We start from the raw sequence: 230,686 nt of genomic DNA on the forward strand, positions 1-230,686 counted from the left end.
GAACTGCTTTAGTTCCTCTTTATTGACCACTTGATCCTTATGAGGAACCACAACTGCACATACCGCTTCTCCCCACACCTCATCGGGCAGTCCGATAATAGCCGCCTCAAGAACTTGAGGGTGTTCGTACAACACTTCTTCCACCTCAATGGAATATACGTTTTCTCCTCCCGAGATAATCATGTCTTTTTTGCGGTCCACTAAGGTGATATTACCTTCTTCGTCAACGGTGGCCAAATCTCCTGTATATAACCACCCATCTTTTAACGCAGCTTTTGTTTCTTCCGGTTTTTTATAATATTCTTTCATGATGGATTCACCTTTAAGGACAAATTCACCCACTGCACCAACTTCAATGTCCGTTCCGGTTTCATCGACGACTCTCGCTTCGGTTAGAAATGAAGGTTTCCCGTTTTTCCCGAGGTGTTTTTTGTGACCATTAGGATCTAATAATATTCCGTTTGGCCCAGCCTCTGTTAAACCGCATAGATTGAAAAACTGATCATTTTTAAATAAATTCATGCTCTTTTTTACAAGCTCTGGTGCCATTGGTGCTGCTCCATATCCACAACGCTTGATGGAGGAAAGGTCATAACTATCAGCATTTGGTACTTGTAAAAGAAAATTGAACATGGCTGGTACTCCAAAGAAATGAGTAATTTTATGTTCCTGTATCGCTTGAAGTGTATGAACTGGATGAAAATCACGATGAATGAAGTGTGTCGCGCCAAGCACCGTTCCCGATACAAGGAATAAATTCAGTTGTGCCGAATGGAACAACGGTGCTATATGTAAAAAGCGCTCTTGCTGATTGATGCCCATACTGATCATCATAGAAAGGCCAACATTGAAGATTCTTCTGTGATCAAACAAAGCACCTTTTGGACGTCCAGTCGTTCCAGAAGTGTACAGAATTTCTAAATCATCCGTTTCAAGTACTTCCACTTTTGGATCCTCTTCATTTGTTGAAAGTACTTCCTTATAAGACATGTTGTCAGCAATGGTCGGCGTTCCCACCACAATTACATTTTCCACTGCACTGCCTGGGATTGCCTTTGCAATAGTTCCTTCAAACTCTTCGTCACAGATTACTACTCTCGCTTCTGACTGCTCTATAATATATTGAATTTCAGAGGATGTTAATCGGAAGTTCATCGGTACGATAACGGCCCCGATTTTTGCACCTGCGAAATAAGAGAAAACAAAGGTATCCGAGTTTTTCATCATGAAAGCCACTTTGTCGCCTTTGGAGATACCCAACTTTAACAGTCCGTGAGAGAATTTATTTACTTCCCTGTTGAACTGGTCGTAATTATACTGTCTCCCTTCACAATCAATGGCAAGCTTCTCAGGTACCTTTCTGGCATTTTGCGATAAATACATTCCAATGTTCATACACTTTCCTCCCTTTTATTTTAGACAACTGTATTTATGCAAAAAGTATGCCAAGACTGGTAGTTTGATTATAAAGGGTTGTTTACTTCCCCATTTGCTCCGATTTTAAAAAAAGCGTCCAATATTTGGACACTCTGTTTACACTGTATATGGTGGATGAGATTGTACAAATATTTACATCTCCCCTTCCTTTTGGATTAAGTAAATGGTAGGAAAACCTTAGTATTTATGAGCTTGTAAAAATTAATGAGACTGTGTACTACTTCACACTACCGGCATTGCTCTCCTCATTTACCTTTACCCAAAATGGCAGGATAGCGTGTTGTTTAAAGAATAGTTTCCTTAATAGATTCGTTACGTGATTTAGGGTATGAATTGGCTTTTAATCAATTGTCCGAAGATTTTTGATAGTTGACCGAAGTTTTTCAATAGTTGGCCGAAGTTTTCTGATAGTTGACCAAAGTCTTTGCATTTTTGACCGAACCTTAAAATACAAGTAGTAAAAGTTGACCGATGTAGCTTGAAAGTTGTCCAAACACCTTTGATTTCCAATTGTTATTTGTCCAAAGGGAAGATGGAAGTGTCCGAACATAATAATTCAATCAAAAATTGATGCATTTCCCATCAATACTGCAGCTTTTTTCATCATTTACTTCACGAGACCAGTAAAATTGGTTCTTAGAATTCCGAACGATAATATTAGAAAGGGGTATTTCCAATCCATAAAAGGCGAGCTCCTCAAAGAAGCCGCCTTTTATTCATTCACTTCTCATTCAGCTGGTACTTCCTCAATTTATCATACAGACTTGACCTGCTGATTCCCAGTATCCTCGCAGCCTTCGCTTTATTACCTTTTGTTTTGGTCAAAGCTGATTCAATGGCATGCCGCTCCGCACTCTCGACCATCGACTCCTCATGTGTAACCGCAGTTTCATTCACTAACACGGAAGCACCTCCGAGCATATAGTCCGGCAAATCTTCTACTTTTATCTTCCCATGCTCAGCAAAAGTCATCGCCCTCTCCATCACATTTCGAAGTTCTCGCACATTTCCTGGCCAATGATAAGACATCAAGATATGTTTTGCCTGTGGCTCAAAACCAGTAATGCTCGTACCAATAATGCGGTTTAAGTCGCTCATCATTTTTTCGGAAAGAATTTGTATATCCTTCATCCTTTCACGTAGAGGTGGAATGAATAAAGAAATGACATTCAAACGGTAGTAAAGATCTTCGCGGAACGTCCCTTCCCTCACCATTTCTTCCAAGTTACGATTGGTAGCGGCTATTATTCTTACATCTACATGAATCCTTTTCGTACCGCCAACCCGATAGAATTCTCTCTCTTGGAGCACCCTTAATAGCTTGGCTTGGAGATTCAAGGACATGTCCCCTATTTCATCTAAAAATAAAGTGCCGCCATTCGCTAAGTCGAACTTTCCAATTTTCCCTTTCGATCTGGCCCCTGTAAAAGCACCATCTTCATATCCAAAAAACTCCGATTCTAACAGATCTTCAGGTATCGCTGCACAGTTCACCACAACAAACTTTCCATCTTTCCTAGCTGAACTGTTATGAGCCGCATGTGCAAATAGCTCCTTACCTGTCCCGCTCTCCCCTCTTATTAATATGGTAGAACGACCTTTCGCTGCTTTTGCCGCACTCTTTTTTATTTTTTCCATTACTGGGTTTTCGGTTATGATATGATCCCAAGTAAATCTTGCGCTCTCTGATTTTTTCAGTTCAGTATGATAGAAGCTCGCTTTGTTTTCTGCCTTTTGAAGTCTTTTGAAAAGTTCATTGACTTCATTCAGCTGCCTGTACATAATCTTCACAATTGCACCGACCATACGTCCTTCTTGCAAAACCGGGATTCGATGAATAATATACTTGATTCCATTGATTTCATGAAAATCACTAACTTCTGCCTCTTCGGTTTCAAAAATTTTTGATAGTTGAAAATGCGGAAATACCTTATCTGTTTTTTTATGTAATACATCTTGATACTCCATGTTGAACAATTCCAAAAGTGAAGGGCTGACCATTTGAATTGTTTGTGTATCATCTGCCAGTAATATTCCATCATAGGCATGATCCATAGCCGTCTGTAGGGATTGCTTCAAATTTAATGTTCTGGTGACATTCAGTAGACCCATCACCATATCCGCTTTGGTAAACAGACCAAGGACTCTGTTTTCAGCATCAACAACGACTCCAGTTCCTACTGAACTATTTCGAACAATATCCTCCAACTCTTTAAATGGAGTATCTTCCTTTAATGAGTAGACATCTTTTTTGATAAACTCCTTGATTGGTGTGGTTAGCGGCTTCTCCTGTTTAACCATTTGAAAAAGTCTGCTTCTTGTAAAGACACCGATTAATTTTTCATCTGTATCCACAACAGGCAAGATACCATATTTTTCTTCATTCATAATGTTCAATGCTTCTGCGAGTGTTGTGCTTTCTTTTATTTGATATGGAATTGGCGTTATCATTTCTTTTAAGGAGATCACGGACTTTCCACCTTCTTGTCACAATGTATCTCTATTGTAGCTTAGTTTTGTATTTTTTAGAATATTTTATCTTTTTAACAGGAAAACTTCACTATCTGCTGAACTCCGTTCCAGACGCTTCGCTATCCATGGGCGGGCCGGGACCCTCCTCAGGCTACGCCTTCCGGGGTCTCCCCTGTCCCTTCCTCCCATAAGGAGTCTGCGCGCCTTCCACTACGTTTAGCTAGGTTACTATCATACAGATTGGTCACACTAACACAATTAACCCCCATCTCATATGGAGATAGGGGTTCAAGTTATGCTTTTCCTTTTGCCATTCTTGGTAGGATGATTACTAGTAATAGAATCAAGGCTATGGCAAGGAATCCGTATAATAGAATGGTGACGCTATTGGTCTTAGATGAGCTTTCGGAGGCAACCGCCGTTTGATACCTTGAATTGTCTTCTTTTGTGAATAGTTTCAACTCTTGAGAGGTAGCTTGGATGGTAGTAGATTTTTTTTCACCGGTCATAAATAAAGTTCCGACGAAGTCCTCTTCCGCTTTATTTTCCCGTTTTTCGAAAGTCAGTAGCTTCTGTTCTTCCGGTACAGATTCCCTGCGTTCATTAAGATTATTTTCACGCAGGAAATCGGTATTCTCTTTGAAATCCTTTTTTTCATAACTATTCGGCTCGAGAGATTCAATATCAGATTCAGCCATAGAAACTGTCCCGCTTATCGGCAGTAATACTAACAGTACACATACTGTTAGTAATAATAATGCAACCTTAGCCTTCATACGCTTCATCTTCATTCTTTTTATCGTTACTACTCTTAAATAATTTCACCAATTGCGGTAAAACAAGGAGCAACAAGAGAATGACAATTAAGGTGATTACCGCTGTCATAAAGAGTGAGCTAGAGCCATATTGAATGGACATGTACACACGTGACATTGGATCTTCATAATTAATATTTGGAGCTGTAAGTGTAAGGAATGGGCTGATGAAGAAGATAACCAGTCCAACACTTGCAATCCATCCGACTAATTTGCCCATGCTGAACCCTGCAAGCACAACCGCAGAAGCAGCAGTAAGTAAAAGGATGGTGAAAATCGACCATTGTATCGCACGATCTTCTGCTAATGGATAGATATTTAAACCATAGAGGCTGATGATCAAGCCAACAATGATATTTAGTAAAATAAACATAGAACCTTGCACAAGCATTGGGGCACTGTTGAAATAGTGGCTGAAATACCCGATTAATAGACTGCTAATTAATATAATCGCCAGTACAACAACTGGAGGAATTCTATTATCCTCTTTGCCGCTCGCAGCATCCCCGCTTATTTGCAACGGATTGGAAAGATGTTCATAAACAGGCCCATTCTTCTGGCCGTCCACATAAGCATTTCCTAGGACATTAAAGATATCATCTCTATACATTCTTGTTGCATCCACATTCGCTGCCCACTTGGCATTCAATGTGTCTGCATCATTTTGAACATTTTCCACATTTGTTTGAAGTTGCGTTGTATAAGAGACAATGTTAGCCTGGCTTTCCCCAACGGAAGTGACTATTTCATTCAATGTTAATAGTTCTTGGCTAATAGTCTGCTGTCTTGTAACTACTGTATTGCCATCATTGCCATTCGTTGGAGTTGGTTCATTATTAGCAAATAATTGAACCTGCTCCATTACTTTGTTGGCACTCTCTTCGAGGGAAGAGATGTCATTCATGATAGCTGTCTGCTGCTCTTCAATATTTGCTCTGTATTCTTCCATGAAGACGGAGAAATTGTCTTGAAGGGCCTGCATCTGCTCCATGGTAGATGGCAGAGCAGCAGTAATACTGTTCCATCCTTCTTGTTCCGGGTCAGATACATTCAGTATAGTTTGGATGTCCTCAAGAAGGGATTCAACATCTTCATCAATGTTTCTATTCAATGTTTGCTCATATTGAACAAGGGAAGCATGGTAATTTAAAAAATCTTTGGTGTTATTATTATTGATTTCCTGTTTGAAGATAGCTTCTAACCGTGCTTTTCTTTCTCCAGTTTGAATCAGATTCAAGATTTCTTCTTCTTGCTTCTCAATCTCATTAATAACAGTTTGAAGGTTATTGGATAAGGATTCCTTGTCCCCTTTTAAGGACTCAATAACTTCTTCCAGTTCAGAGATCTGTTCCAAATAACCTACAATTTCTTCTTCTAAGGCTTGCTTTTCTGCTTCCAGCTGCTCAATTATCTTCAATAATGGAATTTCATCTTCTACACCTTTAAGGCTTGCTTCTACAGCTGATATTCTTGAAGATAAACTTTCTAAAGGACTTAGAACTGACATTACTTCTTCCGGAACTATTTCTTCCAGGTTATCAATATCTTTTTTCATAATGTTCATATCAGTTGCAATCGCATTTAATTCCTTTATTTCATTCTCAAAATTTCTGTTTTCTGGAACCTCTACTTCGGATTGATCATCATTTCCTTCACTATTAGACGATGTGGTTACAGCCGGGTTAGGTTCTTCCGGCTTTCCAGGTTCTTTTTTGCCTTCCTTTTCAAGTTCAACTTTAAGATTCTCTATCGTTCCTTCCAACTCACTTAGGTCCGCATTCTTTTGTGACAAAGCAATCTTTTCCTGTTGTTCAAAGAATGCTTGCATATCCCCTGTTTGCCTGTCAACTTCTGACTTTCTTAGTTCAGAAAGCTCGGAAAGCGCGGTATTGTTACTGTCCATGCTGCTATTGATAGACTCTAGCCCACTATTGATCTCTGTACCTTCTTGAGATAAATAATCCTGCACCTGTGCATTCCGGGATGGTTGAGTAGTCGCTAAAAGCTGAATACTTCCCATGCTCTCATCCTGCAGTTCTTGTAACACCAATTGTTGGTTATCTTGATATTCTTTAAATTGGTCTACAAAATCTACAAACGAAGTTAGGTTGTCTTCGAACTGTTGGACTGTGTTTTCTCTTCCCGGTGCCTCTTGGCTGACCGTTGCAACGGTTGATTGTAGGTTTTCGAGCATTGAACGCTGTCTTTCAATTTCAGATGCAAGATTTAAGGAGGTAGGTTTATAGAATGCTAGCATGGCATTCTGGAAATCTATTTCCTTTTGCAAAATCGTATCGAAATGAGCTCTGACATTTTCTAAATCCTGTGAAACATATGTCCAATAAAGCGTTGAAATTCTACTATTGACCTTACCAGTCGCTTTTTCTATTTCACGAAGCACCTTTTCGCGATCAATGACATTTAATTGATCTTGAACCGTGTATTCAAAGTTCGCTTTTTGCGGCTGATTACTTTCATATGTCATGATGTTGGTAGAGAAATTAGAAGGTATATAAACAACTGCATCATATTTGGAGTCCTTCAGGCCATTTACTGCCGCACTCCGACCGATTACTGTCCATTCATATTTGGAATCCTCCTCAAAAATGGAGGAGATTTCCTTTCCAAACTCAAGAGCTTTATCATCCTTTTCCATTCCTGTGTCTTCATTTACTACTGCAATTACTCTTGAAGCCGTTCTTTTCACTTCCATTGGGTTTTCCCCGACAGACCCAAAGAAAACTGCAGGTGTCACTAGGATTAGGAGAATAACCAACACCATTTTTATGATATAGGTGGTTTTTCCCGTCATGTAAATACCTTCCTTTCCGTTGTGCAAAGCGGAATCTGAATTTTCATTTCTTTCCCGTTGATAACATAATAACCATATCCAGGATGTATTTCTTCTTCGTTTCGCTCATATGGCAGAGTGAAAATATTCTGCTCTGACTTTTTCATTAGTACTAGTGCTTGACGGATCTGCTTTACTTCCATTGTAAGTGTATCGTAGCCTTTTGACAGATCATTGTTACTGCCTGAGGCAACGATGTTAAATCCTAGGTGGCTATAGTTTTTTATTAGCCTCGCAAACTTGTCTTGCAGCATCGGGTCAAGTGTCTGAATAAACCTTGCATACCCGTCTATAACAAGGAAAATCGGTGGATAATCCATGGATGTGTCGCCGAATTGGACCTTTTTTAGGTAATCACTTTCTCTAGCAAGCAACTTCTGCTCCACTTCTCCCACCCATTTTGTTATTTGTTCTTTTGTTTCTAGATAAGTGACATTGTCTTCCTCCGTATAATTAGAAAGGCTTCTGTCAAAGGAATCAAAGAGTCCAATAGATTCAGCGCCCTGATCAAGTGTCGTATTCAATATTACTTTCATAACATTTGTTTTGCCTTTTTGAGCTTGTGCCACCAAGATGCAATGCTTATATTTTTCAAAATTGATAAATACAGGTTGGACATGCTCATCATCCAGTCCGATAGGAACGAGTCCTTTTCTAAGCTTGCCTTCTGTATATTTTGCAAAATTAATGACATTAAGATCGGAAGGAAGCATTGGAACGGCTTGTGGCTTTTTGTACTCTTTATACTTTTCTTTAATAGATTCGACATCTCTTTTAATGGAATCTAGTATTTCAAAATCATCTTTCCCTTCTCCTGGTAAAAAGACTTGTGAGAAGAACGCTTCATCTTTTTTTATAATCGCTCTACCAGGAATTGGTTCAGGATTATATGGGACCCTCCCTAAAATAGTGAATGCTTCACTATTATCCATCAGATAGTGAACAATTTTTGTTTTCAAATTGTTCATTAACGATTGTCGGATAGAGTTGACCCTTGTTGCCGTAAATATCATATAGATTCCCAGTGACTGACCATCCCGGACAAACTGATTGATTTGCATCTCAAGATCCTGCATTTCCTCTTTGATAAGATCAAAATTATCAATTGTCATGAAAATGATAGGTAATTTTTCTTTACTAAGAGAATTGAACATGTTAATGGAACTCACTTCTTGCTGTTGGAAAAGGTTTTTACGTCTAGCCATTTCATCCTTCAAGATACGCATGAACTTCTCGATCTTCCGTTCCTCATCCATCAAGAAGAAATCTGCCGTATGTGGAAGCTGACGCATTGGCAGCAAGGTTCCATTACCAAAATCAAAAATATAATAGTGCAACTCTTCAGGCGTATACTTTTCTGCCATACTTAACAATAGCATCAATATTGTATGAGATTTACCATAACCGGAGGAACCGAATATCCCGATATTGCCATCTTCCACTAGTTCATATTCATAAACCGTTTGCGATTGTTTCTCAGGCTCATCCTTCAATGCAAGCGAAATCAAACCTTGCTCCTCTGCCATATACTTCTTCCTTGAAAGTTTTTCTTCTAAAGGAGGGAGCCATGGGCTGTTAAGTTGTTGGATGCCCATATGTTGCTGAACGGAATGGATTTCTTCCACCACTGCTCCAATCTCCGTTTGTGCACTTTTCTTTTTATTTTTGGATGTGGATACATCGGACAATGGGACAAGCCCAAGGTCAGTAACAAATGCTACCTCATCTTCTGATTCAGAAGTATCCTCCAGATAAGGTGCCCCACTCCAAGCAGACTGGAATAGTTCATACACTTCGTTATTCCCCACTTGAAGATATCCCCTACCGGTAACGGTAATAGATGCGGCATCTCCATTTTTCAAGATTTCCCGGCTGTCATCTGCATCTTGCACTTTTAACGCCACTTTAAAGCGGGCATTACTCCAAATCTGTTCATCAATGACTCCACCTGGTTTTTGAGTCGCAAGGATTAGATGAACACCTAAGCTTCTTCCTATACGCGCTGCACTAACCAATTCGCGGATGAACTCTGGTTCTTCCGCTTTCAATTCTGCAAACTCATCGGAAATAATGAATAAATGCGGCAATGGTACTTCTACTTTACTTTGCTTATAAAGGTCTGTGTAAGCATTAATATGATTGACTTTGTATTGATCAAACAACCGCTGACGCCTTTTCAGTTCACTTTTTATGGAAGCAAGTGCCCTTGCACTGAAGTTCTTGCTTCCTTCAATATTAGTGATGACTCCTAGAAAATGGGGCATTTTTTCAAACGGCTGAGCCATTCCCCCACCTTTGTAGTCAATGAGCAGGAAAGCTACTTCATGTGGGTGATAGTGAATAGCAAGTGACAGAATATAAGTCTGCAAGAATTCACTTTTACCAGATCCCGTTGTACCTGCTAGAAGGCCATGTGGACCATGTGCTTTTTCATGTAAGTTTAGTATAGAAATGTCTTCTTTCCCTTTTAGACCGATTGGAACTGCCAAAGATTTAGAGGACTCTCTTGTAAGCCAGTTTTCTTGTATCGGCAGCATCCCCACTTCTTTTACTTTCATCATATCTAGGAAAGAAATGCTATTCGGGATGGAGTTTGTCATACCCACCTGGTGGTCAAGGGTTCTAAGCATTCTTGAAAAGCCTTCGTTTCCTTCTCTTTTATGAGAATCCAACCTAAACGGAATAGAAACTGCTTTTTTGTCTTGGATTAGAATGTCACCTTCTTGGGTATTGATATACCTCACAAGTGTTTCAATATTATCAGACAAACTTTCCTTTGAATCAGCAGCGAAAATGACTGAAATGCCGAGGTCTTTATGATCTCCCTCGAGATATTCAAGAATGACATGATCTGCTATTAATTGTTGTTCTGTAATAATAAAAACGATATGCGGTGAAAAAGCTACCTTCTCTTTGTCTTCCAATAGGTCTCTTTCTCTGAGCATTTCATAAATGGAAGAAAGCAACTGATCTCTTGTCTGTTCATTATAGATTAGACCCTTTGCAAAGGATTGGGGTATCTGAAAATGTGGAAGCCACTTCACCCATTCCCATTGTTCATATTCTTTTTCATTAAAAATAAATACAAAACGAAGGTCATGGTAACTATGAAAAAAGGATAGCTGACCGATAATCTGGTGAATTTCATTTTTCATAACGGATTCTTTCCCAATTAGTCCGATTGCACCTCTAGATAAATCCGCTACCACCGGAACATGGTCGATTTCCCGATATACCTTCTCTAAATGCTGAGATTGCTCTAGTAGATCATCAATCTCTCTATTTGCCATATCACCGGAATTGATGGATATTTCGTAACTGGATGGTACTTTGCCTCGTCCTAAACGAAATTGCAAAAAATCATGGCTTTCCAATGACCTTTCCCATATTCGATCGGAAATTTGTCCTGTAAGATATTTCATCCGTTCAAAGGAAGGAAAGTGAAACGTGAGCACATTAGTCTGCTTATCTGCTAACGCTTGTAGCTCTCTACGCTTATTTTCCAAGTAAAGGGTATAAACTCTTCTTCTGCGCTCTTCGCTTCTTTTACGGTTTGCTTTTTCTTTAAAGAATTGGACCGTAGACGTAATAAGTGTTGTCAAAAACATAACCATAGAAATGATGATGAATATGCCCCGTGGTGCAACAAGAGCAACCACCCCCATGACAATTAGCATGATAAGAGGAGGCATAATAATTAGCCACAGACCCTTATTATTATCATCTGATTCCTGTGTTGGAAATTGCAGAGAAACCTTATCATCTGGAAGCTCATAGACCATCCGCGGTGTTCTACGATAGCTTGGATACTTCTTTTGCATTTCTGTTTGTGGTCGCATTATGTCAGAGAGGTCTGTCTCATACTCTTTAAAGCTTGAAACTTCCAATATATCCTCTTCTGCCATCCTTATCTCCATAAAAGAACATAGCAGAAGGTCCCCTACTTCAAGGATTGTATCGTTATCAATCTTTTGGCCATTCAAGAAACAATTTTCATCAGAAATATTTACAATCCATTTTCTTGAAAAGTTTCTGGTAAACGAAATCATTTCTCCTTCATGGATCGAAAAAGCTACGTGCTCTCTATTCCCTAAATAATAGGTTTGTGGATTTGATGGGCTAGGAGGAGTAAGAACCATCTTTAGCTCTTTTCCTTTATCTTTCCATTCAAACGGTTGGGTGTATGTACCGCTTCCTATCATTCCACTCTTTTGTTTTACTGTGAATTTGTCCTGTTGGATATAGACAAGCAAAGAACCATCCGTAAATGGAAAATTACGGACAGTCAGCTGGTCCTCAACCTCAGAACCTACAGTAATTGTACCAGTCTCTATAGATAGCTTCTGATAGTTGACTTGATAGAATAACCAGAAATTACTCATAAACTCACCTCATCTCAACCTTACAGTTAGTTTGACCCTTCATCTTGCTCTTCTTCTAGTGCTTCAATTGCCTCTGCATACTCATCAATCTCATCTTGGACTTCTTTAAGTTGATTTTGTTTTTCTTCACCTGTAAGATCGTCCTGAGCTCTGATTTGTTCTTTATATTTCAATAAAGCATATAGAATAATCTCCGAATCTTCTAATGATCTTGCGATATCTAGCGCCGCTTGTGCCTCACCGCGTCCGATATGTATCCAATACTGATAATACTGTGGGTCGGACTGCAAGGTTATCTGGTTCTTTAGAGCATCTTTCTGCTCTTCATTTAAAGATTCATTAATGATATAGGATGTTGCCAACTTATATTGCACTACTCTTGGCATCTCTTGTGCTTCATATCCACTTAATGTATCGACTACCTGACTGTATTCACTTTGTAAAAAGTGTTCAGAACTCTGTACATATGCCGCCTGTTTCGGTTGAACGAAAAGTAAAGAATATATCACTAATACGAGCGAAGGTAACAAAAGAACAGTAAGTCCGATGGTGGCATATTTGGTGAACTTCCATCGCTTTTCAGGAAGTCGGATAAATTGTTTTTCCTTCTCTTCCAACCCTTTTATTCCATTACGGATAAATGTTAATAGTTCTTCTTCATCCTTAGCGTTCATGATAGATTTGGCTGTAGGTGAAAGTTCCAATGTTTGATAAAGTTGGAGATATTCTTTGAAGGAGTATTTCCCGTCAATGGCAGCAGCAATGACCGCTTTTGTTTCCTGCCATAGCTTTTCTGACTCTTTTTCATAGGGTGGTAGACTTTCCATCACGCCATAGTGAAGAAAATAGGGCGTTAAACTTTCATCCACCACCATATTTTCGGGACATATAAGAAGATGTAGTCTTGAAAGAGAGTGATTCCTGACACTCTTAATTAATTGAGAGGCAAAAATCCATCTGCTTTTCTCATCCTTCTTTTTCATTTTTGCGAAGGACGAAAAGGCAGGAGGGGGATGATAGATGAGTGTTAACTCGTCTTCTGTTTCTTTAATTTTCTTATGTACCGATGGATTTATTTCTTGAAGCATCCGAATTTCAGCAGCATCTTCCAATTTGATTTTCTCTTTTTGAAAGACCAGCTTAATCGTTTCACCTTCTTTAGAAAGTGTTGCGCCTATTTCTTCTTCCAGATATGTTCGACTTTGATCTGCCATGATAGATTGCTCCTTTATAATATTTCCAAACGGTCACCAGATGTAATGCCATGGTCTACAAGCTTGTCTGAACCTGATAATATCAAGTGTTTGTTTACAACTCTTACCCATTCCCCTTCCCTTGGAGGTGATGAGGGAGAGACGGCCTGCCACACGATATCGACCACTTTTTTCACTGAATGGTAATTAGATAGACGAAGGTCAAACGATTCCTTTTGGTAGTTTTTCAAATCAATTGTTATTTCTATATACATTGTTTTTCACCTCATAAAAGAAGGAACGCATTCAACTGTTATAGAATGGCGCTCCTTCTTTCTTTTTGGCTGCCCTATATGTGAAGGGAGCTAGTTGTGTTAGAACAAATTACCCGCGAATCTGGCTTGCAATTTGAGTATCAGCATCTTCAAGAGCTCTAGCTGTGTTGCTAAGCTGAACGGAGATATCCTCAAGTAATTGTTGCATTTGAATGATTGAAGGCTTCAAGGATTGGTATTGATCGCTGAATGCACGGCTAGATTCACCTTCCCATACACTTTCAAGCTCGCGGATCATGTTGTCCAAACGGTTGATTTGATCTCCAACCTGGCTACTCTCACTTCTGTAACGAGTGGACATTCCAACTAACTCTGCAGGGGTAACGCGAATGATTCCTGACATTTAACATCTCTCCATTTCTTTAATAGGTTACTTTTATTGTAAAAAACACACAACTTAAAGGTCAATTTTTATCTAGGAATTTCAGTAAAATAAGGAATTTATACCCACCTTTACCCCTATTTTCAAAAAACAAAACCTCTAAGAATAGTATTTTTTTCACAAATTGATATTTTTCTAGGTATTTCGACTAAATTAACTGATGGTTTCATTGACCTCTTCATAGAAGATCGTCAACTCTTGCCTGTTCATCTCATCTACATGTTCGTGGTATTTGTTGGAAAGGGTGGTCATCAGCCTTGACTGATCATTGGTGATAATTGTAAACAGCCGGTGATTCTTATTAAATTCCAGTAATGATTGGTCAATAACTTTACCTTTACTCAGTTTTAGTTCCGTGTTGATGATACGTGCCAACTCAACACTGATCTCTCGGACTTTTCCTAGCTCTGCATTAAAAATAAGATGCTTAAATCGCAAATCTTCATATGGTGCAAAAACATACGAAGTTTTATACTGTCCTATTCCTACCGCCCCCTTTACCGTAATTCAAAAAATTTTGAAATACTTTGATCTTCTTCAAATAAGTCTTCAATTGACTTTCTCACCCTGCTAATCATGGCCTTTGCTTTTTCAATTTCCTCTCTAAGATAATGATACATTCCCTCAAAAGAATCTTGAAACATAGGATCTAGCGGTCTGATAAACTCATGTACATTAATCTTGGTAACTTTCACGTCACTAGCTGAAACCGGGAGAAGATGACTATAATTCCTCGGATTTGCTTCCATCTGGTGAATGGCATTCATCACCCGCTGTTTCCTGAATTCCAAATCATCAACGTATTCTGTGTAATACAGTCTCCTCCATGCAGTAAGTGCTTCTTCTTTTTCCATGCATTTGTCCAGACCGAGCTGATAGATCCTCACTGCAGAAGAAAGATTGACCTCAATGGTCCTTCCATCTGTGGCGTTCTTATAACGGATTAGATCAGATCCTTCGTAACGTCGACCTTCCACTTGATTTAGTGAGTTAACTACATGCTCCATGCCATGTGCATGGGCAGCATCCCCAAACTCGCCAATAAACTCATTTGTGTCGTTTATAATTGCTTGATAACTGTTTTGAATATTGCCACTTTCAAGCTCTATCGTTTCCGAAAGCTCAATTAACGTCAAGATATTCTCATGTTGAGACAGGTTATGGGTAAAGGAGCCTCTTACAAGGTTCTTACCAATATCTAAAGCAGCACTGCCAATTGCTTCAATCATACGTTGTATGCTACCGAGCATTTCCTCTACATGTACCTGGATTAGCTTTAACAGGTCCTCACTAATTTCCCCCACCAAGGCAAGTAAGGAAGGAAGGACTTCTGTCAAATCTTGCAACTTAGCTTTAATCTCCAACGCTCTAGAAATAAACTCTTGTTGATTCGAAAAGAAATCAATTGGAAATTCTTTAACTGGATACGCAAACGGCATATCCACTGTAAAGCTTCCAAATCCGATGACTCCAATCGTCATCGGAACTCCTCCACGCTTCCACTTGGGCGGCTCAAATATTTTCTTCCAATCTTGTTTGATGTCATCAATGAGAGTGAAGAGTTCCTGGTCGATACCGAACATGCTTCTGTTAAGGCCATCTACTCCTGCTTTTTCATAGGCTGGGGCATGTTTTGCAACGAATTGTTGGATGTTTTGCAAATTTTCATCTGATATTTTATTCATGTATTTATCAATTCCACCTGTATGGTTGGAGGTATTAATTACCGTTCTTGTCCCTAAATCAAGGAATCCTCTAAAACCAATTATGGAATATAAAAATTCCTCTTTAATAGTTAAGTGATGTATGTTTTGACCTTTTTCTCCATAATATTCTTCTCCAAAATTTTTAAGGCTTTCAGGATTAATATTATAAATTTCAGACATTTCATTTGTATTAAAATGATTATTGATTTGTTGTCTGAATTTGACATCTATCAATGCTAGTTGGTATACACTTGGTGGTGCATCATTTATTGTAAAAACATCAACATAGGAAGCATTCATTAATTGTAGGGTTTGTATCAAATTTCCTCCAAGGGAGTGACCAATTCCTCTTTTCACTAAATACATTGACGAAATATCATAACCTTTAGCCCTATAACCTGATAATTCTTTTTCTACTAAACTGTTTATCTCATTAGTAACAACAAGATCGAAATCTCTAGCATCTACATATTGATTCTGTACTTTGCCTACAAAAATGCCAAAAAGGTTATATAGCCAGTCATTTGGTCCCCCTAATCCATTATCTTCAAGCGGTTCGCTACCTCTGGTAATTGTATAAGATTGATTGATTCCTACTTTTGGATCAAAAAAATGAATAACAGTCCCGTCAAATCCAGAATCCAATTCTTCAGTATCTATATAATCATCCGAATGATACAAAGTGATTTTCCCTTGAGGTTCATTACCTGTTTCTTCAATGTAAATCCTCCTAATATTCTCAACAGTTAATTGATCGTACTCCAATTGAGCAATTCTAGCTTTTAAGATTTCTGAAAATAAAATTTCTCCATCATTCATTTTAATCACCTTGATTCAAAATTAATCGAATCCAAAATTTTTGTTACTTTCTTTTTTACTACTTCGTTATTAGCCTCACAAGCCTTCTCTTTGTCACTACATGATATACTTGCGATGAAACTTGCACCCTTACTTTCATTATTAGCCTTTATATATGCAAAGTATTGATAGCTTTTATTACCATCATCAAAATCGTATATTGATTCCCCATAATAATATGTTTTATCATTTTTGCTGTACTCTTCATATTCTCCATCATAGCTAACATATGATGACAATAATTCTTTGTTTAATTCTATATTGTTAGTTCTCTCTCTATTTTCATAAATGACTTTATAAAAAGAGGAAATATTCTCCTCTTCTTTTTCAAGAAAACTTACGGACTCAAATCCATTTTTATTCCTTTCGTAACTTTCCCCTTCTATTTTACCGTTTACAGGAAAAAGCATCGTGTAGCCCTTAGTTGCAGATTCATAAAGGTAATATCCATCTTCTGTTTCAGTATCATTATTCAAAAAACTTTTAGTAAAATCATCACTTAAAGCTAAAGTGTCACTTGCACCATTCTTATCAGAGCCATTTCCATCGATTTCTGTATTCATCCCACAACCCCCTAAAAAAAGTACTGAACTTAACAATCCTAGAAGCATTGATTTCTTCATAGCCTTTCCCCCTAGGCAGTGCCATCAACGTGGCATAATATGTATTTTCTAAAAGACTTATTCCCTATAGGTTATACAAATAATCCCTTTCAAGAAAAATTTAAACAAAATTCATATAAGATTTTTCCAGTCTTTTTTATAGCTATATAATAATTACCACGTGATTTAACAGTAGTCAATTTGACTAAAATGATTGTCGAATCCTGTCTGTTAGTTAGGTACTAACTAGGAATTAATCCTTTAAGTATTTAGTAGTTCATTAGAAGGATTAATTGTTTATTACTGTACATTTTTTAACAAAAATACGTTTAATTTATGACACAAAACAGGTAGTTGGGTCTTTTGAATCATTTTTGCTATCTTTTTACACCAACATGTAGTTGGAATCACGTTCATTAAGCTACATAATTTAAGATTGTCCGGTATATATCATCCCCCCCCTACCATTCAGTCACATGCTTTTGGAGTCAGTAAATTTAAGAGAATGCATTAATTCGAATTTATCTTCTGCGTAATAATATGTAATACCATCTCGTATATAAGTCTCAAAATCTCCCGTATAATCTAAATAAGTATCAAACATGTCCCATTTAAATTCAATGTCGTTTGCTCTAGGTTGGTTATCGTATTAAATACTGTGTACTACTTAACTATGTATCCGTTTTACCGACTGGTTACCTTTGAATTTCTAAAAGGTAAATTAAAACGAAAAAAACGGATCTCATCAATGAAATCCGTTCTAATCTCTAACTATTAACATTTTTATTTCGGCTGCATCCTAATTGCTCCATCCAGTCGAATGGTATTACCATTCAACATTGGGTTTTCCATAATACTTTGGACCAGTTGTGCATATTCTTCCGGGTATCCCAGTCGAGATGGAAATGGCACCATCTTCCCTAGGGAATCCCTTGCTTCTGCTGGTAAGGAATCAAACATTGGGGTGTGAAAAAGCCCGGGAGCAATGGTCATAACTCGGACTCCAAATGACGCGAATTCCCTGGCAATCGGCAAGGTCATTCCGACTATCCCACCCTTGGAAGCGGAATAAGCTGCCTGGCCGATTTGTCCATCAAATGCTGCTACAGAAGCAGTATTCACGATGACTCCCCGTTCTCCTTCCGCGTTCGGTTCATTTTCTTTCATACGATCAGCTGCTAGCCTAATTACATTAAATGAACCTATAAGGTTAATAGAGATGACTTTGGAAAAGTCGTCAAGCGAATGAGGTCCTTTTCGGTTCAATACTTTTTGTGCCACTCCTATTCCAGCACAATTCACCACCGTATTTATGTAACCGAAAGTTACAATGCCATTATCTAGGGCCACGCGAACATCTTCTTCCTTTGTAACATCCGTTTTTACAAATAAAATGGAATCCCCGAGCTCTTCTTTTAGCATTCCACCTCTTTCTTCAGATAGGTCTGCAACTATAGCCTTCCCCCCTTTTGAAACTATATTTCTAATGGTTGCCTCTCCAAGTCCCGATGCTCCCCCTGTAACAAGGGCTACACAGTTTTGAATGTTCATAGTAAACTACCTCCTTTTTATGTACTATTAATGCTTAATGCAAAAAGCATGCCAGTAATGTTGGTAGTTTTCACAATGAAAAGTGTACGGAATCTGTACAAACTGTATGATAACCACAAAAAAAGGGACACATCACGCTCCAAGATGTGTCCCTCTAATGGTGTCACTTTATTTTCAATTTGACTTCTTCTGTAATTCTTGCTGGGTATTCTGCAATGTTCAATGTAATAGGGCTTACCATCTTATCTGTATCGACTATCAATCCTTGTTCATACAAATTTGTTCCATCCATACTTGAATAGGTTCTCGTAGTATATTCATGAACAGTTCCACTCGCGTCGATTATGTTGCTATCGAACAGACTAAAGAAGTAATTATGATCTTTTGGATCGACCTCAACCTGAAAATATATCCCTTTCACGTCTTTTTCTCCATCTTCTAACCATACCTTTTTTAACCTTTTATCACTTGGCGCTTTAATAATACTCTCTTTTTCTAGATCAACCATAACTTCTAATTCATCCTTAGGGAGAGCTGCAAATGAAGAGAAGACCAGATCAAGTTGCTTAGGTTCAGAAAAGTAATTACTCTCAAAATACATAACTATTTTGTTATCATCCATTGAAGAGCCACCCTCTGAAATCCATCTATTCCCTTTCTCATCTTCAAGGGCTATGTCATCAAAACGGAATATTTCGTGTGTGTTAGACTCATCATACTCTAAGAATAATGCAATTCGAGTTGGATGGATTTCCATCTTTTCAAAGTAGATAGACTGTCCGCCTGCTTCTACGGACTTGTCGATTGCAAATTCTTTAGTAATAGCAGAAAATTTGTTCATATCCACTTCTATCGGGTAGTTCAGAGCTTTTATAACTTCTAATTCATTAATATTGATACCCGTTTCCAAAATGAATTTATCAGGAACAATCATTCCATCTGGATAAGTGACTTTCAATTCACCTGAAATCTTTTCACCTTTCCTCACTTCGCTATGGCTTCCATAAGACATTCCATATTTACCGAGTTCTTCACCTGACTGTGACTTTAATTTAATATTACTAAGATTGATGGTGGAATAATTGTTATCAGTTTCAATGGTATAAAACACCAACATCTGTGTTTCATCCACTATGATGGCATCTATCGTCAATGATACCCCGTCTTCATCTCTTGTGATTCCCACTTCTTGAAGATAGTCGTTTTCCACTGCGGACATAATTCCTTTATTATGACGAATCAGCTCCACTATCCTCTCCATTCCTGGAATCGTGCTTACGTAGTTTGCAAATGCAGGGGATACCCTAATGGTGGTAAGGAAAATGATTAGGAGGATACTTGCAGCAACCATGCCGGCTTTCCAGAAAGGAGGTTGTGTAGTCTTTTTACCTTTTCTGATGCCGCTTCTAATGTAATCATCAATATCATTTGGGATTTCTACATTAATGTACTCCTTTTTTAACTCATGCAGCTTCTTTTCTTCTTTTTCAAACATGCTTGCTTCCTCCCTTCTCATCCCAATACTGACGTAATTTTTCCAAGCCTTTTCTTAACCATGTTTTCACGGTATTCTCTGGAGAATCCATCACTTTTGCGATGTCTTTAATCATAAAGTCCTCCATGTAACGGAGTTGAATGACTGTCTGATATGGATCACCTAACAAAGAAATAGCCTCTTGAACTTCTAGCTGAAGATCATTATCTTCTGTATACGGCTCTTCCTTCTTCATTTGCATGTTAGGCTCCCGTTTTTTCTTCTTCCATTCATCCCTGCAGTAATTGATCATAATTCTTACAAGCCAGGTCGAAAAATAGTCTGCCTCTTTTAGTTTTCTTATTCCTTTAAACGCTCGATATGTCACCTCTTGAATGGCCTCAAGAGAATCCGCTTCATTTTTCAAGTAGGAATAGGCAATTCGATAGAGTTGTTCCTTATGTGTTGAGATCAGGGTGAAAAACGCCTCTTCATCTCCCTTTTTTGCTTTCTCCACCAACCATTTCTTCTCCAAAATCTCACGCTCCTAAAAGCTCTTTTGCTGTCATATACTCATTAGACATTTTGATGTGTAAAAAAGTTTTATCAAAATAAAAAATTACCTGTTGATTTTCATAACAGGTAATTTCTCCTAACCTTTACATTATTTTAACACCATTTCAAACTATTTTTCTTATCCTTTCATGCATTCCACTTCAATTATTCGGCATTTCACCCATAAATCCTAAAAACATCAGTTTAAATTTCTTATAATTATTTATTATCTGTTAAAATGAATGCAAAGACCTCTATTGAAGGAGATAATACTAAATGACCAACAGAATAATGCTTATTACTCAAAATATTGGAGATGCATATACTCAACAAATTAAAGAAATTGCTCCAGACTTTGAAGTTATAGTAGGAAAAGACAAAGAAATCTGGGGACCCCATGTAAAGGACGCTGAAATAATTGTTGGATGGAAAAAGGAGCTAGATAACCTTTCACTTGGCGCAGGCTCTCATCTAAAGTGGATACAATCCTGGAGTGCAGGTGTCAACAGCATGCCGTTGTCGACACTATCTGAGAACGGAATTATTTTAACAAGTGCAAATGGAGTTCATGCTTACCCAATTTCTGAGACGATCTTTGCTTTGATGCTTGGTTTGACTAGAAAAATTCATACATATGTGAAACAGCAACAGCAAAAAGTATGGCATCATGCACAGATGAACCTTGAAATTCATGAAAAGACTATAGGCATTATCGGAGTAGGAGAGATTGGGAGAGAAACAGCTAAAATTGCCAAAGCTTTTCGAATGAACGTTTTGGGTGTCAGACATTCTGGTAAACCCAGCGACTATGTTGATGAGATGTATACCCCAGACAGACTCCATGAAGTATTGCCTAAATGCGATTATGTAGTCGTTACACTTCCTTTAACTGAAGAAACGGAAGGAATGTTCGGAAGAGAAGAATTTAATCGAATGAAAAAGTCTGCTTTTCTCATTAATATAGGTCGCGGTGAAGTAATTGTAGAAAATGAACTTGTACACGCCTTACAAGGGAACGTGATTGCTGGCGCAGGGCTTGATGTCTTTATAAATGAACCGTTAAATGAAAACAGTCCTTTATGGGATATGAATAATGTCATTATTACCCCTCACACCTCAGGGTCAACTGAGTATTATTCCAAACGAGTAATAGAGGATATTTTTATTCCAAATCTCAAACACTATATAAAAAATGAAAAGCCGTTAATAAATGTAGTTGATTATAAAAAAGGTTATTAAAAATGGTTTAACCCGTTAGGTTTAAGGGTAATTACGGAAAGAGTTAGGGGGAACTATATATGCATCGGAATAGTCAGTTACATACATTTTTATTAGAAAAAGCAAAGTTTCTTACAGAAGAGTGGTATGAATCCCTGGATAAAGTCAATTCCAAGGGGGTTTATGCTTCCACAAATCCTGATGTAATTGCCACATTAAAAAAGCAAAATTTTGATTTTCACCTTCAATTATGTAAAATCTTTATCGAAGAAGAAGAAAAATTCTTCAAGGACTTCGAGGCTTGGATTTTGTCTATTGCACAGGATGATCAACATTTAAAAACGCCAATCCACCACATCTTAAAGGAGTTCTTTCGGGTTCGGGGGCAGTACTTGAATTTTATTGACGAGTTTGTGAACCTGCACCAAGTGGAGAAAGAGCAACAGTTGTTATATAACCAAATGATCACGAAAGCTTTTGATAATGTGGTGTATAAGTTTGTCGAAGAGAATCAAAAATATGCAGAAGAACGCCTGCAAGCACAGCAAGACATGATTAAAGAATTAAGTTCTCCTGTCATTGCCCTTGATAATAACCGAGCACTCTTGCCTTTAGTTGGAGATATTGATACAAGCAGAGCAAGATTCATACTCGAAAACACTTTGGAGCAATGCGGTGAAAAGGGAATCAATCATTTATTTATTGACCTCTCAGGCGTTGTAATCATTGATACACTTGTTGCCGATCAAATATTTAATCTCTTAAAGGCGCTGAACCTAATTGGTGTGAAGACGACCTTATCAGGCATCAGACCAGAAATTGCCCAAACCACTGTGCAATTAGGTATATCTTTCCAAAACGTATCCATCAAACCTACATTGGCAGGCGCATTGACCCTGCCTCCTATAACCACTACCCGACGCTAACATGTCGGGTTTTTTCTTTTCTAGCCTGATAAAAAATAAACTATTGTGTTTAAAGTCTATCCATAAAGAGTATTTAAACTATATATATCTGAGTAAGGAGGATATATGAAAAATAAGAAGTGATTCGTTCTTCTTATAAAAGGAGTGAAGAGAGATGGAGAAGTTACTTAGTGAAATACTAGCAGAATTAAAAGAAATAAAAGCAGCGCAATTAGAGATTAGGAAAGAGCAAGAATCTCTGAAACAAAATTGCGTTGATTTAAAAAGAGGTGTTACCAACCTGAAGGATGGACAACAAGAGAAAAATACGTTAATCAAACACACCCTCACACTCCAAATTGAAAATATGCTAGAAATAAGAAATGCGCTAAGAACATTGGAACAGAATCAGAAGCCATCTGTCATTCCAAAATAAGTTGTTAGAAACCAGAAAACACTTCGCTCAATAATGGAGGAAGTGTTTTTCTATTTTACCTTTTGTGCAACTACACTATTTCTTAATGTATTTAATTCCCGGTAAATGTCTAAGATCTCTTCTTTTTTCATTCTTACCAGACCACTGGATGATGGTGCTACAAAATCAATGGTCCCCTCAACTATGGTCCTATTTTGTATGCCCCATCCTACTTGACGTACACCGCTATATTCCTGATAAACCCCTTTTCCTACAAAGCAGACTATTCTCGGTTGAAAGTGTTCTATCTTTTCTTTCAACTCCGTCCTACCTTTTTGGTATTCCTCTTTGGTAATGTCCGCCGCCCCTACAGTAGGCTTCGAAACGATATTGGTCAATCCATAATGTAGCTCTACTAACTTAAAATCCTCAGTCGGAGCATACTTTCTTGGAGTAAGTCCTGATTCAAAAAGGATGGTCCAAAACCTGTTGGTTGGGTTTGCATAGTGATGACCAGTTTCACCAGAGCGGATACTTGGATTGTAGCCAACAAAAAGAATATCTAAGTTATGGTCGATATGGTCATATATCGCCTCCATATTAACACCTCTCTTCGTTTATTTATTTTATCAAGATTAATAAAAAAGACCAAACGGACGCTTCCCGCCTAGTCTTTTCATTATCTATTATTAAGCGGATAATATTCTGATTGCTTTCATTTATCCTGACTAATACTCTAGTTGAAAGATCCGATTTATGTGTAGTACGAACCCTTTTGCGGTATCATGGAAATGAATGGAACGTAGAAGTAGGGGCGACGCCTAAAAAAGCGGAAGAGGTCTTAGTAGTACTTTGATGTTTGGCGGCATTTTCATATCTTCTTGCGCTTGCTTGAGATAACGATACATTGCTTTACTGCCAACCGAGTTTGCAGAATGAATAGTAATTCTATCCGCATACAGCTCGTTCTCCACCATCTTATGAACGAGCAGCAGACCATTTCGATGTTTATTCAACAAGTCATGGTCCAAAGAGAGATGCCCAATCGCATGGTTCTCTAACAAGGTGAGGCACTGGTCAATGTCTTCTGCGAGTATATACCCATCAGGACATGTTCGACTATCATCTAGAAATACATTGATTTTCAAGATGACACCTCCAAATATTCGACTTAGCTACAGTGTAACATACTTTCGTTACTAATTTTTTCCTAGATGCTTACAAACACACCTCTAAACACTTTCATAGCAGGCCTCAATAGAAAAACATAGGAATAATGTACCAATTTTCAATCTACGGTTGTTTGAATTCTGGAAAATCAAATACCCACTTCATCCAAAAAGTTTGTAGTCTATTTTGGAGGCGATCATATTCTAGATATTCCTTTGTATATTGTTGCTTAAATGAATAAGGCACTTCTCCTTCTGCCTCTTTTTTCAAATATTGTTCCTCCAATACTTCCAGCTTTTCCATTTTGATTTGTATGCTGTTATAGCTTAATACAGAGAACATCCCATACAATAACCCCATGATAGCTACATACATTAGTAATAATTTCTTGACACTTCCCATCTGTATCTCCCCTTCGTTTTTCTACATAGTATGACGTAATGAGGGATTGTGACAGGACTATTACAAATTAACTCTTATGTAACATGATGGTTTGCAACTTGGTGGTAATGGAGATAGAATTGTAGTAAAAATGGTTGTGCTGGAGGGCTATAGTTTATATGGGAATGTTAATTGATGTATTAATTGTTGTCGTTTTTTCTCTAATCTTTTTTGGTGTATATAAATATGTAATGAAGACGATTAGGAAATATTAACAGAACCCGCTCCCGGGGTAGATTGGGGGCGGGTTTGTTTTTATTGTGAGGAAACTTGTTTTTTGAACGTGGATATTTTCTGTAGGGGATGGGTCAAACAGGAATGCCCTGTTTTAAAGACGATCCTGCCTAATAGGAGCGCTCTATTTTACCGAAGACCCTTTATAATACACTCAACTGTCTAATAGGAGCGCTCTATTTTACCGAAGACCTTTTATAAAACGCTCCACTGTCTAATAGGAGCGTTCTATTTTACCGAAGACCTTTTATAATACACTCAACTGTCTAATAGGAGCGTTCTATTTTACCGAAGACCTATATAAAACGCTCCACTGTCTAATAGGAGCGCTCTATTTTACCGAAGACCCTTTATAATACACTCAACTGTCTAATAGGAGCGTTCTATTTTACCGAAGACCTTTATAAAACGCTAAACTGTCTAATAGGAGCGCTCTATTTTACCGAAGACCTTTTATAATACACTCAACTGTCTAATAGGAGCGTTCTATTTTACCGTAGACCTTTTATAATACACTCAACTGTCTAATAGGAGCGCTCTATTTTACCGAAGACCCTTTATAATACACTCAACTGTCTAATAGGAGCGTTCTATTTTACCGAAGACCTTTTATAATACACTCAACTGTCTAATAGGAGCGTTCTATTTTACCGAAGACCCTTCATAAATAGCTAAACTGTCTAATAGTGGGCTCTATCTTACCAACCTCTTATTCTAATAAGAGCTTCAAGCTTCAATATACTATTTAAATCTTGGCATTTTCATACCTCTTTGATTTGATTTTTTTCTGAATAAAAAATGGAGCATATAATAGAAAGAAAATCACCAGCACAACAAATTCCAAGGTTAGGATATACCATGGATAAGGACCTAAAAAGTCCATTATGCTTGCATTGGCAGGCTTCTTCGCGAGGAACATGTAATTTCCACCCGTCAGTCTGTTCATAAAAAACACGACAATAGCTATAACATTCAATGCAGCAAATGCTTTCCAAACGGACTTTAACTTAACCTGGAATTTTTCAACCCATAGCATATAAAATACAGCCAAGATAATAGATATGTGGGCAATAAAGAAATGCAAGAAACGGAAATGCGGAAAGTCATAAAACAGTTCCGGAGTTAACAATGCCTGTAGTGCACCCCCGACACCCCAAAAATACACCACTTCAAATACCAATTTCTGCTTAGTCAAGAGCATCCATACACAAAGATATAGACTTATAGAACATAACTGGAGCGGCAATGTATCACGTATATCCCACATGTTGGTGGAAAAATACCAATAGTTCAGCCATAACTCTGAACCAGCAAGGCCTAAGATTATCACCCATCTTCCACCAGCCTTCATCCATGACCTATTCCTGAAAAGATAGAGAAAAAGAAGGAGTGCTAAAGTTACGCATAAACTTAATAGGTGAGAAGTTGTGAAAAGGAGTGATCCTTCCATATAAGCTTCCGGATCAGTATAAGTAGTAAACATCTGTACTGAACCTCCTTTTGAGAGAGCATTTTAAGAAAGGAAAAACTATTTATGCAAAGTTATCTTCACTTCATTTTGCTTTACCTCTAAATTTACTTTCCCTCCTATTGGAAAAGTGAACATCGGACTTGTATGGCCAAAATCCGCATTCGCCACTACTGGAATATCGGAAAGCTCCCTTTTGGTTTGAATGATTGTCTGAATCAGCTCGTTTGAAACGTTGGACACTTTTTCAAATCGACCTATTATAATTCCTTTTACGCCGTTAAAGCCTGGTTGGTGAATGAGAGATTGCAAGTCACGATCAAAGGTTTTCGGGCACGTCAATTTGTCATCTTCTATAAATAATACAGAATCTTTCAAACTAGGCATATATTCGGTTCCCTGCAGAAGATTCAAGGTACAAAGGTTCCCCCCAACTGCTATGCCCTCACATTCACCTTCATTAATAATTAAATAGTCTTCATTTGGATAAAAATTTCTATTCTCCTGATCTATATACCACGCATCATTACTCCATTCTCTAGAAGGAGCTATTTCTACCGATGTTGTATCATCAAGAAACATCTTCTTGAAGTATTCTAAAGAATATTCGAATCCTCTAATCATACCAAAAGAAGAAAAATGAATACCTGAATAATTGACAAGCCCAGTTTTTGCATAAATGGCGTTACCTAACGCAGTGATATCTGAGTAACCGCAAAAGATTTTTGGATTTTCCCTAATAAGATTATAATCAATATAGGATAATAGTTGATTTGCCTGGTATCCCCCTATAGTGGTGAGTATGGCCTTTACATTTTTATCACTGAATGCGTCATGTAGATCTGCAATTCGAGATTCAATAGAGGACGTAAATAAACTGTTAGATTCATTAATATGCTTCCCAAAGGTCACTTTTAGTCCCAATTGTTCTAGCCTGTAGGTCGACAACTCAATATTTTCCTTTGACAGGATAGAATGAGAAGTAGAAGGTGCAATAACCCTCACTTCATCCCCCTTTTTAAGCCTTTCTGGTACCATCATTACCCCAACCTCCATCAAAAACCATTTACCTACTATTCTACCAAACAACCCCACAAAACTTCTATAACTTTCCAAAAAACCACAAGAAAAATAAAAACTTTACTAGAATAAGAATATTTATGCAGAAAATGAATAAAAGGGGTCAGACCCCTTTTTTCATTCTTCACAAAATAGTAAGAATTTGCAGGTTGAGAAACGGTGTGTGGTATGTGTATACTTGGTATTACAAGTTTTTTTATTTGGTTTTTTGGGTATTGATTGTTGATTTGAAATATGCAAAATAAGTGAGGACTATTATGTATTATAAAACGCTTACTCATTCTTCGTCGAAAGAGTGGATTGTGCTGTTTCATGGGTTTGGTGGAAATTCTTCGATTTTTTATAAGCAGCTGAAAGCTTTCCGCGCTGAATATAATATTCTATTATTAGATTTGCCTGGTCATGGAAAGTCTCCATATCCGAATGGTGTAGATCTTTTTGAGTATTCCTCTGAACAGACGATTGGCATTATGAATAAACTAAAAATTGAATCCGCTCACTTTGTTGGCATTTCTCTTGGAACCATTATCATGCAGGAAATTGCGCTCCGCAAACCATCTATCATTAAGTCTATGGTACTTGGCGGCGCAACACCTAAGCTTAAAAAATGGGGAGAATTTCTTTGCCGACTGTCCGTATTCTATCCTCTGAGAAAAATACTGCCACATATGGTACCTTATCGAATCTTTGCACGGGTACTTCTACCAAAGAAGAATCACTCAGATTCAAGAAAAGCCTTCATTAAAGAGGCTTATAAACTTTCCAAAGCAACCTATTTAGGATGGGTCCTTTCTGGTCTGAACGGTTACACAACATACGATCGGTTAAAAACAAAAAAGAATACGATTCCAAAGCTATATATTTCCGGTTCTGAAGATCATATGTTTTTAAGCAATACAAGAGAATATGTTAAGCAGGAAGAAAACTCCACATTAGAAGTTATTCAGAAATGTGGGCATGTATGTAATATTGAAGAAAGCGATAAATTTAATGATCTTGCCGTTTCTTTTATGAAACGCGTGGATAAAATTAGAATTACCGCATAAAAAACTGGAAGAGACTACTCTCCAGTTTTTTATGTTAAATAAACAAAAAACCACAAGGCACCAAACTCGCACCTTGTGGCTTCTCTTCTTTATTTCTTTTTCCCACCGCGAACTCCAGAGGTGATTTTCTTCCACCTTTCTTTTTCCGCAAGTTGAGCACGTTTATCATTTTTCCTCTCCAAGAATGCAAGTTCACGCTGCAACTTTACATAGCTTTGATATCTGCCAGCATCCAAAGTACCTTCTTCAATCGCACCTTGAACAGCACATTTTGGCTCATTAGCATGCTTACAATCCCGGAAATAACACTGATCTGCCAGGTCTTCGATATCTTGGAAACTGTGACTGATCGCGCCATCCGCTTCCCATAATTGAAGCTCCCTCATCCCAGGGGTATCCAATACAAGACCACCAGTAGGCAACATATACAACTCTCGGTATGTTGTCGTATGTTTCCCCTTGTCATCATCACTACGTACCTCTTGAATAAGTTGTTTCTCTTCTCCAAGAAGAAAATTCGTCAACGTGGATTTCCCAGCTCCTGATGAACCTAACAATGCGACTGTTTTTCCCTCAGCAAAATATGGTTCCAGTTCCTCTAATCCCGTTTCTTCTTTTACACTTACTGCATGAATCGGCACGCCAAAGGCAACTGCTTCCACCTCGGCAATTTTCCCGGCAATATCTTCACACAAATCAGACTTAGTTAAGACCACCACTGGGTTTGACCCACTTTCCCACGCCATAACCAGATATCTCTCCAATCGTCTTGGATTAAAATCATAGTTTAAGGACTGCACTAAAAAAACGGTATCCACATTTGCGGCGACAATCTGTTCTTCAGTGGTTAAACCAGCAGCTTTTCTTGAAAATTTACTGAACCTCGGTAACAAAGCATGGATCGTTGCTTTGCCTTCCTCCTGACGTTCACTTAATACAACCCAATCGCCAACAGCCGGGTAATCCTCCCGAGTTACAGCTTCAAACCGGTATTTCCCTGATACTTCCGCTAAACACTCACCTAGGTCCGTTTCTACTCTGTACAACCTTTTGTGCTCGAGCATCACTCTGCCCACTGTAAATCCTTGCTCTTCATATTTAATAAAAGTATTATTTAAAAATTCATTCCAACCTAATTGATTTCTTTTCAATGTGTTTTCCTCCTAATGGAAAGTAGATATTTTTTTGGCAAAACAAAAAGACCGCTCGCACGGTCTTTTGCAATAACATTTATAAACCATGAGACGTTATGTCACAGCCCCATGGAAATCTACAATCTCATCGGTAAAGGAACAGATTAATTTAACGGTTTCCATGCAAGGGCTGTGCTTCATTATTTAGTTGAGTTAGATTCACTACAATTAACTTTTTCATAAAACATCCCTCGCTTCCGTTTATTTTCATTACAATATTTATCATATGGTATTTTTATCTAAAAGTAAATAGGCTCTCTGAATTTTCTTAAAAGAAGTATTTAATTTGCTTCCACTTGAGCCAATCTCTTTTTCTGCTTCGATTGCCATGTTACAGAAACAAAGATTGTTATACTCAGAACTAATAATCCTAGTATGAACGGGTAGATAATATTAATATCATAAAGTATTCCCGCAAGTGTTGGCCCCAAGACGTTTCCAATACTCATATACGCATTGTTCATTCCCATCGCAAATCCCTGTTCATTGCCCGCCAACTTCGATATCAATGTATTGATGACAGGTCTTAAGATAGAAGTTGCCAAGAATATAATTAAGGTGACCCCAAAGAATACGCCATAGCTCGATGCAAATAATGATACCAAGAAACCAATTGCCGCTACACATAAAAAGATGTTTAAGACATTGCCTTCTCCAATAGCACGGACAATTCGATCTACGACAAAAAGCTGAACAATTACACTGATTATTCCTGTAGCAGTAATCATTACCGCAATCTCCTGTGGAGTTGCGCCAAATTGATTATCGATGAATAATCCAAGGACAGACTCATAAGCCATTAATCCAAAACTCATCACGAGCGTAATGATAAGTGGGATAAAATACGGTTTGTTCACCGATAAAGCCAGCTTTTTGATCATCGGCTCTGGATTTTCCTCTTGAGCCAATATCGTTTCCTTTTCTCTGCTTTCTTTTAACACAAGAATGGAGAAAACAGTTGCCACGAGCGAAATCAATGCGGATACCAACAAAGGAGTTTTTAATCCAAAGTCAGCTAAAAATCCGCCAATCCCAGGTCCAATTACGATACCTAATGACATGGCAGCGGAAATGTAACTGTTGCCCTTCGCGCGTTGTTCCATCGTGGTTATATCCGCTACATAAGCAAATAGGGCAGGAATTAAAAGGGCTGCTCCTATCCCTCCTATGACACGTGAAAAGTAAAGCATCCAAACAGAATCAAATCCATAAAAAACGAACATGGATAAAGTCAATCCTGCCAATCCGAGAATAATCATAATTCGTCGTCCGTATTGATCGGCCCATTTCCCAGCCAGTGGTGACATGACGAACTGTGCACCGGCAAATATGGCAATCATGAGTCCAGCAGCCAATCCGCCTTGCCCGATGGAATCAAGGTATGCTGGAAGAATAGGGATAATTATTCCGAAACTACCTACTGCAATAAACATATTTATCATTAAAATAATCATTTTCTTCCGTTGTTCAGGTGCCATTTTGTCACTTCTTCCTCTTATTTATTTCGTGCCTCTTACTAAATCAACTTTAGTATTTTATGACTTTTAGAGCCCGGTGTCAATGGAAGATGCTTCTCAGATTTGATTTACAACAAAATGTGTATCGGGCGTTTTTGTAAAGTATCGGGCGAAAATTGAAAACTACGGGCGATTCGGAAGCATAATCGGGCGAAAATTTTCATTATCGGGCAATTTTTTCTAGTTTACGGACGATAATTCGAATTATCGGGCGATTGAGAAATTTCCACGTCGTAAGCAATCCCCCTTAAATATGATACAATTACTTTAACCAAATAAAGGAGTATTTAGATATGCGAAATATGCCTAACTTAAGATTAATAGAAGCATATACAATAGGTGGTCTCGGAGGGTATATTTTTTATCTTGCTAACCTGCCTCTGCCTTGGGTTCTCGGAGCATTGTCTTCCGTCATGCTTTTCCAAGGTTTTTCTAAGCGGAAGGTGTACTGTCCGGATCCTTTAAAACAAAGTGGATTTTTGGTTCTCGGATTGTTTTTCGGCCTTTACTTTACACAAGACACCTTAGCGACAGTAGCTCCGTACATTCTTCCATATGTCTTGTCCACCATTGCTCTTGTTGCTGTGAGTATTCTAAACAGTGTTCTCGTAACGAAGTATATCTCTGTTGATAAAATTACTAGTGTATTCAGTTCGATTCCTGGGGGGCTTTCCGAAATGGTGATTGCAAGTGAATCCCTGAATGCTAAAAGTTCCTTGGTAGTCATTTTCCAAACAGTACGGTTGCTTACAGTGTTGTTCATGGTTCCTTTTATTGTCGTCCATGCTTTTTCATCTAACGTAATTGGTCAAGATGTTACTGCCGCAATTGGACGTACCTATGAATTCGGAGGATGGCATTATCTTTGGTTCCTCCCCGCAGTAGTTGGTGGGGTACTCCTCAAAAATAAAATTCCAGCAGGTATTGTTATCATTCCACTTGCCTTGACTGCCCTAATTAATATTACACTGATAGAAATGGCCACACTTCCCCCATTATTATTGATACTCGCACAGATAACTGTAGGAATCGGTATGGGAAAAGGAATAGCATTTGCTGATTTGAAGCTTGGGGGCAAATATTGCATTGTTTATTTTGGTTTAACGGTAACGTTAATTTTGGTCTCTTTTGGACTAGGAACGATTCTTGCAGCGATAACCAGTTTGGATTTGCCGACTGCCATTTTGAGTGTTGCACCCGGCGGGCTAATTGAAATGGTATTGACGGCAACGACTGTAGGAGGAGATCCTGCTGTTGTCAGCTCTCTGCAATTAATACGGCTCTTATTCATTATTATCGTCGTACCTCCCCTTCTTAAATGGTATTTTAGGAAAATGCAAAAAGAAAAGATAGCTTAAAGTGCAGAAAAGAGGATTATCTGTCTGTTATAGAGAAATAGCTTACTATAACCTATTAATGGAGGTCTACATATGAAAATTTTAGTGATTGGCGGCACGCGGTTTTTGGGAAGATTTGTCGTAGAAGAAGCGTTAAAGCAAGGTCATGAAGTGACGATGTTTAATCGTGGCAATCATGTAGATTTATTTCCTCAGGTTGAATGCATTGTAGGAGATCGCAACAAAGACCTCTCCCTTCTTGAAGCTGGAAAATGGGATGTGGCCATTGATACTTGCGGATATACCCCGAAAGCTTTAGCTGAATCCACGAGGGTGCTTGCGGATAAAGTCGACCATTATACCTTTATTTCGAGCATTTCGGTTTACAAAGATTGGATTCCCCCTAATATTAAGGAGGATTATCCCGTACAATCCTTAACTAAAAAAGAAATAGAAGAAATAGGCTTTGGAACTCAAGAGCAGATTAATGCGCATTATGGAGCGTTGAAAGCAGAGAGTGAACGCGCAGCAGAAGAAAATATGCCTAATAAAGTGTTGCATGTCCGTTCTGGGCTACTGGTTGGTCCACATGATTATTCAGATCGATTTTCCTACTGGGTTAATCGAATAGCTGAAGGTGGCGAAGTGTTGGCACCGGGCAGAAAAGAAAGAGAAATCCAATTTATTGACGCTAGAGACATGGCACTGTGGATCTTGAAAATGGCAGATGAACAAATAACCGGTACTTTTAACGTAACAGGACCGACAACTCCACTCACAATGGAGGATCTCCTGGCCACATGTAAACGAGTATCAGGTTCTGATGCAGAATTTGTCTGGGCAGACGAAAGCTTCTTATTAGAACAACAAGTTGCACCATGGACAGAAATGCCACTTTGGATTCCTGAAGAGCATCCACTTGTAGAGGGCGGTGAGCCTTGGAGCGGGGCAAGTTCCATAAGTATAGAAAAAGCTCTGCAACACAGATTGGAAGTGCGTTCTGTAGAAGAAACAGTAAAAGATATCCGAGCTTGGATGAAATCTAAAGGGGATGAAGAACGAAAAGCTGGCATTCATAGAGAAAAAGAACAGAATGTGTTGAATGCTTGGAAAACGAGAGCATAAATCAAGTGTAGAAAAGCCTGCGATTATCATCGTGGGTTTTTTATTTTCCACTGGCCTTTTATTAAAAATGGGCTTAACTATTTTTCATGTACAAGCGACAAATTTCAACCAACAACGTCAAAGTAAGTGTAATCAAATTTTCTAAACTGGAGTGTTCAACATGAAAAAACATCAAAGAGCCTTGCTAGCATTAGCTATTACACTTGGACTTTCGGGTGCACTTGGTTTCTCATCCTATGAACCAGCATTTGCGACAAATACAAATGAGGTAATTACCATCAAAAAAGGGGATACGCTGTACAGCCTTTCTAAAAAGTACAATGTCACCATTGATGAGCTCAAAAAAATGAATGATTTAACAAGTTCTAAAATCATTGCTGGAGAAAAGCTCATCATTAAAGAATTAACAGACATAGTTGTGAAAAAGGGCGACACACTTTACTCACTTGCAAAAACTCACGGAACTACCGTAAAGAAACTAAAAGAATGGAATCTGTTAATCTACGACAATATTTATACCAGTCAAAAACTGCTAGTTAAAGCTCCTGTCATTATGGAAGTGGAAAAAGGGGATACATTGTACTCCTTATCCAAAGCGGCCAATACATCGGTAAAACAACTAAAGGACTGGAACAACCTAACTTCCGATACCATAAAGATCGGCCAACAACTCTACCTCTCCCCATCTCCTGAGAGCTTCACCATTACAGTAAAAAAAGGGGACACCTTGTATTCCTTATCTAAGAAATACGGAGTAACCGTTTCTTCCTTAAAAGAACTTAATAAGCTTACTTCCAACACCATTTATTCAGGGCAGAAATTGAGACTAAATTAAGTTAATGAAGAAAAAGGCTGACATTAAGGTAATTGTCAAACCTAATGTCAGCCTCTTCTTTCATTAATTTATGCTAATTCCTTCTTCAATCGCATCAATTTCAACAACTCTTCATCCATGGTGAAATATTCATCACTATCCCTATCCACCATACTGATTTTCCCTAGCAATTCCGTAATTCTTGCCTCTAATACTGCAATCTTCTCTCTGGTTTCTGTCACAGTAGATGAAGCACCTTTCTTCTTACTCTCCTCATATTCCTGTAAGCCGGTTTCCACCCGTTTGATTCTTTTATTTTCAATCACCAGCAGCCTGTCGCATAACTTCTCTATAAAATAGCGGTCATGGGAAATAACGATGAGTGTACCTTTGAAAGTAGACAAGGTAGCCTCCATTTGTTCCCTGCTTGGTAAATCCAGATGATTGGTCGGTTCGTCTAGTATTAAGACATCATATTCCTGCATGATCATGTGAACCAATTTAACCCTTGTCTTTTCTCCAAGGCTGAGGGTTTCAAGAGGTTTCGTCAGCTTTTCTTCCTGCATCCCCATATTTGCGAAAATGGTTCGAGCTTTGGAAACACGTTCCCAGCCAATAAGTTCTAAATATTCCATTGCAGTTTTATTGGATGGCATATCACTGACTTCCTGGCTCAGATAGGCAATTTTCAACGAAGCACTTTTCCACAGGGAACCTTTTGAAGTAGATTCCTGTTCCAATAGCATTTTTATAAATGTGGTTTTACCTGCACCATTTTTACCTATCAACCCTATTCTCTCGCCATGCTTCACATAAAAATGACTTTTTTCGAATAAAAGTCTTTCACCAAATTGCTTGGTTAGCCCTTTCGCCTCCAAAATTCTTTTACCTCTTTTTCCGTCCGTTTCAAATTCAAATTTGACCTGGACTTCTTCCTTCGGCTTTTCCACTTTATGTTTGGACAGTTCAAGCTCCAGCCTTTTTGTCTTTGATTTTATTTGATTATCCTTTTTCTTTGCTTTTACCCGTTCAAATTCTTTTAAGCCCATCTGTTTACGCTCACCAGGGTTATCCCTCTTCCCTGCTTCTCTATGCGCCTTTTCAGACCACTGCTTCAAGTTGGCAACTTGATCTTCAATCAATTTTATTTTTCGCTGTTGCTTTCCATAGTCACGGGTTTGCTGATCGTGACGACGTTGTTTCTCTTGGCGATACGCTGTGTAATTCCCTTCATACTCCACTAACTTACAATCTTCTATTTCGTAAATCTTAGAAACCGTTTTATCCAAGAAATATCTATCATGAGAGATGATGATCGCTGCACCAGCAAACTTACTTAGTTCTGAAACTAGCCAGTTCACACCTTTCATGTCCATGTGGTTAGTCGGTTCATCCAGGCAAAGCAGCTGCGGAGATTGCGTCCAGATTTTTGCCAAAGCCAGTTTCAGTCTCTCGCCACCGCTTAAAGAATCGTTGGAGACTTCCTCTCTGGTAATGAATTTTGCCAGGCCCAACTCACTTGCCGCACGTAAGAGATCTTTAGATCCCTCCATCAGCTCTTCATCTTTATTAAGAGTATAATCGGTAGTTTGAGGAAGATATCCGATCTTTAATGAAGCTGGAAATTTAGTTATACTCCCTGAATCCGGTTCGATTGAACCCATCATTATCTTCATCAACGTAGTCTTCCCTGCACCATTCCAACCGACCAACCCTATCTTTTCACCATTGCTTATGTCAAAGGAAATCTCCTTCAATATATCCCGTTCGCCAAAACTTTTATTCACTTGTTTCACTTGTAGTATCATTGTCATACATATGCACCTCATTATTAATTTTTTGATTTTAAATGAGCAGCCATCGTATCAATCATCACAAAAAACCTCCCCAGAATCCTGGAGAGGTTTTAAAGATAAGTCGATTGCAAATGCAAACAACGCCTATTCTACAAGTAAGTATCACAAAATAACACTAATCCATTTATGGATAGCGAAACAACTATACACAGATACTTATGGCAGGTAAAAATGGGCAGACTAATCCAATTCTCCAGGTTTCTCATATTATCAATCACATGAGTTCACTCCTAAGAAATAGATTAATTCCACATCGCACCTTGTACCTTCCTTTTCTCGTATAGTGTTGCATTATTAGTATATTTTCCCTTTTCAAAATTGTCAATCGTAATTATAAGCAATGTTTTATGAAATATTTCCTTGTTTCCTCATGGGCAAGCTTTCTAAGCACCTCTTCTTTTTTGAAAATACCAATCTCACTGATCTCGTCATCTTGTGGCAGCCAATCTTTGTTACACCCTTTATATTCAACGAGAAACATGTTTGTTTCTTGCGAATGATATCCGACCTTTTCTGCGAAACCTTGAGGAAATATAAAGCTTATTTTTTCTTCATATTCTTTTATTACATAAAAGGTGTCCTTACCTGTTTCTTCCTTCAGTTCTCTTAGAACAGCCTCACAAAGAGAGGAATCCGTTTTCTCTACCCCTCCCTTGATAAAATCCCATTCACTTTCGATTTCTTGTTTGCCTTCTGTCGTATTTACTTTAGTTTTTAGTATTAATATGTATTCGTTGCCTATTGTTACAATTGCACCGACCGCTTGTCTAACCTTCATAAGCATCCCTCTTCTCCATTATCTGAATCTTTTCTCATTTTTATGATATACTATACCTAAAGAAACAGAAACCATCATAACGGAGGTTATGCAAGACATGGAATATCTTTTTCCAATGATTGCGCTATTCTTGTTAGGTATGCTTGTTTTTTCTGGTGGCAGTTTAATGGCCTACCTGAACAAAAATGTTCATTTCGTCAGTGTCATCCTAACAATGGTCAGTTTTGGGATCTTTTATAGTCTGATTGCAAGAATTACCGACCTGTTGCCCGCTATCATTACGATGTCTACCGTTCTCTCGCTTTTAGGGATATGGGTTGTGAACAACTATCGTACTGTCAAAATGGCGGCAAAAGAATTAAATAAACAAACTCCATAAAATAGTGTAACCCAAGCACATAACCACATAAGGTTGTGTGTTTTTTCCATCTAAAGTTGTATGGGCGGTTCGCACTTATTCCGGAGGTCAGGTTGAAAGACTCCTAATACAATAATAGTAGTTCTTAATTATCAGGAGGTTACTTTCAATGAAAAACACAGAATTATATGAAACGCATGTAAAAACGGTTGATTTGGATACGGCGGTAACATTCTACAAAAGGCTGGGTTTAGAACTTGCTTACTTTTTAGAGGACCGGAGAGTGGCATTTTTCTATTTAGGTGATGCAGAAAAGAAACAGCAGATGCTTGGAGTTTGGGAGGTAAAAGAACATGATTTTGTTCGCTCACACTTTGCTTTCAAGGTGACGCTTGAACAATTGCGAAATGTCCCGAAATTTTTACATGCAAAAGGAATTGCACTCTCCCCGAGCTTTGGGTTGGATGCAAGCGAACCCGTTGTCCACGCATGGATGCCTGCTGCATGCTATTACTTCACAGATTCGGACGGCAATAGCTTGGAGTATCTCGCTCTACTTGACCAGGAACCCAAACCAGAATTAGGTGTCTTACATTTGAGCGAGTGGGAAAAGACTTTTCAGTAATAAGGGCTTATTTCTAATGGGCAGAACAGGATTCTGAGGTATTTGGTTGTTATTTTGGAGGCTGTCCATAGCAAATGTCCGAAGATTTTTGAAAGTTGACCGAATATTTCGCAGAATTGACCGAAGTTTTTGAAAAGTTGACCGAAGTTTTTCGATAGTTGGCCGAACCAAAAATCTAAATGACCGAACACCCGGTAAAAGTTGACCGAACACCACAGCGATTTGACCGAACCTACCTGTTTTTCAAGGTTTAAATGTCCGAAGCAAGGAATTTTGACCGAACCATTTTTTCACACCTATAAAGCATCTATTTTTCTTAAAACTTACAAACTGGACCCTGCACGCCCTAATGAGAATATTTCTGTTAAAAAAACAGCACCTCCCGCTAAGACCACTTCCTAAAAAGCCGCCCCAACAACCATAAAGGTTACAGGAGCGGCTTCAATCATTATCCATTCTTTAACGACAAACTTTCTCTCAGATACCCAAAAGGCGTCTGAATAGCTTTAACTACATATTTATTTCCTGTTACCACTGTCACCAGGATACTCAACAACAGAAGCAACATATACCCTGCAGGTGAGTTGACCGCTTGGCCAAAGCTCGTTTCAAAGAACCACTTAATGATAAAGCCATGTAGGATATACACATAAAACGATCTACGTCCAATGCCGGTAAAGATAAATTTACCTTTAGGCACCAATGCGAAAAATGCAATGGTTACAAGCATGCTGCCTGCATATATGCCAATACGCATTAACATATCGGTCACTGAGGAGAAAGTGTAAGTTCCATAAAGGATACTCGCCCCATCAATTCCGCCTAACCAAACGTAAATACCAGCAAACAACACGACAAGAAACGCGGAAGCATGAGCACGGTATGCACCATTTTTCAATTTTTCAAATAGGTCTGTTCTTGTTAGATAATACCCTATCAAAAAGAATGGGAAGAAATAAAACGTACGATCCAAGCTTAAGAATCTTTCTGGGATATCTACAAAGCCGATTACAACACCAAGTAGTATCGCCAATGGAATACTATATCTCGCCTGTAATCTTCCAAACAGGGGCAACATTAGCTTCCAGGCAATCATACTCAATAAGAACCACATTGCCCATCTTGGAGTGAAGTATTCCAAAGTCATAGATGGATCAGCATAGAGCTGACTGTAAAACAACGTATAGATAGTCTGCAAAATTAAATACGGTACTAATAATCTCGTGATAATTTTTACGTAATAGCCTTTTTTATGAAAGTTGGTACTGAAATGACCTGCTAATAGGATAAAGGCCGGCATATGAAAAATAAAGATAAAATGGTATATAGACACAAGCCACTCATCATTTGCTCGATACGGCGAAATGATATGTCCAAATACAACAAGAAAAATTAAGATAAACTTCGCATTATCAAAGAAGGAATCGCGAGTTTTCATGGTGTTCTCCTCCATTTCCAGTTATACGAAGGTATTTACCCACATTTATGCACCACATAAACATAGACATATAATCATTCGAAGAGTATAACATGAACTTGTCCGTTGGAGGAATGTAAAAATTTCCTTTCACACCACCCAAAAAAACAGATGGATCCCTTCATCCACCTGTTTTATTAATACAACACTTACAACACTTCATCCCCTTTTAAAAACCTAGTGAGCCACTCTACTGCTTCCTTTTCATCCGATCCTTCCGCTTTTACTGTCACAACACTTCCATTGGAGATTCCGAGTGACAATAACCCGAGTAAACTCTTAGCATCAATGACCTTGTTATGCCTTACTACACGTATTTCTGAAACGAAACTACTTGCTCTCTCCACAAAGTAGTGAGCTGGTTTTGAGTGAAGTCCGTTTTCAAGTGCGACTGTTATTTGCTTCGATACCATATAAAATCCCCCACATTACCAAATTTATATATGGTATGTGAGGGTGAATGACTTCATGAATAATTTTCGTAAAATAGTACTTTTGCCTAAAACGAATCTTATTTAATCATCATCTCTACACCAGGTCCAATTGGGATGCCACCTAGCGCAAAAATAACAAGTAAGATAATCCAGACACCTAAGAATATTAGGCTGTATGGCAACATCAAAGCGATTAATGTTCCAAGACCTGCTTTTTTATCATAATCTTTCATAAACGCTAAGACGACGATAATATAGGGATTCAATGGGGTAATGATGTTAGTGGAAGAATCGGCGATACGGAAAGCCGCCTGAATGAATGCCGGATGATAATCTAGCATCCAAAACATAGGGATAAAGATTGGAGCCATTAGTGCCCATTGCGCAGATCCACTGAAAATAATCAAGTTCAATACTGCTGCAAGAAGGACAAATCCAATGATTCCGGGAATCCCTGTCAGGTTCATGCTTTCTAGAAATCCAGCTCCGTTAACAGCAATCCAAATTCCAAGGTTAGACCAGTTAAAGTATGCGATGAATTGCGCCGCAGCGAATATAAGAACGATATAACCTGCCATATCTTTCATGGATTCTGTCATCAATTTTGGCACATCAGCAGTTTTTTTTATTTTCCCAACGGTTATTCCATATGCAACGCCTACTACGATAAAAAAGAATAAGGTAATTGGTACAATCGCTGTCAGGAACAGAGAAGGAACCAATCCACCGTCTCCATTTCTTAAAATGGAATCAGGCCATAATACTCCAATTGCCAAAAGTACTAAATATGCGACTCCTGCAAAGACCGCATTTCTTAACCCTTTGCTTTCAAGAGGATTGGGTTCTTCTAGTTCCTTGTCGACTTTTCCTGTATATGTTCCAAGACGCGGCTCAATAATTTTTTCTGTAATTAAAGCACCTACTATTGCCAGGATAAATACAGAAACCACCATAAAATAATAATTATCCACAGGTGTGACAATTAACGACTCGTCAAAAGGTTTAATAGCTTCTGTCGCAATCCCTGACAATAATGCATCGGTTCCAGCAACTATAACATTGGCTGTAAACCCCGCACCAACACCAGCGAAACCTGCTGCAAGCCCTGCAAGTGGATGCCTGCCTACTGTATAAAAGATCATCGCAGCAAGTGGCGGTACAATCACAAATGCGGCATCAGACGCAAGATTCCCTAAAATACCAGTACCAACCACAGCATAGGTGATTAAAGCTCTTGGTGCATTTAAGATGGTTTTCTTGATACCAGCTTCAATTAACCCGACCTTATCGGCAAGGCCTATTCCGAGCATCATTGCCAAGACTAGACCTAAAGGAGCAAATCCTGTGAAGTTTGTTAGCATGGAAGTTAGGATGAATTCAATTCCTTCCCCCGACAATAAACTTTTAATGGCTAGTTCTTCTCCAGTTCCGGGATGTTCAACTGTTACTCCAAATTGGTTGACTGCAAAGGAGACTCCAATGATAAAAAGAGATAAATAGACAAATAGCATAAAAGGATCTGGTAGTTTATTCCCTAGCCGCTCGACACCTCCTAAAAATCTATCAAGCATCGAGGTGGATTTCTCTTGCTGTGTTTGTAATTGACTCATTTTCCTCACTCCTTTTAGGTATAGTTCCTTTTTTGTTCCGAAAATCATTTTAATTCTTGGGTATTTTTCACTCACAACTTTCGTTACATTTATAATAAAATAAAAATTCAGTCATTTCACCCGTTTTTGAGAACTGGGAAATCTAACTAAGATTTCCCACCTATTCACAGAAACGATAGCTTGTATATCTTTCTTGGTCTTCCACGGTGTCCTGATTGTTCTTCCCCGGAAACTTTTATCAGCCCCGACCGTTCCATTTCAGTAAGTATTCGCCGTGCATTTCTTTCTGTACTTTTCAGCCAAGTCGCCAAATCTTGAGATGTTACGACATCTTTTTGATAATAGTGTGCCAATGACTTTATTCTTGAAACGATGGTTGGGCTAATAGCAAGATCTTTCAGCTTCTCTTCCCACTCAACCCCTAGAGAGCGAGATTGAAAGGAAAGTTTTTCTGTAGGCCCAAAGAATTCAGTAACTTCCCTATCCTCATTAACACAAACAAGTGTGGATGACCCTTCTTCTCGTGCATGGTGAAAGGCTTGGCGTACATTTTCTTCTGCAGCAAGTACCGTCTCTCCAAACCCGAGTCCTAACCTTACCTTCAGACCACTTTGTACATTGATATCTTCTACCAATTGTAGCAGCGAATCTCCTTCAATATGCCACTCAAGCTGCCCTCTTGTAGTGAAGAGAAAAAAGAGCCCGTCTCCAAATTGAACAAATGAACCATTCACCTCTTCTGCAAATCGGAGCATTAATCTTTTTAATTCCAGCTCCTTGATTTTCATTTTATGAGAGTAGTGCATTTCTTCTAGGGAGGCTTTAGTATGAATGACTTCGATACCAAGAATGGCAATTTGAGATTTTCGGTATCGCAATGAATGCGCGCGTTCTATCAGTATTTCTAATGTAGACAATATCGCAAGATCAGAAGGAATAACCCGATAACATGGGATGTTTAGTTTCTTCAGTTTTCTATAAACTGCTTGGATACAAGTAAATGCTACTTCGATTTTCTTATTTTCATATAGCTCTTGATGAAAAGAAACTAAGTCTTCCACAGGGACAATGCCTTCATAAGAATAGGAATGAAAGTTGATTGCTTGAAGGGAGAAAAAGTTTCTATTCATATCAATTCTATCTTGTCTGATTGTGTCAAGGCTCAAAGTCTTAAGAATCTTCTTCTCTTTTATCTGCGCCTCCAATAAGGTCCCTAGAAAGCTAGAACCATACAGTTCGGCGAATCCACCCTCATTTTTTTCAAGGAGGTTCTGTGACATTGCATACGTGAAAGGCACTTGGCCAGAAAACATCCATTGGTCGACTGACCCTTTGTTATTATGGATTATTAATCTAATTTCATCTAAAGCTGTATAAGGAAAAGAAAAAATTTCTACATTCCTAAATTCTTTTCCGACTAACATAATTCTCTCAATCGAATCGCTTGGACCGATAATACCTATTTTAACTTTCACTTTTTCACCTCATATAAAGCGGGAATACCACACTTTTCTATTCTAGGATAAAGATAGAATAGAGGAGATATATACGTCAAGTGCCACTTCAAGAACCTTCTCTTCATAATCAAATTGTGGATGATGATGGCCGGCTGCAAGCGGGGTACCGAAGATAAAATAAGTGGCTTTTCCTCCTCGGTCTCTAACATGGTTGAGCATATATGCTGCATCCTCTGATGCCTTAAGTGGCATCGTCTCCATTATCTTGTTCACACGCTGGCTGCTCTTGGTTGCGTCTTCTAAGAACTCTTTCCATCCTTTTTCTGAAGATGCTTCAACCCCTTTACCCACTAGACGTATGTCACAATCTACACCATAAATAGCAGCGGAATGTTGAATGATATTAGTGGCTTCGTCCTCCATATATTGATTGAGGTGACTTGATTCCCCACGCGTTTCCAATGACATGGCCGCATGATCGGGGATGACATTTCTACCGCTACCTGCTTCAAGCGTGCCAACGTTTATTCTCGTTTCACCGTCTGAGTGCCTTGGTATACCGTGAAGGTGTAAGGATGTGGAGGCAGCAGCAAGCAAGGCGTTCCTTCCTTCTTGGGGTTCTACACCTGCATGTGCTGACTTCCCGATAAATGAAACATCGAGTTTGGATGTAGCTAGAAATCCATGTGCAGATGCCACAACTTCTCCAATCTGCATCGGAGTAATGCCTATATGCCCACTTAAAAATACATCCACATTATCCAACCAACCTTTTGCCACCATTGATTTTGCCCCTCTACTTCCCTCTTCTGCCGGTTGAAAAAGCAGGGTATAGGTTCCTGATAACTTTTCTTGATAGGTTGCAAGAAAAGTCGCTACACCAAGTCCAATTGCTGCATGTCCATCATGGCCACATGCGTGCATTACGTTTGAATATAAAGAGGTAAATTGCTGAGAAGTTGGAAAATGGTTTTTTAATGACAATTTATTTTCCGATATAGGAAGGGCATCAATATCAAAACGAAGCGCGGTATGCTTACCTGGTTTTCCTGTATCAAGCGTTGCAACTAGCCCAGTATGGCCATCTTCCATTTTAGATATCCATTCTGTAGGAACCCCGTTTTTAAGGGCTCTATTTTCAGCAGAACGAAGGTCATCAGGAGTTGGAACACCCATTCTTTCTTCCGACACTAAGGCATCCTTACCCGTGTATAGAGTAAACCCAAGCTTATCGAGTTCCTGTGCAATAAAGTAGGTTGTCTCGTATTCAGTCCAACCCAGTTCGGGAAACTTGTGAAAATGTCTGCGCCAGAAAATCAAGGAATTTGACATTTTTATAATAAAATCAGAAAGCTCTATAGCCATCTACTCCTCCTCCTATTTCTTATGGTGCAGTTTTTCCAAAGCGTTCATTGTGACCCTAACGAGCATGTTCACACCTATTGGTAGAGCTTTTTCATTGAATTCGAATTTAGGGTCATGGAGAGGTTTTTGAACTTCTCTGCCTTCTATGGCGGAGCCCAGCCAGAAGAAAGCCCCTGGATACTGGTTTAAGAATCTTGAAAAGTCCTCCCCTCCAAGCGAAGGGTCCACTGTTGGTGTTGCCTCCTCAGAACCCATTACATCCATAGCTGTTTCTTTAACAACCTCAGCCCACTCAGGTGTATTGATGGTCGCTTCATATCCATCAATATAGTCAATTTCTGCAGTTGTCCCCATTGCTTTTGCAGCATGGTCCACTACTTCATGGAATCTTTTTTTCACTCTTGCTTTTGTTTCTTCTTTATAGGTGCGAATGGAACCTTCTAGCGTTACAGTATCGGCAATCACATTATATCTGTATCCACCTTCTATTCTGCCGACTGTTACCACGGCTGCATCGATAGGATTCACATTCCTGCTAACGATGGTTTGTAACATGGTCACCACGTGGTTAGCAGCTATGATGGCATCATTTGTTTGATGTGGCATGCTAGCATGACCGCCTGAACCGTTAATGACAACTTTGAAGCGGTCGGTTGCCCCCATCATTTCTTTAGACCGGATCCCTATTTGGCCTACAGGGAGATCCGGCCATACATGTTGGCCAAAAATCACGTCAGGCACATATTCATCAAACACTCCATCGTCCATCATTGGTTTAGCACCACCATTTGGTGAGGCTTCTTCAGCAGGTTGAAAGACTAATAGAACCGTTCCAGATAACTCATTTTTATATTCATTTAATAAAATTCCAGCTCCTAAAAGCATAGTTGTATGGGCATCATGTCCACAGGCATGCATACTTCCTGCTTTTTGAGAGGCAAATGGCAAATCTGTTTTCTCTGTAATCGGTAGCGCGTCAATATCCGCTCTTAATGCAACGGTAGGACCAGGCTTTGCACCTCTTATTACTCCAAGCACACCTGTCTTGGCAAACCCTGTTCTAAAAAAGATGCCATGTTTACTCAACTCCGCCTGAATTTTTTGAGAGGTTTCGTACTCTTCACCACTAACTTCAGGAAATTGGTGAAGGTCTCTCCTAAATTCAATTAACTGCTTAAGCAATGTTTCATTTACTGCTGGTAATGTATGAGACACCTATGCAGCACTTCCTTTCAAGTTGTGTCTTCTATGTTTGGCGTTCTCTGATTAATGATTAATGATTAAAGGAAACATTCCTTAATTGTGCCGTAATTACATATTACCATAATCCTTTTTTATTTCAACAAACATTTTTTATTTTCTGTTAATTAAACACTTTCTTCACGTTCTGCATTTTACAGGAATACGCTACATAAAAGAAGTCCGAAGAGGCCATGGATCGGAGGGTTCATTTTGCCAGTTTCCATCATTTTCAATCAAATTAATGTTAATAGCATCAGTCAAAGTTCTGCCGTTGCCACAGGTCAGAACAACCAACCTGACTGGAGCACACAAGGAAAAATAAACATGGGGAATGGAATTGAAATAGGAGCGGTAGCAGTTACAAACCTTTGTAACGTAGTATTTGATGCAGACGGTGTAGACACTTCTATTGCCAATCCGGAAATCAACAATCCACAACCGACCGCACAATTCTAAAGGAGGGCTTTTTTTGAAAAGAAAGCATTCGTCGCATATTCATATTCTACTCGATAAAATAGAAGTCATGTCCATTATGAGTTGTTCCGGTATTTTCACAGGGGAAAACATGCAGGCTAACTGGAGATCCTACCAAAAAGCAAATATGGGGTTTGGTTTAATAGCGGGGGTAGATAATCATTCTGAGTCCAACATAAACATTGTCCACGATCCTGATATAGTGGATATGCCAATACAGGATAGTTCTAAATAATTAGTCATCTTCTTCTCCATCTTGTATTTCCTCTTTTTCTTTTATCACATTCTGGAGCCATTGAGGAAGTTCCTGCGAATCTGATTGCTCAAACAAATCGATAAAAGAAGAGTCACTAACCTGGCTCTTTGTTCCATGAATATCATTTTCATCGCCACTTATGTTTCCTACCCCTTGGTTATGCTTTTTATGACTTTGAAACTGAGAAGGATAATTGTTGCCCATATTGATGCATGAGGCACTTTCCACCACACCAATCCTAATGCTTCCTATAAAGAAATTAGGGGAATAATCTGACATACATTAACTCTCCTCCTTCCCATTAATTTTTACAGAAAATCCACTTTTTCTACTTATAACACTTATGCGCTGGTCTTCCGTTTGTTTATCCTTTTTTCTTAAAGGGCGATAAGTTGGGACTACTTTCTTTTGTTCTTCCTTTTTTTCAATAAAAGTTGGTTTCTGATGGGAATTTACTTCTTTTGCGTCAAAATTATTCCCAATATTAAGGGTGCCGCTAAGCTGTTCTATCGCAATGCTATCGAGATGATAGTCAAGCTTTTCTATCTGCGCGCTCCCTATCTTCAGCGTGTGAATATGATAGTGGACATCCTGTCGCCTTGCATCACCTTTCTTATGAAAAAGAGTGGTAAGCTGCTCTATTCTCTTTTCTAAGTCTTCAACTCTTTTTTCCAACTCATCGTTTTTAGACATGGATCATCACAACCATTTTAGGAAGATGTAAGTTCGTTGCCGCCACTTTGGCTTTTTACTGAATTACTTGATTGCCTGATTGAGTTTCTCTCGCCTGATATTATTCCGAAGCCTTGGTTTTCGTTCTGGGTTGACTTGGTATTCCAACTGACGTTTTTTCCTTTATTTAAAGACGATGAATTCATCATAATGTCCACTTTTAAATCCTTCACCTCGAATTTCAACCTGCCCCCACCTCTCTCTGTATTGTTATTCTATAAAATCTATTTCAACTGAAACATCTTGTGCATTCTTTTGAAATATGAGTGTCAATAATCCTTGCTTATATTGTGCAGTCAGTTTTTCTGGCATAAACGAAAAGGGAATTGCTACTACACGCTGAAAGTCACCAAAAAATCTTTCCCCTTGGAGTAAGTTTTCTCTTTCTACTGGGTAAGGATATGGAATGCTTCCTTTAATAAATAGCTGATTGTTTTTAACGGAGATTTGAATGTCTTCCGTGGATTTCAACCCGGGAAGTTCCATGATTATTAGTCCTTTGTCTTCTGTTTCCATTATATCGATAAGAGGAACTCGCTTTGGGATAACCGGTAGCATGTCTTTCCAAAACTTATCTCCTAATACCTCATCAATTTTATCGTTCATTGTTTCCCATGGGTTTGTATGCTTCTTTTTCATCAGCCTCCTCCCCAACAGAATTCTCGTTAGTGTTCTTTAACTATGTATATGTGGGACATTCATGCTTTTATTCGGACAAAAAAGAGAAACCATGTTTCTGGTTCCCCTTCCCCTGTTGATTGCTCAATATTATTTTTCTTCTATACCTAAAACGCGGTTAATGCGTTTTTTTAGCATTTTCATCCCGCCTCCACCTGCTTGGAAATGACGAAGTTTTCCTTCTTCATCAAATACGTAGTAAGCTGGTACGTATTTATTTTCGAAGGCTTCTGTAAGTTTGTGTTCACTATCGACAAAAATCGGTTGTGTAATGTCATGGCCCATTGCCATGGAACGTATCACGCCGATATCAAGGTCATCTTCAGAACGTGGCATGTGTACTGCAATTACATTCAAGTCGTCGTCATAATCGTCACGCAGTTCATTAATTTCCGGCATTGCTTCTTTACATAAATGACAACTAACTGACCAGAAGTGGATAAGGGTTGCTTTTCCTTTAAGCTCGTCCATCGAAACTTCTTCGTTGATCCATTCTGTTGCTCCTGTTAGTTCAGGCATTTGCTCTCTTAGTTTCATTCTTCCCTCTCCTTTTTTATACGCGTTATCTTTTTATAATCATTATTATTTAATACGTTTTATATTATATTCATATCATTATTTGTTGTCAACCAGATTATACTAATTATTAATAGATAATAAAAATAAAATGCTTAAAAACAAAAAACCGAGCAGAAATGCCCGGTTTTTTAGTTGCCCAATCAACAGCTGTAAACTAAGAGAATGAAAAGTTTATGCTTTTTCAGTTGACCCGTGTAAATACCGTTTTATTAATCTTCAGGTTAATGAAGCCACTTTGTTGATTGGAGTGGAAGCCGCGTAGACGCCCGCAGGCAAGCGAAGCGCCCGGAACGGAAATCAACCGGATTTTACACTTTCTTGTTCTTTAAAGAAGCTGTCTTACGCTTCTTTTTTATAAGGTACTTTAAGGGTGATGATTAGGCCGATAAAGGCTAGGATGATTAGAGAGCCAAGGGCTGTTCGGCTTGCTAGGTTTCCGTAGCCAGCAAGTATCAGTGTAATCGTACCGTACAGGAGAGGTCCAACAATGGAAGATACTTTTCCGGAAAAGGCGAAAAGGCCGAAGAACTGCCCTCTTTTTCCTTCTGGTGTCAACTCAATGATAAACGTTCTGGAAGTCACCCATGTTGCACCGAGTGCTACTCCAAACAAACTTCCTGCAAGCCAAAGCATCCAAGGAGCAATAGCGAATACAGCAAAACATAATGCCGCGATTAAGAGTCCCGCTACAGATGCTACGGCAAGCTTAGAGCCAATATTTCTTGAGATATATCCATAGATAAACGACCCAATTATACTTGAAACAGTCGAGACCAGATAAAGCAATATAAATTCAGTTGCCGAGAAGCCTCCGATAGCCCTAGCATAAATAGCCATCATCGCAATCGCTGTTGCAATTGCGTCATTGATGAAGAAATAAGCAATCATAAAGAGAAATACAGGACGATACAGGCGCATTTCTTTAAATGTCTGATATATTTCTTTATAGCCGCTGAAAAATGATTTTTTCTCTTGCACTTCTTTCGGTTTTTCTTTAAAAATAAAAAACAAAGGCAAGGAGAATAAAAGAAATAATATTCCGGTCGGGATGAAAGCACGATGAAAATCACTATCCCCTACGTATAGGTATACAGTAAGCCCAAGTAATGTTCCCAAATACCCAACGGCAATTCCAAACCCTGATATTAACGGCAGTTCTTTTTTAGTTCCCAGGTCTGGAAGCATCGTGTCATAAAAAATGAGCGAGGAGTGGAAGAAAAATTTAGCTACCACAAATAGCAAAAGCACCAAAACAAAACTGATTGGCAATCCGAATAAAGTCTGGGAAGTTTGAAGGGATGCAAAGACTCCCATGAAGATGGTAGAAAAAACGGCGATTAAAGTAAAAGGAATGATAAACTTTTTTCTTTTGCCTGTTCGGTCAATCATTACACCGAATAACGGTGAAAACAAAACCAGGAAAAAGCTGGCAGTTGCATTTGCGTACGAAAGAAATGTACTTGCAATTTGATCCATTCTTTCATTTGTCCCGATCACTTCCTGAAGATAAAAAGGAAAAAAAATCGTGATGATATTGGATGAAAAAATAGTATTTGCAAAGTCATAAAGAGCCCATGAAATTATAGGTAATGAAAAATATAAAGCCCAGGGAGATCTTGGTTTTTCTTGTATGCTTCCATTTTCCACTTTTGGTTCCATATTTGCCATTGATCTTTCCTCCATCTTTAATGTTATAGGAAGACTATTCTCTAATAAACCCTACACTCCTGCTTTCTTCTTTATTTTTTACGTAATATTTACACCACACCTCTTATAACAATCATATGCTAATTACCCTCACCAAAAGAGCTAACTTGCATGAAATCTTTCTTCCTACTTCATACTATCAGTAATCAACATGGAGAATATAAGGAAGGTGACAAGCATGAAATTAAAAACGATGTTTATTGCATTAGTAATCGTACTCTTATGCGCTTGTACGAATCAAAACGAAAAAGAAAACGCAAAAGGTCCAACAATAACAGAAGAAAGAAAACAACCTGGTTTGATGTCCAACGATCAGTTAATCAGAGATTCACGTAATGAGGTATTAATAAATTTAGACAATGGAGAAAGTAATAATGAGGTAAATATCTCTAAACAAGAAGCAAAATCAAGTGTAATCGAGTATTTGGAGCTCACTAGGCATGATAGTACAAATATTACTTATGAAGGTACCAACGGGGATTATTATTTATTTCATGCATCTGATCTTGTATATTTTAATAACCAGCCTGAGAAATTATCACGTGGATGGTACAAGGTCCATCGATCAACTGGTGAAGTATCTCTTTGGAAAAAATAAAAAAGAGGCTGGAGTTGATTTATTACCATCAACCTCAGCCTATCTTATTTTTTTCTTACAGTCGGCAGTAGCACAGTGACAGTTGTTCCGCTATGAACCTTGCTTTCGTAATGAATTTTCCCTTTCATTTCATGAATCAACCTGTTGGTTATCATGCTGCCTAACCCTGTACCTTTTGTTTTAGTCGTATAATAGGGTAATCCGAGTTTCCCTAACTGCTCCTCGTTCATCCCTATTCCATTATCAATAAATGTAATTTCAACTTGCCCTTTTTCATCTGCAGGCTTTTTCAATATTCTAACATAGCCGCCTTGCTCTTCTTCCACTGCCTCGATGCCGTTTTTAATGATGTTCATTAACGCCTGTTTTAAATGTTGTTCATCACTATAAATATAATGTTCTCCTTCTAATTTAAGATCTATGGAAACATTCCGGTATGATCCGAACGGTCTAAGCAATTCAACTGAATCTTGAAGAGCTTTGTTTACATCGATGTAAGTCAATGTAAAGTTTGTTGGACGTGCTACAGTCAAATAATTTGTAATGATCTTATTAGTCCGGTCCAATTCATCAAGTATCAGTGGAGCAAATTGCTTTAGATTTTCATCTTTCGTGTCGGAGTTGATAAACTGAATAAATCCTCTAACCGTTGTGATGGGGTTTCTAATTTCATGGGCAAATGCTGCTGCCATTTGACTGACAGTTGAAAGCTTGTCAAGATACAATGTCTCATCAAACTGCTGATTAGCAATGATTAACTTCTCTATTGTATAGATTAAAGCTGTAAAAGAAAGACCGAAAGCCAAAAAATAAACAAAGTAAAAACTAATATCCAAAAAAGATACCGTACTAAACAGGATGAAAATATATACCAAATAATAAAATGATATAGCAAATACCCCATACAATACCTTATTTTTACTTCCAAGAAAGCCCGACCGGAACATTATCCCCACTCCAAACGCCAGAATGGAAACCGCGATCCCAATGTATACATATTCTCCGCCAATTAAGTATCTGAGCATGACCACGATAGCCGTACAAATTAGACCTGGATACCAGCCCCCATACAACGTTACAATAAGGATAGGTATCATCCTAAAGTCAAAATTGGTATCTTCAAGTGTTTCAATGGGATATAGCATACAAAGCGTTGCAGAAAATGCACTGAACAGACCTAGTATAGTTTTCTTATTAAAATTAAGGGGTTTTCTCTTACTGAAGGGAAAAAATAGATTTGCATTGAACATCAGAGAAAAAATGATGGTAATATTAACAATTAACGGTTTAATTAGATAAATCATTCACAACAAATCCTCCAATTAATAACAACATTACTTACATTACCCAAACTACTTAATTTAATGGGTAAAGTGTTAAATTTTATATTTCTACACCCCATACATTATAGGCTTCTTGATAGAGTTCGTCTAGAAGCACATGACTTTTTTCTAAATACTCACCTGAATAGTCGGATTTTAAGAACATTGATTACTATGCAAAACCCATTATTAGTACCCGCTATCCCTTCTTTGCTTTATAATAAAAACAAACCACTCTTTCCTGACAAAGGTGTGAACGAATTTTGGCAATAAAACTTGTAATACTGGGTCTTCTTATGGAAGGAGACAAGCATCCCTATGAAATCCAACAAGTGATGCATGAACGTAATATGGAACAATATATCAAAATGGCAAAGGGCTCCCTTTATTATGCTGTGGAGCAGTTGCTCAACAAAAAGCTAATTAAAGTAAAACAAGTGGTAACAGATCAGACACGTCCTGATAAGACCATATATAGCATTACCCCTGCTGGAAAAGAAGCTTTTCAACAGTTACTGAAAAAACAACTACAAGCGGAAAGTACGCACTATCATCCGATGTACACCGCACTAGCATTTATTCATCTTGGAGATGCAAGCCTGATTAGCGAAGCACTTTCAGAGAGGATTTCTCATACCAAAATGCAACTTGAAATGCTTGAAAGAGTGTATAAACAATTTGGTGTACACGCCCCTAAAGGGTCACAAGCTATCATGGAAAACGCCCATGAACTCTGTCAAGTTGAATTAAAATGGCTACAAGGATTGCAGAAAGATGCTGAAGAAGGATTATTTACTCAAGGAGAAAAATAAAAAACGACGCACCCGCATGAAATAAGAAGGGCGCGTCGTTTTTATATCCTTTAATGTGCCGGAAAAAAGATCATTTGGATTAAGAAGATAACTGCAAACACGTAAATGAGCGGATGAACATCTTTCCACTTTCCATTAACAACTTTCATGATTGGATACGTAATAAAACCAACCGCAATACCTGTTGCGATGCTTGAAGTCAATGGCATCGTTAAGATGATGGCGAAAGCTGGGAACGCTTCATCAAAATTGCCCCATTGTATTTTTGCCAGCCCTTCCATCATGAAGCATCCGACAATAATTAATATCGGTGCAGTAATAGCCGGTAAACTTGAAATTGCCGAAATTGCCGGGGAAAAGAACATGGATAAAAGAAACAAACCAGCTACCACAACAGAAGTCATACCTGTTCTACCGCCTGCGGCAACCCCTGCAGAAGATTCGATATAAGCACATGACGGACTTGTTCCAAGAGCAGCACCAGCTGTCGTTGCTATTGCATCAGATAGTGTTGCAGGCTTCGTTCTTGCCAATTTGCCATCCTTCATAAATCCAGCCTGTTCTGAAACTCCCACAAGCGTACCAGTAGAATCAAAAATAGTAACCAGAATGAATGCAAACACCACCGTATATAATCCGTTTGTCACTACTCCACTAAGTGCATCTCCAATATGAATAAATTGAGGCGCAGGAGGCATATCCACAATGCCAGTAAAGGAAAGCATATTAAAGAAATAGCCTGCAACTGCCGTCAAAACCATTCCATAAAACAGGGCTCCAGATACCCTCTTGGCCATAAGGATGAGTGTGATGAACAGCCCACCGATAGAAAGCGCCGTAATCGGACTTGTTAGATCTCCAAGTGTAATCATCGTTGCTTCACTCGGCACTACAATACCTGCCATTTTCAAACCAAGAAATGCAATGAATAAGCCTATTCCCGCTGTAATTCCATATTTCAACGGCGCAGGAATTGCTTCAATTAGTGCTTTTCTTAAATTAGTCAAACTCAAAACAATGATAACAAGCCCAGCTAAAAACACAGTTCCCAACACAGCTTGATAAGTAAGCCCCTGGGTAGCTACAACACTTGTGAAATATGCATTAAGGCCCATGCCTGGCGCAACCGCAATTGGATACTTTGCAAACAGTCCCATTGTTAATGTCCCGATCATAGCAGCGATAATCGTTGCCATAAACACTTGATCAAACGGAATACCTGCGGCTGATAGAATGGCAGGGTTGACAAAAATTATATAAACCATAGTAAGGAAAGTAGTAATTCCTGCTATTACCTCTTGTTTAATCGATGTATTAAACTTCTTAAAATCAAAATAGTTTTCCAACTTGAAAATCCCCCAAAAACGAATGTATTATTGAAACCTTACTAATAATATTCGTTTTCTATTGATAATTCAAGAGAAAATCGAAAATTCATGTCCATTTAATAATTATTTTTCCGAATCACAACTATCTTTACAAATTAGCTTCCCTTTATCCGACTTTTTAGGTAAATACTCTCCACTTGTTTTCACCATTACAAATTTGGGTATATTCAAAAATAAGTAACCAAACTTAAATAAATCATTTGTCACTCATTTACAAAGTTTCCACTATTTTTTCTGATATATCTAAATTTTCTAAAAATTACACTTCACAAACAGGACAAAATATCAGATAATAGGAAAAAGGATGAAGCATCTCACAAACACATCCTTTTCATGATTAACCCGTAACTACGTATTCCAAAATTCCGCACAGGGGGTAGAAATTATGAATAAGCATTTTTCTTTTCAACCTGAACAATCTGTTTCCAATTTCAAAAGCTTTGATATGACCAGAGAGGAGAAAGTCGCTCAAATCATTGTCGACTCTTCTGTCTTTCAATTTCATAAAAACAGGCTGATGAACGAAATAGATCGAGCGCTAGGTGCAGGTAACCGTCAAAAATTCCAAACCTTATCCAACGAATATAATGCCTTATTAAATCAATTCTCACACTTACAGTAAAAGATTGAAAAAAGAAGCGGAAAGTCATTCCGCTTCTTCTTGCTTTTCGGGGAGCTTTTTCTCTTCTGTTTTCGCTTCATGTTGGCAGCAGGAACACTTTTTCTTTGTCTCCTTTTCCTGCTTGTACAAGTAAGCGAGCACCCCAATAATCATAAACGAAAAGACCCCTGATGTTGAATCCTGAAAAAACAATTCCTCTGCATACTTCTCCAACAACGTTAACCAAATCTGTAACACAATATCCATTACACGATCCCCTTTCAGACGGAATCCAACAGACACCAAATCCCAGTAGATCAAAGGTGAAAGGAGTGCAACTGAAGGCAATGGAGGCAGTAGTTAAAATTATGTGAATATTCTGTGTTTATAATTATTATAAACCTTATGTAAGTTTTTTCCTATCCTACTAGCTTCTTATTTTTATAGGACTTCCCTCGTACACCAGTGACCAAACAAACGTTTCCCTTCTCTCTCTAGGTATCAAGGAATCCCTCTTCATACCTATTGTTTTACCCCACAAGAATCTCTTGGACAAGGGGGAAAAAGTCGGTTACACTAACTTAAAAGCTTGATAACATAAAGGGGAAATTTATATGGAACATCTTATTAACTCACATGTCCGGGATATTGAGATTTCAGGCATCCGCAAGTTTTTCAACCTTGTAGCAAAATATGATGATGTACTTTCTCTTACTATTGGGCAACCTGACTTTCCTACTCCCACACATGTAAAAGAAGCTGGGAAAGCTGCCATTGAACTCAATAAAACCGTCTACACACCGAACGCTGGCATTCCTGAACTCAGAAAGGCTGCAGCTGATTTTGTTAACAAGAAATATAATATGGAATATGACCCTGATACTGAAGTGATTGTTACAATAGGTGCAAGCCAAGGAATTGATATTGCTTTTCGTACGATATTAGAACCAGGCACAGAGGTTATCCTCCCTGGACCAGTCTATCCGGGCTACGAGCCACTCATCAAATTATGCGGTGCAACCCCTGTACATATTGACACCAGAGAAACTGGTTTTCAATTAACTGCAGAGCTGATAGAAATAAATTTAACGAAAAAAACGCGTTGTATTATTCTCCCTTATCCATCAAACCCAACAGGAGCAGCAATACCCCAAGTGGAATTGCAAAAAATTGTATCGCTATTGCAAGAAAAAAATATCTTCATTTTGTCCGATGAAATATATAGTGAACTTGTTTTTGAGGGTAATCACCACTCCATTGCCACTCTGCCTGGCATGAGAGAAAAAACCATCGTCATTAATGGTGTATCAAAATCCCACTCTATGACAGGTTGGAGAATAGGGCTCGTTTTTGGACCTGAATATGTAATGAAACAGATGTTAAAAGTACATCAGTACAATGTTTCATGCGCAAGCTCCATCTCCCAATACGCCGCATTGCAAGCATTAACAGCAGGGATTAATGATGCAGAGAGTATGAAAGTACAGTATCAAGAGAGAATGAACTATGTCTATGATCGCCTATTGAACATGGGGCTTGAAGTTGTAAAGCCTGCTGGCGCGTTTTATCTTTTCCCCTCTATTCAAAAATATAATATGAAGTCATTTGACTTTGCGTTGAAACTTGTAGAAGAAGCTGGAGTTGCTCTTGTACCAGGTAGTGCATTTTCCGAACTAGGAGAAGGATATGTAAGGCTTTCCTACGCGTATGACATGCCAACGCTTGAAAAAGCCATGGACCGTATAGAACGTTTTTTGAATGACTTATAAGAAACAAATGGAAAAGGAACTACTCTCCTCACCAAAGTCGTTCCTTTTTCCAATTCTATTTCCTCAACTCTTTCACAAGTCTTTTCAATTCAACCTTACTTGTGTGAGTCAACCATTCTTCCAATCTTTTATTATCTTCTTGTATGACCCAACCCATCACTTCTTGGACCTCTCTTATATATCCATCAAACTGTTCCTCTTCGGTCTGGAGATTTTTTATCAACATTCCCCAATCAATCCTCACATCATAGATACCCTGCTCTGGATGTTCTCTTGCCAAATCTGAAACTTTGTCTAAAGGCTCACCTAAAAACAGTTCTAATGCAATCCACTCACTGATGTATTCATGGCGAAAGCCTTCCTTCATCATCAACTGTGGGGATTGAACCCTTCGGTGAATGAAGTCACCTTGTTGATTGGAGTGGAAGGCGCGCAGACCCCCGCGTGAGGAAGGGACAGGTGAGACCCCGGAAGGCGAAGCCTGAGGAGGCTCACGGACCGCCCGCAGGCAAGCGAAGCGCCTGGAACGGAAATCTACTGTATTACATGTTTTCTCGTCCAAAAAAAAGAAAAACCTATCCCAAAAAGGGACAGGCAATATTGTAGCTTAATTGTTTGCTAGGTTATTGCAGTGCTGCTTCTAGGTTAATGACACCGTAGCCGTAGTTGAAGGAAGATCCTAAATTGGTTGCCGTACTGCGTAATCTCTCGCGAACTTCTACATTTGTCATATTTGGATTCTGCGCTAACAATAATGCTGCAGCACCAGCGACATGAGGAGACGCCATGGATGTTCCATTCAATTCCCCATATTGGTTGCCTGGCAGTGTACTGTTGATGGAAACTCCAGGAGCCATCACTTCTAGCTGGGAACCAACACTTGAGAACGAAGCACGGTTATTGTTCGAATCAACCGCTCCTACCGCGATTACAGAATCATACCTTGCCGGATACCCAATTGTGTTAACTAATCCAAAGAAGGAACCGCTGTTTCCAGCTGCTGCCACTACAACAATTCCACTGTTATAAGCATTGTCGCTTGCCTGCTTTAACGTACTTGAGCCTGTGCTGCCACCTAAACTCATATTAATAACGTCCATATCATTATCAATCGCCCATTCAATTCCTTGTGCAATTCCTGCTAGCGTACCGCTTCCACCAGAACTTAATACTTTTACTGCATAAAGATCAACATCATAAGAGACACCGAGTACTCCAGTATTGTTATTTACTGCTGCGATAGTCCCAGCTACATGTGTCCCATGGCCGTTGCCATCTGTCAGGGCATCTGGTTCTTCAGGAACAAAACTTGCTCCCCCTACTACGTTCAAATCTTCATGGCTCGCATCAATCCCTGTATCTAGCACAGCTACTTTTACACCAGCACCTGTAATGCCTTGAGCATGAGCCACATCTGCTTTGATATGAGGTAATCCATAAGGAACTGTTTGTGCTGTCGTATGCATTTCTACATTTTCTTCTACATATTCTACTAACGGATTTTTCGCCAGTGCAGCTGCTGCCACTTCCGGCAATGTAATATGTAACACTTTCATATGCTTAAATTGATGCTCGACCGACCCACCGAGAGTAGTCACTAATGTATCCGCCTTAGCAATGGAAGGACCAGATTTTAAGCCGATCAAATACTCCTTCATCACCGGCTTGCCTTTTGCACTTGCATCTGCTGGTGTGAATGAGAAGGATAGAACCATCATTACTGCTAAAAATAAGGTAGCTAATTTTCTAAAAGACTTGTTCATTAAACCCACACTCCTTTAATCTTTATAATAAATGTAATTGATAAAGCACCAGTGTCATCTCCTATTTAAAGAGTCGATCTGGTGCTTCTATTCAAATTGGGGGATAATCTAGTTATCTATTACTGCAAAGCACTTTCAACGTTAATAACACCCTGCCCGTAATAGAACGGGTCACCAAGATCAGTGGCAGTATTTATTAGTTTTTCACGAATTTGCACATTTGTCATATTAGGATATTTGGCTTTGATTAATGCAGCCGCTCCTGCTACATGCGGAGAAGCCATTGACGTTCCATTGAAGGAAGAGTAGTTGTTTCCAGGAGTCGTGCTAAGGATACTTACACCTGGAGCCATAACTTCAAGCTCACTTCCAACACTTGAAAAAGATGCACGGTTATTGTTGCTATCGACGGCACCAACTGCAATTACAGAGCTGTACTTAGCAGGGTAACCAATTGTATTTCTCTTGCCTTTTGAACCAGAATTTCCAGCAGCTGCAATTACTACAATTCCACTTGCGTATGCATTGTCACACGCTTGCTGAAGAGCTGTGGATCCTGTACTTCCACCAAGACTCATATTAATAACATCCATGTCATTAGCGATGGACCACTCAATTCCTTGTGCAATCCCACTTAAAGTTCCACTACCAGATGCGCTCAAAACTTTAACAGCATAAAGATCAGCATTGTAAGCTACACCAAGCACTCCTGTCGTATTATTAAGAGCAGCAACGGTTCCAGCTACATGCGTTCCATGACCATTACCGTCTTGCAGGGCATTCGGTTCACCAGAAACGAAGCTCGCTCCGCCTTTAACATTAAGGTCAGCATGATTTGCATCAATCCCTGTATCAAGGACGGCGACTTTTACTCCACTTCCTGTCACTCCTGAAGCGTGTGCCTTGTCTGCTTTAATATGAGGAATTCCCCAAGGCGTTGTTTGTGCTGTTGCAAACACTTGTGCATTTTCTTCTACAAATGCAATGTTAGGATTTTTCTTTAATGCTTCTGCCGCTTTTTCAGGTAAGCTCACTTCCACGACATCCATGAATTGGAATGTATGTTGGATATCGCCACCAGCTGCTGTAATTAGATTTTTGGAAGACTGTGCCTTTGCTTTATTTCCTTTTGCAAATCCCACTAAGTATTCTTTCTTGGCATTAGCACTAGGACCCGCAGCTTCTGTTTGTGCAGACCCAAAAGCTAAAGAGAAAGCAAGTATTGCAATAAGTATGACCGATAAACCTTTCGTCCACTTTTTCAATAAATTCACTCCTTAAAATTTTTTAACAATTCCAACTATTAAGAATCGTTATAGTCAGTTTACCATCTGTCAGCCTAATTTTATATTGGGAAAACGAGAGGTGGAACGGGTACTTATTAAAGAAAAAAAGTACCTATTTTCCCAATAGAAAAAATTAATATCTCTCTTTTATATCCTAATAAATAGAGAGAAGCCCATGACATCAGCTTCTCTCTGCTAACCTGTATATAAAATTATGGATTTGACTTAAGTAATGTAAAATCGTTAATTAAAGAACACATTATAATATCTAGTAAATGCCACAGCGAAGTCTCCTCTAGTCACTTCTTCCTTTCCGTTGAATGTAGCCTCAATCTTGGGTTCAAGATCATATCTCCCCTGTGTTACAGAGAATTTAGCGTTCAATATATTAAGGTTTAGAGCCAATTGTACATACCCTTTTAAATTCTCAGGAATATCTGCTTGATCCTTTAACACTACTTGTTCATTCTTATATGTTACTTTAATGTCGCCAGAATGGGCTAACGCCTCTTCTCCTAGCCCTAAGCTTTGGACAAGAGAGTATGCCAATTCCGCTTTGGTTAATGTACCTTTAGGCACGAATTTTCCATCTTCCTTTGGTAACATTACTCCGTTATTCTTCTGTGCTTGATCTCTAAAAGCTGCTCCTTTTGCCATTACTGCTTCAGCAAAAGCCAAATCTGCATTTGAAATATCTGCAAAGCTCGGGACGTTCGGTAAAGACTGCCTAATTTCCGCTCCCATCACTAAGTATTTCGCAAGATCTAATCTAGTCAGTTTCGCATCAGGTTTAAAATAGCCATTTTTGTTCCCATCGAATAGTCTTTCATTTACTCCCTGCTTAATAGCTTCTTCTGCAGGGTGACCGCTTATATCATTTAAGCCTGAAAATCCTTCAATTTTCGTAAAAGTTAAAGATCCTTCTACAGTTTCAGGTAATGCTATTCCGATAGGATTAAGCTCGGCACCTCGAAGTCCTCTGATCTCAGCTTTCCATGTACCTGATTGCGGGGAATCAACAAGTACTACACGATCAGAATACAATGGAAATAACAAGCTGACCCCAGAACTGTACTCTGTTCCATCTGGAGCAGTTAAGACAAGGTTAACAGGATTTCCTGTAGCCTCCATCACACCTTTTCCATCCACTCGTGCAAGAAGGCTGGTCAATCCTTCATCCACCGAAAATTCATAGGAGCCTCCCGTAATTGTGGAGTATTCTATTTGTAAGTCTTCCTTGGTTGTTGACGTTTCCACATTGGAGTGGAAGGTTTGATTCCATTTCAATGTGGATCCATATGCTTTATTTTTAGAAAGAGAGGCATCTACCGCAGCAAAAGCGTTCACATAACCTGCACCGACTTCCCAATCTTCATATCCTGGTATATTAGTAGCTGTTTGTTGAATTATTTCTTTTACCTCTCCTGGAGATAAAGTTGCATCAGCTTCCAGCATCAAAGCCACAACTCCTGCCACATGTGGTGTAGCCATCGATGTCCCGCTCATACTCGTATAGTATGGAAGATGTTGAGGTTCAATTAATTCCGCATCTTTTTCTGCAGCCAATGCCGAAAGCGGGGCCACTACCCTTGTAGAAACGATATCCACTCCTGGAGCAGTGATGGTTGGCCTATCATCCCATGTCCATTCCTCACCGTCCATGCTGAAAGTCCCTCCAACACCATTCGTTCCACGGGAAGAGAAATCAGCCAACGTGCCGTCCTTCACTCCGGCTGCAACTGAAATGACCCAAGGTGCTTTTGCATAAGGATTGTGAGTATTCTCAGCAGGTCCTTCATTGCCTGCAGCAAACAACACAACGATCCCTCTATCATAGGCTTTTTTACTCGCTATATTTATCGGGTGATTTGGATCAAAATCACCACTGGATCCCCATGAATTTGTGATGACTCTAATTCCATATTCCTGTTGATGAGTAATGGCGTAGTCAAAGCCCCCAATTCCGTCAAGTATGAACAACGCGCCACCAGAACCGTATCCAATCAAATCAGCACCTGGAGCGGCTCCCTCGTATTTCCCTCCAGACATCGCACCTGTTCCGCCAACAGTTCCGGCAACATGTGTGCCGTGACCAGAGTTTGTATCCGTGTTCGGTACATTTTCCGTATAAGAGATTGGCAGGATTCCGGTTATTCCCTGCAGATTGGTGGAACCAAGGACATTCTGGACAAGGTTGCGGCCAAACTCATGATCTTTATGCGTTCCATCCACTCCACTATCATTCACGACCACCCCTATCCCTTTACCCGAGATAGGCATTCCGCCGTTCCCCTTGGTCATTTCCTTGTCGGTTCTGACTTTGTTCACACCAGTAATATCTGTTGATTCTGCGTTATAGTACTTTACCTTTTCATTAAGATAGATGGATCTTACTTCAGAAGATTGTGCCAAAGCTTCGACCTGCGCCTTTGTTGCCATAGCCCCTGCAATAGGTAATTCGTTCATGGTGACTGCTTTAGTAATCCCAAGCTCATTCAACAAATCCACCTGAGCTGCTGTTGGTTTCTGGTCTCCATTAAAGGTAATTATAATTTGAGCTGTACTTGTAGCATCATTAAAAACAGACCATACTTTTTCATCCACTATGGAGGAAGGAGCTTCTCCTTGGGCACTTACACTAGAAAATGAACTCATCATTAACAAAAACGCACATACAACTGCAAACCATCTTTTCATAATTTTCCCTCTTTTCCTACGAATAGTTTATTGCATAGCCTTTAAGACAGCTTTGTAGGCATCCACATAACCCGCACCCGTTTCCCATTTTTCATACCCTTGCATCGGTGTCGCTGTCTCTTCCAGAATTCCTCTGATCTCCATTACATCTAATTCTGGATTCACTTCTAACAATAATGCAATGATTCCTGCGACATGAGGAGCAGCCATAGATGTCCCACTGAACGTTGTGTAGTAAGGCAAATGTGCTGGTGAAATATATTCCAGATCTTTCTGTGCGCTGAGTGCAGAAAGGGGTGTGAATACTCTTGTAGAGACAATGTCTACACCCGGTGCAGTAACTGTAGGGCGGTCTTCCCATTTATACTCCGTCCCATCTATTACAACAGAGCCTCCCATTCCTTCCTTCCCTCGTGATGAAAAATTAGCAAGCTTCCCATCCATATCACCCGCTGCTACTGTGATAACCCAAGGAGCTTTTTTGTAATTTCCAGAAATCGTTGCTTCATTTGGCCCTGAGTTCCCTGCAGAGAATACCGTAATGATTCCTCGGTCGAATAACTTTTTAGTGGCAATATTTATTGGATTGCCGGGATCAAAACTGGTACCCGCATCACTTGTTGCCCCCCAAGAATTTGTAATGATTCGTATGTTGTATTCCTGCTGATGAGTGATCGCATAGTCAAATCCACCCAGCGTATCCAGCATCGCAACAACTGCTCCGGAACCATAACCAATCAAATTAGCTCCAGGTGCCACTCCCTCGTATTTTCCTCCGGACATAGCTCCTGTTCCACCAACGGTACCAGCTACATGTGTTCCATGCCCCGAACTTGAATCAGTATTTGGTACATTTTCCACATACGATATTGGGAGAATCCCTGTAACTCCATTGAGATTCGTGCTACCTAGAACATTTTGTACTAGGTTTCTACCGAACTTTATATCATTGTGCGTTCCATCAACACCACTATCGTTAACAACTATGCCAATACCTTTTCCACTTACAGGCAACCCATTATTTTTTTTTCGGATATCATGGTCTGTACGAACTTTATCCACGCCCGTGTATGTAGTAGCAACATCGTTTTCATATTGAAGCGTTTGATTGTAATAAACAGAGACCACATTATCCCATGTCACTATATGATCAACTTGCTCCTTCGTGGCTATAGCACCTACAAAAGGTAAGCTATTAAATGTAACAGCTTGGTTAATTCCAATGTCTTCAAGAAGGCCAGTAATGGAAGAGGTTATTCCATCAGGGCTGTCAAACGTAATAATTACCTCCACTGGCCCTTCCTGTGTTGCGAAAATATGCTTTAACTTCTCATCAAGTTTCTCAACCCCAACAGGATTGGCCTTAACAAGCTGCGAACCTTGGAACCATATAGAATTCATTATCAAACCCAGTACAAGAATTCCAATAGTAAGAACAGTAAATTTTCCTTTCATCACTTAACCCCTTTCTGAATTTTATTAATTATTAGATTATATACCCATTCTTTCACATACTTATATGACTTTCTATTAGGCATACGTTGTAAAAAAACAGAGTTTCTGTACTATTTTGATTACTACTTTAGTTGTAAGTGACCACTTTTAGACACAAAAAAAACGCTGGGCTTTACGCCCAGCGCTCATCAATCCATTTTCTTAAAAAACACCTAAGGACTGAAGGAAAACAAGTAAGATAGAAACAGGAATCACATATCTGATGAGGAAATACCATATCTGGAACAATCCTTTTTTAACGGTCGAACCTTGGAAGAATTCATCCTCCAATAAGTTTCTAGGAATTCGATGCCCTACAAAGTAGGAGATTAAAAATGCACCCAGTGGAAGTCCTATATTACTTACTAGGAAATCAGCAGCATCAAAAAATAGTAGTCCTAGAATATTTATGTCAGCTAGTACTCCAAAGGATAGTGCTGAAGGAATTCCAATCACAAAAATGACTAAACCAGTAATTACTGCTATTCTTCTTCTTTTTTCTTGATTATCTTTTACAATGACTGCAACAATAATCTCTAAAATTGAAAAAGCCGAAGTCAAGGTTGCAAATAATAGCAGTATTAGAAACATCGTCAAGAATAACCCACCAAGCGGCAGTTGATCAAACACTGCTGGTAAAACCACAAATACAAGACCAGGACCTTCATCCGGCTGCAATCCTAACGCAAAGACAGCAGGGAAAATTACTAACCCAGAAAGAAGGGAAATGATGACGTTTAATCCAACAACAGAACCAGCCGATCGTACTAGGTTCTCCCCTTTCTCCAAGTAAGAGCTGTAGGTTACCATAATAGAAATACCTACACTAAGAGAAAATAGAGCCTGTCCAAGTGCCATTAGAAATGTATTTGGTGTAATTAAGGATAGATCAGGCTGTAAAAAATATAAGATTCCTTCCGAAGCACCTTCCAAAGTGAGTGATCTTACCAACAATACGATAAAAATAATGAATAGTAATGGCATTAAAATCTTGCTGGCTTTTTCAATTCCACTCTGTACCCCAGCCTGGACAACCCAAATAGTTATGGCTAAGAAAATGAATTGTGCAAGTAAAACTTGAACCGGATTGGAAATCGTCTGTTCAAATAATGCTCCGTATTCCTCTAATGAAAATTGAGCTAAACCGCCTGTCATGCTTTTCCACAAATAAGTGACAATCCATCCTCCTACCACACTGTAAAAGGATAATAGAATAAAGGATGCCGTTACTCCGAGCACACCGATGAAATACCATTTCTTTTTAGGGGCTAGAATTTTATATGCTGTTATGGCGTCCTTTTGGGTAGATCTTCCCACGATAAATTCCGCCAATAGCATCGGCGCACCTATAAGAAGGGTGAAAAGGATAAATAAAAGAAAAAATATACCTCCTCCATTTGAACCTGCCATATATGGAAATTTCCATATGGCCCCTAGACCTATTGCGGAACCAGCTGCTGCTAAGATAAAACCAAGTTTTGATGTCCATTGCTCATGTTGTTTCATAGTTTATTACTCCTATTTAAATGATTAGTCTATTATGATACTATCCTTTAACGAAAATGTATAGGGAATTTTCTGTAAAGTCTGGAGAAAGCTTTATAAAGCTATAAAAAGCTATTTATGGAAGGGACACCAGTTTATGTTGCACTGCATAGATAACTACTTGAGATCGGCTCTTCACATTTAGCTTTTTAAATATTTTACTTACATGTATTTTAACCGTTTTATCGCTTATATATAAACGTTCCGCAATCTCTTTATTGGATAGCCCCTCTACAAGACACACAAGCACTTCTTGTTCTCTTTCCGTAAGGTTTGTGTCCTCTGTTTGTTGACTCCCTTGTTGGTGATAGTTGATCAACTTCTTCGTCATAGCAGGGTGAATGATGGATTCCCCTCTATAGACCGTTCTAATTGCATCTATAACTTGATCAGAATGTGAATCTTTTAAAAGATATCCATCTGCCCCTTCTTTGATGGCAGACAAAAAATACTCATCATGTTTATACATTGTCAGGATTAACACTTTGATCTCCGGATATTCTTTTTTCACTTTTTTTGTGAGTTCAATGCCATCCTTTTCAGGCATATTAATATCCATGACAATGACATGAGGACGCTGTCTTTGCATGAGCGCAACCATTTCTTTTTCTCCTGTTGCTTCCCCAATCACTTTCATATCACTTTCCAAGGAAATGATAGTTTTCAATCCGTCTCGTAAAATAGCATGATCATCTACTAGCATGACGTTAATCATTTTTATTCGTCCCCTCCAATCCAAGTTTTGGTACTATCAGAATTATCTCTGTCCCCTCATTCGGTTTACTCTCAATCTGAAGGGCAGCGCCAATTTTTTCGGCTGCTTCATTCATTTGAATTATTCCATAATGCGGCTGATTCATCGCTTTGATCATCGCATGGTATAACGAAAATCCGATTCCATTATCCGTCATTTTTAATAATATATGATCCTTTTTGTAGCTTACTAAAATGTGCAAATTTGTTGCTTTCGCATGTTTGATACAATTTTGAACACTTTCTTGAAACACATCAAACATTACCTTTTCTGTCATGGGACTTATAGGACCTCTTTCTCCTCTAATTTCCAGTTCGATTTTTAGAGTCAGAGTTTGATCTTTCTTTAATTCTTGTATTTTCCTTTCAATAGCAGTATGAAATCCCAACTTCTCTGTTGGGTAAGGTTTTAAAGCGTAAATGGAATCTCTTACATCTTTCAAACTGTCCCTTAACTGTTTATTACTGTCCGATATTAATTGTTTTGCTTCAATAGGATCCGTATTTATTTTCCTTATGGACGTGTCAAGTTTCATGACCGCACCGGCAAGTGATTGTGCTATGCCATCATGGATATCATGAGCAATCCTGTTTCGTTCTTCGAGAATTACTCTTTGCTCTTGCTCTTTGAGAAGCTGCTTCTTTTTGAAAAATCCAGCCAATTGATTTGCGATCGTTGCAACTGCCCTCGTGTCCTCTATCGTGAAGCTTTTTGTACGAGCTTTGGTTACTACAAAACAACCAATTACTTCGTTCTCAACTAATAAGGGAGCATATAGCACTGATCTTAATTGCGGACGAATATAAGAAGTCAATGGTCCCATATCTGAATCTTTTCTATCATAGACCATAAGACTCTCCAAGCTCTCCATGCGAAAGAATACTTCATTTTCCATCACTTGTGACGTCAACTTGCCATTTAACATGGTGAGTTCCCATTTTCCTTCTTGAGTTCTAAGAAACAGTACGCAGTCCTCATGTATCATTATATCACCAATCAATTTCTTAATTAGGCCCTCCCAAGTTTGAGAGGTAAGCGATTTGTTTAACTCAGAAGAAAAGTCGAACAATGCCTTGATACGGTTCTTCTCCACCTTTAACCTCGCAATGATGGAGCTGAGCAATGACAATCCAACAAGTGGGGAGAAAAAGAAGAAAAAAGAAAAACTGTCCACTTCCCCACGGTTTTGACTTCCAAGATAGTGAATCAAACAACCGTAAACAAAGGCAATGACATAACTGATTATTTCCCCTTGATTTTTCCCTATCCAAAAACGTAGAGGGTATTTTTCAGGGCGTAACCATAACACAATGTCTACAATAAAATTATTGATGAGATAAAAAAATGAAATGATGAGAAAAAAACCTAATATCTCAATTGTTAGAGGTGAGTATTGCGAGACCACAATGTTTTCTAATATAGAACGGTGTATGATATGCGCAAGATAAAAGCTGATTATTAATTGCGCAGGATTAAATAACAGGATCCGCAAAGGCCTCCGGTGAATGAAGTTAATGGCAAGGACCGTCAGCCCATATGTAAGAATGACTATATCTATACCAAAAACCACATAGATCATATAAATGATGGGAAACGTTAAAGTAGTTTGACCTCTTGGCATAGGCATTGGATAGTACTCACAGATAAAAAGGAATACAATTAACAATACGAACGTCAAAGAAACAGTGACACTTTGGTGTACCACTAAATGATAACCGAACAATGCAAGACCAATTAGTGAAATGAATCCCATATATAATTGAGAGACGTGATAACCCTTCCAGTGCATCTGCATCTTATCAACCATCCTGATCATTTTGTAGTCGTAAAAAGTTGTAGCTTATATTGAGGAATATAAATAGAACTTCAGCTGGCATAATGATAAACACTTACCAACTGAAGTTCTAATGTACTCTAATAATAAAGTACTCCTTTATCATAAGCGATTTACATAACTGTTACTATTAGGTAAAAGAAATATACAACTAATACAAAAGTATTATTTTTCACAGTCTATCTGTTTAAAACGAACTTCTATAGTAGTTCCTTCATTCTTTCCGCTGAAAAAATGGACTGTACCATGGTGGTTTTTGATGATATTAAACGTTATCATTAGCCCTAATCCGGTCCCAGTCGTCTTAGTAGTAAAAAAAGGTTCGCCCAGTCTTGATATAATATCTTCTGGAATTCCGGTTCCTTCATCACGCAAGGTAATGACTAAATCCTTACCCTCAATTTTCGTATCAATATAAATGGTGCCTCCTTTGGGCATCGCTTCAATTCCATTTTTGATCAGGTTGATAAACACCTGTTTCATCTGGTTTTCATCACATTTTAAGGTAGGGAACTTCGCCTTTAATTTCAAATCAAACCACACATTATTCATAATCGCCTGTGTTTCTAAAAGTGTCGTTACATCTTTAAGCAGGGAATGAACTGAAACCGGATGAACGAATACTTGATGAGGTTTGGCAAGTAAAAGTAATTCACTTAGTATTAGTTCGATCCTACTTAACTCTGACTCAATTATATCGAAATACCCCTTCTTTTCTTCCATCTCCCGTTCCAAGAGTTTGAAAAAGCCTTTGATAGCTGTTAGCGGATTACGAATTTCATGTGCAATGCCAGCTGCCAATTGACCTGCGACCGTAAGCTTTTCCGATTGCAGCATCAACGCTTCTGCTTGTTTACGTTCTGTTATGTCCCTGATAATGACTTGCATGGCATCTTTTCCTAGATAGGTGGTAGGTATTCCCACAAGCTCTGTATGAATGGCATTTCCTTTCATTGTCTTCCATTCTTGTTCAAATGTCGGCAATTTCGTTCCATTATGTTGCTCAAGCACTTCTTTCCATATCTTCTCAAAATCTTCTTTTGGGAGATTATCATAAATGCTTTTACCAAAGATTTCTCCATAGTTATCTACTTCAAGCATCTTTAGTCCGGACTCATTAATAAACGTCCATTTTTCTTCACAAATCACTCCAATTGTATCAATCGAATTTTGTACGAGCTTTCGAAAGCGTTCGCGACTGTTTTGTAAAATTTTATGAAAGCTCTTCCGGTGTGAAATATCCACCAGCATAACGAAAGAAGCTGGCTTTCCCTTGAAAGTAGTGTAATTTGAAGTGATTTCCACATCGATTGCTCTTCCATCAAACCGCTTCCAGCGTTGCTCCATCTGCCCCACTCGGTACCCTTGTTGCACAGACTTAATTCTTTTTCCCACAATTTCATGGTAATTTTCTTCTATGTATTCATAAACCGAGGTCTCGAGAATCTGCTCCTTATGGCAAGCCCCAAGCATGGATGTACCTGCTTCATTTACATACTTGATGATTCCATCAACAAAAATGAACACACCGTTTGGAAGGTATTCGATAAGGTCATAGGCAGAATAATCCTCGTCTATTTGAGGTTCTTCACTTACACCGTTTCCATTTATTTTCCTTTGACTAGTAGGCATCGTAATTGTCGTTTTTCTATCTGACTCCGTGGTATTCTGATAATCCGATGTTCGGGAAAGCATCATAACGATTTCCTTCTCTTCCCCTATAGATGATTTGACTTCAGAAAGTACGGCTTCCATCCAAACAAGGTCCCCATCCTTTTTTTTCATGCGAAAATAACAGTGAGTTTGATGGGAGGGCTGGTAGATTAAGCTCTCTATTAAATATAGATCTTCTGAGTTGATCCAATTCTCTAATCTTGTATCTATCAGATCCTTCCTCGCATGCCCTAATAATGCTACACATGTGGAAGAAACATACTGAATATCTCCTATCTCTGAGATTACAATGATTAGCTGGACCTTAGTAATAGATTCAACAGATGGTGTGTTCTCCTTCTTTAATAAAGAATCAGGGGTACTCATTACACGTTCCTCCCTTCGTAAACTATCCTTAAATCTTTTGCCGCCCAAAAACATTTGTAAAACTATATCGTCCTTAACTTCCAATATCCCCTATTATACTACAAATTTCTTTATTTTTCTAAATATTATAACTAATACTCCTAGTTCTTTCCTCCCAAAATAAAAGATTTCCCTATCCACCTAGCAATCTACCAGAACACTTGGGAAAGCTGTATAATGAGAAAAAAAAGAAAAAAAGGGGTCAGACCCCAGGAGGTATTTTCACATGAACAGAGAATTACATAAGGTTGCTTTTGTTGGTACGGGTGTGATGGGCAGTAGTATGGCGGGGCATTTGTTGGACCAAGGGTTTGAGGTTAGTGTGTTTACGCGGACGCGGGAGAAGGCGGAGGATTTGGTTTCGCGCGGCGCGGTGTGGAAGGGTAGTGCGGGGGAGGCTGCACAGGGTGCTGATGTTGTAATTACAATGGTTGGCTACCCTAAAGATGTGAAAGAAATTTATTTCGGAGATAACGGCATCTTACCTAATGCCGAACAAGGTGCATATCTAATTGATATGACCACCTCCACTCCGACACTTGCTAAACAGATTTACGAGCAAGCGAAAGAAAAAGGATTACATAGCCTGGATGCTCCTGTCTCAGGTGGCGATATTGGTGCTAAGGAAGCTCGTCTAACGATAATGGTCGGTGGGGAAAAGGCAGCTTTTGAGGCATGTCGCCCCATCTTCCAAGCATTAGGAGCAAACATCATTCACCAAGGTGAGGCTGGAGCAGGGCAGCACACTAAAATGTGCAACCAGATTGCCATTGCCACGAACATGATTGGTGTTTGTGAAGCTTTGGCTTACGCAGAGACAGCGGGACTTGATCCTGAAAATGTCCTAAAGAGTATTTCTAGCGGTGCGGCCGGAAGCTGGTCCTTGTCTAATCTTGCCCCTCGTATTATCGCAGGAAACTATGAACCAGGCTTTTTCGTCAAACACTTCATCAAAGATATGGAAATCGCCCTTGATGAAGCCGATAAAATGGGGCTTGATGTCCCAGGCCTTTCCTTAGCCCGTGAAATGTATGTAAAACTTTCTGCAATTGGCGAAGAAAATAGTGGAACTCAAGCACTTTATAAGCTATTCCAAAAAAATAGTTAGATGGTAAAGGCGACTGCATTCAACCTGCAGTCGCCTTTACTTTTATCTTTGCAACAAACTTCTACCCCTTAAAAATTCCAACAAACAGTGGACTGCCACTCTACTAGTCATGTCACGGAAATCAATCGTTGGGTCTATTTCTACGATGTCCAAACCGCATACCATTCTCTCTTTTCCCAAAAGAAAAATAGCTTCAAGGAGCTGCTCACTTGTCATTCCACCTGGACCAATAGCAGGACAGCCTGGTGCAAATGCTTGATCAAGTACGTCCATATCGATGGAGAGGTAAATGTGCTCCACCTTATCTTTAAGGTATTGTACTGTTTCACTGATTACCTTCACGATTCCATTCTTCTTTACATCATCCATCGTATAAACTTTTATACCTTTTTTAATTGCATAATTATGATAATAGGAACTGTTCGAGTAGTTTCTAATACCTACTTGAACAAGGTGATCACCTTTTAACACACCTGCCTCAAGAAGCCTCCTGAATGGAGTCCCATTCGTTGGACCACCATCTTCGGTGTTCCTTAAGTCATGATGCGCATCAAATTGAATGACTCCAATAGTACCCGTTTTGACCGCAGACAATCCTTTAAGTGTAGAAAAAGAGATAGAATGATCGCCACCGATAAAAAGCGGGATGCAATCTTTATTTCCCCTTAAGACAGATGTTACCGTCTCTTCAATCCTGCGATAAGATTCCTTAATATCCGTTGCGTGCATATGAATATCCCCAGCGTCTATTAGCACCGACCAATCCCTAAGATCCACTTCCCCTTCCACAGCATAGGTGGAATAGGATTGCATTAATTTCCTGATAACACCAGGTGTAAAACTCGCTCCTGAATGACTAATTGAAGGTTTGGAAAGAGGGACGCCGATAATTGTCGTTCCATGAAGCATACTCTCGCCGTCCCATGTTTGCATCAGCTCGGTTGCCTTAGGAAAATGTCTATCTATAAATGGAGGAGCACCTGTGGTTTGCAAATAGGATGGCCTACTCAAGAAAAGCTCCTCCTTTTGCGACTTTCTCCCCTTTTAAAAATACGCTGTGTACATGGTTTACGCCATAATGATAAGGGACGTACTGATAATTGGGAGCATTCCAGATGACCACATCTGCTTGACGACCCTTTTGAAGTCTGCCTGCAACAGCCTCCTTATGGATAGCTTTTGCAGAATTGACCGTGACCGCGTTCCATATCTCTTCACATGTCATTTTCAGCTTCAACATCGCAAGGTTCATAATAAACTGGATGTTTTCGGTCGGAGAACTTCCCGGATTAAAATCGGTAGCCAATGCAACAGCTCCACCTCCATCGATCATCCCACGGGCATTTGCATAGCTGTCTTTATTTAAATAAAAGGTCGTACCTGGCAAAAGTACCGCAACGGTATCGGAAGAACCGAACATGCTGACTGCTTCATCTGAAGCTGCAATCAAATGATCGGCAGAAGCTGCTCCGATTGTAATGGCAAGCTCCGTTCCGCCTAGTGATACAATTTCATCTGCATGGATTTTCACAGCAAAACCTGCTTCTTTTGCTTTAGTTAAATATTCCATTGATTGATCAATGGTAAAGACACCTTCTTCACAAAAAATGTCCACAAACTCAGCAAGTTCTTCTTCTTTTAGCGTGGCAAATAATTGTGCCATTTCTTCTAAGAAACCCTCTGGATTCTCTTTACGTTCCTTTGGAATGGCATGGGCCCCCAAGAAAGTCGATGCCATAGTCAGGGAATACTTTTTTTGAAGCTCTTTTGCCACCTTTAATTGTTTAAGCTCTGTTTCCGCGTTTAGTCCATAGCCACTTTTGGCTTCAACTGCCGTTACACCATAACTAAGAATTCGTTTCAGGTGAAATTCCGCTTTCTCCAACAGCTCTTCAAAACTTGCCTCTTGTGTTGCCTTAACAGTAGAATGAATGCCTCCACCTTGCTTTAAAATTTCTAGATATGGAACACCTTGTTGCTTTAATGCAATTTCGTGCTCTCTTGACCCACCGAATACAAGGTGGGTATGTGGGTCTACGAGTCCAGGTGTCACAAGCTTCCCTTTGCAATCTATCACGTTATAAGATTGCAAATCTTTCGCCTCATCAGTGGTACCAATGAAAGATATTACTCCATCCTTCCAGCCAATGGCTCCATCTTTAATATGCGGAAGAACCTTCATCTGTTCTCCTTTTACCATATCCGATTCATGATCCATTGTAAGCAGTTGACCGCAATTGATCAGTAGTGTATCCAATATCATCTATTACTCACTCTCCTTTAGCAAAGGAATGTGCACGCCTTTTTCTTTGGCCACTTTTTTCGCAAGATCATACCCTGCATCCGCATGCCTCACAACACCCATACCAGGGTCTGAAGTCAACACTCGCTCTAAGCGCTTTCCTGCTGCTTCCGTTCCATCGGCCACAATGACCATTCCTGCGTGAAGAGAATACCCCATTCCCACTCCACCACCGTGATGAACGGAAACCCAACTCGCACCATTTACACCATTAATGAGCGCATTCAATATCGGCCAATCCGCTACCGCGTCACTTCCATCAAGCATTGCTTCTGTTTCACGATTAGGAGATGCCACAGAGCCGCAGTCCAAATGATCGCGACCGATTACAATCGGTGCAGAAAGCTCGCCGCTTGCTACCATTTCGTTAATGATTTTTCCAAAACGGGCACGTTCACCATAACCAAGCCAGCAAATTCTTGAAGGCAACCCTTGGAATGCCACTTTTTCTCTTGCCATCTTGATCCAATTGCAAAGATGCTTGTTATCGGCAAACTCTCTTAAAATAACTTCATCTGTTTTATAAATATCTTCCGGATCCCCAGACAATGCCACCCAACGGAAAGGTCCTTTCCCTTCGCAAAATTGAGGGCGGATAAATGCCGGAACAAAGCCAGGGAAATCAAAGGCATTTTCCACTCCCTCGTCCAGAGCAACCTGGCGGATATTGTTGCCATAATCAAATGTGATGGCGCCTTTTTGTTGAAGGTCAAGCATTGCTTTCACATGCACTGCCATACTCTCTTTTGCCAGTTTCACATACTGTGCTGGTTCTTCTTTTCTTAGTTCTGCTGCCTCTTCTAAAGTCATTCCAACCGGAAGATAGCCATTTAATGGGTCATGGGCAGAAGTTTGGTCTGTCAAAAGATCTGGTGTAAATCCTCTTTCCACTAATTGTGGAAGTATTTCTGCTGCATTGCCTAGTAGTCCAATAGACAATGGTTTTCCTAGCTTTTTATATTCTTCCGCTTTTTGAATGGCTTCATCTATTGTATGGACCTTTACGTCGCAATATCTCGTCTCAATGCGACGGTCAATACGATGTTCATCCACTTCAATGGCGATACACACCCCATCGTTCATGGTAACGGCAAGCGGCTGTGCACCACCCATCCCTCCAAGTCCAGCTGTAACAGTGATCGTGCCTTTTAGAGTATTGTTAAAAAATTGCTTGGCCGCTTCAGCGAAAGTTTCATAGGTTCCTTGTAGGATCCCTTGAGTACCGATATATATCCAAGAGCCGGCTGTCATTTGGCCGTACATCATCAGCCCTTTTTGATCTAGCTCATGGAAGTGGTCCCAATTTGCCCACTTTGGCACAAGGTTGGAGTTTGCCAATAAAACACGTGGCGCATCTGCATGACTGCGGAACACAGCAACCGGCTTACCTGACTGAACTAATAAGGTTTCATCTTCTTCCAAGTTTTTAAGCGATTCCACAATGGCGTCAAAACTTTCCCAGTTTCTTGCCGCTTTCCCGATTCCACCGTACACCACTAACTCTTCCGGGATTTCTGCCACTTCCGGGTCTAAGTTGTTCATCAACATACGCAATGCAGCCTCCTGCACCCACCCTTTCGTATTTAACTCACTGCCCCTAGGAGCACGAATAACCTTCACCATTTCCTTTTCCATTTCAGTTCATCCCCTTTTGATTGAATTATTCATTTTGGTTTTTGATAATGTTACAGAATTGTTGCGGGAGTATTAAATTTCTGAGGGGGGTCAGACCCCCCTAGGAATTTCACGCTCTACATAGAACGCTTCCCTCATCCTTCATCCACGCGGCGAGTGCTTCGATGTCTTTGGAGAAGATGCGGTCTTCGGTGATGCTTGGGACGATGGTACGCCCTTCTTGGTACCATTTTTGCATGAGTGGTGCGGATAGGAAGACTCCTCGGAATTCAAGGGCTTGCATGGCACACATCCATTCGATGGCAAGTACTCTTCGCACATTGGCTACTATTTGATAGGCATGCCTTGCTCCAATCGTCCCCATGCTTACATGATCTTCTTGGTTGGCAGAGGACGGGATGGAATCCACACTTGCCGGGTGAGCCAATGTCTTATTCTCTGAAACTAGCGAAGCTGCACAATATTGCATGATCATGGCACCTGACTGAAGTCCTGGCTTTGGACTTAAGAATGGCGGCAAGTCATTCAACTGTGGGTTAACCAAACGTTCGATCCTGCGTTCAGAAATATTTGCAAGTTCCGCTACGCCAAGCTTCAGAAAATCCATCGCAAAGGCAATTGGTTGCCCGTGAAAATTTCCTCCTGAAATCACCTTGCCTCCATCATCGAAAATCAATGGGTTATCCGTTGCTGCATTGATTTCTACCTCCAGTTTCTCCTTCACATAACCCAGAACCTGCCAGGATGCTCCATGCACTTGTGGAATACACCTCAATGAATAGGCATCCTGCACACGCTTCTCTCCCTGCCTTGTCACAAGTTTGCTTCCATCTAACAACTTCCGGAACCGCTCCGCTACATCCACTTGCTCCTTATAACCGCGGACTCTATGAACATCATGATCCAAGGCATCCACAATTCCCTCAAGTCCCTCAAAAGTCATTGCTGCAATTGACTCTGCTTGAAAAGCTAATTTCTCCGCTTCTAAGTAAGCGACAACCCCTACAGCCGTCATTGCCTGCGTCCCGTTAATTAAAGCAAGACCTTCTTTTGCCTTCAATTCGATTGGGGTAATCCCTTTTTCAGCCAAAACACTTGCAGTATCTCTTCTTTTTCCTTCATAAAACACTTCCCCCTCGCCAAGCAAGGTCAATACCAGATGGGACAATGGTGCAAGATCTCCACTTGCCCCAAGCGACCCTTGCTGCGGAACCACAGGATGTATTCCTTCATTCACATATTGTAAAAGACGTTCAATGACAATCGGACGGACACCGGAATACCCTTTTAAAAGGGCATTGGCGCGTAATACTAACATCGCACGGCCGATCACCTCATCAAATGCTTCCCCTACCCCGCAAGCGTGGGAGTGAATGAGATTCCGTTGCAAGTCTGCCGTTTCTTCAAATGGAATCAAAACATCGCTGAATTTACCAAAGCCAGTTGTGATTCCATACACCACTTCCCCTTTTTGCACAATGTTTTCCACCGCTGCCCGACTAGCAACAACCTTTACCATTGCGTCCTGACATGGTTCCACCTGATCATTTTCAAATAAAATCCTATTCAACTTTTCAAGCGTCAACGATTCCCCATTTAATGTAATCATTGCGACTCTCCCCTTTTCCCGCTGTTTCTCCATAGACAACTTCCCCCTTTTCCCACACAAAAAGAGGCCATACTTCGACCATATAATATGTTCAAAGTACAGCCCCCTATTTATCAGCAACTATGGGCAAAAATATTTAAATGTGATTGATTCCGAGACCGATGGTTTCATGCTCCGATCCCCTGACAGGAGCACCAATCGTCCCATACAGCGCAACTGCAATCCAGTCGCCTTCCTCTAGATCTTCATAAGGATTTCCCCTTACGACGGCAAAACGCAAGCCTACAGTCCTCATGACAGAACCAAGCTGGACTTGACCGCGTGTCACTCCACTGAGAGCATCCATGATGGCATGATAAAGTGCATGTGTTTCCCGGTATCCATCGGATTTGATAATACCTTCCCGCTTGGCAGCAGTTTCAATGGCTGCTACCACTTTTTGCGAATCCATGGAACCGACTTTCCCCATACATCTTTTCCAATGTTGCGGTGTTGCTACCGGCAATTCCTCCTGGTCTCCGTTCATCGCAAGAAGTATTGCATACTTGCCAATTCGTCGATCTATCGCTAGTACCATATGCATTACCTCAATACTGAAAATTTTCTAATAACTAATGTCTACTTCAAGTGTAAATTTGTCCGTGCCTTCCTGTCAAGGAGTTTCTCTGTTTATATTTCTTGAAACTCCTTGAACATCATATAATATTGCAAGCCTTTTGTGGCCGCTATGGCCTGTTCCTTCTTTTCTTTAGCAAGTGTATAGTTTTTACGGCTTAGAGCAAGTTCCGTGTCGATGGCAAATTTCATCCAATCTTTTCGTAATTCCTCTTTTAGCTCTTCTGCCATCTTGTAATCTTTTTCAGCCACTGCAATTCCTGCTGTGATATACGTCTTAATCTCAGCCTGGTCGACTTTTGCGACTTGCTCTTTCGCCTTTGAATAGTTGCCGAGCCTTAAGTAATACTGAGCCCAAAAGACTGCAGTCTTTTTCCCTTTCCACTTTCGTTCAAGCTCCTCCAACTCTTTCTTGGCACCCGTCAAATTACCGTTTGCCAACTCTAAAACAAACCCATAATAAGGTTCCTGACGCTTTTTTTCTAAATATTTCTCTATTTTCTCCACATCCCGGGACAAAAACATGTATTTAACATCCCTGTAGGATAAGGCGATAAAAGCTAAAACCAGGAGGACAACAAAAATCCAGAAGTTAAATTGGACATTCAGAACGCCCAAGATAATGCCTATTGCAAAGCCTCCCAGTATTAACAACAATAAATTCTTCATAACTCCCTAGCTTCCTTTCTCACTAACAATAAACATTATTCTATATAGATTTGACCATTCCGCCATCCACCAAGAACGAGCTTCCAGTCATATAGCTGTTTGCATCTGACACAAGAAATGTTACCACTTTGGCAAACTCCTCCGGCTCACCGTAACGACCAAGCGGTATTCCCGCCTTGACTTTCTCTTCCATCTCCGTTTTCGTAATACCCAGTTTCTCTGCATTCACTTCATCCAAAAACGCTACTCTGTCTGTAGCAATTCTACCCGGGGCGACAGTATTGATCAAAATGTTATCTCCCGCAAGCTCACCAGCTAAAGTCTTAGTCAATCCAACGATGCCTGTTCGGAATGTATTGGATAACAATAGACCGGGAATTGGTTCCTTGATGGAGGAAGAAGCGATGTTGATGATTTTCCCTCCTTTTTTCTTGAGGTGGGGAAGTGCTTCCCGAATGGTTCGGATATAGCTTAATAGATTCAATTCAAAAGCCTGCTGCCACTGCTCATCTGTGATCTGTTCAAATGAACCGGCAGGGGGACCGCCAGCGTTATTTACCAAAATATCAAGTCGTCCATATGTATCTACCGCATGTTGAACGGCACGTTTAATTTGAGTAGGGTCTGTAATATCCGTTTGGATATAAGATACCTTGCCACCTTCTTTATCTACTAGTTCACGTTGAACATAAGCTAACTTTTCCTCGTTTCTGCTTGCTAGAACAACATTGACACCTTCATCAATGAGAGATGCGGCAATCGCCTTTCCAAGACCTTGGCTAGAAGCCAAAACCAATGCCGTTTTTCCCTTAAGATTCATTTCCAACCTACAACACGCCCTTCCTTTCATAATACTATTATTATAACGTTTTCAAACTGCGTTGTAACGAATATAACCCTAAAGAAAAACAGCCACATCAAATGGCTGTTGTTTTTATTACTATAGACATTCACTCTCAACAATTTCAATCAGATCTTTAAGCATTGCAACAGATGTTTCCAAACTCAAAGAATAAATCCGTTGCGTTCCTTTTTGCTCAATCTCAACAAGCTTATTATCACGTAATATTTTCAAATGATGAGAAATTGCAGGCCTGGAAAGTCTGGATGCTTCTGCAATTTCTGTAACAGTCAATGATTCTTTTTCTGCCAACAGTAAAATAATGTCCTGTCGTGCTTCGTCCGCAAGTACTTGGAATAGCGGGATACAATCTCGAAATGTTTGAATTGCTTTTTCATTCATATAAAATACTCCTTCATCGTCCACTTCATCTTTACCCCATTATACCAAGAAACCAGAGCAATTGGGACAAACAAACACCAACAATTCAATGATAATAATCAATCTAGTGGGATTCTATGTTCCTTTTCTTTAAAAAGATAATCGTTTGATATTTGAGTAGCTTGTATCAGTAATTGTGATTCTTCAGCATCAACATCCACGTTTATCAATTCTATTCTGCTTACCATGTTTTCACGATCATACCAGCCATATTCAGCGGTATTGTATACACTCAAACTTTGACCATTCTCATCAAAGAACTCCCAGTGGAAAGAACGAATTTTATCATGTTGTGTTCGTTCACCTGAAAGAAGTACATTGGTCGGTCCTCCTTCCTGCCTTTTCACAGAAAGCTCGTCCATTGTGTATCCGTCTAAATCTATATTCAATGGTTGCTTCGTTGTTTCTTCTAATGGAACGGTAAGAGAATAAAAGCCTGGTTCATGATAGTAAATGGCCCTAATCTCTGCAGATAACTTCTCCCCTACATCTGCTTCCCCCTTAAGTTCCATAAAGTCCCTATCAGCGTATAGATTTGAAAATTCAAGCTGAAAAGGAGCGCTCTCATTGTTAAAAGAAGGATAGCCAATTGGAACAAGATACTTATCTTCATTATTGACGAGTAGTACCGAGGCAAACACGTCGTGATAACTCATAAAATAGTGCTGATCATATTTCTGGTTCGTCCTTTTGAGATTGGTTTCAATCCGCTTTATTTCTTCTTCTTTCAGCCTTACATCATATTTCAATCTGCTCCCATACTTCCCTTTTTCCAAAGTAAGCACTTCTACCTCTATTTTCTCGTCAACAATGAGTATTTTATTCAATTCCAGCACTTCTACTTCTTCCATGGCTTTATCATATTCTATTGGAACCTCAATCTCCCAATCTCCACCCCATCCGTTTAACAGATGATATTTAATAAAAAGTGTAAATTTTTCCGGGAGTGCTTTTTCATTTAGTGCTCTCACATAAAACATAGAGTCAGGTAAACTTTCCTGGAATGGTCTATTCATTTCCATAAGACTATCTTTGGGCGAGGCCGCCTCCATAGGATAGGTTTTACCCTCTTCATCTACTGCATGAACGGTAAATCTGTCAACTCCACCAGCACCCCATGCCTTGTCTTCACTTGACACTTCATAGTTGACCACCATATGCAATGGGTCTACTTCTATGGCGGTTATTTCAACTGTAATATCATTGTCTGTGGCCGTGTAAGTTCCCTCTGCCCACACGTTATAAAAACTGCCATAGTTTAAATAATTACTTACCATCTTTGTCCAAGGTATAATTGTGGGCAGAACAACAAACCCACCTACAAATACAGCAATCATCACACCAATAACACCGAACTGATACGCCCATGTCCTTTGTTTAGGTGTCTTGGATGTATATGGTGTCAACTGTTTTAATACCCTTACATTAAAATCCCCATCCAATGATGGCGCTTGTAGGACATGTTGCAACATACTTTCTTCTCGCATTAGAAACTGAAGCAAATCCCTGCATTCCGGGCAGAATTCCAGATGATCGTCCATTCGGTTCTTTTCCAAACTCCCTAGATTTTCGACCTGATAATGCATTAGTTCTTCCTTCTCCAAGCATGCTTCTGTAGACTTCTCACTTAGAGTAACAGAGTTGTGACGAATTTTTATTTTCGCTTCTAATAAAAACCCATTGTAATCTATTAGACTATTTTCAGAAAGAAATGCTTTCTGTTCATCATTTAATTCTATAAGTAAATAGGATAATAGTAAGGGAACTCTACACTCCTTACGTAAAGATAAGACCTCTTCATGCAATTGTATATCATGCGGATTGTGAGATAGAAAGTTTCCAACGGTCTCTCCATCCTCTAATACAGGTAATTCTTTCAGGAGTGGTAATACCTCCTGATACAGCCAAAACGAGAACAGTTCTTTTTCCTGATAGGTTGATAGAAGATTATATACTTTCAAAAAGCAGTCGTTTGTTACTCTTTCTGCAAGTTCTTGACTACCTGTCCACCAACATGCCAGCCTATATATGCTGTTTTTATATTTCTCAATGATTGGTTCAAAAGCTTGCAATTCACCTGCTCGTACTTTCTTAACATAGGCTAATTCATCCATCAGTCTGTCTCACCATCTTGCATTTCCACTTCGTTAAACAAAGGGAACTTTTGACCTTCTATGTCATTGTAATGAGTGTAAATGTAGTCTGCATTTATCACAATATTTCCAGGAAATTCACCTTGCTCGTAATCTGGAACAATATCAACATGGAGTAGTCTTTTTGGACCTTCTTTGTGCATGTCTTCGTGATGATACCAACCCTCTGTATGAATGTAATTGCCAGATTTATCAGTTAGATTCCAACCAATATCTCCGTTCACACCGCTTTGTTGACTTTCTCCATTAATTATTAAGGTATACTTGCTGACATCCCCCGTATGGTCCTTAACAGGGGTAAGACTGTAATCCAATAATTTATAACTATGGATTTTACCCTCTAAGGGTGTAGCTTCTGTTTCTTTAAGGGGAATTTCCATCGAGAAAAATGCCGGCTCTTGGTAAGAAACCCCCATCATTTGTATATATAGTTCTTCCATTGGATTTTCCAGTTTCCCTCCTAATTGGTGATGCTGCGTATCCATATAATAATGTGAGTGATATAATTCCACCGGTTCATTTTGACCAGAGTTCATCATGTGGGACATAAAGAAGTTTGGCAACACAAATTTTTCATCCTCTGTTGTTACATTTAGTCCTACATGACGCCCTTGAATTATTTCCTGCATTCTATATTCTTGATCATGTTCTTTTAAAAGCTCCCTTAATCTAGCTTCCTCTTCTTGTGTGTAGTCAATGGTATACCTTATTCTACTTCCGTTTTTACTATAGGTAGCATCAAGAAGCTCCACAACAATTTTATCGGCGATGGTCATTTCTTTATCCAATTGTATAGTTACGGCTGTGTCTTCAATTTTGTCAAACCTTATTGGAATTTCAAGGTTCCACTTACCATATTCCCCTTGTAGCCTAGAAAAGTTAACTTTCAAGCTAAACTCGTCAGGCAGCTTTTCCGGCATCTTTATTAGATAATATGGCCTTTCTTTTTCTTCCCCATTTTTATCTTCCACTCTCCTGGCATAACGAATATGTTCAGGAATCGTTGCCTCAAAGGGATACTGCTTCCCAAATTCATCAACAAATTGAAAGGGATTGTAACTATAAAAATCCACATCTTCAAAAGGATAAGTCTTAGGTGGTTCTTCTCCTTCTCTACTGATTTCATAATAAATAGCCATGTAAAGAGAATCGATTTCCACTTTTGTGACTTCAAGAGTAATTTCTTTGTCGGTTACTGCGTATGTACCTTCCGTCCAGACATTATAGATGGTTCCGTGCTCCATATAAGTGGATACCATCGAGGCAAGCGGCTTCAGGGTTGGTAATATAATTACACTGAATAGGAAGATTGCACCTACTATTCCTACTACACTAAATTGATATTTCCATGTGCGGTGCTTTGGTTTTGGAGGAACGTAGGGGGTAAGCCTACTCAACACTTTATCGTTAAATGATTCGTTAAGCTTTGGGTATTCCAAAACCCTCTCCAATGTAGATTCTTCTTGTTTAAGCAATTGTAAGACTTCTCTACAATCGGGACAGAATTCTAAATGATCCTTCACGCTCTGTTCTTTTTCCTCGTTTAACTTTCCATCAAAATGTTGAGAAAGCTCCTCCACCCCATAGCACTCTGCACCTGCATGTTGAATATCATCTGATAAAGTGGAAAGTCGAATTTGTTTTAAGGAGTTTAAATAATTCTCTTCTACTTCCTTCTTGCTTGTGCCAATTAACCCGGTGAGTTTATCTGATGTAAAACCCAAAAGCTTAACTAGAAGGAATTGAAACTTTGCTTCTGGAGCCAAGGAATGAAGCGCTTCTTCCATCTCAACATAATGAGGATTATGAAAAGGCAGTTTAGCCTGTTGTGTAGTGTCTTTCTTCACACCTATTATGGAAATAAACCGTTCGTAAAGCCAGTCAGCAAAAAATATGGAATCATCGTATATTTCCAAGTCTTGATAAACTTTAATAAAGCCTTCTTCTATCAGTTTTTCTGCTTCTGCTTCACTTGCAGACATATGATAGGCAATTGCAAACAGCTTATCCTTATAGCGATTTATGATCTGATGGTATGTATCTTTGTTACCTGCTACTATCTCTTTGATTTCAAGACTCTCATTCAAATCCTATTTCACCCTTTTTATGAATCTTTTGTCTTATTCCTACTATTATACCATTTACAAGGATTATTTTCAGAAAAATGAATGTATTCTCAAAGTAAATCATTCATAAAAAAAAGAAGCCACCAATTTTCAGCAGCTCCACTAGAATCTTCGAACAATATCACTTTTAAGGTATATCTCTAATCTTTTTTCATCCATTGATGCTTCATGCTTTTTCGCCAAATCCTCATTTTTTCTTCCAAATAGTAGTGTTAACATTGTTTTCATCCTCCATCATTCCTTTGTTTTGTTCTCACTCTTAGTATAGATTTTTACGCTGTTTTCGATAACATACTGCAGAATGGTTTTCTTTCATTCTTTTACCTACAGTCATTTCCAGCTTTATACTGAAAGATACTAAGTCTTGAGGAGGAGATGAAAAAATGCCCATAAAAAAAGAGATGCATCCGAATCATCTCTTTTTTTGCCAGGCATCAAGTTTGGGAAAGTAGCCTATTTTTCATGATAAAGGGTTAAGGTTGTTCCGTTGTATCTATTCATTATGAAAAAGGGGAGTAATTCATGACATGTTAGACAAAACAACAGCTTTGTTACGGTTAAAAGTGTTGAAACAACCTTACAATGATCATTATATTTCCCAATTGTTAAATTGGTTTGATGATAATATTAACATTTTGTAAAACAACTATACCTTATAGAACACGAACCGCTTTTACCGCTCTTGGTTTCCAGTACGTATTATACGAAGAGAAAGCAACGCCTGTACTTGTAGCTGCATGAAGAAGTGTGTTTGGATCCGTTACGATAGAAACATGATTGATCACACCATCACCTTCTGTATCAAAAAATACTAAATCCCCTTTGCGGATCTCACTTAATGGTATTTCCTTTCCTACATTCCCTTGTTGCGCTGATGTTCTTGGAAGGTTGATTCCGTTTTCAGCAAAGACTCTTACCGTAAAGGAGGAACAGTCGAATGCATCGGTTCTGTTGGTTGATGCACCATACAAGTATTTAGCACCCAGGTATTTTTTTCCTGTTTCAATGATTGCATCTGCTTTAGAATCCCAAGCGGAGTCAGCACCTGGATTGCTAGCAGCATTTCCTGGGATATTGATTACTTGGCCAATAGAAATACGGTTTGCATCCTTAATCGATGGGTTGGCAGACAACAAGGCATTTAGGGTTACTCCATGTCTACTGGCAACAGATGAAAGGTTGTCCCCGCTTTTTATGGTATATGTATTCGTTTTAGGCTGCTCCGGTTGGCTTGGACTAGGAGTAGGCGTGACAGGTTGGCCCGGTGTTTGGCTGCTTGGTGCAGCTACGTTTATTTTTTGCCCTACATAAATCTTATTAACGTCTGTAATCGATGGATTTAGCTTTAATAGGTTCGCTATATTTGTTTGGTGGTTCTTAGCTATCATAGATAAAGAATCACCAGATTTAATCGTGTACGTAATTGAAGTTGGTTGGCTGGGAGTAGGGGCTGGGGCTGTTTGGACAGCAGACCCGCCTGCTTTTAAGACCAGTTTTTGCCCTGGAAAAATCAGATCACTGTTAAGGTTATTCCATGACTTTATATTACTTACGGAAACCTGATTATTATTAGCTATCTTCCATAAGGAATCACCAGATTTAACAACGTAGTCGGAAGCATAAGCTTGTCCAGAAAACATGATGGAAGTTACGAGAGCACCTGCCATTACTTTCTTTTTCATGATTGTTCCATTCTCCTCTTCGGTCACTTTTTTTCTTTGTATAGTTGTATAGTAGCATGAATTTTTCAACAAGAATATAGAATTTTCTTCAAATTTATGTTAGAAACGACAAAAAGCTTGTAGAACTATTTCTCTACAAGCGCTTAATGGGATACAACTAGATTTTTTATTCTTCATTTACTTGTTGATTTCCGTTCCAGGCGCTTCGCTTTCCGAGGGCGGTCCGGAAGCCTCCCTCGGCAAGCCTGGAGGCCAATGAAAAAATCATTGAATGAAGACTGTGTTTAGACATCGCTGTTGATTTCCGCAAATGGCTTCGCTTTCCTAGGGGCGTTGCTGGAGCCTCCTCGGCTACGCCTGCGGGGTCTCCAGCTAACGCTATCTCCCTCAGGAGTCTTCGCCTTTTGCTCCAATCCCCTGCTAGGAATCATTAAAAACTTTCTGATATCAGTTTTTCAGTGGCCTCGGCAAGCCTGCGGGGTCTTCCCTGTCCCTTTCCTCCCGCAGGAGTCTAAGCTCCTTCCACTGCAATCAACTTGGTTTACGGTTGCACCTAAAAAATAACCTTTATATCCCCGCGGATCTTTGGAGTCTTTTGGCGATTTCCATGAAGTCTTCTTGGGAGATTCCTGGTGCAAATTCTTCAGGGACGCTTTGCAAGTCAGGCATCGGGCCTCCAGGTGGAGATCCTTGGATAACTTCAAGCTTCCCTCCATCTACTGGGTGACTTCCCTTCCAGATCATGGATACATCCTTATAATCACTCGGACTGAAGGTGTATAACTTACGGTGGGCTCCTTCGGCTTCAAATTTCCTCGTCGTTTCAAATGCCTTGTTTTCCAAGCTTGGTATAGGTACAAGCTTGGTAATGTCTACTCCAGTCGCAATCTCGAGGGCTTTTGCATATGCCACAACATGCACCCCTCCCCGAACGAGGAGGTATCCGATCATTTCTCTGGCTACCGGGTTATCTGTCATCTGATATACCCTCATTTTGTGGGTTCTGGCACCACATTCCAGAAAAAAGTTATGCAGTAAATCCAACACTAAATTACCACTGTTGAAAACATTATCACCGGTCCACGCCCTGCCCATGGAATCTCCAGGGAGAGCTGTCTGAGCAGTTGCTATATATTGATAAGTATTACGAAAATCTTTCGTATCTCGTAGCGGCGTTGCATCCGGTGGTGCAGGATATGTAACACCCTCTAGCATCAGGTTAATAGTAGTGGTTACCAGTTCTACATGACCTAGCTCCTCTGCTGTAATACTTGCCACCAGATCAAAAAACGGCTTCAACTTCTTTTTATTGCGAAAGTTAATGGATTGAAACATATAGTTATTGAGTGTGGACATTTCACCAAATTTTCCTCCAAGCAGTTCTTGAACAGCCGCAGCTCCATTTGGATCAGGGTTTTTCGGTTTAGGCAACGGGATCAATAAGCGATTTGTACGAGAGAACATCTTCTTTTACCCTCCTCTAAACAATCAAAAAGGCTCTATTTACTTTTATGATATTTGGGAATTGTCCTATAACCAACAGGAGGCTTTTATCATAGATACGGGACATTCGCCTATACACTTTGGGTGTTTGTAACATAAGGTATGGTATCAACGTCAAAAGGAGAGATGTATAAATGGGCAAGGACGCAGGCTGTGGAGCAGGCTTCACACTTTTCATCATCTTATTTATTCTTCTTATCATCATTGGATCGGCTTACTTATATTAAACCTACACCAAAACGCAGGTTGCAAACTCCCTGCGTTTTTTATATGAGGAAAATAAGTTAAATAAACATAATTCAGATGTGTTAGGTCAAGCTAAAAAGAGAGTAATGGCTGGAGGAATCTATATGCAAGAAAAAAGCTATCAACATATGGACATACATACTTATACAGGGCCCTCATATGAACAAGCCACTTGAACGATTACTATGGAGCATTGCGCTTCCTGGATTTGGCCAATTACTCAACAAGAAATATATTAAAGGATTAACCTTCATTTTTTTAGAATTCTTGATAAATGTACAAGCCAACTTCAATTCTATTATCTTGTATAGCTTTATTGGAGAAATTGACAGGGCTATAACCGATGCGAATTATTTATGGCTTATGTTTTATCCTTGTTTATATTTTTTTGCGATGTGGGACGCTTTTAAAGATGCAGGAGGAGGAAAATCACCTTATATCTTCCTACCTTTCGTCAGTTGTGCTTATTTTGTAACAGTCGGTCTAATGCTATCGGGCAAAATAAAGTTGTTTGGCGTAATTGTTGGCCCTGTCTGGATGCCAATGACTTTTGTAATTCCTGGTGTAGCTGCTGGTTTTCTTGTACGTGCAATATTAATGTTTTTCACTTCAAGGAAAGTTAATGGAGGGTAATGGGATGAGGTATGTGTATACAAGAGATGATGTAAAGATTTTCTACCGTTTAATTGGTACAGGACCTACTACCATTTTATTTGTTCATCCACCTGGAATGGGCCATATTACGTTCAAGCAGCAGCTTCCCTTATCCAAAGATTTTCGTCTCTTATACGTAGACTTACGTGGCAACGGGAACAGCGACAGTGGAAGTGTATCAATCAAATTCCCCCTTCTTGCCAGGGATCTTTATGATGTATGTCAGCAGTTAGATATCGATAAAGTGTTTATATGTGGTTATTCAAATGGAGCTTCCATTGCTATGGAAACTGCAATAAGATATCCGAATCTAGTGGAGGGACTATTGTTAATAGGGGCATTTTCTGAGGTCGACTCGTTATTATTAGGAGGGGAATTCCTTTTAGGTATTACGGCATCAAAGATGAAGATGATGCAGCTCTTAGCAAATGTTATTTCAAATGCACACTCCTACTCCAAAGCGTTCGGAAAGGAAATGTCGGACTATTTTTTGCGAACAGATGCAGACATACTTTATCAGATGTATCTAGAAGGGCTATTCTATAATTGCACTAAGAAACTGCCTTCTATTTCATGCCCCATTCTTCTCATATATGGTCAAAAGGACTACTATGTTCATCATTATCAGTACAAGTTTATGAAACGGCATCGCGATACCAAGGTTATTTATGTCAGTGGTGCCAGACACCAAATTCCAACTAAACACTCCACTATTCTTAATGCAATTACTAAACAATTTATTCAAAACCAAAAGATGGATACCAAAACAAAAGGGAGTCACTCAACTCCCTAATCGAATTATTTGATTGTAAATGGCCTATTACTTTTAACAGGAATAGCAGAGTTTGGCTGCATGCAATTATGAGCGATTTTCATACGGCTTAAAGTGGTCTTTAGTGTATCATTTGCGTCCTTTTCTTTGTCCAATTGAATGTTGGTCATATCTACCATTGCCCGCACAACATTTTCAAAAGCAATACGAAGCTTTTCGTCTTGGAGCGACTTTCCGTCTTTCACTATCATTTTCACCAACTCATTTGCATAGACATTCATTTTTTCCACAGCTTCTACCTTCGTATTCATGACGCACTCCTCCTAAAAGTTTTTTTCTAAGATATGAGAGGTAGCCATAAAGCATGCCTTAATACTTTCCATATGCCTTTCGCCTATACTATTCTATGATATTTGCACAAATCCTTCTTATCGACAAAACAAGCCACACCAACATAAATTTCGACCCTCGCCTTCCCCTTACAATCCAATTCCACTCCCGTCATACCTTCTACAATCTCAACATAAAAGAAATAAAATTAATGTACCTTTTCAAAATTCGAAGTTTTTCATAATAATACCTACTTTTTACACCTAACCTATTTTCTTACAAAGTTTTTTCAACTATAATATAGGAAATTGTGAAGAGGGAGTGATAAAGATGAAACTCGTAGAACTTGCCGTTGAAAAAAAACGAAGCCAAATGATGCAAACTGCGTTTAAAACGGGATTGACTTCAGTAGAAACTGTCAAGCTAAGTCAAGAGCTAGATGAAATGCTAAATGTCTTTATTCCTCCACACTTTGAAGAAAAACATATAAATCATTCTCAAATAAAGAAAAAATAGTTACATTACTAATAAAAATATGTATAATTACATCTAACTTATATAAATTTATCATTGATGATAAAGAGAGTAGTCTTTAGATGGCAATCAAAGCGAATCAGGGACGGTGGAAGCCTGGTGGAAGTCTATCGTACGAAGCGCACTTTTGAAATGGAACGGGCACATCCCCTATAACGGATGATAAGCGGCTTTTCGTATGAATATTAGAAAAGCAATTAGAGTGGTACCGCGGGCATATGACACTAAGCTCGTCTCTTCATTTAGTTGAAGAGGCGGGCTTTTTATATTTATCTTTAAGGAGTTGTTCTAGATGAAATTAACTGACCTTGCAGCACAAGCACTGCATAATGTGATACCTGAAATCCCATTAAGTAAAATAACCGCACTTTTAGAAAAGCTACAAAATTAACTAGCTCTTTTATTGACAATACAGAAGCAGTCGGTCCATATGTAAATATCTTTTTTAAGAAGGATATGATCCAACAAAAAATCGTTCACAAAATTCAACAAGAAAAAGAACAGTACGGCACACTTGATATTGGTAACGATGAAACCATCGTCCTAGATCTGTCCTCTCCAAATATTGCAAAGCCCTTTTCCATGGGGCATTTACGTTCTACAGTGATTGGAAACGCCATCGCCAACATCCTAGAAAAATCAGGGTATGAGACAGTACGAATAAATTATTTAGGAGACTGGGGCACCCAATTCGGTAAATTGATTGCCGCCTATCTAAAATGGGGAGAGGAAGAAAAAATCCGCAATAATCCGATCCCGGAACTGCTAAAACTTTATGTAAAATTTCATGCAGAGGCATCTGTTCGAACAGCTTTAAATGACGAAGGACGCCGTTGGTTCAAGCAGCTTGAAGAAGGAAATGAGCAAGCTGTTTCCCTATGGAAATGGTTTAGAGAAGAGTCCTTGAAGGAATTCCATAAAATTTATCATCTCCTCGGCGTTACGTTTGATTCCTATCAAGGAGAAGCGTTTTATAACGATAAAATGGAACAAGTCGTTCAAATGCTAGAAGAACAAAACTTGTTGAAAGAGTCGGATGGTGCACAAGTAGTGGAACTTGATGAACCAACACTTCCCCCTTGTTTAATAAAAAAGTCGGATGGTGCCACCCTGTATGCAACTCGTGATCTCGCAGCCGCTCTTTATCGTAAAAAGGTCTATCAATTCTCAAAAGCACTATATGTCGTGGGTCAAGAGCAAACCATTCACTTTCAGCAAGTGAAAGAAGTATTGAAAAAAGCTGGTTTTGACTGGGCGGCAGAAATGCATCATATTACATTCGGACTTCTTTTGAAAGACGGGAAGAAAATGTCCACCCGTAAAGGTAAAGTTGTTTTACTAGAAGAGGTGTTGCAGGAAGCCATTCAACTTGCAGAAAGAAATATAGAATCCAAAAACCCGGCTCTTCCTGATAAAAAAGAAGTAGCACGTCAGGTTGGTGTCGGTGCGGTCATTTTCCATGATTTAAAAAACTACCGAGTAAACTCTTTTGAATTTTCCCTAGAAGATATGTTGAAATTTGAAGGGGAAACAGGACCTTATGTTCAATATACTTACGCACGAGCTAACTCCATATTGAAAAAAGGGAATTGGAAAAGCGAAGAAATGCAGAAAGGGTTAGAAGATAGCTACTCTTGGGAAGTGACAAAACTCCTGCAAGAATTCCCAGAAGTTATCGCAAAGGCAAATAAAGGATACGATCCCTCCCTCATTGCCAAGCATATTGTAAATGTGTGCCAGGCATTCAATAGTTGGTATGGCAATATTAAATTCCTGCAGGAGGACGCAGAAACAGGTGCTAGACTTGCTTTGGTATCCGCTACCGCCATTGTAATAAAAGAGTCTTTGCGCTTACTGGGTATTCAGGCACCACAAGAAATGTAACAGATATTGGTATAACGAACATGAATCCATCATCCCCCTCATATATTAAAGTATTAATAGTATTGGGGGGATGCCTATGAAATGGCTGATACTGTTTCATGTGATAGTTGCCGTCGTCGGAATTGGTCCCACATTTTTCGGAATTATACTCCTAAGAAAGCACCAGACCATCTCAGATCTACGACACAATGTCCTATTACAACATAAACTTGACTACTTCCCTAAGATTGGCGGAACACTTGCTGTTATAACAGGTATACTACTTGTTCTCTTTGGTAACTATGGTTCTATTCTCCAAGTTTGGCTTTTAGCTTCCCTTGTCATCTACCTTTGCATCCAAGTCATTGTGATTGGATTTATCTCACCTGCCCTTAATGAACTTCAGCGTTGGTTGCTGCATCCTGAGAACAGAGCCTCTACTCAACTGCCACCCCAACAGGACGCTGCTCTCCACAAAATCAGCAATCTCTACTCGCTTACCTGTATTCTTGGATTTCTCATCTTTATCCTGATGATCATCAAACCAACTTAATCTATAGGTCATCTCCTTTGCAACTGTGTGTTTTGGGCTTTATTAGGCGGAGGTGTTGGCCTATATTGATTAAGCGGACTTCTTTTGCAGGTTGGTGGTGATGCAGGTTTTGAGTTGAATTGTAGTTGGGTAATGGTTGGAGATCCATGTTCAGTTATAAATGTCCGAAGATTTTTAGTTTTTGACCGAAGATTTTGAAAAGTTGTCCGAAAAATTGCAATAGTTGGCCGAAGTTTTACGGAAGTTGACCAAACCTAAAAATCACTTGTCCAAACACCCCTAAAAATTGACCGAACCCTCAAATAATATGACCGAACCTATCGTAATTTCATCTTCTTTTTGTCCAAAGAATGTAGGAAAGTGTCCGAACCATATATTCATGTCTAAAAAGCCCCTAAATAGAGGCTGAATTTAGAAAAGTGGAGTATTTCTCATTCGTTCCTACGATTTTCCCACCGGACCTCTCAAAGACCACTCACAAAAAAAGAGGCACCTATAATTTTAGGCACCTCCCACTCCAGTATCCGCTCTTTTCCTTCTCCGATAGAATGCTTCTCTTCCCATATAACTGTTAAAAAGCAGTTCCATTTTCTCCAGATCTTCCTCTAACACAACCGGGTCCCGTTCATCCCAATACACGTAAGAGACAAAATAATACTTCCGGATGGGAGAAAAGAGCACCTTGGAATGCGGAAACTTATCAAAAAAACCTTGTATCTGCCCTTTTTTCATATACGAAATATTCACCAGTTCCATCAACATCACCTACTTGTTTTAAGGATAGGTCGAAATTACAGGCAAAGGGGCTTATAGTTTTAATACCACGTATATACGTTAAATACACCATTTTAACTGTTAGCTACACTATGTTATCCAGTTCCGTTCCACAAACTAAAAATTAAGCAGCAATATCACGTTTCACAAATGTCCAGAAACTAACTACATGTAACAACACAAAGTAGATTAAAAACATGACAGTAGAAAAGCCAAAACTAACTCCTGTGACAATTTGCACGCCTTCAAGCAATGCTTCAAAGTGAATGTTGGCAAAAGGAGAATACTTGGCCCATTCAAACTTCATGGCAATAAGCGATGTAATCTGGGTTCCTGTAAATAAAAGAAATAATGAAATCCCGATTGCAAGCGAGTTATTTCGGAAAACACTCGATATCATGAAGGCAATGGTAGCAAACATGATTACTCCCAAGCTACTCAACGCCAGTTTCAATAGTAAGTATAAGAATGGATGAACCTCAAGCACTTCTCCACCAGCATACAATAGGGATGGAGTATTATCAAAACCAAAGGCAATAGCACCCGTTACAAAAGAACTCATAAAAAGAATGGAGTAAAAAATAATCGTAAACACAAGTACGCTAATGTATTTTGCCAACAATATCTTACTTCTGCTTATCGGTCTGATCATTAAGAGCTTAATGGTCCCCCAAGTAAACTCACTAGCTATCATACCAGCAGCGATGATGACAACGAATAAGGTGACTAGACTTGTTAATCCAAGATTTTCATCCATATAAGTCCAAACTGTATTTCCAGTTGCTGGTTCCATCTCATTTTCCAATCGGTGCTCATTAATTGCCAACTGTCGCTCAAGAGGGCCTCTATCCCCTTCTTCTGACTCTATAATCGTCATTTCCAGGTACTGATTTTCCTGCTCCAATGATTCCTGCCAGCTAAGTTCTTGGCCATTAGCACCACCTTCATTTCTTGCATCGTCAAGCATCGACCCCATCATGATGGTAAAAATGACTCCAACGGCTGATAATATCACCAATATCGCACTCATCACATAAAAGCTTGGCCTTCTAAACCATTTAATTAGTTCATTTTGAATTAAATTTTTCATTGTTAGACACCTCGCTCTTGTGACGTTTTTTCTAAGAACTTATCTTCGAGAGTTTTCGTTACTTCTTTCACTTCAAAAACAGCAATCTCTCTATCTACTAAACTTTTGATAAACATTGGAACAGCTGTACGGTCCATCTCCGCTTGCAGTTTGCCCTCTGCAAGATTATGCGGCATTTCCATTTCACGCATTAATGACATCGCCTCTTCCACCGGCTCACATTCCAGCTGATACAATGTTTTACCGCCGTCGTTGATGAAGTCCCTGATACTTTGAATATCAATTAACTCACCCTTTTGGATAATGCCGACCCTATCACACATCAATTCCATTTCAGATAAAAGATGGCTTGAAACAACAATCGCCATTCCTTCTTCTCTAGCAAGACTCCTTAAGTAATCTCGTATTTCCCTGATACCTGCAGGATCCAGTCCATTTGTCGGCTCGTCAAGTATTAACACTTTTGGTTTATGTAATAGTGCCTGCGCTATTCCCAAACGCTGCCTCATCCCCAAAGAATATGTCTTCACTTTTTCCTTAATCCGACCGGTCAGTCCAACCAATTCTATTACTTCATCCAGTCGTTCCGGAGTTATCCCGGGCATCATCCTGGCATATTGTTTCAAGTTCTGATATCCCGTGAGAAACTTATACATTTCCGGGTTTTCGACGATAGCGCCAACTTGGCGGACAGCCTGCTCATAATCAGTCTTGATACTTGCTCCGTCGATATGAATATCACCTGAAGTAATACTCATCAATCCTACCATCATTCGAATGGTTGTCGTTTTTCCCGCACCGTTTGGTCCAAGAAAACCGAATACTTCTCCTTTATACACCTCGAATGAAACATCCTTGATGATCTCCTTGCTTCCGATGTCCTTGCAAACATTTGTCAGCTTTACTGCTGCATCATTCATGAACATAGCTCCTTTTAAACTTCTGTTTTTTCCAAATCAATGCTCTAACTAGTACTACGTTTTTATGTGCTAAAAAGTTTCTACCTTTTAAAATTTCGCTACATAAAAAAATTTTACAAGAATTAGATTCCCGAAATTCATGCTAAACATTCTAATCATTATACCGATAAAATAAATACCTCTTTTATATAAGTGTGGTAAAATGACACTGGTGTACATAAATTTAGTTTTTTTTACAAAATTCTACTTAATTACTTATTATTTGTTAGAATATTTTGTATAATATACTTACAAATTTCTTCATGTGTGTAGGAGTGAAGTGATGGATACGAGAGCTAGAAGAATTGTACGTAATAATAAGAAAAGCCAATTCCATTATTTAATTGTGTTAAAGGATTTTATCGGTTCTTTTATACTTCATGCTGTCTCACTGGTCATTGTGGCTGCTTTCCTGATTTGGGTATTGGATCAGGTGTAAAAACAAAATAAAAAACGAGAAGGAATCAAAATCCTTCTCGTTTTTTATTTGGCTTTTTTCTCATCCTTTTCCTCCATTGGCTGTTGTAGAGATTTTCTATATCGCACTTTGGTTGCTGCATAAAACACACCTGCTGATCCAAAAACCAAAACAATTAGCACTTGACTCCACCTTGTATGCAAGACTCCCATCATCGCACTTAACATATAGGCAATGAGAATTGGGATTAGGACTGTATAAAGAGATAGAATGAAACGGAATTTTTCATCTACTTCATATACGGTACCACAACTCTCACATTTAATAGGTCGATAGCCAAAAAACACTGAGGTTAACTTGGTTTTATATTTTATTACTTCTTGACAGTTAGGACACTGGTGAAATGACATTTAATCGATCCCTTCTTAATAAATACTCTTATATTTCATAATATCAAAAGCATCTTTAAAGGAATAGTTGCAAAATACAAAAAAAGATCCAGCACACAAATAAATTAGTGCACTGGATTATCGCAATATATCATTTACCATTTAAAGGCTGCTTCACATTTTTTAATATATTAATCACAAATAATAACACACCTAGAGTTGTTAAATTTGCTCCGACAACCGTCAAAATTAATAACGATTCATTACCATGTACCACAAAAGCTAAACCAACCATCATTAAAGGCAAGCCTATATTGTGTAACCAAAAATGCCATGTAGCAAGCCTTGTTTTTCCCGCTGCAGGAAATAAAATATAAATGATACCAGCAAGTGTCAAAGCGGTCCAACCAAGAAGGTTAATATGAACGTGTACAGGTGTCAAATTGTATGCATGTGCCGTTGACATATAATAACCAATCCCCACACCTATCAAAAAATAATTAACAGAAATCTTAATCAATCTAACTCCCATCGCCATCCCTCCAATTCTATACGTTCACTCATTACTATCGTACGTACAGTTATGAGACTATAGAACTGGCAAATTCCAAATATTACAATTATTAATGGTTGTTTGAAATAGGAGAAGACATGGTTTTTACAAAGTTTTCAGCAAAAGTATCTGTATTCACTTCTAATGCTATAGTCAATTTATTTCCTTTTTCATCTGGTTTTGGACGAAAGTCTGCTATACTAACCCCTCTAAGGTTTCCTTCATCTAACCCCACTGTCACAACTTTCTCAACATATTTGAAAGCTTGAGGCGTTGTTACAGCAAACAATGTCATGACATCATGCAAAGGGCTTCCTTCTATACCCGGTATTAGTTTTTGGTAAGCTTTAAAATAATAATCAAATATCTCTTTGATAAGATTTTGATATGGGTTGTTATCTTCCTTAACTATTTCTTCTATCATCGTTGGGGTAATGATGGCTTCTTTCGTGACATTCAATGGATAGAGGACACTATTTTTCGCTTTTTCCATTACAATACCTGCTGCAATTGGATCGCCATAGAAATTTGCTTCCGCTCCTGCGGTGACATTTCCTGGTGTGAGGAAGGCGCCTCCCATTATATAAAATCCTTTTACAGAATTCATCGTTTCTGCACCAGCTAGGTTAAAGGAGATGGCAAGGGAAGTTGATCTTCCAACATCTACAATGATCAATTCATCTCCATACTCCTCAATCAATTTAAAGACTGCATCAAAATTCAGTAACTCTCCTTTGATCGTGGCCGGCGGTTTAATAGGTCCTAATCCCTCTTCTCCATGTATCTCTGGATAATAAGGTGTAAACTCACCAGACAGAGGTGTCTTTGCTCCACCAATTAATACTATATCCTCCTTTCCTCCGAGTTCCAGAAGATATGCCACATTTTGCGTGGCTTGTTCTTGATTGACGTTGCCATAGCTTGTCACAATACCAACCAATTCTATTTCCGGGTTAAGTAATGCATAAATGATGGCTAGGGAATCATCAATACCTGGATCACAATACAAAAGAATTTTTTGAGGCATCATTCTCCCCCTTTATTGGGTGTTATCCCATTATATTCATCTCGATTGTGAAACTGACCTATTCAGTAATCCCAGTGCTGATAAGTCTTACTTTTGCCTCCACCTGTACTGTTAATGTTGGATATGTCGCATCTTTCCATTTTTTATAGTCAAATCCTCTTTTTCGAGACTTGGCTTGATATCCCAAGCCAATCGGGTCTACGCCTTTTTCCTGAAATTCCTTTATCATTGACTCTGATTCTTTAATGATTTTCTCTTCAAACACCTTTTGAAACTCCTTTAACTCCTTAGGAGTCACTTTATTTCCTGTAAATTCTCTCACTGCTCCATCCACACTTACAATCACCCTAATTGATGGGATATCGTCTTTCCATTTCACCCTGAACTTTCTGTCTGTCTTTATACTTCTAATTGAAACAAATTCTTCCTTATCTTTTACTTTCAATGAAACGGTACCATCCGCATGCTTGTCAACGAGTGTTTTGAAATAAAACAATTTCTCATTAGGAATTGTCATTTCAAATTTATCTTCTTTCATTACTGCCGCGCCAACAATCTCTGCACTTTTCTCTGTCTTCTTCAAAATTGGTAAGTTTGGATCTTTCCCTTTTTGGTAATAATCAGACAAAAATATATGCAAGTTTGTCTTTGGCACATCTCTTCGGTTAATATTATGTTTTAAAAGATTATATAAGTGATCTCCTGTGCCTCTTGTGCCAAGATTTTGCTGTAGGAGGTCTTTTGTGTCCCCTTCAACAATCGCCAAATATAATCCTGTACCAATGCTTGCATCTCGCTGTAAACCATCAACAACTTGAATGACACCTTTTTCCGCCAATGCTTTGTTGAATAAAACCAACTCTAAGCTTCCGTTAACAATTGGTGCAGACGATTCTTTCTGTGCATTCCTTAATATATCTTTATTTAATAACGAGATTGCAGTAAATATTTCATTTTCTATAGATTGATCTGCTTTATAAACAGGGACAACGAAAGTACCCTCCACTTCATTTTCTCCAATTAAATCAAAGCCTTCTACTTGTTCAATATTGATATCATCGACAATTTCCTTTTCCAGACATCCTGTGAGAAGCAGACAGATTGTAATAACCCAAATGATATTATGACGGCGCATCTTCTTTTTTCCCCTTTCTCCAATGTACAAGGGTAATGATCAGGAATAATAAAGGAATATAGATATAAGCCATATAAAATCCGACTTGTCCAAGGTAAGAGTTCAAATCATTGATTAATTTCCTGTCTTCAAATTGATTCATGAGAATAAAAACCACAATTGTAATGATTATTAATGAGGTTCTGTGCTTTAGCTTGGTCATTCTTTTCGCAAGCCTACTAGCACACCATAAAAACAGGCATACATTTGGGAGGATAATTAGACACCAGTTAGCAATTCCGATGTATTCTACACGCTCAACGAATGGAAGCTCAATGATTTTCCAAATGGAAAGTGTTGCCCAAATATTCTTCTGTAGCTTATCTTCACTAAAGTAGGCAAACGTAATCAGGGCAAATATCAGGTAAATGAAGGAGGTGACAAACACACCTAGATGAGCCCATTTTTTTGATTGCTGAGGTTTGCTAATGAATGGATAAAATATTAATAATGTCTCAAAACCAAGCATACTTAAAGTCATATCCTTACCGGAGAGGAATATATCCTTGAAAGAGTGATCAAAAATCGGTAACAGGTTTCGAAAATTTGCATATTCCAATGGAAGCACAATGGTTAAAATTAAATATGCGGGTAGCATGACACCCAAAAATGCTACTCCTGTAATAACCCTGAAGCCACCAGTAATAATATAAAAAACAAGTATTAAAAATAACAACGAGAAAAACCATGTACTTAAATCAGGAAACAGCCAAACTTGAATTACCTCTATATATGTTCTTAGTACTGTAACAACGGTCATGATGAAATAAACAACAAAAAGTAGATTTAAAAAATTACCTATCCATTTTCCAAAAGCAATCCGGTGTGCACTCGCCAAATCGCCGTCACTTTTTTCACATATTTTATAAATCATATAAATGATGATATGAGTAAAGAAACCAAAAAGAATAATTCCTATCCACGCATCATAGCCGGCAGACATTGCAATGATTCGCTGATAGCCAAGTGCCCCAACTCCGAACTGCGTGCTATGAATTAAATAAAACACTAAAAATGGTGATACTTGAAAATTCTTAGAAACTTTTTGCAATGTCATACCTCCCTTCTATATCATCATTCATCAATATCTTTTTTGGGCTTGGTCTGTGTCTTGGTCGTTCTTTGCGGTTTATTGGTCCTCAATTGACCAGGTCTTTCTGTTTGCATGGAGAAAGGCAGTCTTAGCAAAGCATCCTTCATGTCTTTAACTCTAGGTGGATAAATAGGTTCCAAATAAGGCCTACCCAGGGAAGTCAATCTCAGCAGATGGGCCGCCAATATACAGAAACAAAAAACAATGCCAAGCAATCCCCATAATTCAGCAAATAATAGGAATGGGAACCTCAGGAGTCGGATGGTATTGCCCATTTTATAAACTGGGGTCGTAAAAGATGCCAGCGCAGCAAGTGCTACGATAATTAACAGGACGTTACTCGTCAAACCAGCTTCAACAGACGCAGTCCCAATTACAATTCCACCCACGATACCAATTGTCTGACCTACCTTTGTAGGAAGTCTTGCTCCAGCTTCCCGCAGTAATTCAATGGTCAGTTCAAGAAAAATCGCTTCTAGGATAGGTGGCAAAGGAACCTCACGTCTTGAAGAAATCAATGTGCTAAGTAGATCTTTTGGGATCAATTCATAGTGATAACTTAATACTGCTACATAGACAGGGGTTACCAAGATGGAAAAAGCAACACCAAACAGTCTTATTAGACGAAAAAATGAAGAAAGCCAATAACTTAAATAATAATCTTCAAAGGAAGAGAAGAATTCAACCAGAGTAGTCGGGCCAATGAGTCCATGGGGAGACCCGTCCACCATGATTACTACTTTTCCTTCAGTCAATGCTGACACAATACGGTCTGGCCTCTCTGTGTCTAGAAGGAGCGGAAAGATCGTGTTACCATTATCCGATATTAATTGTGTGATATAAGAACTGTCATTGATATGATCGAATTCTACGTCTTCAAGTCGTTGCGTGACAGTCTGCACATTTTCCTTATTTACAATTCCATCCAAATACATGACAGATACTCGTGTCCTTGAGATTGTACCTAACATTTTTTGCTCTACTGTTAACATCGGAGTACTTAAACGTCTTCTTATAAGGTTTATATTAGAATCAATATTTTCCACAAAGGATTCTTTTGGTCCAATAACGCTGAACTCTACTTCTGGAAGAGAAACAGCACGTGTCTGTACAAATTCAGACCGCACTAACAACCCTTTTTTGTCCTTCTCCCCAATCTGTACAAAAATAAATCCTGATAACAGTTTTTCTCTTACTTCCTTCGGGTCGGAGCTAATGGTCACTACTTCGATCGGTAAAATATTTTTTAAATCTTGCAAATTGCTCCACGGCCTAGTGGAAATGCTATGTAATATGTCACGATGCAGGAAATCAGTATCTACTAATGTATAGTAATAGTTAACCCACACTTTCCTACTTCCGTCATTGGTCTGATTTGTAAATCTCAAAAAATCTACAGACTTTTCCATTTGTAATAATAATTGTGTTACAGACATGTCTTCTACCTTGCTAGATGTTTGATCGCTTCTAGGTGAAAACAGTTTTTTAAGTAGGTTTTTCATTGAACTCCCCCCTCTCTTTGGGTATTGGTCGTCACAATTCTTCTCTTATTTTTCCTATAAAGTTATGTAATATACCAACTGTTAAATGGGCAAATAATCAGGCAAAAAAAAAGAGCCCTATTTGGACTCTGAAGTGCTGACTATTTTTGTGGACGTCTAATAATCTCAACCACATCAAAAATACGAATATGATAAATGTTCTTATCCACATCTTTGATTGTAAGTTTGTTCGCTTTATACCGGAAAGATTGTATACGACCAGTAATTTGGATGACATCTCCTTCGAACCAGATCGACATCTTGAAAACTTCCTTTGCCATATACATATGACGTAATAACTTCTTTATATATTGAATATCCGGAATATTTTCTGGGTACAACAGAAATCCTTGTACTGTCCGGTCAGCGTCATTTTTCCATAAATACATGGATTGATTCGCTAGTTTATCTTCTTTTTTATGTTCCATGGCAATTACCCCTTTTCTTACAATATCGTGGATACGCTCTTACAGGTAACCTCCATACATAACATAACATATAACTGTACAAGCCATATGCCATAGCTACTACACAGTTTATTCCTGATATCCTGACATGTCAACCAAATAACCGTGCACTATAGTGGATGTACCGGGAATAAAGAAAAGCTAGCTTTTCGTTAGGATCTCCTAATGAAACCACCTTTTGAAAGTGTATTAGATGAGTACACTCCTATGATACACCATATTATTAATACTTTGAATATTTACAAGGATAAAGATCGATACGTTCATGAAGCAACAATTGCTTTGTGGGAAGCTTTTTGTTCAAAAGACTGCTCAAAGGGGTCATTTACTTCTTATGCTTATTCATCCATGAGGGGAAAATTGCTTAATCATTTAAAAAAAGAAGTGCGGTGGGAAAATACACACATGTTTGTAGATGAGATGCCGGAAACTTCAACTGATTTTTTTAATCCATCAGTGGGTAATTTGGAGGAATACACTTGCTATTTAACGGAAAAGCAGAAGAAGTGGGTCGTTGAATGCATTATTAAAGGGAAGAAGTTGGAGGAAGTTGCTGTACAGGAAGGGGTTACGGTAAGTGCGGTTAAGTCTTGGCGGGCAGAGGCGCTGAAGAAGCTTCGGATGGAAATTTCAAAGTAACAATAAGAAACTCATTAAGGGGGCCACTGAAAAACTCTTTGAATTTAGATGTTGTTTAGACACCGCTGTTGATTTCCGCAAATGGCTTCGCTTTCCTAGGGGCGCTGCTGGAGCCTCCTCGGCTTCGCCTGTGGGGTCTCCACCTAGCGCTATCTCCCTAAGGAGTCTTCGCCTTTTGCTCCAATCACCAGCTAGGAATCATTAAAAACTTTACGTTATCAATTTCTCAGTGGCCCAATAAAAAGCTGGCTCCGATCCGCTTCTTTTTTAGCTTCTTGCTTCTTGCATATATTGATAGACTACCTCACCATTGTGCTTGGCAATGCCTCTATAGTGTTTAAAGTCTTCACGGGCAACCAGCACTTTACGAAAAATCATGAAATCCTCTTTTTGAATTCTAAATTCATGAAGCTCTCCATTTTTTAGCTTGTCCAATATTTCTGTTGCTAAATTATCGTTCACAATCATCACTCCATCTTTCCAACATACTACTATATATTTTATCACTGTTGATCTGATATGAAAATAATCAGTAAAAAAACCCCTTCTAAAGAAGGGATTCCATGGGGGATAAGGAATAAAATGAATGGGGCAATTAGGTAGCCCTATTATTATATATGCTATTCATCAATTAACGGTCACCAAGTAAAACTAATTAAATTAAAAGAAAATTTAGAAAAAATAGCATGAAACTATTTACGTTTCTGCAAAAATAATGCAAACTGTATGTAATACTTTTAAATCCACTATTTCACAAAAATAAAAAGCCAGACAGAGTAAGTTGTTGTCGGTGAACACTATTTAGGGGGAGATATCGTTGAAAAAAGCAGAAGTGGGAAACATCATAGAATTTCGTGAAGGTCTTCAAGGAGTGGTAGAGAAAGTAAATGAAAACTCCGTCATAGTCGACCTAACCTATATGAACAATTATCGTGATTTAGAATTGGAACAACGAACCGTGGTTAATCATAAAAACTATAAAATTGTAAAATCCGTATAGAATAAAGCCAAAAAAGACTTCCCAAAATACAAGGGGAAGTCTTTTTACGCTAGCCAGTTTCCTCTTCTAAAATTTCCAACACGACGGCTGATCTTTCTTTATCAAGGCGAACAGAAAAATGTGTTTCTTCATTAATATTTAAGTTGCGCCTAATCTCAATAGGAATGTTAACCTTTCCGTTATTGGAAACAATGGATTCATTAAAAATGTGCTCTTCATTAATCGGTTTCATGAGTAACCCTAAAGGTTGCTCCATAATCATCAATACATCGCCATCGGAAATATCAAGTTGTTCTCTTATTGACTTGGGAATGGTTAAATGGCCAGATTTACGAATTCTCCTTAGCTCTTTCGTTTGGCTCATAATGGACACTCCTATTTTTTATTTCTTATTCCCTGCTATGCTGAAATGAAAACGAACTTTGCCAACTAAGATATAATTAGGGGCAAAGGTCACCTATTTTTGCAATAAGATCTGATTCCACAAAATGAACACCGTTTCTGCCATCTTTTAAAAACCTTAACATTGCCTTTGCAACTGTTTGTCCATGAACAGAACGATATTTTTTCCACTTCCCACGCAATACAGGCTGAATGACAGTTCCTAAAACTTCCCCGATTCTTTCCCCTAGTCTAAACTCGTCTCGATCGCCGAGAAGTAAGGAAGGCCTAAAGAAATAGGTAGACGAAATCCCAATGGATGAAACGGCTTTTTCCATCTCACCTTTTACCTGATTGTAGAAAAATCTAGAATGTTCATCGGCTCCAATAGCTGATACTACAGCAATTCTGGTTACCCCATTTTCTTTAGCAAGACGGGCTGCTTCTACTACATAATCAAAGTCCACTTTTCGAAAGTTTTCTTGTGTGCCTGCTTTTTTCTTAGTTGTTCCTAAACAAACGAAAAGATCATCGACCTTAAAAAGTTCCTTATAGTCAGGCATTTTATCAAAGTCGATTATCACCTCATTTAACTTAGAATGAGTCTCAGTCGTTTGATTTCTTACGAACGTGGTAAGGTTCCCGTAATCAGAATTTTGCAAAATCTCTTTCTGTACATATGTTCCTATCAAACCGGTTGCACCAATTAAAAGAGCGCTTCTATTGGAGTTCATATATGGTTCTCCTCTACCTTTGTTACTTACTTTATAACAGAATTAGCGCTTTCCTACAACTATTCACGCTCTTGGGATAATTCCTCTCTGTCAGCAGTTGAAGGTGGTTTTTCCATCCAGCGGTTTTTAACCATAATGTCAGCTCCAGACTTTGCAAGTAATGCTGACTCTGAAGATAGCTTCTCATATTTCAACGCAAGATCTGTTCTTTGACTTGCTGAGGATGCCGTTGCATAATTTCCAATTCCGGCAGCAACCATCAAGCTGGTATGAAACATCATCAACTTATCTGAAAATGGTGGAATGTGAGAAGCAGTTACGGAATAGTCGGCTGCCATAGGCGCTTGAATATCATCCTTCAGCAATAGATCTACAAAAGCTTTTATATGAGAATGAGCCAGCTGCTTCGCCTTTACCATAAACTCACGAACTTCACTGCTGACAGCGGTCTGGGAAAATGCAGTACAAAGAAGCATCCCTATCTGGTTAGTTTCAATATTCATACTTAGATGCGTGACTTCAATAGTATTTAATGTCCGTTTATTTATTAAAGGATTCAAGCCGCTAAAATATTTTTTTTCTTCCACTAAATATGCTCTATCAGGGATAACCGTAATTGGCTTCTTTATATATAAACCTTTTTCTAATAGAAGGTCAGTTGTTAAGTCGAAAATTTCAATCGTTCGCTGAAGAAAAGTGTTATAAAGTGTTCTGATATCTTTTTTGGATACCGCACTTAAACTTGCACTGTATGTAACCATCCCTATTTTGGCCATTTGGAGTACGTAAGAAAGTTGAAACGTGTCTGAAAATAGTCTCGGTGCTTTAAGGTTTATGTCATTTTCGGAGAACGCCATTGGAAGAGGATACTTTCCTTTCCAGAAAACAGCCTTTAGTTCGTTTTCATTTGTAGATGCTATGTCGTATGCTTTTGCAATTATCTCTCGGATTTGCTGGTCTTCTACAGTTTCGAGAAAGTATCTTAAGACGCATGCTGACATGGAGTTGTTTAAATATAGTGTCCACAGTGTGCTGGTTTCTGCACAGGACCATTCTGTTGTATGGTTTGTCATGTTTGTCCCCTCCTATTTTACTGTTATTATTTTCAATTTGGAGAGGTTTTAGTATAAGTTCTGACTCTTTTAAATCTAAAAATTTTAGTTGTTTGTTAATCGCCCGCTGTTCCTTTCCGCAAAATGGCTTCGCTTTCCGCGGGACGGTGCTTGAGCCTCCTCACTTCGTTGTGGGGTCTCAATCTACCGTTACTCCCCCGCTGGAGTCTCCGCCTTTTGCTACAACTCACAGCTAGAAATTACATAAAGAAACGTTCATGCTTTTTCAGATAACTCTTTTAGATGGTCTTTCATTAACCTTGGGTGAATGAAGTAACTTTGTGGAGGCTCCAGCAGGGCCCCTAGGAAAGCGAAGCCATTTGCGGAAATCAACAGCGGTGTCTTTTACAACATCAAAAATCAAAGACTTTTTCATTGGCCCCTCACCGGAGTGAGGCGCATCACGGACCGCCCGCAAGCAAGCTAAGTCCCTAAAACTAAAATCAACTATATATATACTTACCTCAAAAAAAAGAAAACACAACCGGAGCTGTGTTTTCTTTAGTGAGTTATCTGTTATCGATTTTTTCTGGGTATAAGTCGTGGTTCATTAGGCGGTATTGTGCCATTTCCTCATATTTTGTTCCCGGTTTTCCGTAGTTAGTGTATGGATCGATGCTGATGCCACCACGCGGGGTGAATTTGCCCCATACTTCGATATAGCGAGGGTCCATCAGTTCAATCAAATCGTTCATGATAATATTCATGCAATCCTCGTGGAAATCTCCGTGGTTACGGAAGCTGAAGAGGTACAACTTTAATGATTTACTTTCTACCATTAATTCACCAGGGATATAGCTGATATAAATGGTTGCGAAATCCGGCTGATTTGTTTTTGGACAAAGGCTTGTGAATTCCGGGCAATTGAATTTTACAAAGTAATCTCTGTTAGGATGCTTGTTTTCAAAGGTTTCCAATACATCCGGGGAATAGTTGAACAAGTAATTGGTCCCTTGATTCCCTAACAATGTTACACCTTCTAATTCTGAATCTTTTCTTCCTGACATTTTCACTCTCTCCTTTTCTTAAACTCCTCGTTTGTTACCCCATACTAGCGTGTGCAGTTGTGGCAAAACACGAACGTTATTCATTTCATCATCTTTCATTACTTGGTCGATCAACCACTCATATTTAGCCAACAAATTGTTGACTAATTTTTCATCATCCTCTGTGATGGTATCATCATTTCCAACTTGTACATAAAAAGCTACATCCGGATACTCTTTGTGAACTTTTTTTGCATAAGCCAAATCGGCCTCATCAAACACCACTACTTTTAGAGATACACTACTTATATTAACTTTTTCAAGTAGGTCACCCAGTATCGAAAAGTTGGTGTCCATTCCGGAGCTTGGTGGTTTAGGCGAGATGGTTAAGTCATCTATTTCCATTAGCCAATCCTGCCACTTGCTTCCTTGTGTTTCAAGCGCCACCTTTATCTCGTTCTGATGGAGGAGTTTTACAAGATCCCCTATATTTTTTAGAAGAGCTGGATTCCCTCCAGAAATAGTGACGTGATTAAAGGCTTTCCCACCAATCTCACACAATTGACTATAGATTTCTTCAGGAGACATCATCACAATATCGTCCTTTGCACTCCCGTCCCACGTAAAGGCAGAATCACACCAAGAGCAGCGGTAATCACACCCAGCAGTCCGCACGAACATCGTTTTCTGCCCAATGACCATTCCTTCCCCTTGGATCGTAGGGCCGAATATTTCTAAAACTGGTATCAGGCTGCTCATTGCTTTTTCCCCTTCTTCGGTCGGTACATACAATAACTTGTAGGTGTTTCTCTTACATATACTTGAAGACAGGTTGGTTTGGATGGCAAAGTCTCCAAATGACTTTCTATCGTTTCCCACATGACTCTTGCCACCACTTCCGTTGTCGGGAAAAAATTCGGGTCCTGGTCATTGAAGACATCTTTATGGTCATTAAGAACGGTATGATCAAATTTATCGTGCAAAAGCTTTTTTAACACTTGAAAATTAACAAGAAAACCAGCATCATCCAGTCCGTCTCCTGCAACTGTTACATTGACGAAGTAGGTATGCCCATGTAGTTGTTTGCATTTCCCTGCAGAATCTGTCGGAACAAAATGTGCCGCTGCTATTTGCATATCTTTGTTTAACTCATAGCAATAATCATGTTGTATTTGTGGATAGATTTGTTGCATCATGAGGACACAACTCCTTTATCTTTTTTAGCAAGATAGTCATCCAACCCACGTTTTCTTAGTTTACATGCAGGGCACTCTCCACAACCGTCCGCGATAACGCCATTATAGCAAGTCAAAGTCTTTGTCCTTACAAAGTCCAAGAAATTTAGATTGTCTGCCAGTTTCCATGTTTCTTCCTTGTTTAGCCACATCAATGGAGTGTGAATGACAAACGGATAATCCATAGAAAGATTTAACGTCACATTCATGGATTTGATGAAAACATCACGGCAGTCAGGATAACCGCTGAAGTCTGTTTCACATACTCCTGTTACTATATGTCTGGCACCTATCTGTTTAGCTGCAACTGCTGCAAAGGATAGGAATAAAAGGTTTCTTCCGTCTACAAAGGTACTTGGAAGTTCCCCTTCTTTTTCTTCAATTTCAATATCGTCTCTTGTAAGAGCATTTGGTGTTAATTGTCCTAGTAGGGACATATCAAGTATTCGGTGTTTTACACCCAGTTCTTTTGCAATATTTTTCGCACAATCAATTTCTAGTTCATGTCGTTGTCCGTAATGGAACGTGACTGCTTCCACTTCATCAAATTCCTTCATTGCCCAAAACAGGCAAGTAGTGCTGTCCTGCCCGCCACTGAACACGACCATCGCTTTTTCCTGTTGCTTCATCGTGTCTACACTCCTTTAATCATATCAATCTATAGTCATACAAAAAACGCTAACCAAAAATAATGGAGGCTAGCGCATAACATCAGAAAAAATAAAAAAACTATATCCTAAGGAATATAGTTTGGTATCTGTCCTTAGTTTTTTATAGAGGGTATTAGCTAGAACCTCTCCTGACGCCAGTATGGGCGTAAGACTTTATTCAATTTAACTTTGTTACTATAACATATTAAGAGAAAATATTCTACTTTTTCTTATGCGAAGAATTTGTATTTATTCCAGTTTATAAAATAAAAGGAGTGAAGGAATGGCACGGTCTGTGAATATGTTGCGTTTAAGGACCAATTTTTGGTTTCTGCCCGTTTTTTATGGAGGGGTGGCACTTCTTTTAGCAATAGGAACGCTTCTCTTAGATCATTATATTATGTCACGGAAAGTCGAGACCCTAATTCCCTCCATCTTCTTATCAGACATTGATCTTGCACAAACAATATTAAGCTCGATTGCTTCTTCTCTCTTAACGATGACAACCATTACATTTTCGACCATCCTTGTTGTGTTGACCACTTACCTGTCGCAGTTTTCTCCAAGAGCCTTGCAAAATTTCATAACGGACCATGCTACACAAAGAGTCCTTGGTATCTTTACAGCAGGTTTTATCTATTCCATTATTCTGCTGTTATTTCTTAAAGAAACGAAAGAGGAACAGCTTTTTCTTGTCCCTTTCTTTGCTGTCGCTATAGCCATTCTTTGTCTTATAGTATTCGTTTTTTTCATTCAGCATGTAACAACATGGATTCAAGTAAGCAATTTATTACACAACATAACCGTAGAAACATTGGAATGTATGGAAGAGTTGTTTAATGATAGTGACAACTCCACCCACGATGCTCCTTGGGATGATTGGGAGAGTAAAGAAATCACCACCAAAGAACCTATAACCATCATGTCGGACAAACCTGGCTATGTACAATATATTGATATAGACGCACTAGTAAAAATTGCATATGAAACGGATTGCATTGTTCGTGTGGAGAGACAACAAGGTGATTATATAAATGAGCATACACCTATGCTTTCCATTTGGGGTTCAGGTGAAAAAATCGAAAAAGAATCCTTTCGATCGTTGATTACTGTTTCCATAGCAAGAGCACCTCTTGAAGATGTAGAATTTGGAATTAGGAAGGTAACAGAAATTGGAGTAAGGGCACTTTCACCAGGGATAAATGATCCAAGCACAGCAGTGCATTGTATTGAACAATTAGGCACTCTTCTATCTAAACTTACTTCCATGAAAGGCATTAAACCATTTTTCAATGATACCAATAGGAACTTGCGGGTAATTGTGAAAACTCCCGATTTTTTTAGTTATCTTGATATCGCTTTTTCTCCCATTATCCGTTATGGAAAAATGGATTTTGATGTTATCCATTCTGTACTTGATGTTTTGAAGTTGATTTCCGATCACTCTCCCCCTTTCCGAAAAGAAGCTATTTGGAAGTATACATTACATACTATTGAATCAATAAAGGAAGAAAAGTATCTCCAGCTGGAAAGAGAGAGATTAAATACAAACATTAAGGATTTATGTTATTCACTTGGATACGGTAAAGATATTGAAAGATTGAAGTTGAAATAAAGGGCCTTTCCTATTATCAGGAAAAGCCCTTTTATTATTAAATGTATCACCTATTTAATATCCCCACACCCAGGACCATGTTGTTCCACAGGACATCCTCCACTTTTTCCTGCTTTTCTTTAGGGCATTGAATCATGAGCACCATATCAGCATCTGATCCACGTTTACTAAATGATTTCTCGCTTTTTTTAGTAAAATAATAATCAATCAAAAAACCGAAGATACCTCCAAACACTAGCCCAAAAAGCCCCCAGAGAATTGGACCCAAGTAAAAGATGTATCCGTAAATGACTCCCAACAGCATAAAAATGATACCGAAAATAGCAGCTAAGTCGACTAGACTTCTCCCATCAGATCGATGCATGGAGTCAATCGCTTTTGTTTGGTATTTAATCTTATCCAGTGGTACTACTAAGATTTGCTCTTTCGTTAGGCCAAGCTCTTCTAATTCACGTAATGTAAGTTCCATTTCCATGTTGTATTTAAATGTGGCGAAAATGTACATTACTTTCCAGCTCTTTTCTATATCGGCATTTTAAACTGAATATCCTGGTATTTATCTTTCAATTCTCTAGATAAATACTTATCAATAAATTTATTGAGTTCCACTGCACTCACATAGGAATCATACACTGCAAAACAATAAATAGAAGGGACAAATAAAAGCCATTGCGGCACCAAAATATCCGTAGCCCCTTGGAAATTGCCAACCAATGTCATGTGAATGGCTGGAAAGACATTTGCTTCATATGTAATAATTACCCACCATGTTAAGAAGAAGATAACTGACAAGATTCTTGTTACATAGAGATTACCTAACCCAGGAGTTAATAAAGACCAAATAATTGCAAGCAAAGGATTCTTTTTGTCAAGAACATTTATTTCTATATAAGATGTATTATTAATCATTAGTGGAAAGTCTTCATGGTATGCTAAGGTATAATGCTTATTCAATTCGATAGTAAGACGGTAACTGTCCCATATCGAGAACACATACATGCAGATATATAATATGATCCAATGTAGATCCAATACCGCAATCGCCTCTTCAAATCGTCCTGTCATGGAAAAGAAGATTGCTTCATTTAAGTGTGATAATGTATTTATTACTACTTCCCAAGTAATTAATATGAAAGCTGTCAGGTATTTCGATAACATAAAATGCCCGAATCCTGGAAATGCAGCCCCCCACCATGCCACAACAAGAGGTTTGCGATAATGTATAAGACTTGTAGTATATGGGCTAAAGATCCCAACATACCTCTTTTTATCATGTTGATACCCCATACTCTAAGCCTCATTTCTGTAATATCTTCCAATAGTATGCATTTATACCTCCCTCAATATACACTGAGCTCACGTAAAAAAGAGGTCATCCCAAGATTCGGAATGACCATTGGTTGTGAATTATTTATTTTTTCCCGCTTCATCTGCAAGCTGTTCAAAACTCTTTACTTTTCCATGTTCATTTTGCGACTGCTTTCTCACTTTTCTTTGTCTTTCCTGCTGGCTTTTTGATTGAGTCATCTTTCCATCTCCTTACATTTATTAAGTATTTACCCCAATAGTATGTTCGTTTCTTTGATTGAGCTTTCCTGTTAAAATAAGGGCAACCCCAAAACTAGGAGAAAATTATGATGAAAAAGACTTATATGTTTTTGGTATTAGCAAACTTTTTACTTGCTAGTAGCTTTCTGCTAACTAATTATTTTTGGACGCTCTTTCCTGTTTCGTTATTCATCCTTATTGTAATTAGCATGAATGAAAAGAAATTTGAACGCCCTTTTGTGCGATTTTTTAACTTTCCTGACATCTCCTATGGTATCTTAACAGGATCCATATTATATGCAATATTTTTAGTCACCTATTTCATTCTAAAAGCACTTCCCTTACCGCTCATAATTTTTGTAGAAGAATTATATCTAATTGTAGGGCCAAGTAGTTGGTGGCATTACTTAGCATTGGTTCTTATCATTATTCCAGGAGAGGAAATTTTCTGGAGATGGTATCTTCAATCCAAGTTAGTAGAAAGATACGGCGAGTTATTTGGGGTTGTAGCAGGGGCATGTCTGTACGCCTTAGCTCACATTTGGACAGGTAATCCGATGTTGGTTGCCGCCGCAGCGACGGCAGGTGTTGTATGGGGAGCATTATATGTATGGAAAAACTCTCTTGCTCTTGTCATCATCTCCCATCTTGTATTTGATATATGGTTACTCATCATTTTCCCACTTAACTTTTGATACCCCAATTGGAAGTTTTTAGGTAATGTCCTAATGACTGCCATCCCACTCGTTGCAATCGTTGCTTCATTTGTACGATAAGATCCCATGTTTTATTGGAAAGAGACTAGGGAGATATACGTTGAAGATTACTATCCACCCTGTTGACTGAAGTGCAAGGTGTGAGATTCCTGCAGGGGATAACGGTAGCTTGAGACCCCACAGGCGAAGCCGAGGAGGCTCAAGCACCGTCCCGCGGAAAGCGCACACCTGGAACGCAAGGAGACAGGGAGTTAGTAAGATGAATAGTGAAGAGACCGTTTCACCCTGTTGATTGGAGCAAATGGCGTAGACTCCTGCGGGGGAGTAGCGGCAATGTTGAGACCCCTGAAGCGTTGTGAGGAGGCTCAAGGTCGCCCCCGGAAAGCGAAGCCATTTGCGGAAATCAACAGGGAGTTTACCCATACCCCCCTCACTTCCTCACCACCAACAACACCAAAAACGCCATACTCACATACCCAAAAAACGGATACAAATGCTCAATTAAACTCCCGTACCCAATCTGACTAATCATATAAATAATGCTCACCAACACAATCGTCACCACATACCTCGACACCCTCAACATACTTTCCAACTGTCGTTGCAATCCAAAAATATCACTCACAACCGAAGTAAAGATCTCTCCATAAATCACGAAAACATAAATACCAAAAAACGAAAGCATACTCAACTTCACGACTTCTGCCATCGGTATTTCAAACGTATGGAAATTAGGAAGAGAAGCAATTGATATATGACAGGTTAATAAAATAAAACATAAAACCAATCCACCAATGAACCCGCCACGCTTAATTATCCAATCATCCTTCGCTTCCGTTGCCAACGGGACAAGAACCGGCTGTGCCATTGCAAGATTGAATGACACATACATAAAAGGTGCCAACCATCCCTTTAAACTATTCTGTACAGGAGCAAGACTTAAAAAAGATAACCCATTCTCGGCAATCGAATTTCCTGCAATAATAAAACTGAAAATAATCATCACAGGAACTACAATAACATTTACCCCAACCAACCCTTTTACACCAAAAAGGACAACACCTACTGAGAGCACAACCGTAATGAGCAACCCAAGCTGAAAGGACCAGCCGAGTTGTTCCTCAAATACAGCACCTGATCCAGATAGCATCACGGCCCCCACACAAATCAAAATGACCAACATAAAGAGATTGACTACCGTCCCCGCAGACATACCAAATAAATATTCATTAAACTCTTTATAAGAATTTGCTTTGATTCTTTTGGAAATGAGCATCATTTTCGTGCCAAGCCAAATAAACAAAAAGCCACTCATCAGTATCGTAATAAATCCTATCCACCCATATTGCGTAAAAAACTGAACAATTTCTTTACCTGTAGCAAAACCCGCACCTACAATGGTGCCTACATACACTGCCCCTATCTGACAAGCACTAAGCCAGCTGCGTTTCACGATTGCCACACCCTCTTCTCCCATATACATACCACCAAAATAAAACCAGCTTGTCACATATATATGAGACAAGCTGGCAAGAAAGAAGAGAGAATTGTACGAGCTCCTAGATTATACGTTTACTTTTTCCACTCTATGTTGATAATTACCTTTAAGTTCAAAGATCGCAAGAAATGGATTATTTAAAAGAATCCTTTCCACTTCTTCGGTTTCCACGACAGCCACTTTAGTAGATAGACGAGCTAAAACTTTGATGTCAAAAGGAATCTCTATTTCACCATTCTTACTAAAAAGCACCCATTTAGATGAATCCGCATCAGTTTCGTCATTCTCCAGGTAAGCTGGTTCTGAATAAACAGGACGGCTAATCTGGATGATGTCTTCCAAGATAGCACTTGCTGTAGGATACATACCTGCTCCTGGTCCTTGCAGCTGAACATTTCCAACAAGATCAGTCTCGATGGAAACTGCGTTTTGCACCCCCTCGACTTGATAAAATGGGTGGTCGGTAGAAATCAACACCGGCTCCACCTTACACTGAATCCCTGTTCCCCCTTTAAATAATGTGACAATATGCCGAAAGCGCAATCCGAGCTCATCAGCACTTTCCACATAATCTGCAGTAATTTCTGTAATACCTTTTCGGATGGTTGACTGCTCATCAGGTTTTTCACCATAGATCAACTGACTCAAAACCACCGCTTTATAAAATGCATCATACCCCTTAATATCATTGGAAGGATCAGCTTCTGCATATCCCTTTTCTTGTGCTGCCAGTAACGTTGCTTCAAAAGAATGGCCATCTTTTCTCATGCTGGATAAGATAAAGTTAGACGTTCCATTTAATATTCCTTCCACTTTTTGAATTCGATTCACTTGCAGAAGTTGCTTCAAAGTCTGAATAACTGGAATACCACCCGCTACCGTTGCCTCAAACCCTACCGTAACATTATTCTTTTTGGCCAAGGCAAGAAGCTCCTCGGCATGATGAGCAAACATTTCCTTATTCGCGGTCACCACGTGAATACCTTTTTCCAAAGCTTGAGTTAAATAGGTGCGTCCGGGCTCACAGCCAACAATGGCATCTACTATAACATCCAGTTTTCCAATATTTATAATTTCTTCGTAGTTTGTCGTAAGGAGAACTCCATCCTCACGGGATTGTTCATGTTTTTCTATATTCTTCACAAGGATGGCAACTACTCTCACACTTTTCCCCAATACCTGTTCTAACCTAGTTTGGTGAGATTTAATGGAATGATGAACCCCTTTGCCTACTGTGCCGAATCCTAGTATCGCAATATTTAAGTGAGACATTCTGTCACTTCCTTTCTTTCTAATTCGTTTTTGACATGATGTCCCCATTTTTCGAATTCAACAAGAAATCCGTCATGCCCGAATCTTGTTTCCACATGGATATAGGCCGCATTTTTATTTCGTTTCTTTAATTCCTCGACGAATGCTTCTGCTAAAAATGGTGGGTAAAGAAGATCGCCAGAAAAACTGAGCATATAAACTTTTGCCTCCACTTTCTCTAGCGCCTTTTGCCACCCTCCTCTTTTAAACCCGAGATCATATTGATCCATTGCCTGAAGTAGAATTAGATAGCTGTTTGCATCAAAACGATTAGAAAATTTCTGCCCCTGATATTTTAAATAGGAGTCAACCTGATATTCTATACCCACTCCATCTTTCTTTTCCCTGTTAAACCGTTCATTAAATAAGCTTTCTGATCGGTAGGTAACCAACCCTACCATTCTTGCTATCTCCATCCCTTTAATGATAGTACCTTCCGAGTAGTTTCCGTTATCCCACAGAGGATCTGATTTTATCGCATGCCTGCCAATTGAATTGTATGCTAGAGCATAGTCTGTAAAATATGGTGTCACTGCCATTGGAATGAGTATTTCTGAGAATTGAGGATACAAAAGCCCCCATTCAAGCACCTGCATTCCACCAAGGGATCCTCCCAAAATCGCCTTTACACGATTAATGCCTAAGTATTGCAAAGCTTGATGCTGTGAATGCACCATGTCCCTAATCGTTACGGCAGGAAAGGAAGAGCCGTACTTCCTTTTCGTTTCAGGGTTTATGCTCTTTGGCCCTGTACTGCCACCACAACCGCCAAGAACATTCATCGTTATTACTTGGTACCTGTTCGTGTCAACATATAGATCAGGACCAATAAACTCACTCCACCAACCAGGGTAATTTTGAGTCCCTACAGTACCTTGGTTTCCGGATAAAGCATGGCAAACAACAATTACCTCACCATCTGGATTTCCTACCCTCTCATATGCTATCTCCACATTAGATAGCTTTTTCCCATTTTCTAAAAGCAGCGTTCCGATCGATACCTTTTTGGTATGTTCCGTTTGACAGCTCACAAATCCCACTCATTTCTATATGTTTTGACTGACTGCAGCATGTTTGGACTTTCCGGTAGCTACAAATAGTGCTTGATCTAAATCATTTTGCAAATCCTTTAGCGACTCAATTCCAACAGATAATCGAATTAGATCTTCTGTAACTCCCGATTTAATTAAGTCGTCACCTGTTAGCTGTTGATGTGTTGTGGAAGCTGGGTGAATGATTAAAGATTTGGCATCTCCGACATTTGCCACATGAGACCAAAGATTAATGCTATCAATAGCCTTTCTCCCTGCATCCCTTCCGCCTTTAATTCCAAAGTTTACAATGGAACCATTTCCCTTACCCAAATACTTTCTGGCAAGTGAATGCGCTGGATGATTTGGTAGTCCAGGATAAGAAACCCACTCTACTGCAGGGTGATCCTGTAAGTATTTCGCTAATTCCAACGCATTCTCATTATGCTTTTCTACTCGTAAATGTAAGGTTTCAAGCCCCTGTAAAAGTAAAAAAGCATTTTGAGGACTTAAGCATGCTCCAAAATCTCTTAAAAGTTGAACTCTTAGCTTCACTGCGAATGCAAGATTCCCAAAAGTTTGTGCATACTTAATTCCGTTATAACTTTCATCCGGCTCCGTGAATCCAGGGAAGTTTGGATGGTCCCAGTTAAAATTACCGCCATCCACTACTATTCCGCCAATGGTTGTTCCATGGCCCCCAATCCATTTAGTTGCAGAGTGAACAACAATATCTGCTCCCCACTTGATAGGGTTGCAAAGGTAAGGGGAAGCAAAAGTATTGTCAATGATTAGTGGTATAGAGTTATCATGGGCTACCTTTGCTACTGCTTCCACATCCAGTACACGCAAGCTTGGATTTCCAATAATCTCTCCAAATATCCCCTTCGTTTTCGGTGTAATGGCATTTCGGAAATTCTCCGGATCTGTTGCATCTACAAACTTTACCTTAATACCGTACTTAGGAAGTGTTACAGCAAAGAGATTATAGGTTCCGCCATATAAATTTTCTGCAGCTACAATTTCATCTCCAGCATGGGCAATGTTCAAAATCGCAAAGGCAATGGCTGACATCCCAGAGCTAGTAGCAACAGCTGCTGCCCCTCCTTCTAGGAGAGCAAGCCTTTTTTCAAGTACATCTACCGTTGGATTCATGATTCTTGTGTATATATTGCCAAATTCATTTAACGCGAATAGATTTTGAGCATGGTCCGTGTTGTCGAAAACATAGGAAGTTGTTTGATAAATAGGTACTGCCCGTGAACCTGTCGTCGGATCGGGCGTTTGTCCTCCGTGCAATAATACAGTTTCCACATCATAGTTTGGTTTTGTCATCCTACATTCCTCCAATATTCTATTTTTAACAAAATAAAAACCCCTTCCTAAGAAGAGGTTATAATTCCTCCTCTTATCTCTCAGGCTACTTCGCCTGCAGGAATTAGCACCAACTCAAGAAATTTAATTCTTGAAGGTTGCCGGACTTCATCGGGCCTGATCCCTCAGTCACTCTGGATAAGAGTTATTTAGTTGGTTAATACGTTAAAACATAATAGTTTATAATCTACGTTATTCTAAGGAGACATAATTATTACTAAAACTTTTTGCAATCATAGCACCTGTAAACCACTAAAGTCAATAAAATATTCTGAAATTTTAAACACAACTCACTCTTCCACTAATTTCCTAAAAGCAAACTACTTGAAAGTCAAAAAAGGTCAAAGTATAATAACCATACAACCTTTAAAGGTCAAAATAAGTCAAACTTTTATCCAAGGTGAAATGCTTACCTATCAGAATGATGGTAGCATTGCACAACAATATGAGGAGGTAGCATGTAGATGAAATGTCAAAAGTGTGAAGTGAATAACGCAACCATTCAATTTAAATTTCGCTCTAAAAACGAGCAAGCACAACTAGTCTTATGCTCTTCCTGCTTTGAAGAAGTAAGAGCACAATTGAAATCTCCAACCCCACATGATTTTTTCTCTGACTTGCCTTTTATGAGCGGCTCGTCCAATGAGAAAGACGGATGGAACGGCGCAACTCAACACCCACCATCAGGAAGCAACAAAGGTGGAAGCATACTTGATGAGCTAGGGAAAAATATAACCAATATTGCCAAAACAGGTCTTATTGATCCTGTCATTGGCCGTGATAAAGAAATTAAACGTGTTATTGAAATACTGAATAGAAGAACTAAAAATAACCCTGTCTTAATTGGAGAGCCAGGTGTAGGTAAAACTGCCATAGTAGAAGGATTAGCCCTGAAAATTGTAGAGGGTGACGTTCCTTCAAAATTAAAAAACAAGGAAATTTACTTGTTGGATGTAGCTTCCCTTGTTGCAAACACGGGAATTAGAGGTCAATTTGAAGAACGCCTTAAACAAGTGATTGCAGAACTACAAAATAAAAAGAATGTCATTTTATTTGTGGATGAACTACACCTAATTGTAGGCGCAGGCTCAGCTGATGGCTCTATGGATGCAGGAAACATCCTAAAACCTGCATTGGCAAGGGGTGAACTTCAATTGGTAGGGGCAACGACTTTAAAAGAATACCGTCAAATTGAAAAAGATGCCGCACTTGAACGCCGCTTCCAACCGGTAACTGTGAAAGAACCGTCTACAGAAGAGGCATTAAAAATAATCAAAGGCATTCAGTCAAAATATGAAGATTACCATCAGGTTTCCTATACTGAAGATGCCATTAAAGCGTGTGTAGAGTTATCACATCGTTATATTCAAGACCGTTTCTTACCAGACAAAGCGATAGATCTTTTAGATGAAGCAGGTTCAAGAAAAAATCTGACTCTAAATACGATTGATTTGGAACAAATTGATGCTCGTCTAAGTAAAATCGAAAAAGAAAAAAAGGCCGCGTTATCTAAAGAAGATTACGAAACTGCAGCCAAATTACGGGATGAAGAAGAAAAGTTAGAAGAAAAAAGAAACTCTAACAATGATGTAGAATCTGAGCGCGGTAAAGTAACCCTAGAAGATATCCAACTCATCATGGAAGAAATGTCAGGGATCCCAATAGGTAAATTGCAAGTTGATGAACAAGTAAAATTAAAAAACCTTGCAACAAACCTCAACAAAAAAGTAATAGGACAAGAACAAGCAGTTAATAAGATAACCAAAGCCATCCGCAGAAGCCGTGCTGGCTTAAAAAGGAAAGAACGTCCAATCGGGACCTTCTTATTCGTAGGACCTACAGGTGTAGGGAAAACAGAATTGACTAAGTCACTGGCCGAAGAGCTCTTTGGAACGAAAAATTCCTATATTCGCTTTGATATGAGTGAGTACATGGAGAAGCATGCTGTTTCCAAACTCATTGGCTCCCCTCCCGGCTATGTTGGTCACGAGGAAGCAGGACAGCTGACAGAAAAAGTTCGCCGCAATCCTTACAGCATCATTTTGCTTGATGAAATGGAAAAAGCTCATCCCGACGTTCTGCACCTGTTCTTGCAGGTAATGGAAGATGGCCGTTTAACCGACAGTCAAGGAAGAACGGTAAGCTTTAAGGATACAGTTATCATTATGACAAGTAATGCAGGAGTAACGGATAAGAAAATAACCGTTGGCTTTGAAAAGCAGGAGTCTCCTGGAACGAGTTCCGTTATCGAAGGCTTATCTAACTATTTCAAACCGGAGTTCCTAAACCGTTTTGATGGCATCATCGAGTTTTCACAACTGCAAAAAGAACACTTATTATCCATTGTCGATATTATGCTCGGTGAATTGACTGAGATGTTGAGACAAGAACGTCAGTGTGAACTAACAATTTCAGATGCTGCAAAGGAAAGACTGATTGAGCTTGGGTACAATCCTGCTTACGGTGCAAGACCATTGCGCCGCGTTATCCAAGAACATGTGGAAGATCCAATTACTGACTTACTGTTGGATGGAGATACTCTTGAGAAGATACATGTGGATGTTACGAATAATGAAATCGAAGTAAACGGAAAATAATATAGTAAAGACTGTCCAAATCGGGCAGTCTTTTTTTTTTTGATAAGAAAGTATGAAAAACTGTTTATTTCCGTTCCAGGCACTTCGCTTGCCTGCGGGCGGTCCGTCCGGGAGCCTCCTCGGCTTGCGCCTGCGGGGTCTCCCCTGTCCCTTCCTCCCGCGGGCGTCTGCGCGCCTTCCACTCCAATCAACTAGGGAATCTCAATCACCTGAAAAGATAAAAAGTCCGGTCTAAATTGAGTTTGAAAAAAACCCTTTTCTTTTCAAGTGATTTTCAGCTGTGGAATGGAGCAAATGGCGAAGACTCCTGAGGGATAGATAGCGCTAGGTGGAGACCCCGCAGTCGTAGCCGAGGAGGCTCTCGTCAGCCCCTAGGAAAGCGAAGCCATTTGCGGAAAGGAACAGCGGCGATTAGCCATTAAAAAATGTTTTATACCTTATATTTGATACCTATATATCCAAATCACCGTTTAGATCCAGTCCCAGTCCTCTTCTGTAGAAGCGGAATCCCCGACTTTTAAATTCTGGTATATAAAATTTCATCTTGGAGTTACCAAGGTTGCCGATAAATATTAAATTGTATCGTGTGAAACCTTGAAGGGTCAATGAACGAAGCGGTTCCCTGATATCATTGTCCGGATCTATAATGACATCCACTATCTCCTGCTGGATGATTTTTTCATTCATGATGGAATTGGCGTTCTCCACTTTAGTTTTCGATTGACACGCCGAAACATTAAAAAGCAACACAATAGAAAATACTACATGAAACATACAAGCCACGATACCAACCTCCCACTCTTATCGTGACCCTAAGCTCCATCATTATGTGATTTCCCATCATTTGTTACAAAACTGTAATCTACTCTAAATCATACTCATGTAAATGAACAAAGCTAAAACCTTGTTCCAATAAGGCCATTACAGCATCTTTTACTCCTTCTGCTGTATCACTTTGAGGTTGATTCATATGCAAAATGATGATGGAGCCTGGATTTGCTTTTAACATTTCCTGCGATACTTCCTCCTTCGTAAAAGTTGCGCCACCATCACCTATGACATCAAAGTTGACCACTTGTACACCTAAGTCTTCCGCAATTTGAACAGCTGTATCATCATAAAATGCGGTACCCGAGCGAAAATATTGTGGTATCTCTCCTGTTATCTCAAATATTTTTATTTGGTTTTCCATTATCTCTGCCACTATTTCATCTTGGGAAGAAGTACTAGAAATTCCCCAAGCACTTCTTGGAGTAACCGAAAGCGGCTTATGTTCAGTCCCATGGTTTTGAATCGTGAAAAGTGGATTTGCTGCAAGTTCTACAAATGCCTCATATTGTTCATCAATCCACCTCGCATTGACAAAGAGATCTGCTTTTATTTTGTTTTCTACTAGAAAAGAAATTAGGTCTTCATCATATCCGCTTCCATTTTCACCACCACATGCATCCAACGTAAGGGCAATCACCTTCTCCTCTGTTTTTAAGCGAGTTTTGACCCCTGCTACATACTCTGAAAATTGCGACGAATCGCTATAGACTTGTGCATTTACTTCTAATGCGAGATCCTCCAGCTCCTGTTTTCTTGGGTCTTTCTCTATGTTTTCACTGTCTGGATTTTTATTTTTTTCCTCTGTAGGAACATTCCTTTGTTCTGGAGCCTCGTTAATTTCCTTAACTTTATGTTCTGTTACATTCGTATTTGTGAACGATGAACATCCCATTGTTATGATCAGCATAAACATAAATACCACAGACCTTTTTCCCATTTTCCTTCCATCCCCTGTGCATTTCGACTTTTTCTTCCAAACATAAAATCCAAAAAAAGATGACTAGTTAATTGACTCACTATAATATAAGTGAGCCAATCAACTAGTCAGCCTATATCCATTTCTCTATGTTGTAGGTATGGTTTCTGTAAGTGGAAAGGCCTGTATTGCTTTGAGCGTAATTTCTTTTTCATCAAATGGAACGGATTCATTCCCAATCAATTGATAATTTTCATGACCCTTACCGGCAATAAGGATAACATCCCCTTCACCAGCAATTTCAACAGCTCGGATGATTGCTTGTTCCCGATCAGGTATACACTCAAAGTTTTCATGAGTGGCTCCAGCAGCCATCCCCTGGACAATTTCTTCTCCAGGCTCATCAAGTGGATTATCCGTAGTAAAGATGACATATTCTGATTTTTCGGTTGCAATTCTACCCATTTTAGGGCGTTTATCTTTGTCTCTTCCTCCACCTGTGCCGATAATGGAAATAATTTTTTGCTTAGAGAACATGCGTATGCTGTCCAACGCTTTGCCGATTGCATCTTCAGTATGAGCATAATCAATGATAACATTGCGTTTATCACCAGTCTGAAGAGTTTGCATGCGTCCACTCGGAGGGTTAGTCTCTCTTAAGTGATTCAAGATACGTTCAAACGGCATCCCCTTATCCCAAAGGACGCAAATGACGGATAAAATATTATAGACGTTAAACTCCCCAACGAATGGAATTTCTAACTCATATTCGCCAAAATTAGTTTCAAGGATGAAGCTTGTCTTATTTTCAAAGAACTTAATGTCACGCGCTTTGAAATCCGCATCGTTTTTAATTCCGTAAGTGATAATTCTAGCACCTGTCATTTGTATATAATCTTCGGTTGCTGCATCATCCACGTTCAAGATTGCTGCTTTGTCTTTACGGAGGTCCTGTCCTAATTGAGCAAAAAGTAGACCTTTGGCGTTTTTATAATTCTCCATCGTCCCATGAAAATCGAGGTGGTCTTGTGTTAGGTTAGTGAATACACCGTTTTGGAATTCCACTCCGGCAAGACGGCCGAGAACTAGACCATGTGAGGATACTTCCATTACGACATCCGTTACACCGGCTTCTACCATATCTTTTAGCATTCGTTGCATAGTTAATACGTCACTTGTCGTATTTTTACTTTCATACTTTTCTCCGTCTATATCGATTTCAATGGTACCGCTTAATCCGGTTTTATATCCTTCTTTTCTCATTACATTATTAATGACACTTGATACGGTCGTTTTACCATTGGTTCCTGTAACCCCAACAATTCGAAGTTTGGTGGATGGATAGTCGAAGAATACATTGGCTAACTGACCCAAAGCGCGCTCAGTGTCTCTTACGTGCACATAGCAAATTCTCTCATCCAATTGTTCCGGCAGGTCCTGTACCACAATCACATTTGCGCCTTTTTCGATTGCTGATGGTATATAGCGGTGCCCATCCACTGTATAGCCTTTTATACAAACAAATACTGAGTCTGTTGTAACTTGTCTAGAATCAGAAAAAATATTAGAAACGGACAAAGGGAAATCACCGTATACTTTTAAGGTTGAAACATTGGAAAATAATACATTTGTTTTCATAACAGTCACTTCCTTTTCTGATACTAAAAAAATTAATGATAGTATCTTATGTACCTTACCGATTTTTTTCGGATTTTAAATCTATTTTGGTTAAAGTATACCCTTTATTCTACAAAATTTGCGGTAAAAGTGAAAGAAAAAGCTGTCGAAGGATACGACAGCTTTTTCTCTTATAACGCTTTATCATTCACTTCATTTAAATAGCTTTCAATCTCTCCGACAACGGACTCTACGCAACCATCTTCAAATGGAGAGCGAAGTCCAGCGAATTTCACTAGGTCGACAAATGATTTGCTTCCACCTTGTTTGCATAGTTCCAAATAAGAGTTCCATGCAGATTCAGGATTTTCTTGTGAAAGTTTCCAATATTGCAGGGCACAAATTTGAGCCAAAGTGTAATCAATATAATAGAAAGGTGTACGATAAATGTGGCCTTGACGTTGCCAGAAACCACCTGCTTCTAAATAGGTATTCCCATCGTAATCACGGCCCGGCAAGTATTTCTTTTCAATTTCCCTCCAGGCTTGATTTCTTTCAGCTGGCGAAGCATCTGGGTTTTGGTAAACATAATGTTGGAATTCATCAACCGCTACACCATATGGCAAGAAGGAGATCGCTCCACTTAAGTGAGAGAACTTATACTTTTCTGTATCCTCTTTGAAGAACAGGTTCATCCACGGCCAAGTAAAGAATTCCATGCTCATAGAATGGATTTCACAAGCCTCATATGTTGGCCAGTTATACTCAGGCACATCAAAATCACGGCTCATATAAACTTGGAATGCATGTCCAGCTTCATGTGTTAAAACGTCAATATCTCCGCTCGTTCCATTAAAATTCGAGAAGATATATGGTGCCTTATAAGTCGGGATATATGTGCAATATCCTCCAGCTTCTTTCCCTTTTTTTGCAACAAGGTCCATCAAGTTCTTATCAATCATAAATTGGAAGAACTCTTTTGTCTCTACCGATAACTCTTCATACATTTGTTTCCCATTTTCAATGATCCACTCAGGTGTTCCTTTTGGCTTTGCGTTACCCGTTCTAAATTTAAATCCTTCGTCAAAATACTTCATGGAGTCTACACCGATTCGCTCCTGCTGCCTTTTAGATAGCGTTTCTACCAATGGAACGATGGAATCTTTAACTTGATTTCGGAATTTAGCAACCATCTCCGCATTATAATCTGTACGGGTCATACGGGCATATCCCAGCTCCACAAAACTATCATAGCCAAGCTTCTTTGCCATTTTCGTACGAATTTTGACAAGTTGATCAAAGATCTCATCAAACTCTTCTTGGTTCTCTTGGAAGAAACCAAACTTAGCTTCACTTGCTTGCTTACGAACGTCACGGTCCTCGGACTCTGTATAGGGATCTAATTGAGCAAGCGTAAGTTCTTCTCCGTTAAAATTAATTTTTGCGGAAGCAACCAACTTAGAGTATTTAGTTGTAAGTTTATTTTCAAGCTGGAGGTCTTCGATAATCGCATCATCAAATGTTTTCAATTCACATTCTGCCAGAGCAAATAGCTGTGTTCCCCATTTTTCTTCAAGCTCGTTTCTGAATGGTGATTTAATCAGTGCTTTATAAAATTTTGTTTCCAATGATTTCGTCAGCGGTTCGATCTCATCAAGGAAATCCTGTTCTTCTTTGTAAAACTCGTCGTTCGTGTCAATGGAATGACGAATATAAACTAGGTTGAAATCTGTACTTAATTGATTTCGAACATCATTGATTTCCCGAATCGCTTCCTCCTGCATTGCAACAGATTCTGCCGCCTCAAATCTCTCAACAGCAGCCATAAACCTCTTCTCCACCTCATCCATATTAGGACGAGAATAACCAAACTCTTCAAATCTCATATGTACTATCCCCTTTACAAACAGACTTCACCTTACTTAATATTCGACATGAATCAAGAAATTCCTTGTGGGGTCTGACCCCACAAGGAAATTTTTTTGCAACAAAAAAAAACCAACCTTTTAAAGGTCAGTCTTTTTGTTGGGCGTTTAGGCCAAGTTTTTTGATGAGTTGGATGGCTTGTTCTTTTTCTTGTTGGTTAAGGCCGTCGACTAGGGTGTGGATGTGTTGTTCGTGTTTTGGGAATATTTCATTCAGTAGTTGTTTTCCCTCATCCGTTATTTGGGCATAAGTTACCCTTCTGTCTTTAGGACATGCTTTGCGGGCTAAGAGTCCTTTGTTTTCCAATTTATCGACTACATACGTGATGCTGCCACTTGCCAATAAAATCTTTCCGCCGATTTGCTGTAAGGGTTGTTCTCCTTTGTGGTAGAGAAGTTCTAGCACTGCGAATTCGGTTGGATTCAGATTAAAGCTTTGGATAGATTGGTTCGCTTTGTCATTCAGTGCACGAAATGCTCTGGATAGAACGATAAATAATTTCAATGAAGTATCGAGCTCGTGTCTTTCTGCCATAAAAGTCATTCCTTTTTATAAAATATCTTGAATTAAAACTAATGGTATAGTAATTGACGTCATTCGTCAATTACAATTCAAGAAAATGTAAAATCCCACACCATTCAAGTATCATTTGTCACCTTCGTCATCTTCTTTCCAGATAACCTTCCAATTACGATTGATTGTGGCATCAATCACCTTTTCTTCAAGAATAAAGTTAGCAATCAGTTCGGACATATCCATAGGTATATCTTTTACTACTCGCTTGTCTCGATACATAGTATAGTCACCGCCACCACCAGCACGGTAGTTGTTCATTACCACTTCAAATTCTTGATTTAAGTCCATTTCCTTCCTATTTCTTTCTAATTTCACTACTCTCTCCCCAATTGGCCTCCTTATGTCCAAAATATATTCAATACCTTCCCACATGTCGTAATTGTAGTGTTGTGGTTTTGGTGTGGTAAAGGAAGGGTTCACTTCTAACTCTCCACCTTCACCAATCATAAAATAAGAAGCGGATCGTTCAAGCGCATCCTTTATATCTTGACCTGTAATTTGAATAACCTTCAAAGTATTGGGATAGATATAATTAGAAACAATATCTCTCATGGTTACATTGGCAGGAAATCCTGGAGAGTTATTATGAAAAAGTGCCGTATTAGAAATCTCCACACCGGATACTTTTGTTTGTACCTTATTGATGAATTCAATTAGTGCGTTATCGCCTAAGCGTAGTTGATGTGCATCTTCGACCATCATATCACCATTGATTTTCCCCATCGGTGTATCAAGCCATTGTTGGGTGGCTGTTTCATAGTCTTGTATTAATTCGATAACATCCTGATCTGCTTCCACTTGTTCTATAGATCTTAGCTCCGCTTTCTTATCAACAATCTTCCACATACCTGCTTCTTTTTCAAACACAATAGTTGCTTTACCAATCATCTGGCCATTGACGCCAGGTTGAAGGACAAGAACATTATTAATATTTGTTGCAATTGTACGGTGCTGATGACCTGTAAGAAGGACATCAATACCGGCTATATTTAGGCAAATTTCATAGCCTTGATTTTCTCCTGTCAGGTTTTCCGTTATTTCACCAGAAGTAGGATCTTTTTCAAAGCCACCGTGGTAGCTGACAATGAGCAGATCAGGCTTTTCTTTTTCCTTAATATAAGAAACCCATTTTTGAGTGGATTTCAATACATCTTCAAACGTTAAGCCCTCTATATTGGCAGGATTTTCCCAATTAGGGATGTATTGTGTGGTCACCCCCAAGACAGCCACTTTTGCAGAATCATATTGTTTAATAGTATAAGGCTTTCCTAAAAACGGTTTCCCACTTTGCTCATCTAAAATATTTGCACTTAACCAAGGAAATCTTGAAGTTTTGACAGCATGCTTCAACACATCCATTCCATAATTAAACTCATGGTTCCCAACTACTGCAGCGTCATAATTAAGGTGATTCAACACACGAATCATCGGATTTTCTTCATAAGATTGTTTTTTTACATAGTGATAAGTCAATGGCGTACCTTGAATCAGGTCTCCATTGTCTATAACTAATACATGTTGTTCCCTAGTTCGTTCTTCTTTTAAGATGGTAGAAACCTTTGCCAAACCAAGTGGTGCATATTTATTATTTCCATAACTTAAAGGCATGATGGAGCCATGGATGTCACTTGTTTCTAGTATGGTCAATTTAAGCTTCAAAAAAGATGCCTCCTTTACCTCATTTTTTAAAAAATGAAAGATAGGGTCGATCAATATATGATCAACCCTAAGTAATTGAGATTATACGATTCTTTTACGAATGGATGCAGATAGAAAGTCTATGATGGTAACCACCACGATGATGACCAAAAGAATCAGTCCCATCTCTTCCCAATTCCGATTCATTTGTGCGAACTGGATGAGTGTCCCGATACCTCCAGCACCTACGATACCAAGTATCGTAGAAGCACGAACATCAATTTCAAATCGGTAAATGGCATAGGATAAGAATTCTGGAATGATTTGCGGTATCACACCATGGAACAATATTTGGACTTTATTTGCCCCGCTTGCTTCCATTGCTTCCACAATGTTCATATCAATCGATTCCAATACTTCCGAATACAATTTTCCCAGCATTCCTGTAGACCCAATCGCAATCGCCAATACCCCGGCAAAAGGATTCGGCCCTACTGCTACAACAAACAAAATGGCCAGTATTAGATCTGGAAATGCTCGAATTCCACTAAGGATCCATTTCCCAAATGTGGTCAACACTTTACTTTTTGTCATATTCTGAGCTGCCAAAAATCCTAATGGAATAGCAATGATAGCTGCCATTAAAGAACCGGCAAAGGCAATGTATAAAGTTTCTACCATCGCTGTCCAAACTTTCCCTAAGGAAGTCCATTCTGGATTGAACAATTTAGGAATAACACGTTGGAAGTTATTCACCATTCTGTCAAAAGCTCGTCCCCAGTCAATATCTATTCCTGTAAAGGTCCAAATGTACATAACGGTAAGAAAAAGGAATATTCCCCAATTCTTAACCGTCTTCCAACCAGATTTTTTCTTTTTGGGAGGTAATACAAGTTCCATTAAACAATCGCCTCCCTGATTTTAGTTGAGATGTATTCAATAGCTACGACAAGAACGAAAATCACAAGAATGATTAACATTGCGTTTGGATAATTGTAAAACTTAAGCTGTTGACTCAACACTATACCAATTCCCCCTGCTCCTACTAAACCTAGGACAACAGAGGCACGAATATTGATTTCAAATACATACAGTACAAAAGAAACAAATTGAGGCAACACTTGCGGGATAAGTGCAAAAGAGATTTTTTGCAATGTGTTTGCTCCAGATGCACTCATTGCTTCCATTGGGTTCATATCAACTGACTCGATTGTTTCACTGATTAACTTTGCTAAAATTCCTAATGAAAAAATAATAAGTGCTAAAATACCAGGTAAAACACCGATTCCAAATAAACCAACGAAAATAACAGCAAGAACCAAGTCTGGAATTGTACGCAAAATATTTAAGATGGAGCGAACAAACGTATAAACAAATTTATTGGATGTTACATTTTGTGCCGCTAATAAACTCATTGGAATGCAAAGAAAGGCTGCAACTGTTGTTGCAATGATGGCCATCTGAATGGTTACTGCCAATGGCTCGATAATATGGATAAAAACATTGAAATTTGGTGGGAAAAACTTTACGACTACTCGACCCATATTGGGTATTCCGTCGAGCAAGTCCCCTATTGTTGCACCCGTTTTAACAGTGCTAAGTATATAGAATCCTATTACAGCAGCAAAAATTATGGAAATTCTGGCTTTCGTTTTGGCAGGTAGAAGGGATGGTGCGTATTTTTTGTCCTCTAACTTCACTTGTTCCTCTAACTTCACTGTTCGACACCTCCGCGCAAATCGTCTTCACGAATTGCACGCCCATAGATTTGTTCGAACGTTTTCTCGGACACTTCCGATACTGGGCCGTCGAATACTACCTCGCCTGCTCTCATTCCAATTATCCGATCTGCATACTCCATCGCCATATCAATAAAGTGAAGGTTCACAATAGTGGTGATCTTATCTTCTTTATTGATCTTCTTTAAGTATGTCATAACCTGATGAGATGTTGGTGGGTCTAAGGAAGCAACTGGCTCATCAGCTAAAATGTATCTAGGCTTTTGTGTCAACACGCGTGCAATGCTTACACGTTGCTGTTGACCCCCACTTAGTTCATCGGCACGGTTATATAGTTTTTCTTCTATATTTACTCGCTTTAGGCTTTCATAAGCTAGTGCAAGATCTTCTTTTTTGAATAAATTAAAGGTGGAACGGAGTGTTCCTGTATATCCTAAGCGACCGGCAAGTACATTTTTCAAAACATTCGATCTTTTTACAAGATTGTAGTTCTGAAAAATCATCCCCACCTTAGTTCGTAATTTTCTCAAGTCATTGTTTCGATAAGTCAAAATATTTTCATTGTCTACATTTAGCTCTCCATCTGTTGGAGTAACCAGTCTGTTAATGCTTCTTATAAAAGTAGATTTCCCGGCACCAGACAAACCTACAATAACGACAAATTCGCCCTCATTAATGGTTACATTTATGTTCTTCAACCCTTGTGTTCCATTTGGATAAACCAAGGAAACATCTTTGAACTGTATCATGTTGAAACCCCCTCAATTCATAACATACACAACAAAATAGGGGAAGCAACCTCCCCCTAGATTGCAAATCATATAAAATTAGAAAGAAATGGAATCCTTGAATTTCTCATAAGTTTCCTTTACAACTTTATACTCTTCATCAGTAGCTTCACTGATTTCATCCCAGCTGTATACTTCGTTCATGATTTTGATCATGTCTTCATCTTCATTGAAAGATAGGAATGTATCTTTAATCTTTTGTACTAATTCATCATCTAGTTCTTTTGTTACAGAAATTGTATCGTTAGGAATTTCCTCTGTGTAACCAATAACTTTTGTTTTTTCCATAATGTCTGGATATTCTTCTTCTAATCCAGTACGAACATCTTCGAAAGTTGTTGCAACATCAGCATCACCTTCGTATACAGCGATTGCAGCTGTGTCATGTGCACCTGATTGTACAGTGTCACTGAAAAAAGTAGTTTGTAAATCTTGTGCACTAGCAATGTCAAACTCGTCCATCAATTGAGATGCAGGGAATAGGAATCCAGATGTAGAAGCTGCATCAGGGTATGCCCAAATTTTGCCCTCAAGGTCAGCAAGTGATTCAATACCAGAATCCGCTCTAACGATGTACTGAGCTTTGTATGTACCACTACCATATCTGATAGACTTTAAGATTACTTCTGCACCATATTGCTCATTAGCCAATACATAACCGAACGCAGGAATAAATCCAACATGTACTTCATTTGATCCCATTGCTTCAATTAGAGCAGTATAGTCAGTCATAACTCGACCTTCCACTTCAATACCAAGCTCTTCTCCTATACGATCTGCCAATGGCGCTACCGTGTCAGCAATAGTGTCTGATTCTTGAGATGGTACAAATCCCATAACAATTTTTTCAGGTGTGATTTGCTCTCCACCAGTTGCAGAGTCTGAGTTAGAGTTTGTGTTTTCTCCACTAGAGTTGTTACTGCCACATGCAGCCAGGCTGATTGCAAGAATAGCAACCAAAAAGATTGATAAAAACTTCTTCATGTTTCTTTTTCCCCCTAAGAAATTATGATTGTGTTTCTCTCACATTTAAAAGTATAACGAACTAAAGTTGGATAGGGCTACAATTTTTTCAGTTTTTTTACAAAATGTTAAAAATATTTACTTTTTATTGCATTATTCGTGTTCAAACAACGTTTTCTTCATATAAAATTTACAATAAACTATTATAATCGATAAATTTTTCTCATTTTTTATAAAAAATTAGATATAGTTGTCTGATGATAGATGAGAGACGTCCTGTCAGGTCTATAGTGTGATTTGTTTAAATCGCCTTACTTTGTATATAAAAAAATTATTGGTACAATATGCTTAGTACATAAAAAAGGAAAGTTCTCCATTAGAGAACTTCCTGATAAAGACTGGAAAGGAAATATATGATGTCAGATGTAATAATAGGAAGTGTATTGGCTGCTATGTCCACAGGCTTAGGTGCCTTGCCAATTTTATTTTTGAATAACACATTGACTCACAGATGGAGAGATAACCTTCTTGCATTTACAGCTGGAATCATGATGGCTGCAGCGACGATGAGTTTAATACCGGAGGCTCTTTCATATGGTGGTTTTGTTCCATTAGGAATTGGGTTGCTTTTAGGTGTCATTACGTTGACTCTTTTAGAAAGGTCTATTCCTCATATAGATTTGGAGCATAATCGAAAGGGAATCGCTTTTGATCAAAAAGCAATGCTGATTGTAGCAGCGATAACGCTGCACAATATACCAGAGGGACTTTCTGTTGGGGTAAGCTATGCATCAGATGCAGCAGACACCGGAAATTTAATTGCATTTGCGATTGGGTTACAAAATGCACCAGAAGGTTTTTTGGTGGCTTTATTCTTAATAAATCAGAGGATAACAAAACTGAAAGCTTTTATGGTTGCAACTCTAACCGGGGCTGTCGAGATACCAATGGCTTTATTAGGATTCTATCTCACTTCAGTTGTATCCTCCCTTGTCCCATATGGACTTGCTTTTGCAGCAGGAGCGATGCTTTATATCATCTATAAAGAATTGATTCCTGAAAGTCATGGTGATGGGAATGAAACAACATCCACCTATTCTTTCATCATTGGATTACTATTCATGATTTTTCTAACACAGATATTCTAGCCGTCCCTTTAGGACGGTTTTTTCTATGCAACATTATTTTTTCTCATATATTATTTCTTGGTATTTGTAAATCAACTTATCTAAATCCTGGCTACATTTGACCGTTTGCTCACTTATATAACCAGTCTTGTTGGCCACTGCTATCATCGTATCTCTTTTTTCTTTAATAAGTAATAACAGTTGATCTACATACCCTTCATAAGACATGCGACTCGCCCCTTCTCCATCAAATTCCACATTAGAAATTATTACAATAATTTCTATAATTGTAAATAGAATCGCAAAGTTAGACATTTTTTTCATAGAATTTATTTTTAATCATATGTAAAAAATAGGACAAAGTAACTAGAGAGAGTAGCGTTTGATTCACTTCTTTCCATTTACCTATGCAAATTTTGTCGAATCAAAAAAATACATAATTAGACAAGCAGGTGCAAAAATGAAAGTGATAGTAGTTATCATGTTGAGTAGTATGTTTATCTTTAGTTTCCCTTCTATTAATCCTTCTGCCGAAGAACTCCCTAGCAATAAAGTGGCCATTGTTATTGATGATTTTGGCAATAACATGAAAGGTACCGAGGAAATCCTCCATTTACCAGTACCGTTGACTGTAGCAGTCATGCCTTTTCTTTCTACCACCAAAGAAGACGCTGAACTGGCCCATCAATTAGGCCACGAAGTGATCCTTCACCTTCCCATGGAACCATTGAAAGGCAAGAGAAGCTGGCTAGGACCAGGTGCCATTACCTCCAATCTATCTGATGAAGAAATTTATAAAAGAGTAAATGACGCCATTGATTCTGTTCCTTACGCGGTAGGAATTAATAACCATATGGGATCTAAAATCACTGCCGATAAGCGAATTATGAAAATTATTCTAGGGATCTGTAAAGAACGAAATCTATACTATTTAGATAGTAAAACAACCAAAAAGAGTGTGGTGTCAGAATTAGCAACAGAGTTGGGGGTTCCTTTTTTAGAGAATGAATTATTCTTTGACGAAGTCTACACCACTACCCATATTGTCAAACAAACGAATCAGCTCATTAAAAAAACGGAAGTGGATGATTCGATCATAGCCATTGGCCATGTTGGAATTGTAGGGGAAAAGACAGCAAGTGTCCTAAAACAATATATCCCTAAACTGCAAGAAAAAGCGGAAATTGTGACATTGTCAAACATCCTAGTTGATAAAGAAATCTTAATGCATTAAAAGAAATCAACGAACAAAGAGCAGCCTCCGAATTTTGGGGCTGCTCTCATCTTTATTTTTGCACATCAATTTGATCGACATGTGTTACTCGGAATTCTTTTTCTCCGAGTTTCTTCACTAATTTGTTTACCTTTTCTTGCGGCAATTCAGCTGGTAAATTGACAATGATCCTACGTAAATATTTTTCTCCATTGTCTAGTGTGAGCATTCCGTCGATATTAATGTCCTTTAACATGGAAACAAGGTCCTTGATTGCCCCTTTATGTTCAATCGTAGCGATAGTAAGCGTGTAGCCACCTGTTTTCATTCCAAATGAATCAGCTAGGACATCCATGACGTTGGCATGCGTCAGTATCCCAAGAAACTCATTTTCCTCATTTAGCACTGCGATAAAAGGCAGTCGCTTAATCGTGAAAAATGCTTTGAAGAATGAATCTTCCTCAAAAATAAAAGCATCTTGGTTTTTGATCAGTACTTCTACTGAATCATCGGGGCTACCTTTTTGTTCGTATAGATAATCCAGTAAGTGCACTTTGTAGACTAGCCCTAAAAATGTATTCCCATCATTAGAAAGAATAGGTATACATCTGTAGCCTGTATCCTTGATTTTTTCATAAGCTTGTTTAATTGTGTAAGTTGGTTCACAGAACTCTACATCATGCTTTGGCACAAAATTGTAACGAACCTTCATATCTCTCACTCCTTAGGCAAGTTCTCTCTAGAATATGTATGTTATAAAACTATTATAACAGTAGCATAATCGTCTTCTAAGGTAAAGAAAATTCATAATATTAACGCAACTTCTTTACATTTTATTAAATTATTTAGCTGCATTTGCTGCAACTTGTACAGCATCCCATACGGTAGCATATGGAGGAGCATAACACAAATCCAACATACCAATTTGCTTGGTGGTCAAACCGCATGTAATGGCTGTCGCATAAACATCAAGTCTCTTAGCGATGGATTCATCCTGACCAATAAGTTGTGCTCCCAAAAGCTTTCGTGATTCTTTTTGATATACCAGCTTGATATGAATCTTTTCTGCCCCAGGATAATAAGAGGCATGATTATTTGTTTTAATTACTATTTTTTCAACATCTAAGTTTTCCTGCTTTGCTTGTTTTTCAGTAATACCGGTCATAGCTGCCGTCCATTCTAGAATTTTTACCACATTTGTTCCGAGAATTCCATCAAATGTAGAAGGGATGCCTGCAATATTGTCGGCGGCCACCCTTCCATGTTTATTGGCCGTCGTACCAAGCGCAATGTTTACTGGTTTATTTAATAAAAGGTGATTGCTTGTTGCACAATCTCCCGCAGCATATATAGACTTGATGCTCGTTTCCTGATGGGAATTAACAATGATCGCGCCGTTTTCGAGCATTTCTAAGCCTAGTTCTTTAATAAAATCCGTGTTTGGTTTTATTCCTATATTTACAATAACCGCATCGACTTCGTATGAATTTTTGTCCGTCTCAATGCTTGTAACTTTCCCCTCTGACATTTTTAGTTCCTTTACTTCTTCTCCTGTTCGGATTCCAACTCTATCTTGCAGGGAATCAGAAATGATATTTGCCATTTCCTCATCGTAATTTGGTAAAATTTGATTTTGAAGCTCAATGACAAACACCTCTTTGCCAAGCTCTACCATTGTTTCGACAAGCTCCATTCCGATATATCCGCCACCTATGATGCCTACCCTTTTGATATTGTCATTTTGGTAGTACTTACGCATTTCTATCCCATCATTCAGTGTCTTTAATGTATGAACATTGCTTGCTTCTTTGGGAATAAAAGGTGGAACAATTGGTTTGGCTCCTGTTGCAATCAGTAGTTTATCATAGTGGACGAATGTTTCTTCGCCTGATTGGAGGTTTTTCACCATCACCTTTTTGTTGGAGTGATCAACGTTTGTTACCTCATGATGAATATGGACGGCAATGTCTCGTTCTTCAAAATCTTCTACCGTTCTTGCCAGCAGGTCTTCATGAGATTCTGTCACACCAGATATGTAATACGGCAATCCACACGCCCCGTAAGAAACATATTCATCTTTTTCAAATACGCTGATTTTTACTGTTTCGTCTAATCTTCTTAACTTGGAGGCAGCACTCATGCCCCCTGCAATACCCCCAATAATTACCACATGTTCCATAACCTTTTCCTCCTAAATCTATCTCTGTTTTCATACCATTATATTCCCTCATGGCAGATAAAGTAGTCATGTAACATAAAGAAAAAAATTTAGTTGGTTGGGTAGTCACCGCTGTTCCTTTCCGCAAATGGCTTCGCTATCCTAGGGGCTGACGTGAGCCTCCTCGGCTTCGCCTGCGGGGTCTCCACCTACCTCTATTTCCCTCAGGAGTCTTCGCCTTTTGCTCCAATCCACAGCTAAAAATTACGAAAAAGGAACGTTAATGCTTTTTCGGTTAACTCGGTTAGATGGATTTTCAATTTCTTAGATTAATGAAAAACAAATGACCCTGCCAAGGCAAGGTCATCTGTTTTATATTAGTTATTTACTTCCTCTTTTTCATAAATTGGTACCCAACCTTCTGTAGTAACGAAGATTCGAACAGCGACTACTTTACGATCCTCCATTAAGGTGAAATAATGTCTGACATTTGGAGGGACAGAGATTAAATCACCAGGGTCTAATTCAACATCAAAGAAAGAACCATCCTTTCCTTGAATGACGAAAATACCATGTCCACTGACAATGAAACGGACTTCATCATCTGTATGATGATGCTCTTTATTGAAGTTCTGAAGAAGTTGCTCCAGGTTAGGTGTTGTCTCAGATAATGAGATAACGTCTTGTGCCTTGTACCCTCTTTTTAAGGATATTGCAGAAATTTCATCATTGAAAACTGTAAGAATTTCTTCCTTGTTTTCATCTGTCAAAGAAAAATTTCCCTGTAAGTGTTGAGGTAGTTTTGCAATGTCCCAGTTTTCGTAGATTACTTCATTATCAATTAAGAAGCTTTCTACATGTTCTTCCCCTACAATTCTTTCATTTGTTTCATGCAATCTGATTAGTGCCATGTTACATTCCTCCTTAGGTTAAATAGATACTTTTGGGCGAACCAGGTTTTTCACACTTAGTAATTTTAGATGATAGGAGAATAGAAACTCCCAGGCCTCAAGGTGTTTTTTTGCTTCAAAGGCAGTTCTGCCCCAGACGGTAATTCCGTGATTTCTGATGAGAACAGCGCCAGCATCTTCTTCAATAAATGAAGAAAATTCATCTGCTAGTGCTGGAATATCAGCATGATTTCTAATGATTGGGATGCTTACTTCCGCATCTTCCTCCCAAATACCGAATGCTTTAATGATTTCCTGCCCTTTGAATCTAATTTCCCCTTGGTCACCGTATAGCTCAGATATGACATTATTGTCTATCGTATGGACATGCAAGGAGCAACCGGCTTTGGTTTTCTGGTATACTTCGAGATGCAGTAATGTTTCTGCTGAAGGCTTCAAGTCGGTATTTTCAACAGCTTTTCCTGATTCATCCACAAGTAGAAAATCTTCTGAGGTTATCCTCCTTTTATCCTTGCCACTTGAGGAAACCAAAAATTGCAGTGGGGTATCTGTTACTTTAATAGAAAGGTTTCCACTTGTACCAAAGAACCAATCACGCAAGGCCAACTCTTCCTTAACCTCAGAAAGCTCTGTCCATTTCTTCAAAAATTGGCTCATGCAGTCACCTCCCGTTTTTTCAAAATATCCATCACATTATAAAAGGTTTCGAATGGGGAAAAAGCAATGGACTGCTCCTCACACTTTTTAATTAGAAAGTCTCTCGCAATTACTTGATCAGCAAGCTTTGCTGCCTCTAAATCTGTAATGGAATCTCCAATTACAATTTTATAGGTGTCTGTATCGGCAAGCTTTCTGATAATAGATGGTTTACAGCAGCCACAATCATTGTTACATTTTTCATCACATGCATGCGGCCATAAGATATTTATTTTTTCTCCAGAAAAATCGGACTGATTGCAATAGATGTTTGTTTCTTCTATCAAGCCTGCTAAAAGTGGTTCCACAAAAAAATCAATACCGCCAGATACAATATAAAGTGGAATTCCCTCTTCTTTTGTGTAAGCAACAAACTCCTTGAAGCCATCGCGTATTTCGGCATTAGCGACTATAAATTCCTTAATAACCTCTTTTTGTTCAGTAGGAAGAAGGGCAAACATCTTTCCTACCCCTTCCTTGATGGAGATCTCCTGGGATAATACTTTATTTTTAATGTCTTCCCATTCTTCAGGAGCGAATTTCTTCATGATGGCAATGATATTGTCACTATTGGTGATGGTCCCATCAAAGTCACAAAAAATCATCTGCTTTTTGATTGTCATGTTGTAACCTCCACACTTCCCCACTGCTTAATGGCAACCTCCAGCTCAGGATACTTCTGTGCGTAACTTGCCAGTGATTCCCCTGCTTTTACCGCATCTACCGCTTGACGGAAAGCTTTTGCCCCTGCTGCTCCGCCAAGCTTATGACCGTGGACCCCTCCACCTGCATTAATGACCGCGTCATTTCCGAAATCTTGATAAAGTAGCGGTACAAGTCCAGGGTGTATCCCAGCTGATGGCACAGGTAAGGTTTCTTTTAACTGATTATCTGTTACGGTTAATGCATCACGGATTCCGAGCGCTTGTTCCTTTGGCAACGCAACACTTCCGTAAGGAGATGGGAATAAAGAAAAGTCGGCTCCTGCATATCGTAAAAGTTTTCCTAACAACAATTCATTCGAGATGCCATAAAATTCTGATGGGGTGATGGCTCCGCTAACCGCCGGATGCGCCATGATTGGAATGGATACTTCCTTGTCTTCAGCCAGACTTTGCAGTGTATCAAGACCATAAGCAAAAACATTGAATAATAGAATATCAGCCCCTAATTCTACAGCTCTTTTCGCTTTATCTTTAAGATCCAACGTACGGCCTGTTAGGTTTACCGCATATCTTGCACGATGACCTGTCTCCTCTTTCACTTCCTCTAAGATTCTTCTGCCTTCGAATATCCTTTTTTCAAAAGGGGTTAGTTTGTTTTCAAACAATATTTCGTCATCTTTGATGAAATCCACTCCTCCAAGTGCCTGTTCCTTCAACTGTTCTGTGTGATAAGCAAGGTCCCTGCCGATCACCCCTTTAAAGATACTCATGACAAATGGTCTATGATGAACGCCAGTAATGGAGCGAAGCCCTTTTATTCCAAATTTTGGTCCCGGATAAGCTAGCTTCAAGTCTTCACTGAACTCGAGATCAATCAATTTTATCTCCCCGTCCAGTGATAGCTTGCCAAATACCGTGGTTAATATGGCTGGGAGGTCATTGCTGAAGTTAAAACTTGGGTATGCTATTTGGATGATTCCGCGTGTTACCGCTTTTCCAAAGTATGCATCCAACTTGTCACTAGAGGAGAGTTTTTTCACGCTAACTACTCTGCCTTTGTGCTTTTTTAGCTGTTCCTGTTCAAGCTGCGGGAGGTCAGTCCAGGATCCGATTGTAAGTCCGAGCGCGATACCTTCCGCTTTTTTTTCGAGATTTCCTTTATGATCATGAACCAGATAGGTTGCTAGAATTTCTGACATTATGTACACCCTTTCTTCCGATGATAAAATGCAAAAAACCCCTTCCATAAGAAGAGGTTAGTCTATCTAACGTCCTCTTATCTATCAGCTTTATGCTGCAAGATTTAGCACCGTGCTTAATTGAATAAGTCGGTTGCCGGGTTTCATCGGGCCAGTCCCTCCACCTGCTCTTGATAAGATTGGATTATTATAAAGTTCAAATTATCTAAATACTAAATTCTAGTTGAGATTATGCCATCATTTTGAGCTTATGTCAACAGACTATTCAGAAAATCTTTAACTCTCTGATTCGTTGAACAGCTTCTTGTAATCTTTCTGTACTAGTTAATAAGCCGACACGTACATAGCCTTCTCCAAAGGAACCAAAGCCAATACCGGGAGCTACAACTACATGTGCCTCTTCAAGCAGCTTGTCTGCAAACTCCTCAGAAGTATATCCTTCCGGAACTTTTAACCATGCAAAGAAGGATCCTTTTGGTGCTTGCACTTCCCAACCAATTTCCTGCAATCCCCTAATAAGGACATCTCTTCTTTCCTCATACAAATCTACCAGTTCTTCTACACATGTTTGTTTATCTAATAATGCAGTCGCAGCCGCCTCTTGAATTGCTCCAAAAATACTTACATACATATGGTCCTGCAAAAGATTTATAGCTTTAATCACACTTTCATTACCAACTGCAAATCCCACACGCCATCCTGCCATATTAAAAGTTTTCGACAATGTATATATTTCAATACCGACATCTTTTGCACCAGGCGTCTGCAGATAACTTAGCGGTTTTTGACCATCAAACCCAATAGCACCATAGGCAAAATCGTGCACCACACAAATATCGTGTTCCGTTGCAAGTTTTACCGTTTCATTAAAAAATGCAGAATTCGCCACAGCTCCTGTCGGATTATTGGGATAATTGAGGAACATGAGCTTAGCAGCTTTTAAGACTTGTGGATTGACGTCTTCATAGTTTGGTAAAAAATGATATACTTCTTTTAAAGGCATGTATTCCATTTTTGCTTTGGCCAATGCGACACCAGACCAATAATCCGGATAGCCCGGGTCTGGGACAAGTACGGTATCCCCTTCATTTAATAAGCATTGGGGAATTTCCACTAGTCCCGCTTTCCCACCAAAGAGAATGGCTACTTCTGTATCTGGATTTATTTGAACATCGTATTCTCGTTTATAAAAGGTTGCTATAGCTTCTTTAAAAAATTGGTGCCCTTGAAATGGGGAGTACTTATGATGATTCGGTTTTTCTACCGCTTCCTGTAACGATCTTACAATGTGTTCAGGAGTTGGCTGGTCCGGGTTTCCTTGGCCTAGATTAATCACATCGTGTCCTTGTTCCACAACCTTACCCACTTTTTCAACCAACGAAGCAAAGAACTGTTTAGGCAGTGTATTTAATAATTCAGATTGTTGAAAGTTTTTCATCTTTTTCACCTACTCAAAAAATTCTTGAAATCCTAGTCACAAATCATATATTGTTAGATTCAACTTGTAAAGTATTTTTTCAACGGGGGGATTAACTAATGAAATGGAAAATTGCTTGTATTCAATTTGATGTAGCCTTCGGAGATCCCGAAGCAAATATAGAAAAGGTATGTGAACTTTTGACTGTAGCAGGCAAAGATCGCCCAGATATCATCGTTCTTCCTGAACTCTGGTCCACTGGTTATGATCTAGGTCGTCTTGATAAAATAGCAGATTCCGGCGGTTTTGTTACGACCAAATTCCTAAAATCGGCTGCAAAAGAGCTAAAAACTCATATTGTCGGCGGTTCTGTCGCAAAAAAGACGAACAAAGGAATTTATAACACGATGATTACTGTCAATAAAGACGGAGATGTTGCAGGAGAATACAGTAAATTGCACCTTTTCCGGTTAATGGACGAGCATCATTTCCTTCAGCCCGGAAAAACAGATGGAATGTTCGAGCTGGACGGGCAAACTTGTGCAGGTTTCATTTGCTATGATATTCGTTTTCCGGAATGGATTCGTGCACATACCACCAAGGATGCAAAAGCGATCTTTGTTGTTGCGGAGTGGCCTTTGGCAAGAGTTGACCATTGGCGTAGCCTTCTTATCGCGCGTGCCATTGAAAACCAATGTTATGTAATTGCATGTAACCGTTCAGGTGCTGATCCGAAGAATGCTTTCGCTGGACACTCGATGATTATTGATCCTTGGGGAGATATTGTGGCGGAAGCTGGAGAAGCGGAGGAAATCATTACAGCAGAGATAGATTTGGCGAAGGTGGAAGAAGTACGAAAAAGAATCCCGATCTTTGAAGATAGAAGACCACAATACTATTAATCTAGGTTTGTTAACTTACACCGCTGTGGATTTCCGCAAATGGCTTCGCTTTCCTAGGGGCTCTGCTGGAACCTCCTCGGCAAGCCTGCGGGGTCTCCACCTAGCGCTATCTCCCCGCCTTTTGCTCCAATCCACAGCTATAAATTCTAAAGCACTATATAATGTCAGGTATTATATCTTCTCTTACTCTTTCAAAACAAAAAGGACTCCGCGATGGAGTCCTTTTCTATTTGGCTAGCATTATTTTGTAACGTTAGCAGCTTGAGGTCCACGAGCACCTTCAACGATTTCGAAAGATACTTCTTGACCTTCTTCTAAAGTTTTGAAACCTTCGCCTTGGATTGCGGAGAAGTGTACGAATACGTCGTCTTGACCTTCAACTTCGATGAATCCAAAACCTTTTTCTGCGTTGAACCATTTTACTTTACCTTGTAACATGTTTGTTCCTCCTTGTGGCTAAACCACGTAAATATTACTATTCTTGCTCTTTCAAACATTTCAAGACGAAAACGTGTTTCTGACTTTCCATATTCACGAACAAAAATAATAGTTTAATAATAACAGGTGCCTATCATTTTTTCAAGGTTTTAACCAAACAATTCATACAATTCCATTTAATTCTTCTAAAAAATCAGATATTGGCTTTTAAAAAAGTTTTTTCGAAAACTTATTGACAATTTTCCCGGCATCTTGGTATTATTTTCATCAAGCAATAATTTTCACACAATTTTATACATTCGCAATTAAATGATTGCGATCTCTTATCAAGAGCAGGTGGAGGGATTTGGCCCTATGAAACCCAGCAACCGACCGTAATACTGTTGTGAGACAGGGCGTTACACATTTGTGGACGCCGAACGTATTTGTTCATAAGGCACGGTGCTAATTCCAGCAGAAATTATTTCTGGCAGATAAGAGGGGAGAAGTCTACTCTTCAAGCCTCTTTCTTATGGAAAGGGGCTTTTATTTTTGAAAGGCTCTGTTGAAACACCGCTGTTGATTTGCGCACCAGGCTTCGCTTATCCTAAGGGCGCTTGCTGAGCCTCCTCGGCTTTGCCTGCGGGTCTCAGCAATGCACTACCTCCCTTCGTCCTTTGCTCCAATCAAAAGCTAGGGACCACTATAAAGCAACAGAGCTTTTTGAATTAATAATCGCCCCGCTCATTATTATTTTGACACGGGGGTAATAAATATGACAATAACAGCTACTACAGAATATGAGCCGTTAACAGAACCAACTGCTATCTCTCTAGCCAAAGACCTTAATTTTTTTAAAGAGGGTGCACTCTTGCACTGCCGAGAAATTGGGGATGGAAATTTAAACCTTGTCTTTCACATAAGAGACGAAAATAATACAGGGATTATCATTAAGCAGGCTTTGCCTTATGCTAAAGTTGTCGGGGAAAGCTGGCCACTGACCTTACATAGGGCAACAATAGAAGGTAATTACCTGAAAAATGCCGCTACATTGGTCCCTAATCTAGTTCCAAAAGTCTATTATACGAACGAAGCTTTAGCGATAACCATCATGGAGGACCTCTCCCATTTGGAGATTGTTAGAAATGGTTTTCTTAATGGCAAAAACTTCCCTCTTTTGTCAAAGCATATTGGGGAATATTTGGCAAAAACACTATTTTACACTTCTGATTTTGGTTTGAATCAGCAAGAAAAGAAAAAGCTGCAGCAATCATTCTCAAATCCAGAGCTTTGCAAGATTACGGAAGATCTTATTTTTACGGATCCGTTCTTTGATAGTGAGACTAATGACTATGAGCCAGAACTGCTTGGTTCGATTGAGGAAATTTGGAAGGATGAGGATTTAAAGCTTGAAGTGGCAAAGCTGAAATACACATTTTTGACAAACGGAGAAGCACTTCTACACGGAGACCTCCACACAGGAAGCATTTTTGCAAATGATATTGATACTAAAGTTATTGACCCAGAATTTGCATTTTTTGGACCGATTGGCTTCGATGTTGGGCAGTTCTTTGCCAATATCCTTTTACAAGCAATCACTAGGGATGTTAGTGAAAGGTCTAACATCACTTCCCATCTGTATCAAGTTTGGGAGGGATTCACTTCCACTTTCTCAGATTTATGGAAGACAAAAAGTGTGGAATATTACTCACAAACACCAGGCTATTTGGATTTCTTCCTGAAAAAAGTCTTTACTGATGCAATTGGCTTTGCCGGATGTGAAGTTATCCGTCGGACGATTGGGCTGGCTCATGTAGCAGACCTTGATACGCTTAAGCCTTACGAACGTAGAATTACAGTAAAGCAACAAGCTTTGTTATTAGGGCAAGCATTGGTTAAAAATGCTCCAACTATACGAAATATACAAGATGTAGAAGCACTATTCGAAAATGTGATAAAAGGGAATGGATAAAATTATGACAATCACGACTAATCTACCATTATCGGTAGAATGGAAAGACTCTTATATTCGTTTATTAGATCAACAGAAATTGCCTCAAGAGACTGTATTCATTGATTTGCAAACCATTCATGATGTCTATGATGCCATAGTCACTCTAAAAGTAAGGGGTGCGCCTGCAATTGGAATAACAGCTGCATACGGCCTTGTCCTTGCTGCAAATTCATATACCTCAGCTAGTCTACCTGAATTTCAAAACCAGTTAAAAAAGGACCGGGACTATTTGGCGACTTCTCGTCCAACGGCTGTAAATCTTTTTTGGGCAATTGACCGTCTGATACAAGTATCTTTGCAGGCTTCTTCTGTAAACGAGGCAAAAACAAATCTTGTTCATGAAGCGATTCAAATTCAACTAGAGGATGAAGCGACATGCAGGCTTATCGGAGAACATGCCCTTTCCTTGTTCCAAAAGAATGATAAGCTACTGACTATATGTAATGCAGGATCAATTGCAACTGCACGGTACGGTACCGCATTAGCTCCATTTCATTTGGCAATAGAAAAAGAATTCCCCTTAAGTGTTTTCGCATGCGAAACAAGACCAGTTCTACAGGGCTCCCGACTAACCGCTTGGGAGTTGAAACAATCAGGAGTGGATGTAACATTAATCACTGATAACATGGCTGCACATACCATTAAAACCAAAGAGATTTCTGCTGTTATTGTCGGAGCTGACAGAATCACTTCCAACGGAGACACTGCAAATAAAATTGGGACCTATGGCCTTGCTATACTTGCTAAAGCTTTTGGTATTCCATTTTATGTAGCTGCCCCTTTATCGACGTTTGATTTATCTAGGGAAACTGGAGAGGAAATAGAAATTGAAGAAAGGAGTTCTGAGGAAATCACCCATCTGGGAGGAAACCAGATAGCACCAGATGGCATTTCCGTATTTAACCCTGCATTTGATGTGACTCCAAATGAGCTGATTACCGCCATCATTACGGAAAAAGGTATCATCAAAGGCGACTATACCAAAGTGATTCCTACACTTTTTGAAGATTGATATTCAAGAACCCTAAGTTCTATCAGCTTAGGGTTCTCAGTATTATTTCGCCCACATTTCTGTTGGGTTTAGTTCGTATATTCCTGCTTCTCGGTACATGTAATGATTGATAATGAATTCCCTGCGGATCGTTGCATAGTCCTCATGGAATTGTTTGATGTGCTCATTAATTTCCTTTTCACTGTACTTTTTACCCATTTCCAAGTCTTTTAGGATATGTTCAAATATAATTAATTTCTTCTTTCTTTGCGCAGGGATGGTTTTCAGTTTTCCATCTTTGGCAAGGAAATTTTGCAAGATCTGCTCCCTCTCTTTTTGCTCTTCCATCGTCCTCTCCCCTTTTCCGCTTCTTTCTAACACGATAAAAAGACCTTCACTATGTTGTCTTAAAACCTTTGAGTTTAAATAATAATAGACCGTGTTTTTTTCTCTTCTTTCGTACACAGCACTTATTTCTTTTAGCTTAGAAATATGATGGGAAATCGTCGGGGGCTTTACCCCTAATCTTTCTGCTAATTCTTGTCCACTTAGTGGTTCTTCAGTAGATAACAAGACAAGCAATTTAATTCTAGTCGTATCTCCCATTACTTTATAATAGTTGACGAGTTTATCCAGTTGCAGAATAATTCACTCCTTCACCTTATATTAGATATCCATCTAATTAGATGTTAATCTAACAACTAGATAAAATCAACCTCTTTTCTCATTTTTCTTTAAAATAGATCCTTTTTCTTCCACACTAATGATATTGAGTTTGGCTAATACTTCCGTATAAAAAATGAGTTTGTTATTTTTCCCCATTTTTATCATCTCCATTTTTGCCCTTGAGCAACTTTTTTAGTCTTAGTAAATTATATGAAGGAATAGAAAAAATGATACACGCATGCAACTTTTAGATAAAAAAAGTACGATAGCATAAATACTATCGTACTGAGTTATTGCTTAATTCATTTCACTACTATGCCAATACGCCTTCTAATCTTAACAGCTCTTCTTTCATTCCGATTTTATCACCTGCGTAACCTACCAGCTCTTTATTCTTACCAATGACACGGTGGCAAGGTATGACAATCGGCAGCGGATTTCTTCGGTTCGCTTGTCCGATTGCCCTGACTGCTAATGGTCTGTTGATTTCTTTGGCAATATCCTGATAACATCTCACTTCACCATAAGGAATGTTACACAACGCGTTCCATACTTCCTCCTGAAAAGGGGTACCCTCCAAATTATAAGGTACTTCAAATGTGGAACGTTTGCCCGTAAAGTATTCTTGAAGTTGGGATGTAACCATCTGACATAATGGATCTTCAGGGGCAAACTTGTAAAGGCCTTCCTTGTCCTCCTGAAGGAATTCTGAATCAAACTCTATTCTAACTAAATGATCTTTGCGACATATTACGTAAATAGTACCTATTGGAGTTGGTGTGCTACTGTACTCATACATGTCTAGATACCCTCTTTCTTTTCATCCGATTCAATGCTCAGTCGGAGACCCTATTGGTAATTTTATATGGAAGGTAGTCCCTTTGCCAACCTCACTGCTGACTTCGATGGTACCATTATGTTCTTCTACAATTTTATAGCTTACCATAAGCCCCAACCCTGTTCCACGTTCCTTTGTCGTATAAAAAGGCTCTCCAAGTTTTTTCAATTTATCTTCCGGGATACCAATTCCTTCATCCTTAAACGAAATCAGAACCTGTTCACCATCTATCTTTATTAAATCCACAGATACAGTTCCACCGCTAGGCATCACTTCAATCGCATTTTTTAAAATATTGATAAAAACTTGTTTTAATTGATTTGGTTCACAATATATATCCGGTAAGCCTTCTTCAATGGAACTAATAAACTGCACATTCTCAAGGGATGCTTGTGCGCTTAACAAATCGAGGGTTTCTTTCATAATAACTGATATATTTTTTCTTTGATAAGATATGGCTTGTGGCTTAGCCAATACTAGAAATTCGGTTATGATGGATTCAATTCTCTTTAATTCAGAGGTGATGACATCAAAGTACATGACATATTGGTCTTGATTCATGCTATTTTGTAAAAGTTGAATAAATCCTTTTAGAGCTGTCATTGGATTTCTTATCTCATGTGCGATCCCAGCAGCCAATTCTCCCACAACCGTCAGGGTATCTGACTTTCTTAGCTGTTCTTCCATTTCCCTTTTTTCTGTTATGTTTCTAAAAATCGTCATGTGCAATCCTTCAATAACATGCTTCTTGGCAGAGTATTCAATGATCTGTACTCCACCATCCCCTTCAATACATAATTCTCCACTTAACTCTTCGCTTTCTGGACACTCTCTCCACTGTGCCTGGAGTTCCTTGAGCTGTTCTTTTGGAATATACCAGTGAAGTTGATTATTCATCAATTCTTCTTTAGAGAGGCCCAATATCTTGCTTGCATTAGGATTGGCATCTATTACATCACATCTATCATCCCATAGAAGTATACCGTCCATGGCATTATTGAATATCTTTCTAAATTTTTGTTCGCTTTCTCTTAAGTCTTTCTCCATCTTCCTTCTTTCGCTCACATTTCGGAATATTATCATATTATATCCATCAATAATTCCTTTGTTTGCTGTGAATTCAAGTAGTTTTTTCTGTCCATTCGGCATATGAAACTCGAGTTCTTCTCGAATTTCTCCCTTTGCACCAAACTGTTTTACGATGGAGAACACTCTTTTATCTTTCTTTGGAACAAATTCATGGAGCTTTGAGCATACCAAATCATCAAGTGGCAATTCAAAGGCTCTGCTTGCCGCAGGGTTAGCTCGTTTTATATTCCCGTTATTATCCACCAACACGATTGCATCTAAAGCATGTTGAAACATCTCTCTAAAACGCTCTTCGCTTTTTTTCAGTTGCAACTCCATATTGCGTTTTTCTGTTACGTCTCTCATTATAGCTAAATAGTAATCGTCATAAATATTGGCAGTGATGGTGACTTCGAATGTTTTACGTTCACCTGTGTGAAGAACTACCGGCAATTCTCCCCTAACCCTTCCATGACTATCTAGAAGATTCCAAATTTTTGTCATCTTATATTGGAAACCATCTTCCAAAAAATCATCTAACTTTGATTGCAGAAGATCTAATTTGGTCATAGCAAAATTAGAACAGAATGCAGGGTTAACATCGATAAATAAGCCATTTCTATCAAATACGACAATCCCGTCCACCGCTCTATTTATCACATCATGATACATTTGTTTACTTTTGCTTGATTCCTTTTCTAGTTGTTTCTTGGCCGTAATGTCACGAATAATGCATATATCCAGTCCACTTTCATCGGGATTCCGAACAGCTGAATATTCCACAAATTTGATTGTGCCGTTATCTAACCGCACAATTAACTCATTTTTCAACTCTCCCAATTCTGTTAATTGTGCTTCCTGGTATTCCACTTCCTCTTTTGGCATTAGCTCCAGAAAATCATGTAGTTTCCGACTTAATAATTCCTCTCTTGGCATTTCAAAGAGTTCGCAAGCTTTTGAGTTCACTTGAAAGAATTCAACCTTTTCATTGAATAAGATTATGGCATCATTGGCATGTTCAAATGTAAGTTGCAAAAACCTGTTTTCTTTTTCCAGCTTTTGAAGCTTGGCAGTTAGCGTTTCTATTTCTGCCTCCAACTTCCTGGTTTCTTCCTTCACCATGTGTTGGATCATGACCTTCCCCCACTTATCATATATTTACATTCTTTTCTCAAAGATTATCATAATTGACAACGGTCAAGTGACTTATTAGTAAAAAAACTTTTTATTCAACCACTCTTTATTCTTCTACATAACTTATCTAAATTCCTTTGTTCTACATTTAACGCAATAAAAAAGTCATTTCAGAAATCATTTTGTAATAATTCCAGATTTCCTGTTGATAATGGAAGAGAGGAAAGATTTACTAGCCCTAGAAAAAAGACAGGAATTTATTACTCACCATATTTAATTGTGATAAACTATATTAGTTATAGAATTTTTCAATAGGAGTTTGATGGATTTATAATGAAGATAATTGCCACTACATTAAACGCGAAATATATCCATACCAATCTTGCCATTCGCTATTTAAAAGCTTATGCAGAGCCGGAATATACAGTAGATTTGGTTGAATACACGATTAAAGATCCCGTGATGAATATTGTGTCTGACCTTATCCAAAGAAAACCGGATGTTATCGGCTTTAGCTGTTATATATGGAACATAGAAGAAACAATCAAAGTCATGAGTATGTTGAAGAAAATTAATCCAGAGCTTATCCTCGTTCTCGGTGGGCCTGAAGTAACTTATGATGTGTCGGAATGGCTTGACCGATTAACCGATGTTGATTTCATCGTTCTCGGAGAAGGTGAAATCACTTTTAAGCAATTGCTTCATGAAATTCAAGGTGAAAGAAACTTCGAGTCCATCAGTGGCTTAGCTTATCGGGACGGAGAGGACAAAAAAATATCTCCTCAACGAAATAAAGTAGATTTAAAAGAACTTCCATCGCCATACAGATTTGAGGAGGACCTATCACAACTTGGTAAAAGAGTGACATACTTTGAGACAAGCAGAGGCTGTCCTTTTAGCTGTCAGTTCTGTTTATCTTCCATTGAAGTGGGAGTCCGCTATTTTGACCGGGAAAAAGTAAAAGAAGATATTCGTTTCCTGATGAATAATGGTGCGAAAACGATTAAATTTGTGGACCGCACTTTTAATATTAGTCGAAGTTATGCCATGGAAATGTTTCGCTTCTTAATTGACGAGCATCTCCCGGGAACTGTTTTCCAATTTGAAATCACAGCAGACATTATGCGACCGGAAGTTATTGAATTTTTGAACCAAGAAGCACCTGCTGGATTGTTCAGATTTGAAATTGGTGTACAGTCGACCAATGATGCTACAAATGAACTTGTGATGCGCAAACAGAATTTCGCCAAATTATCTCGTACGGTGACGATGGTTAAAGAAGGCGGAAAGATAGATCAACACTTAGATTTAATTGCCGGTTTGCCTGAAGAAGATTACCACTCATTCAAGAAAACGTTCAATGATGTTTTTGCCTTACGTCCTGAAGAGCTGCAACTTGGTTTCTTGAAAATGTTGCGTGGAACTGGGTTAAGGATTCGCTCAAACGATCATGGATATATTTATATGGATCAGGCTCCTTATGAAATCCTTGGGAATAGCATTCTTAGCTTCGATGATATCATTCGAATCAAGCAAGTGGAAGACGTACTTGAAAAGTTCTGGAACGACCACCGGATGGATGCGACTGTGGAACATTTGGTTACCCAAGTGTTTGAAACACCTTTTGACTTCTTCCAAGAATTCGGTGCCTACTGGGATAAACAAGGTTGGGCAAGAATTGGGCATCAACTAGAAGATCTTTACAAGCGTCTGTATTCCTTTTTACAGGAAGAAAGACCAAATGCTTTATTCGTAATGGAAACGTTGATGAAATACGACTATTTACGTCATCAAAAATTCAAGCCCCGTAAACCTTGGTGGCAGGATCGTCTCGAAAAAGAAGATAGAACCAATATTTATAAACAAGTCATTGATAACCCTGCGTTATTAGGTGACCAATTTGCAGCACATAAATTGAACGAAAAAGAACTATATAAACATACGATGATTGAAAGCCTTCAGTTTGATCTCGAACACTACCTAGATCATGGTGAAATCGTTGAAGATCAAAGCTATGCAATAGTTTATTTCAATCAAAATACTAACAAAGCAGAAATTTATCCTTTATCATCTAAAACAAGAAAAACTGCTAGCTGAATTCAGCTAACAGTTTTTCTTGTTTTTCTTTTTATTATTAGACTCTATTGCATTCTCAAATGCTTTCGCAGCATTTGGATCACCAAATTCCGGACCAAATTCTTCGTTTAAACTGTCTTGAGAAATAGCATGCTCCGAACTATGGGCCTGCTTTTGTTTTTTCTTTTTTGCATCCATTCGTTTCAGCCCCTTATTTACCTTGTCTGCCGTGTTGAGAATTACGGTTTGCTCCACGGATCATATCCTCTTTATCATATGCAGCAGAGAATTCCGTATCTGGTAAGCTTTCCTTTGGAGTTTTGTTATTATTTTTCGCTGCATCATGAGCAACTTTCCTCTTTGCCAATGCAATCACCCCCGTACTTATAGATTGCCCCTTTGTTATTTTTCACATTCTTCATATGCAATCAAAACTATTTCCTCTCCCATTTCTTCCCGAAGCTTTTGCTCATATTCTGCAATGCGATCAAGTTTATCCTGTGAAAGGTTTGCAATTTCAAACTTTTTTGTCATATTCGTTCCCTCCTACTTTTCTTCGTACATACTTATTTATTTTAATGAAATGCTAAAACTATACATTCGGAGGTGAAGTCAATGCCTGATCAAGATAAGTCATTGGAAGTGGATGTCCCATACATGGAAGAAACAATGCCGCATCAGATCAACTCCCCTTCTTTCAAAGGCTCTAATATAAAAATGCAACCGCCATTTGTTAACGAACACGGCGTAGTTATCGGTGACAGCAAATATAATTCAGAAGAATCTCCATTAAATAACTGGAGCGACGAAGTGGACCCTGCCATTATGGCCGGTGACCAATGGGTACATCCAACAAACGATATCGGGTGGAACTCAGCAGAAAACCGCGAGCTTGTTGAAAAATCAAAAAAACCACAAGGTTTCCCTTTTACACACCCAGATAAAGATGTTAGTTATGATAGGGATTAAATCTGCTGAAGAAAAAAATTACTGAAAGGGGTCAGACCCCCAAAGGAATTTTAACACCAATGTCGAAGCGCACCAAAAAAAGCAGAAGGAAATGTACTCCTTCCCTTCTGCTTTTTCTTTGGGTTAATTTGATTCGTTTTATTTTCCGCCTGTAAAAGAAATTCCTTTGATGAAGTAGCGGTTAAAGAAACCGTAAATGAGCAGGACTGGCAATGTAAAGACCATTGATGCTGCCATTATATAGTTCCAATAACTGATATATTGTCCTTTGAAGGTATTCAATCCAAGCGGCAAAGTGAACATAGAAGGATCTGACAATATAATTAACGGTCGCATAAAGTCGTTCCAAAATCCCATGAATACGAAAATAGCTTGTGCAGCAAGTGCAGGTTTTGCCAATGGAAGCACTATCTTGAAGAATGTTCCAAATCGGCTTAGCCCGTCCATTTCTGCCGCTTCTTCCAACTCTTTAGGGAAATTGATGAAAAACTGTCTCATCATAAAGATGAAAGTGGCGTTAATCATAGCTGGTACAATCATACCCTGATAAGAGTTCAACCAACCCAACTCACGTAAAATTAAATAGTTTGGAATCATTGTTACTTGAGCTGGAATCATTAGGACTGCCAGTATAATAATGAACAATGTCTTACGCCCTGGGAAACTCAAACGTGCCAACGCATACCCAGCCATCGAATTAAATAGCAGGTTGAGTGAAGTGCCGGCAACCCCAATTATTAAACTGTTTAACAGCCAACGGGGGAATAACTCCTGCTCCAAGAAAATCTGCTTATAATTATCAAATGTAAAATCTTTTGGAATGAAATTAATTGTCCCACTTACGATTTCTTCTAGAGTTTTAAAGGATGAAGAGACTGCCCAAATAAAGGGCACCAGTGTGATGACTGCATATAAAACGAGAATTCCATACAATAATGCTTTTCCAGCGCTAACCTTCTTCATATAGCAGCCTCCTTAATAAAGAGATTCTTCTTTTGAAAATTTCCGTTGCAATAATGTTGCCACTAAAATCACGATAGAAAGCATAACTGCAATAGCAGCAGCATATCCCATTGTACCGAGACTTTTGAACGCATATTGGTAAATTAATAAAACGACAGTTAATGTTGAATTATCGGGACCACCCGATCCTCCAGAGAATATGAAAGATTGGTCAAACAGCTGAAATGTACCGATCAAGCCCATAATGACAACAAAAGAAGTAACTGGCCGCAAATTCGGAACTGTTATATATAAGAATTTCTTAAAAGCATTGGCGCCGTCCAGTTCCGCCGCTTCATATAAGGAATCTGGGATATCCTGCAAGGCAGCAAGATAGATGACCATAAAAAACGGGGCTGTTGCCCAAATGTTCATTATCATGATTGCAATTAAAGCTACACTAGGATCACCCATCCAGTTATAGGTTGGAAGGCCTAATATAGACAGGATTTCATTTACCAATCCATTTTGGTTGTACATCCACATGAAGATTAAGGTCAATACAGCTGAAGATGTTAAGGTCGGCAGGAAATACACAATTCTAAATATACTTTGTCCTTTTAATCCTGCATTTAATGTTGCTGCTAAAATAAGTGCTAGCAACGTTTGAATCGGAACCACGATAATAACGTATTTAAAAGTATTCCAAAGTGCACGTAACGCTCTACCATCATCTGTTATGTTTGTAAAATTACTCAACCCAACAAACTCATACGTAGCAGTACCTAACAACTGAACCTTATGAAAAGATAAGAAAAATGCATATAAAATAGGACCGATAATGAATAATGCCATTACGAATATTGTTGGTGCCATAAAAGAATAGCCTTGTGATGCTTCTCTTAGCGACCGTTTTGAGTAGGTGCGCTTTTTCTTCATAAAATTCACTCCTTTTCCCTTCAAAGAGTCCCTCTTTTTCTACATGAACTCTTTCTAAAGAAGAAGAAACTAGACACTCTTCTTCACAAAGAAGTCAGTAGGAACGTCCAGGTGCCCGTCATTAGTCCTCCCTCAGACAGGCTCCTTTAACGTCCAAACCTTCATCAATTAAGGAGTATTACTCTCCAATTTCTTTGTTCGCTTGATCCTCGGCTTCTTTCAATGCTTCATCGAGCGGTCGCTGCCCAAGAAATGCGGAAACGAATTGGTTATTAAAATTGTTCATGATGGTAGGCAGATTTACTCCATTTGCCCAAACAGTAGCATATGATGCACCTGCAACCAGTGCTGCTCGCTTCTCATCCTGATTAAAGCCAAGCTTCTCGGCAACAGACTTTCTAGTTGGCAAGGCATATCCTTTTGAAGTCCAGATTTCCATGCCTTCCGGACCTGTTAAAAATTCGATCAGTTTCCAAGAGGCTTCTTTTTTCTCGGACGCTGCATTCATTACATAGGAAACGGTATATGCCATAGTCGATTTTTCACCATTCACTGTAGGAACTTCCGCTGTACCATACTCAACATTAGGGAATGTATCCTCAAGAAAGGGAATTGCCCAGTTACCTTCAATTACCATCGCCGCTTTTTCCTGTCCAAACATTTCACCGCCCCAGTTTGCTCCTACATCTGAAGCTTGTGCTGCAGTTTTATCTTCATTTCGTTGGTCGATGATTGGTTGTAATGCTTCAATAACCTTCTCATCTCCAAAGTTTGCTTTATTGTCCTTGACCACTTGGCCACCTAGAGATTCAGCTATATAATACATTCTTGCAAGCTCAGGAGCTACACCAAGGCCTACAACACCATCCTTTGTCAGCTGCTTTGATACTTCTCGAAGCTCATCCCATGTAGTTGGCACCTCTACCCCAGCTGCTTCAAACATTTTCTTATTGTAAAATAAGGCGAGAGTGGAATAATCTTTAGGGAATCCGTAAGTTACACCATCCTTTTGGAAAGCTTCTAGTAGCGGCTGTTCAAAATCTTCCACATCAAACTCATCTGTTACATAATCATCAAGAGGTTCAAGTACTCCAGTTTCAATTAGAGCAGGAGCTTCAAAAGCATCTAAATAGAATACATCGGGTGCTTCTCCGCCAATTAACCGTGTCTTCATTACATCCATATACTGGTCGGAAATAACTTCATGTTTAACTTTGATATTGGGGTGTTTTTCTTCAAATGAATCCAAGGCCTCTTTCAGCAATCGTGTTTCAGATGGGTTCCCACCCCATCCGGCTAATGTAATTTCTACATTGTCTCCGGAGCTTTCTGAAGAACCACTGCTGTCTCCGCTACAACCTGACAATACCCCACCAATAAGCATCGTAGTAACACCTACTGAAGCCAACCATTTTTTTGCTTTCATCTTAAAACCCCTCTTCCTGTTTTGAGTATTTATTTGGACCTGGTTCACAGCAACTGCTGGGAAACAGCCATTTTTCAAGAGGAATATTTCCTCTGTAAAACCTAATTTTGAACGATTTCAAAACCTGTAGTATTTTCAACAATTGTTAGTTCTACATTTCCTTCAGCACTCTTTTTAGCTAAAAGGGACAGAAAACCTTCACCAATTTTAACCTTCTCTACATCAAGTTCATTCATTCCGTTTGGAAGTAATGGAGATATAGAGATTTTCTTTTCCAAAGCATCAGGGAAAAGACCTAAGATTGTTTGAACAAATACAAGTGGTGTTCCCGCAGCCCATGCTTGCGGCGAACAAGCAACTGGATATTTAACCGCTTTGCCAACAGATTTATCATATCCACAGAATAATTCTGGAAGACGGTCATATTCGAAATGGAAAGCAGCTTCGATAAGCCCTTCAATCACTAAGTTGGCAGCTTCCTGCCTCTGTACTTTAGACATTCCTAATAACACCATGCTATTATCATGCGGCCAAATACTCCCGTCATGGTAACTCATTGGGTTATAACCCGCTTCCCCTGAGCCCATAGTACGAATTCCGAAACCTGAGAACATTTTGGGGGAGACCAGCGTCTCAATGACAGCAGTAGCCTTATCCTCATCGAGCATTTCAGAGAATAAAATATGTCCTGGGTTTGAAGTAATCGTTCCAACTTGTTGTTTATTTTTATCCAAAGCGATCGCATAGAAATTGACATCATCCATCCAGAATTCTTCATCAAACTTCTTTTTCAGCTTCTGGCTTTCTCCCCTTAATAATGCTGCCCTATTGGAATCCCCAAGCTTGTCATAAATCGATGCTATACCCATCTTTGCTTGATATACATATCCCTGAACTTCCGATAGTGCTATAGGCGTAGCAGCGTAATCTCCGTTTCGGTGAACAATTGAATCTCCAGAATCCTTCCATCCCTGATTGGCAATCCCTTTACTGGCTTCTTGATGATATTCAACAAACAAATCACCGTCGCGGTCACCATACTGGTCAATCCAAGTCAATGCAGCTTCAATATTTTCTCTTAGGTCCTCAACAACTTTAAAGTCCCCTGTCCATTTAACGTACTCAGTCAGAAGAATTAAGAATAATGGTGTTGCATCAATAGTTCCGTAATATGGAGTAAAGGGTATCTGCTCCGTAGTTGCAAGCTCCCCGTAACGAATCTCATGCATGATTTTTCCCGGTTGTTCATCCCTCCAAGGGTCTACTTTTGACCCCTGTTTACTAGCCATTGTATAGAGGGTACCTTTTGCCACTTCCGGTTGGAAAGCAAGCATTTGGAGAGCTGCGATTAGACTGTCCCTTCCAAAAGGAACCCCAAACCAAGGTAGCCCTGCAACAGGAAACTTGCCATATCCAAGGTCTGTCAATAATACTCTCAAATCCCCGAGACCACGATCTATGAGACGTTGTAATGGAAGCCAATCCGTTTTCACCTTTGTGACGTTGGTATTCCAGTTAATATAGGATTCTTTCAACTTCTCTAAAGCAATAGTAGCCGAAAGAATATCATCTGACTTTTCTTCACCATGTTGCGGTTGTATCTTGAAAGTGACAGTCTGTTCTTCTTCATGGTTTAACTTAAACTGAAAGAAAACTTCTCCTTTTTCTCCATCAATGCAGTGCGCATCCTTGTCCCATTCAATATATGTCCGCCTTGAAAGATTGTCTGCACCTTCATAGTGAAAGGTCATCGTTTCTCCATCCACTGTTTGTCCAGTTCTTTTTCCAGTTTCTCCATTTTGAAACCCTCGAACAATGAACATATCAGCGAAGTCCACGTCCATATGAACGCTCAAATCAAAATTTACACGCTTAGGGTAATAGTTTTTCAATGTCAGAGATTCGTAGAATACATCATTATAGATAAAACGGGTACGTTTAATCTCAACGGACTCTCTCCATAATATAAGTTTGCTATCCCTCTCCATATGTGGATTGGTCATAAGAATTGTCGCCTTATAATTTTCTGCTGCATCAGAGTGTAGCAGAATAGGTTCTTCGCCATTAATCTTTAGATCCAACTTGCTCAAAAACCGTGTATCTTTTGTATACAACCCCAGTCCGTAAGGGTGCTGCTCAGGAATATTTCCATTTGTGTCTGTAAGTAAAAACAAGTCATTTTCTTTTATTACTCTATAATCCATCGTCCTACCTCCTAGGTGCTAATGAGCATCCGAAACGTTTTGGTTTTTAGGTAAAAATAAAACCGCATATTCTCCCAAAACGTTTCGGATTTTCTGCTTGTAAAAAAGCACTTGCAGTGCCTTATTTTGTTGATTCTCTAATAATGAGCTTTGTATCAATTAACTTTGCATGAGACTGTTCTTTTCCCTCCAGCATATCTAAAAGGAGGATTGCTGCTTCAAATCCTAATTTGAACTTATCTTGTCGTATTGTTGATAAACTTGGATTAGAATAGGAGGCAAGCATAATATCATCATAGCCAATAACCGCGATGTCGTCCGGTACTTTCTTCCCTATTTTTTTTACTGCCTTTAGTACACCTAGCCCCATTAAATCACTTGCGCAAAATACTGCTGTAATCTCAGGATGTTCCGTCAAAAGTTCCACTGCAACTTCTTCTGCTACTTTCTCTTTAAAATCTCCATTTTTAATCCATTCTGGTCTATATGTCAGTTGCTCATTAGCCAACATTTCCATATACCCTTTTAATCGTCGGATACTTACATCTGCCTTTTCATGTCCGTTTATCATGGCAATATTTTTATGGCCTTGTTCAATCAAATGGGCAACTGCTTTTTTTGCACCTTCTACATTGTCCGTCGTAACATAGCCTACTGTTGCTGATTCCTTTGGGATATCCACTAGAACGCAAGGGATGTCACTTTCAACAACCTCTTGCAGATATGGATCATCTGTTTTTATACCTTGCAATATCACGCCATCTACTCTACGTTCTCTGCAAAGCTGAGTATAGGTCTTTTGGCTTTGTTTTGATGATGTAGTACTAAAAAGTACAAGATCATAATCAGAGTTAGCAGATGCTTCATTAATTCCACAAAGAACTTCAAATGTGAAATTATCCTTGACTCCTTCTCTATTCATATCAGAAACAAGGAGTCCAATTGTTTTTGACTTTTTCATCACAAGACTTCTGGCAACTGAATTTGGACTGTAGTTTAATTCCTTAGCTACTTCCTCGATTCTTTGTCTTGTCTTTTTGCTCACATCACTATAACCATTTAAAGCTCTGGAAACAGTTGTGACAGAAACACCAGCTACTTTTGCAATATCTTTTATAGTCGTCATGGTCTTCCTCCCAAAACGTTTCGGATAATTTGTTACTTGAATCGTAACACGTTTCTGAAAGCGATTGCAATAGTTTTTTAAAAAATTTATAAAAAAAGAGACCATCTAATGGCCTCTATAGGAATCATTTATGATCATCCAATAATAACTCGCTCTACCGGATAATGATAGTTCGGTGGTTTTTGTTTGCTTTCAAGAATGAACAGGAATGTTAGCAATCCCACTCTTCCAATAAACATTAAACAGATAATGATAAACTTGCCTAAAGTAGATAAATCTGGGGTGATTCCCATTGAAAGTCCAGTTGTTCCGAACGCTGAACAGACTTCAAATATGATTTGAATCAACGCAAACTCTTCAGTGACACTAAGAATGATGATAGCTGATGAACATATTAAAATGGCTAGCAAAAGTACGACCAGCGACTTAATAATATCCTCCTCATGTATTTCTCTTCCAAAAATTTTTATGTTTTTATTCCCTCTTGCAAAGTGAAATAAAAATAATATATTTAAAGCAAATGTGGTCGTTCTAATACCACCGCCAACGGAACTAGGCGATGCACCAATGAACATAAGCCCACACATTACTAAAAGAGTGGAAAGGCCAAATTCGCTGACATCCATAGTCGCCAGGCCACCACTTCTTGTAGTAACCGATTGGAATAACGCATAAAATAAAGATTCATGCCAGCTCATCCCTTTAAAATAAGCGTTTGATTCCAGTATGATGATAACAAGTGCACCCAAAGTAATTAAACAAGCAAACGTTATGCATGTAATTTTCGTGAATAAAGAAAAGCGGAACCTTCCATTTTTATGCATGATGAATTCTTTTACTTCCACTAACACAGGAAAACCGATAGCACCAGCAGTAATTAAGATCATCACAATGAATTGGACGAAATAATCATTTGCAAAAGGAATAAGTGATTGGCCGGTAATGTCAAATCCTCCATTAGTCGTCGCACTTACAGATGCAAAGAAGCCATGAAAATACGCTTCCTGCCATGAATCAAAATGGGATAAGAAATAGGTACCTAAAATAAGTGCTCCCAGCAATTCAATAGTGAGAATCAAAAAAAGAATCTGCTTTATCAGCTTTACGATACCTGACAGATTTGACTGGTTTTGGTCAATCATCATCAGCCTTCTCTCTTTTAGACCTATTTTACGTCCTAAGATAAGCCAGATAAAGGTACCAACTGCCATAACCCCCACACCGCCGAATTGCAGAACAAACGCCAAAATAAAGATTCCCGGCACTGTAAACGTCTCTACTGTATTTAATACTGTCAAGCCAGTTACGCTAACTGCGCTAACTGCAGTAAAGAGCGCATTGATAAAGCTCCAATCGACTCCCTCGTACCTTGCAACAGGAAGACTAAGAAGACTTACTGCAATAACGACAGCAATAAAGTAAAAACTAACAATGAGTTGTGCAGGCGATAAATTATTTACTTTTTTGCTTACTGAATTTTTTAATGTAGTCATAATTGCCCTTTCACATAACAATAAATCTTAATCGTGTTAACTAATCCCCACTTATATTACAGTATTTGTCTAATACATTCCAGTATTGATTAGAAAGAATATCTCATACTAATTTTACAGCTTTCATATAGGAAGCTGAACATAAAAGGAGTGATAAAAATGGCACGTAGCAATAAATTACTCGTACCTGGAATCGAGCAAGCTCTTGACCAAATTAAATATGAGATTGCTCAAGAATTTGGTGTATCTCTTGGTTCTGACACTGCTGCACGCTCCAATGGATCTGTTGGTGGAGAAATCACTAAACGCCTAGTAGCACAAGCACAATCTCAAATTAACGGAAAATAATTTAATAAGAATGGATAGAACCCAGAGTAAGTTACTCTGGGTTCCACTTATGTAGATGCTAGCTGTTATTTAATATGGGTGAAAAACGTTACCTATCGTTCCGGTTGTCTTTCCCCTTTTTTTCATCTTTCCTGTCTGATTGCTTTTCTTCGCTTTTGTTTTTTCTATCTTCTTGCTTTTCTTTTCTATCTTCTCGCTCTTCTTCCCTTTTTTCTTTTCTATCTTCTTGCTTTTCTTTTCTAACTTCTCGCTCTTCTTCTCTTTTTTCTTTGCGTTCTTCTTGTTTTTCTTTTCTAACTTCTCGCTCTTCTTTCCTTTTTTCTTTCCTATCTTCTTGCTTTTGTTCTCTCTCTATTTTCCGGTCCTCTTGTTCCTTCTTCCGATCCTCTTGTCGATCTTTTTTCTGTTCCTGCCATTCTTCACGCTCTTTTTTAACCGCTTCTTTTTCGCTCTTCTTTATTTCTACAAAACTTGGCGGACCACTTTTCTCTTCTTTTGCATTGGTATGCTTGATTTCAAGTGGTTTTTGGTTCAGTGGCATAGTCGGTACAGGTTCTGACTTGGACGTATCTTCGTTATCGACCAATTCTGTTTTTTGTTCTTTTTGAATGTATTTTCCCGGAGAAATACCTTCTTTTAATGCATCCGAACGTTCTTCAATCGTAGTTTCCAATGTTGTAATACTAACCTTATCTTCTTGAACTTTTTCAGAAATGGTCGTTATCTTATTCTGCATCAACGTTTTCCAGTCAGAATTAGTTTCATGAGATAGAACAGATGCTATAAGTACTTCACTGTTTTCAGTTAAAAAGCCCTTTTGTCGAAAAGCATCAAAAATTTGTGATGACACGCTTGCGATATCCTGTTTCTCCCAATTTTCCAATTGGTTGATAATGTCTTCGCCTTCTTTATTATATGCTTCCATGGAGATAACCTTCATATCTTTATTTATACCTAGTTCAATACTTGGATTAACGTCAACGGAGACGTACGCATACACTTGGTTACTTGCATATTTAGGATACAAAGAAAAAGCTAAAATAATAGCAGTCATAACACTGATTAAAACCCATTTTCCGCGTAAGCCCAAGGTTAATTTCCCTTTTTTCGCGGTCTCTGTCCTATGCAAAGGAAAAAAAACGATTTCCTCTCCTAAATCTACTTGCCCCTTTTGTTTTCTTGACTTTAAAAACTCACCCTCAGGGGTCAGAATGGTGACATGTTCATCATGAACTTCGAGCACAATCCCTTTTTTCACTCGTAATCGCCCCTTTTAAATAATCTTTCAAATATATATAATCCCCCGATAATATAATGGAAACGGCAATGATGTATTTTCGGTTGCGTTCTATTGTTTTCCTACTCACATCCACCAAGCCTTCCAACTGCTTCATTGGCAGCATTTTCTTTTCAAACAGATGGTTTTTCAAGTCTTGGTTTTGTACAAGTGTATGTGCAACCTCAATGGCATTTTGTCTTGCATCCGAATGCTTAGGAGAGCATTCCAAAAGATCTGCAAAGCTAAGGCCAAAATCATTTAACACCGTTTGATAATACTTTATCTCTTCTCTTCGATGTTCTTGATCAATCTGTTTATTGAATTCTTCTACAGATAAAGTAGCTTCTATTTTGTTAGAAGCATAATCGTCTTGATCTACTTCCTGCTCGGACATTGTAACGGTAAAGTTTTTGCTCTCTTTTCTTATATAGTCAATTACCCTTCGTTTAATGATGAGGTCTGCAAAAGAAATCAAGGAGCTGCCTTTATCTTTGGAGTATTTCTCTATCGCTTCATTAAAGGCTATCAATCCGATACTGAATTCGTCATCCGTTTCACTAATATACCTTTTACACACGGATGACACTGCTTTAGCGATAAAAGGTTTATATTTATCAATCAAATTGTTTTGTAGTTGAATATTGCCAGCTTGTATTTCCAGCACTTCATCTTCAAGAGTCTTTGTGCGTCGTTTGCCGAATTTAAAAAGTAGGCTCAGCACCGGCTTCACCTCTCCTCCTGCTTATCGTTTAACATATTATATAAATAAATGATTTCATAAGCATGTATTAAGAAGGAGGCTTTTTCATCTATAGAAAAAGTCACCTGTCCTATATATAAGGTGTACTTTTATCTATAAAATGTCAATGTAAAAACCTGTTAAGCCGGGACTGGTTGTAATAATAAGTTAATATAAGTAACATTATTCCATCATCCGAATATTCAGAGGTTTTTTTCTTCCAAAAAAATAAGTGTTTTCCTTGTCGATTCAGTCGTTTTTTAGCGTTATTCTTTGTCCTCCTTTACCGCATTGGCCAATTATCATTGACTAGTCACTTAAATGTTACGTGAATGTTTCAATTTTTTCGGGGGAGAGACAAAAAATAATTTTAGAATACTTCGAAATACCTACTATTCTTCTTCGAATAGTTCTTTCGTTTCTTAAAAAAAACTACTAAATCCTTTTAGACTTTAGATGATTGGTTTATCCCGTTGTTCCTTTCCTCAAATGGCTTCGCTTTCCTAGGGGCACTGTTGGAGGCTCACGGACCGCCCGCAGGCAAGCGAAGCGCATGGAACGGAAATCAGCCGTGATTTATGCTTTCTCATCTATGATATATGGATGTGTTTCATTTGGTCATATTTATGTTCGTTATAGTACTTAACCATCATATCAGCTGTTACATGGAATGATGGGCAGTTAATATCAGCGTCATCAAGTAACATCCTTGCTTCACTACAATCAAAGCTTCCTTTCCATGTGAAATAATCGAGGGCCTCTCGTTCCACCTTCAGCCATTTTCTTGCTGTTGGAACGCGCAGGAATGTTCTTGCCAATGGGAGTGGTATAGATCCAGTTGGTGCCTTTTTTAAGAACTTCTCCATTAGAACGGTATAGGCTTCTCTAATTGAAATTGGCTCGGGGTTGGTCAAGTGTAGGGTCTTACCTTGAGCACGCTTTGAATGGGTCAGATAGCATGTACTTTTTACAATATAATCAATTGGGACAACGTTAAACTCCGCCTCTCCTTTTCCCAAATGGGGGATTAGTGGTAAAAACCGAAGGGAATGTAGAAAATTTAACATAAGATAAGGACCATCGAACTTGGTTGTTTCACCGGTTTGACTATGCCCTTTTACTATTCCTGGACGAATGATGGTGATTGGAAGCTGTTCTTTTTCCCTATCCACTAATATTTCCGCTAAATATTTTGTTTCCTCATAGTGATTTTTAAACGAAGCCTCATGTATTAATTCCTTTTCCCGTATCTTTCCTTCCCTTTTTCCAGCCACATAGGCGGTACTGAAATAGATAAACCTTTCAAGATTCGTCAGTTTCTTTACCCATTTAAGCACTTGCTTTGTTCCGGTGACATTTACTTGATAGGCGATTTCTTTTTTAACTGCTAAATCATAGATCGCTGCAAGATGATAAACATAGTTTGTTTGTTCTTGTACTAGTTGTTGGTCTTCCGTATTCATATTTAAATCTGGTTGTGTAATATCCCCTTCCATAAGATGGAACGTTGTCTCAGGGAATTGCTGTTGATAAGTGTGGATGATAGGCACAGACATGCTTTTTTGGGTTGGCAATACTAATAAAAAAATATTGGTGACATTCTGTTTTGTTAATAACAATTCACGAACCAATTCTTGGCAAATAAATCCTGGGAATCCAGTAAAGAAGTAGCCACTCATATCAAAACACCCTTTCCAATAATTTTCATATTCATCTTTTACATTAAGGATAAACTACAATGGAGCACCTGAATAGTGCTTTTGTCAAAATATTAAGATAACTTAGGTGATAAAGCATGCACACAATGTGGAAAGGTTCTATTAGCTTCGGATTGGTCAACATACCGATAAAAATGTATTCTGCCACCGAAGACAAAGACATAAAACTAAGAACATTGCATAAGGAATGCCACAGCCCCATTAAATACGAGAAAGTCTGTCCAAACTGCGAAAAAGAAGTGGAACAAGACGACTTAGTTAAAGGCTATGAGTATGTGAAAGGGAAATATGTCATTTTATCTGATGAAGAGCTGAAACAATTAAAAGAAGAACATGAAGATAAAAGTGTAAAAATCATTGATTTTGTTAAGCTTGAAGACATCGACCCGATCTACTTCAACCGCTCATACTTCTTAGGACCTGGGGAGAACGGCAGTAAGGCCTATTCATTATTAAGAGAAGCGTTGGAGGATTCCAAGAAAATTGGAGTTGCCGAAATTACCATTCGTTCCAAGCAACAACTTGCGATTGTCCGTGTCTATAAGGATTGTCTTGTTATGGAAACGGTCCATTATCCCGATGAGGTTCGGAATGTGGCAGATGTGCCTAGTGTACCTGAAAGAAAGGATGTGGATAAAAAAGAGCTAGATACTGCCATTACGTTAATTGATCAGTTAACCACTGAATTTGACCCAGAAAAGTACCATGATGATTATAGAGAAGCAGTACTCAGACTGGTACAAGAAAAAATAAATAAGGAAGAAGGAACAACCACTCCTACTGATTCAGACAAATCTAATGTGGTGGACTTAATGAGTGCATTACAAGCAAGTATCGAAAGAACGAAAGACCAAGGCGAGAAACCCGTAAAGAAAAAGACAGAAACAAAGGCTGAAACTCCAGAAAAGAAAACATCGAGTTCCCAACCCAAAAAGAGGACAACCAGAAAAAAGAAAGCATCTAGCTAATAAGTTAGATGTTTTCTTTTGAACAGCGACTTAATAGGAAAGGAGTTATTCTGATGATAAAACCGATGCTACCGACACTTCATCAAAACCCTCCGCAAGGGAAGGACTGGGTATATGAAGTCAAGTATGATGGATATCGATGTATCGCTTCCTTAGACACTAATAACGTTAGCCTCCAAAGCAGAGGCGGAACGGAACTTTCTCCTTCCTTTCCAGACATCGTCCATTTTCTAAAAGACTTAACCGATACAAAAGAGTGGAAAAAAGTGCTTCCCATCACAATAGACTGTGAACTTGTTGTGTTAACTTCCCCACGAAAGGCAAATTTTCAGATCATACAAAAACGAGGAAGAACGAAAACAAAGGAAAATATCAGGAATCTATCCAACGAACATCCAGCCACACTTTTAGCCTTTGATTTACTTGAACTAAATGGAGATACTCAAATCCTGAAAAAATTTTCAGAACGAAAGAAAACACTTTTACACCTCTTTGAACAGACTGGGTTACCCCTTTCACCTGTTGTGAATAGCGTTTCAAGACTTCAGTATGTTCCATTTTGCAACAACTCACAGGAGTTATGGGAGCAAATTAAACTCGAGCATGGTGAAGGACTAATTGCCAAAAAAATTAACAGTACTTACACCTTAGGAAAACGAACAACAGATTGGATTAAAGTAAAAAATTATAAAACCGTAACATGTTTCATCACTGCTTATCAAAAGGAAAATGGTTACTTTCATGTAGGTGTTTTTAAAGGGGATGAAGTGGAAAGTATTGGTCTTTTTTCACATGGACTAACATCTGAGGAGAGGTCTGCACTGATTGAAGTCATCAAGCAAAACAGTTACAAAGAGGATGATCAGTATGTATATGTAAAGCCAGGTATTTGCGTAGAAATATTTTATCTCGAAGTTTATCAGAATCAATTAAGACACCCTGAATTTAGTCGTTTTCGCTTTGATGTCGAGGTGAAGGGGTGTTCCACTGAAACATTATTCAACCCAACACTTCCTGCTTCTGTTACCATCACGAACCCAGATAAGCCACTTTGGGAAGAGCCGTTGGTGACTAAACAGGCCTTTATCGATTTTCTTTCTCATTGCTCTCCTTACATGCTTCCATTTCTAAAAGACAGAGCTATGACTGTCATTCGCTTTCCACATGGTATGTTCGGAGAAAGTTTTTATCAGAAGAATTGCCCTGAATATGCCCCTTCATTTGTAGAAACTCATGGTGATCAAGATATTAATTTTATTTTATGCAACAATATGGAAACCTTGATTTGGCTTGGCAATCAGCTTGCAATTGAATTTCACGTGCCCTTTCAAACCGTTCTTACAAGTGAGCCTAGTGAGATTGTCTTTGACTTGGACCCTCCCTCTAAAGAGCATTTTTCCATCGCAGTAACAGGAGCTATGATGATGAAGGAAGTTTTCGATCAACTCAGGTTGCACTCTTTCATAAAAACATCAGGAAGGAAAGGGCTCCAAGTATACATCCCCTTACCGGATGGACAATTCACCTACCAAGAAACCAGACAATTCACTGAGTTTATTGCAAATTACTTAGTTTCCAAAGAACCTACTCTCTTTACTGTGGAACGTTTGAAAAAACATAGAGGAAATAGAGTATATGTGGATTATGTGCAGCACGCTGAGGGCAAAACAATCATTGCCCCTTATTCGCTAAGAGGGAATGACTTGCCAACAGTTGCGACACCCTTGCATTGGAGAGAAGTAAAAGAAAGCTTGAGACCAGAAGAATTCACGTTATTCACTGTACAAGAAAGGTTGAAGAAACTTGGCGACCCTTTTCAAGATTTCGCCGCAAGTAAAACGACACAAGCATTCCAAGACGTGCTATCCTCTCTAAAAGATTTACGTCAATAGAGAGGTAGCAGTGACTGCACTATGTATAGCAGAAAGTAATATTGGAAAGGATGGACACTAAAAAGGAAAAGGTGATTGTCGTGCAAGCCTTTGCCGTGGTCCATCCCATTATTGAATTAGATGACAGTATCATTATTGAATTTTTAGATGAAACAGAACCTAGGGATAGCCGCAAGTACCGGCTGTTTTTAGGAAGAAGAACCATGCAAGTGTCTAAGCTGATTGTTTTTCGTCCAACACTGGAGTCCTGGCAGGATATTACATCCATGATTTCTCCCTTTTACTTGGCATCACTAAGAACGAAACTGTTGGAACAAACCGCAGACTATCTGGATAAAAAGGATGCTATTTCTTAATAGTTGTCACAATAAATATAGGACGAACAGTAAACTCGTGACACCAACAAAAACTGAAGCTATAAAACCAACTACAAAAGGTTTAAGTCCTAAACTGCGAATGTTCTTCCACCTTACTTGAAGGCCGACCCCAGCCATCACCATGATAATCAGGAATTTCGCAATAGATCCCACATATCTACTGACTGCTTCCGTGATGAGTCCGGTTGAATACAATCCACTCATGAATAAAAAGCCTAAGATAAAAACTGGAAAGGCTCCTTTCAAACTTTGTGTATTGTCATTTCTGCGAACCATTATAAATGAGATGGCGAGAACGAGAGGAAGGATGAACAAGGTACGAACAAGTTTAACGGTTGTAGCAACTTCCCCTACCTCATCTCCAAGTAAATATCCTACCGCCACAACAGATGAAGTATCATGAATGGATGTACCTGCCCAAATCCCCATTTGAATAATAGATAACTGAAGCCATTGTCCAAGAACAGGATAAAGAAATGTTGCCAAAATGTTAAAGAAGAAGATGGTGGATATCGCATAAGCAACGATGGCTTCCTTTGCCTGTACTACTCCTTTGAAGACGGAAATGGCTGTTGCTCCACAAATGCTGGTCCCGACTCCAATCAACAAGGCTAACATTTTGTCTATTTTCATCAGTTTACCTACCAATAATGTTACTGCTATCCCTCCGGAAACAACTAGTATGATAACCAGAATGGATTGAGCCCCAATATCAAGGATACTGTTAAAGCTTAAAGTCGCACCTAAAAGGACAATCGCTACCTTGAGCCATTTTTTCACGACAGTTGATATTCCTATATTATATTTTTCATTTAGTTCAACACTGTTACGGATAATGATTCCAATTAATAGAGCGAATAGTACTCCACCAATTGACGGGAAAAATCCACCTAGTAGTTTGGCCATTAGTGAGATCACTAGGATGAGTAATATTCCTGGAATCATTTTGTTAATGCTTGTTTTATTCATATCCTAACCCCTAACAATTGTAAATGCACACTTCTCCTATTTTAAAGAATATAAAAAAGCCTGTCGAGAACTTTCGACAAGCAAAACATTATTATAAAATTGATTTCCGCAAAAGGCTTCGCTTTCCTAGGGGCTAACGAGAGCCTCCCCGGCTACGCCGAGGCCACTGAAAAATTCTTTTTTTTTTAAGTTTTTTAGACTCCGCTGTTGATTTCCGCAAATGGCTTCGCTTTCCTAGGGGCGCTGCTGGAGCCTCCTCGGCTACGCCTGCGGGGTCTCCACCTAGCACTATCTCCCTCAGGAGTCTCCGCCTTTTGCTCCAATCAACAGCTATGAATTATAAAAAATTTTCGTTATCAGTTTTTCAGTGGCCTTGCTACGCCTGCGGGGTCTCCACCTAGCGCTATCTCTCTCAGGAGTCTCCGCCTTTTGCTCCAATCAACAGCTAGAAGATTCATTATTATGCTTCTAACCGGTGGAAGTGTTTGCGAAGGCCTTCTCCCAAGACATTAAAGGTTAAAACGGTAAATGCTAACGCTAGTGCAGGGAAAAACGGGATCCAAAAAGCACGCAACAAATCCCCTCTCGCTTGACCTAGCATTGTCGCCCAATTTAAACTTGTATTCTCAATAATTCCTGATCCATAGCTTAACTGGACAAACTGCTGAGTAATAAAAATACTAAAAATACCAAGCTGTCCAATCAGCAACGCAATCCTTCCCATATCAAGGAAAAACTGAACGACCAAATCCGGCAAGGCATTCGGCAAATAATACGTTGTAAAAAGAGTGAGCGGAGATACGCCGACAGTGATACCCGCTTCTACATAAGGTGTCTTTTTTATCATATGGAACTGACTTTGCAAGACTGTACCCACCCTTCCTACTTCGATTGCTGCCAAAATGACGATCGCCCAGAAGAAGCGGTGTTCATGGAAAAAGATGATAGGTAAGCTCAAAAGAATGATTGCTGAAAAAATGACCGGTAAGGCAGAAAACACTTGATTCCACCCTTGAAGAATCCAATGAAATGGACCCTTTTTATTTACTGACAGGACTGCTAATGTTATCGCTATTCCATAGCGTAAGGCAGCAACGGTCAAGATTAATCCAAGAGTTTCCCTTGCCCCGACCACTATGATGCTTAATAGATCCCTTCCCTCTTTATCAGAACCTAATAAAAAATCAGCTGAAGGCTTAAAAGGTGCCGTTTCCACACCGGAGTCCGTGAAAATAATGCGTTTGGATTCTAATACATTGTCTATAAAAGGCAGGTATGGTCCTATTAAGGTTATTAGTACTAAGAAAAGAAGAAAGCTACATCCTAAGATTAACGTCCAATTACGTTTCATCGTTTCCGTTCACCTACCTTGGTTCAAGTTTCTTCATAAATAGAATGGAAATGACTTGCGAGATAAATACAATAACCATAAAACTTAAACCGAACCCGATAATAAGTCCCGACTCATTCACATAACGCATACTTCCTGATAAAGAGCTTTTAACATCGAGTGCCTGAAACATTCTATAGGCTGCTCCCCTGTAATCCAGAAACCATTCCACTATAAGAAGATTGGATAATAAATAGAGCATGACAGCTGGAAGATTGGACATGATTGGATAAAGGCTGTTTTTTAGCATGTGCTTCCATAACACTTTTTCTTTTGACAACCCTTTGGATCGGGCAACTTGAATATACGGTTTCCCTTTTTCGTTCCCAAGCGTTGCGGAGGTGATCCTCGCAACATAGAGCATCGGATACAATGACACCAATAAACCCGCTATCAAGAAACTAAACCAATGAGTATAGCCAAACAATTTAATAAATGGGAAATGAAAAATAATTACCCATTGCAGGCAGAGAATTAAAAAGAAATCCGGAATTGATTGGATGAGCCACGTCAACCCTTTTCCAAACACATTCCATCCATTATTCCGGTCATAAAAGTCGAAAATCCCCTTTAGTATTCCAAAGATTATAGTGATAGCACATGCTGCCACTATTACTTTCAGGCTTCTTCCTAAATGAGGCCAGAGTTCCTCTTCTGCCGGTTTATTATACCTTGTCATACCTAGTGTATTATTTTCTTTTACATCATTAAAAAAAATAGAAATATTGTGTTGATATGCTGTCCACGAAAAATCATACCCATACTCAAGCGTTTGAGCCCTTCCATGAACAGCTATGTCAGGCTGTCTTGGAAACAAGACTGCCAATATAAGTAACACAGCAATAAACAAAAAGAACAGAAAGGACTTTGTTATTTTCCATAGTACCCCCATGACTTCCCCCCATAATCCCACGAAATCCGAAACACTTTCAATATAGTAAAATACTACCACTAATCGCTCTGTAATTCCATTAAAAAATTAATAATTCTGACCATTCAACCTCTATACTATCCGTTGAAATCTTTAAAACTTCGTAGTAATATAGTGATTTATGATAGATTTGATAAAAATTCACTTGCCAAAAAACAATATTAAATGCACCCACCCTAAGGAGGTTTGTGCCTGTGAATAAAACAATTGATTGGTTCAACAGTATCTGGACTGCGGACTATTGGACGGATATGAATTTCTGGATTGATATGGGGGTTTCTCTACTCATACTCCTGTTGTTCCTTTTATGGAGAAAATTGTTTACAAAGTACTTCTTTAAAGGTCTTTTGGCCATTTCCCAAAAGACACCCACTGATTTATTTACTTATATCGTGCTTGCCTTCAACAAACCAGTTAGAATGTTCTTTGTGATACTTGGGGTATTTTTCGCATTAAAAACAGCACCATTCTCTTTAATGGAGGTTCAAACATTATCCAAACTGATGCGATCTTCCATTATTGTACTGTTTGCTTGGGGAATATTCAATTTCATCCCTTATTCTTCCAATCTATTTACCAACCTTTCCACTAGATTAGAATTTGAAGTAGACAAAATTGTCATGCCGTTTGTTACAAAAGTGTTGCGATTTATCCTAATAGCTCTTGCGTTCAGTATTGTATTGGAAGTGTGGGAATATGATGTCGGCGCAATCGTAGCAGGATTAGGTCTGGGTGGACTGGCTTTTGCCTTGGCCGCACAAGAATCTCTGAAGAACTTATTAGGTGGTTTTATCATTGTAACGGAAAAGCCTTTTACGATGGGGGATTGGATTAAGACTCCAAGTGTTGAAGGTGTTGTAGAGGATATCTCTTTCCGCAGTACACAAGTAAGGACTTTTGCTCAAGCTGTGGTTACCGTTCCCAATGCAACATTATCGAATGAACCGATTACAAACTGGTCGAAAATGGGTAAACGACAAATAACCTTTAAGCTTGGAGTACAGTATGACACAACCCGAACTAGTTTAGAAAGAGTCGTGCGAAGAATTGAGAATATGCTTCGTAACCATGAGGCGATTGATCAAGAAACGATTCTTGTTCGCTTCGATAGTTTTGGAGCTAGCAGCTTAGATATATTCCTCTATTTTTTTACGAAATCTGTCATGTGGGGCGAATATCTAGAAGTAAAAGAGGATATCAATTTTAGAATTATGGAGATCCTTGAGGAAGAAGACGTAGTCGTTGCCTTCCCAACCAGAACACTCCATATCGAAAGCCCACAAGAAGAAAAAGAAAAACCAAAACAATACAGCCTAAGAGGCGAAAAGGCATAACCATGTAACAAAAGTTGAACGAAGTGGAAGGCGCGTAGACTCCTGAGGGAGGAAGGGACAGGGGAGACCCCGCAGGCTTGCCGAGGAGGCTCCCGGACCGCCCGCGAAAAGCGAAGCGCCTGCAACGGAGTGAAACAAATTAATGTGTTACTCTAAATGTACAAGAAGGCATAACCTTAGCAATTAAGGTTATGCCTTCTTTATTGGACTGACCTTCTTACTCGGTACATCATAAAAGAAATAATTGTACTCCGTCTTCAACTCAGACGTTGTCATCCCATCCAACACCAGCGAGTCATACACCCCGATTAAAAGAAGCTTATTTATATAATACTCACGTTGCTGCTCTAACGCCTGTTGGAGCTTCCTGCTCATTATCATTCACTTCCCTTTCATAGGCTACATTTAAAAAGGTAAGGTTTCGGTCTACAATCCTAATTACTTAGAATATACCCAAAAAATATTGATACAGGATAAAGCTATTGTAAATTATTTTTAAATTTTATTTCCTAATGAAATTTTGCCACTCCGGCGGAAGAAGACTCCTATATTTCGTGTGGAAGTAACGATCATCTATAAACAGAATGAACCCAGTGTCTTCTTCACTTCGAATTAACCGTCCTCCTGCTTGCTGCACCTTATTCATACCAGGATAAACATAGGCAAAATCAAAACCGTTCTGACCTTGCTGTTGAAAATGCTCCTTCATGACGTTCCTTTCCAAAGAGATTCTCGGTAAGCCCACCCCAACAATTCCAACACCCTTCAAGCGGTCCCCTTTTAGGTCGATTCCTTCAGAAAAAATCCCCCCCAGCACCGCAAACGCTATAAAAGTTCCTTCCCTTGCAGGGTTGAAGGACTCTAGAAACATTTCTCTTTCCTTTTCTGTCATGACAGGTTGCTGTACAAGTGTTTCAATGGAGTCTTCCAACGCGATCTTCTCATATGCTTCAAAGACCAAAGATAAATATTCATAAGAAGGAAAGAAGACGAGAAAATTCCCTTTTTCTAAATGAAACACATCCCTAATCGTCTCTGCAATAGGTAAAATGGATTTTTCTCTATCTTGGTATCTGGTTGAAATGTTTTTGGCATAAATCTTCATTTGTTCGGGGTGAAATGGTGTATTAATCGATAGATGATAATCGTGCTCCTCCCCTCCCAAAACGGTTTGAAAGTAACCAAGCGGATGAAGGGTAGCAGAGAAGAACACCGTTGCAACTGCCTTACTTGTCGACTCTTTGATAGCTGCAGAAGAGTCCATACAAGCAAGCTTAACCAACACTTCACTCTTATAAATCGTCACAATGGTTTTATATCGCTCGTTATAGACTTTTGCAATTCTTAGGAAATCCTGACCTTCAAAGTAGGCTTCCAATATCACTCTAAGAGCCATCCCTGAAGGATTTCGAATCAACCATTGTTCACAAGCTTCCACTGCTGACACCACCACTTCAATAATTAGTGACGGCTTATCATCAAATACAAACTCGTTGGTGATGAGGAGTTCCTTTTTCCACTTCAACAAAGAATCATTGACTGCTTTGATCTTCATGTACAACTCTTCATCTGTCCCCTTTACTTGTTTTGCAGCCTGTAAAAAAACTGACTTTGCCAAAGAAGCAGAGAGCATCTCGCGTGATCTGTCCACAAGATTATGTGCTTCATCAATTAACAGGATCGTCTCCTTATGGAAATCTCCCCACCGTTGCAACCGCACCTTAGGATCAAAAAAGTAATTATAATCACAAATTACCACATCAGCAAACATCGCAAGGTCAAGCGAAAACTCAAATGGACAGAGCTGATGCCTTTTTGCATATATCTCAATTGTTCTCCTATCCATCAAATACTCATTTTCTAGAATATCTTTAATACCTTCCTTCAGACGGTCATAGTAACCATCTGCAAAAGGGCAAAATTCCTTTTGACAGATAGTTTCTTCTTGAAAACAAATTTTGTCTTTCGCGGTGATTGTAATTGTTTTCATGTTCAATCCATTTTTAATAAGCAGCCTAAATGCCTCTTCTGCCACCATTTTTGTGACTGTTTTGGCAGTAAGATACATTATTTTTTCTTGCTTCCCCTCCTGAAGGGAGAGTACCGCAGGAAAAATGGTGGCAATAGTTTTCCCGATTCCAGTAGCCGCTTTTGCAAACAACCTTTTTTCTTCGCGTATTGTTTTATAAACTGCTTTTGCCAAATCTCTTTGTCCTGTTCGATATGATTCATACGGAAATTTAAGTGTTGAAATACTCTCCGTTCTAGCTTGTCTAATCTTCCATAATTGTTTTTGAAAACTAAGGTACTCTTTTGTTAGTTCCTCAACAAATACTTGTAGTTCCTTCAATTCAAACTGTTTTTCAAAAGTCTTTTCGTCCTTGTTTTCCCTTTTGGCATATACCATGTGGACTGTTATGTTATCTAGTTCATTTTTTAAACAATATATATACGCATACATTTTCAGCTGTGCCCAATATGCTTTATAATCTTGTTCTGTTACAGTGTTTAAATCTCTTGCAGTTGTTTTAATTTCTTCTATGATAACTTGATTTTCATTGCGATAGATTCCATCACATCTTCCTTCTACATGCAGTTCATAATCTTCTATTTGCATTTGGATGGAGAGATACACTTCCTTTTCATAATTATCTCCTCTCTCAGCTTGCAGTCTTTGGTGGGTCCGCGTGCCCTCTTGCATAACATTGGAGCCTGCAAATCTCGAATCTATGCTTCCACCCATCATGACGAATTCAACAAGTTTTCTAACTGATACGGACAATTTCTTCATCAAATAACCCCTGAGATCTCATTTTCTTTAAGTATAACAAAAGAACTTCTTCTTCTATGCATAATAACCACCTTGACATAGGAAAATAAAGTAAGTCGAACGTATTAAGCTTTGAAGGTGGTGAAGAATGCCATGACGGAAAATGATTCTCTCATATTGACGACAAAACTCGAAGAAAACCTTCTTCACTTAAGAGAAAGGTTTGTCCATTCAGAGGATTTCATCATGGAATATCTCCACCTACAAGAGGAGGAAGCCTATTTAATTTATATTGAAACAATTATAGACAAACAGCTTGTTCAAGAAAGAATTTTAGAACCCCTTAAGCAACGTAGAATCAGTAATAACGACGTAAAACAACCTCTTTCATTAGTTAAAGAAACAAATAGTCTTAAAGAGATAACTCAACGCCTACTTGAAGGCTGTTGCATTGTACTTAGCCAGAATTCAGACCTCGCTTATATTTTTGAGGTCCCCGTTTCCAATGATAGAAAAATCAAGGAACCCGAGACAGAAGGAATTATCCGAGGTGCACATGACGGACTTGTTGAATCTCTGTCTATCAATATTTCACTGATTAGAAAACGCATACATAATCCAAAACTGAAAGTAAAGTACTTTTCCCTAGGTAATGATTCTCATACAAAAGTTGGATTATTGTACCTTGACCATATAGCAAATAAAAAAACCGTTTCCCTTATAGAGCAAAAATTGTCTGAGATCAATATAGATATTGTCTTGGCACCAGGCTACATTGAAGAATTTGTCAGTGACAACACATCTATTTTTCCAACCATGCTCAGCACCGAAAGACCTGATCGCATAGTTGCTAATTTATTGGACGGAAGAGTTGCCATTATGTCCGATAGCAGCCCTGGTGCGTTAATTGCTCCAACCACTTTCTTCACTTTTTATCAATCACCTGATGATTACAACAGCAGGTGGTATTTTGGTTCATTTATTCGTTTTATTAGGATTATGGGATTCCTGATTTCTATTGCTCTTCCTGCATTATATATAGCCATCGTGTCGTTTCATTTTGAAGTTCTACCGACAGAAATTGTGTTCTCTATTAAATCTTCCTTAGAGAACGTCCCATATCCACCACTGATCGAGGCTTTGGGCATGCAGATTACCTTAGAGATTTTGAGAGAAGCTTCTATCAGGCTGCCGAGCAGAATCGCGCAAACCATTGGGGTTGTAGGGGGATTGGTTATTGGGACTGCTGTGGTAGAGGCCAATCTTGTATCTAATACAATGATTATTGTGGTTGCCATTACTGCAATTTCTTCTTTTATCGTACCGATTACAGAGATGGGCTCCGCCATAAGATTGTTAGGCTTCCCGTTTATGCTCATGGCAGCTATGTTTGGATTAATCGGGATGAGCTTCTTTTTTATGTTTTTACTTATCCACTTATGTAAACTCGAGTCCTTTGGAACACCTTATTTCGCACCATTTTCCACATTAAGATTGTCAGAGATGAAAGACACTTTAGTCAGAATCCCATTGCCCCTCTTTAAAAAGAGACCTAGTGATACGATGCCACAAAAGAAAAATAAGAAGGTATAATAAGGAGTTTTTCTATGCAAAAGGGCAGTAAAGTAAACATCAGTCAAGGGCAGTTGTTTTTCCTTATTATTCAGGCCCAAATAGGTGTTGGTATCCTTTCCTTACCATTCGCTGTACACAGTACCGCCAAAGGAGATGGATGGATATCCACGCTTTTGGCGGGTTTTGTGATTCAACTTTGGATGATGATTTCTTTAACCCTATCCAGATGCTTTCCCGAAAAAAATTTCTTTCAAATTTTACGGCATATTTTTGGCAAGATATTCGGAAGTTTTCTCATCGTTTCCTATATCCTTTATTTCACAGCCGTTGCAGGCCTTGTAGCTGTATTACAAACCGGACTAATCAACAAATGGATACTTCCCCTGACGCCATTTTGGGTACTTTATTTACTGATTATTATCATTGCTGTTTATTTAGCAACGGACAATATATTAGTCATCGCAAGATTTTTCGGATTAACTACTGGCATCATTGTGTTTTTCATTCTACTTATTGCAACCGTTTATCGGGATGCAAACATCGCATACATTTTACCTGTGGGTCAGAGTGGAATAAAAAATATTATTCTGGCAATCAAGGATGTGTTAATTGCTTTGACAGGCTTTGAACTCATCCTATTAATTTACCCTATGATAAAAAACAAACAAAAAACAGCAAAAACGCTCACCTATGCCAATATAACAACTGTAGTCATTTATGGTTTCCTTGTATTTACAAGCTTGATTATCTTCAGCCCAGAAGAAATAACACTCGTTCCAGAGCCTGTATTATATATGTTAAAGGCTATATCCTTTGAAGTTATTGAAAGGCTTGACCTTATATTCTTATCTATATGGGTGATTCCCATGACGAACTCTTTCATCATTTACTTGTATCAAGCAAGCAAAGGCCTAAAGGAATTATTTCATACACAATCCCATGCACCTTTTGTTCCTATAATTGTCTTACCGATATTCATTTCAGGTTTCTTTCTACAAAATAAATTTATTATTGAGGATATAAATAAAATTTTTCAATACATTATTTTTGTTTTTGCCTTTATCTTACCCCTTCTTTTCTTACTGATTGCCTTACTGAAAAAGAAAATGCACAGGAGGAAAAATTATGAGTCGTCGTAACTTTCACATGATGGTTTGCTTGATATTATCGGTACTTCTTATGACAGGGTGCTGGGATCAGAGGCTTTTAAAAGATTTGAGATTAGCCTTTACCGTTGCTTTCGACTTGGGAGAAAATGATGAAATTGTTTCTCATATTGCTATTCGTGAATCTGAAAAATTAAGCGTCGGTGGTCAACCCAGCCAGGCTACTGTTGCGGTGGTGGAGGGTAAGGGACTCACTTTAAGAGACACTCGATTAAGCCTGGATAAGCGAATACCTGGAGAATTCTCACCAAGTAAAATGAGGGTGTACCTAATGGGAGAAGAACTAGCAAAAAAAGATATCTATTCTATTCTTGATATATTATATCGTGATCCAAAAGCTCCTCTCGGTGCAAAGCTTGCCATAATAGAAGGAAAAGCAGCAGATATCCTTCAAATGAAATCAATTAAAGAAACCCTATTAACGGAAGCTGTTTCTCAACTATTGGTGAATTCAGAGAAAAATACCATCATTAAAAATGAAACCGTTCAGACCGTCTGTCCAACAATGTTTGATCCAAGCGCAGACTTTTCCCTTCCTGTATTAAAAAAAATTGAAACGAGTGATATTGAAGTAATTGGAATGGGCTTGATCAGCGATAGATCCTATACCGGCATAACTCTTGACGACAAACAATCTACTATCTTACTTTTGCTTGCTAATGAAAAAGACAAAGTAGCACAAGTAAATATGTTTGTTCATCCAGAAGAGGAAAATCTACAAAATCGTTACATGACATTAAGTGTCTCGAAAGCCAAGAGTCATGTAAAAGCAACTGTCCACTCACCAACCGATATTAAAGTGACGATAGATTTAAAAATCACTGGTGCTATTGCGGAGTACCCGAAAAATCATTTGGTGGATAAAAAGAAGGTCAAGGAGCTCGAAGAAAAAGCGACCCAGCATTTTCTTGCTAAGTCTGAAGAAGTGATAAAAATCATTCAAGATGCCAATAGTGATATATTAAGAATCGGACAACATATAAGGGTTCATCACAATAAAACATGGAAAGATATTAAGTGGCGGGAAGTGTATCCGACCATTGAAATCGTCCCGAATGTGACTGTGGAAATAACAGGAACGGGAATTATCAATTAGAGGATAAGAAAAACCGGACAAAGCCGCCCAGTTGGAACGAAAATCAACCGACTATTAAAAAGGAGGAGCGTTAAAAGCTCCTCACGATTCCTTGTACGATTCGTTTCCATTGTTCCTCTTTTGGGATGCTTGCTTCATTATCCCCTTTTTGAAGGCCATAATCTCCGAACTGAGAATGATTGCCGCCTTGAATGATAAATGTATAAGTCTGTGATGGAAGCCTTGAATCAGCTTTTGTTAATCTTTCATCATCAATAACACCATCAAGTTGGGCTTCAAAAGTGATGACCTCTCCTTTAAATGAAGATAAATCGTCATCTTCTGAAGGATATGCTGCCATTAAGATTAAACCTGTAACCTTATCAGGATTGTTCGCCACATATTTTGCTGCCATTGCACCGCCCAGAGAATGACCTGCCACAACCCACTCCCGATCTTCATACTCGTCAATAATCTTGTCCGCTTTATCTGAATTGAATACAGCAAGGTGCAAAGGCATCTTTGCTATGATAAAGGGAACCCCCTGCTCTGCTACCATCCTAGCCAATGGAGCATAAGCGGCAGCTTCCACCCTACCACCAGGATAAAAGATAATGCCAGCTTCATCATTTTCTTCTGTTGGGAAGAAAGAAATCCAACTATTGTTTTCTTTTATTGTGACTTTGTCTGTTGAATCCAAGCTGCCATCATTTATTGATTTATAAGGTGTTGCAATCAAAAATAGACATGCTGCAGCCGCTACACCCACAACAATTCCTAAGGTAACTAAACTGATTTTTTGCCATTTTTTCATCTTTGTACCTCACCATTATAGATTACTGTCTATTTTATGAAAACAATGAAGGGAAAGCAAATTCTACTACTAATTTTCTATGAGTACAGCTCTCACTGGGCTTCCATCTGCACCCTTTATTTTCAAAGGCAGGGCAATCAACTCATACTCTCCTTCTTTTATTTCACGTAAATCAATTCCTTCAAGTATACAAATGTTGGCTTGATGCAAGCTATGATGGATGGGTAGATCTTTACTATCCAACACATCTACACTAGGAAGGTCTACACCAATTAAAGGTACTTCCATTGCCTTCAACATTTCTACCACTTCTAAAGATAGTGTTGGGATTTGTTCAGGAAACTCTTCTTCGTTATCCCATGCATCCGTTCTAAAGAGGATTCGTTTTGCATGGTACTGGTTAATAGCTTCTTCTACATGCTTTCGTTCAATTATACGATGCCCTCTCACATCTATAACGACGGCCGGTCCTTTAAAAATTGAAGGATTCAACTCATCCATCCGCTTTCCCTTATCATCAAAATGAAATGGGGCATCCACATGAGTTGCGTTATGGACACTCATTTTTATACTACCAACATTAACAGACCCTGTATGCTGCTTCGACCAGTTTACATGATAGTGAAACGGAGTGTCTCCTGGCCAAGTTGGAGTGTTCTCACTAAGTGGCCTCGATATATCATACATTCTCATCATCTTTCCTCCTTAAGCAACTACTTCCCGTTCGTTGGAGTATTTTTCATAATGTTTTTCATTCATAATAGTTCGCAGAATCTGCACCGTTTCATAAACGTCTTTATATGTGGAGTATAGAGCAACTGGAGCTAACCGGATGATATTCGGCTTTCGGAAATCTGGCACCACTCCTAGCTCCTTCAATGCTTTGCATATGCGAGCAGCTTCTGGATGTTCTAGACTCACATGCCCTCCACGACAAACATCATCCATTGGATTGGTCACTTTGAATCCATATTCCGAAAGCTCTTGATCAATTAGTTCCATCATCAATCTCGTTTGACGGAGTGATTTATGCCTGATTCTCTTCATCCCAATTTCTTCAAACATTTGTAAAGAGCCTAACAACGGAGCCATGCTGAAAATATGAGGTGTTCCAATCTGATACGCACCACTTGTAGCAGCAGGTGTAAATGAATGCTCCATATCAAATTGTTTTTGCTTATCCGAACCAAACCAGCCTGTTAACCCAGGTGTTTTATCAAAATGTTTTTCATGGACAAACAATGCCCCAACCCCTCCTGGACCGGAGTTTAAATACTTATAATTGCACCAATAAGCAAAATCAACATCCCAAAGGTGAAATTCATGCGGAATGGCACCAACGGAATGGCATCCATCCCAACCGACAATAACGCCCTTTTCATGCGCTGCTTTTGTAATTTTCTTTATGTCAAACAGCTGACCACTTCGATATAAAACTGTAGGTAGAATAAGAATGGCAACCTCTTCATTCAGCTGTCGGATGATATCCTCTTCACATATGGTATGCCCATCCCTGCTCTTCACTCTAATTAGATGCTCTTTTGGATTTAATCCTTTTAATTTTAGAATACTTTGAATCGCATAAATATCGGAAGGAAAATTCAACTCATCTGCTACAATTTTCGTTCGCTTCCCTTTTGGATGGTAGAAAGTCGCTAGCAATTGATGTAGATTACTTGTGGTAGAACCTGTAACCATCACTTCTTCCTCTTTCGCACCTACAAGCGGCGCACTTAATTCGCCAAGCTTTTCAGCAAAATAAAACCAGGGCTCCTCCCCGCTCGTCCAACCATCGATACCATGATGTTTCCATGAATCCAAGAGGCTCAGAAGTGCTGATTCTGCCCTTTTTGATAGAAGCCCAAGTGAATTCCCATCCATATAAATAGAACCTTCTTTTATGTAAAATTCTTCACGATACTTCTTTAAACAATCCTCTTCATCCCATTTATAAATCATTTCCATCGTAATACTCATCTGTCTTCCCCCTTTGCACTTCAACTACATTATCTCATTATTCTGTTAAGTGGGACAAGAAAAAAAGAGACTCTATTAAAAGAGTCTCACCTAAAGGACATTTTGAGTTAATTGATAGAATAAATCCTGCATTTTCTTTTCAGCAAGATCATTCACGATATTTCTAGTTTGCAAGGAAGGATTACCATTGATTCGGAAACTATAGTCAAGAATTTCTGGATGCATTTCGGAATACATAAATTCAATCTTCACTTTATGTCCTTCTGATTCCATCATCAGTGTGCATACTTTATTACCCATAAATTCTGTAATTTTCACGACGGATTCCTCCTTCTCTCCTTTCATAACACTAACTATTTCTACAGATAAGGACAAATTCCCTTTAAGTTTCAGCAAATTATTTGAATTTTTCGCAAAAAAGAAGAAGCGGTTGTCGTATCCGCTTCAGGTTAACTTTTACTTGTTGATTTACGTTTCCGGCGCTTCGCTTAAAAATTCTTTTTAAGGTAGTTGTTGACTCTTCTAATTTCTCGATTGTTTCCCAGTGCATGGGTTACTCCCCAAATGTTTGTTTCGCCTTCTTCTTTTGTTACTTCATTTAGGGTTACGTCCAAATCATGAAAGATTCGGTGTAAGTACTTCAGTGCCATTCTGTCATCGTTTCGTTCGACCAGAATAATAAGTCCATTTGCATTTTCCATGTCATTCCACACTTTGGATGGAGCAAACCCTTCCGATTTCATCCAACTGACAGCAGCTTTTAGTTCTTTCCATTCGTCAGATGTTTTTAAATTGCGAAGATTGACTGTGTCTGCCCCTCCCCACCCTGTTACATTATTCAAATATTTATGTTGCTCTGCTAAGACTTCTAAAGTGCTAACTTCCCTGTTTTCCTGATATAAAACCGCTTCTTCAAATTCTTGATGCTCTATTTCTTGCACACTTGCAAGTGTAGTAGAAGAAAATAAAGAGCCCCCATCCACATAATCATAATAATGATAACCAATGACCCCGATAATGGCCACCAGCATAAAAGTAGAGATAAATTTTAACAAAGTCCTCACTCCCGATTTGTCTCGCTCTCTTACCCTTTGCTTTGCCCTCTTCATCGTTTATTGGTAGGATAAAAGAAAAAAGCCATAGGTGAGAAATGATGAAAAAAAATATAATTATCTTTATTATCGTCTGTTCTCTAACATTGTTAACAGCATGTCAGGAACAAAAGGAGACAAATGAAGCAGGCCCTCTAGACGGGTTGTTTGCTGGGAGTGAGCTTTCCTATGAAGAATATAAATTCATTATGGAATATATCGTAGACCGCGCAAAAGAAATGGAAATAGAAAACAAGGAGTTGGAAAAATGGGTGATTCGTGCTATTGGTGATGAGAGGCTAATGAATAAAAGAGACCTCACCAAAGAGGAAGCCTTGGAGGAAGCAGAGTATAACCAGAAGTATTACGAAACATTTATGAGTATAGCCGAAAATAAATACAATGTAAGCGTTACGGAAGAAGAACTAGATACGTGGATATCCGAAGGGCCGGATCAGAGCGACATTCCTCAGCACAAAGCCTATGCCGAAGCTTTAAGTTTGACCATAAAAGAATTAAACCATAATTATGATAGAGACTTATATGAGCAAACAATGGTAATGGAAAAACTCCAACCTCTGTTACACGAAAAATATGATACAGCTGATGTTGATGAAGTAAGAAACGAACTTAATAAAGAAGTAGAGGAACAAATGAAATAGAACGGCCCGTTTAGGGTCGTTCTATTTCATTTTCGGTGATAGATAAGATTAGTGAGATGGGCCCGCTTATCCTTGTCCCGATACACCTTCATCATTTCCATGGAAAATATGCAGCATATAAGCCAGATCATTCCAACAGCATAGCCTGCCAAAATGTCACTTGGATAATGCACTTGGAGATAGACCCTGCTAACACCTACAAGAATGATAAGTGTGGCCAAAAGTCCGGTTCCTAGCAATCTCGTTTTAAAGAAACGTTTTTCTCTGCCAATCAGATAGATGATAAAACCATATAAGATGAAACTTCCCAACGCATGCCCGCTCGGAAAACTATATCCACTCCCGTCGAATTCGGGAGCCAATGTAGGCCGGTCGCGTTGGAAAAAGTACTTTAAGACAAAGATAAACAATCCTCCACCAGCTATGGCAAGAATGAAAAACACAACGCCAAGTACATCTCTTTTTTTCAACCAAAGAAATAACACCGTAAGCATGCTCGCAGAGGTTATCCACCAGACAGAACCGGTTTCCGTTATCAATCTTAGCATGTTAGTCAATGTTCCGTTTTCTATCGATTGGAAATAATCCATGATAACACGGTCAAATGTAAACTTCTCCTGCTCCCATACATCCTCTGCCAATTCAAGGAACAAAGCCGTGGCGGAAATCATGAGAGCTATCCCTGCAAGAATAAGCAAACTAGGCGCCCATATTTTCCTTATATTAATCTGTTCCTTCCAATAGCGTGCTTCCTCTTTTAAATTCATCCAATCGCCTCTTTTATGTGATAAGTACCTATTACCTTATTCCACTTCAGCGACTGGGTAAAACGTTAAATAAAAGTTTAGAGTTCCTACTCTTGCTGTTGTCTATGAAAGGAATACATCATCCAAAAACCAATATCTTGAAAACCTATCCGCTTATAGATTACTCCTGCACTTGGGTTGTCATAAAATAAACACAGCTCTTTTCCTTCTTGAAGAAGTTGATTGCACAATTTGACCATGCATTGTGTGGCATAGCCTTTCTTTTTAAAATTCTCAAGGGTTGCTACACCTACAACCATTGCTGATACCGTGTTTTCTGCCGTAGTAGAGGCAGTGGAAACCATTTCACCATCTTCTTCCATAAAGAAGGAGCGCGAAACACCTTCCTCGAGCACACGTTTCTTTCTTTCCACGGTTATGATAGAATCAGTGAATTCAGGAATTGAATTTAGTAATCTGACAAGTCTCTCAGCATCCTGTGGAGCGGCCTGAAGAACATTTGAGGTATCAACATTGGCCTCTAGTTCATGTGATAAGACCGTACATTTCGCATAATAGGTCTGTCTTTTCCTTTTTAGCCGGTGCATGACAAACGGTTCAACTCTTGCTGTCACTTCCTTTAAACCTGACATCATACTAAAATTCGGATCATTTAACATGATGTTTGCAAATCCTTCTGCATCAAAGACTCCTTTTGCATATGGGATAAAGTTTTCTTCATATTTTAGAAGAACCGCTATAAGTTCGTTTTTCTCATTAAATTCTCCCCACAGTTTCTGAAAGTCTTTTTCATACCCATAAGCCTCGATATCTCCAATAATAAAGAGATTTTCTGCAGGTTGTTCACTTAAAAAGTCAAAACATATTTCATGGTCCATTTCTGTCAATCTCCTAATCATAACCCCTACCCTCTCCGTTTAATATTTAAAAATATTCTCACATTTTACCTAAAAATCTATTAAGAGGGAAGATTTTTTTGAGTAAAATACCAGTTAATTAGAGTGGAAGGTGCGATACGGCCGCGGGAGGAAGGGACAGGTGACACCCCTGAAGCGTTGTGAGGGAGCTCCCGGACCGCCCGCAGGCAAGTGAAGCTCCGGCGCCGGGAACGGAAATCAACCTCCATTAAAAAAACTCTTTGCTTCGGGTAACTGCCAAAATGGAATCAAGGTCTTCATATCGGCGGAAGAGACCTCTCTACTCCTTTTTTTCTCGTCACTGAGGTCTTCATCTCCTCTATGAAGACCTCTCTACTCCTTTTTTCTCGTCACCGAGGTCTTCAACACCGTTATGAAGACTTCTCTACTCCTTTTTTCTCGTCACTGAGGTCTTCATCACCGTTATGAAGACTTCTCTACTCCTTTTTTCTCGTCACTGAGGTCTTCATCATTATGAAGACCTCTCTACTCCTTTTTTCTCGTCACTGAAGTCTTCATCTCCACTATGAAGACCTCTCCACTCCTTTTTTCTCGTCACTGAGGTCTTCATCACCGTTATGAAGACTTCTCTACTCCTTTCTTTTCCTCACTGAGGTCTTCATCACCCGCATGAAGACTTCTCTACTCCTTTTTTCTCGTCTCTAAGGTATTCATCACGATCAAGAATTATCCTAATGATTATTCCACAAATCATTACTTAGACATAGAAAAAGAGGCCACCCGATGACATCGAGCAGCCCCTATCTTTTTATTACTTATAAACTTTTACTTGAACTTCTTGTACACCAAAGTTAATAGCATCTTGCTTGTCCGGAATGAAGATATCAATTTTGTTTCCTTTGATTGCTCCACCAGTATCTCCAGCAATTGCCTCGCCATAGCCTTCAACCCATACTTTTGATCCCAAAGGAATAACATCAGGGTCAACAGAGATAACTTTCATATCTGGGTTTTCCAACAGGTTGATTCCTGTTGCAGTGATACCAGAGCATCCTTCACAACTTGCTGTATAAGCAGTAGCTGTCATCGTTAACTCTTGCGCTACCTCTTGGTCAGCTGCAGTTTCTTCCTCTGCAGGCTCTTCAGCTGGTGCTTCTTCCGCTGCTTCCTCTGTTACAGGCTCCTCAGCTGGTGCTTCTTCCGCTGCTTCCTCTGTTACAGGCTCTTCAGCCGGTGCTTCTTCTGCTGGCTCTTCTGTTACAGGCTCCTCAGCCGGTGCTTCTTCTGCTGGCTCTTCTGTTACAGGCTCCTCAGCCGGTGCTTCTTCTGCTGGCTCTTCTGTCACAGGTTCTTCAGCTGGTGCTTCTTTCTTTACAGGAGCTTCTACAGCAACTGGATTTCCATCCACATAGATTACCAGCTCGTCCCCTGCATAAATTAAATCAGGATTTGAAATGGAATTCCATTCTGCTAATTTCTGATAAGAGACACCTTCATAGTTTTGAGAAATCCCCCATAACGTGTCACCTTTTTCAATTTTGTAGCGTTCAGACAACGCCACTTTCAATTGATCTTGTGGGTGGATTACGTCACTTGATAGACTGTTCCACTCTTTAATTTCATCTACTGATATATTGTTCGCTTTAGCAATGTCCCAAAGCGTGTCGCCTTTCTTTACCGTAACTTCTGCAGCAGAGGCATTTGCACCTAAACTAAACGTACCTGCAAGGGCCGCTGCCGTTACTAAAGAAACCATGCTCTTTTTCATACTAAATACCTCCTATGTATTTGACTCAGTGTTCTAATAATAACATGGTTCTAGTAGTTTAAAAGAACAGCAGAATAACATTTAGGTTACGTAAATAACGGGTATATTAAGGGATTATTACGACATTTCCTTATATTAGTAGGATAAGGAAAACTATTCAAATAGAGGATTATTACACCACAAAATAGAGCTCAGCTTGGAGATTCTCCAAAGGTGAGCTCTTCAATCACAATTAATTTAATTTAGTAAAAGTAATTTGATACCAGCCGCCTTCTTTGATGACCGGCTGCATTTTTTCCACTTTCAACTCTGCCGCATTCGCCAGATTCTTGAGATCATCTTCGGAAGGAAGAGGGTACAAGTTATCAAATGCGGTAAAAAAACTGTTGAACACACTGGAGAACTGACCACCATGTTTAGAGTTGTGTATTGGTGAAACCACTGATAATGTTCCTTTAGGAGGCAACCATTCACTTATTTTTTTAAATAGATCCGTCCGGTCTTCCGGAGAGATATAATGTAGAATGTTATTTAACATAACAAAATCTACTTTTTCCTCCGGTGACCACTTATGAACATCTTCACAAACAATTTCCACCTGACTTTGTTTTTGACAGTTTTTACTCGCTTCTTCAGCCACATCCTCATTGAGCTCGATACCAAGCATCCTCGCTTTCGGAAACTTTTGAGAAAGCTTTAGTAAATAACCACCGCTTCCACACCCGACATCTATCACAGTATTAGGTTTAGCTTTTTTCATCACCTTCATCACTCTTGGAATAGCCAGTTGTTCTAAAAGTGAGGAGGTTTGCGCGACAACCATTCCATGTTCTTTTTGATTAAAAAGCTCTTTCTTTTCCGTCTTCATCATTTTTGGATACTTTATTAGAGTAGGTATATGCAGTTCCATCATCTCTTTTAAAAGCACCCCGGTAGAACGAGGGTTATGTTTACTTGAAGGTACCATGAACTTTTTCACGGTTTGGTAGCGTTCCTTCGATTTCTTTTTCAAGTATCCAATGACACCGCCTACTTCAACCCATCTTTTCAATAGATCTTCCTTTAAATCATGTTCTTTTGCTACTTCCATAATTGTTTTAGGCTTTTTAAAAGCTTCAAACAAATCGAGCTCATACCCAACATAGGCATGCCAACTATATAGGAAGGGCAAGTTTCTCTTCATATACCCTCGCGCTTTAAAAAGCCTCACATATTCACTTATCATACCTATGCTTCCTCCTTATTTCTCCATGGGTAATCTTCTTCTTCTGTAAAAAAATGCCTGCGGTCAATGATCTGCTTATCCCGTTCTTTCCTCTTTGGAGCAACTCCAGACTGAATGACCCTATCCATTAGGGATTCCTTCCAAATGCCCAAACCAGAAATATTCAACATATGTTTAATATGAAGAACAGGATCGTTTGTGAGCTGATCGATCACTTTGCTTCTCCACGTCACAAAAGATTTGAGAGGACGCGAATAGGCCAAAGCGGACAGGTGACTCAATTTCAATACATGGCGAACCCTAGGTTTTCTTACTTCTTCATAAAAAGAAAGATATTCTGGGGAATGTCTTTCTTTGTCATACATCCAACATAGTAATTCTCCAAGGACATCTCCGTCCTGAATCGCCAAGTTCATTCCCTCGCCTGCCATCGGATGGACGCTATGAGCCGCATCCCCAAGCAATGCTATGTTTCCTTTCACATAGTTAGAAACATGATAATGCACGGGAATCATGAGCTGGATTTTTTTCCAAGAATCTATCTTCTGAACATATCCATCCAGCTCTGGGCAGAGTTCTAAATATTTTTGATAAAAGGATTCAAGCCCTTCTTCAATCATCTGTTTATAAGAGCCTTTTGGAATTAAATATACACTCCTTACAAGATTGTCAGGCAAAGGGAAAAGCCCAAGAAAGGTATCATCTGTAGAAATGATCTTTCCTTCTATCATGCTTGCAGGCCTTGGAAACGTAACAGTCAGAAAATCATGATCATATTTCTTTTCTTTTTTCGGCACATCCATCGTTTCACGAACCTTAGACTTACGCCCCTCTGCACTAACATAATAATCTGCTTCTAGTAGTACCTCTTCCTTGTCCATTCTCACCTTTGCCTTGTTGCCATCGAAACCTACGAACCGTCCAGGTTGAATATATTTGAAGGAAGGATATTTTTTTGCTTCCTCAAGTAGAATAGTTTTTAATGTTTCATGGGGAATCATCAATGCATAGTTATAAGGGTCCGGAAGTATGTTATAACTCATAGATTGAATCGGTTTTTTGTTTGATTTCTTCTGCTTCTTCTTCTCTATTAACTCAATGCAGTTAATTTTATGTCCAAATTCCAACACCTTAGGAAGAATGCCATTTTTCTCGAAAATTTGTAGCGTCTTCGGCTGCACTAATTCTCCCTTGTACATGTGTGGGCTCCCTTTAACCTGTTCTACAACCGTCACACCAACACCACACTTCGCAAGCTTAAGCGCAACCGTCAAACCGCCAACACCGCCCCCAATCACCAACACATTCGCCTTCAACACCATCACCACCTATACTCATTTCATTCCACTAAACCAACAAAGCAAAACTTAGAAACTCTCTGGACGAAGGACTGTGGAGAAAAAAATCCTTCAGGGGTCAGACCCCTGAAGGATTTTTGAGACCGATGTCGAAGTCAGCCCCGCTCTAGGGCCAGCTAGAAGGACAACTTTAGCAGCTTGGCGGCGGCAAGAAATGCATAGAAAACGGAATTGGGCGACTTTTGAGATTTACAGGCGATTTGGGGCCACTTTCGGGCGATAATTTGAGTTTACGGGCGATTTTTCGGATTTATAGGCGAAAATAGAAAAATACGGGCGATTCCCTTTAATTGTATAATACGCCAAATCGCACACATTTTTAGAAATTCAAACTCAAAATCAAAAAACAACTTTTTTGGCTTTAAAAAAAGCCAAAAAAGTTGTTTCTCTAAACTAGCGTAATAAATATAAATAGAAACTCGTCAATCAACTTACCTGTACCTTCCGCCCCCAGTAGAGCGTTTCAAAGCTTCAATATCCTCTTCAACAGATCCCCAACGTTCTTCCACCAAAGCCTTCGCATCGGCAATCCCTTGGTTATAGTAGTACGGTCCGAGTTCTTTCATAAAGATGTCCAGCAACAAATCGGCACCTAACTCGCCAATCTCTTCGTCTCGTTCTTCTTCGAAATATGACTGGATTCTGCCAATCATTTGATCTTTCATTTCTTTAGGAATAGAAATCATCTTCAACACACCCTTAATAACGTCATTTAGCCGTTTTGTTCGGTTGCTTCCAATAACGGCTCATACATCATAATAGCATGATTTTCGGTTACATATTGGTCATCGATTTCCATTCCCTGAAGGTTCATCACCTTGCGATGAATAACATTATGACGTAAATAGCCTCCCCAATAAGCGGATGTGATGCTATGGTCTTTTTCATACACCTTATACTTTACGATTGGAGGATTTGCGGACCTCCATTCTCCAACCAAGAAGTCTCCTTCCATTCTTACCTTTAACTGAAAGGCTTGTTCTGTATCATTTCTAATCTGTAGATCCAGGTAATTATAGGAACAGGTTGCACCACTGCCAAAAGGCTGGGTTCTCTTAGAATCAGGAAAAACATCAAAACTGTGGCGGTATCGTTCTGTTACAGTCAGCGGCGTGTGCAATGTCATCCAATAAATAAGATTTGACATCTGACACAAGCCTCCTCCAAGGCCTGGCTTAAACATGCCATAAAAAAGAACCATTCCATCTACATATCCTTTGCTCTTCGTCGGCTTTCCAATCAACTTCCAATAAGAGAAAGTTTCGCCTGGTCGAATAACTACACCATTTAACTTCTGTAGGGCGATTTTCAAATTAATTACCTTATTTTTCTGGTACCACATATCTACGTTCTTTAACTTTCTAAGCGTAGGAGTTTTATGTAAAAAAACTTGATACGGCAATAATTCCTCTGTCATTTCTACTGCATAGATTTTCTTACCTGTCTTCCACTCTACCCATCTCTTGGCTATGTAGAACTGGGTTCCAAGCCAAATGCGAAGTTTTGATCTTTTTTTTGGTCGTAAATCTACGTGATTCATCGCGAGACCACCTCCAATTTTCCCCCCAATAGACGAACAACGCTTGTAAAAAGTTTCAAAATATTCATAAAAATTACTCTATATAAAATTGATTAGTTTTACAATATTTCTCAAGGATATTATTCCCGATTCATTTAACACTAAAATTACATTCCTATTGACTTTGATGAGATGAAACAATTAAAAGCAGGTGACTAACATGGACATATACCAACAAGCTCCGTCTTCCTCTCTACAAGAAGGAGATGTAGTGTACTTATTTTATCGAAATCCGCACACACAGAATGTGGCATCCATCCAACAGGCAAGTATAATGGCAAATCCTTACGAGGAAGGGCAGCTTTCCATCTTTCTCTATGATACGTATTATCCATTATCGGATGAGTTCGTTTTTTTCACTTCATTAGAAGAAGCAGAAGCATTATATAATGAATATTTTGGACCAACATACGAATAAAAAGGGGGGCAGTACATGAAACCGTTTGTTCCACAACTTGTATATATTGAACCTAAAGCACTTGACTATCCATTAGGAGTAGAGCTAAAAGAGAAATTTGAATCGATGGGACTTGAAATACGGGAAACTACTTCCCATAATCAGATAAGAAATTTACCTGGAGATAATGATTTTCAAAAATACAGGACTGCTAAATCAACTTTAGTTGTCGGGGTTAGAAAAACGCTGAAGTTTGATTCATCCAAACCCTCTGCTGAGTATGCCATCCCTTTTGCGACAGGTTGTATGGGCCATTGTCATTATTGTTATTTGCAGACAACTATGGGAAGCAAGCCTTATATCAGGACTTATGTGAACCTGGATGAAATCTTTGACGCAGCCGATAAATATATGCAAGAACGAGCTCCCGAAATCACCAGGTTTGAAGCGTCTTGTACATCGGATATCGTGGGTATTGATCATCTTACTCATTCTTTGAAAAAAGCGATTGAGTACTTTGGTAAATCTGAACATGGTCTTCTTCGGTTTGTGACAAAGTTTCACCATGTCGATCACTTGCTTGATGCAGACCATCGCGGGAAAACAAGGTTTCGTTTCAGTGTGAATGCCGATTATGTAATAAAGAACTTTGAACCCGGAACATCTTCTCTAGATTTGAGAATTGAAGCTGCTGCAAAAGTTGCAGGTGCAAACTATCCTCTTGGTTTTATCGTTGCACCAATTTACTTGCACGAAGGCTGGGAAGAGGGATATAAAACTTTATTCCAAAAGCTATATGATAAGCTTCCTGCACATGCCACTGAGGACCTTACATTTGAATTAATTCAACACCGATTTACCAAACCTGCAAAAAGGGTCATTCAACAAAACTATCCGATGACAAAGCTTGAGCTAGACGAAGCAAAGCGTCAGTATAAATGGGGACGATATGGGATCGGGAAGTATGTATATACGAAGGACGAAGCGACCGAGATAAAAGAGACATTATCTGAATATATTCATTCTTATTTTCCTCAGGCGCGGATTGAGTATTTCACATAATGCTATAAACCCTCAAAAACAGCATCCCCTCCTTATATGGGGGTGCTGTTTTTTTCATAATCCACTCTGTATTATATAAATCACCATCGGTCCAAGTAATACAATGAAAATGGCTGGAAACACCAGAAACATTAAGGGAAATACCATTTTGACAGGAGCTTTCATGGCATGCTCTCTCGCGGTGAAAACTCGTTGTTCCCTAATTCTAGTTGTAAGTAGGTTGACAGTTTTAGATAAGCCCATCCCCATCTGATCCGCCTGAATTAGGGATGTGATTGCCTGTTGAAAAGAAGCAATCTTCACTCTTTCCCTCAAAAGCATATAAGCTTCTTTGTGTGATTTACCAAGTTTCATATCATCCATCATCTTCATAAATTCATCTGATAGTGGTCCTTTAAGCGTTTTAGACACTTTTCGAAAGGAAGCATCCAGTCCCATCCCTGCCTCCATGGATAGGTTCAGCAGATCAAAGAAGTCTGGCATCATTCTTTCCATAAGCTTTAAACGTTTTTTGATTTTTACACTTAACATGAAATTAGGAATGTACAGGCCAAATAAGCTTATGACACCTACTAAGAAAAGGAGCGATGAAATAGACTCTGCTCCCGGTGACAAAAGGACCACTGAACTAAAGAACAAGATCAAAGTCAACGTCGCTTGAATTAATCTGAAATCAACAGAGGTCCATCCATTTGGTCTTCCTGCTTCATCAAGTCGTTTTTCAAGGTAGACTCTTGATGATTCTTTCATCATCTTTTGTACAATTCCCCTTGCTTTTCCCTTTGCACTCTCACGTATATCTCCTTTCTTCACCTTCCCACCATTTAAGGAGGCGGAACTAGGAAAAAAGTTTTCAATTCTGCGTTCTAGTGCTAAAGAGGAGCGAAAGACTGTCATGGTTATTGCTACACAAATCAGCGTCATGGTTGTAAAGGATAATACTATAAAAAGAAAATGTCCCATCTCTACACCTCAATGCTAACAATTTTATTAATGATAAACCAGCCAAGTAATACACCGGATATAGCCATGAAAATCATGACCCATCCAAGTATGTGCTGAAACATTAAATGAAAATAATCTGGATTGACCACTTGAAGATAAAGAGCAATTCCCACAGGAACAAACATGATTACCCACATAGATAACCTTCCTTGTGCAGTAAGTGTTCTGACTTCATCTTTTACTCTCATCCTACCAATCATTGTCTCCTGGATACTTTCTAAAAGACGAGAAAGGTCTCCTCCACTCTCCCTTTGAATGAGAATAGAGGTTAACACCATTTCTAAATCGGGATTATTAAAGCTAGTTTTCAGCTGTTCAAAGGATTCTTCTAAGGATAGTCCAAGATTAACATTCTGAATGACTTTTCCGAATTCTTTGCCTAATGGTTTTGGTGACTCTTCTGAAATTAACTTGATTACTTGCAAGAAGCTATAGCCTGCCCGTAAACTATTTGCCATGATCCCTAGCGCTTGAATGAGTTGTTGGGTTGCTAACTGATTCCGTATTCTAATTGCTCGCTTTAATAAAAATGAACGTATTACAAACCCAAGAAAAAAAGAAAAAGCACTTATTAATAGAGAAGACATGATCAAGTATATTATTCCACTTAAAATACCGGCTAAAAGAATGGTTCTTACGAGATATTCTCCTGGACCTATTTCATATCCAGCATAAATTAATTGCTGTCGCAAATTTTTGAATTGGAAGTTCCCTTCTAGTAGATTCCCCATTCCTAGAATGACTTTACTTTTTTCCGCTAACTTTTTCTTTTTTTCTTTCTCATCAGCTATAGTTAACGAATTGGAAAGAAGCAAGTATTTATTAAGCCTCTTCATTTCCTTTGTTTGTCTATTGGTAAGTCTCATGACTAGTAGAAATAGGAGAAGGAAGAACAGCGTAGATATAATTAATGTAATTAATATATTCAGGTTTCATCACTCCTCACTAAACCATGATGGCTGAATTTTAATACCTTGTGCCTCAAACTTTTCAAAGAAACTAGGGCGTATTCCCGTTGATGAGAATCGTCCTTTCACTCTCCCGTTATCACTTTTCCCAAGCTCTTCAAATTTGAAAAGGTCTTGCAGCACAATGGTCTCATTCATTACCCCTAACACCTCGGTAATATGGGTTATTTTTCTACTACCATCCTTGAGACGTACTTGATGGACTATTAAATCTAACGCTCCCGCAATCTGCTCTCTGATCGCCCGTACTGGAAGGTCAAAACCTGCCATCATCACCATCACTTCAAGTCGTGAAATTAGGTCTCTAGGGGAATTCGCATGTCCAGTTCCAAGGCTGCCATCATGTCCAGTATTCATTGCTTGTAACATATCCAGAGCTTCAGCACTTCTTACCTCTCCGACGATAATCCTATCAGGCCTCATACGCAAGGCGTTCTTAACCAGGTCCCGGATGGTAACCTCCCCCTTCCCTTCCACATTTGCAAGTCTCGCTTCAAGAGTGACAACATGCTCTTGTGAAAGCCTGAGTTCCGCGGAATCTTCAATAGTAACAATTCGCTCATCCTCTGTTATGAAGGAAGATAAAACATTCAAACAAGTTGTCTTTCCTGAACCAGTTCCTCCACTAATCATCATATTCAATTTTGCTTCTACACAAGATTTTAGAAAATCCGCCATTTCATAGGAAAGCCCTTCATTTCGGAGGAGGTCATGGATTGTTAATGGATTATCAGGGAATTTACGTATGGTTAGAGTAGGACCATTCATAGCCAACGGAGGGATTATGGCATGAACACGTGAACCATCAGGTAAACGGGCATCTACCATAGGGACACTTTCATCTATCCGCCTTCCAATTGGGGCTACAATCCGCTCCATTACTTTTAATACATGGGAATTGTCTCTGAATGTAAAAGGAGTCTTAATTATTTTCCCCTGTTTTTCCATGTAAATTTTAGTTGGACCGTTAACCATTACTTCCGTAACTGTCGAATCATTAAGAAGCGGGGTGATTGGCCCATACCCTGTTAGCTCATAAATGACATTTTGAATGACTGCTTGCTTTTCCTCATAATTAAGAATGTCATCACGATTGACGAAAAAATCATCACTCAATTCAGCTACTTTCCCCTCCACTTCCCTATCCTCTAAAGATTGCTGTTTTAATTTATCTACTAAGTAGTTATGAAGTTGCATTTCAATCTCTTTGAACTGAGGGAGATAGACCGTTTTCGTATTGGTAAGCGTAATAGTGGATTCTTTCAACCCTTTTGAACCCTCCACTACTTCTGTCTCGACACCGAGCCTTCGCATAAGAGACACTATTTTCTCCCCCCCGCACCAATTAGAACGTCATTACTCATCAATGAGGCATGCCTCTCAAGACATGCATCTGCCATTTTAGTAAATCGTTTAGATAAGCCTTTCTTTGGAGAATCTGCTACAAATGGAATACCTGTTGCCACTGATTTTTTAACTATCTTTTCTTCGGAAGGAAGGACTGTCAGGATTTTTACACCGAGAATCTTTTTCATATTTTCTAATTTCAACGGATCATCCTTTTTTACAGCATTTACTACTAGCTGAGGTTTTGCCTTTAGCTGAAGTGATTGAAGAGTATCCATAAATAGCTTTGTATTTCTAACTGCTGGAAGGTTACCATTTGTCAGCAAGTATATCTCATCAGATAACTCCAGTGTCTCCAGCAACAGGTCATCTACATGTGAATGTGTATCTACAATGATGATGTCATACCACTTCTTTAATTCTAAAAATAATTCCCTGATATGCTCAGGTTTTATTATCTCCGAGAATTCAGGGCGAAGTGGCGCAGCAAGAATTGAAACATTTTCAAGATATGTTTTGGTCAAATAGGCCTGCACGTTCCTATTTTTACGATCAAAGTCTTCCTTCACCCATTCATAAATGGTCTTTTTTGGCTTGACATCACAGAACATCGCAACATCTCCAAATTGAAGGTGCAAATCAACTAAAATCACTGATTGATTTTTTTTCTGAAGGGAGTACGCCAGATTTACTGCAAATGTCGTTTTCCCTACACCTCCCTTTGTACTTGAGGAGGTGATAATTCTTCCTTCTTTCTGTGCGAAACTTGGTGCATGAGCTTCCTGTTTCTTCAAATATTCAATATGCCTTTTTGATTCGATCAGTCCATTTTTAATCAATTCGATATCATCCTGCAAGTTGATGCAATCCATCATCCCTGCTCTCATAGCCAACCGGATGTCGGCTTCTTTAAGGTCTTTTCCCACCATGATGACAAAATTATTTGGGTCTAGCTTCTTTAACTGCATGGTCAAGGAATAGAAATTAGGAGAAATAGATTTATCGATAAAAATAATTCGTTTTTCTGGAGCATCCAATTCATTTAACAGCTCATCAATGGTCGTTAACCCCTTGTAATTTTCATGTGTTCTTAACCAAAGAATCATCTCACTGATTTTCTGTTCATTTTCATTTAAAAAACCGTACCATTTTATCATCTATCATTGCCCCCCTTTCTTGATCAGCTGCTTTTCATCCATTAAGATATTTTCGTTTAGAGTTGAGTTATCTCCCTCAGGTCTTAACATGAGATAGATGGAATGCTGGGAGGCAAAACCTAAACTTGCACCTTGTTCTGGCGTGGCTTCCACCGTAATCATTTGATATCTTGCCCCTGTTTCAGGTTCGTCCATGAAATGCCCCACAGCCAAGACTTTCACATTTTGCAACACAAATGTTCCCACTTGTGACGGGACAACTTCTTCATTGTCCTCTTTTGTGGTTTCAATATTTACAAAAATGTCCACCATCGCCCCTGGCTCCAAATGTCCGGATACACCTTGTACGTCGTTAACTGCAATGGACATAGCTCTTTTTCCATTTTCAATTTCAAATTCTGTAACTACCACTTCTTCTTCCTTTTCCTCTTCTGCCGCTAGAACAACATTATTAGTAGGTACTTTTTTCTGGTTGGGGCCCCCTGGGAGATAAAAAAGATAAAAACATATTGTACTGACAACTCCGAACATAATTGACAGTAGCCATACTTTCTTTAGTGTCATGCTTCATCCTCCAGTCTAATTTACTAGTTTAATTGTGCTTATTCCAAAATTTTCGACGTCTTCGCTAAATTCACCAGAGGTAACAACATCAATGAAGTACCCGCTTACTGATTTATTCCCACCGTTTGGTTCCACCTTTTCAATCCAGAACGCAGCAAATCCGATAATCTCGACCTTCCCTCTACCATTAACAGAACCAAGGTCATTTACAATCGGTAAAATAGCAACCCTCGCACAACCGCTTGTTGCAGTGCTAAATTGATTACAGTAAGTTTTTGTTGCGTCTTTACTTATTCTTTCTTGAAAACCACTGCGAACCTTCCCCCATTTCAAACCAGGTTCAGTCAATACGTAACTACCAGGTGTAATTTCCACTTCGATTCCGTTAGCAATATTGTCTTCAAGGTTTGCGGCACCTCTTCCGCCAATAGCTAGAAACCCGAAATTTCCTTGTTGTGGACCATTGCTTCCCCCACCTGGTGTAAAATGCAGAGTATGTGATTGCCCTTTTACCAATTTATCCTTTGGAATCCCGACTGGTATGACGTTAGAATGCTTAATTATTCCTCTTGTAGTGTCTAAAACTGCCTTAGAAGTTGCAGAAACATCTACAGAAGCGAAGCCCAGTACTTTGGCAAAAGTCATTTCTACCGGGACCTCATTATGTATCTCGACTGAGTCTGAACCCACAGTGATTTTACTGGAATTCAACTCTGTTCCATTGGCTGCGGCTAATTCAATTGCTGCATTAACAACTTTAATCTGACCGTTTTTAACCTGTTGTACACCAGCTAATGCTGCCGAATCAATCGCTTTTTGCATTTCACCTTTTTGCAAATATAAACGTCCACCGTCGACAACCAGTCCTGTTAGCGCAACAAGCAAGGAAAGAATAAATGCCATCATGACCAATGCGTTACCATCATTACTTTTTAGCATTTCACTCCACCCTCATCACAGATTTTGAAGAGATCGTAAAGGAATGTTGGAATGATCTCAACAAAGGGTTAATCATATTTACCGGATAGCTAAGATATATTTCTATGTTTTCACCGGAGTTCCTTGCTTCAGTTGAAATGGATACAGAGACTTGATTCGTATCAAGGCCTGTTGTTGCATTATTTATTGATGCAATCACTTCAGCATTGGTTTTTCCAACACTTGCCACTCTCGCACCTTCCCTTGCTGCATGCTCCAATGCCACAGCCGAGAATAGAACTCTTCCAATATCAAACATCCCGAATAATAGAAGTAATATTAAAGGTACAATTAGTGCAAATTCAACTAGCGATTGTCCATTTTGTGACTTCATACCAGGCCTCCGAAACAATAAAGACTTACCACTCCAAGAGCAATTGGAACTCCGTACGGAATTGTATATTTTCTTTTCACTTCTAGTTCCATATTCATTGACTGCTTATAAAGTACAGAGAATATCAAATTCTTAATAAAGAACAATAGTCTATTATTTTTAAGAAGGATGACCATTGCAAAAACCCCTCCAATCAATGCCGTGTAAAGGAAAGATTGAAACACTAGCTCTCCGCCTATCATTGAACCTATTGCAGCTAATAATTTTACATCCCCAGCTCCCATTCCACCAAGCACAAAAGGAATGAACAATAGAAAAAAACCTATCAATAGTCCAATAGAGCTAAAATACAGCCCTTCTAGACCTGCTTGATATGTATTGTAGATTAAACCGAACAGAATGGCAGGTAAGGTGATTATATTAAATATTATTCTTTTTCGAAGATCCGTTACTACGGAAATTCCTAATACGATAAACAGAACGACGTTGATGAGCATCTGGCGTCCTCCTTTGTTTAAAAATAGCTCTGCTTTGTTGAAGCAGAGCTTTGTACATCAAATTATTTTATACTTTTTAATTTGTCTGTTAGAGTACCAAACACAGCTGAAATTTGTCCACCTAATGCCGTAACTGCAGCAACAACACCTAATGCAATCAAACCAACCAACAATCCATACTCCGTTAACCCTTGACCTTCTTCTTCTTTAAACACGCGGATCATCAAATCTTTCATGATAAATTCCTCCAGTCGTTTGTTCTTTATTTAGAACTTGATTCAATATTATAACGAACTAGAAAGAATGAAAACACTAAAAAAAAGGCATTTTTGACCATTTACTTGAGAATTTCTATCTATTTAGCTTGTTTCCTTCATTTTTCTCAGTATTTCGTTTTTTAAAAAGAATTTAATATTCTATATAATGAACAAAAGCTAACTAAAAGAAGGAGGATATAATGGAAAACTATCACTCGCTTCATATTAAAAGTGCCGACACCTTTACAAAACGGTTTATCGGACTTATGTTCAAACCTTCCATACATAATAGCGGCCTACTGCTTTCCCCCTGTAACAGTGTTCACATGTTTTTTATGCGGTTTCCTATCGATGTCGTTTTCGTCGATCAAGTTGGGAAAATTATTTTATGCATAAAAGAGTTAAAGCCTTGGAGAGTATCGCCAATTGTTAAAAATAGCTATTATGTATTAGAAATGCCTTGTGGATCGATTGATCAATTCAATCTTCATGAAGGCAAGAGAATCGTAATACCTAAAGATAGAAAAGATTTTTTCATCTCTATAATAAGTGAAAATAATAAAAACCACCTACGGTTCCTTTAAAGGTCTGCAGGTGGTTTTATTTGGATATGAATTAGTACTTCACCATACCAGACAACAAGTAATGGTAAATCAACTTCTCCGTATTTTCAATGGAACTTGCGTGTGTGCGTTCGAAGGCATGGGAAGATTCTATTCCAGGGCCAATTAAACCATGGATGATATCGTGGCCAGAACGGATGGCAGCAGATGCGTCTGAGCCGTAGTATGGATAAATATCCACTTTGTAATCCACTTCGTTTTTCTTTGCGAGATCAACAAGGTGCTTTCTTAATCCGTAATGGTAAGGTCCGCTGGAATCTTTTACACAGATAGATACTGTGTATTCATCTGATGATTGTCCGTCTCCAAGAGCACCCATATCCACCGCAAGGTATTCCACGGTCTCCGGGGTAATATTGGAGTTCCCCCCATATCCTATTTCTTCATTATTAGAAATTAAGAAGTGTGTAGTATAAGGAAGCGTAATTTTCTCGGACTGAATAAATTTAATAAGTTTTAGTAAAATTGCTACACTCGCTTTATCATCGAGGTGCCTAGATTTTATGTAGCCACTATCTGTGATTTGTACCCTAGGATCGAAAGATACAAAGTCTCCCACTTCAATTCCTAGAGCTCTTACTTCATCTGCGTTGGTGACTTTTTCATCAATGCGAACTTCTATATTTTCATCGTTTCTTGGTGCATCTCCGGCATTTTTATATACATGAACAGAAGTTTGATGCATGAGAATGGTTCCCGTGTAAGTTTTTCCGGAAGATGTTTCGATTTGGCAATATTCCCCTTCGACGGAATTCCAGCGAAACCCTCCGACTGTGGTGAGTTTTAATCTACCATTTGATTTTACTTCTTTTACCATAGCTCCCAATGTGTCGACGTGGGCTGTTAGCATGCGATGTTCTTTATCATTGCTTCCTTTAATGGAAGCAATTAAGCCTCCCTTACGGTTTCGTACTGTTTCTACTCCACATTCGCTTAAGTACCTTTCAACAAAACCTATTACCTTCTCCGTATTACCTGAAGGGCTTGGGATAGAAACAAGTTCTTTGATTAATGAAAAGGTTTCTTGTACATTTGGTTGATAAGTCATTGAGACACTTCCTTTGCTACTAATATTTACCTCTATTAAGCATAAGAGAAAATCTTTGTCTTGTATAGCCCAGTGTCAAGGTATTTTTAATCCCATAACTGGGCAGCTGACAAACATAAACGAGCATTTCATAGAAGAAGCATTTGATTTTACGGAAAATATAGTATACTGTTTATTATTACTATGTTGGAATAGGAGGGGTCAAATGAATGAAATCTCCAAGAAACTATCACAATTCCTTCTCGACAAAAACGTGGCCTCCGGTTGGTCTTGTGTAAAAGATACGATAGATCAAGGCTACAATAGTTCGTTTGTTTATGATTTTATCCTTCGTGACGCCATGTATCGTATTGGAGAAATGTGGGAGGAAAATAAAATTTCTGTTGCACATGAGCATTTGGCGACAGGTACATGTGAGATGATTTTGACAAAATATCATTTAGAAAAAATAAATGATAGAATTATAGATGAGCACTCCCCTTCCCCGCGCGCCATGTTTTTTTGTGTAGAAGGGGAAGAACATGATTTAGGATTGAAAATGGCCTCTTCCCTCTTTGAAGAATTTGGTTGGGATGTGTATGACCTTGGTTCCAACCTGCCATTGGACTATGCAGAATATAGCATAAAAAAGTGGAAGCCGGATGTTGTATGTATATCTGTATCCATTAGACATCACCTTCCTAAACTTAAAGAAACAATGGAAAGACTGCAAACTATTAACACTGGCACCACTTTCATAGTTGGAAGCCGCTTGCATGCGGAATCTGCCTTTCAGTCATGCTGTCCTGCGGAAACTCTCATTGCTAAGGATACATCCTTCCTTTTCCAATGGTTGGAAAATTATAGAAAGGAAGCCGGAACTATCAATAAAGGAGTGCTTCTTTAATGTACCGGATTCCCGTCCCATATTTAAAATTGACTGAGGACTTCAAAATTATTAATGTATCCCAGTCAGTAACACACATCTTCTATCCAGTTACTTCATTTCTAGACTTGGTGGACTTGGATAGTAGAGCAAAGTTAAAACAAATAAAAACAACTCCTTCACCGGGAGTGATGGAGCTTAACCTAAAAACAACAGATTCGCCTACTACATTGTTCACTGTCTATTTCCATTATCAGCAAAAAGAGAAGCTTATTCATTTAGTTTGTATGAATGAAACGTCTGCCTTTCAGCACGTGCAATTGGAATTTCAGCAATGGCGAAAGCAGCTTGAGAATAATGAATGGAACGAAGTTGTTACAACAAACCTAGAACCTGATACTTCATTTGAATTCTATAAAAAGCAAGCTGAAAGAAAGATTACCACTATCAATGATTTACTTGGAATTATACAAGATGACTTATCAGAGGTTGGAAAATTGGAATATATTAAATTAATTCAGTCGGAACTAAAAGATATTAAAGAACTTCTCCGTTCTAAATAAAATAATTTAACCCCCGCCGTTTACCTGACGGGGGTTTTCTTGAGCCTATTGGTTATCCAAAAGAAAACTTTCAATGGCCAATTCGAGCTTGTTCATCTCTTGAAGCATAGCAGCAGCATATTCTTCTTTGTAGAACTCCTGCTTTTTAATTATTTGGAGAAGTCCCTTAACAAAGAGTATGGGATGGTACGAATCGATTTTAAGCGTTTCGTACTTATCCTCATATTTCAGGTGAATGTCCTCAAGCTTCCCTTGTAAATTAGCAATGCGCTCCTTTGCTTGGATCAATTCTTCATTTAATAACTGGAACTCTTTCTCTTCCTGACTTTTTTCCTGTATAGCATGAAGGCCCGCGTCTTCACTCCGGTTACGGTCTTCCACCTCTTGCTTTATATATATCTTCCACTTTTTATTGATTGCTTGAAATAGCGCTTTGCTTTCTCCTATAGAACCCGATTGTCCCAGAAACAAATATCCGCTTTCATTTAGTGAATGGTGGAAAGAAGAAATAATTCGCTGTTGCTGTGTCGGCTGAAAATAATGCAGTACATTTCTGCAACTGATAAAGTCCAGATGTTGAAACCCAGGATCTTTTGCAATGTTGTGAGGGGCGAATATGATATTCTCCCTTATCGATTTTTTCACCACATAAAAATCCTGCTTCTTATCAAAATACTTATCCAGAATGTCAGATGGTACATTTTCAAACGCCGTTTCAGGATAAACTCCCGCCCCAGCAATCTTTACAGAATCATAATCCAAATCTGTAGCGTAAATCTTAAATTCCATTTCATTAACATTATGCATGGATCCTATCGTCTCTTTTAACAGAATTGCTAAAGAGTAGACTTCCTGCCCAGTGGAGCATCCTGCAATCCAAATTCTCATCTCATTTTCAGACAAATCCAGCTTCTTTTTCAGTATGGATGCAAAAATTTGTTTTTGAATGAGATTAGCCAATTCATTATTTCTCAGGAATTCTTCTGCACTGCTTGCTGACTGCTTCAAATCTTGTAAGTTTTGACTTAACATATCTAGTCTCCCTATTAATTGTTCAACTACTTCTCTATATCTTTTTTCTATTTTACCAAATTTCAAAAGAATTCTGTAAAGATTTTTTCCTACAAAAATCGAGTTTTATTTTATCTTCTTGACATTCATCACATATGTTGTATAATAATAGTTTGGGTATACACCCAACACATTAGTAACTTGATATAGAAAGGAAGAACGTTATGACATTCTTAAGCAATACCAACGTGTCACAAGGATGCACTGGCGTTCCATATAGTTTTTTCACAAAGGCTTAATCGATCTGGCACGGCCTAGGAGCCGTAAGGACGTATGAGAGGTAGGGCTTACGTTGTTTAAGTAAGGGAAACTACCATGGAATTATACCGCGGCAAACGAATATAATACTTTTATGTCATTTATAAATCATGTCCATGTAGCAGGACAGCTTATAATGCTTGTGATGAAGCAAGTTACTAATTGCGCTATTCATCAATTAATTAGCGCCTTTATTCGAATAAAAAAAGATAAAAGCAAGTTATCCTTAGCGATGACTTGCTTTTATTTTTTGCTTGTTGTTTGAAAGATATGTAAAACACCTGTATAATTATATGCTGATTGTCAATTTTGCTCGGAAAATAACTATATTTGTAGATATTAAATAAAAAAATAATGGGGGAATTGGATGTCTTTCACAAGCTTATTCATGGCCGAAGAAGAGACAAGAGATAAAGAAGAAATCAAACAGGAACTAGATGATTTGGAAATTCAAATGTTCCGCATGAAAGAAAACATGAAAGAAATCGCTAAAAAATGGCAAGTGATCGGCATTGATCAAACGAAAGACGATAACTGGGTGGTTGTTTACACAAACAACGACCATCACTCATGTAAAATCATGCTTAGCGATTGCGAATCCGCTTTTCGTGGCCAGTGGGATTTTTCAATTCAAGCAACATACAAAGAGGATGACACCATTTTCATCGGAGATATCAAGGGCCCTGAAAATAAGGGTTATGGTTCAATCTGCATGAATTACCTTAAAGAAGTCGCCAAAGATCAAAATATCCATTGTATCACTGGTGACATCGCAAAGCGTGATTGGGATCATGTAGATCGTTTAGTTCATTTCTACGAAAAACATGATTTTCAAGTGGAAATAGATGAAGAAAATATGTCTGGTGAAATAGTTTGGCAACCTAATTAATTTCACAAATAAGGAGATAGATGGAATGACTGTTAAAGTACTCGGTTCCACAGTTGATAGTTTTACACGTTGCACTCATTATCATACAGAAAAAGATATCATTGCCATAAAGTTTCATTGTTGCGGGGAGTACTACCCTTGCTATCAATGTCACGAAGAACATGCAGATCACCCCGCTAGTGTCTGGCCTAAACATGAATTTCATACAAAAGCAATTTTGTGCGGAAACTGTAAAAACGAACTGACCATTAACAAGTATTTAAACAGTCCATCGATTTGTCCGACTTGTAAGGCTTCCTTTAACCCAGGCTGCCAGCTCCATTATCATCTATATTTTGAAAAGTAGAGGCTTTCCATTTTGGGAAGCCTCCACAAATCAACTCAATCCGGTCTAACACATATTGGATATGCCCTACAGCGTTTAGAAGGAGTTCTAACTAAACGTACTGAGTCATTTGCAGGATCAACTTCCGCTAGGACAGGCTTTCCAAACCGTGTTGCCCAAACCAGCATTGGACATAATGGTGTATTAGTATTAGGGGTAATTAAGTCACCTACAATACTTTCTAATTCTTCATACGTCGGGGTTCGATATCCTAAACCTAAACCTGCACAGAATTGAGAGTTGTATTTTACTAATTGATTTAAAAACAACACTTCTAATCCAGCAGCTACAAAAGGTTCATTTGAACGAGCTATTCTTGACACTTCACATGACGCCGGCTCATTCCTCCTAACCGGATTAGGACATCTATCCCAATCATCATCACAACAGCAACAACAACGTTTTCTCTCACAACATTCCACGTAAACTATTCCCACTATTATCACCTCCTATTACTTGAGCTACTATATAGTATGTTGGTTGCTAGATTCCGCTTGTACGTTTCTACCAAAACAAAAAAATAGACGAACGCATTTAGCGCACGTCTATTCTCCCATTAGCAATTAATCATTGTACCTGTAAAAGCGAGATGCACCATCACTACAACCACAACTCTTCTTGCGTCGTGCTGAATCTTCCATCGGTGAAACCGCGTTTTCCATTTCGTCGTCCATTTCACGTCTTCTAGGGCAAATAAAGCATTTACACTTTATTTCGCAACACACTTTGCATTCTACATACACAACCCCCATGACTCTCACCTCCTCTAGTAATCTATTAAAAGTATATTCATTTTACTAGAAAGTGACTGTGTCATTTCCTCAACCACGAAAAAATAGACAGGTAGTAGAGTCGGCTGCCTTTTTAAAGTATAAAAAAACCCGGAAATTATTTTCCGAGTTGTTAAATCGTCTTATACCATTTTTAACTTTGGGCACTTACAGCTATTACCAATGACTCTATATCCAATCACTTCAATTCCTTTTTTCTTTAAGTAACGAACACTAATGTTTTTTTCCATATGACTAGAAGCAAAAACAACTACTTTATCACCTTGAAATTGTTGGTAGTTACGTTGCAGATAAGCAACAGGGATATTGAATGCAGCCTGAACGGGCTCATCTACGTAGTTATAATCTCTTACATCAATAGTTTTTACAGCCAAAGTACTTTCAAGATCCTTTACACAAGGAACACCTAAGACAGGAACATATCTATTGTAAACGTAAATAGAAACTATCATGCTTAATAAAGCAACAGAAATGACCAACGACCATCTCCTCCAATACGATTCATTTTCCTTATATGTTATACCCCTGTAGGTATAATTGTCAACTATTCTGATTGCAGAAAAAAGCCCATTTTTTAACCTAAAAAAAAGCACCACCCTCTGATAAAAAAGGATGGAGCTTTTTAGATGATCTGAGAGGGATTCGAACCCCCGACCCCTACCCTGTCAAAATCATCTCACACGTTAATTTAAATTAATTAAATAAATAGTGTTAAATAAATATAGATATATGAAGCGATCTGGTTGATTTAAGTTCATCTTAATTAACTTAGATAAACCAAGATAAATAAAAATGTGCAATTTCATGTGCAATTTGTAATATTAAAGATGTATGTATATGGTTGTTTCAGAAAATAAGAGCTGAATGAAAAGTGATAAATCATATATATGTAATTTAAAATCACTTTTTGCTGAGATTTCTAAATGTGATAATCTAAAATCATTTTATTTATATTGTATAATTGTGTTTAATTTCAGCAATACACGAATTCATTGATCAACCCAAGTTAACTGAGGAATAACATATAGAAAATAATAGTTTGTATCGAGGTAGATCCCCGTCCAAAAAACAGAAAAGAAAGAGAAAATTTAAAGGTAGTTTGTAATCAAGTAAGTTGCGCTAATGCAACCAATCTGGAGGACACAATACAGTATTCTAAATACCTGAAAAAATAGGGTTTAATTTCTAACCGGCTCCGTTACCTATAACAAAAACTCTTTTTGCGTCACTAAATGCAAGTTAATATGCTGTAAAATTGCACTTCTTTTGTATATAAAAAATAACCCAGTTAAAAAAAAACGATTTATAAACCATAAATTATATTAAACCGATTATCAAATAATAGATCCTATTTAATGGAAAAACGTTCTTGAATTTCTATTCTACACAGATATCCAAGAAAAGCACCGTTAAATGAGTAATTAACCAATTTTTCACTTAATAAGTTCTAGATTATTTTTATAATTTACTTAACTTGATTTGTTCGGCTGGAGAGAATTTAATATTTACAGAATAGCAAAACTTGTGCTTGTCTGAAAAATTTGTTGGAAACATATCTAAGTACCTACGTACCTGTTCTTGTAGTAAAGACCTAGCCATTGGGTTATCTCTAACTTCTTTAAATAAAAAAGCTACATCGCTTAAAGGGAATTGATCATAATAATCGAGCTTTATTCCTATATAAGTAAGGTGCTGTGATTAATGATTCTAACCCTATTTTTATCATGGTCTTATATATAATAAAGCCAGCCATTCTAAACAATAAATGCTTTGCGAATCTTTCATTTTGCTTGGAATCACCTTTTTGTTCCCTTTCACTGACATGAGAAGAAATAAAATTAATTAATTGTTCTTGGTTTTGTTTTAGTTCTAGAACAGATGTATGAACTATTCTAAATCCTAAATTGAACAACTCTTCGCATAATTGTGCTTTTTGAACCGAACTTAGAATTCCTTAATAGTTTTTCAGTATCTGTTCAGTTATCTCAATTATTTAAACCCTTTATTTATTGCTTCTACACGGTTCATTATTACCTTAGAGCAGATAAAATTACTTTATCAGTGGCAACTTTTAATCAAAGAGCGATAAAATTATATAGAAGAGTCATCGCCAGTCAAATCTGGTATCATTCCTAAATCTACATCATAAAAATTAGCAGCTGCATTGCTAACACTGAAGAAACCAATAATTTCTTCCTCTTTCAAAACTGCAAACAAACAGTTACCTCTTGTTTCTGGGTCTAAAATATCAACTAAATCTTCTTCATCAGCTTTTATATCATAAAAAATATTCTCCATATGATAGCCATAGTCACAAAAAAGTGCACATTTTTTAATCCTGATATACACCCGATTGCTGAAGATTGTTAATTAAAGCAAAGGCTGCACAGGTCTTCTAGAAAAGCTCCAATTTAATTGAATAATAAAGAAACAATTATAGGTCAGAAGCGTAATAATAAACACCAAAATTTGCTTTAATCTTAAAGTGATTTACTATATCCTGATATACTAGAAGTACCGAAAGTTGAATGATCTATTTCTATTGCAGAAGGAAGATTTCTTGTAACTGAATCTAAAAACCAAATTACCCCTACTAAAAGAACCATCAAACCGCTAAAGAGAATGATATATCCACTTCCAACTAATACACCAAAAATGCCTCCTACTAGACCACCAAGAGGGGAAGCAATTCCACTTATACTTATTGTAGCAGAAAACACTCTACCCAATAATTTTTCAGGAATACCCTTTTGTATGACGGTGTTTATTACAATATTTGTTACACCTCCTGGAATCCAAGCAAGTCCATAAATAACAATTGTTAACCAATTCCAAGGTGCAAAAATAGATAAACCCCACGCTAGACCACTGAGAGTAAACGCATTCGCATATAATAATCCAATTGGAATGTTATCTAGTTTTAAATAAGGAGTTATTAAAGCACCTAATAGACTTCCTAGTGCTTGAGCCATCAACAGCAAACCATAGATTTCAGGTCCACCTTTATCTGATCCAAAGGCAGGGAGTACAACAAATGTAGCCCCCATAGCTAAATTAATTATTATTACTCCATATAACAGTCTTGAAAGGGGTGTAAAAATAATTATTTTCAACCCATCCAATAATTCAGATATATACTTTGATACTATACTTTGTTCTAATCTGATACTTTTTTGGGGATTTACATTCTTTTCAATAGGCATTCGAATTAAGGAAAAAATGTAAGCACCAAGTAAAAATGCAACTGCATCGACAACATATATTGATATCGCCCCTATTAAGACGATTAATATACCTGAAATTGCGTTTGACGTTATTTCTATACCTTGATATGCGATGGTGAATAAAGAATTTCCTTTAGTTAAGTCCTTTTCCTTCAAAAACTTTGGTAAAGCAGCCATTTGAGCAGGATATACAAACATATTTAAACTCGTTAATATTGGGGTAATTATTAATACGAGGGAAATGGATAAAAAATTTAAATAAGAAGCCAAAGGGACAATAAGAAGTAAAATTGCTTGAAGGAGCTGTGTGTAAATTAAGATTGGACGTATCGGTAAGCGATCAACTAAAGGACCAGAAAAAAATTGAATTAGCCGTGGGATAATTGATAAGAATCCAGCCAATCCTGTATAAAAGGTTGAACCTCCCAAATCATAGACTAACCACATCGCAGCAACAGCATATAAACTATCTCCAACATTAGTAAGAATTCTTCCTAAGAACATCCAAGTAAAATTCTTATTTTTAAATATATCCATAATAAAACACCTCTTTTCCCATTTAATCTATCTCTTTCTTTTCAGTAGAAACTAATTTAAAATCAACAGCATATTCTTAAATCTTATTTAACTCACTGGGGTTTGATTGATTCAACCACTTTTCAAGCAATATTTTAACATCTTCTATTAATTCTTCTTTTTCTTCTTCTTTAAGAAATAATCTAGGACTTAAATTAGAAGAATCTGTTGAATTAAAATCTTCATTTAGAGCTGAATCAATAATGTCTGTACTGTTTGCACTAAACCATTTTGACTTAGCTTTGTAATACTTTTCAATAATTCCACCTACTTCTTTTGTTTTAACAATTTCGATCAAACCACCATAATTTAATTTCTTAATATGATAGTGCACACTACCTGGAGAATTACCTAACATGTCAGAGACTTGCTTTGGCTGTTTTAGGTATATCTAAAAGTAAACTAATGATCTTAATTCGTAACGCATTTCCCAGCAATTTCGATTGCTCAACAGAAATTTTTAGCGGAACTTAATTATTATCAAATTTTCACTCATCCTTTAACTAATTTAATTCTTCTTTCAAAAAATTAGATATATTTAATATATTAGATTAATGGTAATAAATACTATTGTAAAGATTTTTTCAGAAAAAATAAAAAAATGCCAAACCAGAAAAGGTTAGGTACATTTTTGTATATCCACCTAATTGGTTTATTCCACAATCCTCCCTCTATAAAGAAAGAGATAACTCTTGTTTTATTTTATATAATGCTCACTAACCCTTCAGCAAGATTGGTTTGTCATTTTACTTAAATAATTTATTCTATTAGAATTTACTACCTATTGTATTTTGCAGATGTATTTAGCGTCTGAAAATGCCTATTGTTATGTTGCAAATATAATAAAAAATCTCATTTAAATCACCCTATTATTTGACCGTATATGATATAAACAAAATTGCCTATCGAATTAGAATACAATTTGATAGGCAATTTAAGTTGCATTTTCTATGTTTGCGATAGCTAACGGCACCGTTATTAAATTTCATTTTATTTTGTTTCTTCCTTAGATTTCGTAAAAGCCCTAACGTAGTTTGCTACTGGCAGTGTTGAGGTGGAGGTAAAATGATGTTTACCCAGTAAAGTAGGAGGAGGGTTAGTATTTCTCAAACACCACAACTTCTCTCAAATTAAATTGAATATAATTCAAAAAAATTTATAAAATTGGAAATTAATAATTAAGAATTGATAATTTTACTCTTTATGTATTGAGTAATCAATAAATAGTTAAGTAATTTATCCAAAATTATCTAATTTTTTTATATGCTCATATACTTCATTATTTACTTTCAGTTCCATACCTAAATTTCTTATCATATTTGGATTTATGTACGAATGAGTTGAATGGAGTTTTTTATGACCAAGAAGCTGTTGGATTATCAATACATCTGTATCATTTTCAGCCATAAATGTCGCAAAAGAATGTCTCAGTTTGTGGAGCGTCGTGCGAGGTAACTTTGCACAATCTAAATAGTGATCAAATAAATACTGAACATCTGCCAACAGAATTTTTTCTCCACTATTATTTACCAAATAATCCTCAACATTTAGTCTATGTTTTTCTATATACCTCTTTAATATAATGCCAAAGCCATCTCTTAAAACAATAAATTTACTTGAGTTATTCTTAGTCTTTTCTAGGTAAATTGTTTCATTTATTAAGTCTATATCTCTAACCTTAACGTTTAAGATTTCAGAGGGACGACTACCTGTAGTTATTAACAATAAAAAATAGATGGCGTCCCTTTCTAAATTCATACTATTTTTTAGTAAACTTTGAAGAAACTTTAATAAATCATGTCTTGATAAAACATATTTTTCTTTTTTTTCTGGTTTACACTTATGTTCTTCAATGACGAAGGTCATTTCATCAATTAACAATGGAAAGTCGTACTTTCTATTGAGACTATGGAAAAAGCTTTGTAACGCCCTCCGGGTCTGATGTAACCAATTATAGCTTTTATATAAGTGACTTTTGAGGTATTCCTCAACCAATTTGACATCCAATGGGGAGAAAAATAGAGTTTTTCCATTGTAATCTATAGTTTCATATATTTTTTCCAAATGTATGTCTTCTTCGGGTGTGTCAGTCACTTTAGATAAATATTCCAAAAATTCCTCCAGTCTCTTTTTATTATCTCTTTTCAAATTAATGCAATAAGTACTACTATTATCGTATAATATAATTTCTTCTAATAAACTCTTCATAACTTACCTCCCTATATCAGTTCATTTAATAATTGTTCAAAAGGAAATGGGTAATTTTTCATTACTTGTTCTCTTAAGTCCTTTGGAACTAATTTAGTATAAACCGCCGTAGTTTTAGGATCTTCATGACCCAGCATTTGCATTAAATACGGTTCAATAATCCCTGATTTTAAACAGTTTACTGCAAAAGTATGACGAAGAGAGTGCACGGTAAAATTATTGTCTAGCCCTATATCATCAAATATTCCTCTTACTAAGTACTGCACGCTTCTATCTAAAATTTTCTTTTCCCTGATTAGACCTTCATCACTCGAAAATAAATACCCTCTAATATCTGATTTCCATTCATCTACCCCACTAAGCTTTAAATAGTGTAAGATTTTAATCTTTACTTCCTCGAACATCGGGATATACCTTTCTTTATTCCGTTTTCCTTTTCGAACAAAAATTAAATTCTCATTGATATCAAAATCACATACTTTCATATTGGTTAACTCACTCACACGACATCCTGTTCCTAATAGGAAAATCAACATTGCTCTCTTTCGATAACCATACGTTTTTTGAAGTGCAGCCTTTAGGACTTTCTCAGTATGAGTATCGTTAATATATCTTGGTAATGTATCTATACTCTGGATAGGAAATTTTCCTCTTAAATCTTTATCCGTATATCCTTTAGTATGAGCAAAACCTAGAATACTTCTTATAATTGCTAAATACTTGTTAACTGTATTTGTCGCTAACCGTTCAGTTTTTCTTGCCTTACTATTTTTTAATAGTTCATATACGATGTTTTCTCTTAGCTCTGTTATGATTAAATTGGGATAGGAATTGCTTAAAAATGTTTTAAGTCTCTTTAAAAAATTTTCATAGGTTTTTATTGTTTCTGCACTTCTTCGATTTAAATCGTGTAATTCATTCAAGTTTTGATGGTATTCATCAATCACTTGTATGGCAGTTACCTTTGGTTGATTAAGTTGTTGTTTATCCTTATTTTTAACAAGCATTAGCAATTCATCGACCGTAATTCCTAATTCATTACACAATCCTTCATAATTGACAGAAGATTGAATTTTAATAGGCATTTTCTATATCCCTTTCTTTTTTAGTGGACTTTTATCTAGAGTGTTCTTCAATAATCTCTTATTGGATTTTTGATGATAATAATAAGTAGATCTCCAGTCCTTATGACCTATAACTTTGGACACCCGTCGAATGGTATACTCGTCCAATGCATTTGTAATGTAAGTATGCCTAAAAGCTTTAGGAGAGTGTAATTGTTTACCAAAGGCTTTTATGTTTACTCGATAAAACAGTAAATTTATAAACCCACTGGTTATGGCACCACTACTACTGTTAAGGAAAAGGGAATCATTTTTGGGTTGATACTCATTACGAATATCCAGATAATCCTTTATTACACCCATTACTTTATAACTTATTTTTAGCTTTCTCTTGTTTGTTTTCTTACAGCTAAAGAACATTGTTTTTTCCGTAAGGTTTATATCCGTGGTTTTTAAATTGGAAACTTCAATTGGTCTACAACCTGTATCTACAATTATTAAAAATATGGCTAAATCACGGGTTACATGCTTCGAATACTTACAAATCGCATTCATCATTTCAATCATCTCTTCTTTAGATACATATTCATTTGCTTGGTTACCCCTGCCTCTTAAATGTAGAGGTATACTATACTTTTGCTGCACTATATTTCTACTGTATAAAAATCTAAAAAATAACTGAATCGTTCTAAGATATACAGTTGCTGTGGCTTTACTTATCTCTTCTTTTTGAATCCTTTCAGACAACATTTTTTCATAACTTCTAACTTCTTGTATTAGAAGTTTAGCTTTCTCTTCATCAAAAAATTGGTTAATATCTATCCCGCGACTTTCCAAAAAACGGTGAAACATTAAAATCGTTTTCTTAGAGGTACTCATAGTTCCGGAATCAATACTTTCAAGGAACTTCAGAAATTCAGAAACGATCTTTGGGATTTGCTTTTGAGGAAGCACTTCCTCCTTTCGAATAATTATTTGATTTTTATTATTAAGTGATTTTTCTTTTTTCTTTATTCCTATTCCTTTTAATATGGGTTCTACCTTTCCTAATTGGTCCGGAAATATGTAGATTAAAAAATTATTAATTAAAACTTGTTTATTCCTTAATGCTATTTTGGATAATCCTTGAAAAACATGAACTCTATTTAAATAATCCAAATATATCTGACCGTCTGAAGGAGTTAGATCCCTTATTTCCTTTCCGTGAAAAAGAAAGAATTCCATAAGTATGTTAAATCTCATTTTTTTGCCTTTTTCCTTTTTTACATTTAAGAACATTAAATAGTTTTCAATAAGCGCAATAAAATCAGAAATTTCACCTGTTTTCACTTTAGAAATATTGGGTTCCATTTATTATTCTCACCTTTCATAAATTTTTTTCTAATACACTTACTACTTAAAGTGATAAAATATACTTACCAAACATTGAGTGTGTATTAATAATAAAAGGCATAAAAAAAATGCCTAGTAACATTGTTACCAGACATTTCCATTTATATTCGTGGAATCCCAATTCTACGCGATTTTTCTTTATCTCACTAAAGTATTTTTTCTCCTTCCTTTCAAATTTAGGAAAATCCTTATGCAATCAAGGACTGTATAAATCAGAGTTATTAATCAGAATATTTATAATAATATTATAATCATTTTACTACAATGATTATATTTGTCTACACTTTTTTTATTATTGGTACTAATTTTTTTGAAAGGAGTGGTTGTATGAAAATGACTCTATTCAAACATTTTTTTAGTTTGACAAAGACAAAAATCACTTTATTCCCTCTTCATTCGACCAAATCAATTATTATTATAGTACCTAATAAAAGTAGGAGAGAAATGGTTGAACTTTTATAAGTTCATCATCGATACTTACATTTTATGATATTACGATTAACTTGGTGATATAATTGAAAAAACCAAGTTCTGGAATAGAATCTATTATTGAAGTTATAAACGGCATTATCACAGAGGAAGAGTTTTTTTCTAAGAAATCTGATGGTGTTGGGAGATTAATAGTTGATTTACCTGAGCTGTTAATTTTAAAAAAACAACCTATATTATTTAGAGAGTTCTTATTATCCGTATCTCTAGCAGGACGATTTAAAATTCTTTTAACCAAAGAAATATTAGGAATGCCACAGAAAAGTCTTTATACTAAATATGGTATCCCAAATGACGCATTACGTTTTTTAAAGGGACTACAACCTGTCGCCAACTCGAGCCCTATGCCAGAGATAAGAAAAATTAATTTAGTAAGTTCACCCAGAATAGAAATTTTAGCCACTATTGCTTTATTCTCTAGGCTCCCTATTACTTGGTTATTAGAAGAAACGCCCGAGAACAAATGGACAACAGAGTATTTTTATTATTTACCGGATGCGCATTTAAATCTAGATCAATTCATTGATTTATTAAAGATTACGGAAGAACAAGCGCTTCAATACAGTCAAACTAAATTACATTCTCGACCTGATTTTCAGTATGTATATGATGTTAGAGGCGTAATACTACACTTTAATGAATCTGAAAAACTGTACCTTAGACTACTTTTCTGGGAACAGGGAGGATTTGCAATTGAAATCTTTAATAAACAAAAACAACTCCAAGGTTTTTGGCAATTAAAATCCCTTTTAAAACATTTTGGATCAATAGAAGTAGGATATTGCCAAACGGTAATTAATAGTCAAATTAATATAATGTTCATTGTAAAAAGTACTTCAACTAATTTTTCTTATCCAACAGAGTTCCAACAATTTAATTTTTTATAAACAACACTTATTTAAGTACATTACTATTTAATGCACTTAACTTGTTTATCCTCCTTTACTAAAAGGAGGATTTTTTATGAAGAAAAATCAATTGAATATGACAAATGCTGATGCAAGAAATCGAGGATTAAACCTTTTAGATGCTTGGTTGAAAGATCTTACTTTAAAGGAGAAAAGTAATTCGAATATGAAAGTTGGAGATGTTAATGAAAAACACAGGAGGTGAAAATGATTATCCGCTAATTCTTACCGCGAAAGAAATTTGTGAAATATTGAAAATTTCAAAACCAACAGCATATGAAATAATGTCAAGGTCAAACTTCCCATTACTTAAAATTGGAAAATGTAAAAGAGTATTTAGAAATGATTTTTTTGATTGGTTAAAGTCCGAAAGAAAAAACCACCATTCGAATAATAAAAAACTATAAGAAAAGCATATATTCATTGAAGTACTAATTATACTTCAATGAATATTTTTTTACATTCAAAAAATTTTTGGGAAGTTTAAATAGTACAATACATCATTCCTTATAAAAATAAATAGGTCTCCTTCAATTTGCACAATTCTTTTACTAATCAATGCTCCATTCCAAATTCAATATTAGGACATAATGTATAAGATACTGTTCTTCACTAGAACCAAATAATTAACGGTCCTATTCTAGAAATTGTAACTTAACCAATTGACAAAACTATTATATCTTTTTACAAGTATCAGTATATTTTACTAATTCTTGTTATATATTAAATACAGCATAACAAACTCTGGATCTCCACTAAGTAGTTCAGCTTTTCTACTGTTTTTCTAATGATAGGATCACATTTAGAAATTAGCAGTAATACCTATTCCCACTCAATTCCTCTATATCCATATTAGAACTTGGATTATTAGGTTTTACTTCAAGTTAATGCTATTCATGGTGTGTACGACACATAGAAAAATTGCACTCTCCCCAATGTATTACCTTACTTACGATAGAAATTATTATTAAAACTGTATTTTACATTGGATTCTTAATTTGCCATTCATATTTAAAAAAGATAAAATTGAATTAATCAGTAGAGCTCAACTACTGTGGGTGAACAATCACTCCATCCCAACTTGCCAGCGTATAGGGATGGAGTTTTTCTTAAGTTAATGGATAGTCTTCTTCAGATAAGTTACGTACTACCTTTTTAATAAACCATTCTCTTTCATAGATCCATTCGTATCTTATTATTTTTTCATAGTTTAAGATACCTTTAATCTGAAGAATGGTCTCTTCAGCATCTTCTATTAATGCAAGAATGGATTTTATCTCTTGATAAATCAGTGTTTCGAACAAACCTTTCTCAAATATATTCCAAAGACTTTCTTGAATACTTTTGTGATATTTCAGGTCATCTTTAACTATATTTAATAAATTTCTATTAATACTCTCTGTCCTAGAATTAATAACAACCCTCTCCCATAAACTCATATTAGCGCTTATTGGTTTTAACTATTGTTCTTATATAGCAAATAATAAAGATATGTTCCTGATTAGAAATTACATGTAATACAGCAAGAAGTATTTATTCAGCCATGTAGTGTGTTGTGTATATAACATTTAATTAAAGTATGAAATGGTAGTAAGATTTTTGCATATTAAAAAACAGCTGTATATTAGAATTTTTGTAAATCCGCAAAGTGAAATAAAGAAATTGTATCGCATGGCAACATCCATTGTTTTCACATGTTCAATATACATTTCTTCGGTTATGTTAGCTTCTAGGTGAAAACCTTAGCTAAAACATGTGGCATTTTTACATCTTGATCTACACAAAAGTTTCTAATCTAGAAATTGTATTTTTCACTAGTATGTTTGTGGTTGCTAGGCTAAAGAATGGTACCAGCGTTACTACCTATTTGGATTCATCCAGAGACAACTCCGCTGTTTTAAAAGGGTAACTTGTTCCACATTTTTTTGAAGGCCTATTTCCTCTTAATTTCATCTAAGATTTTTGAAAAAGTCAAATCCTTTAATTCTTCCTTATGTACTCAAATTCGCCCACTACTTTTAACTTTTTATGTACATAATATAAAGGTATAGCATATTCCAGTTTTAAAATTTCATTAGTATTTATATCCTTGCTTATATCATTTCTACCCTTAGATTCTTGTGGTAGCTCTTTACTTTATATTTGTGTAGCTCAATTTCCCCTTTTTTACTACTTAAATCCCTTTAAATACTTCATTAGGTATATTCAACATTAGTAAACAAATTCTACTAGTTATATATGAAGTTTGCTTTCCTCAAACCAGTGGTTTGCCGTTCGCTCTTTCAGAATCTACGTCGCACAGTTACCCTTGCGTTAAGATACTGCTACTTCTGCCTACACATTTTGGGACTTGTTCCCTATTGATGCACACACGCTGGGATTGTCATGGAGAACCTTAGGACAAACCTAAGGTTCTCACTTTTCATACAATAGTAAATGCTTCTTCTTTATGAAGTAATTGTGCAATAGAGTTATCATCGTTCATTATCGCTACTTTAGGCTTGTGTGTTTGGGCCTCTTCTGGTGTCATTTCAGCATACCCAATGATAATCACAACATCACCAGGTTGTACTAATCTAGAAGCCGCACCGTTAAGGCAGATACTTTTTGAACCTCTTTCTCCAGAGATAATATAAGTTTCAAATCGAACTCCGTTATTATTATTTACAATTTGAACCTTTTCGTTTGCAATCAAACCTACAGTATCTAAAATATCTTGATCAATAGTTATACTTCCAACATAATTTAGGTTAGACTCTGTTACTACTGCTCTATGAATTTTTGATTTCATCATTGTTATCATCATCATATATCACTCCCATTTTAATTTTTATCTTTATATTAGCATTGAGTTCATTTTGAATATTTATATTAGATAGTACTAAAAACCTTACTGGATTATCCTCCATATTTTGGTCAATATATTACCAGTTTTTGAAATTCTCATATTCCTGCTTACGATTTGTTTTTTACTAAAGGTAACTTGGTTATGTTAGATACCACTTTTCTACTTAACCTTTCGTCATCATTCATAAAATCTTAAAGTTTTATGTAGAAAGGTCTAGATTTTTGGAATGGAAGGCGCATTTCATTATAAAACTGATAAACTCTGAAACTACTTAATCCCCTTCTTCGTAGCTTAGAGTCTGGTAACGTTTATAACAACCCTCCTCTAAAATTTATAACAAGACTCAATATGACCATTTATATCTAGAGTTCTAGTCTAAAATCCTAATCTTGTTCTATTTCAAACTCTAAGTTCCTTAACTAGTATTTTATTGAAACAACTTGGATCTATTATTCGAATCACTGTTTTTTAATGACCCGGATTCTTCAATTTACCCTTACTTTACATCCACTTGAGTTTATGCAAGTAATGGATGGAGCAATCTTTAATTGGGTATTTACCTTTTTAATCTAAATCGGGAATATTACCAACTAATTTAGGTATTAGGTGTTAACAACACTATCTTTATATTACCTTTATGGAAAGATAGTGTTTATCAATTTATAACAATATTTCGTCTATACCCTGAAACGGTATATCGAAATATTCAATTTCCTTAACTTTATTACATCTTACAGCAAGTGATATTATGAAATTCCCATGATTAAATGAGTCGAATAGAATCCCTTCTTGTAAAGATAAATTGTTTTTTAATGGAACCTCAAATTTTAGTGGATCTAAAGAAAAACCTTTACCAATCATTTTCATAAATGCTTCTTTTCTTGTCCAAATTTTATAAAATGCTGACTTTTTTTCAAAATATGTGTGATTTAATTTTACATGAGTAATTTCTTCAGAAGTGAATACTAAATCCATCATTTCAAGGTAGTCTTTGTCTGTCTTTTCAATATCTATACCTATACTCCCTTGATGATCTATACAACAAACTATCATTCCTTCTGTATGAGACAGATTAAAATTTACAAATGGATTATAAATATTTTCATCTAAGAATAATTTTCCATAGTTATCTTTTAGAAAACCTATCTCTTTAACTGATTTATTATAAAGCTTTGCTAATATTCCCTTCATTACTATTCTTCCTAAAAGAAATTCAAGTCTTTTATTCTCCATTTTAAATAAGTGGAATTTATTCATTTCTTCTTTATCAAGCACAAATTTATACTTTAAAATACTCCTTAATTCATTTTTATCAGGTAATTTCATTAAATAAACACATACTTTGTCATTGTCAATAAACAACTTTTTGCAATTCAAAACCTGATGATACATTTATATTAACCCCTTTAATAAAGTTAACATGTAGCTTAATAATAAAACGTTTTTTTATTATAAAGAAGCTAAATATTAACACCTATTATATTCGACTATTTAAATAAGGTTTCATGAATTCAATTTTGATAAATTTATTAAATAAGAGTTGACCAAGCAAAAGTTTTTTCAATCTACAAACTTTTAATGTTCTTGCATTATTCCTTTAAAAATTTCCAACGTTGAGTTGATATCTTTGGAAGTAATACCTGAATGTGTTACTGCACGAATTCTCCCATGTCCTAATTCAGCAATATTAACACCATTTTCTTTCGCTCTTTCTATAAATGTTTTCCAATCATAACGTTTATCTACAACTCTAAAATAAACAATATTTGTATCGACAGTGCTTTCATCACATTCAATACCAGCAATTAGTGAAAGTCCTTTTGCCAATTGTTTTGCGTGAATATGATCTTTATTAAGGCGACTTTCCACCTGTTTTAAAGCAATCAAAGCTGGGGCTGCTATTATACCAGCCTGTCTCATTCCACCTCCTAACATTTTTCTAATTCTATATACTTTTTTTATAAATTCTTTATTCCCAACAACCATTGATCCAACAGGAGCTGATAAGCCCTTAGATAAACAAAATTGAAGTGAATCTGTATATTGTGCAATTTCACTAACATTTTTCCCTATGGCAATAGCTGCGTTAAAAATACGAGCTCCATCCATATGCACAGGGATACCTCTCCTTCTAGCAAATACTTGTACTTCATTAAGATATGATAATGGTAAAACTCTCCCGCCCATACGATTGTGAGTGTTCTCAATACAAATAAGGGAAGGTAATGCAAATTGCGGATCATCTTGATCTTCAGGAAATGCTCTCATTAAATCTTCAATTAATAGTCGACCATCAGATTGTGTAGGTATAGGATCATAAATGATACCTCCACATACAGATGCTCCACCAGCCTCATAAATGTAAATATCAGATTCATTTCCTACTAAAACTTTGGAACCACGTGGACAGTGAGCCATTATAGAAGCCAAATTAGCCATAGTTCCACTAGGCATCAGTATAGCCGCTTCTTTCCCAAACACATTCGCAACTAACCCTTCAATTTCCCTAACTGTTAAATCTTCCTGATAAATATCATCTCCAAGTGGTGTTTGAATAATGGCCTCCAGCATTTCTCGGGTTGGTAAAGTAAAGGTATCACTTCTTAATTCAATCATATTTGCAACTACCTCTCTATAAGTTTTAATAACTACATCATTGAATCATTTTTCATAATTCCTTATTTCAAAGAAATACAGTCCTTCAGAATTTCAATACTAAATTTTTTAAAATTTATGCTACTTTTTGTTGAGCTAACAAGGTATTCATTCGGTCAGCTGCTTATTTTGAGGCATTATAAACTAATGTTACTATGTCAATATGAACCTTAGCACATTTTCCTATTCGATACCGAACAATGTTCAACTGAAAGAATTCCTTCAGGTAGGCATTTACTCGCTCTAGAGCTGTTAGATGTTCCAAGCCCTAGACCCTCGTGCTGGTGCTGTATACTTTCTTAAATCTTTAGTGGTTTTTACTTTGTATACCTTTTGGCAGAGTCATCATTAGCTAGTTGGCATTCCTTACATTCTTTTTTGCCGCGTGTATTTTTAAAGTTTCGTAGTTTACGTCAAAACTAACATAGCGAAAGGAACGCTCACGCACACAGGTTGGTGCAAAATGCTTATCATAGCCAATCGGTTTAGGCTCATTCCGTTTATTATAAGCAATAACGGGTTGATGCCCCATTTGATGAATCTGCGTATAAATTGGTTCAAAATCGTATCCAGCGTCCCTTACTTTGTAACGAGGAGCGGGGAGCTGTGCACGTTCATGAATCCCTTTTAATAAAGGTATTGCTGCTTTTCCGTCATTCAGGTTGCCTGAAGAGAAAAGAGATTGAAGAATGAAATGGCTTGTGGTTTCAACAGCTAAATGACATTTATAACCGTACCAAAAGACGTTTTTTCCTTCACTATTTTTCTTGATCCACCACTGGGGTTCTTGGGGTATCTTCGCACGAAGCTCGTCTATGGAACGTCCAACTGATCTTCGATTTTCTTTTGATACAAAGGAAGATTAGCTTCACGTTCTCCTTTTTAAACTAACCATTGTTCCCGTTCAGACCGCGTTTCTTTGGTTTTTCTTTTGATTTTTCTTCTTTTGATGGATTCTGATCACGTGCTTCAAAATGTGTCCCATCAATGGCAGCATTATCATCTGTAATAAAGCCTTCATAAATTGCTTGATGAAGAAGGGTTTCTCGGACCTCTTCTAAAATGGTTTAGTCACTAATGATTGTAATCATATGTGAGTATGCAGCCTCAAAAAGTACAGAATCAGAGAAGAAAAAGCCACAATCTAAACGAAAGAACATATCATTCTTTAGTCGCTTTACTAAATCTTTAATGAAGGGAATTCGTTCTGTAATTCTGGCTATTAAGGTGTAAAAAATAGCTGTATAGTTGAGCTCAACTTTAAATTCCTTGAGCCCGTTAGGTCAGATTTATGAAATTTATTCCGTTATTATCTTTTATTCGAAAAATGAGTTTGCTGTACCAAAGTAATTTTTTACAATTATGGTTCGAAAATTCATTGTAATTAACCAGAGTTCCCTTACCATCTTTTGTCTAAGAAGATCTAAATTACGTGGTGCTGATAAACCCTTATATCAATAGTTAATACATTGATTACCAGCACCACAAACAAAATAAACGTTGTTAATCCAATTATTAGCTATTTTCATTATTAAGATTAAACAAGGCTGATTCTTTTATAAATTTTCATAAGATATACACTGTTATTTCCTTAATGGTAGAATTCATTATTTAAACAATTCTTCTAATTCCTCTTCAGAACCTAGTTTAATCTCACGTAAACGTTTTTCTGGATTTTCAACCACATTCTTAAGCACATTTTCAAACTTTGAAATCATTTCGACAATTGTTTGTTCTAAAAATAAGTCCGTACTATATTCTACTGTGCCAATTAGTTGTTCACCACTTTCTACCATAAAAAATGACAAATCAAATTTTGAGGATTCAGTACCAACATCATAGGATGATAGTTGGATATTTTCTTCGTCTTTTATATCAGTAGAGGCTGTGTTCTCTAACACAAACAATACTTGACACAACGGATTGTGAGACCGGCTTCTTTCTGGATGAATTTCTTCAACTAATTTATCAAATGGAATATCTTGATTAGCATACACGCCTAAAAGACTTTCCCTTACTTGTCTTAATAGTTGTTTAAATGAAGGATTTCCAGAAAGATCTGATCTAAGGACTAACGTGTTAACAAAGAAACCAATTAATCCTTCAACCTCACTACGATTACGATTAGCAACAGGAAAACCAACCAAAATATCCTCCTGTTCTGTCTCACGATACAAAAAAGTATTGTATGCTGCCAATAAAGTCATAAATAAGGAAATTCCACATTCCTGAGTAAACTTTTTCAAGGCTGAACTAAGTTCTATAGATAATTCAAATGTCTTCAAGGACCCTCGATATGACTGGACCTTTGGGCGTTGAAAATCTGTTCGTAAATTAAGTAAAGATGGTGCATCTGCTAGATATTTTGCCCAAAAATCCAGCTGATCCTTTAATACATCTCCTTTTAACCATTTTCGTTGCCACATTGCATAATCTACATACTGAAATGGTAACTCTTCCAAGGGCGAAGGTTTATTTGAGTGATATACTTTATATAGCGTTGTTAATTCTTTCTTAAATACTTCTTCTGACCAGCCGTCTGAGACTATATGGTGTACTATCCAAATCAAATAGTTATCCTGCTGACTAGATTGGACTAGTGCACCTCGAAAAAGTGGGCCTTCCGATAAATCAAAAGGCTTCTCATTCATTTTTTTCGCTAACTGGAAAACCTCTTCTAGTTTTGCCTGATTCAACTGAATGATTGGAATGTCCACCTGCATTTTCTCTTGGACTTCTTGAATTGGCCCCATTTCTCCTCCATAAATTCTCGTGCGAAACGACTCATGCCGCCTAACTATTTCAACAATACTCTTCTTAAAAGCCTCAACATTTAATTTCCCTTCCACATGCAATACCGTTGGCATATGATAGGCCGTACTTTCGGGATCAAGGGTGTATAAAAACCACAAGCGCTGTTGTCCATAAGAAAGAGGAAGTGGAGTGTCTCGTTCCACGCGTTTCAAAGGTGGAAGGTCTCGCTTTTGATCTCCTTGCCCTAACTCTATTAGGCGTTTAGCTAAAGCCTCAATTGTCACATGTTCAAAAACATCCCGTACTGAAATGTTTAGTTGAAATACCTTTTGTAGTCGGTATACCACCTGTATCGCTAAAAGAGAGTGTCCGCCTAATTCAAAGAATGACTCTCGAATTCCAAGATCTGCGATCCCTAAAACTTCACTCCATATAGAAGCTATTATCTCCTCTGTGGAATTCCGCGGTGATAGAATATTCTCCTCAACGAACCCCTTTTCTGGGATAGGCAACGCTTTTCGATCGATTTTCCCATTTGTGGTAAGGGGGATTGCCTCTATTTCCACAAAATGTGCTGGAATCATGTGAGCCGGTAACTGACTCTTTACGTGTTCTCTCCATTCTTCTGGACTTCCATCTCCAACCACATAAGCCACAAGTCGCTTGTCTACTGGATTATCTTCCCTAGCTACCACCACTACTTCTCTCACAGAATGGTGTTCATATAAAGTGGCTTCAATTTCTCCTAGTTCTATTCGGTACCCTCTTATTTGCACTTGATTATCAATTCGCCCGATACATTCTAAATTCCCATTAGGAAGATACCGTACCAGATCTCCGGTTCGATACAAACGTTCTCCTTCCTTGAATGGATGAGAAACAAAACGTTCTTGAGTTAATTCTGGTCGGTTTAAGTATCCTCGGGCTAATCCTGCACCGCCAATATATAGCTCGCCAAACACTCCAATTGGTACTAATTTCATCTCTGAATCTAATACATATGATTGAATATTATTGAGTGTCTGACCAATTGGAAGCTGATAAACTTCTTTATCTTCAAATGGCTCAATAAAACTCCATGCCGCATCAACACAACTTTCTGTAGGTCCATAAGTATTTACAATGACATTATTTGTACCAAACTTACGATAAAACTTTTTCACTACTTCGGTTAGTAAGATATCTCCCCCCACTAGAATATAGGAGGCATTTAACTGACTTTGCGTACTGTGATTTAAAATATCAAGGTGAGCCGGCGTAATATTCATAAGGCTGATATCATTATCATTCAAGTACTTTATTAACTGATTTCCATCTCTTGCTGTTTCTCTTTTAACGACAAATAAACAGTGTCCTTTCAATAACGTACAGAAAATATCAGAAACAGAAGCATCGAATACTAGAGGAGCTATTAAAGCAATATTCGATTCTGGAAGTACTCTATAGTATATCCGATCTACAGATGCTTCTACCAAGTTAACCACATTGCGATGTTCTATCATCACTCCCTTTGGATTCCCTGTAGAACCAGATGTATAAATCACATAAGCTAAATTCCCTTCAGTCACTCCACTATTAGGTGTTTCCTTACTTTCCTGGGATATTTCACCTTGATTCCTATCAAGACAAACGATTTCGATGTCATCTGGGAACAGCGGCTGTAACGCTTCTTTCGTCACAAGAACTTGTATCCCTGCATCTTCAACAAGATATTTTAATCGTTTCCCTGGATAGGAGGGATCTAGTGGCACATACGCTCCTCCCGCTTTCATGATGCCAAACAAACCTATTATCATCTCCAGAGATYGTTCGATAGCGAGYCCTACCATCGACTCTGGTCCTATTCCTCGTTTCTGTAAATAATGAGCCAATTGATTGGCTTTCTCRTTTAACTCTCGGTACGTGAGTCGCTGTTCTTCATATACGACCGCTATCGATTCCGGTGTCCGTTCTACTTGTTCCTCAAATTGATCTATAAGTGTCCCCTTATCGGAATAATCCTTTTCAGTATGATTCCACTTGGTTAACAAGCATTCTTTCTCTTCTTCTGTCAATAAAGAAAGTTCACTTAACCTTAGACTTGGATCAAAAACAATACTTTCAAGAAGACAACAAAAATGCTTTGCCATACGAGCTATTGTTTCTTGATCAAATAAATCAGTATTGTATTCAAGATTAGCATGTAAACCTTCTCTTGATTCTTCCACTTCCAGAGTCAAATCAAATTTAGATGTTTTTGAATCAATGCCATATTCATGTATATTCAATCCTGGTATTTTTTCTTCTTTAACAGGCATATGATTCATCGCAAACATTACCTGAAACAACGGAGAATAACTTTGGCTGCGCTCTGGCTGTAAATCCTCCACCAATTTGTCAAATGGCACGTCTTGATGGGCATATGCCTCTAAGGTAACATTTCTAACCTGATCCATTAGCTGAGTGAATCTTGGGTTATTGGACAAGTCACTTCGCAACACTAAGGTGTTCACAAAAAATCCAATTAACTCTTCAATTTCAGTCCTGTTACGATTCGCTATCGGTGAACCGACTAATATATCCTCCTGTCCGCTGTAACGGTAAAGTAACGTATTAAATGCAGACAACATAGTCATAAATGGCGTCAAACTATATTTATAAGACAAATCCTTGATTTGTTTATACAAATCTGGTGAAATCATAAAGTCATAAGTAGCTCCTTGAAAGCTCTGAACCGGTGGACGTGGCCTATCTGTTGGTAGCTGTAAAACCGGTAGTTCCCCACTTAACCTACGCTCCCAATATCCCAGCTGTTGAGTCAGTATATCTCCTTGTATCCATTCTTTTTGCCACACTGTGTAGTCTACATACTGAATTGGTAATTCTTCCAAAGACGAAGGTTTATTTGCGTGATATACCCTATAAAGCGTTGTTAATTCTTTTTTAAATACTTCATCTGACCAACCGTCTGAGATAATATGATGAACTATCCAAATCAAGTAGTAATCATTCTGACTAGTCTTAATTAGTGCCCCTCGAAAGAGTGGACCTTCCGATAAATCAAAAGGTTTTTCATTCATTTTTTTCGCAAACTGGATAACCTCTTCTAGTTCTGCTTGCTCCAACTCAATTATTGGAAGCTCCACCTGTATTTCATCTTGAATTTTCTGTATTGGTCCCCTTTCTCCTCCATAAATTCTCGTACGAAACGACTCATGCCGCCTAACTATTTCAACAATGCTCTTCTTAAAAGCCTCAACATTTAATTCCCCTTCCACATGCAATACCGTTGGTATATGATAGGCCGTACTTTGGGGATAAAGGGTGTATAAGAACCACATGCGTTGTTGAGCATAAGATAGTGGTAGGGACGTGTTCCGTTCCACACGTTTTATTGGTGGAAGGTCACGCTTTTGATCCCCTTGTCCTAATTCAATCATTCGTTTAGCTAAAGCCTCAATTGTCACATGTTCAAAAAGTTCCCGTACAGAAATGTCTATTTTAAATGCTTTTTGTAGTCGGAACACTACCTGTGTCGCTAAAAGTGAATGTCCGCCTATTTCAAAAAATGACTCTCGAATCCCAATATGAGCGATGCCTAAAACTTCACTCCATATAGAAGCTATTATCTCCTCTGCGGGATTCCGCGGTGATAGAATATTCTCCTCAACGAATCCCTTATCTGGGATAGGCAACGCTTTTCGATCGATTTTCCCGTTTGGCGTTAGTGGCATCGCTTCCATGCTCACAAAATGCCCTGGAATCATGTGAGTTGGCAGCTGATTCTTCAGATGTTCTCTCCATTCTTCTGCACTTCCGTCTCCAACCACATAAGCTACAAGTCGCTTATCTCCCGGGTTATCTTCCCTAGCTACCACCACTACTTCTCTCACAGAATGGTGTTCATATAAAGTGGCTTCAATTTCTCCTAATTCTATTCGGTACCCTCTTATTTTCACTTGGTTATCAATTCGCCCGATACATTCTAAATTCCCATCGGGAAGATACCGTACCAGATCTCCGGTTCGATACAAACGTTCTTCTTCCTTGAATGGATGAGAAACAAAACGTTCTTGAGTTAATTCCGGTCGGTTTAAATATCCTCGGGCTAATCCTGCACCGCCAATATATAGCTCACCAACCACTCCAATTGGTACTGGTTCCATATCTGTATCCAATACAAATAACTCTACATTTTTTATAGGACGTCCAATTTTTACTGAATCTTCTTCTGTGACTTGATGAATTACCGACCAGACTGTTGTTTCCGTTGGACCATACATATTCCATAGCTCTTTACTACATTTCTGTAATTCCATTGCTAATTCTTTTGTCCATAGCTCTCCACCACAGAGAATCTTTAACCCGGAATTCCCCTTCCATCCAGATTGCAATAACATACGCCAAGTTGAGGGAGTTGCCTGCATAATAGTCGCTTTACTATTTTCTATAACTTTTGCTAAACGCAAGCCATCCTTAGAATCTTCGAAGCTGGCAATAATATTTATTGCTCCTCTAATTAGTGGTAAAAATATATCGAGAGTAGATGGATCAAAGGATAAAGATGTTACTGTAAGTAACCGGTCCCCGGAACATATGCCCGGTCTTTCTGCCATACCGGTTAGAAAATTTAATAAAGATCCGTGAGACACCATTACCCCCTTTGGTTTCCCCGTTGAACCAGAGGTATATATTACATAGGCTAGATTTTCTTCTGTCACTTTCCTGATAGGCGTTGTCCTAATTTCCTGAAAAATTTTGTTCTTATCCTTGTCTATACAAACCATTTCTAGACTCTTTTCAAACAACCCTAGTAAACGTTCTTTTGTCACAAGAACTTGAACCCCTGTATCCTCTACAATATATCTTAATCTATTTTCTGGATATGTAGGGTCCAGTGGAACATACGCTCCCCCCGCCTTCATGATGCCAAACAAACCTACAATCATATCCAGAGATCGTTCGATAGCGATTCCTACCATCGACTCTGGTCCTATTCCTCGTTTCTGTAAATAATGAGCCAATTGGTTGGCCTTTTCGTTTAACTCTCGGTACGTGAGTAGCTGTTCTTCATATACGACCGCTATTGAGTCCGGTGTCCGTTCTACCTGTTCCTCAAATTGCTCTAAAATTGTTCCTTTATAAGAGTAATCCACTAAAATATTGCCTCCTTTGGTTAAAATAATTCACTTTCCTCTCATTTAAGGTCGGGAGAAGATAGAGCTCATTATAAGTTCTGAACGCAAATGTCTTTAATTTATAATTTTCTTAACATTTTATTTATACCTAATTCAATTGATAAAAGGTGTAATCACTATTTTGCCACTAGTACGCTCCTTTTTTATAAATTAACAATTAGTTAAGTGGAGATAATTAAAACAGACATAAAAGTATCTACTGTCCATTGGCTGATATAACCTAGTTCGTTGCTGTGTACTCATTTCTAAGAGCCAATAGCATCTCTTAATATGTCAAACTTAAAAGGAAGTTAGGTTCAATTAATGATCTCAATGCTAAGTAATTTATTTCAAAAAATGTAAAATAAATTACATTATTAGTAATACTCTTTTAATATTGATTTCCGGTTCTTTTCCTTCGACTGCTTGCAGGTAGACATATTCAGTGATTTTATTAAACTTTTACTTACTTATTAACAGGAGTGCTTCGCAGAATTTAACAGTCTCTAAATGGTCAGCTTAGAAAGGCTATGGGTAAATTTTTTAATTTTCCAATATTTCAGAATCGATTCTCACTCCGAATTTGAAAGACATCAAACCAAAGTGCTTTTTATTTCGTTTGATATAAATGCGTTTAAATGGAACAGCGTTTGTGAGATCATTCCAAAATTAACTCATTAGATTTACCGATCTCTGTACTTAAAAGATCCATACACTTTATGCTCCATTGGTCGCCTTCTTTGAAGCAGAGTTTTGATCATGAAATTTCCATTAGAATAAATTAAAAAGACAAGAACTTCTAACTTGGTAAAGAATTAAAACTTAGACAACATAACCTAACCAAGGAATTTTCATGTCCATCCCGTCTCAACCTCCAGGTAAACTTTTTATTATTTCTTCTGTATAAGATTTAGTATTTGATAGAGTTGAAAATACATGTACTTCACCATACTTCTTTTCCAATTTTTCGGTTACCTGCCTCAGTTTATTGTTATAATCTTTGTCTTGTTGCCAAAGCATCAATCCAATAAATGTACCACTATGTGCAACCGTAATACCTAATGTATTGAATTGTTCCGAGATTTGTAAAAAATGATTTAGAGATCGTTTCTCAAGCCTTTTTTGATTCATTATCGCACTTCGTGTTGCCACTTTTCCAATGGCACGGACATCCTGTTCCTGGATAGCTATCTTTAATTTATTGTTTAATTGTGTATATTCTAATTTATCCTTAAAGTTAATCGGTTTTTTTTCATTATTATAATTAATAGTGTTTACTTCTCCACCTTCATCTATTGCAACAATAGTTAAAGGTGGTATGGATCCAAACATCTCTTTTATTTGTACTTCTCTGTGATAAAAAGATACTATCCCAGAGTACATTACACCGTCAGTAGGCTCAATTTCTTTTAAAAACTTCTGTAATAATTTAATCGGGAGCTCAAAATCATAAGCTGATTGTATTGCTCGTGCAGTAGCTACTAAATCAGCCGAAGAACTTGCCAACCCTTTTCCCATTGGCAAGTTACTCTGAATAATCAATTTACCGCTCAATGGTAAATTGAAATACTTTAGCAACCTAGTCGCAAGAAGAATTGACTTTTGTTTATATTCTGGGATTACTTCCAACTGATTTGACAAATCGGGTATGAATTCAGCCCAAGAGTATTTATCTATTGGAAGGGTCACGAGAAAATCAAAACCACTCTTAGCATCAACGCCCTGTAACAGTTCTCCAAACGTTCCAAAGCAAGCTCCCTTACCAACTTGATTAATTACAAATTTATTTAACTGATTTAACATCATACACCTCTCTTGCCATTAAACAACTCGAAATCAATTCACCTAACTCGCTCACATGTGGAGGTTCAATCATACTATTATGGTCACCAGGAACACTAAATACATTAACCATACCAGTAGTACGTTTATACCATTCCTTGGGGTCAACCAATGAATGAAAATGTTTTACTTCTTGTACATTAAACAAATAAAGGTCTGATTCAATAGAATGGGAGAATTGATAATTATACATGGCCTTACCGCAAGCAACCATAACCTTAATTTTTCGATGAATTGAATCAGCTGTCATACCTAGTGTTCTCACATCTTTTTCCTTAGAATTTTCCAATAATAAATTAACAGATTTTTCTAAATCTAAATCGAATATTTGAATAAAGTCAATGTCTAACAAAGAAGCTAGATATTCCAATGCATCTCGTTCTGTATATTTATGATTTGAATCTACAATGTTGCCTAATGGTTGAACATCAAGTAAACCAAGAAATTCAACTTTCTCTCCTAAATATTCCAATTCTCTTGCTATCTCATAAGCAACTATTCCACCGAAAGACCACCCCATCAAACGATAAGGTCCTTGAGGAACAACACGTCGAATTTCTTTAACATATAATTCAACCATAT

Annotated in this window: 215 protein-coding genes, 3 pseudogenes and 4 riboswitches (2 of these 222 cut by a window edge); of the genes and pseudogenes, 54 read left to right on the top strand and 164 right to left on the bottom strand. The window is 38.3% G+C overall.

Annotated elements, in window-relative coordinates; genetic code table 11:
• The 14 genes from FZC76_RS02890 to FZC76_RS02960 all read right to left on the bottom strand — a co-directional run.
• A protein-coding gene (locus FZC76_RS02890; protein ID WP_148986761.1) for a class I adenylate-forming enzyme family protein crosses the window boundary here: on the bottom strand, positions 1 to 1,395 show its 5' portion. Its footprint begins 129 nt before the window's first position; the window shows 1,395 of its 1,524 coding nt (coding positions 1-1,395); the start codon lies at positions 1,393 to 1,395; the stop codon falls past the left edge of the window.
• Positions 1,396 to 2,157: 762 nt separating this feature from the next.
• On the bottom strand, positions 2,158 to 3,906 hold the full coding sequence (locus FZC76_RS02900) for a sigma-54-dependent Fis family transcriptional regulator (protein ID WP_148986763.1): 1,749 nt from the start codon (positions 3,904 to 3,906) through the stop codon (positions 2,158 to 2,160).
• Between the two features lie 296 nt (positions 3,907 to 4,202).
• A complete protein-coding gene (essA, locus tag FZC76_RS02905) occupies positions 4,203 to 4,685 on the bottom strand; it encodes a type VII secretion protein EssA (protein WP_187441932.1) in 483 nt (160 codons plus the stop codon).
• Entirely contained in the window at positions 4,675 to 7,536 is a 2,862-nt protein-coding gene (gene esaA / locus FZC76_RS02910) for a type VII secretion protein EsaA (protein WP_148986765.1), read from the bottom strand. The genes essA and esaA overlap by 11 nt, the downstream gene beginning before the upstream one ends.
• Complete coding sequence (gene essC, locus FZC76_RS02915; RefSeq protein ID WP_148986766.1) at positions 7,533 to 11,957, bottom strand: type VII secretion protein EssC; 4,425 nt, start codon at positions 11,955 to 11,957, stop codon at positions 7,533 to 7,535. The genes esaA and essC overlap by 4 nt, the downstream gene beginning before the upstream one ends.
• Positions 11,958 to 11,983: 26 nt before the next feature.
• Entirely contained in the window at positions 11,984 to 13,171 is a 1,188-nt protein-coding gene (gene essB, locus FZC76_RS02920) for a type VII secretion protein EssB (protein WP_148986767.1), read from the bottom strand.
• Between the two features lie 14 nt (positions 13,172 to 13,185).
• On the bottom strand, positions 13,186 to 13,425 hold the full coding sequence (locus FZC76_RS02925; RefSeq protein WP_148986768.1) for an EsaB/YukD family protein: 240 nt from the start codon (positions 13,423 to 13,425) through the stop codon (positions 13,186 to 13,188).
• A gap of 109 nt (positions 13,426 to 13,534) precedes the next feature.
• Positions 13,535 to 13,828, bottom strand: a complete 294-nt coding sequence (locus FZC76_RS02930; protein ID WP_010192515.1) for a WXG100 family type VII secretion target — start codon at positions 13,826 to 13,828, stop codon at positions 13,535 to 13,537.
• Positions 13,829 to 14,020: 192 nt separating this feature from the next.
• Positions 14,021 to 14,242 carry a hypothetical protein gene (locus tag FZC76_RS02935; RefSeq protein WP_148986769.1) on the bottom strand — a complete coding sequence of 74 codons (222 nt, stop codon included), beginning with the start codon at positions 14,240 to 14,242 and terminating at the stop codon, positions 14,021 to 14,023.
• Positions 14,243 to 14,364: 122 nt separating this feature from the next.
• Entirely contained in the window at positions 14,365 to 16,392 is a 2,028-nt protein-coding gene (locus FZC76_RS02940; protein ID WP_148986770.1) for a DUF6792 domain-containing protein, read from the bottom strand.
• Positions 16,393 to 16,397: 5 nt separating this feature from the next.
• Complete coding sequence (locus tag FZC76_RS02945) at positions 16,398 to 17,054, bottom strand: hypothetical protein (protein WP_148986771.1); 657 nt, start codon at positions 17,052 to 17,054, stop codon at positions 16,398 to 16,400.
• A 762-nt stretch (positions 17,055 to 17,816) separates the two neighbouring features.
• Positions 17,817 to 18,584, bottom strand: coding sequence for a 3-hydroxyacyl-CoA dehydrogenase (locus tag FZC76_RS02950; RefSeq protein ID WP_148986772.1), 768 nt, complete (start codon positions 18,582 to 18,584; stop codon positions 17,817 to 17,819).
• Positions 18,585 to 18,747: 163 nt separating this feature from the next.
• Entirely contained in the window at positions 18,748 to 20,079 is a 1,332-nt protein-coding gene (locus tag FZC76_RS02955) for a DUF4179 domain-containing protein (protein WP_187441933.1), read from the bottom strand.
• Entirely contained in the window at positions 20,072 to 20,593 is a 522-nt protein-coding gene (locus FZC76_RS02960; RefSeq protein WP_148986774.1) for a sigma-70 family RNA polymerase sigma factor, read from the bottom strand. The genes FZC76_RS02955 and FZC76_RS02960 overlap by 8 nt, the downstream gene beginning before the upstream one ends.
• Positions 20,594 to 20,889: 296 nt before the next feature.
• Here FZC76_RS02960 and FZC76_RS02965 point away from each other — a divergent pair, with 296 nt between their 5' ends.
• From FZC76_RS02965 to FZC76_RS02975, 3 genes are all read left to right on the top strand, one after another.
• The gene (locus tag FZC76_RS02965) at positions 20,890 to 21,852 is read left to right on the top strand and encodes a D-2-hydroxyacid dehydrogenase (RefSeq protein WP_148986775.1); all 963 of its coding nucleotides are present in this window, start codon (positions 20,890 to 20,892) and stop codon (positions 21,850 to 21,852) included.
• A 59-nt stretch (positions 21,853 to 21,911) separates the two neighbouring features.
• The gene (locus FZC76_RS02970) at positions 21,912 to 22,757 is read left to right on the top strand and encodes an STAS domain-containing protein (RefSeq protein WP_148986776.1); all 846 of its coding nucleotides are present in this window, start codon (positions 21,912 to 21,914) and stop codon (positions 22,755 to 22,757) included.
• 154 nt (positions 22,758 to 22,911) lie between these two features.
• Positions 22,912 to 23,172 carry a hypothetical protein gene (locus FZC76_RS02975; protein WP_148986777.1) on the top strand — a complete coding sequence of 87 codons (261 nt, stop codon included), beginning with the start codon at positions 22,912 to 22,914 and terminating at the stop codon, positions 23,170 to 23,172.
• Positions 23,173 to 23,222: 50 nt separating this feature from the next.
• On the opposite strand, the gene FZC76_RS02980 is transcribed toward FZC76_RS02975, so the two are convergent.
• From FZC76_RS02980 to FZC76_RS03000, 5 genes are all read right to left on the bottom strand, one after another.
• Positions 23,223 to 23,750: a mismatch-specific DNA-glycosylase gene (locus FZC76_RS02980; RefSeq protein WP_148986778.1), complete on the bottom strand. Its 528-nt coding sequence runs from the start codon at positions 23,748 to 23,750 to the stop codon at positions 23,223 to 23,225.
• 222 nt (positions 23,751 to 23,972) lie between these two features.
• A complete protein-coding gene (locus FZC76_RS02985; protein ID WP_226680849.1) occupies positions 23,973 to 24,299 on the bottom strand; it encodes a cyclic-phosphate processing receiver domain-containing protein in 327 nt (108 codons plus the stop codon).
• Between the two features lie 145 nt (positions 24,300 to 24,444).
• Complete coding sequence (locus tag FZC76_RS02990) at positions 24,445 to 24,723, bottom strand: hypothetical protein (RefSeq protein ID WP_148986780.1); 279 nt, start codon at positions 24,721 to 24,723, stop codon at positions 24,445 to 24,447.
• A 1,018-nt stretch (positions 24,724 to 25,741) separates the two neighbouring features.
• Complete coding sequence (locus FZC76_RS02995) at positions 25,742 to 26,479, bottom strand: YwaF family protein (protein WP_148986781.1); 738 nt, start codon at positions 26,477 to 26,479, stop codon at positions 25,742 to 25,744.
• A 45-nt stretch (positions 26,480 to 26,524) separates the two neighbouring features.
• Positions 26,525 to 27,502, bottom strand: coding sequence for a S66 family peptidase (locus tag FZC76_RS03000; protein WP_148986983.1), 978 nt, complete (start codon positions 27,500 to 27,502; stop codon positions 26,525 to 26,527).
• 299 nt (positions 27,503 to 27,801) lie between these two features.
• On the opposite strand from FZC76_RS03000, the gene FZC76_RS03005 reads away from it, so the two are divergent.
• Positions 27,802 to 28,590, top strand: coding sequence for an alpha/beta fold hydrolase (locus FZC76_RS03005; RefSeq protein WP_148986782.1), 789 nt, complete (start codon positions 27,802 to 27,804; stop codon positions 28,588 to 28,590).
• 89 nt (positions 28,591 to 28,679) lie between these two features.
• Here the strand turns inward: FZC76_RS03005 and rsgA are convergent, their stop codons facing one another.
• A complete protein-coding gene (gene rsgA / locus FZC76_RS03010) occupies positions 28,680 to 29,741 on the bottom strand; it encodes a ribosome small subunit-dependent GTPase A (protein WP_148986783.1) in 1,062 nt (353 codons plus the stop codon).
• A 323-nt stretch (positions 29,742 to 30,064) separates the two neighbouring features.
• The gene (locus tag FZC76_RS03015) at positions 30,065 to 31,261 is read right to left on the bottom strand and encodes an MFS transporter (RefSeq protein ID WP_148986784.1); all 1,197 of its coding nucleotides are present in this window, start codon (positions 31,259 to 31,261) and stop codon (positions 30,065 to 30,067) included.
• A gap of 332 nt (positions 31,262 to 31,593) precedes the next feature.
• On the opposite strand from FZC76_RS03015, the gene FZC76_RS03020 reads away from it, so the two are divergent.
• The 3 genes from FZC76_RS03020 to FZC76_RS03030 all read left to right on the top strand — a co-directional run bounded on the left by FZC76_RS03020 (position 31,594) and on the right by FZC76_RS03030 (position 34,597).
• Complete coding sequence (locus tag FZC76_RS03020; protein WP_148986785.1) at positions 31,594 to 32,658, top strand: AbrB family transcriptional regulator; 1,065 nt, start codon at positions 31,594 to 31,596, stop codon at positions 32,656 to 32,658.
• Positions 32,659 to 32,730: 72 nt separating this feature from the next.
• Positions 32,731 to 33,762, top strand: coding sequence for an SDR family oxidoreductase (locus FZC76_RS03025; RefSeq protein ID WP_148986786.1), 1,032 nt, complete (start codon positions 32,731 to 32,733; stop codon positions 33,760 to 33,762).
• A 160-nt stretch (positions 33,763 to 33,922) separates the two neighbouring features.
• Positions 33,923 to 34,597, top strand: coding sequence for a LysM peptidoglycan-binding domain-containing protein (locus FZC76_RS03030; protein WP_148986787.1), 675 nt, complete (start codon positions 33,923 to 33,925; stop codon positions 34,595 to 34,597).
• A gap of 68 nt (positions 34,598 to 34,665) precedes the next feature.
• Here FZC76_RS03030 and abc-f read toward each other — a convergent pair whose 3' ends face one another.
• Positions 34,666 to 36,390: a ribosomal protection-like ABC-F family protein gene (abc-f, locus tag FZC76_RS03035; protein WP_148986788.1), complete on the bottom strand. Its 1,725-nt coding sequence runs from the start codon at positions 36,388 to 36,390 to the stop codon at positions 34,666 to 34,668.
• 373 nt (positions 36,391 to 36,763) lie between these two features.
• On the bottom strand, positions 36,764 to 37,210 hold the full coding sequence (locus tag FZC76_RS03040; RefSeq protein WP_148986789.1) for an NUDIX hydrolase: 447 nt from the start codon (positions 37,208 to 37,210) through the stop codon (positions 36,764 to 36,766).
• A gap of 97 nt (positions 37,211 to 37,307) precedes the next feature.
• On the opposite strand from FZC76_RS03040, the gene FZC76_RS03045 reads away from it, so the two are divergent.
• Together FZC76_RS03045 and FZC76_RS03050 are read left to right on the top strand one after the other, a co-directional pair.
• On the top strand, positions 37,308 to 37,589 hold the full coding sequence (locus tag FZC76_RS03045; RefSeq protein ID WP_148986790.1) for a hypothetical protein: 282 nt from the start codon (positions 37,308 to 37,310) through the stop codon (positions 37,587 to 37,589).
• Between the two features lie 148 nt (positions 37,590 to 37,737).
• Complete coding sequence (locus FZC76_RS03050; protein ID WP_148986791.1) at positions 37,738 to 38,193, top strand: VOC family protein; 456 nt, start codon at positions 37,738 to 37,740, stop codon at positions 38,191 to 38,193.
• Between the two features lie 448 nt (positions 38,194 to 38,641).
• On the opposite strand, the gene FZC76_RS03060 is transcribed toward FZC76_RS03050, so the two are convergent.
• The 6 genes from FZC76_RS03060 to FZC76_RS03085 all read right to left on the bottom strand — a co-directional run bounded on the left by FZC76_RS03060 (position 38,642) and on the right by FZC76_RS03085 (position 45,751).
• Positions 38,642 to 39,631 carry an acyltransferase family protein gene (locus tag FZC76_RS03060; protein WP_148986793.1) on the bottom strand — a complete coding sequence of 330 codons (990 nt, stop codon included), beginning with the start codon at positions 39,629 to 39,631 and terminating at the stop codon, positions 38,642 to 38,644.
• A gap of 188 nt (positions 39,632 to 39,819) precedes the next feature.
• Entirely contained in the window at positions 39,820 to 40,083 is a 264-nt protein-coding gene (locus FZC76_RS03065) for an HPr family phosphocarrier protein (RefSeq protein ID WP_148986794.1), read from the bottom strand.
• A 98-nt stretch (positions 40,084 to 40,181) separates the two neighbouring features.
• Positions 40,182 to 41,714 (bottom strand): AbgT family transporter, encoded by a 1,533-nt coding sequence (locus FZC76_RS03070; RefSeq protein ID WP_148986795.1) that lies wholly within the window; start codon positions 41,712 to 41,714, stop codon positions 40,182 to 40,184.
• Between the two features lie 164 nt (positions 41,715 to 41,878).
• Complete coding sequence (locus tag FZC76_RS03075) at positions 41,879 to 43,189, bottom strand: helix-turn-helix domain-containing protein (RefSeq protein ID WP_148986796.1); 1,311 nt, start codon at positions 43,187 to 43,189, stop codon at positions 41,879 to 41,881.
• A 42-nt stretch (positions 43,190 to 43,231) separates the two neighbouring features.
• Complete coding sequence (locus FZC76_RS03080) at positions 43,232 to 44,536, bottom strand: amidohydrolase (RefSeq protein WP_148986797.1); 1,305 nt, start codon at positions 44,534 to 44,536, stop codon at positions 43,232 to 43,234.
• Positions 44,537 to 44,548: 12 nt separating this feature from the next.
• Positions 44,549 to 45,751, bottom strand: coding sequence for a M20 metallopeptidase family protein (locus tag FZC76_RS03085; protein ID WP_148986798.1), 1,203 nt, complete (start codon positions 45,749 to 45,751; stop codon positions 44,549 to 44,551).
• Positions 45,752 to 45,988: 237 nt separating this feature from the next.
• On the opposite strand from FZC76_RS03085, the gene FZC76_RS03090 reads away from it, so the two are divergent.
• Entirely contained in the window at positions 45,989 to 46,234 is a 246-nt protein-coding gene (locus FZC76_RS03090; RefSeq protein ID WP_148986799.1) for a hypothetical protein, read from the top strand.
• 13 nt (positions 46,235 to 46,247) lie between these two features.
• Positions 46,248 to 46,487 (top strand): hypothetical protein, encoded by a 240-nt coding sequence (locus FZC76_RS03095; RefSeq protein ID WP_148986800.1) that lies wholly within the window; start codon positions 46,248 to 46,250, stop codon positions 46,485 to 46,487.
• Here FZC76_RS03095 and FZC76_RS03100 read toward each other — a convergent pair whose 3' ends face one another.
• From FZC76_RS03100 to FZC76_RS03125, 6 genes are all read right to left on the bottom strand, one after another.
• The gene (locus FZC76_RS03100) at positions 46,488 to 46,787 is read right to left on the bottom strand and encodes a hypothetical protein (protein WP_148986801.1); all 300 of its coding nucleotides are present in this window, start codon (positions 46,785 to 46,787) and stop codon (positions 46,488 to 46,490) included. It abuts the gene before it with no gap.
• A 3-nt stretch (positions 46,788 to 46,790) separates the two neighbouring features.
• Positions 46,791 to 47,201, bottom strand: a complete 411-nt coding sequence (gene gerPC / locus FZC76_RS03105; RefSeq protein ID WP_148986802.1) for a spore germination protein GerPC — start codon at positions 47,199 to 47,201, stop codon at positions 46,791 to 46,793.
• Between the two features lie 17 nt (positions 47,202 to 47,218).
• Complete coding sequence (locus FZC76_RS03110) at positions 47,219 to 47,425, bottom strand: hypothetical protein (protein WP_148986803.1); 207 nt, start codon at positions 47,423 to 47,425, stop codon at positions 47,219 to 47,221.
• A 25-nt stretch (positions 47,426 to 47,450) separates the two neighbouring features.
• Positions 47,451 to 47,879, bottom strand: coding sequence for an Hsp20/alpha crystallin family protein (locus tag FZC76_RS03115; RefSeq protein ID WP_148986804.1), 429 nt, complete (start codon positions 47,877 to 47,879; stop codon positions 47,451 to 47,453).
• Between the two features lie 129 nt (positions 47,880 to 48,008).
• On the bottom strand, positions 48,009 to 48,455 hold the full coding sequence (locus FZC76_RS03120) for a redoxin domain-containing protein (RefSeq protein WP_148986805.1): 447 nt from the start codon (positions 48,453 to 48,455) through the stop codon (positions 48,009 to 48,011).
• A 381-nt stretch (positions 48,456 to 48,836) separates the two neighbouring features.
• Positions 48,837 to 50,165 carry an MFS transporter gene (locus FZC76_RS03125; protein ID WP_392396807.1) on the bottom strand — a complete coding sequence of 443 codons (1,329 nt, stop codon included), beginning with the start codon at positions 50,163 to 50,165 and terminating at the stop codon, positions 48,837 to 48,839.
• 208 nt (positions 50,166 to 50,373) lie between these two features.
• Between FZC76_RS03125 and FZC76_RS03130 the strand changes: the two genes are divergently transcribed.
• Positions 50,374 to 50,802 carry a hypothetical protein gene (locus FZC76_RS03130; protein ID WP_148986806.1) on the top strand — a complete coding sequence of 143 codons (429 nt, stop codon included), beginning with the start codon at positions 50,374 to 50,376 and terminating at the stop codon, positions 50,800 to 50,802.
• Between the two features lie 44 nt (positions 50,803 to 50,846).
• On the opposite strand, the gene FZC76_RS03135 is transcribed toward FZC76_RS03130, so the two are convergent.
• On the bottom strand, positions 50,847 to 52,106 hold the full coding sequence (locus FZC76_RS03135) for an ATP-binding protein (protein ID WP_148986807.1): 1,260 nt from the start codon (positions 52,104 to 52,106) through the stop codon (positions 50,847 to 50,849).
• A 281-nt stretch (positions 52,107 to 52,387) separates the two neighbouring features.
• On the opposite strand from FZC76_RS03135, the gene FZC76_RS03140 reads away from it, so the two are divergent.
• The gene (locus FZC76_RS03140; protein ID WP_148986808.1) at positions 52,388 to 52,936 is read left to right on the top strand and encodes a PadR family transcriptional regulator; all 549 of its coding nucleotides are present in this window, start codon (positions 52,388 to 52,390) and stop codon (positions 52,934 to 52,936) included.
• Positions 52,937 to 52,986: 50 nt separating this feature from the next.
• Here the strand turns inward: FZC76_RS03140 and FZC76_RS03145 are convergent, their stop codons facing one another.
• Positions 52,987 to 54,282: an NCS2 family permease gene (locus FZC76_RS03145; RefSeq protein WP_148986809.1), complete on the bottom strand. Its 1,296-nt coding sequence runs from the start codon at positions 54,280 to 54,282 to the stop codon at positions 52,987 to 52,989.
• A 427-nt stretch (positions 54,283 to 54,709) separates the two neighbouring features.
• On the opposite strand from FZC76_RS03145, the gene FZC76_RS03150 reads away from it, so the two are divergent.
• Complete coding sequence (locus FZC76_RS03150; RefSeq protein WP_148986810.1) at positions 54,710 to 54,946, top strand: IDEAL domain-containing protein; 237 nt, start codon at positions 54,710 to 54,712, stop codon at positions 54,944 to 54,946.
• 24 nt (positions 54,947 to 54,970) lie between these two features.
• Here FZC76_RS03150 and FZC76_RS03155 read toward each other — a convergent pair whose 3' ends face one another.
• A complete protein-coding gene (locus FZC76_RS03155) occupies positions 54,971 to 55,192 on the bottom strand; it encodes a hypothetical protein (RefSeq protein WP_148986811.1) in 222 nt (73 codons plus the stop codon).
• A 347-nt stretch (positions 55,193 to 55,539) separates the two neighbouring features.
• Here FZC76_RS03155 and FZC76_RS03160 point away from each other — a divergent pair, with 347 nt between their 5' ends.
• Positions 55,540 to 56,694 (top strand): aminotransferase A, encoded by a 1,155-nt coding sequence (locus FZC76_RS03160; protein ID WP_148986812.1) that lies wholly within the window; start codon positions 55,540 to 55,542, stop codon positions 56,692 to 56,694.
• A gap of 55 nt (positions 56,695 to 56,749) precedes the next feature.
• Here the strand turns inward: FZC76_RS03160 and FZC76_RS22860 are convergent, their stop codons facing one another.
• The 9 genes from FZC76_RS22860 to FZC76_RS03205 all read right to left on the bottom strand — a co-directional run bounded on the left by FZC76_RS22860 (position 56,750) and on the right by FZC76_RS03205 (position 70,107).
• Positions 56,750 to 57,256, bottom strand: a complete 507-nt coding sequence (locus FZC76_RS22860) for a hypothetical protein (RefSeq protein ID WP_187441934.1) — start codon at positions 57,254 to 57,256, stop codon at positions 56,750 to 56,752.
• Between the two features lie 61 nt (positions 57,257 to 57,317).
• Positions 57,318 to 58,457, bottom strand: a complete 1,140-nt coding sequence (locus FZC76_RS03170) for a S8 family peptidase (RefSeq protein ID WP_148986814.1) — start codon at positions 58,455 to 58,457, stop codon at positions 57,318 to 57,320.
• A 119-nt stretch (positions 58,458 to 58,576) separates the two neighbouring features.
• A complete protein-coding gene (locus tag FZC76_RS03175) occupies positions 58,577 to 59,722 on the bottom strand; it encodes a S8 family peptidase (protein WP_148986815.1) in 1,146 nt (381 codons plus the stop codon).
• 264 nt (positions 59,723 to 59,986) lie between these two features.
• Entirely contained in the window at positions 59,987 to 62,440 is a 2,454-nt protein-coding gene (locus tag FZC76_RS03180) for a S8 family peptidase (protein ID WP_148986816.1), read from the bottom strand.
• Positions 62,441 to 62,467: 27 nt separating this feature from the next.
• Entirely contained in the window at positions 62,468 to 63,895 is a 1,428-nt protein-coding gene (locus FZC76_RS03185; RefSeq protein WP_262372361.1) for a S8 family serine peptidase, read from the bottom strand.
• Positions 63,896 to 64,096: 201 nt separating this feature from the next.
• Positions 64,097 to 65,440, bottom strand: coding sequence for a sodium-dependent transporter (locus tag FZC76_RS03190; RefSeq protein ID WP_148986817.1), 1,344 nt, complete (start codon positions 65,438 to 65,440; stop codon positions 64,097 to 64,099).
• A gap of 115 nt (positions 65,441 to 65,555) precedes the next feature.
• A complete protein-coding gene (locus tag FZC76_RS03195) occupies positions 65,556 to 66,194 on the bottom strand; it encodes a response regulator (RefSeq protein ID WP_148986818.1) in 639 nt (212 codons plus the stop codon).
• Complete coding sequence (locus FZC76_RS03200) at positions 66,187 to 68,028, bottom strand: GAF domain-containing sensor histidine kinase (RefSeq protein ID WP_262372362.1); 1,842 nt, start codon at positions 68,026 to 68,028, stop codon at positions 66,187 to 66,189. The genes FZC76_RS03195 and FZC76_RS03200 overlap by 8 nt, the downstream gene beginning before the upstream one ends.
• A gap of 204 nt (positions 68,029 to 68,232) precedes the next feature.
• Positions 68,233 to 70,107, bottom strand: coding sequence for a PAS domain S-box protein (locus tag FZC76_RS03205; protein WP_187441935.1), 1,875 nt, complete (start codon positions 70,105 to 70,107; stop codon positions 68,233 to 68,235).
• A 265-nt stretch (positions 70,108 to 70,372) separates the two neighbouring features.
• Here FZC76_RS03205 and FZC76_RS03210 point away from each other — a divergent pair, with 265 nt between their 5' ends.
• Positions 70,373 to 71,254 (top strand): NAD(P)-dependent oxidoreductase, encoded by an 882-nt coding sequence (locus FZC76_RS03210; protein ID WP_148986820.1) that lies wholly within the window; start codon positions 70,373 to 70,375, stop codon positions 71,252 to 71,254.
• Between the two features lie 42 nt (positions 71,255 to 71,296).
• On the opposite strand, the gene hutG is transcribed toward FZC76_RS03210, so the two are convergent.
• From hutG to FZC76_RS03270, 12 genes are all read right to left on the bottom strand, one after another.
• On the bottom strand, positions 71,297 to 72,265 hold the full coding sequence (gene hutG, locus FZC76_RS03215) for a formimidoylglutamase (RefSeq protein WP_148986821.1): 969 nt from the start codon (positions 72,263 to 72,265) through the stop codon (positions 71,297 to 71,299).
• The gene (gene hutI, locus FZC76_RS03220; RefSeq protein ID WP_148986987.1) at positions 72,258 to 73,514 is read right to left on the bottom strand and encodes an imidazolonepropionase; all 1,257 of its coding nucleotides are present in this window, start codon (positions 73,512 to 73,514) and stop codon (positions 72,258 to 72,260) included. The genes hutG and hutI overlap by 8 nt, the downstream gene beginning before the upstream one ends.
• Positions 73,515 to 73,520: 6 nt before the next feature.
• On the bottom strand, positions 73,521 to 75,179 hold the full coding sequence (gene hutU / locus FZC76_RS03225) for a urocanate hydratase (protein ID WP_392396810.1): 1,659 nt from the start codon (positions 75,177 to 75,179) through the stop codon (positions 73,521 to 73,523).
• A 121-nt stretch (positions 75,180 to 75,300) separates the two neighbouring features.
• Positions 75,301 to 76,800, bottom strand: coding sequence for a histidine ammonia-lyase (hutH, locus tag FZC76_RS03230; RefSeq protein WP_148986988.1), 1,500 nt, complete (start codon positions 76,798 to 76,800; stop codon positions 75,301 to 75,303).
• Between the two features lie 136 nt (positions 76,801 to 76,936).
• The gene (gene hutP / locus FZC76_RS03235) at positions 76,937 to 77,377 is read right to left on the bottom strand and encodes a hut operon transcriptional regulator HutP (protein ID WP_148986823.1); all 441 of its coding nucleotides are present in this window, start codon (positions 77,375 to 77,377) and stop codon (positions 76,937 to 76,939) included.
• A gap of 92 nt (positions 77,378 to 77,469) precedes the next feature.
• Complete coding sequence (locus tag FZC76_RS03240; protein WP_148986824.1) at positions 77,470 to 78,084, bottom strand: hypothetical protein; 615 nt, start codon at positions 78,082 to 78,084, stop codon at positions 77,470 to 77,472.
• Between the two features lie 40 nt (positions 78,085 to 78,124).
• Positions 78,125 to 78,910, bottom strand: a complete 786-nt coding sequence (locus FZC76_RS03245; protein ID WP_148986825.1) for an SDR family oxidoreductase — start codon at positions 78,908 to 78,910, stop codon at positions 78,125 to 78,127.
• 114 nt (positions 78,911 to 79,024) lie between these two features.
• Complete coding sequence (locus FZC76_RS03250) at positions 79,025 to 79,327, bottom strand: ArsR/SmtB family transcription factor (RefSeq protein ID WP_148986989.1); 303 nt, start codon at positions 79,325 to 79,327, stop codon at positions 79,025 to 79,027.
• Positions 79,328 to 79,425: 98 nt separating this feature from the next.
• Positions 79,426 to 81,480, bottom strand: coding sequence for a sigma factor (locus FZC76_RS03255; protein ID WP_148986826.1), 2,055 nt, complete (start codon positions 81,478 to 81,480; stop codon positions 79,426 to 79,428).
• Positions 81,480 to 83,606 (bottom strand): sigma factor, encoded by a 2,127-nt coding sequence (locus FZC76_RS03260; RefSeq protein WP_148986827.1) that lies wholly within the window; start codon positions 83,604 to 83,606, stop codon positions 81,480 to 81,482. The genes FZC76_RS03255 and FZC76_RS03260 overlap by 1 nt, the downstream gene beginning before the upstream one ends.
• A gap of 692 nt (positions 83,607 to 84,298) precedes the next feature.
• The gene (locus FZC76_RS03265) at positions 84,299 to 85,327 is read right to left on the bottom strand and encodes a C40 family peptidase (RefSeq protein WP_148986828.1); all 1,029 of its coding nucleotides are present in this window, start codon (positions 85,325 to 85,327) and stop codon (positions 84,299 to 84,301) included.
• A 567-nt stretch (positions 85,328 to 85,894) separates the two neighbouring features.
• Positions 85,895 to 86,791 (bottom strand): manganese catalase family protein, encoded by an 897-nt coding sequence (locus FZC76_RS03270; protein WP_148986829.1) that lies wholly within the window; start codon positions 86,789 to 86,791, stop codon positions 85,895 to 85,897.
• A 173-nt stretch (positions 86,792 to 86,964) separates the two neighbouring features.
• On the opposite strand from FZC76_RS03270, the gene FZC76_RS03275 reads away from it, so the two are divergent.
• The 3 genes from FZC76_RS03275 (at position 86,965) to FZC76_RS03285 (ending at position 88,523) form a co-directional block, all read left to right on the top strand.
• Entirely contained in the window at positions 86,965 to 87,057 is a 93-nt protein-coding gene (locus tag FZC76_RS03275; protein ID WP_148986830.1) for a YjcZ family sporulation protein, read from the top strand.
• A gap of 178 nt (positions 87,058 to 87,235) precedes the next feature.
• Complete coding sequence (locus FZC76_RS03280; RefSeq protein WP_148986831.1) at positions 87,236 to 87,709, top strand: hypothetical protein; 474 nt, start codon at positions 87,236 to 87,238, stop codon at positions 87,707 to 87,709.
• A gap of 4 nt (positions 87,710 to 87,713) precedes the next feature.
• Entirely contained in the window at positions 87,714 to 88,523 is an 810-nt protein-coding gene (locus FZC76_RS03285) for an alpha/beta fold hydrolase (protein ID WP_187441936.1), read from the top strand.
• 5 nt (positions 88,524 to 88,528) lie between these two features.
• On the opposite strand, the gene FZC76_RS03290 is transcribed toward FZC76_RS03285, so the two are convergent.
• Positions 88,529 to 88,813 (bottom strand): hypothetical protein, encoded by a 285-nt coding sequence (locus tag FZC76_RS03290; protein WP_148986833.1) that lies wholly within the window; start codon positions 88,811 to 88,813, stop codon positions 88,529 to 88,531.
• 349 nt (positions 88,814 to 89,162) lie between these two features.
• Here FZC76_RS03290 and FZC76_RS03295 point away from each other — a divergent pair, with 349 nt between their 5' ends.
• From FZC76_RS03295 to FZC76_RS03305, 3 genes and pseudogenes are all read left to right on the top strand, one after another.
• Entirely contained in the window at positions 89,163 to 89,348 is a 186-nt protein-coding gene (locus FZC76_RS03295) for an aspartyl-phosphate phosphatase Spo0E family protein (RefSeq protein ID WP_148986834.1), read from the top strand.
• A 396-nt stretch (positions 89,349 to 89,744) separates the two neighbouring features.
• Positions 89,745 to 91,250, top strand: a pseudogene (gene argS / locus FZC76_RS03300) (arginine--tRNA ligase); the annotation flags it as partial.
• A gap of 76 nt (positions 91,251 to 91,326) precedes the next feature.
• Positions 91,327 to 91,782, top strand: a complete 456-nt coding sequence (locus tag FZC76_RS03305; protein ID WP_148986836.1) for a DUF2269 family protein — start codon at positions 91,327 to 91,329, stop codon at positions 91,780 to 91,782.
• Positions 91,783 to 92,283: 501 nt separating this feature from the next.
• On the opposite strand, the gene FZC76_RS03310 is transcribed toward FZC76_RS03305, so the two are convergent.
• From FZC76_RS03310 to FZC76_RS03320, 3 genes are all read right to left on the bottom strand, one after another.
• Positions 92,284 to 92,538 carry a hypothetical protein gene (locus FZC76_RS03310; protein ID WP_148986837.1) on the bottom strand — a complete coding sequence of 85 codons (255 nt, stop codon included), beginning with the start codon at positions 92,536 to 92,538 and terminating at the stop codon, positions 92,284 to 92,286.
• A 142-nt stretch (positions 92,539 to 92,680) separates the two neighbouring features.
• Positions 92,681 to 93,646, bottom strand: a complete 966-nt coding sequence (locus tag FZC76_RS03315) for an ABC transporter permease (RefSeq protein WP_148986838.1) — start codon at positions 93,644 to 93,646, stop codon at positions 92,681 to 92,683.
• 2 nt (positions 93,647 to 93,648) lie between these two features.
• A complete protein-coding gene (locus FZC76_RS03320) occupies positions 93,649 to 94,566 on the bottom strand; it encodes an ABC transporter ATP-binding protein (RefSeq protein WP_148986839.1) in 918 nt (305 codons plus the stop codon).
• Between the two features lie 322 nt (positions 94,567 to 94,888).
• On the opposite strand from FZC76_RS03320, the gene FZC76_RS22865 reads away from it, so the two are divergent.
• Entirely contained in the window at positions 94,889 to 95,044 is a 156-nt protein-coding gene (locus FZC76_RS22865; protein ID WP_187441937.1) for a hypothetical protein, read from the top strand.
• Positions 95,045 to 95,088: 44 nt separating this feature from the next.
• Here the strand turns inward: FZC76_RS22865 and FZC76_RS03325 are convergent, their stop codons facing one another.
• The 7 genes from FZC76_RS03325 to FZC76_RS03355 form a co-directional block, all read right to left on the bottom strand.
• Positions 95,089 to 95,433: a TIGR04104 family putative zinc finger protein gene (locus tag FZC76_RS03325; RefSeq protein WP_148986840.1), complete on the bottom strand. Its 345-nt coding sequence runs from the start codon at positions 95,431 to 95,433 to the stop codon at positions 95,089 to 95,091.
• A 130-nt stretch (positions 95,434 to 95,563) separates the two neighbouring features.
• Positions 95,564 to 95,944: a cytochrome-c oxidase gene (locus FZC76_RS03330; protein WP_148986841.1), complete on the bottom strand. Its 381-nt coding sequence runs from the start codon at positions 95,942 to 95,944 to the stop codon at positions 95,564 to 95,566.
• A gap of 91 nt (positions 95,945 to 96,035) precedes the next feature.
• Positions 96,036 to 96,992 carry a nucleoside hydrolase gene (locus FZC76_RS03335; RefSeq protein WP_148986990.1) on the bottom strand — a complete coding sequence of 319 codons (957 nt, stop codon included), beginning with the start codon at positions 96,990 to 96,992 and terminating at the stop codon, positions 96,036 to 96,038.
• 58 nt (positions 96,993 to 97,050) lie between these two features.
• On the bottom strand, positions 97,051 to 98,127 hold the full coding sequence (locus FZC76_RS03340; RefSeq protein ID WP_148986842.1) for a Ger(x)C family spore germination protein: 1,077 nt from the start codon (positions 98,125 to 98,127) through the stop codon (positions 97,051 to 97,053).
• Positions 98,114 to 99,223 (bottom strand): GerAB/ArcD/ProY family transporter, encoded by a 1,110-nt coding sequence (locus FZC76_RS03345; protein ID WP_148986843.1) that lies wholly within the window; start codon positions 99,221 to 99,223, stop codon positions 98,114 to 98,116. The genes FZC76_RS03340 and FZC76_RS03345 overlap by 14 nt, the downstream gene beginning before the upstream one ends.
• Positions 99,224 to 99,240: 17 nt before the next feature.
• Entirely contained in the window at positions 99,241 to 100,761 is a 1,521-nt protein-coding gene (locus FZC76_RS03350) for a spore germination protein (protein WP_148986844.1), read from the bottom strand.
• A 140-nt stretch (positions 100,762 to 100,901) separates the two neighbouring features.
• Positions 100,902 to 101,228, bottom strand: a complete 327-nt coding sequence (locus FZC76_RS03355; RefSeq protein ID WP_148986845.1) for a hypothetical protein — start codon at positions 101,226 to 101,228, stop codon at positions 100,902 to 100,904.
• Positions 101,229 to 101,432: 204 nt separating this feature from the next.
• Between FZC76_RS03355 and FZC76_RS03360 the strand changes: the two genes are divergently transcribed.
• Positions 101,433 to 101,906, top strand: a complete 474-nt coding sequence (locus tag FZC76_RS03360; protein WP_148986846.1) for a sigma-70 family RNA polymerase sigma factor — start codon at positions 101,433 to 101,435, stop codon at positions 101,904 to 101,906.
• A 267-nt stretch (positions 101,907 to 102,173) separates the two neighbouring features.
• Here the strand turns inward: FZC76_RS03360 and FZC76_RS03365 are convergent, their stop codons facing one another.
• Positions 102,174 to 102,368, bottom strand: coding sequence for a hypothetical protein (locus FZC76_RS03365; RefSeq protein ID WP_187441940.1), 195 nt, complete (start codon positions 102,366 to 102,368; stop codon positions 102,174 to 102,176).
• A gap of 355 nt (positions 102,369 to 102,723) precedes the next feature.
• On the opposite strand from FZC76_RS03365, the gene FZC76_RS03370 reads away from it, so the two are divergent.
• Positions 102,724 to 102,906, top strand: a complete 183-nt coding sequence (locus FZC76_RS03370) for a YkvS family protein (protein ID WP_148986847.1) — start codon at positions 102,724 to 102,726, stop codon at positions 102,904 to 102,906.
• 49 nt (positions 102,907 to 102,955) lie between these two features.
• Here FZC76_RS03370 and FZC76_RS03375 read toward each other — a convergent pair whose 3' ends face one another.
• The 7 genes from FZC76_RS03375 to queC form a co-directional block, all read right to left on the bottom strand.
• Positions 102,956 to 103,270, bottom strand: coding sequence for an AbrB/MazE/SpoVT family DNA-binding domain-containing protein (locus FZC76_RS03375; RefSeq protein WP_148986848.1), 315 nt, complete (start codon positions 103,268 to 103,270; stop codon positions 102,956 to 102,958).
• A 76-nt stretch (positions 103,271 to 103,346) separates the two neighbouring features.
• Positions 103,347 to 104,021, bottom strand: coding sequence for an oxidoreductase (locus FZC76_RS03380; protein WP_148986849.1), 675 nt, complete (start codon positions 104,019 to 104,021; stop codon positions 103,347 to 103,349).
• A gap of 59 nt (positions 104,022 to 104,080) precedes the next feature.
• Positions 104,081 to 105,094: a DUF3231 family protein gene (locus tag FZC76_RS03385; protein ID WP_148986850.1), complete on the bottom strand. Its 1,014-nt coding sequence runs from the start codon at positions 105,092 to 105,094 to the stop codon at positions 104,081 to 104,083.
• A 548-nt stretch (positions 105,095 to 105,642) separates the two neighbouring features.
• The gene (gene queF / locus FZC76_RS03390; RefSeq protein WP_148986851.1) at positions 105,643 to 106,140 is read right to left on the bottom strand and encodes a preQ(1) synthase; all 498 of its coding nucleotides are present in this window, start codon (positions 106,138 to 106,140) and stop codon (positions 105,643 to 105,645) included.
• A gap of 18 nt (positions 106,141 to 106,158) precedes the next feature.
• Complete coding sequence (queE, locus tag FZC76_RS03395; RefSeq protein ID WP_148986852.1) at positions 106,159 to 106,878, bottom strand: 7-carboxy-7-deazaguanine synthase QueE; 720 nt, start codon at positions 106,876 to 106,878, stop codon at positions 106,159 to 106,161.
• Entirely contained in the window at positions 106,875 to 107,315 is a 441-nt protein-coding gene (gene queD / locus FZC76_RS03400; RefSeq protein ID WP_148986853.1) for a 6-carboxytetrahydropterin synthase QueD, read from the bottom strand. Before queD ends, queE begins: the two co-directional genes overlap by 4 nt.
• A complete protein-coding gene (gene queC / locus FZC76_RS03405; protein WP_148986854.1) occupies positions 107,312 to 107,983 on the bottom strand; it encodes a 7-cyano-7-deazaguanine synthase QueC in 672 nt (223 codons plus the stop codon). Before queC ends, queD begins: the two co-directional genes overlap by 4 nt.
• Before the next feature lie 128 nt (positions 107,984 to 108,111).
• Positions 108,112 to 108,157, bottom strand: a riboswitch (PreQ1 riboswitch).
• A 130-nt stretch (positions 108,158 to 108,287) separates the two neighbouring features.
• On the opposite strand from queC, the gene FZC76_RS03410 reads away from it, so the two are divergent.
• Positions 108,288 to 109,619, top strand: a complete 1,332-nt coding sequence (locus FZC76_RS03410; RefSeq protein WP_148986855.1) for a DUF2254 domain-containing protein — start codon at positions 108,288 to 108,290, stop codon at positions 109,617 to 109,619.
• 46 nt (positions 109,620 to 109,665) lie between these two features.
• On the opposite strand, the gene FZC76_RS03415 is transcribed toward FZC76_RS03410, so the two are convergent.
• The 3 genes from FZC76_RS03415 to FZC76_RS23340 form a co-directional block, all read right to left on the bottom strand.
• A complete protein-coding gene (locus FZC76_RS03415; RefSeq protein WP_148986856.1) occupies positions 109,666 to 110,124 on the bottom strand; it encodes a hypothetical protein in 459 nt (152 codons plus the stop codon).
• Positions 110,125 to 110,141: 17 nt separating this feature from the next.
• Entirely contained in the window at positions 110,142 to 110,906 is a 765-nt protein-coding gene (locus tag FZC76_RS03420; protein ID WP_148986857.1) for a hypothetical protein, read from the bottom strand.
• A 120-nt stretch (positions 110,907 to 111,026) separates the two neighbouring features.
• Positions 111,027 to 111,146 (bottom strand): DUF6254 family protein, encoded by a 120-nt coding sequence (locus FZC76_RS23340; RefSeq protein WP_010193219.1) that lies wholly within the window; start codon positions 111,144 to 111,146, stop codon positions 111,027 to 111,029.
• 107 nt (positions 111,147 to 111,253) lie between these two features.
• Between FZC76_RS23340 and FZC76_RS03425 the strand changes: the two genes are divergently transcribed.
• Positions 111,254 to 111,862, top strand: coding sequence for a CPBP family intramembrane glutamic endopeptidase (locus FZC76_RS03425; RefSeq protein WP_148986858.1), 609 nt, complete (start codon positions 111,254 to 111,256; stop codon positions 111,860 to 111,862).
• 451 nt (positions 111,863 to 112,313) lie between these two features.
• Here the strand turns inward: FZC76_RS03425 and FZC76_RS03430 are convergent, their stop codons facing one another.
• The 4 genes from FZC76_RS03430 to FZC76_RS03445 all read right to left on the bottom strand — a co-directional run bounded on the left by FZC76_RS03430 (position 112,314) and on the right by FZC76_RS03445 (position 117,058).
• Positions 112,314 to 113,366 (bottom strand): YkvI family membrane protein, encoded by a 1,053-nt coding sequence (locus tag FZC76_RS03430; protein WP_148986859.1) that lies wholly within the window; start codon positions 113,364 to 113,366, stop codon positions 112,314 to 112,316.
• A gap of 81 nt (positions 113,367 to 113,447) precedes the next feature.
• Complete coding sequence (locus tag FZC76_RS03435; RefSeq protein ID WP_148986860.1) at positions 113,448 to 114,653, bottom strand: homoserine dehydrogenase; 1,206 nt, start codon at positions 114,651 to 114,653, stop codon at positions 113,448 to 113,450.
• Positions 114,641 to 115,723 carry a homoserine O-acetyltransferase MetX gene (gene metX, locus FZC76_RS03440; RefSeq protein ID WP_148986861.1) on the bottom strand — a complete coding sequence of 361 codons (1,083 nt, stop codon included), beginning with the start codon at positions 115,721 to 115,723 and terminating at the stop codon, positions 114,641 to 114,643. Before metX ends, FZC76_RS03435 begins: the two co-directional genes overlap by 13 nt.
• A gap of 15 nt (positions 115,724 to 115,738) precedes the next feature.
• On the bottom strand, positions 115,739 to 117,058 hold the full coding sequence (locus FZC76_RS03445; protein WP_148986862.1) for an O-acetylhomoserine aminocarboxypropyltransferase/cysteine synthase family protein: 1,320 nt from the start codon (positions 117,056 to 117,058) through the stop codon (positions 115,739 to 115,741).
• 70 nt (positions 117,059 to 117,128) lie between these two features.
• Positions 117,129 to 117,242: riboswitch (SAM riboswitch) on the bottom strand.
• Positions 117,243 to 117,561: 319 nt separating this feature from the next.
• On the opposite strand from FZC76_RS03445, the gene FZC76_RS03450 reads away from it, so the two are divergent.
• Positions 117,562 to 119,694, top strand: coding sequence for an ATP-dependent Clp protease ATP-binding subunit (locus FZC76_RS03450; RefSeq protein ID WP_148986863.1), 2,133 nt, complete (start codon positions 117,562 to 117,564; stop codon positions 119,692 to 119,694).
• 450 nt (positions 119,695 to 120,144) lie between these two features.
• Here the strand turns inward: FZC76_RS03450 and FZC76_RS03455 are convergent, their stop codons facing one another.
• The 10 genes from FZC76_RS03455 to phnD all read right to left on the bottom strand — a co-directional run bounded on the left by FZC76_RS03455 (position 120,145) and on the right by phnD (position 130,709).
• Positions 120,145 to 120,477 (bottom strand): hypothetical protein, encoded by a 333-nt coding sequence (locus FZC76_RS03455; RefSeq protein WP_148986864.1) that lies wholly within the window; start codon positions 120,475 to 120,477, stop codon positions 120,145 to 120,147.
• A 79-nt stretch (positions 120,478 to 120,556) separates the two neighbouring features.
• Positions 120,557 to 121,462 (bottom strand): polysaccharide deacetylase family protein, encoded by a 906-nt coding sequence (locus FZC76_RS03460; RefSeq protein WP_148986865.1) that lies wholly within the window; start codon positions 121,460 to 121,462, stop codon positions 120,557 to 120,559.
• 126 nt (positions 121,463 to 121,588) lie between these two features.
• Positions 121,589 to 123,079, bottom strand: coding sequence for a UDP-N-acetylmuramoyl-L-alanyl-D-glutamate--2,6-diaminopimelate ligase (locus tag FZC76_RS03465; RefSeq protein WP_148986866.1), 1,491 nt, complete (start codon positions 123,077 to 123,079; stop codon positions 121,589 to 121,591).
• Positions 123,080 to 123,249: 170 nt separating this feature from the next.
• On the bottom strand, positions 123,250 to 124,944 hold the full coding sequence (locus FZC76_RS03470; RefSeq protein ID WP_148986867.1) for a M3 family oligoendopeptidase: 1,695 nt from the start codon (positions 124,942 to 124,944) through the stop codon (positions 123,250 to 123,252).
• 127 nt (positions 124,945 to 125,071) lie between these two features.
• A complete protein-coding gene (locus tag FZC76_RS03475; RefSeq protein WP_148986868.1) occupies positions 125,072 to 125,518 on the bottom strand; it encodes a MarR family winged helix-turn-helix transcriptional regulator in 447 nt (148 codons plus the stop codon).
• A gap of 111 nt (positions 125,519 to 125,629) precedes the next feature.
• Positions 125,630 to 127,219 (bottom strand): bifunctional metallophosphatase/5'-nucleotidase, encoded by a 1,590-nt coding sequence (locus FZC76_RS03480; protein WP_148986869.1) that lies wholly within the window; start codon positions 127,217 to 127,219, stop codon positions 125,630 to 125,632.
• Between the two features lie 81 nt (positions 127,220 to 127,300).
• Positions 127,301 to 128,098: a phosphonate ABC transporter, permease protein PhnE gene (phnE, locus tag FZC76_RS03485; RefSeq protein ID WP_148986870.1), complete on the bottom strand. Its 798-nt coding sequence runs from the start codon at positions 128,096 to 128,098 to the stop codon at positions 127,301 to 127,303.
• Positions 128,098 to 128,916, bottom strand: coding sequence for a phosphonate ABC transporter, permease protein PhnE (gene phnE, locus FZC76_RS03490; RefSeq protein WP_262372365.1), 819 nt, complete (start codon positions 128,914 to 128,916; stop codon positions 128,098 to 128,100). The genes phnE (FZC76_RS03485) and phnE (FZC76_RS03490) overlap by 1 nt, the downstream gene beginning before the upstream one ends.
• Positions 128,913 to 129,686 carry a phosphonate ABC transporter ATP-binding protein gene (phnC, locus tag FZC76_RS03495; RefSeq protein ID WP_148986871.1) on the bottom strand — a complete coding sequence of 258 codons (774 nt, stop codon included), beginning with the start codon at positions 129,684 to 129,686 and terminating at the stop codon, positions 128,913 to 128,915. Before phnC ends, phnE (FZC76_RS03490) begins: the two co-directional genes overlap by 4 nt.
• Before the next feature lie 78 nt (positions 129,687 to 129,764).
• Entirely contained in the window at positions 129,765 to 130,709 is a 945-nt protein-coding gene (gene phnD / locus FZC76_RS03500; RefSeq protein ID WP_148986872.1) for a phosphate/phosphite/phosphonate ABC transporter substrate-binding protein, read from the bottom strand.
• 395 nt (positions 130,710 to 131,104) lie between these two features.
• Here phnD and FZC76_RS03505 point away from each other — a divergent pair, with 395 nt between their 5' ends.
• Positions 131,105 to 131,836 carry a ZIP family metal transporter gene (locus tag FZC76_RS03505; protein ID WP_148986993.1) on the top strand — a complete coding sequence of 244 codons (732 nt, stop codon included), beginning with the start codon at positions 131,105 to 131,107 and terminating at the stop codon, positions 131,834 to 131,836.
• A 33-nt stretch (positions 131,837 to 131,869) separates the two neighbouring features.
• On the opposite strand, the gene FZC76_RS03510 is transcribed toward FZC76_RS03505, so the two are convergent.
• The gene (locus tag FZC76_RS03510) at positions 131,870 to 132,139 is read right to left on the bottom strand and encodes an aspartyl-phosphate phosphatase Spo0E family protein (protein WP_148986873.1); all 270 of its coding nucleotides are present in this window, start codon (positions 132,137 to 132,139) and stop codon (positions 131,870 to 131,872) included.
• 136 nt (positions 132,140 to 132,275) lie between these two features.
• On the opposite strand from FZC76_RS03510, the gene FZC76_RS03515 reads away from it, so the two are divergent.
• The gene (locus FZC76_RS03515; RefSeq protein WP_148986874.1) at positions 132,276 to 133,049 is read left to right on the top strand and encodes a divergent polysaccharide deacetylase family protein; all 774 of its coding nucleotides are present in this window, start codon (positions 132,276 to 132,278) and stop codon (positions 133,047 to 133,049) included.
• A gap of 52 nt (positions 133,050 to 133,101) precedes the next feature.
• Here FZC76_RS03515 and cbpA read toward each other — a convergent pair whose 3' ends face one another.
• From cbpA to FZC76_RS03550, 7 genes are all read right to left on the bottom strand, one after another.
• Complete coding sequence (gene cbpA, locus FZC76_RS03520; protein ID WP_148986875.1) at positions 133,102 to 133,740, bottom strand: cyclic di-AMP binding protein CbpA; 639 nt, start codon at positions 133,738 to 133,740, stop codon at positions 133,102 to 133,104.
• Positions 133,741 to 133,869: 129 nt separating this feature from the next.
• Positions 133,870 to 135,207 (bottom strand): CoA-disulfide reductase, encoded by a 1,338-nt coding sequence (locus tag FZC76_RS03525; protein ID WP_148986876.1) that lies wholly within the window; start codon positions 135,205 to 135,207, stop codon positions 133,870 to 133,872.
• Between the two features lie 356 nt (positions 135,208 to 135,563).
• Positions 135,564 to 136,097 carry a cupin domain-containing protein gene (locus tag FZC76_RS03530; RefSeq protein ID WP_148986877.1) on the bottom strand — a complete coding sequence of 178 codons (534 nt, stop codon included), beginning with the start codon at positions 136,095 to 136,097 and terminating at the stop codon, positions 135,564 to 135,566.
• An 18-nt stretch (positions 136,098 to 136,115) separates the two neighbouring features.
• The gene (locus tag FZC76_RS03535) at positions 136,116 to 136,754 is read right to left on the bottom strand and encodes a methylthioribulose 1-phosphate dehydratase (RefSeq protein WP_148986878.1); all 639 of its coding nucleotides are present in this window, start codon (positions 136,752 to 136,754) and stop codon (positions 136,116 to 136,118) included.
• Positions 136,751 to 137,416, bottom strand: a complete 666-nt coding sequence (locus tag FZC76_RS03540) for a 2-hydroxy-3-keto-5-methylthiopentenyl-1-phosphate phosphatase (protein ID WP_148986879.1) — start codon at positions 137,414 to 137,416, stop codon at positions 136,751 to 136,753. Before FZC76_RS03540 ends, FZC76_RS03535 begins: the two co-directional genes overlap by 4 nt.
• A complete protein-coding gene (gene mtnW / locus FZC76_RS03545; protein ID WP_148986880.1) occupies positions 137,413 to 138,657 on the bottom strand; it encodes a 2,3-diketo-5-methylthiopentyl-1-phosphate enolase in 1,245 nt (414 codons plus the stop codon). Before mtnW ends, FZC76_RS03540 begins: the two co-directional genes overlap by 4 nt.
• A gap of 74 nt (positions 138,658 to 138,731) precedes the next feature.
• Positions 138,732 to 138,837, bottom strand: a riboswitch (SAM riboswitch).
• Between the two features lie 85 nt (positions 138,838 to 138,922).
• The gene (locus FZC76_RS03550) at positions 138,923 to 140,095 is read right to left on the bottom strand and encodes a pyridoxal phosphate-dependent aminotransferase (protein ID WP_148986881.1); all 1,173 of its coding nucleotides are present in this window, start codon (positions 140,093 to 140,095) and stop codon (positions 138,923 to 138,925) included.
• Positions 140,096 to 140,193: 98 nt separating this feature from the next.
• Between FZC76_RS03550 and FZC76_RS03555 the strand changes: the two genes are divergently transcribed.
• Positions 140,194 to 140,976 carry a carbon-nitrogen family hydrolase gene (locus FZC76_RS03555; protein ID WP_148986882.1) on the top strand — a complete coding sequence of 261 codons (783 nt, stop codon included), beginning with the start codon at positions 140,194 to 140,196 and terminating at the stop codon, positions 140,974 to 140,976.
• A 240-nt stretch (positions 140,977 to 141,216) separates the two neighbouring features.
• On the opposite strand, the gene cspD is transcribed toward FZC76_RS03555, so the two are convergent.
• On the bottom strand, positions 141,217 to 141,414 hold the full coding sequence (gene cspD / locus FZC76_RS03560; RefSeq protein WP_010192350.1) for a cold-shock protein CspD: 198 nt from the start codon (positions 141,412 to 141,414) through the stop codon (positions 141,217 to 141,219).
• Between the two features lie 320 nt (positions 141,415 to 141,734).
• Positions 141,735 to 141,894: riboswitch (SAM riboswitch) on the top strand.
• A 274-nt stretch (positions 141,895 to 142,168) separates the two neighbouring features.
• Between cspD and mtnK the strand changes: the two genes are divergently transcribed.
• Positions 142,169 to 143,365, top strand: coding sequence for an S-methyl-5-thioribose kinase (gene mtnK / locus FZC76_RS03565; RefSeq protein ID WP_148986883.1), 1,197 nt, complete (start codon positions 142,169 to 142,171; stop codon positions 143,363 to 143,365).
• Between the two features lie 4 nt (positions 143,366 to 143,369).
• Positions 143,370 to 144,419 (top strand): S-methyl-5-thioribose-1-phosphate isomerase, encoded by a 1,050-nt coding sequence (gene mtnA, locus FZC76_RS03570; protein WP_148986994.1) that lies wholly within the window; start codon positions 143,370 to 143,372, stop codon positions 144,417 to 144,419.
• A 42-nt stretch (positions 144,420 to 144,461) separates the two neighbouring features.
• Here the strand turns inward: mtnA and FZC76_RS03575 are convergent, their stop codons facing one another.
• From FZC76_RS03575 to FZC76_RS03585, 3 genes are all read right to left on the bottom strand, one after another.
• Positions 144,462 to 145,040: a DUF2087 domain-containing protein gene (locus tag FZC76_RS03575; protein WP_148986884.1), complete on the bottom strand. Its 579-nt coding sequence runs from the start codon at positions 145,038 to 145,040 to the stop codon at positions 144,462 to 144,464.
• Positions 145,041 to 145,377: 337 nt separating this feature from the next.
• The gene (locus tag FZC76_RS03580; protein WP_148986885.1) at positions 145,378 to 145,863 is read right to left on the bottom strand and encodes a methylated-DNA--[protein]-cysteine S-methyltransferase; all 486 of its coding nucleotides are present in this window, start codon (positions 145,861 to 145,863) and stop codon (positions 145,378 to 145,380) included.
• Between the two features lie 30 nt (positions 145,864 to 145,893).
• Complete coding sequence (locus tag FZC76_RS03585) at positions 145,894 to 148,104, bottom strand: PAS domain-containing sensor histidine kinase (RefSeq protein WP_148986886.1); 2,211 nt, start codon at positions 148,102 to 148,104, stop codon at positions 145,894 to 145,896.
• Positions 148,105 to 148,437: 333 nt separating this feature from the next.
• Between FZC76_RS03585 and FZC76_RS03590 the strand changes: the two genes are divergently transcribed.
• Positions 148,438 to 150,201, top strand: a complete 1,764-nt coding sequence (locus tag FZC76_RS03590) for a B12-binding domain-containing radical SAM protein (RefSeq protein WP_148986887.1) — start codon at positions 148,438 to 148,440, stop codon at positions 150,199 to 150,201.
• Positions 150,202 to 150,207: 6 nt separating this feature from the next.
• Here the strand turns inward: FZC76_RS03590 and FZC76_RS22870 are convergent, their stop codons facing one another.
• From FZC76_RS22870 to FZC76_RS23385, 3 genes are read right to left on the bottom strand one after another with little or no spacing between them, the layout of a single operon-like run.
• Positions 150,208 to 150,378, bottom strand: coding sequence for a hypothetical protein (locus tag FZC76_RS22870; RefSeq protein ID WP_169292838.1), 171 nt, complete (start codon positions 150,376 to 150,378; stop codon positions 150,208 to 150,210).
• Between the two features lie 13 nt (positions 150,379 to 150,391).
• Positions 150,392 to 150,547, bottom strand: coding sequence for a hypothetical protein (locus FZC76_RS22875; RefSeq protein WP_187441941.1), 156 nt, complete (start codon positions 150,545 to 150,547; stop codon positions 150,392 to 150,394).
• A 35-nt stretch (positions 150,548 to 150,582) separates the two neighbouring features.
• Entirely contained in the window at positions 150,583 to 150,714 is a 132-nt protein-coding gene (locus FZC76_RS23385; protein ID WP_262372367.1) for a hypothetical protein, read from the bottom strand.
• A gap of 81 nt (positions 150,715 to 150,795) precedes the next feature.
• Between FZC76_RS23385 and FZC76_RS03595 the strand changes: the two genes are divergently transcribed.
• Entirely contained in the window at positions 150,796 to 151,149 is a 354-nt protein-coding gene (locus tag FZC76_RS03595; protein WP_148986888.1) for a DUF3905 domain-containing protein, read from the top strand.
• A 138-nt stretch (positions 151,150 to 151,287) separates the two neighbouring features.
• Here FZC76_RS03595 and FZC76_RS03600 read toward each other — a convergent pair whose 3' ends face one another.
• From FZC76_RS03600 to FZC76_RS03625, 6 genes are all read right to left on the bottom strand, one after another.
• Positions 151,288 to 152,112: a carbohydrate ABC transporter permease gene (locus FZC76_RS03600; protein ID WP_148986889.1), complete on the bottom strand. Its 825-nt coding sequence runs from the start codon at positions 152,110 to 152,112 to the stop codon at positions 151,288 to 151,290.
• 12 nt (positions 152,113 to 152,124) lie between these two features.
• Positions 152,125 to 153,030: a carbohydrate ABC transporter permease gene (locus FZC76_RS03605; protein WP_148986890.1), complete on the bottom strand. Its 906-nt coding sequence runs from the start codon at positions 153,028 to 153,030 to the stop codon at positions 152,125 to 152,127.
• A 178-nt stretch (positions 153,031 to 153,208) separates the two neighbouring features.
• Positions 153,209 to 154,456, bottom strand: coding sequence for an ABC transporter substrate-binding protein (locus tag FZC76_RS03610; protein ID WP_148986891.1), 1,248 nt, complete (start codon positions 154,454 to 154,456; stop codon positions 153,209 to 153,211).
• Between the two features lie 101 nt (positions 154,457 to 154,557).
• Complete coding sequence (locus FZC76_RS03615) at positions 154,558 to 156,660, bottom strand: amylo-alpha-1,6-glucosidase (protein ID WP_148986892.1); 2,103 nt, start codon at positions 156,658 to 156,660, stop codon at positions 154,558 to 154,560.
• Positions 156,661 to 156,781: 121 nt separating this feature from the next.
• Entirely contained in the window at positions 156,782 to 157,786 is a 1,005-nt protein-coding gene (locus tag FZC76_RS03620) for a LacI family DNA-binding transcriptional regulator (RefSeq protein ID WP_148986893.1), read from the bottom strand.
• 134 nt (positions 157,787 to 157,920) lie between these two features.
• On the bottom strand, positions 157,921 to 159,279 hold the full coding sequence (locus FZC76_RS03625; protein ID WP_148986894.1) for a TrkH family potassium uptake protein: 1,359 nt from the start codon (positions 159,277 to 159,279) through the stop codon (positions 157,921 to 157,923).
• Positions 159,280 to 159,438: 159 nt separating this feature from the next.
• Here FZC76_RS03625 and FZC76_RS03630 point away from each other — a divergent pair, with 159 nt between their 5' ends.
• On the top strand, positions 159,439 to 159,627 hold the full coding sequence (locus tag FZC76_RS03630) for an alpha/beta-type small acid-soluble spore protein (RefSeq protein WP_148986895.1): 189 nt from the start codon (positions 159,439 to 159,441) through the stop codon (positions 159,625 to 159,627).
• 88 nt (positions 159,628 to 159,715) lie between these two features.
• Here the strand turns inward: FZC76_RS03630 and FZC76_RS03635 are convergent, their stop codons facing one another.
• The 3 genes from FZC76_RS03635 to FZC76_RS03645 all read right to left on the bottom strand — a co-directional run bounded on the left by FZC76_RS03635 (position 159,716) and on the right by FZC76_RS03645 (position 163,324).
• Positions 159,716 to 160,885 (bottom strand): anti-sigma factor domain-containing protein, encoded by a 1,170-nt coding sequence (locus tag FZC76_RS03635; protein ID WP_148986896.1) that lies wholly within the window; start codon positions 160,883 to 160,885, stop codon positions 159,716 to 159,718.
• Entirely contained in the window at positions 160,854 to 161,636 is a 783-nt protein-coding gene (gene sigI / locus FZC76_RS03640; protein WP_148986897.1) for an RNA polymerase sigma factor SigI, read from the bottom strand. The genes FZC76_RS03635 and sigI overlap by 32 nt, the downstream gene beginning before the upstream one ends.
• Positions 161,637 to 162,235: 599 nt before the next feature.
• Positions 162,236 to 163,324 carry an SDR family oxidoreductase gene (locus FZC76_RS03645; RefSeq protein ID WP_148986898.1) on the bottom strand — a complete coding sequence of 363 codons (1,089 nt, stop codon included), beginning with the start codon at positions 163,322 to 163,324 and terminating at the stop codon, positions 162,236 to 162,238.
• Between the two features lie 116 nt (positions 163,325 to 163,440).
• On the opposite strand from FZC76_RS03645, the gene ku reads away from it, so the two are divergent.
• From ku to FZC76_RS03660, 3 genes are read left to right on the top strand one after another with little or no spacing between them, the layout of a single operon-like run.
• A complete protein-coding gene (gene ku, locus FZC76_RS03650; RefSeq protein WP_148986899.1) occupies positions 163,441 to 164,331 on the top strand; it encodes a non-homologous end joining protein Ku in 891 nt (296 codons plus the stop codon).
• Positions 164,332 to 164,384: 53 nt separating this feature from the next.
• Positions 164,385 to 166,223, top strand: coding sequence for a DNA ligase D (locus FZC76_RS03655; protein ID WP_148986900.1), 1,839 nt, complete (start codon positions 164,385 to 164,387; stop codon positions 166,221 to 166,223).
• A 41-nt stretch (positions 166,224 to 166,264) separates the two neighbouring features.
• On the top strand, positions 166,265 to 166,579 hold the full coding sequence (locus tag FZC76_RS03660) for a hypothetical protein (protein WP_148986901.1): 315 nt from the start codon (positions 166,265 to 166,267) through the stop codon (positions 166,577 to 166,579).
• 6 nt (positions 166,580 to 166,585) lie between these two features.
• On the opposite strand, the gene FZC76_RS03665 is transcribed toward FZC76_RS03660, so the two are convergent.
• From FZC76_RS03665 to FZC76_RS03675, 3 genes are all read right to left on the bottom strand, one after another.
• Positions 166,586 to 167,569 (bottom strand): YeiH family protein, encoded by a 984-nt coding sequence (locus FZC76_RS03665; protein ID WP_148986902.1) that lies wholly within the window; start codon positions 167,567 to 167,569, stop codon positions 166,586 to 166,588.
• A 460-nt stretch (positions 167,570 to 168,029) separates the two neighbouring features.
• Positions 168,030 to 168,920, bottom strand: a complete 891-nt coding sequence (locus tag FZC76_RS03670; protein ID WP_148986903.1) for an ABC transporter permease — start codon at positions 168,918 to 168,920, stop codon at positions 168,030 to 168,032.
• 13 nt (positions 168,921 to 168,933) lie between these two features.
• On the bottom strand, positions 168,934 to 169,851 hold the full coding sequence (locus tag FZC76_RS03675) for an ABC transporter permease subunit (protein ID WP_148986904.1): 918 nt from the start codon (positions 169,849 to 169,851) through the stop codon (positions 168,934 to 168,936).
• Positions 169,852 to 170,084: 233 nt separating this feature from the next.
• On the opposite strand from FZC76_RS03675, the gene FZC76_RS03680 reads away from it, so the two are divergent.
• Positions 170,085 to 171,224 carry a mechanosensitive ion channel family protein gene (locus tag FZC76_RS03680; RefSeq protein WP_187441942.1) on the top strand — a complete coding sequence of 380 codons (1,140 nt, stop codon included), beginning with the start codon at positions 170,085 to 170,087 and terminating at the stop codon, positions 171,222 to 171,224.
• 189 nt (positions 171,225 to 171,413) lie between these two features.
• Here FZC76_RS03680 and FZC76_RS03685 read toward each other — a convergent pair whose 3' ends face one another.
• Positions 171,414 to 171,599, bottom strand: coding sequence for a stress protein (locus FZC76_RS03685; RefSeq protein ID WP_148986905.1), 186 nt, complete (start codon positions 171,597 to 171,599; stop codon positions 171,414 to 171,416).
• A gap of 127 nt (positions 171,600 to 171,726) precedes the next feature.
• Positions 171,727 to 174,015: an ATP-dependent DNA helicase gene (locus tag FZC76_RS03690; RefSeq protein ID WP_148986906.1), complete on the bottom strand. Its 2,289-nt coding sequence runs from the start codon at positions 174,013 to 174,015 to the stop codon at positions 171,727 to 171,729.
• Between the two features lie 132 nt (positions 174,016 to 174,147).
• Here FZC76_RS03690 and FZC76_RS03695 point away from each other — a divergent pair, with 132 nt between their 5' ends.
• The 3 genes from FZC76_RS03695 to FZC76_RS03705 are packed head-to-tail and all read left to right on the top strand — an operon-like array spanning position 174,148 to position 177,831.
• Positions 174,148 to 175,587, top strand: a complete 1,440-nt coding sequence (locus FZC76_RS03695; RefSeq protein ID WP_148986907.1) for a spore germination protein — start codon at positions 174,148 to 174,150, stop codon at positions 175,585 to 175,587.
• 14 nt (positions 175,588 to 175,601) lie between these two features.
• Positions 175,602 to 176,708, top strand: a complete 1,107-nt coding sequence (locus tag FZC76_RS03700; protein ID WP_148986908.1) for a GerAB/ArcD/ProY family transporter — start codon at positions 175,602 to 175,604, stop codon at positions 176,706 to 176,708.
• Positions 176,695 to 177,831, top strand: coding sequence for a Ger(x)C family spore germination protein (locus FZC76_RS03705; RefSeq protein ID WP_148986909.1), 1,137 nt, complete (start codon positions 176,695 to 176,697; stop codon positions 177,829 to 177,831). The genes FZC76_RS03700 and FZC76_RS03705 overlap by 14 nt, the downstream gene beginning before the upstream one ends.
• A 70-nt stretch (positions 177,832 to 177,901) precedes the next feature.
• Here the strand turns inward: FZC76_RS03705 and FZC76_RS03710 are convergent, their stop codons facing one another.
• The 5 genes from FZC76_RS03710 to FZC76_RS03730 form a co-directional block, all read right to left on the bottom strand.
• The gene (locus FZC76_RS03710) at positions 177,902 to 178,624 is read right to left on the bottom strand and encodes an alpha/beta fold hydrolase (RefSeq protein ID WP_148986910.1); all 723 of its coding nucleotides are present in this window, start codon (positions 178,622 to 178,624) and stop codon (positions 177,902 to 177,904) included.
• A 69-nt stretch (positions 178,625 to 178,693) separates the two neighbouring features.
• Positions 178,694 to 179,320 (bottom strand): arylformamidase, encoded by a 627-nt coding sequence (gene kynB, locus FZC76_RS03715; RefSeq protein WP_316246590.1) that lies wholly within the window; start codon positions 179,318 to 179,320, stop codon positions 178,694 to 178,696.
• A gap of 9 nt (positions 179,321 to 179,329) precedes the next feature.
• Positions 179,330 to 180,601: a kynureninase gene (gene kynU / locus FZC76_RS03720; RefSeq protein WP_148986911.1), complete on the bottom strand. Its 1,272-nt coding sequence runs from the start codon at positions 180,599 to 180,601 to the stop codon at positions 179,330 to 179,332.
• Positions 180,602 to 180,691: 90 nt separating this feature from the next.
• A complete protein-coding gene (locus FZC76_RS03725) occupies positions 180,692 to 180,919 on the bottom strand; it encodes a hypothetical protein (RefSeq protein WP_148986912.1) in 228 nt (75 codons plus the stop codon).
• Positions 180,920 to 181,089: 170 nt separating this feature from the next.
• Positions 181,090 to 181,656, bottom strand: coding sequence for a hypothetical protein (locus FZC76_RS03730; protein ID WP_148986913.1), 567 nt, complete (start codon positions 181,654 to 181,656; stop codon positions 181,090 to 181,092).
• Positions 181,657 to 181,754: 98 nt separating this feature from the next.
• On the opposite strand from FZC76_RS03730, the gene FZC76_RS03735 reads away from it, so the two are divergent.
• Entirely contained in the window at positions 181,755 to 182,354 is a 600-nt protein-coding gene (locus tag FZC76_RS03735; RefSeq protein ID WP_187441943.1) for a hypothetical protein, read from the top strand.
• 26 nt (positions 182,355 to 182,380) lie between these two features.
• Here FZC76_RS03735 and FZC76_RS03740 read toward each other — a convergent pair whose 3' ends face one another.
• The 7 genes from FZC76_RS03740 to FZC76_RS03770 all read right to left on the bottom strand — a co-directional run bounded on the left by FZC76_RS03740 (position 182,381) and on the right by FZC76_RS03770 (position 189,890).
• Positions 182,381 to 183,121 (bottom strand): phosphatase PAP2 family protein, encoded by a 741-nt coding sequence (locus FZC76_RS03740; protein ID WP_148986915.1) that lies wholly within the window; start codon positions 183,119 to 183,121, stop codon positions 182,381 to 182,383.
• Between the two features lie 86 nt (positions 183,122 to 183,207).
• Positions 183,208 to 184,020, bottom strand: coding sequence for a GNAT family N-acetyltransferase (locus tag FZC76_RS03745; RefSeq protein ID WP_148986916.1), 813 nt, complete (start codon positions 184,018 to 184,020; stop codon positions 183,208 to 183,210).
• A gap of 790 nt (positions 184,021 to 184,810) precedes the next feature.
• Positions 184,811 to 185,767, bottom strand: a complete 957-nt coding sequence (locus tag FZC76_RS03750) for a 3D domain-containing protein (protein ID WP_148986917.1) — start codon at positions 185,765 to 185,767, stop codon at positions 184,811 to 184,813.
• A 232-nt stretch (positions 185,768 to 185,999) separates the two neighbouring features.
• The gene (locus tag FZC76_RS03755; RefSeq protein ID WP_148986918.1) at positions 186,000 to 186,992 is read right to left on the bottom strand and encodes a class I SAM-dependent methyltransferase; all 993 of its coding nucleotides are present in this window, start codon (positions 186,990 to 186,992) and stop codon (positions 186,000 to 186,002) included.
• 2 nt (positions 186,993 to 186,994) lie between these two features.
• Complete coding sequence (locus FZC76_RS03760) at positions 186,995 to 188,314, bottom strand: FAD-dependent oxidoreductase (protein ID WP_262372384.1); 1,320 nt, start codon at positions 188,312 to 188,314, stop codon at positions 186,995 to 186,997.
• A 467-nt stretch (positions 188,315 to 188,781) separates the two neighbouring features.
• Entirely contained in the window at positions 188,782 to 189,036 is a 255-nt protein-coding gene (locus FZC76_RS03765; protein WP_148986920.1) for a DUF2164 domain-containing protein, read from the bottom strand.
• 26 nt (positions 189,037 to 189,062) lie between these two features.
• The gene (locus tag FZC76_RS03770; RefSeq protein WP_148986921.1) at positions 189,063 to 189,890 is read right to left on the bottom strand and encodes a VanW family protein; all 828 of its coding nucleotides are present in this window, start codon (positions 189,888 to 189,890) and stop codon (positions 189,063 to 189,065) included.
• 199 nt (positions 189,891 to 190,089) lie between these two features.
• Between FZC76_RS03770 and FZC76_RS03775 the strand changes: the two genes are divergently transcribed.
• Together FZC76_RS03775 and splB are read left to right on the top strand one after the other, a co-directional pair.
• Entirely contained in the window at positions 190,090 to 190,347 is a 258-nt protein-coding gene (locus FZC76_RS03775) for a transcriptional regulator SplA domain-containing protein (protein ID WP_148986922.1), read from the top strand.
• A gap of 15 nt (positions 190,348 to 190,362) precedes the next feature.
• Positions 190,363 to 191,388 (top strand): spore photoproduct lyase, encoded by a 1,026-nt coding sequence (gene splB, locus FZC76_RS03780; RefSeq protein WP_060666275.1) that lies wholly within the window; start codon positions 190,363 to 190,365, stop codon positions 191,386 to 191,388.
• Between the two features lie 54 nt (positions 191,389 to 191,442).
• On the opposite strand, the gene FZC76_RS03785 is transcribed toward splB, so the two are convergent.
• The 9 genes from FZC76_RS03785 to FZC76_RS03825 form a co-directional block, all read right to left on the bottom strand.
• Entirely contained in the window at positions 191,443 to 192,351 is a 909-nt protein-coding gene (locus tag FZC76_RS03785) for a type II secretion system F family protein (protein ID WP_148986923.1), read from the bottom strand.
• Positions 192,352 to 192,353: 2 nt separating this feature from the next.
• Positions 192,354 to 193,208: a type II secretion system F family protein gene (locus FZC76_RS03790; RefSeq protein WP_187441944.1), complete on the bottom strand. Its 855-nt coding sequence runs from the start codon at positions 193,206 to 193,208 to the stop codon at positions 192,354 to 192,356.
• Positions 193,209 to 193,328: 120 nt separating this feature from the next.
• Positions 193,329 to 194,684: a CpaF family protein gene (locus FZC76_RS03795; protein WP_262372372.1), complete on the bottom strand. Its 1,356-nt coding sequence runs from the start codon at positions 194,682 to 194,684 to the stop codon at positions 193,329 to 193,331.
• Positions 194,684 to 195,865: an AAA family ATPase gene (locus tag FZC76_RS03800; RefSeq protein ID WP_148986925.1), complete on the bottom strand. Its 1,182-nt coding sequence runs from the start codon at positions 195,863 to 195,865 to the stop codon at positions 194,684 to 194,686. The genes FZC76_RS03795 and FZC76_RS03800 overlap by 1 nt, the downstream gene beginning before the upstream one ends.
• Positions 195,866 to 195,868: 3 nt before the next feature.
• Complete coding sequence (gene cpaB, locus FZC76_RS03805) at positions 195,869 to 196,429, bottom strand: Flp pilus assembly protein CpaB (protein WP_148986926.1); 561 nt, start codon at positions 196,427 to 196,429, stop codon at positions 195,869 to 195,871.
• Positions 196,430 to 196,444: 15 nt separating this feature from the next.
• Positions 196,445 to 197,368 (bottom strand): TadE/TadG family type IV pilus assembly protein, encoded by a 924-nt coding sequence (locus FZC76_RS03810; protein WP_148986927.1) that lies wholly within the window; start codon positions 197,366 to 197,368, stop codon positions 196,445 to 196,447.
• Position 197,369: 1 nt separating this feature from the next.
• Positions 197,370 to 197,741: a TadE/TadG family type IV pilus assembly protein gene (locus FZC76_RS03815; protein WP_148986928.1), complete on the bottom strand. Its 372-nt coding sequence runs from the start codon at positions 197,739 to 197,741 to the stop codon at positions 197,370 to 197,372.
• Complete coding sequence (locus tag FZC76_RS03820; protein WP_148986929.1) at positions 197,738 to 198,238, bottom strand: A24 family peptidase; 501 nt, start codon at positions 198,236 to 198,238, stop codon at positions 197,738 to 197,740. The genes FZC76_RS03815 and FZC76_RS03820 overlap by 4 nt, the downstream gene beginning before the upstream one ends.
• Positions 198,239 to 198,300: 62 nt before the next feature.
• On the bottom strand, positions 198,301 to 198,474 hold the full coding sequence (locus FZC76_RS03825; RefSeq protein ID WP_148986930.1) for a Flp family type IVb pilin: 174 nt from the start codon (positions 198,472 to 198,474) through the stop codon (positions 198,301 to 198,303).
• A gap of 221 nt (positions 198,475 to 198,695) precedes the next feature.
• Here FZC76_RS03825 and FZC76_RS03830 point away from each other — a divergent pair, with 221 nt between their 5' ends.
• The gene (locus FZC76_RS03830) at positions 198,696 to 199,079 is read left to right on the top strand and encodes a DUF192 domain-containing protein (protein ID WP_148986931.1); all 384 of its coding nucleotides are present in this window, start codon (positions 198,696 to 198,698) and stop codon (positions 199,077 to 199,079) included.
• A gap of 31 nt (positions 199,080 to 199,110) precedes the next feature.
• On the opposite strand, the gene FZC76_RS03835 is transcribed toward FZC76_RS03830, so the two are convergent.
• Positions 199,111 to 200,166: a M42 family metallopeptidase gene (locus FZC76_RS03835; RefSeq protein WP_148986932.1), complete on the bottom strand. Its 1,056-nt coding sequence runs from the start codon at positions 200,164 to 200,166 to the stop codon at positions 199,111 to 199,113.
• 205 nt (positions 200,167 to 200,371) lie between these two features.
• Here FZC76_RS03835 and FZC76_RS03840 point away from each other — a divergent pair, with 205 nt between their 5' ends.
• A complete protein-coding gene (locus FZC76_RS03840; RefSeq protein ID WP_148986933.1) occupies positions 200,372 to 201,052 on the top strand; it encodes a cobalamin B12-binding domain-containing protein in 681 nt (226 codons plus the stop codon).
• On the top strand, positions 201,052 to 201,594 hold the full coding sequence (locus FZC76_RS03845) for a hypothetical protein (RefSeq protein ID WP_148986934.1): 543 nt from the start codon (positions 201,052 to 201,054) through the stop codon (positions 201,592 to 201,594). The genes FZC76_RS03840 and FZC76_RS03845 overlap by 1 nt, the downstream gene beginning before the upstream one ends.
• A 45-nt stretch (positions 201,595 to 201,639) precedes the next feature.
• Here FZC76_RS03845 and FZC76_RS03850 read toward each other — a convergent pair whose 3' ends face one another.
• Positions 201,640 to 202,626: a CheR family methyltransferase gene (locus FZC76_RS03850; protein ID WP_148986935.1), complete on the bottom strand. Its 987-nt coding sequence runs from the start codon at positions 202,624 to 202,626 to the stop codon at positions 201,640 to 201,642.
• A gap of 664 nt (positions 202,627 to 203,290) precedes the next feature.
• On the opposite strand from FZC76_RS03850, the gene FZC76_RS03855 reads away from it, so the two are divergent.
• Both FZC76_RS03855 and FZC76_RS03860 read left to right on the top strand, forming a co-directional pair.
• Complete coding sequence (locus tag FZC76_RS03855; RefSeq protein ID WP_148986936.1) at positions 203,291 to 203,812, top strand: GNAT family protein; 522 nt, start codon at positions 203,291 to 203,293, stop codon at positions 203,810 to 203,812.
• A gap of 25 nt (positions 203,813 to 203,837) precedes the next feature.
• Positions 203,838 to 204,158 carry a CHY zinc finger protein gene (locus FZC76_RS03860; protein ID WP_148986937.1) on the top strand — a complete coding sequence of 107 codons (321 nt, stop codon included), beginning with the start codon at positions 203,838 to 203,840 and terminating at the stop codon, positions 204,156 to 204,158.
• A 35-nt stretch (positions 204,159 to 204,193) separates the two neighbouring features.
• On the opposite strand, the gene FZC76_RS03865 is transcribed toward FZC76_RS03860, so the two are convergent.
• The 9 genes and pseudogenes from FZC76_RS03865 to FZC76_RS03905 all read right to left on the bottom strand — a co-directional run bounded on the left by FZC76_RS03865 (position 204,194) and on the right by FZC76_RS03905 (position 213,410).
• The gene (locus FZC76_RS03865) at positions 204,194 to 204,634 is read right to left on the bottom strand and encodes a hypothetical protein (protein ID WP_148986938.1); all 441 of its coding nucleotides are present in this window, start codon (positions 204,632 to 204,634) and stop codon (positions 204,194 to 204,196) included.
• A 126-nt stretch (positions 204,635 to 204,760) separates the two neighbouring features.
• Entirely contained in the window at positions 204,761 to 204,949 is a 189-nt protein-coding gene (locus tag FZC76_RS03870) for a hypothetical protein (RefSeq protein WP_148986939.1), read from the bottom strand.
• A gap of 161 nt (positions 204,950 to 205,110) precedes the next feature.
• On the bottom strand, positions 205,111 to 205,467 hold the full coding sequence (locus FZC76_RS03875) for a hypothetical protein (protein ID WP_187441945.1): 357 nt from the start codon (positions 205,465 to 205,467) through the stop codon (positions 205,111 to 205,113).
• A 1,612-nt stretch (positions 205,468 to 207,079) separates the two neighbouring features.
• Positions 207,080 to 207,286: a hypothetical protein gene (locus FZC76_RS03880; RefSeq protein ID WP_148986940.1), complete on the bottom strand. Its 207-nt coding sequence runs from the start codon at positions 207,284 to 207,286 to the stop codon at positions 207,080 to 207,082.
• A 182-nt stretch (positions 207,287 to 207,468) separates the two neighbouring features.
• Positions 207,469 to 208,749: an MFS transporter gene (locus tag FZC76_RS03885; protein ID WP_148986941.1), complete on the bottom strand. Its 1,281-nt coding sequence runs from the start codon at positions 208,747 to 208,749 to the stop codon at positions 207,469 to 207,471.
• A 76-nt stretch (positions 208,750 to 208,825) separates the two neighbouring features.
• Positions 208,826 to 209,246 (bottom strand): annotated as a pseudogene (locus FZC76_RS03890) (ArsR/SmtB family transcription factor).
• A gap of 778 nt (positions 209,247 to 210,024) precedes the next feature.
• Positions 210,025 to 210,996 carry a tyrosine-type recombinase/integrase gene (locus FZC76_RS03895; protein WP_148986942.1) on the bottom strand — a complete coding sequence of 324 codons (972 nt, stop codon included), beginning with the start codon at positions 210,994 to 210,996 and terminating at the stop codon, positions 210,025 to 210,027.
• 11 nt (positions 210,997 to 211,007) lie between these two features.
• Positions 211,008 to 212,081: a tyrosine-type recombinase/integrase gene (locus FZC76_RS03900; RefSeq protein ID WP_148986943.1), complete on the bottom strand. Its 1,074-nt coding sequence runs from the start codon at positions 212,079 to 212,081 to the stop codon at positions 211,008 to 211,010.
• Between the two features lie 3 nt (positions 212,082 to 212,084).
• The gene (locus FZC76_RS03905; protein ID WP_148986944.1) at positions 212,085 to 213,410 is read right to left on the bottom strand and encodes a tyrosine-type recombinase/integrase; all 1,326 of its coding nucleotides are present in this window, start codon (positions 213,408 to 213,410) and stop codon (positions 212,085 to 212,087) included.
• A 557-nt stretch (positions 213,411 to 213,967) separates the two neighbouring features.
• Here FZC76_RS03905 and FZC76_RS03910 point away from each other — a divergent pair.
• From FZC76_RS03910 to FZC76_RS03915, 3 genes are all read left to right on the top strand, one after another.
• Positions 213,968 to 214,828, top strand: coding sequence for a hypothetical protein (locus FZC76_RS03910; protein WP_148986945.1), 861 nt, complete (start codon positions 213,968 to 213,970; stop codon positions 214,826 to 214,828).
• Between the two features lie 76 nt (positions 214,829 to 214,904).
• Positions 214,905 to 215,054 carry a hypothetical protein gene (locus tag FZC76_RS22880; protein WP_187441946.1) on the top strand — a complete coding sequence of 50 codons (150 nt, stop codon included), beginning with the start codon at positions 214,905 to 214,907 and terminating at the stop codon, positions 215,052 to 215,054.
• Positions 215,035 to 215,256, top strand: a complete 222-nt coding sequence (locus FZC76_RS03915) for a helix-turn-helix domain-containing protein (RefSeq protein ID WP_262372377.1) — start codon at positions 215,035 to 215,037, stop codon at positions 215,254 to 215,256. The genes FZC76_RS22880 and FZC76_RS03915 overlap by 20 nt, the downstream gene beginning before the upstream one ends.
• A 702-nt stretch (positions 215,257 to 215,958) precedes the next feature.
• Here the strand turns inward: FZC76_RS03915 and FZC76_RS03920 are convergent.
• From FZC76_RS03920 to FZC76_RS03955, 8 genes and pseudogenes are all read right to left on the bottom strand, one after another.
• Entirely contained in the window at positions 215,959 to 216,153 is a 195-nt protein-coding gene (locus FZC76_RS03920; RefSeq protein ID WP_148986947.1) for a hypothetical protein, read from the bottom strand.
• 1,118 nt (positions 216,154 to 217,271) lie between these two features.
• On the bottom strand, positions 217,272 to 217,655 hold the full coding sequence (gene panD / locus FZC76_RS03925; RefSeq protein ID WP_148986998.1) for an aspartate 1-decarboxylase: 384 nt from the start codon (positions 217,653 to 217,655) through the stop codon (positions 217,272 to 217,274).
• Positions 217,656 to 218,357: 702 nt separating this feature from the next.
• Complete coding sequence (locus tag FZC76_RS03930) at positions 218,358 to 219,089, bottom strand: 4'-phosphopantetheinyl transferase family protein (protein WP_148986948.1); 732 nt, start codon at positions 219,087 to 219,089, stop codon at positions 218,358 to 218,360.
• Positions 219,090 to 219,272: 183 nt separating this feature from the next.
• Positions 219,273 to 220,313, bottom strand: coding sequence for a GntG family PLP-dependent aldolase (locus tag FZC76_RS03935; protein ID WP_148986949.1), 1,041 nt, complete (start codon positions 220,311 to 220,313; stop codon positions 219,273 to 219,275).
• A 163-nt stretch (positions 220,314 to 220,476) separates the two neighbouring features.
• Positions 220,477 to 221,605, bottom strand: a pseudogene (locus tag FZC76_RS03940) (transposase); the annotation flags it as partial.
• A gap of 354 nt (positions 221,606 to 221,959) precedes the next feature.
• Positions 221,960 to 228,241, bottom strand: a complete 6,282-nt coding sequence (locus FZC76_RS03945) for an amino acid adenylation domain-containing protein (protein ID WP_148986950.1) — start codon at positions 228,239 to 228,241, stop codon at positions 221,960 to 221,962.
• A gap of 888 nt (positions 228,242 to 229,129) precedes the next feature.
• A complete protein-coding gene (locus FZC76_RS03950; RefSeq protein ID WP_148986951.1) occupies positions 229,130 to 230,068 on the bottom strand; it encodes a GHMP family kinase ATP-binding protein in 939 nt (312 codons plus the stop codon).
• Positions 230,046 to 230,686, bottom strand: partial view of an amino acid adenylation domain-containing protein gene (locus FZC76_RS03955; protein ID WP_148986952.1) — the end only. Its footprint extends 3,826 nt past the window's final position; only the last 641 of its 4,467 coding nucleotides appear in the window; the start codon falls outside the window, past its right edge; it ends in the stop codon at positions 230,046 to 230,048. The genes FZC76_RS03950 and FZC76_RS03955 overlap by 23 nt, the downstream gene beginning before the upstream one ends.

Source organism: Sutcliffiella horikoshii, assembly GCF_008180725.1.
GTDB lineage: Bacteria > Bacillota > Bacilli > Bacillales > Bacillaceae_I > Sutcliffiella_A > Sutcliffiella_A horikoshii_B.

What these genes read in the sequence shown, in the direction of transcription:
- essA (WP_187441932.1), bottom strand. Translation starts at nt 4,685, where the DNA reads ATGAAGGCTAAGGTTGCATTATTATTACTAACAGTATGTGTACTGTTA.
- esaA (WP_148986765.1), bottom strand. Translation starts at nt 7,536, where the DNA reads ATGACGGGAAAAACCACCTATATCATAAAAATGGTGTTGGTTATTCTC.
- essC (WP_148986766.1), bottom strand. Translation starts at nt 11,957, where the DNA reads ATGAGTAATTTCTGGTTATTCTATCAAGTCAACTATCAGAAGCTATCT.
- essB (WP_148986767.1), bottom strand. Translation starts at nt 13,171, where the DNA reads ATGGCAGATCAAAGTCGAACATATCTGGAAGAAGAAATAGGCGCAACA.
- FZC76_RS02925 (WP_148986768.1), bottom strand. Translation starts at nt 13,425, where the DNA reads ATGTATATAGAAATAACAATTGATTTGAAAAACTACCAAAAGGAATCG.
- FZC76_RS02930 (WP_010192515.1), bottom strand. Translation starts at nt 13,828, where the DNA reads ATGTCAGGAATCATTCGCGTTACCCCTGCAGAGTTAGTTGGAATGTCC.
- FZC76_RS02940 (WP_148986770.1), bottom strand. Translation starts at nt 16,392, where the DNA reads ATGAATGATGGAGAAATTTTATTTTCAGAAATCTTAAAAGCTAGAATT.
- FZC76_RS02945 (WP_148986771.1), bottom strand. Translation starts at nt 17,054, where the DNA reads ATGAAGAAATCAATGCTTCTAGGATTGTTAAGTTCAGTACTTTTTTTA.
- FZC76_RS02950 (WP_148986772.1), bottom strand. Translation starts at nt 18,584, where the DNA reads ATGAACATTCAAAACTGTGTAGCCCTTGTTACAGGGGGAGCATCGGGA.
- FZC76_RS02955 (WP_187441933.1), bottom strand. Translation starts at nt 20,079, where the DNA reads ATGTTTGAAAAAGAAGAAAAGAAGCTGCATGAGTTAAAAAAGGAGTAC.
- FZC76_RS02965 (WP_148986775.1), top strand. Translation starts at nt 20,890, where the DNA reads ATGACCAACAGAATAATGCTTATTACTCAAAATATTGGAGATGCATAT.
- FZC76_RS02970 (WP_148986776.1), top strand. Translation starts at nt 21,912, where the DNA reads ATGCATCGGAATAGTCAGTTACATACATTTTTATTAGAAAAAGCAAAG.
- FZC76_RS02975 (WP_148986777.1), top strand. Translation starts at nt 22,912, where the DNA reads ATGGAGAAGTTACTTAGTGAAATACTAGCAGAATTAAAAGAAATAAAA.
- FZC76_RS02980 (WP_148986778.1), bottom strand. Translation starts at nt 23,750, where the DNA reads ATGGAGGCGATATATGACCATATCGACCATAACTTAGATATTCTTTTT.
- FZC76_RS02990 (WP_148986780.1), bottom strand. Translation starts at nt 24,723, where the DNA reads ATGGGAAGTGTCAAGAAATTATTACTAATGTATGTAGCTATCATGGGG.
- FZC76_RS02995 (WP_148986781.1), bottom strand. Translation starts at nt 26,479, where the DNA reads ATGTTTACTACTTATACTGATCCGGAAGCTTATATGGAAGGATCACTC.
- FZC76_RS03000 (WP_148986983.1), bottom strand. Translation starts at nt 27,502, where the DNA reads ATGGTACCAGAAAGGCTTAAAAAGGGGGATGAAGTGAGGGTTATTGCA.
- FZC76_RS03005 (WP_148986782.1), top strand. Translation starts at nt 27,802, where the DNA reads ATGTATTATAAAACGCTTACTCATTCTTCGTCGAAAGAGTGGATTGTG.
- FZC76_RS03015 (WP_148986784.1), bottom strand. Translation starts at nt 31,261, where the DNA reads ATGGCACCTGAACAACGGAAGAAAATGATTATTTTAATGATAAATATG.
- FZC76_RS03020 (WP_148986785.1), top strand. Translation starts at nt 31,594, where the DNA reads ATGCGAAATATGCCTAACTTAAGATTAATAGAAGCATATACAATAGGT.
- FZC76_RS03025 (WP_148986786.1), top strand. Translation starts at nt 32,731, where the DNA reads ATGAAAATTTTAGTGATTGGCGGCACGCGGTTTTTGGGAAGATTTGTC.
- FZC76_RS03030 (WP_148986787.1), top strand. Translation starts at nt 33,923, where the DNA reads ATGAAAAAACATCAAAGAGCCTTGCTAGCATTAGCTATTACACTTGGA.
- abc-f (WP_148986788.1), bottom strand. Translation starts at nt 36,390, where the DNA reads ATGACAATGATACTACAAGTGAAACAAGTGAATAAAAGTTTTGGCGAA.
- FZC76_RS03040 (WP_148986789.1), bottom strand. Translation starts at nt 37,210, where the DNA reads ATGAAGGTTAGACAAGCGGTCGGTGCAATTGTAACAATAGGCAACGAA.
- FZC76_RS03045 (WP_148986790.1), top strand. Translation starts at nt 37,308, where the DNA reads ATGGAATATCTTTTTCCAATGATTGCGCTATTCTTGTTAGGTATGCTT.
- FZC76_RS03050 (WP_148986791.1), top strand. Translation starts at nt 37,738, where the DNA reads ATGAAAAACACAGAATTATATGAAACGCATGTAAAAACGGTTGATTTG.
- FZC76_RS03060 (WP_148986793.1), bottom strand. Translation starts at nt 39,631, where the DNA reads ATGAAAACTCGCGATTCCTTCTTTGATAATGCGAAGTTTATCTTAATT.
- FZC76_RS03065 (WP_148986794.1), bottom strand. Translation starts at nt 40,083, where the DNA reads ATGGTATCGAAGCAAATAACAGTCGCACTTGAAAACGGACTTCACTCA.
- FZC76_RS03070 (WP_148986795.1), bottom strand. Translation starts at nt 41,714, where the DNA reads ATGAGTCAATTACAAACACAGCAAGAGAAATCCACCTCGATGCTTGAT.
- FZC76_RS03080 (WP_148986797.1), bottom strand. Translation starts at nt 44,536, where the DNA reads ATGGCTATAGAGCTTTCTGATTTTATTATAAAAATGTCAAATTCCTTG.
- FZC76_RS03100 (WP_148986801.1), bottom strand. Translation starts at nt 46,787, where the DNA reads ATGTCAGATTATTCCCCTAATTTCTTTATAGGAAGCATTAGGATTGGT.
- gerPC (WP_148986802.1), bottom strand. Translation starts at nt 47,201, where the DNA reads ATGTCTAAAAACGATGAGTTGGAAAAAAGAGTTGAAGACTTAGAAAAG.
- FZC76_RS03115 (WP_148986804.1), bottom strand. Translation starts at nt 47,879, where the DNA reads ATGAAAAAGAAGCATACAAACCCATGGGAAACAATGAACGATAAAATT.
- FZC76_RS03120 (WP_148986805.1), bottom strand. Translation starts at nt 48,455, where the DNA reads ATGAAACTAAGAGAGCAAATGCCTGAACTAACAGGAGCAACAGAATGG.
- FZC76_RS03125 (WP_392396807.1), bottom strand. Translation starts at nt 50,165, where the DNA reads ATGGCAAATATGGAACCAAAAGTGGAAAATGGAAGCATACAAGAAAAA.
- FZC76_RS03135 (WP_148986807.1), bottom strand. Translation starts at nt 52,106, where the DNA reads ATGATTTATCTAATTAAACCGTTAATTGTTAATATTACCATCATTTTT.
- FZC76_RS03150 (WP_148986810.1), top strand. Translation starts at nt 54,710, where the DNA reads ATGAATAAGCATTTTTCTTTTCAACCTGAACAATCTGTTTCCAATTTC.
- FZC76_RS03155 (WP_148986811.1), bottom strand. Translation starts at nt 55,192, where the DNA reads ATGGATATTGTGTTACAGATTTGGTTAACGTTGTTGGAGAAGTATGCA.
- FZC76_RS03160 (WP_148986812.1), top strand. Translation starts at nt 55,540, where the DNA reads ATGGAACATCTTATTAACTCACATGTCCGGGATATTGAGATTTCAGGC.
- FZC76_RS03170 (WP_148986814.1), bottom strand. Translation starts at nt 58,457, where the DNA reads ATGAACAAGTCTTTTAGAAAATTAGCTACCTTATTTTTAGCAGTAATG.
- FZC76_RS03180 (WP_148986816.1), bottom strand. Translation starts at nt 62,440, where the DNA reads ATGAAAAGATGGTTTGCAGTTGTATGTGCGTTTTTGTTAATGATGAGT.
- FZC76_RS03185 (WP_262372361.1), bottom strand. Translation starts at nt 63,895, where the DNA reads ATGAAAGGAAAATTTACTGTTCTTACTATTGGAATTCTTGTACTGGGT.
- FZC76_RS03190 (WP_148986817.1), bottom strand. Translation starts at nt 65,440, where the DNA reads ATGAAACAACATGAGCAATGGACATCAAAACTTGGTTTTATCTTAGCA.
- FZC76_RS03195 (WP_148986818.1), bottom strand. Translation starts at nt 66,194, where the DNA reads ATGATTAACGTCATGCTAGTAGATGATCATGCTATTTTACGAGACGGA.
- FZC76_RS03200 (WP_262372362.1), bottom strand. Translation starts at nt 68,028, where the DNA reads ATGCAGATGCACTGGAAGGGTTATCACGTCTCTCAATTATATATGGGA.
- FZC76_RS03205 (WP_187441935.1), bottom strand. Translation starts at nt 70,107, where the DNA reads ATGAGTACCCCTGATTCTTTATTAAAGAAGGAGAACACACCATCTGTT.
- FZC76_RS03210 (WP_148986820.1), top strand. Translation starts at nt 70,373, where the DNA reads ATGAACAGAGAATTACATAAGGTTGCTTTTGTTGGTACGGGTGTGATG.
- hutU (WP_392396810.1), bottom strand. Translation starts at nt 75,179, where the DNA reads ATGGTGAAGGTTATTCGTGCTCCTAGGGGCAGTGAGTTAAATACGAAA.
- hutH (WP_148986988.1), bottom strand. Translation starts at nt 76,800, where the DNA reads ATGATTACATTAAATGGGGAATCGTTGACGCTTGAAAAGTTGAATAGG.
- hutP (WP_148986823.1), bottom strand. Translation starts at nt 77,377, where the DNA reads ATGGTACTAGCGATAGATCGACGAATTGGCAAGTATGCAATACTTCTT.
- FZC76_RS03240 (WP_148986824.1), bottom strand. Translation starts at nt 78,084, where the DNA reads ATGAAGAATTTATTGTTGTTAATACTGGGAGGCTTTGCAATAGGCATT.
- FZC76_RS03250 (WP_148986989.1), bottom strand. Translation starts at nt 79,327, where the DNA reads ATGAATGAAAAAGCAATTCAAACATTTCGAGATTGTATCCCGCTATTC.
- FZC76_RS03255 (WP_148986826.1), bottom strand. Translation starts at nt 81,480, where the DNA reads ATGGATGAATTAGCCTATGTTAAGAAAGTACGAGCAGGTGAATTGCAA.
- FZC76_RS03265 (WP_148986828.1), bottom strand. Translation starts at nt 85,327, where the DNA reads ATGAAAAAGAAAGTAATGGCAGGTGCTCTCGTAACTTCCATCATGTTT.
- FZC76_RS03270 (WP_148986829.1), bottom strand. Translation starts at nt 86,791, where the DNA reads ATGTTCTCTCGTACAAATCGCTTATTGATCCCGTTGCCTAAACCGAAA.
- FZC76_RS03275 (WP_148986830.1), top strand. Translation starts at nt 86,965, where the DNA reads ATGGGCAAGGACGCAGGCTGTGGAGCAGGCTTCACACTTTTCATCATC.
- FZC76_RS03280 (WP_148986831.1), top strand. Translation starts at nt 87,236, where the DNA reads ATGAACAAGCCACTTGAACGATTACTATGGAGCATTGCGCTTCCTGGA.
- FZC76_RS03285 (WP_187441936.1), top strand. Translation starts at nt 87,714, where the DNA reads ATGAGGTATGTGTATACAAGAGATGATGTAAAGATTTTCTACCGTTTA.
- FZC76_RS03290 (WP_148986833.1), bottom strand. Translation starts at nt 88,813, where the DNA reads ATGAATACGAAGGTAGAAGCTGTGGAAAAAATGAATGTCTATGCAAAT.
- FZC76_RS03295 (WP_148986834.1), top strand. Translation starts at nt 89,163, where the DNA reads ATGAAACTCGTAGAACTTGCCGTTGAAAAAAAACGAAGCCAAATGATG.
- FZC76_RS03305 (WP_148986836.1), top strand. Translation starts at nt 91,327, where the DNA reads ATGAAATGGCTGATACTGTTTCATGTGATAGTTGCCGTCGTCGGAATT.
- FZC76_RS03310 (WP_148986837.1), bottom strand. Translation starts at nt 92,538, where the DNA reads ATGGAACTGGTGAATATTTCGTATATGAAAAAAGGGCAGATACAAGGT.
- FZC76_RS03315 (WP_148986838.1), bottom strand. Translation starts at nt 93,646, where the DNA reads ATGAAAAATTTAATTCAAAATGAACTAATTAAATGGTTTAGAAGGCCA.
- FZC76_RS03320 (WP_148986839.1), bottom strand. Translation starts at nt 94,566, where the DNA reads ATGAATGATGCAGCAGTAAAGCTGACAAATGTTTGCAAGGACATCGGA.
- FZC76_RS22865 (WP_187441937.1), top strand. Translation starts at nt 94,889, where the DNA reads ATGGATACGAGAGCTAGAAGAATTGTACGTAATAATAAGAAAAGCCAA.
- FZC76_RS03325 (WP_148986840.1), bottom strand. Translation starts at nt 95,433, where the DNA reads ATGTCATTTCACCAGTGTCCTAACTGTCAAGAAGTAATAAAATATAAA.
- FZC76_RS03330 (WP_148986841.1), bottom strand. Translation starts at nt 95,944, where the DNA reads ATGGGAGTTAGATTGATTAAGATTTCTGTTAATTATTTTTTGATAGGT.
- FZC76_RS03335 (WP_148986990.1), bottom strand. Translation starts at nt 96,992, where the DNA reads ATGCCTCAAAAAATTCTTTTGTATTGTGATCCAGGTATTGATGATTCC.
- FZC76_RS03340 (WP_148986842.1), bottom strand. Translation starts at nt 98,127, where the DNA reads ATGCGCCGTCATAATATCATTTGGGTTATTACAATCTGTCTGCTTCTC.
- FZC76_RS03345 (WP_148986843.1), bottom strand. Translation starts at nt 99,223, where the DNA reads ATGACATTGCAAAAAGTTTCTAAGAATTTTCAAGTATCACCATTTTTA.
- FZC76_RS03350 (WP_148986844.1), bottom strand. Translation starts at nt 100,761, where the DNA reads ATGAAAAACCTACTTAAAAAACTGTTTTCACCTAGAAGCGATCAAACA.
- FZC76_RS03355 (WP_148986845.1), bottom strand. Translation starts at nt 101,228, where the DNA reads ATGGAACATAAAAAAGAAGATAAACTAGCGAATCAATCCATGTATTTA.
- FZC76_RS03360 (WP_148986846.1), top strand. Translation starts at nt 101,433, where the DNA reads ATGAAACCACCTTTTGAAAGTGTATTAGATGAGTACACTCCTATGATA.
- FZC76_RS03375 (WP_148986848.1), bottom strand. Translation starts at nt 103,270, where the DNA reads ATGAGCCAAACGAAAGAGCTAAGGAGAATTCGTAAATCTGGCCATTTA.
- FZC76_RS03380 (WP_148986849.1), bottom strand. Translation starts at nt 104,021, where the DNA reads ATGAACTCCAATAGAAGCGCTCTTTTAATTGGTGCAACCGGTTTGATA.
- FZC76_RS03385 (WP_148986850.1), bottom strand. Translation starts at nt 105,094, where the DNA reads ATGACAAACCATACAACAGAATGGTCCTGTGCAGAAACCAGCACACTG.
- queF (WP_148986851.1), bottom strand. Translation starts at nt 106,140, where the DNA reads ATGTCAGGAAGAAAAGATTCAGAATTAGAAGGTGTAACATTGTTAGGG.
- queE (WP_148986852.1), bottom strand. Translation starts at nt 106,878, where the DNA reads ATGAGCAGCCTGATACCAGTTTTAGAAATATTCGGCCCTACGATCCAA.
- queD (WP_148986853.1), bottom strand. Translation starts at nt 107,315, where the DNA reads ATGATGCAACAAATCTATCCACAAATACAACATGATTATTGCTATGAG.
- queC (WP_148986854.1), bottom strand. Translation starts at nt 107,983, where the DNA reads ATGAAGCAACAGGAAAAAGCGATGGTCGTGTTCAGTGGCGGGCAGGAC.
- FZC76_RS03410 (WP_148986855.1), top strand. Translation starts at nt 108,288, where the DNA reads ATGGCACGGTCTGTGAATATGTTGCGTTTAAGGACCAATTTTTGGTTT.
- FZC76_RS03415 (WP_148986856.1), bottom strand. Translation starts at nt 110,124, where the DNA reads ATGTACATTTTCGCCACATTTAAATACAACATGGAAATGGAACTTACA.
- FZC76_RS03420 (WP_148986857.1), bottom strand. Translation starts at nt 110,906, where the DNA reads ATGGGGTATCAACATGATAAAAAGAGGTATGTTGGGATCTTTAGCCCA.
- FZC76_RS23340 (WP_010193219.1), bottom strand. Translation starts at nt 111,146, where the DNA reads ATGACTCAATCAAAAAGCCAGCAGGAAAGACAAAGAAAAGTGAGAAAG.
- FZC76_RS03425 (WP_148986858.1), top strand. Translation starts at nt 111,254, where the DNA reads ATGATGAAAAAGACTTATATGTTTTTGGTATTAGCAAACTTTTTACTT.
- FZC76_RS03430 (WP_148986859.1), bottom strand. Translation starts at nt 113,366, where the DNA reads ATGTATATGGGAGAAGAGGGTGTGGCAATCGTGAAACGCAGCTGGCTT.
- FZC76_RS03435 (WP_148986860.1), bottom strand. Translation starts at nt 114,653, where the DNA reads ATGTCTCACTTAAATATTGCGATACTAGGATTCGGCACAGTAGGCAAA.
- FZC76_RS03445 (WP_148986862.1), bottom strand. Translation starts at nt 117,058, where the DNA reads ATGACAAAACCAAACTATGATGTGGAAACTGTATTATTGCACGGAGGA.
- FZC76_RS03450 (WP_148986863.1), top strand. Translation starts at nt 117,562, where the DNA reads ATGAAATGTCAAAAGTGTGAAGTGAATAACGCAACCATTCAATTTAAA.
- FZC76_RS03460 (WP_148986865.1), bottom strand. Translation starts at nt 121,462, where the DNA reads ATGGGAAAAAGGTCTGTGGTATTTATGTTTATGCTGATCATAACAATG.
- FZC76_RS03465 (WP_148986866.1), bottom strand. Translation starts at nt 123,079, where the DNA reads ATGAAAACAAATGTATTATTTTCCAATGTTTCAACCTTAAAAGTATAC.
- FZC76_RS03470 (WP_148986867.1), bottom strand. Translation starts at nt 124,944, where the DNA reads ATGAGATTTGAAGAGTTTGGTTATTCTCGTCCTAATATGGATGAGGTG.
- FZC76_RS03475 (WP_148986868.1), bottom strand. Translation starts at nt 125,518, where the DNA reads ATGGCAGAAAGACACGAGCTCGATACTTCATTGAAATTATTTATCGTT.
- phnE (WP_148986870.1), bottom strand. Translation starts at nt 128,098, where the DNA reads ATGGAACTTGTATTACCTCCCAAAAAGAAAAAATCTGGTTGGAAGACG.
- phnC (WP_148986871.1), bottom strand. Translation starts at nt 129,686, where the DNA reads ATGATACAGTTCAAAGATGTTTCCTTGGTTTATCCAAATGGAACACAA.
- phnD (WP_148986872.1), bottom strand. Translation starts at nt 130,709, where the DNA reads ATGAAGAAGTTTTTATCAATCTTTTTGGTTGCTATTCTTGCAATCAGC.
- FZC76_RS03505 (WP_148986993.1), top strand. Translation starts at nt 131,105, where the DNA reads ATGTCAGATGTAATAATAGGAAGTGTATTGGCTGCTATGTCCACAGGC.
- FZC76_RS03510 (WP_148986873.1), bottom strand. Translation starts at nt 132,139, where the DNA reads ATGAAAAAAATGTCTAACTTTGCGATTCTATTTACAATTATAGAAATT.
- FZC76_RS03515 (WP_148986874.1), top strand. Translation starts at nt 132,276, where the DNA reads ATGAAAGTGATAGTAGTTATCATGTTGAGTAGTATGTTTATCTTTAGT.
- cbpA (WP_148986875.1), bottom strand. Translation starts at nt 133,740, where the DNA reads ATGAAGGTTCGTTACAATTTTGTGCCAAAGCATGATGTAGAGTTCTGT.
- FZC76_RS03525 (WP_148986876.1), bottom strand. Translation starts at nt 135,207, where the DNA reads ATGGAACATGTGGTAATTATTGGGGGTATTGCAGGGGGCATGAGTGCT.
- FZC76_RS03530 (WP_148986877.1), bottom strand. Translation starts at nt 136,097, where the DNA reads ATGGCACTAATCAGATTGCATGAAACAAATGAAAGAATTGTAGGGGAA.
- FZC76_RS03535 (WP_148986878.1), bottom strand. Translation starts at nt 136,754, where the DNA reads ATGAGCCAATTTTTGAAGAAATGGACAGAGCTTTCTGAGGTTAAGGAA.
- FZC76_RS03540 (WP_148986879.1), bottom strand. Translation starts at nt 137,416, where the DNA reads ATGACAATCAAAAAGCAGATGATTTTTTGTGACTTTGATGGGACCATC.
- mtnW (WP_148986880.1), bottom strand. Translation starts at nt 138,657, where the DNA reads ATGTCAGAAATTCTAGCAACCTATCTGGTTCATGATCATAAAGGAAAT.
- FZC76_RS03550 (WP_148986881.1), bottom strand. Translation starts at nt 140,095, where the DNA reads ATGAAAAACTTTCAACAATCTGAATTATTAAATACACTGCCTAAACAG.
- FZC76_RS03555 (WP_148986882.1), top strand. Translation starts at nt 140,194, where the DNA reads ATGAAATGGAAAATTGCTTGTATTCAATTTGATGTAGCCTTCGGAGAT.
- cspD (WP_010192350.1), bottom strand. Translation starts at nt 141,414, where the DNA reads ATGTTACAAGGTAAAGTAAAATGGTTCAACGCAGAAAAAGGTTTTGGA.
- mtnK (WP_148986883.1), top strand. Translation starts at nt 142,169, where the DNA reads ATGACAATAACAGCTACTACAGAATATGAGCCGTTAACAGAACCAACT.
- mtnA (WP_148986994.1), top strand. Translation starts at nt 143,370, where the DNA reads ATGACAATCACGACTAATCTACCATTATCGGTAGAATGGAAAGACTCT.
- FZC76_RS03580 (WP_148986885.1), bottom strand. Translation starts at nt 145,863, where the DNA reads ATGTATGAGTACAGTAGCACACCAACTCCAATAGGTACTATTTACGTA.
- FZC76_RS03585 (WP_148986886.1), bottom strand. Translation starts at nt 148,104, where the DNA reads ATGATCCAACACATGGTGAAGGAAGAAACCAGGAAGTTGGAGGCAGAA.
- FZC76_RS03590 (WP_148986887.1), top strand. Translation starts at nt 148,438, where the DNA reads ATGAAGATAATTGCCACTACATTAAACGCGAAATATATCCATACCAAT.
- FZC76_RS22870 (WP_169292838.1), bottom strand. Translation starts at nt 150,378, where the DNA reads ATGGATGCAAAAAAGAAAAAACAAAAGCAGGCCCATAGTTCGGAGCAT.
- FZC76_RS23385 (WP_262372367.1), bottom strand. Translation starts at nt 150,714, where the DNA reads ATGACAAAAAAGTTTGAAATTGCAAACCTTTCACAGGATAAACTTGAT.
- FZC76_RS03595 (WP_148986888.1), top strand. Translation starts at nt 150,796, where the DNA reads ATGCCTGATCAAGATAAGTCATTGGAAGTGGATGTCCCATACATGGAA.
- FZC76_RS03600 (WP_148986889.1), bottom strand. Translation starts at nt 152,112, where the DNA reads ATGAAGAAGGTTAGCGCTGGAAAAGCATTATTGTATGGAATTCTCGTT.
- FZC76_RS03605 (WP_148986890.1), bottom strand. Translation starts at nt 153,030, where the DNA reads ATGAAGAAAAAGCGCACCTACTCAAAACGGTCGCTAAGAGAAGCATCA.
- FZC76_RS03610 (WP_148986891.1), bottom strand. Translation starts at nt 154,456, where the DNA reads ATGAAAGCAAAAAAATGGTTGGCTTCAGTAGGTGTTACTACGATGCTT.
- FZC76_RS03615 (WP_148986892.1), bottom strand. Translation starts at nt 156,660, where the DNA reads ATGGATTATAGAGTAATAAAAGAAAATGACTTGTTTTTACTTACAGAC.
- FZC76_RS03620 (WP_148986893.1), bottom strand. Translation starts at nt 157,786, where the DNA reads ATGACGACTATAAAAGATATTGCAAAAGTAGCTGGTGTTTCTGTCACA.
- FZC76_RS03625 (WP_148986894.1), bottom strand. Translation starts at nt 159,279, where the DNA reads ATGACTACATTAAAAAATTCAGTAAGCAAAAAAGTAAATAATTTATCG.
- FZC76_RS03630 (WP_148986895.1), top strand. Translation starts at nt 159,439, where the DNA reads ATGGCACGTAGCAATAAATTACTCGTACCTGGAATCGAGCAAGCTCTT.
- FZC76_RS03645 (WP_148986898.1), bottom strand. Translation starts at nt 163,324, where the DNA reads ATGAGTGGCTACTTCTTTACTGGATTCCCAGGATTTATTTGCCAAGAA.
- ku (WP_148986899.1), top strand. Translation starts at nt 163,441, where the DNA reads ATGCACACAATGTGGAAAGGTTCTATTAGCTTCGGATTGGTCAACATA.
- FZC76_RS03655 (WP_148986900.1), top strand. Translation starts at nt 164,385, where the DNA reads ATGATAAAACCGATGCTACCGACACTTCATCAAAACCCTCCGCAAGGG.
- FZC76_RS03665 (WP_148986902.1), bottom strand. Translation starts at nt 167,569, where the DNA reads ATGAATAAAACAAGCATTAACAAAATGATTCCAGGAATATTACTCATC.
- FZC76_RS03670 (WP_148986903.1), bottom strand. Translation starts at nt 168,920, where the DNA reads ATGAAACGTAATTGGACGTTAATCTTAGGATGTAGCTTTCTTCTTTTC.
- FZC76_RS03675 (WP_148986904.1), bottom strand. Translation starts at nt 169,851, where the DNA reads ATGGGGGTACTATGGAAAATAACAAAGTCCTTTCTGTTCTTTTTGTTT.
- FZC76_RS03685 (WP_148986905.1), bottom strand. Translation starts at nt 171,599, where the DNA reads ATGAGCAGGAAGCTCCAACAGGCGTTAGAGCAGCAACGTGAGTATTAT.
- FZC76_RS03690 (WP_148986906.1), bottom strand. Translation starts at nt 174,015, where the DNA reads ATGAAGAAATTGTCCGTATCAGTTAGAAAACTTGTTGAATTCGTCATG.
- FZC76_RS03695 (WP_148986907.1), top strand. Translation starts at nt 174,148, where the DNA reads ATGACGGAAAATGATTCTCTCATATTGACGACAAAACTCGAAGAAAAC.
- FZC76_RS03700 (WP_148986908.1), top strand. Translation starts at nt 175,602, where the DNA reads ATGCAAAAGGGCAGTAAAGTAAACATCAGTCAAGGGCAGTTGTTTTTC.
- FZC76_RS03705 (WP_148986909.1), top strand. Translation starts at nt 176,695, where the DNA reads ATGAGTCGTCGTAACTTTCACATGATGGTTTGCTTGATATTATCGGTA.
- FZC76_RS03710 (WP_148986910.1), bottom strand. Translation starts at nt 178,624, where the DNA reads ATGAAAAAATGGCAAAAAATCAGTTTAGTTACCTTAGGAATTGTTGTG.
- kynB (WP_316246590.1), bottom strand. Translation starts at nt 179,320, where the DNA reads ATGATGAGAATGTATGATATATCGAGGCCACTTAGTGAGAACACTCCA.
- kynU (WP_148986911.1), bottom strand. Translation starts at nt 180,601, where the DNA reads ATGAGTATTACGATGGAAATGATTTATAAATGGGATGAAGAGGATTGT.
- FZC76_RS03735 (WP_187441943.1), top strand. Translation starts at nt 181,755, where the DNA reads ATGAAAAAAAATATAATTATCTTTATTATCGTCTGTTCTCTAACATTG.
- FZC76_RS03740 (WP_148986915.1), bottom strand. Translation starts at nt 183,121, where the DNA reads ATGAATTTAAAAGAGGAAGCACGCTATTGGAAGGAACAGATTAATATA.
- FZC76_RS03745 (WP_148986916.1), bottom strand. Translation starts at nt 184,020, where the DNA reads ATGATTAGGAGATTGACAGAAATGGACCATGAAATATGTTTTGACTTT.
- FZC76_RS03750 (WP_148986917.1), bottom strand. Translation starts at nt 185,767, where the DNA reads ATGAAAAAGAGCATGGTTTCTTTAGTAACGGCAGCGGCCCTTGCAGGT.
- FZC76_RS03755 (WP_148986918.1), bottom strand. Translation starts at nt 186,992, where the DNA reads ATGATAAGTGAATATGTGAGGCTTTTTAAAGCGCGAGGGTATATGAAG.
- FZC76_RS03760 (WP_262372384.1), bottom strand. Translation starts at nt 188,314, where the DNA reads ATGGTGTTGAAGGCGAATGTGTTGGTGATTGGGGGCGGTGTTGGCGGT.
- FZC76_RS03765 (WP_148986920.1), bottom strand. Translation starts at nt 189,036, where the DNA reads ATGATTTCTATTCCTAAAGAAATGAAAGATCAAATGATTGGCAGAATC.
- FZC76_RS03770 (WP_148986921.1), bottom strand. Translation starts at nt 189,890, where the DNA reads ATGAATCACGTAGATTTACGACCAAAAAAAAGATCAAAACTTCGCATT.
- FZC76_RS03775 (WP_148986922.1), top strand. Translation starts at nt 190,090, where the DNA reads ATGGACATATACCAACAAGCTCCGTCTTCCTCTCTACAAGAAGGAGAT.
- splB (WP_060666275.1), top strand. Translation starts at nt 190,363, where the DNA reads ATGAAACCGTTTGTTCCACAACTTGTATATATTGAACCTAAAGCACTT.
- FZC76_RS03785 (WP_148986923.1), bottom strand. Translation starts at nt 192,351, where the DNA reads ATGGGACATTTTCTTTTTATAGTATTATCCTTTACAACCATGACGCTG.
- FZC76_RS03800 (WP_148986925.1), bottom strand. Translation starts at nt 195,865, where the DNA reads ATGATAAAATGGTACGGTTTTTTAAATGAAAATGAACAGAAAATCAGT.
- cpaB (WP_148986926.1), bottom strand. Translation starts at nt 196,429, where the DNA reads ATGACACTAAAGAAAGTATGGCTACTGTCAATTATGTTCGGAGTTGTC.
- FZC76_RS03810 (WP_148986927.1), bottom strand. Translation starts at nt 197,368, where the DNA reads ATGCTAAAAAGTAATGATGGTAACGCATTGGTCATGATGGCATTTATT.
- FZC76_RS03815 (WP_148986928.1), bottom strand. Translation starts at nt 197,741, where the DNA reads ATGAAGTCACAAAATGGACAATCGCTAGTTGAATTTGCACTAATTGTA.
- FZC76_RS03820 (WP_148986929.1), bottom strand. Translation starts at nt 198,238, where the DNA reads ATGCTCATCAACGTCGTTCTGTTTATCGTATTAGGAATTTCCGTAGTA.
- FZC76_RS03825 (WP_148986930.1), bottom strand. Translation starts at nt 198,474, where the DNA reads ATGAAAGATTTGATGATCCGCGTGTTTAAAGAAGAAGAAGGTCAAGGG.
- FZC76_RS03830 (WP_148986931.1), top strand. Translation starts at nt 198,696, where the DNA reads ATGGAAAACTATCACTCGCTTCATATTAAAAGTGCCGACACCTTTACA.
- FZC76_RS03835 (WP_148986932.1), bottom strand. Translation starts at nt 200,166, where the DNA reads ATGACTTATCAACCAAATGTACAAGAAACCTTTTCATTAATCAAAGAA.
- FZC76_RS03840 (WP_148986933.1), top strand. Translation starts at nt 200,372, where the DNA reads ATGAATGAAATCTCCAAGAAACTATCACAATTCCTTCTCGACAAAAAC.
- FZC76_RS03845 (WP_148986934.1), top strand. Translation starts at nt 201,052, where the DNA reads ATGTACCGGATTCCCGTCCCATATTTAAAATTGACTGAGGACTTCAAA.
- FZC76_RS03850 (WP_148986935.1), bottom strand. Translation starts at nt 202,626, where the DNA reads ATGTTAAGTCAAAACTTACAAGATTTGAAGCAGTCAGCAAGCAGTGCA.
- FZC76_RS03855 (WP_148986936.1), top strand. Translation starts at nt 203,291, where the DNA reads ATGTCTTTCACAAGCTTATTCATGGCCGAAGAAGAGACAAGAGATAAA.
- FZC76_RS03860 (WP_148986937.1), top strand. Translation starts at nt 203,838, where the DNA reads ATGACTGTTAAAGTACTCGGTTCCACAGTTGATAGTTTTACACGTTGC.
- FZC76_RS03870 (WP_148986939.1), bottom strand. Translation starts at nt 204,949, where the DNA reads ATGGGGGTTGTGTATGTAGAATGCAAAGTGTGTTGCGAAATAAAGTGT.
- FZC76_RS03880 (WP_148986940.1), bottom strand. Translation starts at nt 207,286, where the DNA reads ATGGAGAATATTTTTTATGATATAAAAGCTGATGAAGAAGATTTAGTT.
- FZC76_RS03885 (WP_148986941.1), bottom strand. Translation starts at nt 208,749, where the DNA reads ATGGATATATTTAAAAATAAGAATTTTACTTGGATGTTCTTAGGAAGA.
- FZC76_RS03895 (WP_148986942.1), bottom strand. Translation starts at nt 210,996, where the DNA reads ATGAAGAGTTTATTAGAAGAAATTATATTATACGATAATAGTAGTACT.
- FZC76_RS03900 (WP_148986943.1), bottom strand. Translation starts at nt 212,081, where the DNA reads ATGCCTATTAAAATTCAATCTTCTGTCAATTATGAAGGATTGTGTAAT.
- FZC76_RS03905 (WP_148986944.1), bottom strand. Translation starts at nt 213,410, where the DNA reads ATGGAACCCAATATTTCTAAAGTGAAAACAGGTGAAATTTCTGATTTT.
- FZC76_RS22880 (WP_187441946.1), top strand. Translation starts at nt 214,905, where the DNA reads ATGAAGAAAAATCAATTGAATATGACAAATGCTGATGCAAGAAATCGA.
- FZC76_RS03915 (WP_262372377.1), top strand. Translation starts at nt 215,035, where the DNA reads ATGAAAAACACAGGAGGTGAAAATGATTATCCGCTAATTCTTACCGCG.
- panD (WP_148986998.1), bottom strand. Translation starts at nt 217,655, where the DNA reads ATGATGATAACAATGATGAAATCAAAAATTCATAGAGCAGTAGTAACA.
- FZC76_RS03930 (WP_148986948.1), bottom strand. Translation starts at nt 219,089, where the DNA reads ATGTATCATCAGGTTTTGAATTGCAAAAAGTTGTTTATTGACAATGAC.
- FZC76_RS03935 (WP_148986949.1), bottom strand. Translation starts at nt 220,313, where the DNA reads ATGATTGAATTAAGAAGTGATACCTTTACTTTACCAACCCGAGAAATG.
- FZC76_RS03950 (WP_148986951.1), bottom strand. Translation starts at nt 230,068, where the DNA reads ATGATGTTAAATCAGTTAAATAAATTTGTAATTAATCAAGTTGGTAAG.